The 230,686-nt window shown below is 42.3% G+C and carries 227 protein-coding genes and 1 pseudogene (2 of these 228 only partly in view); 189 read left to right on the top strand and 39 right to left on the bottom strand.

What is annotated here, in order from left to right:
- From I592_RS18640 to lysS, 3 genes are all read right to left on the bottom strand, one after another.
- A protein-coding gene (locus tag I592_RS18640) for a DUF998 domain-containing protein (RefSeq protein ID WP_010779018.1) crosses the window boundary here: on the bottom strand, nucleotides 1-492 show its 5' portion. The gene continues 144 nt to the left of window position 1, outside the view; only the first 492 of its 636 coding nucleotides appear in the window; its start codon is at nucleotides 490-492; its stop codon lies off the left edge, out of view.
- Nucleotides 485-1,123, bottom strand: coding sequence for a TetR/AcrR family transcriptional regulator (locus I592_RS18635; protein ID WP_010779019.1), 639 nt, complete (start codon nucleotides 1,121-1,123; stop codon nucleotides 485-487). Before I592_RS18635 ends, I592_RS18640 begins: the two co-directional genes overlap by 8 nt.
- A 125-nt stretch (nucleotides 1,124-1,248) precedes the next feature.
- On the bottom strand, nucleotides 1,249-2,817 hold the full coding sequence (lysS, locus tag I592_RS18630) for a lysine--tRNA ligase (RefSeq protein WP_010779020.1): 1,569 nt from the start codon (nucleotides 2,815-2,817) through the stop codon (nucleotides 1,249-1,251).
- Between the two features lie 512 nt (nucleotides 2,818-3,329).
- Here lysS and queG point away from each other — a divergent pair.
- From queG to I592_RS18555, 15 genes are all read left to right on the top strand, one after another.
- On the top strand, nucleotides 3,330-4,472 hold the full coding sequence (gene queG, locus I592_RS18625) for a tRNA epoxyqueuosine(34) reductase QueG (protein WP_010779021.1): 1,143 nt from the start codon (nucleotides 3,330-3,332) through the stop codon (nucleotides 4,470-4,472).
- A gap of 509 nt (nucleotides 4,473-4,981) precedes the next feature.
- The gene (locus I592_RS18620; RefSeq protein ID WP_010779022.1) at nucleotides 4,982-5,389 is read left to right on the top strand and encodes a DUF4430 domain-containing protein; all 408 of its coding nucleotides are present in this window, start codon (nucleotides 4,982-4,984) and stop codon (nucleotides 5,387-5,389) included.
- The gene (locus I592_RS18615) at nucleotides 5,355-5,945 is read left to right on the top strand and encodes an ECF transporter S component (RefSeq protein WP_049944370.1); all 591 of its coding nucleotides are present in this window, start codon (nucleotides 5,355-5,357) and stop codon (nucleotides 5,943-5,945) included. The genes I592_RS18620 and I592_RS18615 overlap by 35 nt, the downstream gene beginning before the upstream one ends.
- A gap of 193 nt (nucleotides 5,946-6,138) precedes the next feature.
- Entirely contained in the window at nucleotides 6,139-6,324 is a 186-nt protein-coding gene (locus I592_RS18610; protein WP_049944371.1) for a hypothetical protein, read from the top strand.
- A gap of 192 nt (nucleotides 6,325-6,516) precedes the next feature.
- On the top strand, nucleotides 6,517-7,101 hold the full coding sequence (locus tag I592_RS18605) for a hypothetical protein (RefSeq protein WP_010779024.1): 585 nt from the start codon (nucleotides 6,517-6,519) through the stop codon (nucleotides 7,099-7,101).
- A 347-nt stretch (nucleotides 7,102-7,448) separates the two neighbouring features.
- Nucleotides 7,449-8,534, top strand: a complete 1,086-nt coding sequence (locus I592_RS18600; protein WP_010779025.1) for a hypothetical protein — start codon at nucleotides 7,449-7,451, stop codon at nucleotides 8,532-8,534.
- A gap of 248 nt (nucleotides 8,535-8,782) precedes the next feature.
- Complete coding sequence (locus I592_RS18595; RefSeq protein ID WP_010779026.1) at nucleotides 8,783-10,378, top strand: type I restriction-modification system subunit M; 1,596 nt, start codon at nucleotides 8,783-8,785, stop codon at nucleotides 10,376-10,378.
- Nucleotides 10,368-11,567, top strand: a complete 1,200-nt coding sequence (locus I592_RS18590) for a restriction endonuclease subunit S (protein ID WP_010779027.1) — start codon at nucleotides 10,368-10,370, stop codon at nucleotides 11,565-11,567. Before I592_RS18595 ends, I592_RS18590 begins: the two co-directional genes overlap by 11 nt.
- A gap of 11 nt (nucleotides 11,568-11,578) precedes the next feature.
- The gene (locus I592_RS18585) at nucleotides 11,579-14,731 is read left to right on the top strand and encodes a type I restriction endonuclease subunit R (protein WP_010779028.1); all 3,153 of its coding nucleotides are present in this window, start codon (nucleotides 11,579-11,581) and stop codon (nucleotides 14,729-14,731) included.
- Nucleotides 14,732-14,744: 13 nt separating this feature from the next.
- A complete protein-coding gene (locus I592_RS18580) occupies nucleotides 14,745-15,701 on the top strand; it encodes a restriction endonuclease (protein ID WP_010779029.1) in 957 nt (318 codons plus the stop codon).
- A 221-nt stretch (nucleotides 15,702-15,922) separates the two neighbouring features.
- Nucleotides 15,923-16,579 (top strand): hypothetical protein, encoded by a 657-nt coding sequence (locus I592_RS18575; RefSeq protein WP_010779030.1) that lies wholly within the window; start codon nucleotides 15,923-15,925, stop codon nucleotides 16,577-16,579.
- 141 nt (nucleotides 16,580-16,720) lie between these two features.
- Nucleotides 16,721-17,551, top strand: coding sequence for a PRD domain-containing protein (locus I592_RS18570; protein ID WP_010779031.1), 831 nt, complete (start codon nucleotides 16,721-16,723; stop codon nucleotides 17,549-17,551).
- A gap of 101 nt (nucleotides 17,552-17,652) precedes the next feature.
- Complete coding sequence (locus tag I592_RS18565; RefSeq protein WP_010779032.1) at nucleotides 17,653-19,578, top strand: beta-glucoside-specific PTS transporter subunit IIABC; 1,926 nt, start codon at nucleotides 17,653-17,655, stop codon at nucleotides 19,576-19,578.
- Nucleotides 19,579-20,571 carry an ADP-ribosylglycohydrolase family protein gene (locus I592_RS18560; RefSeq protein ID WP_010779033.1) on the top strand — a complete coding sequence of 331 codons (993 nt, stop codon included), beginning with the start codon at nucleotides 19,579-19,581 and terminating at the stop codon, nucleotides 20,569-20,571. It abuts the gene before it with no gap.
- Between the two features lie 162 nt (nucleotides 20,572-20,733).
- Nucleotides 20,734-22,323: a C39 family peptidase gene (locus I592_RS18555; RefSeq protein ID WP_010779034.1), complete on the top strand. Its 1,590-nt coding sequence runs from the start codon at nucleotides 20,734-20,736 to the stop codon at nucleotides 22,321-22,323.
- Between the two features lie 64 nt (nucleotides 22,324-22,387).
- Here the strand turns inward: I592_RS18555 and thyA are convergent, their stop codons facing one another.
- Complete coding sequence (gene thyA / locus I592_RS18550) at nucleotides 22,388-23,263, bottom strand: thymidylate synthase (RefSeq protein WP_010779035.1); 876 nt, start codon at nucleotides 23,261-23,263, stop codon at nucleotides 22,388-22,390.
- A gap of 238 nt (nucleotides 23,264-23,501) precedes the next feature.
- Here thyA and I592_RS18545 point away from each other — a divergent pair, with 238 nt between their 5' ends.
- The 4 genes from I592_RS18545 to I592_RS21490 all read left to right on the top strand — a co-directional run bounded on the left by I592_RS18545 (nucleotide 23,502) and on the right by I592_RS21490 (nucleotide 25,021).
- The gene (locus I592_RS18545; RefSeq protein WP_010779036.1) at nucleotides 23,502-24,275 is read left to right on the top strand and encodes a Cof-type HAD-IIB family hydrolase; all 774 of its coding nucleotides are present in this window, start codon (nucleotides 23,502-23,504) and stop codon (nucleotides 24,273-24,275) included.
- A 129-nt stretch (nucleotides 24,276-24,404) separates the two neighbouring features.
- On the top strand, nucleotides 24,405-24,551 hold the full coding sequence (locus I592_RS21770) for a hypothetical protein (protein WP_155857533.1): 147 nt from the start codon (nucleotides 24,405-24,407) through the stop codon (nucleotides 24,549-24,551).
- Nucleotides 24,552-24,654: 103 nt separating this feature from the next.
- Nucleotides 24,655-24,858: an aminoglycoside 6-adenylyltransferase gene (locus I592_RS20840; RefSeq protein WP_049944372.1), complete on the top strand. Its 204-nt coding sequence runs from the start codon at nucleotides 24,655-24,657 to the stop codon at nucleotides 24,856-24,858.
- Nucleotides 24,839-25,021: a hypothetical protein gene (locus I592_RS21490; protein WP_139243530.1), complete on the top strand. Its 183-nt coding sequence runs from the start codon at nucleotides 24,839-24,841 to the stop codon at nucleotides 25,019-25,021. Before I592_RS20840 ends, I592_RS21490 begins: the two co-directional genes overlap by 20 nt.
- Before the next feature lie 544 nt (nucleotides 25,022-25,565).
- On the opposite strand, the gene I592_RS18535 is transcribed toward I592_RS21490, so the two are convergent.
- A complete protein-coding gene (locus I592_RS18535; protein ID WP_016250203.1) occupies nucleotides 25,566-25,892 on the bottom strand; it encodes a helix-turn-helix domain-containing protein in 327 nt (108 codons plus the stop codon).
- 271 nt (nucleotides 25,893-26,163) lie between these two features.
- Between I592_RS18535 and I592_RS18530 the strand changes: the two genes are divergently transcribed.
- The 4 genes from I592_RS18530 to I592_RS18515 all read left to right on the top strand — a co-directional run bounded on the left by I592_RS18530 (nucleotide 26,164) and on the right by I592_RS18515 (nucleotide 29,323).
- On the top strand, nucleotides 26,164-26,721 hold the full coding sequence (locus I592_RS18530; RefSeq protein ID WP_010779038.1) for a hypothetical protein: 558 nt from the start codon (nucleotides 26,164-26,166) through the stop codon (nucleotides 26,719-26,721).
- Between the two features lie 196 nt (nucleotides 26,722-26,917).
- On the top strand, nucleotides 26,918-27,661 hold the full coding sequence (locus I592_RS18525; RefSeq protein ID WP_244265211.1) for a LysM peptidoglycan-binding domain-containing protein: 744 nt from the start codon (nucleotides 26,918-26,920) through the stop codon (nucleotides 27,659-27,661).
- Nucleotides 27,662-28,047: 386 nt separating this feature from the next.
- Nucleotides 28,048-28,923 (top strand): hypothetical protein, encoded by an 876-nt coding sequence (locus I592_RS18520; RefSeq protein WP_044926895.1) that lies wholly within the window; start codon nucleotides 28,048-28,050, stop codon nucleotides 28,921-28,923.
- A gap of 157 nt (nucleotides 28,924-29,080) precedes the next feature.
- Nucleotides 29,081-29,323, top strand: a complete 243-nt coding sequence (locus tag I592_RS18515) for a sugar-binding domain-containing protein (RefSeq protein WP_010779041.1) — start codon at nucleotides 29,081-29,083, stop codon at nucleotides 29,321-29,323.
- Nucleotides 29,324-29,432: 109 nt separating this feature from the next.
- Here I592_RS18515 and I592_RS18510 read toward each other — a convergent pair whose 3' ends face one another.
- Nucleotides 29,433-30,269 (bottom strand): AraC family transcriptional regulator, encoded by an 837-nt coding sequence (locus I592_RS18510; RefSeq protein WP_010779042.1) that lies wholly within the window; start codon nucleotides 30,267-30,269, stop codon nucleotides 29,433-29,435.
- Between the two features lie 130 nt (nucleotides 30,270-30,399).
- On the opposite strand from I592_RS18510, the gene I592_RS18505 reads away from it, so the two are divergent.
- The 7 genes from I592_RS18505 to I592_RS18475 all read left to right on the top strand — a co-directional run bounded on the left by I592_RS18505 (nucleotide 30,400) and on the right by I592_RS18475 (nucleotide 39,694).
- Complete coding sequence (locus I592_RS18505; protein ID WP_010779043.1) at nucleotides 30,400-31,896, top strand: amino acid permease; 1,497 nt, start codon at nucleotides 30,400-30,402, stop codon at nucleotides 31,894-31,896.
- Nucleotides 31,893-34,958 carry a beta-galactosidase subunit alpha gene (gene ebgA / locus I592_RS18500; protein ID WP_010779044.1) on the top strand — a complete coding sequence of 1,022 codons (3,066 nt, stop codon included), beginning with the start codon at nucleotides 31,893-31,895 and terminating at the stop codon, nucleotides 34,956-34,958. The genes I592_RS18505 and ebgA overlap by 4 nt, the downstream gene beginning before the upstream one ends.
- A 205-nt stretch (nucleotides 34,959-35,163) precedes the next feature.
- Nucleotides 35,164-35,724, top strand: coding sequence for a methyltransferase family protein (locus tag I592_RS18495; RefSeq protein ID WP_010779045.1), 561 nt, complete (start codon nucleotides 35,164-35,166; stop codon nucleotides 35,722-35,724).
- Between the two features lie 261 nt (nucleotides 35,725-35,985).
- On the top strand, nucleotides 35,986-36,426 hold the full coding sequence (locus I592_RS18490) for a PTS sugar transporter subunit IIA (RefSeq protein WP_010779046.1): 441 nt from the start codon (nucleotides 35,986-35,988) through the stop codon (nucleotides 36,424-36,426).
- 129 nt (nucleotides 36,427-36,555) lie between these two features.
- Nucleotides 36,556-37,962 (top strand): PTS fructose transporter subunit IIC, encoded by a 1,407-nt coding sequence (locus I592_RS18485; RefSeq protein WP_010779047.1) that lies wholly within the window; start codon nucleotides 36,556-36,558, stop codon nucleotides 37,960-37,962.
- Nucleotides 37,962-38,822, top strand: coding sequence for a ketose-bisphosphate aldolase (locus I592_RS18480; RefSeq protein WP_010779048.1), 861 nt, complete (start codon nucleotides 37,962-37,964; stop codon nucleotides 38,820-38,822). Before I592_RS18485 ends, I592_RS18480 begins: the two co-directional genes overlap by 1 nt.
- Before the next feature lie 101 nt (nucleotides 38,823-38,923).
- A complete protein-coding gene (locus I592_RS18475; protein WP_010779049.1) occupies nucleotides 38,924-39,694 on the top strand; it encodes a DeoR/GlpR family DNA-binding transcription regulator in 771 nt (256 codons plus the stop codon).
- A gap of 27 nt (nucleotides 39,695-39,721) precedes the next feature.
- Here I592_RS18475 and I592_RS18470 read toward each other — a convergent pair whose 3' ends face one another.
- On the bottom strand, nucleotides 39,722-40,072 hold the full coding sequence (locus I592_RS18470) for a DUF488 domain-containing protein (RefSeq protein ID WP_010779050.1): 351 nt from the start codon (nucleotides 40,070-40,072) through the stop codon (nucleotides 39,722-39,724).
- A 421-nt stretch (nucleotides 40,073-40,493) separates the two neighbouring features.
- Here I592_RS18470 and I592_RS18465 point away from each other — a divergent pair, with 421 nt between their 5' ends.
- Nucleotides 40,494-43,019 (top strand): cation-translocating P-type ATPase, encoded by a 2,526-nt coding sequence (locus tag I592_RS18465; protein WP_010779051.1) that lies wholly within the window; start codon nucleotides 40,494-40,496, stop codon nucleotides 43,017-43,019.
- 17 nt (nucleotides 43,020-43,036) lie between these two features.
- Here I592_RS18465 and I592_RS18460 read toward each other — a convergent pair whose 3' ends face one another.
- The gene (locus I592_RS18460) at nucleotides 43,037-43,642 is read right to left on the bottom strand and encodes a YczE/YyaS/YitT family protein (RefSeq protein WP_010779052.1); all 606 of its coding nucleotides are present in this window, start codon (nucleotides 43,640-43,642) and stop codon (nucleotides 43,037-43,039) included.
- A 78-nt stretch (nucleotides 43,643-43,720) separates the two neighbouring features.
- Between I592_RS18460 and I592_RS18455 the strand changes: the two genes are divergently transcribed.
- Together I592_RS18455 and I592_RS18450 are read left to right on the top strand one after the other, a co-directional pair.
- Entirely contained in the window at nucleotides 43,721-44,389 is a 669-nt protein-coding gene (locus I592_RS18455; protein WP_010779053.1) for a cyclic nucleotide-binding domain-containing protein, read from the top strand.
- 87 nt (nucleotides 44,390-44,476) lie between these two features.
- Complete coding sequence (locus I592_RS18450) at nucleotides 44,477-45,187, top strand: B3/B4 domain-containing protein (RefSeq protein WP_010779054.1); 711 nt, start codon at nucleotides 44,477-44,479, stop codon at nucleotides 45,185-45,187.
- 45 nt (nucleotides 45,188-45,232) lie between these two features.
- Here the strand turns inward: I592_RS18450 and I592_RS18445 are convergent, their stop codons facing one another.
- Both I592_RS18445 and I592_RS18440 read right to left on the bottom strand, forming a co-directional pair.
- On the bottom strand, nucleotides 45,233-46,066 hold the full coding sequence (locus tag I592_RS18445) for a Cof-type HAD-IIB family hydrolase (protein WP_010779055.1): 834 nt from the start codon (nucleotides 46,064-46,066) through the stop codon (nucleotides 45,233-45,235).
- Between the two features lie 208 nt (nucleotides 46,067-46,274).
- The gene (locus I592_RS18440; protein WP_010779056.1) at nucleotides 46,275-47,042 is read right to left on the bottom strand and encodes a DeoR/GlpR family DNA-binding transcription regulator; all 768 of its coding nucleotides are present in this window, start codon (nucleotides 47,040-47,042) and stop codon (nucleotides 46,275-46,277) included.
- A 191-nt stretch (nucleotides 47,043-47,233) separates the two neighbouring features.
- On the opposite strand from I592_RS18440, the gene rpiB reads away from it, so the two are divergent.
- The 19 genes from rpiB (at nucleotide 47,234) to I592_RS18345 (ending at nucleotide 63,669) form a co-directional block, all read left to right on the top strand.
- The gene (gene rpiB / locus I592_RS18435) at nucleotides 47,234-47,683 is read left to right on the top strand and encodes a ribose 5-phosphate isomerase B (protein WP_010779057.1); all 450 of its coding nucleotides are present in this window, start codon (nucleotides 47,234-47,236) and stop codon (nucleotides 47,681-47,683) included.
- A 15-nt stretch (nucleotides 47,684-47,698) separates the two neighbouring features.
- Nucleotides 47,699-48,343, top strand: a complete 645-nt coding sequence (fsa, locus tag I592_RS18430) for a fructose-6-phosphate aldolase (RefSeq protein ID WP_010779058.1) — start codon at nucleotides 47,699-47,701, stop codon at nucleotides 48,341-48,343.
- Nucleotides 48,344-48,365: 22 nt separating this feature from the next.
- Nucleotides 48,366-49,139 carry a triose-phosphate isomerase family protein gene (locus tag I592_RS18425; protein WP_010779059.1) on the top strand — a complete coding sequence of 258 codons (774 nt, stop codon included), beginning with the start codon at nucleotides 48,366-48,368 and terminating at the stop codon, nucleotides 49,137-49,139.
- Between the two features lies 1 nt (nucleotide 49,140).
- Nucleotides 49,141-49,524, top strand: a complete 384-nt coding sequence (dhaM, locus tag I592_RS18420; RefSeq protein WP_010779060.1) for a dihydroxyacetone kinase phosphoryl donor subunit DhaM — start codon at nucleotides 49,141-49,143, stop codon at nucleotides 49,522-49,524.
- 33 nt (nucleotides 49,525-49,557) lie between these two features.
- Entirely contained in the window at nucleotides 49,558-49,980 is a 423-nt protein-coding gene (locus I592_RS18415; RefSeq protein WP_010779061.1) for a Lin0368 family putative glycerol transporter subunit, read from the top strand.
- 27 nt (nucleotides 49,981-50,007) lie between these two features.
- Complete coding sequence (locus I592_RS18410; RefSeq protein ID WP_010779062.1) at nucleotides 50,008-50,346, top strand: Lin0368 family putative glycerol transporter subunit; 339 nt, start codon at nucleotides 50,008-50,010, stop codon at nucleotides 50,344-50,346.
- A gap of 57 nt (nucleotides 50,347-50,403) precedes the next feature.
- On the top strand, nucleotides 50,404-51,396 hold the full coding sequence (locus I592_RS18405) for a dihydroxyacetone kinase subunit DhaK (protein WP_010779063.1): 993 nt from the start codon (nucleotides 50,404-50,406) through the stop codon (nucleotides 51,394-51,396).
- 97 nt (nucleotides 51,397-51,493) lie between these two features.
- Entirely contained in the window at nucleotides 51,494-52,138 is a 645-nt protein-coding gene (gene dhaL, locus I592_RS18400) for a dihydroxyacetone kinase subunit DhaL (protein ID WP_010779064.1), read from the top strand.
- A 17-nt stretch (nucleotides 52,139-52,155) separates the two neighbouring features.
- A complete protein-coding gene (locus I592_RS18395) occupies nucleotides 52,156-52,968 on the top strand; it encodes a transketolase (RefSeq protein ID WP_010779065.1) in 813 nt (270 codons plus the stop codon).
- On the top strand, nucleotides 52,969-53,895 hold the full coding sequence (locus I592_RS18390; protein WP_010779066.1) for a transketolase family protein: 927 nt from the start codon (nucleotides 52,969-52,971) through the stop codon (nucleotides 53,893-53,895).
- Between the two features lie 454 nt (nucleotides 53,896-54,349).
- Nucleotides 54,350-57,028, top strand: coding sequence for a pectate lyase-like adhesive domain-containing protein (locus I592_RS18385; RefSeq protein ID WP_010779067.1), 2,679 nt, complete (start codon nucleotides 54,350-54,352; stop codon nucleotides 57,026-57,028).
- Between the two features lie 8 nt (nucleotides 57,029-57,036).
- A complete protein-coding gene (locus I592_RS18380; protein ID WP_010779068.1) occupies nucleotides 57,037-57,423 on the top strand; it encodes an EF2685/EF0750 family sortase-dependent surface protein in 387 nt (128 codons plus the stop codon).
- Nucleotides 57,424-57,433: 10 nt separating this feature from the next.
- A complete protein-coding gene (locus I592_RS18375) occupies nucleotides 57,434-58,123 on the top strand; it encodes a WxL domain-containing protein (protein WP_010779069.1) in 690 nt (229 codons plus the stop codon).
- 75 nt (nucleotides 58,124-58,198) lie between these two features.
- A complete protein-coding gene (locus I592_RS18370; protein WP_010779070.1) occupies nucleotides 58,199-58,978 on the top strand; it encodes a WxL domain-containing protein in 780 nt (259 codons plus the stop codon).
- Between the two features lie 24 nt (nucleotides 58,979-59,002).
- Nucleotides 59,003-59,740, top strand: coding sequence for a WxL domain-containing protein (locus I592_RS18365; RefSeq protein ID WP_010779071.1), 738 nt, complete (start codon nucleotides 59,003-59,005; stop codon nucleotides 59,738-59,740).
- 69 nt (nucleotides 59,741-59,809) lie between these two features.
- Entirely contained in the window at nucleotides 59,810-60,895 is a 1,086-nt protein-coding gene (locus I592_RS18360; RefSeq protein ID WP_010779072.1) for a WxLIP family cell surface protein, read from the top strand.
- A gap of 49 nt (nucleotides 60,896-60,944) precedes the next feature.
- Entirely contained in the window at nucleotides 60,945-61,634 is a 690-nt protein-coding gene (locus I592_RS18355; RefSeq protein ID WP_244265210.1) for a class A sortase, read from the top strand.
- A 24-nt stretch (nucleotides 61,635-61,658) separates the two neighbouring features.
- Nucleotides 61,659-62,246: a hypothetical protein gene (locus I592_RS18350; protein ID WP_010779074.1), complete on the top strand. Its 588-nt coding sequence runs from the start codon at nucleotides 61,659-61,661 to the stop codon at nucleotides 62,244-62,246.
- Nucleotides 62,227-63,669 (top strand): helix-turn-helix domain-containing protein, encoded by a 1,443-nt coding sequence (locus I592_RS18345; protein ID WP_010779075.1) that lies wholly within the window; start codon nucleotides 62,227-62,229, stop codon nucleotides 63,667-63,669. Before I592_RS18350 ends, I592_RS18345 begins: the two co-directional genes overlap by 20 nt.
- A 126-nt stretch (nucleotides 63,670-63,795) precedes the next feature.
- Here I592_RS18345 and I592_RS18340 read toward each other — a convergent pair whose 3' ends face one another.
- Nucleotides 63,796-64,215: a GNAT family N-acetyltransferase gene (locus I592_RS18340; protein ID WP_010779076.1), complete on the bottom strand. Its 420-nt coding sequence runs from the start codon at nucleotides 64,213-64,215 to the stop codon at nucleotides 63,796-63,798.
- A gap of 279 nt (nucleotides 64,216-64,494) precedes the next feature.
- Between I592_RS18340 and I592_RS18335 the strand changes: the two genes are divergently transcribed.
- The 13 genes from I592_RS18335 to I592_RS18280 all read left to right on the top strand — a co-directional run bounded on the left by I592_RS18335 (nucleotide 64,495) and on the right by I592_RS18280 (nucleotide 76,227).
- Nucleotides 64,495-64,779, top strand: coding sequence for a PspC domain-containing protein (locus I592_RS18335; protein WP_010779077.1), 285 nt, complete (start codon nucleotides 64,495-64,497; stop codon nucleotides 64,777-64,779).
- 208 nt (nucleotides 64,780-64,987) lie between these two features.
- The gene (locus I592_RS18330) at nucleotides 64,988-65,455 is read left to right on the top strand and encodes a DUF805 domain-containing protein (protein WP_049944374.1); all 468 of its coding nucleotides are present in this window, start codon (nucleotides 64,988-64,990) and stop codon (nucleotides 65,453-65,455) included.
- Between the two features lie 17 nt (nucleotides 65,456-65,472).
- A complete protein-coding gene (locus I592_RS18325) occupies nucleotides 65,473-65,727 on the top strand; it encodes a hypothetical protein (protein WP_010779079.1) in 255 nt (84 codons plus the stop codon).
- Between the two features lie 28 nt (nucleotides 65,728-65,755).
- Complete coding sequence (locus I592_RS18320; protein WP_010779080.1) at nucleotides 65,756-65,899, top strand: hypothetical protein; 144 nt, start codon at nucleotides 65,756-65,758, stop codon at nucleotides 65,897-65,899.
- 14 nt (nucleotides 65,900-65,913) lie between these two features.
- The gene (locus I592_RS18315; RefSeq protein WP_010779081.1) at nucleotides 65,914-67,608 is read left to right on the top strand and encodes an oleate hydratase; all 1,695 of its coding nucleotides are present in this window, start codon (nucleotides 65,914-65,916) and stop codon (nucleotides 67,606-67,608) included.
- Nucleotides 67,609-67,696: 88 nt separating this feature from the next.
- Nucleotides 67,697-67,858 (top strand): hypothetical protein, encoded by a 162-nt coding sequence (locus I592_RS21765; protein ID WP_010779082.1) that lies wholly within the window; start codon nucleotides 67,697-67,699, stop codon nucleotides 67,856-67,858.
- A 23-nt stretch (nucleotides 67,859-67,881) separates the two neighbouring features.
- Nucleotides 67,882-68,451, top strand: a complete 570-nt coding sequence (locus I592_RS18310) for a Cna B-type domain-containing protein (RefSeq protein WP_010779083.1) — start codon at nucleotides 67,882-67,884, stop codon at nucleotides 68,449-68,451.
- 156 nt (nucleotides 68,452-68,607) lie between these two features.
- Nucleotides 68,608-70,053, top strand: coding sequence for an amino acid permease (locus tag I592_RS18305; protein ID WP_010779084.1), 1,446 nt, complete (start codon nucleotides 68,608-68,610; stop codon nucleotides 70,051-70,053).
- Entirely contained in the window at nucleotides 70,034-72,523 is a 2,490-nt protein-coding gene (locus tag I592_RS18300; RefSeq protein ID WP_244265227.1) for a YhgE/Pip domain-containing protein, read from the top strand. The genes I592_RS18305 and I592_RS18300 overlap by 20 nt, the downstream gene beginning before the upstream one ends.
- Nucleotides 72,520-73,080 (top strand): DUF308 domain-containing protein, encoded by a 561-nt coding sequence (locus I592_RS18295; protein ID WP_010779086.1) that lies wholly within the window; start codon nucleotides 72,520-72,522, stop codon nucleotides 73,078-73,080. Before I592_RS18300 ends, I592_RS18295 begins: the two co-directional genes overlap by 4 nt.
- Before the next feature lie 223 nt (nucleotides 73,081-73,303).
- The gene (locus I592_RS18290; RefSeq protein WP_010779087.1) at nucleotides 73,304-74,284 is read left to right on the top strand and encodes a choloylglycine hydrolase family protein; all 981 of its coding nucleotides are present in this window, start codon (nucleotides 73,304-73,306) and stop codon (nucleotides 74,282-74,284) included.
- A gap of 31 nt (nucleotides 74,285-74,315) precedes the next feature.
- Nucleotides 74,316-75,686, top strand: coding sequence for a glutamate decarboxylase (gene gad, locus I592_RS18285; protein WP_010779088.1), 1,371 nt, complete (start codon nucleotides 74,316-74,318; stop codon nucleotides 75,684-75,686).
- 28 nt (nucleotides 75,687-75,714) lie between these two features.
- A complete protein-coding gene (locus I592_RS18280; RefSeq protein WP_010779089.1) occupies nucleotides 75,715-76,227 on the top strand; it encodes a hypothetical protein in 513 nt (170 codons plus the stop codon).
- A gap of 93 nt (nucleotides 76,228-76,320) precedes the next feature.
- Here I592_RS18280 and I592_RS18275 read toward each other — a convergent pair whose 3' ends face one another.
- On the bottom strand, nucleotides 76,321-77,808 hold the full coding sequence (locus I592_RS18275) for an AcpB/EbpR/MafR family transcriptional regulator (protein WP_010779090.1): 1,488 nt from the start codon (nucleotides 77,806-77,808) through the stop codon (nucleotides 76,321-76,323).
- A gap of 213 nt (nucleotides 77,809-78,021) precedes the next feature.
- On the opposite strand from I592_RS18275, the gene liaX reads away from it, so the two are divergent.
- The 3 genes from liaX (at nucleotide 78,022) to I592_RS18260 (ending at nucleotide 81,987) form a co-directional block, all read left to right on the top strand.
- Nucleotides 78,022-79,719: a daptomycin-sensing surface protein LiaX gene (gene liaX, locus I592_RS18270; RefSeq protein WP_010779091.1), complete on the top strand. Its 1,698-nt coding sequence runs from the start codon at nucleotides 78,022-78,024 to the stop codon at nucleotides 79,717-79,719.
- A 15-nt stretch (nucleotides 79,720-79,734) separates the two neighbouring features.
- Complete coding sequence (locus I592_RS18265) at nucleotides 79,735-80,016, top strand: PspC domain-containing protein (RefSeq protein ID WP_010779092.1); 282 nt, start codon at nucleotides 79,735-79,737, stop codon at nucleotides 80,014-80,016.
- Between the two features lie 453 nt (nucleotides 80,017-80,469).
- Nucleotides 80,470-81,987, top strand: coding sequence for an AcpB/EbpR/MafR family transcriptional regulator (locus I592_RS18260; RefSeq protein WP_010779093.1), 1,518 nt, complete (start codon nucleotides 80,470-80,472; stop codon nucleotides 81,985-81,987).
- Nucleotides 81,988-82,044: 57 nt separating this feature from the next.
- Here I592_RS18260 and I592_RS18255 read toward each other — a convergent pair whose 3' ends face one another.
- Together I592_RS18255 and I592_RS18250 are read right to left on the bottom strand one after the other, a co-directional pair.
- Entirely contained in the window at nucleotides 82,045-82,482 is a 438-nt protein-coding gene (locus I592_RS18255) for a nucleoside 2-deoxyribosyltransferase (RefSeq protein ID WP_010779094.1), read from the bottom strand.
- Nucleotides 82,479-83,045, bottom strand: a complete 567-nt coding sequence (locus I592_RS18250; RefSeq protein ID WP_010779095.1) for an LOG family protein — start codon at nucleotides 83,043-83,045, stop codon at nucleotides 82,479-82,481. Before I592_RS18250 ends, I592_RS18255 begins: the two co-directional genes overlap by 4 nt.
- Nucleotides 83,046-83,380: 335 nt before the next feature.
- Here I592_RS18250 and I592_RS18245 point away from each other — a divergent pair, with 335 nt between their 5' ends.
- Nucleotides 83,381-84,088, top strand: coding sequence for a hypothetical protein (locus I592_RS18245; protein ID WP_010779096.1), 708 nt, complete (start codon nucleotides 83,381-83,383; stop codon nucleotides 84,086-84,088).
- A gap of 229 nt (nucleotides 84,089-84,317) precedes the next feature.
- On the opposite strand, the gene I592_RS18240 is transcribed toward I592_RS18245, so the two are convergent.
- Complete coding sequence (locus I592_RS18240) at nucleotides 84,318-85,109, bottom strand: TraX family protein (RefSeq protein WP_010779097.1); 792 nt, start codon at nucleotides 85,107-85,109, stop codon at nucleotides 84,318-84,320.
- 319 nt (nucleotides 85,110-85,428) lie between these two features.
- Between I592_RS18240 and I592_RS18235 the strand changes: the two genes are divergently transcribed.
- From I592_RS18235 to pcp, 15 genes are all read left to right on the top strand, one after another.
- Nucleotides 85,429-86,598: an NlpC/P60 family protein gene (locus I592_RS18235; protein ID WP_010779098.1), complete on the top strand. Its 1,170-nt coding sequence runs from the start codon at nucleotides 85,429-85,431 to the stop codon at nucleotides 86,596-86,598.
- Nucleotides 86,599-86,763: 165 nt separating this feature from the next.
- Nucleotides 86,764-87,219, top strand: coding sequence for a hypothetical protein (locus tag I592_RS18230; RefSeq protein ID WP_010779099.1), 456 nt, complete (start codon nucleotides 86,764-86,766; stop codon nucleotides 87,217-87,219).
- Nucleotides 87,220-87,657: 438 nt separating this feature from the next.
- Entirely contained in the window at nucleotides 87,658-89,682 is a 2,025-nt protein-coding gene (locus I592_RS18225; protein ID WP_044926887.1) for a BglG family transcription antiterminator, read from the top strand.
- 52 nt (nucleotides 89,683-89,734) lie between these two features.
- The gene (locus I592_RS18220) at nucleotides 89,735-90,211 is read left to right on the top strand and encodes a PTS sugar transporter subunit IIA (protein WP_010779101.1); all 477 of its coding nucleotides are present in this window, start codon (nucleotides 89,735-89,737) and stop codon (nucleotides 90,209-90,211) included.
- Between the two features lie 15 nt (nucleotides 90,212-90,226).
- Entirely contained in the window at nucleotides 90,227-90,520 is a 294-nt protein-coding gene (locus I592_RS18215) for a PTS sugar transporter subunit IIB (RefSeq protein WP_010779102.1), read from the top strand.
- Nucleotides 90,521-90,578: 58 nt separating this feature from the next.
- Nucleotides 90,579-91,850, top strand: a complete 1,272-nt coding sequence (locus I592_RS18210; protein WP_010779103.1) for a PTS galactitol transporter subunit IIC — start codon at nucleotides 90,579-90,581, stop codon at nucleotides 91,848-91,850.
- 70 nt (nucleotides 91,851-91,920) lie between these two features.
- The gene (locus I592_RS18205; RefSeq protein WP_010779104.1) at nucleotides 91,921-92,985 is read left to right on the top strand and encodes a galactitol-1-phosphate 5-dehydrogenase; all 1,065 of its coding nucleotides are present in this window, start codon (nucleotides 91,921-91,923) and stop codon (nucleotides 92,983-92,985) included.
- Nucleotides 92,982-94,031: a zinc-binding dehydrogenase gene (locus I592_RS18200; RefSeq protein WP_010779105.1), complete on the top strand. Its 1,050-nt coding sequence runs from the start codon at nucleotides 92,982-92,984 to the stop codon at nucleotides 94,029-94,031. The genes I592_RS18205 and I592_RS18200 overlap by 4 nt, the downstream gene beginning before the upstream one ends.
- A gap of 23 nt (nucleotides 94,032-94,054) precedes the next feature.
- Nucleotides 94,055-94,855, top strand: a complete 801-nt coding sequence (locus I592_RS18195; protein WP_010779106.1) for a sorbitol-6-phosphate dehydrogenase subunit — start codon at nucleotides 94,055-94,057, stop codon at nucleotides 94,853-94,855.
- 9 nt (nucleotides 94,856-94,864) lie between these two features.
- Entirely contained in the window at nucleotides 94,865-95,539 is a 675-nt protein-coding gene (locus tag I592_RS18190; protein ID WP_010779107.1) for a fructose-6-phosphate aldolase, read from the top strand.
- A gap of 314 nt (nucleotides 95,540-95,853) precedes the next feature.
- Entirely contained in the window at nucleotides 95,854-97,290 is a 1,437-nt protein-coding gene (locus I592_RS18185; protein ID WP_010779108.1) for a cryptochrome/photolyase family protein, read from the top strand.
- Between the two features lie 490 nt (nucleotides 97,291-97,780).
- Nucleotides 97,781-98,560, top strand: a complete 780-nt coding sequence (gene proB / locus I592_RS18180) for a glutamate 5-kinase (protein ID WP_010779109.1) — start codon at nucleotides 97,781-97,783, stop codon at nucleotides 98,558-98,560.
- Between the two features lie 152 nt (nucleotides 98,561-98,712).
- Complete coding sequence (locus tag I592_RS18175) at nucleotides 98,713-99,393, top strand: 5-oxoproline transporter, DUF969 family subunit (protein WP_010779110.1); 681 nt, start codon at nucleotides 98,713-98,715, stop codon at nucleotides 99,391-99,393.
- Between the two features lie 12 nt (nucleotides 99,394-99,405).
- On the top strand, nucleotides 99,406-100,350 hold the full coding sequence (locus tag I592_RS18170; RefSeq protein WP_010779111.1) for a DUF979 domain-containing protein: 945 nt from the start codon (nucleotides 99,406-99,408) through the stop codon (nucleotides 100,348-100,350).
- A gap of 22 nt (nucleotides 100,351-100,372) precedes the next feature.
- Entirely contained in the window at nucleotides 100,373-101,017 is a 645-nt protein-coding gene (gene pcp, locus I592_RS18165) for a pyroglutamyl-peptidase I (RefSeq protein WP_010779112.1), read from the top strand.
- A gap of 147 nt (nucleotides 101,018-101,164) precedes the next feature.
- On the opposite strand, the gene I592_RS18160 is transcribed toward pcp, so the two are convergent.
- Both I592_RS18160 and I592_RS21485 read right to left on the bottom strand, forming a co-directional pair.
- Nucleotides 101,165-101,812 carry a FusB/FusC family EF-G-binding protein gene (locus tag I592_RS18160; RefSeq protein WP_010779113.1) on the bottom strand — a complete coding sequence of 216 codons (648 nt, stop codon included), beginning with the start codon at nucleotides 101,810-101,812 and terminating at the stop codon, nucleotides 101,165-101,167.
- On the bottom strand, nucleotides 101,778-101,921 hold the full coding sequence (locus tag I592_RS21485) for a hypothetical protein (protein ID WP_157777025.1): 144 nt from the start codon (nucleotides 101,919-101,921) through the stop codon (nucleotides 101,778-101,780). The genes I592_RS18160 and I592_RS21485 overlap by 35 nt, the downstream gene beginning before the upstream one ends.
- 230 nt (nucleotides 101,922-102,151) lie before the next feature.
- On the opposite strand from I592_RS21485, the gene I592_RS18155 reads away from it, so the two are divergent.
- The 9 genes from I592_RS18155 to I592_RS20835 all read left to right on the top strand — a co-directional run bounded on the left by I592_RS18155 (nucleotide 102,152) and on the right by I592_RS20835 (nucleotide 108,021).
- Entirely contained in the window at nucleotides 102,152-102,592 is a 441-nt protein-coding gene (locus tag I592_RS18155; RefSeq protein ID WP_010779114.1) for a MarR family winged helix-turn-helix transcriptional regulator, read from the top strand.
- 16 nt (nucleotides 102,593-102,608) lie between these two features.
- Nucleotides 102,609-103,103, top strand: a complete 495-nt coding sequence (locus I592_RS18150) for a GNAT family N-acetyltransferase (RefSeq protein ID WP_010779115.1) — start codon at nucleotides 102,609-102,611, stop codon at nucleotides 103,101-103,103.
- Between the two features lie 282 nt (nucleotides 103,104-103,385).
- Entirely contained in the window at nucleotides 103,386-104,390 is a 1,005-nt protein-coding gene (locus I592_RS18145) for an NADH:flavin oxidoreductase (protein ID WP_044926734.1), read from the top strand.
- Between the two features lie 61 nt (nucleotides 104,391-104,451).
- Nucleotides 104,452-105,105, top strand: a complete 654-nt coding sequence (locus I592_RS18140) for a YczE/YyaS/YitT family protein (RefSeq protein WP_010779117.1) — start codon at nucleotides 104,452-104,454, stop codon at nucleotides 105,103-105,105.
- A 368-nt stretch (nucleotides 105,106-105,473) separates the two neighbouring features.
- Nucleotides 105,474-106,043, top strand: a complete 570-nt coding sequence (gene amaP, locus I592_RS18135) for an alkaline shock response membrane anchor protein AmaP (RefSeq protein ID WP_010779118.1) — start codon at nucleotides 105,474-105,476, stop codon at nucleotides 106,041-106,043.
- Between the two features lie 10 nt (nucleotides 106,044-106,053).
- Nucleotides 106,054-106,254, top strand: coding sequence for a DUF2273 domain-containing protein (locus I592_RS18130; RefSeq protein WP_010779119.1), 201 nt, complete (start codon nucleotides 106,054-106,056; stop codon nucleotides 106,252-106,254).
- 75 nt (nucleotides 106,255-106,329) lie between these two features.
- Nucleotides 106,330-106,929: an Asp23/Gls24 family envelope stress response protein gene (locus I592_RS18125; RefSeq protein ID WP_010779120.1), complete on the top strand. Its 600-nt coding sequence runs from the start codon at nucleotides 106,330-106,332 to the stop codon at nucleotides 106,927-106,929.
- 39 nt (nucleotides 106,930-106,968) lie between these two features.
- Nucleotides 106,969-107,214 (top strand): GlsB/YeaQ/YmgE family stress response membrane protein, encoded by a 246-nt coding sequence (locus tag I592_RS18120; RefSeq protein ID WP_010779121.1) that lies wholly within the window; start codon nucleotides 106,969-106,971, stop codon nucleotides 107,212-107,214.
- A 231-nt stretch (nucleotides 107,215-107,445) separates the two neighbouring features.
- Entirely contained in the window at nucleotides 107,446-108,021 is a 576-nt protein-coding gene (locus I592_RS20835; protein WP_010779122.1) for a hypothetical protein, read from the top strand.
- Nucleotides 108,022-108,136: 115 nt separating this feature from the next.
- On the opposite strand, the gene I592_RS18110 is transcribed toward I592_RS20835, so the two are convergent.
- The gene (locus I592_RS18110; RefSeq protein ID WP_044926733.1) at nucleotides 108,137-108,346 is read right to left on the bottom strand and encodes a hypothetical protein; all 210 of its coding nucleotides are present in this window, start codon (nucleotides 108,344-108,346) and stop codon (nucleotides 108,137-108,139) included.
- A gap of 411 nt (nucleotides 108,347-108,757) precedes the next feature.
- Between I592_RS18110 and I592_RS18105 the strand changes: the two genes are divergently transcribed.
- The 5 genes from I592_RS18105 to I592_RS18085 all read left to right on the top strand — a co-directional run bounded on the left by I592_RS18105 (nucleotide 108,758) and on the right by I592_RS18085 (nucleotide 112,159).
- Nucleotides 108,758-109,501, top strand: a complete 744-nt coding sequence (locus I592_RS18105; RefSeq protein ID WP_010779124.1) for an SDR family oxidoreductase — start codon at nucleotides 108,758-108,760, stop codon at nucleotides 109,499-109,501.
- Between the two features lie 13 nt (nucleotides 109,502-109,514).
- Nucleotides 109,515-110,369, top strand: a complete 855-nt coding sequence (locus I592_RS18100) for an aldo/keto reductase (protein WP_010779125.1) — start codon at nucleotides 109,515-109,517, stop codon at nucleotides 110,367-110,369.
- A 15-nt stretch (nucleotides 110,370-110,384) separates the two neighbouring features.
- The gene (locus I592_RS18095; RefSeq protein WP_010779126.1) at nucleotides 110,385-110,786 is read left to right on the top strand and encodes a MerR family transcriptional regulator; all 402 of its coding nucleotides are present in this window, start codon (nucleotides 110,385-110,387) and stop codon (nucleotides 110,784-110,786) included.
- Between the two features lie 32 nt (nucleotides 110,787-110,818).
- Nucleotides 110,819-111,517: a flavodoxin gene (locus tag I592_RS18090; protein WP_044926884.1), complete on the top strand. Its 699-nt coding sequence runs from the start codon at nucleotides 110,819-110,821 to the stop codon at nucleotides 111,515-111,517.
- 63 nt (nucleotides 111,518-111,580) lie between these two features.
- Nucleotides 111,581-112,159 carry a histidine phosphatase family protein gene (locus I592_RS18085; protein ID WP_010779128.1) on the top strand — a complete coding sequence of 193 codons (579 nt, stop codon included), beginning with the start codon at nucleotides 111,581-111,583 and terminating at the stop codon, nucleotides 112,157-112,159.
- A 28-nt stretch (nucleotides 112,160-112,187) separates the two neighbouring features.
- Here I592_RS18085 and I592_RS18080 read toward each other — a convergent pair whose 3' ends face one another.
- Complete coding sequence (locus tag I592_RS18080; protein ID WP_010779129.1) at nucleotides 112,188-113,081, bottom strand: MurR/RpiR family transcriptional regulator; 894 nt, start codon at nucleotides 113,079-113,081, stop codon at nucleotides 112,188-112,190.
- Between the two features lie 248 nt (nucleotides 113,082-113,329).
- Between I592_RS18080 and I592_RS18075 the strand changes: the two genes are divergently transcribed.
- Together I592_RS18075 and I592_RS18070 are read left to right on the top strand one after the other, a co-directional pair.
- Entirely contained in the window at nucleotides 113,330-114,349 is a 1,020-nt protein-coding gene (locus tag I592_RS18075; RefSeq protein ID WP_010779130.1) for a Gfo/Idh/MocA family oxidoreductase, read from the top strand.
- 18 nt (nucleotides 114,350-114,367) lie between these two features.
- On the top strand, nucleotides 114,368-115,348 hold the full coding sequence (locus I592_RS18070; RefSeq protein ID WP_010779131.1) for a Gfo/Idh/MocA family protein: 981 nt from the start codon (nucleotides 114,368-114,370) through the stop codon (nucleotides 115,346-115,348).
- Between the two features lie 42 nt (nucleotides 115,349-115,390).
- Here the strand turns inward: I592_RS18070 and I592_RS21760 are convergent, their stop codons facing one another.
- Nucleotides 115,391-115,534 (bottom strand): hypothetical protein, encoded by a 144-nt coding sequence (locus I592_RS21760; protein ID WP_010779132.1) that lies wholly within the window; start codon nucleotides 115,532-115,534, stop codon nucleotides 115,391-115,393.
- A gap of 291 nt (nucleotides 115,535-115,825) precedes the next feature.
- On the opposite strand from I592_RS21760, the gene I592_RS18065 reads away from it, so the two are divergent.
- The 15 genes and pseudogenes from I592_RS18065 to I592_RS17995 all read left to right on the top strand — a co-directional run bounded on the left by I592_RS18065 (nucleotide 115,826) and on the right by I592_RS17995 (nucleotide 128,927).
- Nucleotides 115,826-116,806 (top strand): aldo/keto reductase, encoded by a 981-nt coding sequence (locus I592_RS18065; RefSeq protein WP_010779133.1) that lies wholly within the window; start codon nucleotides 115,826-115,828, stop codon nucleotides 116,804-116,806.
- A 177-nt stretch (nucleotides 116,807-116,983) separates the two neighbouring features.
- On the top strand, nucleotides 116,984-117,397 hold the full coding sequence (locus I592_RS18060) for a MerR family transcriptional regulator (RefSeq protein WP_010779134.1): 414 nt from the start codon (nucleotides 116,984-116,986) through the stop codon (nucleotides 117,395-117,397).
- 46 nt (nucleotides 117,398-117,443) lie between these two features.
- Nucleotides 117,444-118,289: a Cof-type HAD-IIB family hydrolase gene (locus I592_RS18055; RefSeq protein ID WP_010779135.1), complete on the top strand. Its 846-nt coding sequence runs from the start codon at nucleotides 117,444-117,446 to the stop codon at nucleotides 118,287-118,289.
- 59 nt (nucleotides 118,290-118,348) lie between these two features.
- Nucleotides 118,349-119,230, top strand: coding sequence for a LysR family transcriptional regulator (locus tag I592_RS18050; RefSeq protein WP_010779136.1), 882 nt, complete (start codon nucleotides 118,349-118,351; stop codon nucleotides 119,228-119,230).
- Nucleotides 119,231-119,328: 98 nt separating this feature from the next.
- On the top strand, nucleotides 119,329-120,312 hold the full coding sequence (locus I592_RS18045; RefSeq protein ID WP_010779137.1) for an aldo/keto reductase: 984 nt from the start codon (nucleotides 119,329-119,331) through the stop codon (nucleotides 120,310-120,312).
- 52 nt (nucleotides 120,313-120,364) lie between these two features.
- A complete protein-coding gene (locus I592_RS18040; RefSeq protein WP_010779138.1) occupies nucleotides 120,365-120,889 on the top strand; it encodes a flavodoxin in 525 nt (174 codons plus the stop codon).
- Between the two features lie 17 nt (nucleotides 120,890-120,906).
- Nucleotides 120,907-121,317, top strand: coding sequence for a cupin domain-containing protein (locus I592_RS18035; RefSeq protein WP_010779139.1), 411 nt, complete (start codon nucleotides 120,907-120,909; stop codon nucleotides 121,315-121,317).
- A gap of 67 nt (nucleotides 121,318-121,384) precedes the next feature.
- Nucleotides 121,385-121,693 (top strand): annotated as a pseudogene (locus I592_RS18030) (carboxymuconolactone decarboxylase family protein).
- A 17-nt stretch (nucleotides 121,694-121,710) separates the two neighbouring features.
- Nucleotides 121,711-122,448: an SDR family oxidoreductase gene (locus I592_RS18025; protein WP_010779140.1), complete on the top strand. Its 738-nt coding sequence runs from the start codon at nucleotides 121,711-121,713 to the stop codon at nucleotides 122,446-122,448.
- 384 nt (nucleotides 122,449-122,832) lie between these two features.
- Complete coding sequence (locus tag I592_RS18020; protein ID WP_010779141.1) at nucleotides 122,833-124,902, top strand: BglG family transcription antiterminator; 2,070 nt, start codon at nucleotides 122,833-122,835, stop codon at nucleotides 124,900-124,902.
- A 48-nt stretch (nucleotides 124,903-124,950) separates the two neighbouring features.
- Nucleotides 124,951-125,259 carry a PTS sugar transporter subunit IIB gene (locus I592_RS18015; protein WP_010779142.1) on the top strand — a complete coding sequence of 103 codons (309 nt, stop codon included), beginning with the start codon at nucleotides 124,951-124,953 and terminating at the stop codon, nucleotides 125,257-125,259.
- Between the two features lie 434 nt (nucleotides 125,260-125,693).
- Nucleotides 125,694-126,977 carry a PTS sugar transporter subunit IIC gene (locus I592_RS18010; protein WP_010779143.1) on the top strand — a complete coding sequence of 428 codons (1,284 nt, stop codon included), beginning with the start codon at nucleotides 125,694-125,696 and terminating at the stop codon, nucleotides 126,975-126,977.
- 15 nt (nucleotides 126,978-126,992) lie between these two features.
- Nucleotides 126,993-127,400, top strand: a complete 408-nt coding sequence (locus tag I592_RS18005) for a hypothetical protein (RefSeq protein ID WP_010779144.1) — start codon at nucleotides 126,993-126,995, stop codon at nucleotides 127,398-127,400.
- A gap of 30 nt (nucleotides 127,401-127,430) precedes the next feature.
- Nucleotides 127,431-128,297, top strand: coding sequence for a class II fructose-bisphosphate aldolase (locus tag I592_RS18000; protein ID WP_010779145.1), 867 nt, complete (start codon nucleotides 127,431-127,433; stop codon nucleotides 128,295-128,297).
- On the top strand, nucleotides 128,298-128,927 hold the full coding sequence (locus I592_RS17995; RefSeq protein WP_010779146.1) for an AAA family ATPase: 630 nt from the start codon (nucleotides 128,298-128,300) through the stop codon (nucleotides 128,925-128,927).
- Nucleotides 128,928-128,992: 65 nt separating this feature from the next.
- Here the strand turns inward: I592_RS17995 and I592_RS21755 are convergent, their stop codons facing one another.
- The gene (locus tag I592_RS21755; RefSeq protein ID WP_167540792.1) at nucleotides 128,993-129,142 is read right to left on the bottom strand and encodes a glycine zipper domain-containing protein; all 150 of its coding nucleotides are present in this window, start codon (nucleotides 129,140-129,142) and stop codon (nucleotides 128,993-128,995) included.
- Between the two features lie 201 nt (nucleotides 129,143-129,343).
- On the opposite strand from I592_RS21755, the gene I592_RS17990 reads away from it, so the two are divergent.
- The 4 genes from I592_RS17990 to I592_RS17975 are packed head-to-tail and all read left to right on the top strand — an operon-like array spanning nucleotide 129,344 to nucleotide 135,441.
- Nucleotides 129,344-130,342 carry a LacI family DNA-binding transcriptional regulator gene (locus I592_RS17990; RefSeq protein WP_010779147.1) on the top strand — a complete coding sequence of 333 codons (999 nt, stop codon included), beginning with the start codon at nucleotides 129,344-129,346 and terminating at the stop codon, nucleotides 130,340-130,342.
- Nucleotides 130,343-130,396: 54 nt separating this feature from the next.
- Nucleotides 130,397-132,112, top strand: a complete 1,716-nt coding sequence (locus I592_RS17985) for an alpha-glucosidase (RefSeq protein WP_010779148.1) — start codon at nucleotides 130,397-130,399, stop codon at nucleotides 132,110-132,112.
- Nucleotides 132,105-133,970 carry a PTS sucrose transporter subunit IIABC gene (locus tag I592_RS17980; RefSeq protein ID WP_010779149.1) on the top strand — a complete coding sequence of 622 codons (1,866 nt, stop codon included), beginning with the start codon at nucleotides 132,105-132,107 and terminating at the stop codon, nucleotides 133,968-133,970. Before I592_RS17985 ends, I592_RS17980 begins: the two co-directional genes overlap by 8 nt.
- 10 nt (nucleotides 133,971-133,980) lie before the next feature.
- A complete protein-coding gene (locus tag I592_RS17975; protein WP_010779150.1) occupies nucleotides 133,981-135,441 on the top strand; it encodes a sucrose-6-phosphate hydrolase in 1,461 nt (486 codons plus the stop codon).
- Nucleotides 135,442-135,491: 50 nt separating this feature from the next.
- Here I592_RS17975 and I592_RS17970 read toward each other — a convergent pair whose 3' ends face one another.
- Together I592_RS17970 and I592_RS17965 are read right to left on the bottom strand one after the other, a co-directional pair.
- Nucleotides 135,492-137,750, bottom strand: a complete 2,259-nt coding sequence (locus I592_RS17970) for an ATP-binding cassette domain-containing protein (RefSeq protein ID WP_010779151.1) — start codon at nucleotides 137,748-137,750, stop codon at nucleotides 135,492-135,494.
- The gene (locus I592_RS17965) at nucleotides 137,747-138,175 is read right to left on the bottom strand and encodes a MarR family winged helix-turn-helix transcriptional regulator (protein ID WP_010779152.1); all 429 of its coding nucleotides are present in this window, start codon (nucleotides 138,173-138,175) and stop codon (nucleotides 137,747-137,749) included. Before I592_RS17965 ends, I592_RS17970 begins: the two co-directional genes overlap by 4 nt.
- Nucleotides 138,176-138,395: 220 nt before the next feature.
- Between I592_RS17965 and I592_RS17960 the strand changes: the two genes are divergently transcribed.
- The 8 genes from I592_RS17960 to I592_RS17925 all read left to right on the top strand — a co-directional run bounded on the left by I592_RS17960 (nucleotide 138,396) and on the right by I592_RS17925 (nucleotide 148,528).
- Nucleotides 138,396-140,966 carry a sigma 54-interacting transcriptional regulator gene (locus tag I592_RS17960; RefSeq protein ID WP_010779153.1) on the top strand — a complete coding sequence of 857 codons (2,571 nt, stop codon included), beginning with the start codon at nucleotides 138,396-138,398 and terminating at the stop codon, nucleotides 140,964-140,966.
- Nucleotides 140,967-141,091: 125 nt separating this feature from the next.
- A complete protein-coding gene (locus I592_RS17955) occupies nucleotides 141,092-141,505 on the top strand; it encodes a PTS sugar transporter subunit IIA (protein WP_010779154.1) in 414 nt (137 codons plus the stop codon).
- Nucleotides 141,506-141,535: 30 nt separating this feature from the next.
- Nucleotides 141,536-142,027: a PTS sugar transporter subunit IIB gene (locus tag I592_RS17950; protein WP_010779155.1), complete on the top strand. Its 492-nt coding sequence runs from the start codon at nucleotides 141,536-141,538 to the stop codon at nucleotides 142,025-142,027.
- Between the two features lie 18 nt (nucleotides 142,028-142,045).
- The gene (locus I592_RS17945; protein WP_010779156.1) at nucleotides 142,046-142,855 is read left to right on the top strand and encodes a PTS mannose/fructose/sorbose/N-acetylgalactosamine transporter subunit IIC; all 810 of its coding nucleotides are present in this window, start codon (nucleotides 142,046-142,048) and stop codon (nucleotides 142,853-142,855) included.
- Nucleotides 142,852-143,676, top strand: coding sequence for a PTS system mannose/fructose/sorbose family transporter subunit IID (locus I592_RS17940; RefSeq protein WP_010779157.1), 825 nt, complete (start codon nucleotides 142,852-142,854; stop codon nucleotides 143,674-143,676). The genes I592_RS17945 and I592_RS17940 overlap by 4 nt, the downstream gene beginning before the upstream one ends.
- A 15-nt stretch (nucleotides 143,677-143,691) precedes the next feature.
- Entirely contained in the window at nucleotides 143,692-145,866 is a 2,175-nt protein-coding gene (locus tag I592_RS17935; protein WP_010779158.1) for an alpha-galactosidase, read from the top strand.
- Nucleotides 145,867-145,869: 3 nt separating this feature from the next.
- The gene (locus I592_RS17930; protein ID WP_010779159.1) at nucleotides 145,870-147,528 is read left to right on the top strand and encodes a glycoside hydrolase family 13 protein; all 1,659 of its coding nucleotides are present in this window, start codon (nucleotides 145,870-145,872) and stop codon (nucleotides 147,526-147,528) included.
- A gap of 13 nt (nucleotides 147,529-147,541) precedes the next feature.
- A complete protein-coding gene (locus I592_RS17925; protein WP_010779160.1) occupies nucleotides 147,542-148,528 on the top strand; it encodes an aldo/keto reductase in 987 nt (328 codons plus the stop codon).
- Between the two features lie 256 nt (nucleotides 148,529-148,784).
- Here I592_RS17925 and I592_RS17920 read toward each other — a convergent pair whose 3' ends face one another.
- Nucleotides 148,785-149,561 (bottom strand): glycyl-radical enzyme activating protein, encoded by a 777-nt coding sequence (locus I592_RS17920; protein WP_010779161.1) that lies wholly within the window; start codon nucleotides 149,559-149,561, stop codon nucleotides 148,785-148,787.
- Nucleotides 149,562-149,717: 156 nt separating this feature from the next.
- Here I592_RS17920 and I592_RS17915 point away from each other — a divergent pair, with 156 nt between their 5' ends.
- The 4 genes from I592_RS17915 (at nucleotide 149,718) to I592_RS17900 (ending at nucleotide 154,182) form a co-directional block, all read left to right on the top strand.
- Nucleotides 149,718-150,461: a DeoR/GlpR family DNA-binding transcription regulator gene (locus tag I592_RS17915; RefSeq protein ID WP_010779162.1), complete on the top strand. Its 744-nt coding sequence runs from the start codon at nucleotides 149,718-149,720 to the stop codon at nucleotides 150,459-150,461.
- Between the two features lie 80 nt (nucleotides 150,462-150,541).
- On the top strand, nucleotides 150,542-150,967 hold the full coding sequence (locus I592_RS17910) for a GNAT family N-acetyltransferase (RefSeq protein ID WP_010779163.1): 426 nt from the start codon (nucleotides 150,542-150,544) through the stop codon (nucleotides 150,965-150,967).
- 167 nt (nucleotides 150,968-151,134) lie between these two features.
- Nucleotides 151,135-151,608, top strand: coding sequence for a VOC family protein (locus I592_RS17905; protein ID WP_010779164.1), 474 nt, complete (start codon nucleotides 151,135-151,137; stop codon nucleotides 151,606-151,608).
- A gap of 144 nt (nucleotides 151,609-151,752) precedes the next feature.
- Complete coding sequence (locus I592_RS17900) at nucleotides 151,753-154,182, top strand: glycyl radical protein (protein WP_010779165.1); 2,430 nt, start codon at nucleotides 151,753-151,755, stop codon at nucleotides 154,180-154,182.
- Between the two features lie 50 nt (nucleotides 154,183-154,232).
- On the opposite strand, the gene I592_RS17895 is transcribed toward I592_RS17900, so the two are convergent.
- From I592_RS17895 to I592_RS17885, 3 genes are read right to left on the bottom strand one after another with little or no spacing between them, the layout of a single operon-like run.
- Nucleotides 154,233-154,817: a hypothetical protein gene (locus tag I592_RS17895; protein ID WP_010779166.1), complete on the bottom strand. Its 585-nt coding sequence runs from the start codon at nucleotides 154,815-154,817 to the stop codon at nucleotides 154,233-154,235.
- The gene (locus tag I592_RS17890) at nucleotides 154,798-155,379 is read right to left on the bottom strand and encodes an RNA polymerase sigma factor (protein WP_010779167.1); all 582 of its coding nucleotides are present in this window, start codon (nucleotides 155,377-155,379) and stop codon (nucleotides 154,798-154,800) included. The genes I592_RS17895 and I592_RS17890 overlap by 20 nt, the downstream gene beginning before the upstream one ends.
- A gap of 13 nt (nucleotides 155,380-155,392) precedes the next feature.
- Nucleotides 155,393-156,013, bottom strand: a complete 621-nt coding sequence (locus tag I592_RS17885; RefSeq protein ID WP_010779168.1) for a DUF4367 domain-containing protein — start codon at nucleotides 156,011-156,013, stop codon at nucleotides 155,393-155,395.
- 312 nt (nucleotides 156,014-156,325) lie between these two features.
- Here I592_RS17885 and aguA point away from each other — a divergent pair, with 312 nt between their 5' ends.
- The gene (gene aguA / locus I592_RS17880; protein WP_010779169.1) at nucleotides 156,326-157,420 is read left to right on the top strand and encodes an agmatine deiminase; all 1,095 of its coding nucleotides are present in this window, start codon (nucleotides 156,326-156,328) and stop codon (nucleotides 157,418-157,420) included.
- Between the two features lie 53 nt (nucleotides 157,421-157,473).
- Here aguA and I592_RS17875 read toward each other — a convergent pair whose 3' ends face one another.
- On the bottom strand, nucleotides 157,474-158,253 hold the full coding sequence (locus I592_RS17875; protein WP_010779170.1) for a MurR/RpiR family transcriptional regulator: 780 nt from the start codon (nucleotides 158,251-158,253) through the stop codon (nucleotides 157,474-157,476).
- 88 nt (nucleotides 158,254-158,341) lie between these two features.
- Here I592_RS17875 and argF point away from each other — a divergent pair, with 88 nt between their 5' ends.
- From argF to I592_RS17865, 3 genes are read left to right on the top strand one after another with little or no spacing between them, the layout of a single operon-like run.
- Nucleotides 158,342-159,394: an ornithine carbamoyltransferase gene (gene argF, locus I592_RS17870; RefSeq protein WP_010779171.1), complete on the top strand. Its 1,053-nt coding sequence runs from the start codon at nucleotides 158,342-158,344 to the stop codon at nucleotides 159,392-159,394.
- A gap of 18 nt (nucleotides 159,395-159,412) precedes the next feature.
- Nucleotides 159,413-159,571, top strand: coding sequence for a hypothetical protein (locus I592_RS22090; protein WP_244265207.1), 159 nt, complete (start codon nucleotides 159,413-159,415; stop codon nucleotides 159,569-159,571).
- Complete coding sequence (locus tag I592_RS17865) at nucleotides 159,517-160,788, top strand: APC family permease (RefSeq protein ID WP_341853253.1); 1,272 nt, start codon at nucleotides 159,517-159,519, stop codon at nucleotides 160,786-160,788. Before I592_RS22090 ends, I592_RS17865 begins: the two co-directional genes overlap by 55 nt.
- A 45-nt stretch (nucleotides 160,789-160,833) precedes the next feature.
- Here I592_RS17865 and I592_RS17860 read toward each other — a convergent pair whose 3' ends face one another.
- Complete coding sequence (locus I592_RS17860) at nucleotides 160,834-161,133, bottom strand: hypothetical protein (protein WP_049944376.1); 300 nt, start codon at nucleotides 161,131-161,133, stop codon at nucleotides 160,834-160,836.
- A 31-nt stretch (nucleotides 161,134-161,164) separates the two neighbouring features.
- Between I592_RS17860 and I592_RS17855 the strand changes: the two genes are divergently transcribed.
- Complete coding sequence (locus I592_RS17855) at nucleotides 161,165-161,575, top strand: MoaF-related domain-containing protein (protein WP_244265206.1); 411 nt, start codon at nucleotides 161,165-161,167, stop codon at nucleotides 161,573-161,575.
- A gap of 118 nt (nucleotides 161,576-161,693) precedes the next feature.
- Here I592_RS17855 and I592_RS17850 read toward each other — a convergent pair whose 3' ends face one another.
- Complete coding sequence (locus I592_RS17850; protein WP_010779174.1) at nucleotides 161,694-162,668, bottom strand: 1-phosphofructokinase family hexose kinase; 975 nt, start codon at nucleotides 162,666-162,668, stop codon at nucleotides 161,694-161,696.
- Nucleotides 162,665-163,426, bottom strand: coding sequence for a DeoR/GlpR family DNA-binding transcription regulator (locus I592_RS17845; RefSeq protein WP_044926730.1), 762 nt, complete (start codon nucleotides 163,424-163,426; stop codon nucleotides 162,665-162,667). The genes I592_RS17850 and I592_RS17845 overlap by 4 nt, the downstream gene beginning before the upstream one ends.
- 291 nt (nucleotides 163,427-163,717) lie before the next feature.
- On the opposite strand from I592_RS17845, the gene I592_RS17840 reads away from it, so the two are divergent.
- From I592_RS17840 to I592_RS17810, 7 genes are all read left to right on the top strand, one after another.
- Nucleotides 163,718-164,176 (top strand): PTS sugar transporter subunit IIA, encoded by a 459-nt coding sequence (locus tag I592_RS17840; RefSeq protein ID WP_010779176.1) that lies wholly within the window; start codon nucleotides 163,718-163,720, stop codon nucleotides 164,174-164,176.
- Between the two features lie 36 nt (nucleotides 164,177-164,212).
- Entirely contained in the window at nucleotides 164,213-164,512 is a 300-nt protein-coding gene (locus tag I592_RS17835; protein ID WP_010779177.1) for a PTS sugar transporter subunit IIB, read from the top strand.
- A gap of 36 nt (nucleotides 164,513-164,548) precedes the next feature.
- Nucleotides 164,549-165,940 carry a PTS galactitol transporter subunit IIC gene (locus I592_RS17830; RefSeq protein ID WP_010779178.1) on the top strand — a complete coding sequence of 464 codons (1,392 nt, stop codon included), beginning with the start codon at nucleotides 164,549-164,551 and terminating at the stop codon, nucleotides 165,938-165,940.
- Between the two features lie 29 nt (nucleotides 165,941-165,969).
- Nucleotides 165,970-166,236: a hypothetical protein gene (locus I592_RS17825; RefSeq protein WP_010779179.1), complete on the top strand. Its 267-nt coding sequence runs from the start codon at nucleotides 165,970-165,972 to the stop codon at nucleotides 166,234-166,236.
- Between the two features lie 17 nt (nucleotides 166,237-166,253).
- Entirely contained in the window at nucleotides 166,254-167,006 is a 753-nt protein-coding gene (locus I592_RS17820) for a class II aldolase/adducin family protein (RefSeq protein ID WP_010779180.1), read from the top strand.
- A gap of 435 nt (nucleotides 167,007-167,441) precedes the next feature.
- Entirely contained in the window at nucleotides 167,442-168,194 is a 753-nt protein-coding gene (locus tag I592_RS17815; protein WP_010779181.1) for a DeoR/GlpR family DNA-binding transcription regulator, read from the top strand.
- A 210-nt stretch (nucleotides 168,195-168,404) separates the two neighbouring features.
- On the top strand, nucleotides 168,405-169,412 hold the full coding sequence (locus tag I592_RS17810; RefSeq protein WP_010779182.1) for a DUF2922 family protein: 1,008 nt from the start codon (nucleotides 168,405-168,407) through the stop codon (nucleotides 169,410-169,412).
- A gap of 139 nt (nucleotides 169,413-169,551) precedes the next feature.
- Here I592_RS17810 and I592_RS17805 read toward each other — a convergent pair whose 3' ends face one another.
- The 3 genes from I592_RS17805 to I592_RS17795 form a co-directional block, all read right to left on the bottom strand.
- Nucleotides 169,552-171,012, bottom strand: coding sequence for a PTS galactitol transporter subunit IIC (locus tag I592_RS17805; RefSeq protein WP_010779183.1), 1,461 nt, complete (start codon nucleotides 171,010-171,012; stop codon nucleotides 169,552-169,554).
- A gap of 118 nt (nucleotides 171,013-171,130) precedes the next feature.
- Complete coding sequence (locus I592_RS17800; protein ID WP_010779184.1) at nucleotides 171,131-171,433, bottom strand: PTS sugar transporter subunit IIB; 303 nt, start codon at nucleotides 171,431-171,433, stop codon at nucleotides 171,131-171,133.
- 39 nt (nucleotides 171,434-171,472) lie between these two features.
- Nucleotides 171,473-171,964: a PTS sugar transporter subunit IIA gene (locus I592_RS17795; protein WP_010779185.1), complete on the bottom strand. Its 492-nt coding sequence runs from the start codon at nucleotides 171,962-171,964 to the stop codon at nucleotides 171,473-171,475.
- 156 nt (nucleotides 171,965-172,120) lie between these two features.
- Between I592_RS17795 and I592_RS17790 the strand changes: the two genes are divergently transcribed.
- The 6 genes from I592_RS17790 (at nucleotide 172,121) to I592_RS17765 (ending at nucleotide 176,806) form a co-directional block, all read left to right on the top strand.
- Nucleotides 172,121-172,900 carry a DeoR/GlpR family DNA-binding transcription regulator gene (locus I592_RS17790; protein WP_010779186.1) on the top strand — a complete coding sequence of 260 codons (780 nt, stop codon included), beginning with the start codon at nucleotides 172,121-172,123 and terminating at the stop codon, nucleotides 172,898-172,900.
- 35 nt (nucleotides 172,901-172,935) lie between these two features.
- Nucleotides 172,936-173,364, top strand: coding sequence for a galactose-6-phosphate isomerase subunit LacA (lacA, locus tag I592_RS17785; protein WP_010779187.1), 429 nt, complete (start codon nucleotides 172,936-172,938; stop codon nucleotides 173,362-173,364).
- A gap of 26 nt (nucleotides 173,365-173,390) precedes the next feature.
- Nucleotides 173,391-173,906: a galactose-6-phosphate isomerase subunit LacB gene (lacB, locus tag I592_RS17780; RefSeq protein ID WP_010779188.1), complete on the top strand. Its 516-nt coding sequence runs from the start codon at nucleotides 173,391-173,393 to the stop codon at nucleotides 173,904-173,906.
- A 12-nt stretch (nucleotides 173,907-173,918) separates the two neighbouring features.
- Nucleotides 173,919-174,893, top strand: a complete 975-nt coding sequence (gene lacC / locus I592_RS17775; protein ID WP_010779189.1) for a tagatose-6-phosphate kinase — start codon at nucleotides 173,919-173,921, stop codon at nucleotides 174,891-174,893.
- A complete protein-coding gene (gene lacD / locus I592_RS17770) occupies nucleotides 174,856-175,839 on the top strand; it encodes a tagatose-bisphosphate aldolase (protein WP_010779190.1) in 984 nt (327 codons plus the stop codon). The genes lacC and lacD overlap by 38 nt, the downstream gene beginning before the upstream one ends.
- A gap of 115 nt (nucleotides 175,840-175,954) precedes the next feature.
- Nucleotides 175,955-176,806: an SDR family oxidoreductase gene (locus I592_RS17765; RefSeq protein WP_010779191.1), complete on the top strand. Its 852-nt coding sequence runs from the start codon at nucleotides 175,955-175,957 to the stop codon at nucleotides 176,804-176,806.
- Nucleotides 176,807-176,859: 53 nt separating this feature from the next.
- Here I592_RS17765 and I592_RS17760 read toward each other — a convergent pair whose 3' ends face one another.
- The gene (locus I592_RS17760; protein ID WP_010779192.1) at nucleotides 176,860-178,779 is read right to left on the bottom strand and encodes a BglG family transcription antiterminator; all 1,920 of its coding nucleotides are present in this window, start codon (nucleotides 178,777-178,779) and stop codon (nucleotides 176,860-176,862) included.
- A gap of 131 nt (nucleotides 178,780-178,910) precedes the next feature.
- Here I592_RS17760 and I592_RS17755 point away from each other — a divergent pair, with 131 nt between their 5' ends.
- From I592_RS17755 to I592_RS17710, 10 genes are all read left to right on the top strand, one after another.
- Complete coding sequence (locus I592_RS17755; RefSeq protein WP_010779193.1) at nucleotides 178,911-179,243, top strand: PTS sugar transporter subunit IIB; 333 nt, start codon at nucleotides 178,911-178,913, stop codon at nucleotides 179,241-179,243.
- A gap of 23 nt (nucleotides 179,244-179,266) precedes the next feature.
- Nucleotides 179,267-180,496: a PTS sugar transporter subunit IIC gene (locus I592_RS17750; RefSeq protein WP_010779194.1), complete on the top strand. Its 1,230-nt coding sequence runs from the start codon at nucleotides 179,267-179,269 to the stop codon at nucleotides 180,494-180,496.
- A gap of 29 nt (nucleotides 180,497-180,525) precedes the next feature.
- Nucleotides 180,526-180,888: a PTS sugar transporter subunit IIA gene (locus tag I592_RS17745; protein WP_010779195.1), complete on the top strand. Its 363-nt coding sequence runs from the start codon at nucleotides 180,526-180,528 to the stop codon at nucleotides 180,886-180,888.
- Complete coding sequence (locus I592_RS17740; RefSeq protein WP_010779196.1) at nucleotides 180,881-182,317, top strand: glycoside hydrolase family 1 protein; 1,437 nt, start codon at nucleotides 180,881-180,883, stop codon at nucleotides 182,315-182,317. Before I592_RS17745 ends, I592_RS17740 begins: the two co-directional genes overlap by 8 nt.
- A 351-nt stretch (nucleotides 182,318-182,668) precedes the next feature.
- Nucleotides 182,669-183,049: a hypothetical protein gene (locus I592_RS17735; RefSeq protein ID WP_010779197.1), complete on the top strand. Its 381-nt coding sequence runs from the start codon at nucleotides 182,669-182,671 to the stop codon at nucleotides 183,047-183,049.
- A gap of 589 nt (nucleotides 183,050-183,638) precedes the next feature.
- Nucleotides 183,639-185,351: a hypothetical protein gene (locus I592_RS17730; protein WP_010779198.1), complete on the top strand. Its 1,713-nt coding sequence runs from the start codon at nucleotides 183,639-183,641 to the stop codon at nucleotides 185,349-185,351.
- Nucleotides 185,352-185,369: 18 nt separating this feature from the next.
- Nucleotides 185,370-185,924 carry a hypothetical protein gene (locus I592_RS17725; RefSeq protein ID WP_139243507.1) on the top strand — a complete coding sequence of 185 codons (555 nt, stop codon included), beginning with the start codon at nucleotides 185,370-185,372 and terminating at the stop codon, nucleotides 185,922-185,924.
- Between the two features lie 3 nt (nucleotides 185,925-185,927).
- Nucleotides 185,928-186,458 carry a hypothetical protein gene (locus I592_RS17720; protein ID WP_010779200.1) on the top strand — a complete coding sequence of 177 codons (531 nt, stop codon included), beginning with the start codon at nucleotides 185,928-185,930 and terminating at the stop codon, nucleotides 186,456-186,458.
- Nucleotides 186,459-186,482: 24 nt separating this feature from the next.
- Entirely contained in the window at nucleotides 186,483-187,076 is a 594-nt protein-coding gene (locus tag I592_RS17715; RefSeq protein ID WP_010779201.1) for a hypothetical protein, read from the top strand.
- Between the two features lie 29 nt (nucleotides 187,077-187,105).
- Nucleotides 187,106-187,348 carry an LPXTG cell wall anchor domain-containing protein gene (locus I592_RS17710; RefSeq protein ID WP_010779202.1) on the top strand — a complete coding sequence of 81 codons (243 nt, stop codon included), beginning with the start codon at nucleotides 187,106-187,108 and terminating at the stop codon, nucleotides 187,346-187,348.
- A gap of 56 nt (nucleotides 187,349-187,404) precedes the next feature.
- Here I592_RS17710 and I592_RS17705 read toward each other — a convergent pair whose 3' ends face one another.
- Together I592_RS17705 and I592_RS17700 are read right to left on the bottom strand one after the other, a co-directional pair.
- Nucleotides 187,405-188,022 (bottom strand): isochorismatase family protein, encoded by a 618-nt coding sequence (locus I592_RS17705; RefSeq protein ID WP_010779203.1) that lies wholly within the window; start codon nucleotides 188,020-188,022, stop codon nucleotides 187,405-187,407.
- A 120-nt stretch (nucleotides 188,023-188,142) separates the two neighbouring features.
- Nucleotides 188,143-189,009, bottom strand: coding sequence for a LysR family transcriptional regulator (locus tag I592_RS17700; protein WP_010779204.1), 867 nt, complete (start codon nucleotides 189,007-189,009; stop codon nucleotides 188,143-188,145).
- 110 nt (nucleotides 189,010-189,119) lie between these two features.
- Here I592_RS17700 and I592_RS17695 point away from each other — a divergent pair, with 110 nt between their 5' ends.
- From I592_RS17695 to I592_RS17685, 3 genes are read left to right on the top strand one after another with little or no spacing between them, the layout of a single operon-like run.
- The gene (locus I592_RS17695) at nucleotides 189,120-189,686 is read left to right on the top strand and encodes a DapH/DapD/GlmU-related protein (RefSeq protein WP_010779205.1); all 567 of its coding nucleotides are present in this window, start codon (nucleotides 189,120-189,122) and stop codon (nucleotides 189,684-189,686) included.
- Between the two features lie 38 nt (nucleotides 189,687-189,724).
- Nucleotides 189,725-190,180, top strand: a complete 456-nt coding sequence (locus I592_RS17690) for a cyclophilin-like fold protein (protein WP_010779206.1) — start codon at nucleotides 189,725-189,727, stop codon at nucleotides 190,178-190,180.
- Between the two features lie 2 nt (nucleotides 190,181-190,182).
- Nucleotides 190,183-191,046 (top strand): aldo/keto reductase, encoded by an 864-nt coding sequence (locus I592_RS17685; RefSeq protein WP_010779207.1) that lies wholly within the window; start codon nucleotides 190,183-190,185, stop codon nucleotides 191,044-191,046.
- Between the two features lie 58 nt (nucleotides 191,047-191,104).
- Here the strand turns inward: I592_RS17685 and I592_RS17680 are convergent, their stop codons facing one another.
- Together I592_RS17680 and I592_RS17675 are read right to left on the bottom strand one after the other, a co-directional pair.
- The gene (locus I592_RS17680) at nucleotides 191,105-191,710 is read right to left on the bottom strand and encodes a histidine phosphatase family protein (protein ID WP_010779208.1); all 606 of its coding nucleotides are present in this window, start codon (nucleotides 191,708-191,710) and stop codon (nucleotides 191,105-191,107) included.
- 78 nt (nucleotides 191,711-191,788) lie between these two features.
- Nucleotides 191,789-192,748, bottom strand: coding sequence for an SDR family NAD(P)-dependent oxidoreductase (locus tag I592_RS17675; RefSeq protein ID WP_010779209.1), 960 nt, complete (start codon nucleotides 192,746-192,748; stop codon nucleotides 191,789-191,791).
- 187 nt (nucleotides 192,749-192,935) lie between these two features.
- Here I592_RS17675 and I592_RS17670 point away from each other — a divergent pair, with 187 nt between their 5' ends.
- From I592_RS17670 to glpK, 27 genes are all read left to right on the top strand, one after another.
- Nucleotides 192,936-193,484, top strand: coding sequence for a TetR/AcrR family transcriptional regulator (locus I592_RS17670; protein WP_010779210.1), 549 nt, complete (start codon nucleotides 192,936-192,938; stop codon nucleotides 193,482-193,484).
- A gap of 633 nt (nucleotides 193,485-194,117) precedes the next feature.
- Complete coding sequence (locus I592_RS17665; RefSeq protein ID WP_010779211.1) at nucleotides 194,118-194,786, top strand: DUF2922 domain-containing protein; 669 nt, start codon at nucleotides 194,118-194,120, stop codon at nucleotides 194,784-194,786.
- Nucleotides 194,787-195,097: 311 nt separating this feature from the next.
- Nucleotides 195,098-196,516, top strand: a complete 1,419-nt coding sequence (locus I592_RS17660) for a 6-phospho-beta-glucosidase (protein ID WP_010779212.1) — start codon at nucleotides 195,098-195,100, stop codon at nucleotides 196,514-196,516.
- Between the two features lie 356 nt (nucleotides 196,517-196,872).
- Nucleotides 196,873-197,316: a PTS sugar transporter subunit IIA gene (locus tag I592_RS17655; RefSeq protein WP_010779213.1), complete on the top strand. Its 444-nt coding sequence runs from the start codon at nucleotides 196,873-196,875 to the stop codon at nucleotides 197,314-197,316.
- Nucleotides 197,317-197,367: 51 nt separating this feature from the next.
- The gene (locus tag I592_RS17650) at nucleotides 197,368-197,652 is read left to right on the top strand and encodes a PTS sugar transporter subunit IIB (RefSeq protein ID WP_010779214.1); all 285 of its coding nucleotides are present in this window, start codon (nucleotides 197,368-197,370) and stop codon (nucleotides 197,650-197,652) included.
- Between the two features lie 26 nt (nucleotides 197,653-197,678).
- Entirely contained in the window at nucleotides 197,679-198,941 is a 1,263-nt protein-coding gene (locus I592_RS17645) for a PTS ascorbate transporter subunit IIC (RefSeq protein ID WP_010779215.1), read from the top strand.
- 62 nt (nucleotides 198,942-199,003) lie between these two features.
- Nucleotides 199,004-199,627 (top strand): SIS domain-containing protein, encoded by a 624-nt coding sequence (locus I592_RS17640; RefSeq protein ID WP_010779216.1) that lies wholly within the window; start codon nucleotides 199,004-199,006, stop codon nucleotides 199,625-199,627.
- On the top strand, nucleotides 199,624-200,523 hold the full coding sequence (gene dapA, locus I592_RS17635) for a 4-hydroxy-tetrahydrodipicolinate synthase (RefSeq protein WP_010779217.1): 900 nt from the start codon (nucleotides 199,624-199,626) through the stop codon (nucleotides 200,521-200,523). Before I592_RS17640 ends, dapA begins: the two co-directional genes overlap by 4 nt.
- On the top strand, nucleotides 200,520-201,149 hold the full coding sequence (locus tag I592_RS17630; RefSeq protein WP_010779218.1) for a bifunctional 2-keto-4-hydroxyglutarate aldolase/2-keto-3-deoxy-6-phosphogluconate aldolase: 630 nt from the start codon (nucleotides 200,520-200,522) through the stop codon (nucleotides 201,147-201,149). The genes dapA and I592_RS17630 overlap by 4 nt, the downstream gene beginning before the upstream one ends.
- Nucleotides 201,150-201,170: 21 nt before the next feature.
- The gene (locus tag I592_RS17625; RefSeq protein ID WP_010779219.1) at nucleotides 201,171-203,255 is read left to right on the top strand and encodes a BglG family transcription antiterminator; all 2,085 of its coding nucleotides are present in this window, start codon (nucleotides 201,171-201,173) and stop codon (nucleotides 203,253-203,255) included.
- A gap of 162 nt (nucleotides 203,256-203,417) precedes the next feature.
- The gene (locus I592_RS17620; protein WP_010779220.1) at nucleotides 203,418-204,206 is read left to right on the top strand and encodes a CPBP family intramembrane glutamic endopeptidase; all 789 of its coding nucleotides are present in this window, start codon (nucleotides 203,418-203,420) and stop codon (nucleotides 204,204-204,206) included.
- A gap of 156 nt (nucleotides 204,207-204,362) precedes the next feature.
- Nucleotides 204,363-204,761 (top strand): VOC family protein, encoded by a 399-nt coding sequence (locus tag I592_RS17615; protein ID WP_010779221.1) that lies wholly within the window; start codon nucleotides 204,363-204,365, stop codon nucleotides 204,759-204,761.
- Between the two features lie 315 nt (nucleotides 204,762-205,076).
- Nucleotides 205,077-206,609, top strand: coding sequence for an AcpB/EbpR/MafR family transcriptional regulator (locus tag I592_RS17605; RefSeq protein ID WP_010779222.1), 1,533 nt, complete (start codon nucleotides 205,077-205,079; stop codon nucleotides 206,607-206,609).
- 110 nt (nucleotides 206,610-206,719) lie between these two features.
- Complete coding sequence (locus tag I592_RS17600) at nucleotides 206,720-212,671, top strand: SpaA isopeptide-forming pilin-related protein (protein ID WP_010779223.1); 5,952 nt, start codon at nucleotides 206,720-206,722, stop codon at nucleotides 212,669-212,671.
- A gap of 6 nt (nucleotides 212,672-212,677) precedes the next feature.
- The gene (locus tag I592_RS22215; RefSeq protein WP_341853252.1) at nucleotides 212,678-212,911 is read left to right on the top strand and encodes an LPXTG cell wall anchor domain-containing protein; all 234 of its coding nucleotides are present in this window, start codon (nucleotides 212,678-212,680) and stop codon (nucleotides 212,909-212,911) included.
- Between the two features lie 111 nt (nucleotides 212,912-213,022).
- Complete coding sequence (locus tag I592_RS17595; RefSeq protein WP_044926872.1) at nucleotides 213,023-213,793, top strand: Cof-type HAD-IIB family hydrolase; 771 nt, start codon at nucleotides 213,023-213,025, stop codon at nucleotides 213,791-213,793.
- A 256-nt stretch (nucleotides 213,794-214,049) separates the two neighbouring features.
- Entirely contained in the window at nucleotides 214,050-214,820 is a 771-nt protein-coding gene (locus I592_RS17590; protein WP_010779225.1) for a Cof-type HAD-IIB family hydrolase, read from the top strand.
- 101 nt (nucleotides 214,821-214,921) lie between these two features.
- Nucleotides 214,922-216,166, top strand: a complete 1,245-nt coding sequence (locus tag I592_RS17585; protein ID WP_010779226.1) for an MFS transporter — start codon at nucleotides 214,922-214,924, stop codon at nucleotides 216,164-216,166.
- 286 nt (nucleotides 216,167-216,452) lie between these two features.
- A complete protein-coding gene (gene kdpA / locus I592_RS17580) occupies nucleotides 216,453-218,129 on the top strand; it encodes a potassium-transporting ATPase subunit KdpA (RefSeq protein ID WP_010779227.1) in 1,677 nt (558 codons plus the stop codon).
- A gap of 15 nt (nucleotides 218,130-218,144) precedes the next feature.
- Nucleotides 218,145-220,175, top strand: a complete 2,031-nt coding sequence (kdpB, locus tag I592_RS17575) for a potassium-transporting ATPase subunit KdpB (protein ID WP_010779228.1) — start codon at nucleotides 218,145-218,147, stop codon at nucleotides 220,173-220,175.
- A 16-nt stretch (nucleotides 220,176-220,191) separates the two neighbouring features.
- Nucleotides 220,192-220,716, top strand: coding sequence for a potassium-transporting ATPase subunit C (locus tag I592_RS17570; protein WP_010779229.1), 525 nt, complete (start codon nucleotides 220,192-220,194; stop codon nucleotides 220,714-220,716).
- Between the two features lie 71 nt (nucleotides 220,717-220,787).
- On the top strand, nucleotides 220,788-223,355 hold the full coding sequence (locus I592_RS17565; RefSeq protein ID WP_010779230.1) for a sensor histidine kinase: 2,568 nt from the start codon (nucleotides 220,788-220,790) through the stop codon (nucleotides 223,353-223,355).
- Nucleotides 223,356-223,364: 9 nt separating this feature from the next.
- Nucleotides 223,365-224,057 carry a response regulator transcription factor gene (locus tag I592_RS17560; protein ID WP_010779231.1) on the top strand — a complete coding sequence of 231 codons (693 nt, stop codon included), beginning with the start codon at nucleotides 223,365-223,367 and terminating at the stop codon, nucleotides 224,055-224,057.
- 229 nt (nucleotides 224,058-224,286) lie between these two features.
- Complete coding sequence (locus I592_RS21480) at nucleotides 224,287-225,291, top strand: LPXTG cell wall anchor domain-containing protein (protein WP_155857535.1); 1,005 nt, start codon at nucleotides 224,287-224,289, stop codon at nucleotides 225,289-225,291.
- A gap of 226 nt (nucleotides 225,292-225,517) precedes the next feature.
- The gene (locus I592_RS17545; protein WP_010779233.1) at nucleotides 225,518-227,314 is read left to right on the top strand and encodes a heavy metal translocating P-type ATPase; all 1,797 of its coding nucleotides are present in this window, start codon (nucleotides 225,518-225,520) and stop codon (nucleotides 227,312-227,314) included.
- Nucleotides 227,315-227,802: 488 nt separating this feature from the next.
- The gene (gene glpO / locus I592_RS17540) at nucleotides 227,803-229,605 is read left to right on the top strand and encodes a type 1 glycerol-3-phosphate oxidase (RefSeq protein WP_010779234.1); all 1,803 of its coding nucleotides are present in this window, start codon (nucleotides 227,803-227,805) and stop codon (nucleotides 229,603-229,605) included.
- A 24-nt stretch (nucleotides 229,606-229,629) separates the two neighbouring features.
- Nucleotides 229,630-230,686: the 5' portion of a glycerol kinase GlpK gene (gene glpK, locus I592_RS17535; RefSeq protein WP_010779235.1), read on the top strand. The gene runs 452 nt beyond the window's last position; 1,057 of the gene's 1,509 nt are visible here — the first part of the coding sequence; it begins with the start codon at nucleotides 229,630-229,632; its stop codon lies beyond the right edge, outside the window.

Here is a 230,686-nt window from a genome sequence, read left to right as displayed (position 1 = left end):
CAGCGCCAGGGTGGCCCAAACTGCCAATGATCGGTACTGTTTCGAATGAAATCCGCCGATCAGGATAAGCAGAAGCGAAGCGATAGACAGGCTAACCACTAAGACAGTCATTCCAATGTGCATGAAATCTTGAAAGGATCTTCCGCCAAAGCCGCTCTCACTCAGAGGGAATAGCGTATATCCCACCGCTGATGCCCAGAGCATCGCAGCAAAAAGATAGATGCCCAAGCGTATAGATTTCGTTAATTTGCCTTGGATAAAGACACAGACCATCATGATGCACACCACACTGCCGACACCAGACAAGGCGGAAAGCTGATTCCACAAGACTCTGGCAGGAGAGGTATCTGCACTCAGATCACTCACTGCCTGTGCCATCCAGTTATATCCAGGATAGGCCAATGGGCTGAAAAGAACAGCAGAAATATAAGAAAGAAAGCTGACGATACCGAATAAACCACACCACTGGATCAGATCTCTTTTTCTACTCATGGGCATTCGTTCCTTTCTGATAAAGAGTATAAAACTGACGAATATGCTGCTCTACTGTCCGCAAGGCTTCGGGTTCTCTTTCTGGCTGGCGGTCGCAAAGGGTTAATAGTAATTGAATCGGGGCATAAAAATGCAAGGCCATGATCTTTGGATCACAGTCACGCAGCACATCAGCTTCTATCAACAGGGTAAACAGCTTTTCCTGATACGCCAGAGGTTTGTCTGTGTATTGTTGCGTAAATAATGCTGCCAATCTCGGATTCTGAAACTGCTCGATCGTCAGCAGCTTCCGAAAATTCGATGCGTAGTCATCATGTAAAAAGAACATAAAAAACTGTATACCAATAACAACAAGCTGCTCTTCCGTCTTCTCCGCAAACAGCGGAGCATCTGCTTCGCCCTCATAGCCATCCATCTGAAAGGCTGACATAGTTGCTTCATAACGGCTGTTCATTTCCGCCACGACAGCATCGAATAATTCCTGCTTGTTCCGATAATGCTTATACAAAGAGGGGGCCTTGATACCTACAGCACGGGCAATTGTCTCGACATTCACGGCTTCATAGCCTTTTTTGGCGAAAAGACGGGAGGCTTCTTCCACGATCCGTTTCTTTGTAGTGCCTTTCTTCATAGGGCGCATCCTTTCTAGCTAATAACCATTCGCTTTTATATGGTCATTTTAGCTAATGGTTATTAGCTTGTCAAACAAAGAAACGACCAAAAGATGTTATTCTTTTGGTCGCTAACGTGTTCTCTTTAGTTGAAATCTAGTAATTGCTGCAGCTTTTCAGGACCCACGACTTTGATCAGTAATGGGATGCGTGGTCCGTGGTCTTGGTTCAAGGTCAGTTGATAAATGGCAGAGAAGAGTTCTTTTTGTTCTGCGCGTTTTTCTTTTTTATCCGTGGCATCTGTCAGGTCGTAGATGGCCTGCATCAAGTCTCCCTCGTTCAAATCACCGCTCGTCGCTAATAGGTCTTTAAATTTAGCGACTTGCGCTTTGACTGGAGTGGTCAATTGGTCGTAAACGTCACGATTCGGCGTTTGGTTGATCGTGACCAGTCGTGAGGTCGCGTCATTTTCGATCCAGTAGCTGGCCCGCGGCAAAATATGATCGATCGCGTCTTCTGTATAGACATGCTCATTGATAAGCAGTTCTTTGGCGATTTCTGTGTTGTTTGCGGTCAGGGATAAGATGCTGACGACATGGTTGAAGCTTGGGTACACCTGATCCAAGTCGACACCGGTCAATTGCAGCAATTGCTGATTCGTTTCATCCAGTTCTGTGTTTTTGGCCTTTTGAACCAATCGTTCGAATTCAGAATAGTTCCTTAGTACATCATCGTCGAGTCCTAAATCAAATTGCGCTTTTGGCTGGTATTTGGCATACAAATACAGTACCAATTCAGGGGTGTAGATCGAAAGCAAGTCTGGCAACGTCAAAATATTTCCAGTTGAGCTGGACATCTTCATAGTTTGTCCTTTGATGTTGACGAAATCATAAGGCTGATACAGCGGTGCCTTCCAGTCAAAGATTTCCTTAGCGATCGCTTTTGCAACATCGAAGCTCCCGTTTTTCGATGAGTGGTCCTTGCCACCAGGTTCAAAGGCGACTTTTTCATAGCGCCAACGCATCGGCCAATCAATCTTCCAATGAAGCTTGATGTGCTGGTGTTTTCCAATAGTCTGAGTTCCTTCGTGCCCGCAATTTTTGCACGTATAGCTCAGCATCTGAGTGGCTTCGTCGTAATTGGTCACCGTCGTGCTGTCATGCCCGCACTGATCACAGTACAAGGAGATAGGATAGTAGGCTTCCCGTTCCTCCTCGTTAGCGGCTTCTGTCCGAAAGCGGCTTAAAATATCATAAATCTCTTTCCGCTTGGCTAAAACCAATGCCAGTTCCTCGTTATAAGCCCCGCCCTCATAACGTTTCGTTTCAAAAATGAACTCTGGTCGAATGTTTAATTTTGCCAGATCGCCGATAAACATCTTTTCAAAATAATTGCCATATGACGCTGCGCCTGTATCCGCATCCGCCGGGGGTGCTACCTTGGTATACGGCAATCCGATGTTTTCTTCGGAGACGCCGCTGACGTTTTTCGGAATTTTCCGCAATCGATCGTAATCATCCCAAGATAAAATATAGCGCGGTGCTGCGCCTAGATGTTTAAGTGCCTGTGTCACAAAATATGTGGTAGCGATCTCGCGAAAATTCCCCACATGGACATATCCCGAAGGACTGACCCCTGACGCGCAGGTGATGGGTGTCTGGTCCTCCTTATGTTTCTCAATCAATTCAGTCGCAAGTTGAAAAGCCCAATGCATAAAAGTGCCTCCTCCTATAAAGCCTGTTCAGCCCTAGTTATTTATAGTGTTATTGTATCATTCTTAGGAAGAATGATAGGCGTGTGAACCCTTGAAGAAGGAGAGAATAATCGGATGGAAGTGATTTATTGCCTCAGTTATTGACGTATTTTATACGAAAAAAATAAATTTTCAGCAATATGTACATACTAAAAAGGTCGTAAGAACACGCTTGTAGAGCAGTCAATTTCTTTAGGATGTAAGGAACATATGATATAGTAAGCCTGTAATTTCGTATCAGGATCTCAGTTCTACCTCCTGCTTCAGCAGGACTTAGTAGAATGACATACGTGGTGAGAATCAGATTCATTTTTTCGGTTTATGAAAAAAAGATTTCTTTAGTACGAACTAGGATCTCAGTTCTACTTTCTGCTTCAGCAGGGATTAGTAGAATGACATACGTGGTGAGAATCAGATTCATTTTTTCGGTTTATGAAAAAAAGATTTCTTTAGTACGAACTAGGAGTGGAACTATGCAAACTTTAAAAGAACGGATCATTGCTGAAAGCAAGCAGCTAGGTATAGATAAAATTGGCTTTACAACCGCCGAGCCTTTTGATTATTTGGAAGAATCGTTGCTGGAGCAACGCTCACTGGGCCATACTTCTGGTTTTGAACATCAAAACATCAAGGAACGGCTATATCCAGAGGAAACCTTTGAAGATCCCAAAAGCATTATCGCGATTGCCTTGGCATACCCAACCAAAATCCATGAAAAAGTTCCCCGAGATGAAAAACGTGGACAATTTGCCCGTGCTTCGTGGGGAACAGATTATCATTTTATTTTAGAAGAGCGGCTGACGAAGCTGATCGCCTTTATCAAGGAGCAGGCGGAAACGGAACAGCTCCAAGCCGAGTGGCGGTTTGCTCCACAGGTCGATACAGGTGAGCTGATGGATGTGGCGGTTGCACAACGAGCAGGTCTGGGCTTTATCGGGCGCAATGGATTACTAATCACTGAAGAATATGGTTCTTTCGTGTATCTTGGCGAAATCATCACGAATATTCAGTTTGAGCCAGATCAGCCCGTTCCAAATGGCTGCGGGGATTGTACACGGTGCATTACTGGCTGTCCTACGGGTGCCTTATTGGGCGATGGCCGGATGAACGCCAAAAAATGTCTTTCCTATCAGACTCAAACCAAAGGCATGATGCCGGAGCAATATCGCAAAAAAATGCGCAATGTCATTTACGGCTGTGATATTTGTCAACTCGTCTGTCCCTATAACCGCGGGAAAGACTTTCATTTTCACGAGGAAATGGAGCCGAAAGTCGATGAGGTCTATCCGAAATTGACCCCGCTCCTTACTATTTCAAATCGCGAGTTCAATGAACAATTTGGGCATTTGGCCGGATCATGGCGCGGGAAAAAACCGCTGCAGCGCAATGCATTGATCGCCTTAGCCAACCTTGGCGGCAGAGAAGCTTTGCCAGAAATTCGTGACTGTTTAAAAGACCAGCGTCCAGTCATTCGGGGCACCGCCGTCTGGGCATTAGGTCAACTGACAAAAAAAGCACCCGATGAAACTATCCGTCTATTGCAGGAATTAAAAGAAACCGAAACCGACGCAGAAGTTTTGACTGAGATAGCAGACGTTTTGGAGCGGCTGGGTTGAATATCAGAGTGACGTGAGACCATATACCGACTGGAAAATCTAGTTGGTATTTTTTATGCTGTTTTTTATTCTCTTTGATGAGCAGGATCACTACTAAACCGCGATCTTCAAGACGTTATGGTGTTTTCCTTATTCGAAGGTTTTCGCTAACTATTCCAATAAGCTGAACCATTTTAAGTGTCCAATAACCAGCAGAGCTATATTGCCGTTTCAGAGCAATTATATCTTATTAAATAGTACTTATTTGTTTTATCTCAATAATGGCAATCAGATCGCCTCTGATACTTTAATCTAATGGTCAAATCTGGTATTTTTGATGCAGAGGCATCTGTTTTTGTTCGCTGGAAATTTGTTTCGTGCTGTTATTCGAGCACTTATTGAAAGTCGACGAACGCGTTATCTAATAAATAGATTTCAAACAAGCAAGATCAGGATCGTTTGTTTCCGTTTATTTGATACCCATTGATTTTGGGTGTCTTTTAATTTAAATAGCTAAAGGGGATAGAAAAATGAAAAAAATAACAGTATTTTTTGCACTTATTTTTAGTTTAACACTTATTAGCGGGTGTACTTCTAAGCCGTCGGAGTCGTCAGACAGCAGTTCGGCTAAAGAAACGGTCGCAAGCAGCGAAAAAATAGGAGAAAAAGCAAGCATCACGCTAGTAGACGGAGATAAAGAGCTGTCAAAAAAACAGGTTTCCTTTGAAAAGGGACAATCACTATTTGATGTCTTAAAAGAAACCTATGCCGTTGAAGACGACAATGGCATGATCACCTCGATCGATGGTCACGCACAGGATGAAAAGAACAATAAATATTGGGTATTCACCATCAATGATGAACAAGTCAATTCGGGCGCCAAGGACGTTACTCTGAAAAAGGATGATCGTGTGGTGTTCAAGCTTGAACAATTCTAAGCAATCCATCGCTTCCGTCTTTTCACTAGGAGTGAAGGAATTAAGTTTATTATCTATGCTGGTCGCCTTATGTGTCGTCAGTCGAACGGCCTTTCAATTTATCGTAAACGTGCAGCCAGTCACCGCCATACTGTTGATCATCACCATTTACTGGGGCACCTATCAAGGACTGTTGGTCAGCCTGCTGTCGATCCTCATTACCAATTTTTATATGGGGATGGGCGTCTGGACTATTGCCCAAGTGGTAACCTACTTTCTAATTATTTTATTGACAGGAGTGCTCAAAAAAATCCCGAAATTCAGGCAAAGTATTTTATTGCAGACGATTTACGCCGGGATCACAGGTTTACTTTTCGGCTTCTTCATCTCGGCAGTTCAAGCACCTTTTCTCGGAATCTCAGCGTTTTTGCCCTACTATTTAGCCGGGATTCCTGTAGATACGATGCATGCGTTTGGGAACGTCATCTTTTATCTACTTTTAACACCCGCATTAAAAAAATTACTAACCCAGACCATCCAGCGATGGCGGAATATGCATACCGACTCAATCGAATAATCTCTTGAAACGGCTGTTCGTTTAGGAGAAAGAGAGATACTTGCGATTTTACTGATCGCGGGTATCTTTTTGTTTAAAAGACTTTTGACTTTTTGTTTGAATGGAAGGCTGCGAGCTGACTTTGTCAAAGGTAGGATAGATCTACGGGATGGCTGGTGAATATGAGGGTCTCTTTTTTTAGGGAAGCAAGGAAGTGGCGATTGCCGCGAATATCTGCATAGATAGTGACTCCTACGACCAAACCAAATGTGGAAGAGATGGAAAGAACGGCTATTTGTACGACATCGACCAACCAGCGAAACCAGAAACAAGAGAAATCATACCTGAGGGCCCTGGAATCGTGGAACCCAGCGAACCCATTGAGTGGGGTGGAAATTAGTTTTTTTTAATTCGCTTTAGTTTTCAAAGCGATTCAGTTACTTTGGATGAAGTTGATGGCCTACCTTTATTCAAAGATTGGATACAGGAATGATGATATAGGGAACTTAGGTTTTTAAGCTCTTTTTTTACTTATCTGCATAGGTGGTGAGAAAAAATTAGTTATAATGGATACTGGATAGTAGGTGATGGTATGAGAAAATACACAATAGCAAAAGTAATTAGTATTGATAACAGAGTACCTATGGGAGCCTCTAAGGCCTATTATGGTCATAGTATGATTTTTCAAGATATTTCTAGCGGCACCCTTTTACAATGGGATACGAAAACGAAATTGAAATACGAAAAAGATGAAATCATCAATTTTACCTATGATGAATTAGATCAAGTAACACCTATGGACTTGTTCAATGAGGATGAAAAAAGAGTGGCGATCTCAAATCCAAGAAAAGTCCAGTCCTTGGACTTGCTTTTAGGCAGGAATCCTGTGCAAACACGGACGGACTATTTCTTTGTTACGAGTGTTAGAACCATAGGAGACAAGTCTTATGTGGTATTGGTTGACAGCTATTTAGATCAAGCATTATTTGAAACAGAGGAACCAGAAAGCTTTAAAAAAGGGAACGTTGTAAAGCTTAGATATAAACAAACAACAAGTGCCACTGAGGCAGACGTGACAGAAGAGGACTTACAGCATGTCGTCTATTATTTAGTGGATGTTGAAGTGAAGTACAATGTAAGTAATGAGAGAAATGTGAAGTTGAAAGATCGTAGATAAGGTGGCATTGGATTTGTAAGGATAGGTATTGCTGACTAAATGCAATAGGTAAAAATGTATATAGAGAAGATGTTGACCTTATTGATAAATAGCCGAATCAATGTGAAGATCAATGTCTAAGGCAAACGTAATAGCCAGCAACAGGCGTTCATGATAACTTATAGATTTTGTCAATAATGTTGCCATTCCACTCGCTCTAACAAAAGGGCATAGAATTAGGAGAAGGAGCCCCTAATCCTGAAGAATTGAGTTCATATTTAGCGAATTGCAGGGAATTTGTGAAGAGAAATAGACCGAAGTAATAGAATATAAATGTTCGCAAGGATTTTATTGAGATGAGGTGTAAAATGTTTAAATATATTTGTCCTTTTGAAGGATTCAAGGACATACAAAGTTTAAAAGATGAGAATTATTCTATAGTAATAGACTCAAATATTTGTGTTTATTTAGACTCATATTTTGATCAACCATCGTTAATGATGAATCAATATTTGAGTAGTGAGAAAGGCAAAGAGGTTGCATATTCATTGATTGAATTTTTAACAGAAATTAAGACTAATGAAAATTTGACAGTTGATTTCAGTTCAGCAATGGAAGAGACATGTAGAGATTCAGTAACTAGAAGTTTGGATTCAAAAAAAATGTTCAGTAGGATAGACAAAATGTTGATTTTACTTGAAGAACTATCTTTATCAGAAGTCATTAACCCCAAAGGCTCATTTGAAAAGTACCTAACTAAAAATTCAGAAGCTGCTGTAAATTATATTGTAAACGATGAGGAGTTCAAATCCAGACAAGAAAAAGAAGATTCTCTTGCATTCAATACTTCGTATTTGTATTGTCTAAAATTATTTGAACTTGAAAAGTCTAATATATCAAGAGAAGAAAAGTTGAAAACTTTTTATGACTATATGAGAAATAAGGTAGAGATTTTTTATCAGACACATCTAATTTATTCCATACTTCTGTGGGGTAATTTCAAAACAAGCGATGGGAAATCCTTTAAAAGAATTTATCATGGTGTTAATAAAAAAGGAAAGAAAAGTATGCTTAATGCTGCAATGGATTTATTTTTGGTAAATATCTATCAACAAGATTTAATTAAAAAAGGGAACAAGGTAATCTTTGCTACCAATGATCAGATTTTATCGGAAATAGTATACAGATATAAATTAATTAAGGTAGTTAGTTTCAAAGATAGCGAGGGTAGTAATGAAACAGTTTTTTCCTCATTTAGAATTAAGGATAGTGATCAATTTTCTAATTCTTTTGAAGATGCTATGAAGAGTATTGAAGATGATACCCAAAGGAGAAAACAAGAACTTATTTTGAAACAAATTGATTTCTTTTCATCACAAAAAGATCGTGAAGAAATTAGACGAAAAGTAATTACTGAAATCGAAAAATTAGAGTGTTTATTAGGTTTCTCGTAGATAGTTTTATACTATCTATAAAAAGTAGAAAACATATATTGATTTTTAGACAATTTTTCTATTTTAATAATAGTAAAATTCTAATTACCAATCAGACGAAGTAATCAAAACGAACTTCGTCTTTTTGTTGTTTTTATCTGAGGAATTCATTCTACTCTTTTCAAGATATTTCATGAGTTTATTATCTTAAAATGGTAAAATACTAAGGTACGCAATTAATCGAATTTTATTTAAAAGGGAGTATACAAATGGGCGCAGAATTAAATCAACGTTTATTTAGTGCAGCGGATAATCTTCGCAGCAAAATGGATGCATCAGAATATAAAAACTATCTATTAGGATTGATTTTCTATAAATATTTATCGGATAAGTTGTTACAACAAGTCGTGCTATTAGCCGACGAGTCACTAGAGGAAAATGATACACCCGAAAAGCAAACAGAGCTATATAAAGAGCTATTATCTGATGAAGACTCAAGAGAAGATTTAATTGCAACGATCGTTGATACATTGGGCTATGATATTGATCCAAAATATTTATTCAATGTACTAGCAGATCAAGCAAAACAAAATATTTTTCAATTGAATGATTTAAACAAAGCCTTTGTGGACTTGTCTTCAAAATATGACCAGTTCAATGGCTTATTTGACGATGTAGATTTGCAGTCGAAAAAACTAGGTTCAGATGATCAACAACGTAATGTAACGATTACTGAAGTTTTGAAAAAATTAAATGATGTCGATGTGATCGGACATGATGGAGATGTCATCGGTGATGCCTATGAATTTCTAATCAGTCAGTTCGCTTCAGAAGCTGGAAAAAAGGCAGGAGAATTCTACACACCTAGTATGGTTTCGGATATGATGGCTCAAATCGTTACGATAGATCAAAAAGATAAGAAGTTGTTTAGCGTATTCGACCCAACGATGGGATCTGGATCACTAATGCTAAATGTTCGTAAGTATTTAAACTATCCAGAAAATGTAAAATTTCATGGTCAAGAATTGAATACAACGACTTTTAACTTGGCAAAAATGAACTTAATTCTTCATGGTGTCGATTCAGAAGATATGAACTTACGTAATGGTGATACGCTGAATAAAGATTGGCCGACAGACGAACCGTATACTTTTGATTCAGTTGTTATGAATCCTCCGTATTCTGCAAAATGGTCAGCAGATGCTTCTTTCTTAGATGATTCACGTTTTAATCGCTATGGTAAATTAGCACCGAAGTCAAAAGCCGATTTTGCTTTCTTATTACATGGCTATTATCACTTAAAAGAAACCGGAACAATGGCAATCGTTTTGCCTCATGGGGTATTGTTCCGTGGTGCAGCAGAAGGTACCATCCGTCAGAAATTGTTGGAAGATGGTAGTATTTACGCAGTCATTGGTATGCCAGCAAATCTATTTTTTGGTACTTCAATTCAAACGACTGTGATTATATTGAAGAAAAACCGGACAACACGTGATGTCTTATTTATTGATGCCAGCAATGATTTTATTAAAGGCAAAAATCAAAATAAATTGTCGAAAGAAAACATTGAGAAAATTGTTTCAGCTTTTGTTGAACGAAAAGATATTGAAAAATATGCTCATTTAGCTAGTTTCGATGAAATCAAAGAAAATGACTATAATTTAAATATCCCTCGTTATGTCGATACATTTGAAGATGAAGAACCCATTGACATGGTTAGTGTTGGAAAAGAGATCAAGAAAATTCGTGAGGAAAAACAAGCGTTAGAAAAAAGTCTATTTGAGACGATTTCAACACTAGAAGCCAGCCCAGAAAACAAGGAATGGTTAAAAGGCGCATTAGAGGTATTTGCACATGGAAAATAAAATGCAACCTGAAGTACGATTTTTAGGTTTTGAAGGAGATTGGAAACAACAAAAGTTGGAAAACTTAGCAGAGTCCTTTGAATATGGATTAAATGTTAGTGCGAAAGCTTATGATGGTGAAAATAAGTATTTAAGAATTACGGATATTGATGATGAAACGCATGAATTTTTACAAAACAACTTAACTTCTCCAGATACAGATTTATCTAAATTAGATAATTATCTCTTAAATGAAAGAGACCTTCTTTTTGCAAGAACAGGTGCAAGCGTAGGAAAAAGCTATCATTATAATAAAAAAGATGGAAAAGTATATTTTGCAGGTTTTTTAATTCGAGCGAAGATAAAACCTTCTTTTAACTCGGAATTTGTCTTTCAAAATACTCTTACACAAAAATATATTAATTTTATAAAAATATCTTCACAAAGATCTGGACAACCGGGAGTTAATGCAAAGGAATATGCTTCTCTTAGAATTGCTGTTCCAGATGTCATGGAGCAGAAGAAAATCGGAACCTTCTTTAAACAATTTGATGATACTATCCATCTTCATAAGCAAGAACTCACTACGCTAAAACAAACCAAACAAGGCTTTTTGCAAAAGATGTTTCCAAAAGAAGGAGAGAAAGTACCAGAAGTTCGCTTTCCAGGATTCACTGATGATTGGGAACAGCGTAAGTTGGGAGTAGTTGTTCAGATTGTCATGGGACAATCCCCAAATTCAGAAAATTATACAGATAATCCAAACGATTATATTTTAGTTCAAGGAAACGCAGATATGAAAAACAATAGAGTTGTTCCAAGAGTTTGGACTACTCAAGTTACAAAACAAGCAGAAAAAGGTGATCTGATTTTAAGTGTTCGCGCTCCAGTGGGAGACATTGGAAAAACTGATTATGATGTAGTTTTGGGACGTGGAGTTGCAGCCATTAAAGGAAATAATTTTATTTTCCAACAACTCGGAAAAATGAAAGAGAATGGCTATTGGAATAGATATAGCACAGGGTCAACATTTGAAAGTATTAATTCAAAAGATATTAGAGAAGCTCTGATTATTATTCCCGACGTAAAAGAACAACAAAAAATTGGTGTCTTCTTCAAGCAGCTAGATGATACGATCACTCTTCATCAGCGTGAATTGGAACTTCTTCAATTAACTAAAAAAGCATTCTTACAGAAACTATTTGTCTAGGAGGTGTCATAATGAAAATTCCTCATCGAGAAGAAGCAGAAGTGGAACGTCATTTAATTGATGTCTTAGGTGAAGGTCATAATCAGTGGACGTATCGTTCTGAGTTGAAATCCGAAGATGATCTTTGGCGAAATTTACGTCAGAAAATTGTTCAGAATAATTTATCTGAAATTGGCGAACATCCGCTTACGGATAAAGAGTTTGAAACGATTAAGACGGAAATTTTGTTGCGGACTCAGACACCTTTTGATGCGGCGAAATGGTTAAAGGGTGAGAATGGCATCGCTCGGATTACGATTGAGCGTGAAGATGCTAGTTTAGGTTCAATTTCACCAATAATTTATTCCAATCAAGATATTGGTGGCGGACTTTCCACGTATGAAGTGGTGAATCAGATTGCGAAACAAGGAAGTAGCGCGGGTGCGCGAGATCGTCGCTTCGATGTAACATTGTTAATTAATGGGTTACCGATTGTTCAGATTGAGTTGAAACAAACGACGGCTAAAGATGATGTGTATCAAGCTTTCAATCAAATCAAAAAGTATGCGGAAGAAGGGATGTTTCGGAATAACATCTTTTCAACGCTGCAATTATTTGTCATTTCGAATGAACAAACGACGCGCTATTTTGCTAACGCGATGCCGAAAGATATGCATAAGAAGTTCCTATTCAGTTGGCGGACAACAGATAATAAAAAAGTTGAAAACTTATATGAGTTTTGTAAGCAAGTACTAAATATTCCCAAAGCCCATCGGTTAATCGCAGACTATACAATTGTCAGCGAGGATCAAGACAATAAAGTGTTGATGGTACTGCATCCCTATCAGATACATGCAATTGAGGCATTGTTTACTGCCGCGAACAAGCATCAATCGGGGTATGTTTGGCATGCGACAGGTTCAGGAAAAACACTGACGAGTTTTGTTTCAACGAAACTTTTGGCACGAAAAACTGGGATCGATCGCACAATTATGTTGGTCGACCGAAAAGATTTAGATAGTCAGACTACTAGCGAATTTACCAAATTTGCATCTGAATACAATACAGGCATCTCTTCTGGAAATGCTAAATCGAATAGTTTGATTGTTGGAACAGGGAGTGCAAAAGAACTAGGCGATACGCTTTTAGCTGATGCGAATGCGAATGTCGTGATTGTGACAACGCGTCAGAAATTGGATGCTGCGTTGAAATATGCTAAGAAGCAAGAAGAAAAGAACGGAACAAATCGTTATCAAAAATTGATGGGACAACATATTGTTTTTGTAGTTGATGAATGTCATCGTGCTTTAAGTGCTGAAAATATGGAAGAAATCAAAGGATTCTTTCCAAAATCAACTTGGTTTGGTTTCACCGGTACACCGATTTTTGATGTGAATAAAAAGCAAGCAAAAGGACAATTGGCACGGACGACGACTGATCAATATGGCGAGGTGTTACACACTTATACCATCAAAAATGCTCTAGAAGATGGTTCTGTATTAGGTTTTCAGGTAGAACATGAGAATACGATAGAAACGACTTCTCTGGATAATAAGATTCACAATGAATTAAGTAAAGTCGAAAAATATGCGACTTATTCTCCTGAACAGATTAATCTAATCGTTGATAATATGAATCCGATAAAGAAGGAAAGCTATATTGAACCAGCGATTTATGAAAATGATGAGCACATTCAAAAAGTAATTCATAAAATTTTCCGCCCCAATAATGCTTACACGAAATTTGATTTTAGAAATGGTCGTCCTACAAAATCAGCCATTCTGACAACCAGCTCCATTTGGATGGCGAAAAAGTATTATCAAGCAATTAAGGAAATGACGAAAGATTCAGATTGGATGATGCAGGAATATCCAAACCAACCGATTCGCGAAGGTCGGACGATGGATGATCCAGATTTTCCACGGATTGCTATTACGTATTCCTTAGATGAAAATACGGATAATGCCAAAGAGCAACAAGCTGAAATGCAAGGAATTATCAGTGAATACAATGCTTACTACGGTACCGCTTGGAATTTAGCGGAGATTGAACGTTATAACGGCGATATTAATAATCGTTTAGCACGAAAAAAAGCGGAGTTTAAACAGTTTGGCAGGCACATTGATTTAGTCATTGTTGTTGATCGGTTGTTAACCGGCTTTGATGCACCGACGATTCAAACGTTATTCGTTGACCGGAATTTGGAATATGCTGGCTTGATTCAAGCATTTTCTCGTACCAATCGAACCTATCCAGAAAAGACGAAAGGGTTGATTGTGACCTTTAGAAAACCCAATACGATGGAGTACAACGTTGCAGAAGCGACTAAATTGTATTCCGAGGTGAATGAAGACTCAGGTCTGATTTATCCGACGTACAATGAATCGAAAAAACGGTTCAAAAAAGCGTATCGAAAACTACAAGAATTTACCTTTGTGCCAGGAGTTAGTGAAGATACACCATTGGAAACACGTGTGGATTACGTCAAAGCTTTTCAAGAGTTGAATAATTCCTACGAAGCGTTGGTGACTTATGATGAATACAATGAAGATATCGTCAGTTCAGACGCTCTGAAAAGTCAAGTTTCAATTTTGGAAGAACAAGTAGGAGTCTATCAGACTGTAAAAGGATCGTTAGTTGATGAGGGTGCAGATGGTGGAGAAAAAACAGATCTTTCATCAATTGAATTTTACAGTGATAATTCAATCAAGTTGTACGACATTGATTCTTCCTATATCGATCAGCTTTTAGGTACTTATGCAGCGAATAGCCCAGATGTTCGTGAAGAAATTGAAAAGGCTCTGAAAAAATTAAACAAGACAGAATGTGTCAAAGACGTGTATCGGCAGATTTTGAATGCATTTGATGAAGAACAAATTGAGCCGAATGAAGATATCTTTGTGGTGAAACGTCATTACTTTACTGAAGTGATAGATCAAATTGTTGGTCAATTTGCTGAGGATTGGTTTGTCTCAGGCGATGAACTTCAATCATCCAGAGTGCAATATATCATCGGTGAAGATCCGATTCCGAACATTAAAGGAGTCATCGAAAGTAAGAATTTTGAAGGGTATAAATCGCTAAATCCAGAAGCTAAACCATTCAAATATCCGCAAGATATGAAACGCGCATGGCGTGGAGTTCTTGATGAAGAATTGATACCATTGGAAGATGAGTTGAGGTAGGGAGTTGTAGTCTATGAATAGAGATTGGCAAAAGTTGAAGAAATCAGCGAATGGTGTGCCTACAAATGATTCCTTGCTACCTTATGTCTTGGAAGCCATAGAAGATGGCGGTGAATTCCATAAAAAAACAATTATCAAACGTGTAGTAGAGTTTCTTCAAATTCCTGAAGATTTATTAGAAGAAAAATATCCAGATACTCCACATAAAGACAGTATTTTGATTGATCGATTTGGATGGGCTTTAAGTAGTCTGTACATTTCTGGCTTAGTTCAAAGACCAAGACGTGGTGTTTATAAGATTACTGAATCTGGACTCGCTATGTTAGATAAGCATGGTGATAAGCTAACTAAGAAAATGTTAGAAGAATTGCCTGCTTTTAAAGAGTATAAAAAAGAGTTGGACATTCGAAATGAGCGTACTGGAAACAAGATTTCTATTCCAGAAGCAGAAGAAAAAGAGATTCAGGTGGAGAGTATCATAAATAATCAAAATAATGAGGTAGCCATTGAACTTTTGAATAAAGTTCGTCAGGTTGAGCCTTCATTTTTTGAAAAGTTAGTTGTTGATCTACTTGTAGCAATGGGATATAGCGGTAAAAATGGAGATGCCAAAGTAACCACTCAGAGTAATGATGGTGGGATCGACGGGATTATTAATCAAGATCCTTTGGGAACAAGTACTGTTTATATTCAAGCAAAACGCTACAAAGATGGAAATACAGTGGGACGACCTGCGATTCAATCTTTTTATGGTGCGTTGGCTGGTGTAAATGCAGATCGAGGCGTTTTTATTACCACATCCAATTTTGCTAAAGGTGCGCAAGAGTTTGCTAAAAGCCAAGGAATTGTTTTGATTGATGGTATTAAGCTAACTGATCTAATGATGCAATATGGTGTCGGCATTGAAGAAGCGAAGGTCTACAAGCAATTTCGAATAGATAGTGATTATTTTGAAGAGGATATGATTTAAATTGTAATACAAGAGTTGTTAAACTTAGAAACTATTATCTCTATCCGGATGAGATAGTAGTTTCTAGTTTTTCTGACAGATAATCTAATTTAATTAGAAATAATCTTGTTAATATAAAATGGATCAGTTATAAACTAGGTTTATGCACTGATTTTTTTGCTTCAATAGGTCTTTTAAATCGTTGAAATAAAGTTTGAAATAAAACCTTTGGAGGTTGTGATGTGGATGACAAATCGCTGTTTTATTCGTCCGATGAACTATTTACAATTAATGAAGATACACAAGAAATAGAATCTCTCTTATATTCTGAGGACTATTTATATTATTCTCGCAGTGAAAGAGCTCCTTTTGTCATATTTGAAGAAGAATTAAGACGATTAAATAATTATTTAGTTTTTCTATTAGAAAGTAGTAATCAGCAAAAACAAGAAGAAATAGATTCATATAGTGAAATCGAATGGGGAAATGATTTTTTAGGTGAAGGGGAAGTAGAGTTAGGCAAGAGCGAGATAGAATTATCATGGTTGTTTAATATTAATCATACCCTTTTTCCTTTAGGGCTCACACTTATATTATCATTTTTAGAAAGTTGCCTTTTTGATCTATCAAACTGGATTGATCCAGAAAGTAGTAGAAAGGTTAAGAGAAATAAGAATGAATCTTACCTGAAAATACTAAGTCAGTCTCTTGATACAGAGTTAGTATTTTCTGAACGACTTGCAAAATGTCGTAAACTTCGAAATAAATTTGTGCATAATCAATTAGAATATAATGAAATCCATGAACAGGATTTGCGTTTTGCGATTGATGAAGTAGTAAAAATATTATTTGAACTTGAAGAAGCAATGATTGATTGTGGGAGATTAGAAATTGGGTAAGTTAAATTCTATTGATTAAAGAAAGAATTTAGCAGTGACAAAATTTGAAAAATTGAACTTTTATTTCCCTCCTTGACTTTCACCAAAGAACCCGTATCATAGCTTATGAAAGTTTGCTGAGGCGGAGGATGGGGAGAGAGCTTGCTGAGAATAAAGAAGATTTTTAACAACAATGTTGTCTTAGTGATTGATACAAAGGGTTTGGAGCGGATCTTGATTGGCAGAGGAATCGCCTTTAAGAAGAGAGTGGGCGAGACGGTTGAGAAGGCTAAAATCGAGAAGACGTTCGTGGTGGATTCTCCGAATGTGGCGGATCGGTTTGTGCAATTGATCGAGGAAGTGCCGATCAATCGGTTAGAGATGGTGACACTAATAATTAAGAGTGCTGAAGCGGAGCTGGAGCGGACGTTTGATGGGAATACTTATATTGGATTGGCGGATCATATTAACTATGCAGTGAATCGGTTTAGAAATGGGGAAACGATTCAAAATGCGTTGTTATTGGAGATCAAGAAGTTTTATCCGAGAGAATTTGCATCGGGATTGAAGGTGCTTGAGCAGATCAGCTATTATGAAGGGATTGAGCTGAATGAGGATGAAGCGGGGTTCATTGCGCTTCACTTTATTAATGGCGGCTTGAACAATGATACGGCTCAGACGTTATTAACGACAGAGATGCTGCAGAAGGTGGTCTTGATCGTTGAAGATTGTCTGGGGATTGAGCTGGACACGGAATCGTTGAATTATGTTCGGTTCGTTACCCACTTGAAATTCTTTATTCAACGTGTCATAATAAACGAGCCGAGACAGGAATCGGTGCCGGAGATGTATGAACAGGTGGTTCAGTTTTATCCGAAGGCGACTGAAAGTGTCGGGATTATTAAACATTATCTACAAGAGAAGCTGGCTTGTCGGATTTATCCGGAGGAGGAGATGTATTTGATTCTCCATGTCCAGCGGCTAATTAAATAAACGGGATTGTAACTGATTATGCAGGCAACACCCAAACAAGGGATGAAGAGTCTCTTGTTTGAGTGTTGCCTTTTTTATATGCCAAAAAAGGGGGAAGCAACATGGATAAGTATCAAGCACTGGTGTCATTTATTTTGGAAAAGGTTGGTGGAAAGGAGAATGTGCTGAGTGTTACGCATTGTATGACGCGGCTGCGTTTTACTTTGAAGGATGATTCATTGGTCCAGCGTGAGGAAGTGGTGAAATCGCCGGATGTGATGAGCGCGCAATTCGCCAGTGGAAGGTTTCAAGTTGTTGTTGGAACAAACGTAGCGGATATTTTTCAAGTGGTTCAGGAGCAGCTAAATGGGAAGACGGTCACAGCCGAAGAGGAGAAAAAGGGGGCGGTCAGCACCTTAGTAGACACCATTACAAAGGTGATTACGCCAGTCTTGGGAATTTTGACGGCCTCTGGTTTATTGCAGGGAATTCTGGCTTTATTGACGGCGACGAATGTTTTGTCAGTCAATGATGGCGCGTATATTATTTTGCATGCGATGGGGCAAGCGGTCTTTTATTTTCTGCCAGTGACGTTGGGTTATACAAGTGCGAAAGCCTTTAAGATGAACCCGTTCGTTGGGATGATGCTAGGCGCAACCTTGTTGATTCCAGAATTGATGACAGGATTGGCGAGCGGTGATGCTTTGTACACCTTGTTCCAAGGGACGCTGTTCCAGACACCTGTGTTTAATACTTTCTTTGGGATTCCGATTCTGTTTCCTGCAACGGGGTATCAATACACGGTCATCCCAATTATCTTTATTGTTTACGTAGGGTCAAAGGTAGAAAATTGGCTGAAAAAAGTCGTGCCGGCAGTGATTGCCCACAATGTGAATTCGTTCTTAACGATCTTAATTACGGTTCCTTTAGCGATTTTGGTGGTTGGGCCGGTAACAAATGTGCTTAGCTCATTGATTAGTGCAGGAGTGTCAGGGTTGTATGGTATTTCACCTGTCGTGACTTCGCTCGTGGTAGCGTTGCTTTATCAACCATTGGTTATTTTTGGGCTGCATTGGCCGATTTCAGCAATCGGGATCACGAACTTGGCACAATCGGGGGTGGATTACATTTTCCCAATGTCCTTTACCGCCAACTTTGCACAAACGGCTGTGGTGTTAGCTGTTTTTCTACGGACACGCTCAAAGGATCAAAAGGCGTTGGCGATTCCAGCGATGGTGTCTGGGTTATTCTGTATCATCGAACCAGCGATCTACGGATTCAGCTTGCCAGTCAAAAAGCGTTTTGCGTATTCCATGCTTGGTGGTGCGGTCGGCTCATTGATTTTAGCGCTCACATCTACGAAAATGTACGCTATGTCCTTCGGGATCTTAGGATTTGCGGCATTTATCAATCCAGACAGCGGGAGTATGAATGGCGTCATCATGGCCATCATCGCGTCTATCGCAACGGCTGCTGTCGCGTTCGTATTTACCTATATGACCTTCAAAAAAGAAGAAGATGTCGTTGAGCCTGAAGAAAAAAGCTTAGTAAAATCGGAAGTTCTGGTCTCACCATTAACAGGAGAAATCAAACCTCTCGAAAGCGCGGCTGATCCGAGCTTTGCGTCAAAGGCGCTTGGCAAAGGCTTCGTGATCGTGCCAGAAACAGGCGACGTTGTTTCTCCAGTTGCCGGCACAGTTGAGACAATTTTCCCAAGCGGGCATGCGATCGGAATTGTCAGCAACACAGGAATTGAACTGTTGATCCATATCGGAATTGATACGGTTGAATTGGAAGGACAGGGGTTCAAGCCACTTGTGAAGAAGGGGCAAGTAGTTGCTCAAGGAGATAAAATCCTGACGGTCGATTTGAAAAAAGTGACAGAGGCAGGATATTCCACCGAGTCCTTTGTGACGATAACAAATTCTGATCAATTCCTAGATGTTCTTTGCCAGCAAGAGGGCCACATCAAGGCTAATGACAAAGTGATGACTGTTATTCCATTTAACAATCAAGCAGAAACAATCAACATAGCGGAGGTAAATTAAGTGAGAGAAAAGATTTGGGGCGTATTGGTCGCCGGTGCATTAGGAGACGCGATGGGGATGCCGACAGAATGCTGGTCGCAGGAAAAAATCCGTCAGAATTTTCCCAATGGGGTGACTGAATTAATCGCATCAAACGAAAATGATGTGTTTGGACGCAAATTAGCAGCAGGAGCAATCACCGATGACACATTGAATGTGTTGATGATTTTATCCATGATCAAGAAAAACCAAGGACAAATTCGGGTAGCGGACTATATCGCAGAGCTGCGGGAATGGAATGACAATTCACCGGTTTCTGCATTTGTTTCGGGTCCATCGACGTTAAAGGCTTTGGACAAAATTGCTCAAGGCGTGCCGATTGAAGAGACCGGTGTAACAGGAACCACGAATGGCGCATCCATGAAAATCGCACCGATTGGAATAATCAGCGATTATCAGGATTTGCCTACATTAGTGAAAAATGTGGCGGAAATCTGTTTGCCGACCCACAATACAACGATTGCGATTGCTGGAGCAAGCGCCGTAGCGGCAGCGATCAGCTATACGGTTCGCGGAGGACAGTCTACCGATGAAATCTGGTCGTTGGCGTTTGAAGCGATCAATGCAGCGAAAACCTATGGGCATGATTTTCCTTCTGCTTCTCTGACTTTTCGCATGAATCAAGCGCGAAAAATTCTAAGACAGGAAACCGATGATCAAATCATTCTGCAGCGTCTTTACCATGAAATCGGGACGGGGATGGAGACAATCGAAACGATTCCTAGTGCATTTGTTATCGTGGAAATGGCTAAGGGTGATCCTTTGAGAGCGGCACAATTAAGTGCGTCATTAGGATGGGATACGGATACAATCGGAGCGATCAGCGCAGCCATCTGCGGTGGTATGAATCCAAAGATGCCAAGAGAGATGATCCGTCAGATCGAGGAAGTAAATCAGTTGGACTTTGACCAACTCGCGGAAGAACTCCTTCCATTTGTGAAAGAAGCGAAATAGGCATTAAAGAGAAACAACAATCTGTTCTATTTTCAGGAGCGGATTGTTGTTTTTTATTTTTGAATAAAGAAAAATAATCAATAGTATTGGTTGCGCTTCCATTTGTAAACGATCCATGGTTTAATAATAATAACAATTATTATTTTTATAAGGAGGTAATACATGGAGAAGAAGCGTTTCAAGATGTATAAACGGAAGAAAACATGGGTTGTGGCGCCGATTATTTTTCTAGGGTTGTTGGGTACGTCTGCTTTTGCGACGGAGGATCATGCTGTTTTTGCTGATGAGGTAGGTAAGGAGCAAGTGGTTCAGGTTCTTGAACCTGAGGCGGAGATAGAAGCTGCGCCTTCTGCTGACTCTCAATCCGAGATCGTAGAAGAGGGAGGGGCAGTGACACCTCCTGCCATCGAATCGACTACGCCCGTGGATACGACGGCTGAAGAAGAAGTAACTGAAACAGAAATCACAGAGAAACCCGCGACTTCTACTGAAGAGACAGAGAAAGAGGCAGAAATCCCACCAGTAGAAAAGGATGAATCCTTGGAGACTTCCGAAGGTGAAGAGGATACGCACCTTGAAGAAGCTGTGCCTGATCCTTCAGAAATAGCTGAGACACCCAACAAGGATATCGTTGAGCAAGTTGAAACGAAAGAGCCTAACGCAAACAACGAGAAAGTGGTCACTACAACTGTGACGCCAAAAGCCGCAACGACTGCGAAGGCTGTACCGAAAGTCGCTGCTCCGAAGGCACAAGCGAAGGCCGCACCGGCGCCAACGATTGCGATTTATCGGGTGTATAATCCGAATTCTGGCGAGCATCTCCATACCATGAATTCGTATGAGAAGGATCATTTGGTCAAAGTCGGTTGGCGGTATGAAGGTATCAGTATGCGAGTGCCCTTGACGGGACGGCAATTATTTAGAGTTTACAACCCGAATTCTGGGGAACATTTTTACACATTAGATGGAAAAGAGCGGGATCATCTGAAGCGTGTCGGCTGGCGTTATGAAGGGATCGCGTGGCACACACCGTGGGCGGGTATGCCGATGTATCGGGTATTTAATCCGAATTCCAGAGGTGCAGGTTCCCACCATTATACGATGCTGCTGAGTGAACGAAATACATTGCTGAAGGCTGGTTGGCGAAATGAAGGCATTTCTTGGTACACATTAGGCGGCGCACAGCCGATCGCGCCCGTACAGCGCACATTGAATGTGCCTTATGTGAGTCAATACGCTCCGGTCTTCAGTCCTTGGGGCTGCGCAGGGGCATCGATGACGATGCTTTTGAGATACAAAGGGAAAAATGTCGATTTGAAATATGTCCAGGACAATTTGCCGATGTATCCGAAAGACAAAGGCGGGCAAAAAGGCAATGTATACACAGGAGAAGGGTTTGGCTGGGTGATCACGCCAGGCTCGTTGGCAAACTATGCGAAGAGATGGTACAAAAACGTCTCAAACATCAGCAATGTCAGCACACAAAACCTGGTTGATCGCATCATCAATGGCAACCCTGTGTTATATTATGGGTACTCTTCTTATCAAGCGAACACGATCCGCAACCACTGTAAGGTCATCGCTGGGTACCGAGACAATCAATTTTTAGTGTACGATCCGTTGTATTATAGCTCAAGTGCGAAGGCTGGTTCTGGCGGACCAAACAAAACTTATGATCGCGGCGCGATGGCTTGGGTGTCCATCACCGATTTTTCAAAGGAATGGGACGGTCGCGCGATTGGGATTAGTTAAGAAAGTGTTAATAAAATAGAAGAGGGCCTCAAACGATGAACGTCGTTTGAGGCCCTTTTTTTTGCTATTCGGCTATCTCATACTTAATAACACCATTATTCTCATAACCTTCCAGCTTCACATCCGACAGTCGGCGTTCAAAAAAGGAACGTTTTTTGCCGTTCTCATCGAATTTGTCTGGTAGCGTCAGCGTAGGTTCGCTGTTTGGAATCGGCTGTGACAATTGTTTTTTTAAGGCATCAATGTGCCGGTCGTAGACATGCGCGTCATCGATACACCAGTGCATCGTACCGAGTTCAAAACCTAAATGGTCCGCGATCAAGCGATGCAGAACAGCGTATTGATAGGTATTGAAGGGTTGACCTAGTGCCATGTCGGCGGAGCGTTGTTTGACGTGCAGGTCAAGGACGCCGTTATTGACTTTCCAATTGGTCGCCCATACACAAGGCTCCAACGTCATTTCGTCCAAATCATCGACATCCCAAAGGCTAGTCATGATGCGGCGAGAACCAGGATTATTTTCCAATTGATGCAGAACATAGTCCACCTGATTGAGTTTTTCCTCATGGTCCGGCAGCTTGCGGCACTTTTTTGCTAATTGAAAGCCGTATGCTTTGCCGATGGTGTTGTTGTCATCGACCCATTCATTCCAGACTTTACAGTTGTGTTCCTGCAGCCACGTTACATCATTGGATAATTCCTGCCAAATCCATTCCAATTCGATCAAGGGTGTCTTTTGGAAGACGCGCTTTGATTTTAAGATCGGGATGCCGTCTGTAGGTTTGATCTTAAAGTTGACGCCTTGGATGAAGCGGGTAGGCGCAGGGCTGCCATCGGCGTATTTTGCTCGAACGAGCGCAGGATCTTGGTCCGTGCCGTTTTCAATGATCTCCATGACGATGTCGCGATAAATTTTGTCGAAGCCAGTATATTCAGTCACAAGAATTCTCCTCTTTTATCTTTTGTCTGAGTTTAACACATTTGGGTGAATCCGTGGATTAAAAATTCTTTAGATAATCGGAGGAGTTTTTGTAGTAGGATTGGTCATTCTGAAAAAATAAGTCTTGAAAAACTTCGTCGTGGCAATGTTGGCTGTGAATAACCAAGTCGTAAATTTATAACCTTCCAATTATGATACAATGAATAACAGATGTAATGAAGATAAAGGAGCGGGGAAAATGGAAAATAAGTTATTTTTCTTTGATATCGATGGGACGTTGACGGATCGAAAAACAGGGAAAATTGTTCCTAGTGCGAAGCGTGCACTGGAGCTTTTAGAAGAAAATGGGCATTTTGTTTCCATTGCGACCGGGCGGGCACATTATAAGAGTCGAGAGTTATTAACTGAGCTTGGTTTGGAGAATATGGTGTGCTCCGGCGGTATGGGTGTGGTCATCAAGAATCAATTGGTGAAGAATACACCGTTAGATAAAGAGGAGGCTCTGGCCGTCATTCATGATGCGGAGGAAAAAGGTATTGGTGTATTGATTGCGACGGATGACTCGGAGAAGGTTTATGCGAAAAATGATTTGTTTCGAGAACAGGTTGGGCCAAGACAGGAGCCGACAGAGTATTTCATTGATCCGACTTTTAGCGTGGATGAGGTGGAGGATATCTTCAAGTTTTACTTGGCGTTACCCAAGGAGCAAGATCATCGAATCCCTGAGCCGAAGAAGTTCTCAAAGCTGCGTTTTGTCCAAGAGTATACGATGTGCCAGCATGACAATAAGAAGCAGGGGATCTTGGATGTTTTGGATTATTTTGACAGACCGCGTGAGGATGTGGTGGTCTTTGGCGATGACGTGAACGATTTGGTGATGTTTGACAAGCGCTGGACCAGTATCGCGATGGGCAATGCGGTGGACGAATTAAAGGAGCTGGCAGATTATGTGACTGATCAAAATGTTGATGACGGAATTTATAATGCATGTATGAAGTTTGGCTGGATTTAAGATTGATTCAAGGAAAAAAAGTGTGTGATGGATAGCAAAGAGTTCTACCAACTAATCGAAATCTGAACACGAGTGAATGGCTCGAAAATTTTGGTGTGCTGAATACAGCAGTTCCGTTCCCAAACGGCGGTGGTGGATTGGAGTGGCTCTCGCTATTTAAAGGCAGATCTATCAGGTGGATTTTGTGATTTATTCGTTCGCGATGTTCCAGCAGCATGTGGCGCAGTGGGCTCCGCTGGATTGATTTCGTCTAGGTGCGAGAGTATTTATGAATAAGATCGGCGATGCGCAACGGCAGACCCCTTAGCTGTTCGAACAATCCAAAACGATACCGATCAGCGAAGAAAGCTCTGCGTATACCGCGAATACCTTCGGTTTTTTGGCGATTTATTTAGCCAAGCAGATTTTTCGCAATGAGCTATGGACGGCTAATCTGCGGGATGCCGAGTGCAAACAGTTGCTCCTGCAAACCCTCGAATGGTACAAAAAAATGAGTCACGGTGAGGATTACGAGACTTGGCATGCCGGTCGTTTCATTTTAAAAATGGGTGGACGCGGATATTTTGAAGTCGTTAAAGCGTGACTTTGGGAAATTTGACGCAGTGGATAGCGGGCAGTCATTCCAGGAGAAGATCGTACTGTGTGAAAAAATGTCTCGTGAGCTGCCAGTCTATTATCACCATTCGTATCCGGAGGCGTTAGTTTCTGAGGTGAAGCATTGTCCAGTAGAATTACTAGGGCTTTAAGGATCCGCTTTTCATCTATCCTGCATCGGCTTATCTGCGAAGTTTTCCGATGCGAACTGCTTGTCCTTCACTTCCGCGCGATCTCTTGGAAGGGTTGCGCAAGTTGTTGGATAAAGGCTTGCGATTCAACTGGAATGGCTATACAAAGTTGTCCTTTCTCAATCCGCTTATTTTTTCTGTTCACTTTAGTATAACCATTCCATAACCGTCTCTACTAAAATACGTTCATGATGTTGACTCAAATCCAATTAATAATTTGGTATCATTTTAATAGTTATGCTTTGGCATTAGAAAAACCACATCCAAATTTATTTTTAAACCGACCCCCGAAAGTTAGACCAAAAATCTAACTTTTGAGGGTCACTTCATATACTAAATTGTTTTTTTATTGTATCACTTCCATATAACGAAAAAGATGATTTCAGATGTTCCTTTCGGAATTTGAGGCCACCTTTTTTTGTTGTCATAGATTTTTTATTGAAAACAAAAGCATCCAAATATATACAGAATAAATTATATAGAATGCTAATTTGCTTAATCAGAATTAGTCCACGATGCTTTCTAAAAGTTCTTGAATCTTCTTGCTGATAACTTCTCTCTTTTCCAAATTAAAGCTATTAAGACTATCAAATAGTTTGTTGGTTGCATTTTTACCGGAAGAGGGTAGAGTACTGAAAAAACTATCATAAGAGATTTCTAAAGCGTCTAAAATTTTGGAAAGTGTAGGAATGGTTAAGCCAAAGCGTCCATTCTCTAATTTGTTTATATATTTTGTATCCAAGCCAGCTAATTCAGAAAGTTTATCTTGACTGAAACCTTTATTGATTCTTTGCTGTTTCAATGCTTCTATTAGAATTTGATTTAAGTCCATCATGAGTACTCCTCTATTAATATACTTCTTAATGGTAAATTCAAAATAAATAATTTGTAAGTTGCAAAAAGTGATCTTTTGATATAAAATAAGATCATTAAAAGGAACTAAAAAGTCTTCTAACTCATTTCTCTTAAATAGAAATCTAGAAAAAATAAAAGACAAATTAGTAACTGAATTCGGTACTAGTGAATACTACTGTACTTTTGTTTGCTTATTGAAATGTATTTTCAGAGATTTTTGTACAAAAAAAATAATTGGAAGTGAAAAAATGGATCAACATACAACTAACTATAAAACTTTAAATCAGCTTTCTTATATTCGCTTTGGTCATAAAATTGGTCATGGCTGGTACGCAATTTTAATTACTGCTGAAAAAGAGCTATCAAACCTTGGTTATTCAATTAGAAATGTGAGGCGAATGGACGGTGCGTTAATCATTTCTACCCAAAGAGGATCAAAAGAATTACCGTCTGAAGTACAACATATTTTATATAAAGCTGAACTTGCAAGTGAAATGACTTGCGAATGGTGTGGAAATTATTCAGTTTCACAGACGGTTGTAGACAATGAGACCTATACAATTTGTGAAGAATGCCAAGAAAAATGTGAAAGTTTAGCCGGAATAGAAAAAAGATTACTTTTGTATAAAATTCGTGAGCTAGAACAGGATATTTGCATTCTGAGAAATGAATTGAAAATGCAAAAAGTCAGATCAGTTCATTATAAAGTTGGGCGTGATCAATACAGAACACGTACTGAAAAACTCTCTAAACAATTGGGAGAAATAGGAAAAAAACCATCTGTATTTAAAAATGACACGAAGTGATGGTGATAATCTGTATTCATATCCAACGTTCACTTGGATAGTTGAATAGATAGTAAGAAAAATATTTTTCAAGGAGGAAAGTATGAAAAAAAGAAACAGTTTCAGAAAAAGAAGAATCATGAAAAAAAAGCGTCCGCTCGAAAAAATATTTATATTAAGTTTAATGATCAGCCCAATAGTCTTAGGAGGTGTTTTATTGCCCGAACAACAAGCAACACAGGCAACCGAGGCTGATGGAAAATGGGAAGCACGATCAATTGAGCAAATCAAAAAAGATGTTGAAGGAAAAAAAGAATATACTATTGTTTGGGGAGACACATTAAGCGGTATTTCTTTAGCAACAAATGTCACAATGGAAAAACTAGCTTCATTGAATGGTATTGGAGATTATAACTTGATTTATGCAGGGAATAAGCTGGTGTTTGAAGGCAATGTCGTTACTGTTCAAGATCAAAATGGTGTAGTGACTGATCAACAACAAATTACGGAGTCGGATAAAATAGTTCCGAATCAACCGATTGGTGAATCTGTAGGTCAGGTCTCGCCAACTCCAAATATGTCAAATACACAGGACCAAACGAATGTCGAATCCTCTGATACGGCTTCGATACCTTCTAGTAATGGAGAAAATAAAAATGATGGAACGACAGGCAATGGGAGTTCATCTGATGGAACAAATAATGGTGGAGTGGTGACTAACCCTACGCCAACTCCAACACCACCAGACCCTGATCCTGCACCGACACCAACTCCAGAGCCAGAAGTTCACTACACAGTTTGGTTCTATGCTTATGAAGGTGATGATCAGTCAAGGAATATCGAAAAAGGGAGTCGATTATTCTCAACTGAGGAAGAGGCAACCACTTTTATTGATGGCTATGCGGACAGTTTATTGATGGAAGGAATTGCCGGGAGTTATGGTGTAATGTCTTGGGAGTAGCTTTATATATTAATCTCAAATCGAAACTGTGGTCACAATCCTTTTTTTGGGTGATGACCACAGTTTTTCTTTTCAAAATGCTTTTCAAGTATGGGTATTTGATTAGTTCAATGTAAAGTATTTTTTGACTAATTACCTAATTTTCTCATCAACTAGGACATTAAATAAAATAACGTATGATGAAGAATTCTCTATAGCTTCATAAATAATAATCATCATTGATAAAAAGAATCCTATTTTTTTATTCATTAAAACAATCTTTTAAAAAGAAAAAAAGAAGAACAAAGGGAATAAAATGTAGCAAAGTTTGTAGAAATCATTGACATACTTCCGTTATCATTGTAACTTTTATATTAATATAAAAGTTACAGAAAGTGGTAATGGGAATGAGTAATGAGGATAAATTAAAAAAGAAAAGTGCCTATAGTCTATTAGTTCAATTGTCCCAAAAAATTGAAGCAGATATAGAAGAAAATGGCACTAATTATGACGCACTTTACATGGTAATGCTCTCATGGGAGGAAGAGGCAAAACGGCAAAAAGAAATTGTTAATCGTTTAAGGATATCAGCTAAAAACAACAAAGAGAATTTCGAAAAACTAAAAAAACACAATCGGAAAGTAAATGAAGAAATAAAAAAAAATGAAAGTGTATATTTAGAGTCAGAAAAAGAAAAGCAAAATCTGAGGATGGAGTACGAAAAGTCGAAGAAGAGAATAAAAGAGTTGGAGAAAATAAGTAAGGAAGAATTAGAATATTACCGTAGAGATTTGGATCTAGATGATCAACTTAATAAAAAGAAAAAATATCTTGAGGAAAAAGAGCATGTTATTGATCAAAAAATTAATCACTCTGCTCTTGTTTACAATAGAAAAATTAATAGGTTAAATATGGAGATAATTGATCTGAAGAACACTATTAAAGAGCTTAAAGAAATAAGACCATTTATTTACCAGAAAAAGCGCAAGAAAAAAGAGTTAACTTCAGAAATGAAGGAAAATAAGCGAGAGGAATTACGTGGTAAACGAGGCGGAAGTCAATTAACGGATAAACAGATAGAACGGTTGTTACTTATTTATAAAGATAGAAAACGAATTCCTGTAGCTCAGGCAATTAGTAAGTTGGCTATTTCACGTAGAACCTATTATAGAGTAATCAATTTAGATTATACTTATGAGGAAACTAGAAATAGGATTAGAAAAATTGCTAACAAACTGGATATAGTTTTACCTGAAAAGAAAAAAGTAATTGAAAAGATATAGAATCCATTGACTGTTGGTATATGCAAAATAATTTCATTTTATCTCGTAAAACGATAGTCAATATAAACCGTGTAAGTAACAATCAATCCTAATTTATGTACGAAAGAATTACATACGAAGCGGTCAGGTGGGTGGGCTATGGTAGCTTAATCAATTAATGATTAACGAGGCCTTCTCTTGTTTTTTTGATGCGAGTGGGCAGAAAGTCGATAACGGGATCAACAAAAACATCGTGGGGATCACGTTAGAAGATATCAGAAAAATCCCTCAAGTAATGACGATTGTGGATGACCTTAGAAGGATGCGCATCGCGAAAATCGCCATTGAGATAAATTTGATCAATATTCTTGTGACGATAGATAAAATTGCTCAAGCGCTGTTGGATGCAACGGGAGAATAGTTTAGTAAAAAGCCAGTGAAATGCACGAATTATCGTCATTTCACTGGCTTTTCAATAACTGTATATAGTAAATTATTCATTTTTTTAGTGTCTCAGTTTCTTTGTAATATCAATTAATAATAAATTTTTTCCGATAGGTCGAAGGAGAAATGTTGAGCTTAGAATGGAAAAACTTTGAAAAATAGGAAGAGGAAGAAAAGCCAGTCTCGTAGGCGATCTCCGTAATCGTCAGTGAACTTTTCCGCAGTAGGGAGCAGGCCTTTTGAAGCTTCAAATCCTGAATATATTCACTGGGTCCAATGCCTTTATGGGTTTGAAATAGCTTATAGAGATAGGTTCGATCAATATTTTTCGCCTCTGCAATCTGATTGACGCTGAGATTCTCCGACATATTATCATTGATATAGGTCAGAATACTTTTAAAAAGCTGTTCACTTTGTGAAGGATTGTCCGTTTTTAGATTCATTTGATCGATGGTATCGAATAGAATGAAGGAAGAAGCCATCGTGCGAAAATGATCGTTCTCTTTGAAGAAATCATAGATATCCTGAAAGAGGGCATCGATCCGATGATCAAAGGAACGGGTAATGACACAATGATACTTGTCTAATTTTACCTTAGAAAAATAGTGATCCATCAATTTTCCAGAGAACCCGACCCAACGGTACTGCCAAGGGTCTTCGCGATTGGGATAATATACATTTTTACAATTCGAAGGAATGATAAAAAAATCTCCGGCCGTGATTTTTCTTTCGGGGAAAAATGGTGTTGAGAAGAAACCTTCTCCTTCGATACAGTAGTGGATTACCCAATAATCGATTGGAGCATATTCCGTAGGCTTGGTTGAGCGACATTTTTCATATCCAACTTCACAAACATGGAAATCAGAGCTTAGTGTATCATTATTGATCAAAATACTGATGTCGTTTGATAATGAGCTGTACATTCGATTCCTCCTTGAGTACAAATTTAAAAATGTCAACATTATTACAATTTTTTGGAAACATTTCTTATTTTTTATATCATGAAAGCGCTATAAAATCAATGTGTAAGTAACTATTGAAAGGATGTTTGAGATGGAAAACTCTAATTCAAGACAGCGCTTAGGATCGGTCGCATTGATGCTCATGACCTTCTCAGCGGTATTCGCGTTTCCCAGCATTGTTAATAACAGTATTCAAATTGGGTTAGCGACAATTCCGGGGTATTTGTTTGGCAGTATTTTTTATTTTTTACCGTTTATTCTGATGATTGCAGAATTCGCTTCTGCTAACTCTGGGAAAGAGTCAGGTGTTCATAGCTGGCTGCAATCGGTTTTGGGTGATAAATGGGCCTTTTTAGGCGCCTGGTCGTATTTTTTCGTTAATCTATTTTACTTTTGTTCCTTGTTGCCCAATACATTAATTTACGGTTCGTATGCTTTTGTAGGAAGAAATATCTTTCAAGGCGGCAACAGCACAATCATTATTGCAATCATATCTATTTTTCTTTTTTGGCTGATGACGTGGGTCTGCATCAAAGGTGTGTCATGGATCTCAAAAGTCACTAGTTTTGCCGGGAGTGCCCGATTGTTTATGGGTGTGGCGTTTGTCGTTCTGGCCTTTGTGGTTGTTTTTGGACTAGGTAACGAGCCGGCACAGGATTTTACGATGCAGTCGGTTACGCCAAGCTTTAACTGGACCTTTTTCATGACGATGGCGTGGATCTTGCAAGCGGTCGGCGGCGGAGAAAGTATCGGTGTCTACATCAAGGACGTTAAGGGCGGCAATAAGACCTTCGTTCGGACGATGATCGGAGCCACGATTATCGTTGGTATCATGTATGTTTTAGGGGCTGTAGCGGTTGGGTTTGTCGTGCCGATGGATGTTTTGAAGGGGAATTTCTCAAACGGGATCTTCGATATCTTCAAATTCTTGGGTGCGTATTTCCATATTCCAAGTGGTGTGATGGTTCGGCTAGTCGGCTTGATCTTATTTATCGGCAGTTTCGGTTCATTAGCGTTATGGACTGCGGCACCTGTAAAAGTCTTTTTCTCGGAAATTCCAGAAGGGGTCTTCGGCAAATGGCTGGTGAAAACAAATGAAGAGGGGAATCCGACAAATGCGTTGGTTGTACAAGGTGTGATCGTTACGATGCTGCTGATCATTCCAGCATTGGGAATCGGCAATATGGACAGCTTCCTTTCTACTTTGATCAATATGACAGCGTCTACATCGTTGCTGCCGGTATTGTTTTTATTGATCGCTTATATCGGTCTGCGCCTGAAGAAGGATTCAATGTCCCGCAGCTTTAAATTCGGCAGTCGCCAATTTGGGATTTTTTCCGGCATCGCGTTATTAGTGCTGTTCATTTTCGTCTTCTTTATGTCAACAGTGCCTGATCCGCAGCTGATCATGGCTGAGATAAACGGGGCGCTGCCGGCGGGCGAGGCGAGTCCGATTGGGATGCTGGTCTACAATGTCGTCGGACTAGTGATATTTATGGGCTTTGCGTGGATCTGCTGGATTCGCTATGAAAGAAAATCAAAAGTATTGAACAATGAAGAGACAAACGTAGAGGTGACTGGTAAATGAAAATTTGGGAAAACTATCAATTAGATCAGATCAATCGATTAGAACCACGGGCACATTTTTCGACCTTTCCAACTAAAGAAAAGGCGCTGCTAAATGAAAACAAATATACACATGCCTTTAAAAATTTAAATGGTGTTTGGAAATTTTTACTGGTGGATGCACCAGAATATAGTCCAAGCAAGTTTTATGAGCCGGACTTTGATACGGGAGAAATGGCGGATATTAAGGTTCCTGGTAATTGGCAGGTTCAAGGCTATGGCAAGATGCACTATTCCGATCTATGGTACAACTTTCCGATTAACCCGCCGTATGTTCCAACGGAAAACCCGACAGGAATCTATAAGCGGCAGTTTAGCATCAATGAAAGCTTTAGGGGCAAAAAAATCATTCTGCGTTTTTGCGGGGTCGATTCGGCTTACCATGTGTGGGTCAATGGAACGGAAGTCGGCTACAGCAAGGGTGCTAGAAATGAAGCGGAGTTTGATATTACTGAACTCGTTCAGGAGGATGCTGTCAATGATTTGACGGTTCGAGTCTATCAATGGTCTGACGGAACTTATCTGGAAGATCAGGATATGTGGTGGCTCAGCGGAATCTTTAGAGATGTGGAATTACTCGGCGTCCCTACTAAGGGAATCAACGATCTTAAAGTCGTCGCTGATTTGGACGATGATTATAAGAATGGTTTGATAGATCTTTCATTCACTCTGCGAGAAAGAAAGGGTCAACGGATTGAAGTAGAACTGATTGATTCCTCTGGTCAAGAGGTATTGCGTCAAGAAATCACTAGCGAACAGGAAAGTCTTCAGGCGGAAATTCCCAACGTCGCTCAATGGACGGCGGAAACACCTGAGTTGTATCAGCTACTGATTTCGGTTTACGAAGGGGAGAAGCTGGTTGAAGTGATTCCGCAAAAGGTCGGATTCAGAAATATTCGTTTAGCTGGCGAGGTCTTCTTGGTCAACGGTGTGGCGATCAAGTTTAAAGGAGTCAATCGTCATGATTACAATCCTAGAAATGGCCGTGTCGTCTCGAAGGAAGAAATTGAAGAAGATATTCGCTTAATGAAGCAGTTCAATATTAACGCCGTTCGAACGAGTCATTATCCGGCTTCGTATTACTTGTACGATCTTTGCGACGAATATGGGATGTACGTGATCGATGAAACCGATCTGGAATGCCACGGTTTTGAGCTGACTGGAAAATATGATTGGATCAGTAACGATTCTGACTGGGAACTGGCCTATGTTTCCAGAATGGTTCGAATGATCGAGCGGGATAAAAATCATCCGTCCATTATCCTTTGGTCACTGGGAAATGAGTCGGCTTTCGGTTGTAATTTTGTGAAGATGACCGAAGTAGCGAAAAAAATGGATCCAACTCGCTTGGTTCACTATGAGGGAGATTTCGATGTAGAAGCTGCGGATATTTACTCAACCATGTATAGCTGGTTGGAGCATCCGACGAAGCAACCATTAATGAGTACGATCATTGAGAAATCAAAAAAGCCGCATATCCTGTGTGAATATGGGCATGCGATGGGGAATGGACCTGGAAACCTGAAGGAATATCAAGATTTGTTTTATGCCCATGATAAACTGCAAGGCGGTCTCATTTGGGAATGGTTTGATCATGGCATTGAATCTTATACTGAGGATGGGAAAAAATATTATCGCTATGGCGGAGACTTTGGCGATGATCCTTCAAATAAAGATTTTTGTATTGACGGGATGCTGATGCCGGATCGCACGCCTTCGCCAAGCTTGTATGAATACAAAAAGGTGATCGAACCGATCCAGACGACAGCGATCGATCTGAACAAAGGAGAAATCGAGCTGTTGAGCCGCTTTGATTTCCAAGACCTGAAAATTTTTGAGCTGCATTTTTCAATTCTTGAGGATGAAACACTGATTGAAGATGGAACGATTTCGCTGCCTTCGATTCCAGCGCGAGAGAAAGCCAAATTAAGCTTGCCATATAACTTGGATCTCGCACCAAAACCTGGCGCAAGCTATTTCTTAAACATTTCCTATCAATTAAAAGCAACAACAGCCTATGCAGGAAAAGGCTACGAATTAGCTTCAGCCAGCTTCGAGCTTCCAATCAAAGCAGCAGGCGTTGAGATTCTGCCAAACGGAAAGTTGCAGGTTAATGAGACACAAACGACATTGAGTATTGAAGGAACAGACTTTATTGTCACGTTTGATACAGTCAGAGGCACGCTGCTAAAATTGGTACGAGACGGTCAAACGATCGTTGAACGAGGACCGAAATTCACCATGTGGCGCGCACCAATCAGTAACGATATGGAAATCATCAATGAGATGAAAAAACAGTATTTCTTGCATTTAGAGCATGAAATTGTCGAATCCTTTGACTGGAAGGAAATCGATCAAGCCGTTCAGATCACCGTTAATACGATCAATTCAACAACAAACAGTGCATGGCATTACAAATGCACCTATAGCTATACGATCTGCGGAAGCGGCGATGTTTTATTCAACCTGGAGGGGACTCCTAGCGGGAAGATCGACTCCGCGCCAAATATGCTGCCGCGCTTAGGTGTATCGATGCATGTGAATAAGGACATGAATCAAGTAAACTATTTAGGGCGGGGACCAAGAGAAAACTACACGGATTCAAAAGAAGCAGGGTATCTGGGTGTCTATCGCTCAACTGTCGAAGAGATGTTTACGAATTATGTTGTTCCTCAAGCTAACGGAAACAGAATGGATACAAGATGGGTAGCGCTGACAGATGATCGCGGGCAGGGATTATTCGCCGCAGATGAAGCAGGCTTCAATTTCAGTACTTCTTATTTTGAAGAGGCCGATCTGGATAACGCTAAACATACCTGTGATCTAAAAGAGCGAGAGTATGTCGTAGTGAATATCGATTACAAGCAAAATGCGCTGGGAAGCTATTCCTGTGGTCAATGGCAGCTGGAAAAATATCGAACAACCTTCGAAAAATTCAACCTGTCCTTCCGCTTAACCGGATTCAATGCGAAGGAAGCCGATGCTCCAGCATTGTCCCATGAGGTTATTAATGTTCCGCTTTAACAAATAAATGAAATACTCCTTTCAAGTTTAGTGACGGTTACTTACCATTGCTAAGCTGAAGGAGTATTTTTTTGGAGCATTTTTAATCAATCATTTCAAGTCTATGATCATTAGTTAGATTCGATAGAAGACTTGACCGATTTGCACTCATATGAAATAATAAACATATGAATATATTTTCATATTTTATTGAGGAGGAATGAAAATGTTGGTACGGATTCTCGCATTCACAGGAGTTACACTGTTTTATCTGATTTACTTATTGAAAGGGTTGCTGCTGAGAAAACAAGGAATCACCGTTAATTTATTAGGAAAAGATGTAAAAAATGAGCAGTATTTTGAAATCGTTTTAAAAATAATGACAGGCGTCGGTGGAGTGCTGCAGTTCCTTGCGCCGATCCTGTTTGAGATCAATCGAACCGTTTGGGTGTATTTGGGTTTAGGTCTGATTTTTGCGGGAGTAGTTCTTTTTTATATCGCGGTCAGGGCGATGGGACTGAATTGGCGTGCCGGGTACAATGAAAAGCAGAGGACTGAATTGGTAACTACTGGAATTTACCGTTTCAGCCGCAATCCGGCCTTTGTGGCATTTGATTTTTTGTATCTTGGTTTGGCAGTGACCTTTCCAAATATACTTGTGATTGCAGTAGCAATGACTGCATTTATTTTGTTTGATAGGCAAATTCGTGGGGAGGAAACTTATCTGGTATCGACTTTTGGCGAGAGCTATCGTCAGTATCAAGCGAAGGTTAGACGGTATTTATAAATGAATCATGAACTCCAAGGGGCAGAATTATAAATCTGCTTTTTGGAGTTTTCTTTATATGCAGAATACTGAGTAATTGAGAAGCATTCAAAAATCAGAGATTTTTTTGAGCTGAATAGATCACATAGAGTGAGCGGAAATATCTTAAAAAGAACTTTGAACCGTTTAATGTGCATAATGTTGAACGGTTTAGATTACGATGATATAGTGATCTCAAGAAATAAGAGAGCGCTGACAAGACTTAAATAGAGGTGTTTTTTAATGGAATTAAAGGAAATTATGTTGAACGATTTAATTATTTTTGATGAAGGAATTCGTTCAAAGAGTGATTTGTTTGATTGTTTAGCTAAGAATCTTGAGGAACAAAATCGCGTAAGCAAGGCTAAAAAGATCATCAAGGATTTATACAAGCGAGAGAAGGAAACGTCTACAGGAATTGAGGATGGTTTTGGGATACCTCATGCAAAAAGCAAATATGTCCTAGAGCCAACGGTTTGTTTTGTTCATACAGGATTAATGGACGATTATACCGGATTGGATGGCAAACCAATCGAATGTGTTTTTGCAATATTAGTCCCGCAAAAGGCTACTGACTTGCACTTAGATATTTTGAGTGGATTTTCTAGAAGACTGATGAACCAGGATTTTCGAGATCGACTAAAGAATGCTAAAACCGCTGCAGAGGTTTTACAGATATTTTAATTTGGTGTTCCTTGAATAGTATTTGGCAAGATAGAGCAAATGAATAAACAAGCGCTTGTTATGAAGAGTACACAGCATTTAAATCGGATTAATTCAATAGTATTTTAAAACGAATAAGGAGGAACAATCATGAATATTGTTGGAATTACTGCTTGTCCTACAGGAATTGCACATACCTACATGTCCGCCGAAAAACTAGAGATAACTGCTACTGGTTTGGGTCATATGGTAAAGATCGAAACGCAAGGAGCAAAAATTGAAAATGAATTGACTATCGAAGAAATCTCACGGGCGGATGCCATTATATTAGCCATTGATAAGGATATCGATATGAGTCGATTTGCTGGAAAAAGGGTTAAAAGAGTCTCTACGGGTCGAGCAATCAAGGAGCCAGAGCTAGTGATAGAAGAAGTACTCAACGATGTGGGTACGATCAAAATCTCAACTTCCAGTAAAAGTGAGGAGAAGTCGCATCAGATTGGTATCTACAATCATTTCATGAATGGTGTGAACTATATGCTGCCATTTGTCATCGCTGGCGGAATTATTATCGCCTTAAGTTTTGCCTTCGGGATCACAGCATCTGATCCGAAATCTGCTGATTATAATGTTTTGGCTGGCGCGTTGTCGACGATTGGAGGGGGAACGGCTTTCGCCATGATGGTACCAGCACTTGGAGCGGGGATCGCTAGTTCAATTGCTGGGAAAGCAGGCTTTGCACCAGGGATCGTTGCAGGTTTACTGGCTGCGAATGGTGGCTCGGGATTCTTAGGCGGGATGATTGGTGGATTATTAGCAGGTTACGCAACGGATTTCTTGGCAAATAAAATCAATATTAAGAAACAATTTGCAGCTATTTATCAATTGATCGTTGTTCCACTGGTTTCTATTTTAGTAATTGGATTAGCGATGGTCTTCTTGATCGATAAGCCAATTGCGTGGGTCTTAGATGCCTTGACTAGCTGGTTGAACGGGCTTGGTAATACTTCAGGTCTGATGTTTGGATTATTGATTGGTGTGATGATGGCGGCTGATATGGGCGGACCAATCAATAAATCGATTTCGACCTTCTCGATTGGTTTGATGTCTGCTGGTGTAAATGCTCCGATCGCCGCATGTATGGCAGCAGGAATGACACCGCCATTAGGTCTAGCATTAGCAACAATCTTATTCAAACATAAGTTTAACAAAGAAGAACGGACATCAGGCCAATCCTGCTGGATATTAGGTGCTTCCTATATTACAGAAGGGGCTATTCCTTTTGCGGTCGCCGATCCTATTCGTGTCATTCCCAGTTTGATGCTGGGCTCTGCAACGGCAGCAGGAATCTCCATGGCTGCGGGTGTCACCTCGATGGCGCCACATGGCGGGATCTGGGTGATGTTAATCCCAAATGTCATGAATAATTTACCGATGTATATTCTAGCGATTGTTGCAGGAACGATTGTGACAGCGGTGACTGTTGGATTGCTGAAAAAACCGATTACAGAAAAGCAAATATCAAATGAAAAATTAACTAATGAGGTGGAAGTCTAATGTTGTATACGATGAAGGATTTATTAAAAGTTGCGAAAGAAAATAAGTTTGCAGTCCCTGCATTTAACATTTGTAGCTATGATATGCTGAAAGCGATCATGGAGGAAGTTGAGGAGCAAAATGCACCTGTCATTTTAGAAATTCATCCGGATGAGATTTCCTATCTAAATGATGAGTTTGTAGCCGCTGTGAAGGATTACGCTCACAAAAGCAAAGTTCCAGTCGTCATCCATATGGATCATGGTGGAACGATCAATGATGTCATGCGAGCGATTCGAAATGGCTATACATCCGTGATGATTGATGCTTCTGTCCAAGACTATGAAGATAATCTAGAAATCACCAAACAGGTAGTGGCGTTGGCTCATGGTGTGAATGTGTCAGTGGAAGCGGAACTAGGAACGATCGGCAATAATGGTTCAGCAGAAGGCGGATCAGCAAACATTATTTATACTGACCCAGATCAGGCTGAGGATTTTGTCGAAAAGACCGGGATTGATACCTTAGCAGTCGCAATTGGTACGGCGCATGGGCTTTATCCAAAAGACCTGACTCCTAAATTGAATATTGAACTGTTGAAGGAACTGAACCAACGGATCGATCTGCCATTTGTCTTGCATGGCGGGTCGGGGAATCCGGATTCAGAAGTCAGCGAAGCAGTGAAATATGGTGTTGCAAAAGTGAACTTGAGCTCAGACCTCAAGAGTGTTTTCTTTGATGCTTTGCGGGATATTTTAAGTAAAAATCCAGCAATGTATGAGCCAAATGAGGTTTATCCCATGGCAAACGAGAAGGTTAAAGAAGTGGTGAGACACAAGTTAAGTGTGTTAAACACTATCGGAAAAGCCGAACTATATTAATTCGAAAAGGCAGTGCTTTCAAAAAACGAAAGCCTGTCTTTCTTTCCTTTTTCTACTTACGTATAATGATTAGAAGATACTATTTCCGAGGAGGCTGCTTTATGCTAAACGCCATTGAAGATCGTCAACAGCAAATCGTTAATTATTTGAAGGTGCATCAATTTGCTCGCGTCATTGATTTGATCGAGCTTGTCAATTACAGCGAGGCCACAGTGAAGAGAGATCTGGTGCTGCTAGAGCAAAGTGGCTTGATCAGACGAACACGCGGTGGTGCGATGATTGTCGATAATAAGAAAATCGATGTTCCTTATTTGATGAAAGTTACCCAATTAAATGAAGAGGACAACAAACAATATATTGCCAATGTGGCCGAGACGTTGATCAAAGACGATATGGTCATTTTTCTCGATTCAAGTACGACTAGCCTTCATTTGGTAAAAAACCTCAGCCGATTTGATGGCTTACAGATTATTACCAATGGTGTACTGACGGCAGCGATGCTGAGTGAATTTACGACGGCCCATGTTTCGGTTTTGGGCGGCTCAATCGTGCCGAAAAGAGCCACTATCAATGGATCAAAAGCCTATAATGATATATTGACGTATAATGCGGATCTGGCGATCATCGGCTGCAGAGGACTAGATTTCGAACATGGCCTGACAGAAACACATGAAGGTGAAGCCTTGATAAAAAAGGCTTTTCGTCGGCAAGCGAATCATTTAGTCGTTTTAGCGACTAGTGATAAATTAGATCACAAATATATGTATCAAGGTGTATCTTGTTATGAGATCGATTATTTGATCACTGATAAACCACTAGAGACAGATAAATTGGAAAAACTGAATCAGCATCATATCAAATGTTTGTATTAAAAGAAGCAGGCTCGCTCAGAATCTGCTTCATTTGCTTAATAAATCATACAATACCTGCGCATTATTATGAGATTCATCTTTTGCCCCATATACTAAGGTTACATCTTCTTGTTCTCGGAGTAGGGCCTCTAGCGTTTCTAGTGCCTCTTTCTGATCTCCGCTTTGCAGCTCCGCCTGATATTTTTTCTTAAAGTCAAAATACTTTTCTGGATCATGATTGAACCATTTTCGCAGCTCGTTGCTTGGTGCGATCGCCTTCAGCCAAAGATCGATCTTTTCTGTTTCCTTGGATTTTCCACGCGGCCATAATCGGTCGACTAGCACCCGGTACCCGTCGGATTCGCTGGCGGGAGTGTACGCTCGTTTGATTTGTAGCATTTCCACACTTCCTTTACTCGTTTATTCTAGCAAGTATGGGAGAATAGGTGAAGAGAAGCGCATTTTTTATATAGAAACTTTATCTGGGGTGTACAGCTAAAGTTCATTTCTGCAAGCAATTCCAAAATTAATTCGTATTTAAAAACAATGGAAACTAACGAATCAGGGTTAGTCTTCATTGTTTTTTTGATCTAGCGGCCCTTTTTCTTACTCGATGGCGCCACGAATCTATCTTTTAATACCACTTACTTTAATTTTAGGGCAGCCTTGTTTTTATTTTTTAAGGGGAGGGGCAGCCTGTATTTTCTCCCTTGCTAAACAGTTACAATCTACTAAAAAGTGATCATTATTTCTCGTAAATACCTTCACAAAAACGTATGATGGAGCAATCGATTTATAAAAAATGAAGGGAAGAATCGAGATGAAAAAGATAGATTGGAATGGGTTAACGAAAGAACAAGTCGCGCGAAAAAGGGATGAATTCGGGCTGAATCAGCTAGAACAAAAAAAGAAGGAGCCGTTTTACCTGAAGATTCTTCATATTATTCTGGAACCGATGTTTCTGCTGTTGATCGTAGCGGCGTTGATTTATTTCTTTTTAGGCGAGCCTAAAGATGGGTTGATCATGCTGGTCTTCGTGGTGGTCATTATCGCCATTGAAGTGATCCAAGAATGGAAAACGGATCAAACCTTGAATGCGTTAAAAGATCTCTCTGCACCAAAAATCAAAGTGATTCGCGAGGGGCAATCAAATGAAATTTTGAGCCAGGAATTGGTTCCAGGAGATTTGATGCTGATTGAAGAAGGGGTCAAAGTTCCGGCTGACGGCTTTGTGATCAAGGCTAATGACCTGAGAATCAACGAGTCTTCTTTGACAGGTGAGGCTGAAGCGGTTTGGAAGACGCTGGCTGAAACGGAAGAATCTACTTCAGAAGACTATTGGCGTGAGGACTACGTTTATACCGGGACGCTGGTGACGACGGGCAGCGGGACGATTTTGGTCGATAAGATAGGGACGAAAACTGAATATGGAAAAATTGGGAAACATTTAGCCTCGGCTGAAGAAGAAGCGACGCCGTTAGATAAACAAATCGGGAAATTAGTCAAAGTCTGTGCCATCATAGCCTTGATTTTCTTGACACTTGTCGCGGTCGTGACCTTTTTCAATGATGCTGATCTGCCATTAAAAGCCCGTTTTGTAGAAAGTATTTTATCCGGCATCACGATTGCGATGGCGATGATTCCTGAAGAGTTTCCGGTTGTTTTGACAGTCTTTCTTTCGATGGGTGCCTGGCGCTTGGCGAAGAAACAGTCATTGATCAGGAAATTGCCAGCTGTTGAAACCATGGGTGCTGTTTCCGTTTTAGCCGTGGATAAAACCGGGACCATCACCGAAAATAAAATGACGGTATCCGAAATATGGGTGACGGCGAATCAAGCGGAAGATCGATTGATCGAAACCATGGGTCTTGCTAGTGAAACTGAGCCGTACGATCCAATGGAAATTGCCATGCTAGAGTACGATGAAGCCCATGGCTGGAGCAAAGAACGATTATTTAACGGACAATTGGTGAAGGAATACCCTTTTACCGATGAACTAAAAATGATGGGGCATGTCTGGGACCGGAATGCTCGAATCGAAATCACGGTCAAAGGGTCACCAGAAAGTGTACTAAACATTTCTGCTGTTGATTCGAAGAAGAGAGCGGAAATCGCGGAGGTGATTGATCGCTTTTCTCACGAAGGCTTGCGAGTGATTGCGGTAGGCGAACAAATCGTCTCGACCGAAGCTGAGGTTCCGAAGACGATTGAAGCGTGCGAGCTGAATTTTCTTGGACTGATTGGTCTGTCTGATCCGCCAAGAAAAGGCGTAGCTGAGGACATTCAGCAGTGTCAGAAAGCCGGCATCAAAGTCGTGATGATTACGGGGGATAACGGTGTGACAGCAGGAGCGATTGCACGAAACGTTGGGATCGCAAATACCGATGAGTTTATCACAGGCGTGGAGATCGATACCCTGACCGCTGAGGAACTAAAAGAAAAAGTCGCCGATATCACGATTTTCTCACGAGTGACTCCTGAGCATAAAATGCGCATCGTCCAAGCGTTCAAGGCAAGAGGTGAAGTCGTTGCAATGACTGGCGATGGGGTGAACGATGCACCGGCTTTAAAATATGCGGATATCGGGATCGCGATGGGCAAAAGAGGTTCTGAAGTATCCAGAGAAGCCGCCGACTTGATTTTAATGGATGATGATTTTTCTACTATTGTAAGTACCGTGAAAGATGGTCGCCGGATCTACGACAATATTAAAAAGGCCATCGGGTATATTTTTGTGATTCACATCCCCATCGCGTTGACCGCGCTTTTCGGTCCGATTCTTGGTATTCCGCAAGCCGCGCTACTGCTTTTACCTGTACATGTGGTGCTGTTGGAATTAGTCATTGACCCAACGTGCTCCGTCGTGTTGGAAAGACAGCCTAGCGAGCCGGATATCATGGACCGGCCGCCTCGTGATCCGAAAGAAAGTATCCTGAGCAGAGGGTTGCTAGTCAAAAGTGTGGTGCAGGGACTGGTTATTTTCGTTGCGTCTTTTCTGGCTTACTATCTTACTTTGCAGCAAAATCCGTCAAATGATGAACTGGCCCGCACTATGGGATTAGCTGTTTTGATCGTAGCCAATCTTTTCCTAGTTCAAGTCAATAGTTCCAATCATCTATTTGGCATCCAGACCTTTATCAAGTTGATCCATGATAAAGTGATCTGGCTGATCCTTGGTGGAACGATGCTCATTTTACTTGCATTGATCTACGCGCCGATAAACAGTTTTTTGGATCTGGCACCATTGTCGTTGACGCAATTAGCGATCTGTGCGGCTTTAGGAATGGTCTCCGTTTGCTGGTATGATTTGATTAAGCTGGCTCGAAGGGTTTTAAAAAAAGAATAACTGGATGCGTCACTTTTTTATTCTCTATTTGCAAAAGCGATCGTGGGTGATAATAAGAGAAAGCTGATCAATGTCCCTTCTCGGACCATCAAAGGTAAATGGAAGGAAAAGGTGAGTATCAGAGCACCTAGAATACAAAGAAGGTCGATGCTGTAGCGATAATATTTGAAGCTGAGGGTCGTCCGTTCGGTCAAAAAGACACAGAATGTCTCGATCGGAAATTTCAACCAGCGGTATTTCAAGACTTTTCCAGTCCCAAAGCCTGCAATGAGCGTCCCTAAAACAAACAGCAGACAATTCAAGAAATACGCATCCAGTGAAAAGAGCGGAAAAATGAAATAGGTGAAGAGATTGATTGTCGAGCCAAAGCAGAGGAGTGCCGCAGCCATGGTGACATAATCCTTTAATTGTCGTTTTTCGTCTAATGCGATACAGCCTATTAAAAACAGGAAGTTCAATCCCGTGGTGATCGTACCAATCTTGATGTGACTAAAGGCAGCAACCGTTGCGTTCAGAGAGTTGAAGCTGCTGACACCGATTCCTGCCTTCAACGTCAAACTGATGCCAAAGGCGCTAAGGAGATAATAAAGAAAGGAAAGAGTTTTCGTTTTTTGATTCGTCATAGTTGTTCCTCCAATAATGAATTGATAGGATAAGTATGCAGGACATAAAAAACGATCAATAGGAGATATAGCCTAGTTATGATGAAAAAAACAACGGATTCCTCTGTGGCGCAGGAGCTTCAGCGATTACACCGAGCTCATTTTACAGGGGATCTATTAAAGCACAGTGTCGTTAGGACGTACGATCGAAATGAACCGCTCCTTCATCAAGGGGCAACGGTGTCTCATTTACTCATCCTTTTAGCAGGAAAAGCTCGCATCGTTCAACAGGAACCTAATGGAAAAACACTGATTTTGCAATTTCTTGAGCCGGGAGATTTGATCGGTGAATTGACTTTGGTACAAGCAGAGGAGGAAGCGAAGGATGTCGTGGCCATTGATACGGTTCGCTGTTTGGCGATTCGTATGCCGGAGGTAGAAAAAATGCTGAGGACCGATCCCGCGTTTTCTGCGTGGATCGCTAAGTACATAGGGGAAAAACTTCTTTTGCGCATGACTCATTTCTCGAATGCGCAAACCTTTGAGCTGAAATATCGTCTTGCGGCATTATTAATCGAAGTGTCGGTGAACGGCCAATATTGCGAAAAAAATACGCAGATCGCCGATTATTTAGGGGTGAGTTATCGTCATTTGACCCACACATTCAAGTATTTACGAGAAGAAGGCTACATTGAAAAGAATAAACGGGGCTATCGAATTGACGTGGAGAAACTGAGGGCGCTGGTGCAGGTGGGAAACGACGCTTAAAAATGTGTGCTTTAGAAAAGTCGCAAAAATAGATTTAAAACGCCATTTGTAGTGTAAAATTACTGTATACAAAAAAGGAGTGAAGGTATGACAACCGTTAACGTAGAGGCGTCTTTTTGGGAAATCTTTCCCGAGGCGCAGATTCATGTATTGATCGTCAAGGGCATTGGAGAAAATAAGGGGAAAGCGTCTGATCTCTTTTTGACACAGTTATTGACCGATGGAAAAGAAGCAGCCCAAGCTTTTCTTACAAATGAGACATTAAGTCAAAATACGGTTATTGCCCAGTGGCGCGAGGCTTTTAGTAAGTTCAAAACTAAAAAAGGTGCACGTTCATCCATCGAAGCACTGCTGAAACGTGTGAGTCAAGATCGTGGATTTCACCCCATCAATCCTTTAGTGGACATTTACAATAGTGTGTCACTCGAATTCGCAGTTCCTTGTGGCGGAGAGGATTTAGAGAAGGTCGTCGGTACGATTCATTTGGGTCAAGCCGCAGGCGGTGAATCTTTTTTACCTTTGGGGGCGGAAGAAGATGCACCAGCGCTACCCGGGGAAATCATTTATGCTGATGAGGAAGGGGCCATTTGCCGTTGCTTAAACTGGCGGGAATCCCAACGAACCATGTTGACAGAAGATACTCATGACGCGATTTTCTTTATGGAATCTGTCAATGAAGAACAGGCTGCACGCGCCGATCAAGCGATGCAGGCATTGAAGCAGCGAATCACGGATTATTTCGCTGTGGAAGGTGTCGATGGGGTCTTGACCGCCGCAAACCCACAAATGGAAGCATAAAAAACCAGCTTTTAAGGATAATTTCCTTAAAAGCTGGTTTTTTGTTTAAAGATATTTTTCTAATCCTGCGGCAATACCGTCTTCATCGCAAGATAGGGTCACATCGTCTGCGATGGCCTTCAGTTCGTCTACCGCATTGCCCATCGCCACACCGATCCCAGCATATTCAATGATCGAACGGTCATTTTGCCCATCGCCGAATGCGATCATGTTATAGGAATGAATACCCATTTCAGGGAATACCGCATTCAAGGCCTTAGCTTTGTCGATTCCTTTATCTGTAAATTCAAAATAGAAAGGAGCAGAAAAGGCAGCCGTCACGGTCTCATCAAAGGGTGCATGGATGGCTTCTGCATGCTCCTGCAAATAGTCTGGCTGAGCAGCGATCAAGATTTTGTTAATAGGGAAGGTGGCAAATGCCGCCAAATCATCTATTTCGCAAAGCTTGAAATTGCCGCCCCGCGATTCATATTGAATAATATTGAAGGGCCCCTCTGGTAAATCAAGCATCCCGTTGTAAACGTCATTTACATAAAGATAGTCATCCTTGTCAATCATTGGCTGTACATTAAATTTTTTCAGATGCTCTAAGATCGCTTGGCTTGTTTCAACAGCCATCGCTTGGTTAAAAATGACCTCCTTTGTTAAGCAATCCGTCACCCGCGCCCCATTGTAGGAGACCAAATACCCTTCATATTTCGTCATTTCTAGTTCTTCTGCCAACCCAAACATCCCTGGAGTCGGTCGCCCCGAAGCCAATATCACTTTAACGCCTTTCTTTTGTGCGTTGATCAATGCTTGTTTTGTTTTTTCAGAGATCTTCTTTTTTGAGTTCAGCAATGTCCCGTCAATGTCTAATACGATCGCTTTAATATCCATTCCACCACGTCCTTTATTGTATTACTTTAAGTCTACTATCGGTACGAAGACGTGTAAATGGTTTCATTTGTAAATGACGATGGAAAATGTTTTTTACGAAATAAAATGAAATTGCTGGCGTTTCAGTAACTCTTCTCAGGATTGTAGGGCATTTAGAAGAAATTAAACCGATCGACACAGATTCCGAAGAATACGCGCCAATCGGTTTTTATTCTAAAAATTTAACGACAGAGCTGTAATGCTTTTTTACCCCATCTTGAATTTCGCTATCTGTTATTAATGTATTTAATTGAGATAACGTAGCAAAAGTAGCAATGGATTTTTTTTCAAATTTCGAACTATCAATCAATGCAACTGTTTGAGAAGCAAGTTCGACCATTCGTTTCTTCAATTCCACTTCATATAAATTGAAATCAGATAATCCTTCTGTGGCAGAGATTGCATAAGCAGAGGTGAAGAGTGTGTCGATGTTTACCTTTTTCAAAATCTCGATACCTAAAGTTCCTTCGACTGCATTCGAACTACCCTTTACGACGCCGCCGATCAATACAACAGTCAAATTCAAGTTTTCTTTCAGAAGTGATGCGGTGCGTAATCCATTTGTCAATACAGTGATCCGCAAATCGGATTGACTGATCAATTTAGCTAACTCATAGCAAGTAGAACTTGCATCTAAAACGATACATTCGCCGTTTGCGATCAAAGGAAAGGCTATATTAGCAATTTCAGCTTTTTTCTCGATGTTTTTTTGCTTTCGTATATCGTAATTTTTATCGATTTTTATTGTTTCGTCTTCTTTCGTTCGCGTAGCGCCTCCGTGCGTACGGATCAACATGTTGTTATCACTCAAATAGTTAAGGTCTGAACGAATGGTTGCTTTAGATACTGCTAGTAGGTCAGTCAAATCATTCACGGAGACAGATTCCCTTTCTTGCAGTAGTACAAGGATCTTTTCCCTTCTTTGGTTCGTATACATAAAAATCCCTCCAGAATCTTTGATTGATTTTAGTATAAACCATTCGGAATAGAAAAACAACAGAAAACAATCATTTTGCTTTCGATTAATTTTCTTTAATTTGATTAAACGAAAGTAAACGAAAATAATAGTTGACAAAACGAAAGTTTGTGGCTATCATGTGGATAAGAAAAGAAAAAGGAGAGAAAAAAATGAAAATTGGACTTGGATCGGATCATAATGCGTTTGAGATGAAACGTGAATTATTGGCATACATTAAAGAAAAAGGATATGAAGTCAAGGATTACGGGTGCTATTCATCTGATGAGGTTGATTATCCAAACATCGCATTTCATGTAGCAAACGGTGTACTGGAGGAAGAAGTTGACCGTGGAATTTTATGCTGTGGTACGGGAATCGGCATGGCTGTAGCAGCAAACAAAGTTCCCGGCATACGAGCAGCACAAGTGCATGATACGTATTCTGCTGAACGAGCACAACTAAGCAACAATGCACAAATCATAACTATGGGATCAAAGGTCATTGGAATCGATGTAGCAAAAAAAATTGTCGACGAATATTTGTCTGTTACTTTTGAAGGAGGAAATTCAGGTAGAAAAATTGAGCAGATTATGGAAAAGGAATCTGAATACTCTAAATAAGAAGGGGGAACAAGCATGAAATTCTTTTTGGACACAGCAAACGTGGAAGAAATTAAACGAATCAATGAATTAGGATTGGTGGATGGAGTAACAACAAACCCAACAATCATTTCAAAAGAAGGACGAGATTTTAAAGAAGTGATTACTGAAATATGCGATTTGATTGAGGGCCCCGTCAGTGCCGAAGTCATTGCATTAGATACAGACACTATGGTGAAAGAAGCGAGAGATATCGCTAATTGGGCAGAAAATGTGGTCGTAAAAATTCCTATGACAGAAGATGGATTACGTGCCGTCAATGTACTATCTAAAGAAGGTATCAAGACAAATGTCACATTAGTTTTTACTGTTGCACAGGGCTTGATGGCCGCTAAAGCTGGTGCAACCTACGTTAGTCCATTTGTCGGTCGATTGGATGATATCGCTACAGACAGTTTGTCACTTATCAGTAATCTAAAAAAAGTGTTGATGGAATATGGTTATCAGACGGAGATCATTGCAGCTAGTATACGCAGTCTGAAACACGTAGAAGATGTTGCAGAATTGGGTTCGGATATTACGACAATACCAGGCGCATTGTTCCCTAAACTTTGGTCACATCCACTGACGGATGCAGGAATTCAAGCTTTCTTGAAAGACTGGGAAGCATTCGAAAAATAAGCGTAAAAGGAGGTAAATCATCATGCGGAAGCCAATTGTTGGGATTAGTTTAAAGCTGTACCAAAACGAAATAGACAATGCCCGAGATTTTGCTCATGCAATCGTTGAAGAAGTGGGAAATGAGAAAAAAATCGAACAATTCATGTGTCCCGGAATGGGCGTGCTATACCCAGTAGCGATGATCCTAAAAGATTCAGAAATAGGATTGGGCGCACAAAATATTGCGCCTGAATCCAATGGGGCTTATACTGGCGAATTTTCAATCGAATCGTTGAAAGATATGAAGGGCAGCTATGCGGAGATCGGACATGTGGAACGACGGACAATTTTCAATGAAACAGATGAAATGATTAATCAAAAAGTTCGCCTAGCCCTGAATTATGATGTCACACCAGTCTTGTGTATTGGTGAAATCATGAAAACAGAGGACTATCAAGAAATCAAGGACTTAATGAAGAAGCAGTTATTTCTTGATTTGTTCCAGCTTGAAGGACAACAAACGGAAAAAGTTATTTTGGCCTATGAACCTGCTTGGGCCGTTGGTCAAACGTGTGCGGCGAGTGCGGTGCATGTGCAGCGAGTGCATGGACTGATTCGCGAATGCATCAAAGAGTTGTTCGATAGAAAGACAGCGGAAAATATTCGCATCATTTATGGTGGTTCTGTATCTCAAGAAAATGTTCAATTGATTGTTTCAGACGACAATGTGGATGGAGTGTTTGTAGGGCGTTTCGGACATAAACCAACACAATATGCATCGATTGTTGACACCGTTAAAAGAGTAAAGGAGGGATAAAATGTTTGGCATTATTCTTGTTTCCCATAGTCAAAAAATTACAGATGGAACAAAAGAGATGATTGAAGAGATGACAGGAACCAGTGATGCGGTAAGAATCATTTCTGCAGGCGGTACTGGAGATGGTCGGCTGGGTACTAATTCCGTTATGATCATGGAGGCGATAGAAGCAAATTCGGATTGTGATCATATTCTTATTTTTTGCGATATTGGAAGCGCTATATTGAGCTCTGAAACGGCTATTGATTTGATTGAGGAAGAAGATTTGCAAGATAAAACGGAAATCATGGATTGTCCATTGGTAGAAGGGGCATTTGCAGCGGCTGTTCAGGCCACTGTTTGTCAGAAGAAAGAAACGATCATCCAAGAGTTGGCCCAATTGTAAGACGTTATTGAATACGAAAGTGAGGAGCGAAAAATGAAATTTTTAAGAAGCATGGTAGGTTATATGGTCGCTGGCACGATAGTCATGTCTGTTTGGAATGAGCTTGGAAGTTTTGGCATCTTTGGGGGGTACTTGGCAGCTGGAATTATTATTGGCCCAATGTGGTTTATGAATCATTACCTTAATCTGACCGGAAACGAAGACGATGCAGCATTCGTGGATATGGGACTTGCAATCGGTGTCTGCGGGATTGCTCGGGACTCTTTCATGCAGGGGGCATCTGTCTTTTCAGACGCTTTACCGACGATTGCATTAGTAATCGTTGGCGCAGTCATCGGTGGGATCGTCGCAGCTGCCTTTGAAAAGAGTGTCGCAAAAGAAGAACAACGAGATGAAAAGGCACCGGAACCGGGAATGACGGAAAAAGAATTGGATCGGTTGGTTGGCGAAGAATAGTATCTAAAAAGAAACGGAGGAAAACAAATGACTTTGGCTTTAGGACTGGCAACAGTATGTGGGGGCTTTTTATTTCCCTTTGTAATTCGTATGGCATGGGGCAAAATGGTGGAGCACTGGGGACCAATCGGTGGTTGGATGGCAGCCTTGTTTATTGTCGGAACCGTTTGGTGTATTAATCACGGCATCTCAACCCCAATGATCGCGCAAACGGGTGCATGGGTCGATCAAGGGTTAGCAGCCGGCGTTGGTGTATGGGTGGCTTCCGCATTGGTTGGAGGAAATGTAAAAAAATCAATTCCTAAAATTCTAGCAGCTGTATCAGGCGGATTATTAGGCGGATTATTATTGTCTTTGTTCTTATAAAAAATAGAAAATAGCATTCAATAAAAATATATGAATAGAAAAAAGGAGAATGAGAAGATGAAGCGTCTTATAAATGATGGCTATGAAGTAGTAGAAGAAATGTTAGAAGGATACGCAGCGGCCAATAAGGATTATGTGACATTAGATTTAGAAAATCGTGTGGTTGTTAGTAAACTTATGAGTAAAGAGCCCCGCGTTCGGGTGATCGTGGGTGGTGGCTCGGGTCATGAACCAATGTTCTTAGGTTATGTCGGAAAGGACTTTGCTGACGCAGCAGTAGTTGGGAATGTGAATACTTCTCCTGCACCGGATGCGTGTTACGAAGCTGTAAAAGCGGTAGATAGCGGTAAAGGCTGCTTATATCTTTACGGAAATTATGCTGGCGATGTAATGAATTTTGATATGGGTGCTGAAATGGCACTAGAGGAAGATGGGATTCGTGTAGAAACGGTTACCACAACAGACGATGTTTATTCCGCAAAAGACAAAAAGGACCGTCGCGGCGTAGCAGGCGACCTACCAGTCTTTAAAGTGGCTGGAAGTGCAGCTGCAAAAGGGTACGATTTGGATCAAGTTAAAGCAGTGACTGAAAAAGCAAACGATAATACCTACTCGTTAGGTGTTGCACTGTCTTCTTCTACGTTACCAGTTACCGGTGATGTTATCTTCCAAATGGATGAAGGGGACATGGAAATTGGTATGGGGATCCATGGAGAGCCGGGAATCGAACGCCGTAAAGTTGAAAAGGCCGATGTAATCATTGACGAGATCATGAAAATTATTCTTGAAGATTCAAAAATTGATGCAGGCGACGAAGTCTATGTCTTGGTCAATGGTTTAGGGGCATTACCTGTAATGGACCAATACGTTTGTTATCGACGTGTTGATCAAATCTTGAATAAAAAAGGAATAAAAATCCATCGGACTGATGTAGGCAATTATGCGACTTCCATGGATATGGCAGGGATGTCTGTTACCTTAGTAAAATTAGACGTTGAGATCAGAGAATTGCTAGATGCACCATGTAATACACCATTTTATAAATTGTAGAAAAAGAATTTCGATGAGAAATTTAGTAACCTTCAGGGAATGTGAATAAGATGTTAACAGAAATTTTTGCAAAGAAAAAATAAAAAGAGGTGTACTCATGAATGAAATAGTGCTGGATAAACAATTTTTCGCGAATAGTTTAGAGAGAATGGCGGAGCTGGCGGAAGAAAATCGGGATTACTGGACCAAGTTGGACTCAGACATTGGTGACGGGGATCACGGAATCAATTTAAGTATTGGCTTTAGAGCAGTGAATGCCAACTTGCAAGACAATTTAGAAAAAGCGGAAGATATTACAGCCTTACTAAAGAAATCGGGTATGGTGCTTTTAAGTAAAGTTGGCGGTGCTTCGGGTCCACTATATGGTAGTTTCTTTATCAAGATGGGCAAAGATGATACTGGAAAATCTGAAGTCTCATTCCCGGAATTTGTCGGTATGTTGAAAAATGGTATTGATGCAGTTCAACAGCGGGGAAAAGCTGAAATAGGCGATAAAACCATGCTTGATGCATTACTACCTGGAATCGATTATTTGACGGAGCATAAAAATGAGGCTGATTCTGTAGCGATAATGGAAGAAGCCGTATCAATTATGAAGCACGGAGCAGAATCGACCGTCCCACTAATTGCAAAAAAAGGAAGGGCAATGAGATTAGGAGAACGTGCAGTTGGACACAAAGATCCTGGCTCCGAATCATCTTGGATGCTGATGAATGTCTTTCTTGAAGAAATGAAAAAATAAATGGATGGAAGATAAGCATGGTTAATTTAGAAGAAAAAGCAATTGAATTGCGACAGTGGGTTATTCGATCGTTGGCTTCGGCTGGTTCAGGACACCCTGGAGGTTCGTTGTCAGCGATTGATATCTTAACGGTACTTTATTATCAAGAAATGGATATTGATTTAAAGTATTATGATCAAAAAAATAGAGATTATTTCGTTCTTTCCAAAGGGCACGCAGCACCAGCCCTATACGCTGTTTTAGCGGATAAGGGGTTCTTTTCGAAAGAAGAACTACTTGGATTGAGAAAATTTGGTTCTCAGTTGCAAGGGCATCCGGATAGACTTAAAACGCGAGGTGTTGACACTTCGAGTGGTTCATTGGGGCAAGGTTTGTCCATCGCGAATGGATTGGCATTGGCTCAACGCATGAATGGCATCGAAAAAAATGTTTATATTTTATTAGGTGATGGTGAATTGCAGGAAGGGCAAGTCTGGGAAGCTGTGATGACTGCAGCTCATTACAAATTGGATCGCGTAATTGCATTTGTAGATAATAATGGGTTGCAGATCGATGGAACGAATGATGAAGTAATGGCTGTAAAAGATATCGGCCAGAAATTCGCTGCGTTCAATTGGCATGTATTGACAGCTGATGGACACGACTTTGATTCATTAACAAAAGCTGTTCAAGAAGTGAAACGCAGGAAAGATGGTCCTTCAGTTATTGTGTGCCGAACACATAAAGGTAAGGGTATTAGCTTCATGGAAGATCAAGTTAGCTGGCATGGAAAAGCGCCTTCTCCAGAAGAGGCTGAAAGAGCATTGGCGGAACTTAAGGAGGCACTCTAGGTGAGAAAAGCAACGAGACAAGCGTATGGAGAAACATTGGTTCAACTAAAAGATCATAAAGACATAGTGGTCTTAGATGCAGATTTATCGGCTGCAACGAAAACGGACATGTTTGCCAAGGCTGCACCAGAAAAGTTTTTTAATATGGGCATTGCAGAAGAAGACATGATTGGAACTGCGGCAGGACTTGCTTTAGGAGGGAAGAGGCCCTTCGCTAGTAGTTTTGCGATTTTCGAAGCAGGTAGAGCGTACGAGCAGATTCGAAATGCAGTTGCTTACCAAAAATTAAACGTAACTATTGCGGCGACACATGCTGGAATTACAGTAGGTGAAGACGGGGGTTCTCATCAGTCCATTGAGGACTTGGCTTTAATGAGAGTGATCCCAGGTATGACTATTCTTAATCCTGCGGATGATTTGGAGACGGAGGCAGCGATGAAAGCGATATTCGAACAGGATGGTCCTGTATATTTACGTCTAGGACGTCTGCCTGTCAAACGAATCCATGATACAAAATCTCCTTTTAAAATAGGAAAAGCAGAAACAATAATAGAAGGAAACTCAGGAACGATTGTTGCTACCGGTTCAATGGTACAAGAAGCCGTGTTGGCAGCGAAAAAATTGGCTGAAATAGGTATTCAAATTCGGGTGTTGAATTATTCGACGATCAAACCGTTAGACGAGTCTCTTCTTATAAAAGCTGCAGCAGAAACTCCTTGGATTATTACAGCTGAGGAGCACAGCGTCATCGGCGGATTGGGTAGTGCCGTAGCGGAATACTTAGCAGAACATTATCCAACTCGAGTAGTTAAAATTGGAATTCAAGATCAATTTGGTCAATCAGGAGATCCTAAATTATTGAAAGATTTTTATGGGCTAACTGCAAAAAATTTAGTAGAAAATGTTAAATTATTGACTAGAAGCTGATTGATTATCATTATAAAAGCACACTTGTGGATTCTTCCACAAGTGTGCTTTTATGTATTTTCACTAAAAGTAGGTCATAGATTTATTCATTTATGAATTAAATAAGAAAAATTTAATAATTTTCAAAGTGTTTTCAGAAAATGTTTGGTCTATATGGATTCATCGTGTCTCTAAACCTTTTTTTAACGAGAATAATTGTTATTTAATATTCTTGAGAATCTGAGAAAAGTGCTTACTATTTAGTAGTCAGTACCTAATGTTGTCTTTGGAGTATATAAAAATGTAATATGACACACATTATTTTAATATTAATATAAAATGAATCTGCTTTTGGTTTTGTTAATAATAGACTAATATCACAAGCGTTATAACTAAATTACCAAATCTTTTAAAAAATAATATAAAAAATGGGCAAACGCTATGATAATATTTAGTTCGTAAAGGAGGTGAGAGAATGTTAAGACGCAAAATTAAAGTAGTCTTATTTTTAATCATTTTACTTCCATATTTCCAAGTTCCTCATGTGAATGCTGAAGAAACCACACAAGAAAGTACGCGTTCCACTGAGCAAACGGAGGTAGGAGATCTAAGTAATAGTATCCAATCTTCTACTGATGAGAGTAAAACAGATGATCGTGTGATGGATTCATCATCTGAAGACATACCGTCAGCAGAAACAAGTTCGACAGCTCCTCGTGATGAAAAGACAGAAAATTCTGATAACTCAACAGATAAAACAGCATCTTCGGAAACGAGTGAGAAGGAACCAGAAGCCAAAAAGGCAAAGATTCGTGCATTAGCAGCAAATGAAGCGGTCGTGGATAACTGGTCAGATTTTGTCAAAGCGATTCGGAATGAAACGATTACTAAGATATCCTTATCCAAAAGCTTTGACAACCCAAGTGCTTCAGATGGGACCTTGTCGACTTACGCCAGAAAAAATGATCTGGAGATCGACGGTCAAGGGCACCGTGTTGATTTCAAAGATTCTTCCATTTATTTAGCTTCACCTCAAAATGCTACGGGTTCTTTTCATATGCATGATATCACCCTAAACCAAAGGTATGGCGGAGCGTATTCTGAAGACATCGTTGGGAACCGTCTAAATTATACTTTTGGAGCAAAATGGAAGTATCGCTTTGGGAATATCACAGCTGAATCTGGGGTACAACGATTAGCGAGGGCTTCACACTCAGAAGTCAGAGTCTATGGCAATATGAACATCAATACCCGTGCTGAAAACTTTTATCTAGGAAGCTTGATCATGGAAGACGGCACGAATTATAAAGGAAACGTCAATTACTATGATTTCTCTGTATTTTGGTACAACGTACGTGCTAGTGCTGGATCAACGGGGGCTTCAAGAGAATTCACGATAGGAAAAAATTGTCATGTTGATGTTGGTCAAACACAAACGACAGGGCGAACCTATCCAGCAGTTTACAGCTATTATTTAGCGCTGACGGTTGGAGAGAACAGTGTATTTAACGTAGACATGCCTGGGAATGCGGTACGTTTTGATGATACTGGTGCGGGAATGACGATCAAAAAAGGCGCAGTTGTCAATCTAACAAGTAAACAATTGGCTGGGTCGATCGTTGCATTTAGTGCCAACAATACGTATTTAAACGCGGAGCCGGGAAGTTTCTTTTATGTAATCGGAACAAGTAATCAACCGTTGATCAATATGGCAGCGAACGGTATAGGAACTGGGAGTGTCAGTCGAACGGGGAACTCCTTCACGTTGAACAGTCCTGCTCAATATGATTTGAGAAACCTGAATAACTCGCAAATCGCGGTTAATGTCGCGTATGGAAGTGAAGCGAACAATACGTTTTCAATTCTAGATTCAGATGTTGATCTTTGGAAGGTTGGCGTGCCTGTTTTAGGGCCGTCAAGTGAAACCTATGCGAAAGTACCGAGTTTGAAAGTTACGGGGAGTGGTTCGAGAGAGGCTGTGACGACATCCGTTGCTGGATTGGACCAATTCAAGCAGGCGAACTATCGCCGAATTTCAGGGATGAACCAAGATCCTAAAATCGAATGGACACCTGTGACAGATGCCGATAAGACAATCAAAGGCCGAGTAATTATTGGTGAAGTACCCGATAACAATGGTTTAGTTGGCGGGGAGATCAAGTATATTCCTGTGTATGCGTCAGAAAACCAGGCGAAGGTGAAACTGACAGATACAAACGGGAATGTCCGAGACAATCTACTGACAGATAAAAATGGCTATGTCTCTTACACAGACACAAGCACACCCGTCAAATTCCAAAAAGCTGGAGAAAATATCTCAGGAATCGCAGAACGCGGACCTTGGATCACACCAACACCAATCACTACCACTGTCATCGATGTCACACCACCAGAACCTGCGAAAGTCGATCATGCGGATGGCATCCAAAGCATTACGAAGCAATTAACAGGAACTGGGGAACCTAACAGTATTATAACATTTACCGTCAATGGTCAACCATCTGGAATTCCTGGGCAACTAGTAGGAGCCGATGGGAAATGGACGATTGATATATCAACGATACAAATTACACGAGGAGATGTCTTACAATTTTTCTTGCAAGACCAGAGCGGTCCGATCACGGCATTAAGCGAGGCGGACCGACCAAGTACGAATAATTCAATTGGTAATATTAATCCTAAAACAGATATGACTTATCGTGACGCAACATTTAAAGCGGGTACAAAGATCACAGTAGTAGGAAGTTTATCATTAGTTTCCGTTCCAAATGGACTGGAATTTGGTAGTAATTCTGTTTCGAACAAATTGGAGACCTATCGTCCAACAGCTACAGGTACTCTTGTAGTCTCCGACACACGAGGCGGAGCAAGAAAGCCTTGGCGATTGACGTTGAGCCAATCTGAAACACTAAAAAATGGGACGATCTCTTTAGAGGATGCTTTATATTATACGTCGACATTAGGTGAAAAACCGATCACCACAGCTTCGCAAATCGTAGAATCCGGATCATTTTCTTCTGATGGCTCCAAGGATATTTCCGCTGGATGGACAGGAAACAACGGCTTCAAGTTGAGTGTCCCCGTTGAAAAGCAACGGGTGGGTGAATATTCAGGAAAACTCTCATGGCAATTAGAAGATGTTCCAGGAAATTAGGTGAGTAGATGAAACGATTAGCTATAAAAAGTTTGCTACTAATAGTGTTGCTGTTTACTGCTGTTCCGGCTTTTGCCGCAGATGCGGAATATGATAGCAATGGGGTTACCGCCTTTTATGGAAAATATGAGTATCCTAAAAAGCCCACAAAAAAAGAGGAATCCCAAAAAGAGGGCGGTTCTGCCGCTATTCCTGAACAGGGCGCTCAGGAATCTGGACATTCAACGACGGGCTATGCCGGCGCGTTACCTTCCTATAAAGGAGAAGGAACGATCATTCCAGCTACAGGGGATACTTCAAATGTGGTCACCTCATTGATCGGCGTTGTCTTGTTAGCATTTGTTTTCTTCAAGCTAAAGGAGGGCGAGAACACTGAAACACATACCATTCGTTAGTATTTTTCTGATGGTCTCGCTTCTATTTATTGGAGGAACGGGCGCACATGCAGAAGATACGAACACACATATGAAGTATCAAAGTGGTGGGGGAACGACAACAAAACCACTTGACCCGCTGCTCCCAGATCCTACAAAGCCAGTTGTTCCTGTTGATCCGACAAATCCAGTTGGACCTCCGGCAGGTACAGGCGGCAGTTTATCTCTTGATTTTTCTTCAAGTATCCAATTCGGGAATCAAGCGATCTCTACGAAGGATGAGACCTATTATGCTCATGCACAAGAATACACTGATTTTGACGGTGTTAAGAAAAAGGGTCCAAACTATGTACAGGTCACAGACGTTCGAGGAACGGGTAGTGGATGGAAGTTAGGAGTCAAACAAAACGGTCAGTTTCAAACTTCTGAATCTCAAAAATTAAGCGGTGCTGAATTGATATTTACTCAAGGTGGAATGATCTCGAATCTTTCAAATGCGTATGCACCTGTTGCAAGCAGCGGATTTTCTTTACCGCTTGATGCGGAGATCAATGTAATAACAGCCGACACAGATAAAGGATTCGGAACATGGCTGTACCGTTTTGGGACCAACGAAGCCACAGGTGGACAAGCGATTCAGTTGAAGGTTCCTGGGAAAACAGTCAAATATGCGAAAAAGTATCAAACAACAGTAACATGGACATTAAAAGATGTTCCTTAAAATAACGGTCGTTTCCGATTTTTATGAATAAAAAAAGTTTGGCAACGACACTAAAAGATGTGAGGAGAAAAAAAGATGAAAAAAGTAAGGTTAATGACCGTTGCGACACTTGCAGCACTATCACTTTCAACAGTCGGCGGTGTTATTTCACATGCAGCAGACACAGATTACACATCAAATGGTGCGGTGGAATTTATTCCAAATCCTGATCCAACAAAACCAGTGGACCCCACTGATCCTGATCCGTCTAAACCGGTCGAACCGGTCGATCCGACAGATCCAAATGGTCCGAATCCAGGAACCGATGGTCCGTTATCCATCGACTATGCGTCATCACTTGATTTTGGTGTAAATAAGATCACCAATAAAGATGAAGTGTACTATGCAAGAGCACAACAATTTAAAGATGGCAGTGCAGCAAAGCCAAACTATGTTCAAGTCTCAGACAACCGTGGAAGTAACGGCGGATGGACGTTGAAGGTAAAACAAAACGGTCAATTCAAAGCGGCAAGCACATTGAATGATACGTTAACGGGCTCAGCGGTTAAATTGGTTAGTCCGACGGTTGCCAGCAATTCGACAGCCGTACATCCTACAGCGGCAGCAACGATTTCCTTAGATCCTGCAGGTGCAGAAAGTCTGGTTATGTCAGCGAAAACAAATCAAGGTGCAGGAACCTACGTCAATCGTTGGGGAACGGCTGAATCAGTAAAAGAAAAAGACAAAGATGGCAAAGAAGTTGATGCAGACGTGACAAAAGCAATCACTTTGGCTGTACCCGGCAGCACCCCTAAAGATGCTGTGAAATACAGTACAACATTGACATGGAGCTTATCTGACGTACCTGGCAATTAATTCAAATAAAAGGAGACTATCACAATGAAAAAATTTGGTTCTTTATTTCTAGCAACAGCTATTTTAGCAAGTATTGGCTTGAGCACAACAACAACTTTTGCGGCAGATGGCGGCAATTACGACACAAACGGGGTCATCACGTTTACACCTAATACAGACCCAACAAATCCAGTCGATCCAACTGATCCAACGAAACCAGTTACGCCAGTCGATCCAACAGACCCAACAGGTCCTAAACCAGGAACGAATGGCCCATTATCGATCGATTATGCATCAAGCTTAGATTTCGGAACACAAAAAATCACCTCAAAAGACGAGGTATACAAAGCAAAAGCGCAAAAATATCTTGATAAAGACAGCAATGAAAAAACTGGTCCTAACTTTGTCCAAGTAACAGATAACCGCGGAACAGAAGCAGGTTGGACATTGCAAGTAAAACAAAACAGCCAGTTCAAAACAGAAGATGCAAAAGAATTGACCGGAGCTGAAGTAACATTTAAGAACGGAAATGTCGTTACAGCATCCGATTCAGCAAAACCTACGGGTAAAGCGACGATTGTTGCCGATCCAACTGGTGAATTACAAGACGTCATGGCTGCAAAAGCAGGCCAAGGTGCAGGAACCTATTTAAATAACTGGGGAACCGATGCAACAACAGGTGCCAACAGCATTGAATTAAGCGTACCTGGTTCAACAACAAAATATGCGAAAAAATATTCAACAACCTTCACGTGGGTACTAACCGACGCACCTGGAAACTAATCATAACTATTTAATTGAAGAAGGGGTGCTTCTTGCATCCCTTTCTTTCAATGAAAGGAAAACTAGACAATGAAGTATAAAAAAATAACATCGCTATGTATCGCTTTTTTTAGTTTATTAATGGGAACAACCGCTGGCTATGCCTCAGAATTTAATTTTGCAGTGACACCAAAAGCCTCAGAAAACCAAATTGATAAAAACAAAACCTACTTTGACTTGATGCTTTCACCAGATCAAAAAGAAACATTGACCGTTGATTTGCGAAACGACACAGATAAAGAAGTTGTCGTGGAAGCACAAATCAACAGCGCCACGACTAACGGTAATGGCGTTGTAGAATACAGCAAGAATACGATCAAACCCGATCCTTCACTAAAATACAACTTAAAAGAGTACGTTGAAGCACCATCGGAGATCACATTAAAACCAAAATCTGCTGCCGAATATAAAGTGAACATACATATGCCGAATGAAAAATTTGACGGTGTTATTGCTGGAGGAATCACGTTCAAAGAAAAACAATCGGAAGAAGCGAAAGCATCATCAGATAACAACGATAAAGGTTTAGCGATCAAAAATGAGTATTCCTATGTCGTGGCTTTATTGATGCGTCAAACAACAGAAAACGGCTCTCCAGATTTGAAATTGAATAACGTCGATCCAAATCAGCGTAATGCACGGAATGTTATTCAGGGAAATCTTCAAAATCCGAATGGGACGTATTTAAATAACTTAGCAACAAAAACAATCATCACCAAAAAGGGAAGTTCTGAAGCACTATATACCGATGAAAAATCAGAAATGCAAATGGCGCCAAATTCGAACTTTAATATATCGGTTCCGTTGAACGGAGAACGTCTGCAAGCTGACGAATATACGATGAAAATCGAAGCTTACGGTCAAAAAGAATCGGATGGCACATTTAAATTCAAAGAAAAAGGTGCGCAAAAAGAAGAGGCTTTTCGTTATCATTGGTCCTTAGAAAAGGACTTCGAGATCAAAGCAGATGTAGCGAAGAAATTGAATGACTCAGATGTCACGATCAAGAAGGATCACACATGGATCTATATTCTGATTGGTGTTTTATTACTATTGTTGATTCTTTTGTTCTTACTATGGCGCAAGAAAAAAAATGACAAAAAAACTGAGGATTAGCTTAATACTGATTTATTGTCTAGCGATTAGTTTCTTATTTTTACCATTCATGAAACAGGCACTGCTTATTTACAGAACGCAAGAAGTGACCATCAAGACAACTTATACGAGTGAAAAGGCGGCTGAAGTCCCCTTAGAGGCAGTTCAGCCGCCAGATCTGGCAGATGTACTCGCCTTTCAGCGAAACCAGACATTTCAAGCATCTGGACAACTCATCATTCCGAAGGTTGACATAGGACTCCCCGTCTTTTCAGGTGTAACGAATCAAGAAATTTTAGTTGGTGCAGGAACCTTGTTTCCAGAACGAACGCCTGAAAATCACAATGTGGTCTTGATTGGTCACCATTTGGGAAAAGAGAGCTTATTATTTGGCAAGCTGCTGAAGGTAGCAATTGGAGATTCTATATTTTTTGAAGATGCAAGCGGCTTTTATCAATATATTGTAAGTGAAACGAAAATTATTGATCAAACAGACCTGCGTTTCTTAGATGATCATGGGACGTCCGAAATCACTCTGATTACTTGTGACAAGCCGACGCAGACGAAGCAACGGTTTATCGTGAAGGGGCAGTTGTTTAAAAAACCAGGTCAAATGACGAAACAAAAAATAGTTCATGATAAACAGGAAATTATTAGGAAAAAGAAACAAAATAATAGGTTATATTGTATAATTGTCGTAGTTTCATTTTTATTTTGTTTATTAGTTGGTATCAAAATAATCACTAAAGTCAGTGATTAAGTTTCGGAAAAGGAGAGTGACAGAATGAAAAAAATGGTCACGCGATCAATGGTGTTCGCGTTGGGTGCATCGATTTTTCTTTTTTCTGAACACGTATTTGGCAATACGGTCATCTATGATCCTTTAGACCCTCAAAATACGATCACTCCAATCACCGAGCAAGAGGTATCTAGCGAAACGAGCGAAAGCGCAAAGATAGATGGGCAAATTGAATTAGAGGAAACAGAGACTACTAGCGCCCAAACGACTTTGGAGACAAAAAATACTTCGGAAAAAGAACAAGAGGAGACACACCAAGAGAATCCAGATCACCTGCATGTTCCGACACCTGAGTGGAAAAAGGAAAATAGACAATCGACAGATTTCCCCCCTGACGATCCCTATCTTCCTATGAAAAAAAGACATCCTGAAAATCAAGTATTGATTCTTAATGAGGCGTTCTTTTCACAAGAACAGGTGGTCACACCTCCAAACGGGGGCGATGGAGGAAGCGGCGCACCAAATGATTTTCCTGATATCGCGCAGAGTGCTTATCTTTTGTCTGGAGTCGTATTGTATGGGGAAGCAAATGGTAAATTAGAGGCGAGAGTGAGTGATCGTTTTGCTAGATAATTTTTTGGCAAAGGAAGAATGGCGGAAGTATCAATTGTTGAAAAAGGTCGAACGAAGCCCTTACTTTGCCTTGACAAAGAAGGAACTGTCCGATGACCTGGAAATGTCAAATTACGTCTTGAAAAGTACGATCGATCAATTGGTTCTTGATTTGGAGCGATTTGGCTTGGCGAAGGAGATCCACCTTTTTGTAGAGGAGCCTTTTGTTCAAGTCGAAAGTACTGGGACGGCGAATTCAGATACCTTGTTGGAAAATTATGTCAAAGAATCGATAAGCTTCAATATTTTATTAGGGGCGAGTTTAGAGAAGTTTAAATCTCTGAATGAATTCTCAGAAAAAGAGACGATCAGTTATCCGATCGCCCACAGCACGTATAAAAAATTGAATCACAATCTTAAGGATTTTGAGCTTCAGATTGATAAAAAGTTTCGGTTAACAGGCAAAAGTGAGAAAAATATTCGACTCTTCTTAACGGAACTCTTTGCACGGATATACAGAGGGCAAGAGGATATTTTTACTTCGTCTGACAGAAGTTTGATTCAAGCCAAGCTTCAGATGTTCGATAGCGCTCATTTTACGGTCCATGAAAAAAACAATTTGATGTACTATTTATATGTGACCAATTTGCGAATCCAGCAGAAAAAGTACATCAGTGAAAAACGAACGGCCAATCTACTAATTGAAAATTTCAGTCAAGAGCTTTCCGATACATTTTTTAGAAGGGTTCCTGACACATTTCGCGAAGCAGAGGTCTACGCGTTTTTTTGCTATTATGCGACCTGTTCGGAATCGTTGGATCAAGAGTTATCACCAGCGGACGATTCTTTGGTTACCGCTTGGAGCCAAGATCTGTTAGTCAGTCTATCGAAAGTATTTCCTAAAATTGCGAATAACCCAGAGAATCAGAAGGCGTTCATGGCACGTAGCCGCTTTTTGCATTTTCAATTACTTGAGACAAGTTTGGCTTATGAAGCCATTCAGCCAGAGATCAACATCATTTATTTTCAACAAAATTATCCCGCGCTTTTGGAATTTTGTGGAACCTATGTGAAAGAAATGCAGCAAACGAATCCTGAGTTATATAGAAAAAAGAAACAGGTATTCTTCCAGTACTTATTTCTAATTTTGGATGCTTTCCCAAAAAATGTGCTGTTAGAAACCATCAAAGTATACGTTGATTTTTCCTTCGGGCATTTGTATAACCAATTTATTATGGAAAATATCGGTTTTTTCCACCAAGTCGGTGCTGAGATCACGACAACTATCACCGAGGCGGACATCCTGCTAACGGACTCCAGAGATCTAGGGAGCCTTTACAAGAAAGAATGCATCGTTTGGTTAGCACCGCCTAGACCGCTGGATTGGGCTAATTTGGGTCAAAAAATTATTCAAAAAAGAGCAGATACTGAGAGAGAGAAATAAGACTAAACAATGACGAACATTGGATTTCTTTTCAGCAAGTAAACGAAAAAACCGCGCAGCGATCGTAGAGTTACTACTACGAGGCTGAGCGGTTTTTTTTGTGGGTCTGTCCAGAAGGCTGCACAACTATTTATAAATCATATTCCAATAGGGATCTTGAACTGCTACTTCATTGATCTTTTCCCAGCCTTCTTTTTCATAGAAGGCAAGAGCGGGTGTGTTTCGTGACAAACACTTTAAGGTCATCGGCAGATGCAAGGACTGCTTGGCCTTTTCTAATAGGAGATGACCAGTGCCTTGTCCTTTGAATCGAGGATCAATGAATAAACAATGGATAAAATTATCTGGAAGATACAAAGAAATAAACCCAATAATTCGTTGGTCGAGCGCAGCAATAAAGACATGTTCTTCTTTGGTATCATGGTCAAAATCTGCTAGATGCATTGATTCTGGATCGCTCCAATAAAAGGCCACTCGGCGACTGTCTAGGTAAAGTTGGCGCAGCGACGGTTTATCCGTTTCTTTCATTTCGCGAATATGGATCATTGAATTCCTGCTTTCTCTTTTAGTTAGGAGTCTAATTGTCTGTCATTTTAAGTTCTAGCGGCTAAACTGTCAACTGTTTGGATAGGTAAGGAGCTTTCATGCGTGAGAATAACGAAAAACTACTACCAAATGCTAAATAAAAAATACTCCTTTAGGCCTATGACGAAAAGAGAAAAAAACGGCATACTATAGTCATAAGAGAAAGAGACCTAGTGAGTGAAACTCGCTACTATAAATCGGGCCCCATCTATTTGGGAGAAAAAAGGAGAACTGATTCAGATGAAAAAAATGACGAAATCAAAAGATAACAAGGTATTGACAGGAACATTGGCAGGGATTGCGGAGTACTTCGGGATTGATCCTACGATTGCACGTGTGGTCTTTGTGTTATCCATCTTCCTTTTAGAAGGTTCGCCAATTATATTGTATCTTCTGTTTGCCTTCTTTATTCCTTCAGCAGACAACAGCGAAAGAGCTTCATATAAGAAAGCATACACTCGACCTGCTGAAAGTCAGCCGAAACAAGCGGATGCGGTGGCAGATGATACATGGAGCGATTTCTAACAACCGGCAGTTTTAAATGAGCAACGAATGAGTTGCTTCTATATAAATACAAAAAAGAAGCGGACCTTCAGAAGGGTTCGCTTCTTTTTTGTTTGAAGGGGAAAGACTCTTTCTTTTTCGCTTGGGAAAAAAATGTCGTTTTATCAGACAAAAGTGGTTCTTTTGAAGGGGAGAAAATGCCGTATTATTTCCTTATCAGCTAAACGAGGTGATCAAAATTGCAGGAATAAAAAAAACAAGCACCTTCACAAAAGATACAGAAAAAACAAATGATAGAAAGAAGACGGTCTTCATGAAAAGCTTACTTGAATTTTGGACAGATATGTTCAAGTGGCAGTACACGGCTTCAAGAAAACAATACTGGCTTCCAACAATCGTATACAGTGTGTTGTTCGACAGCTTATTCTATCGTACAGGCATCGCATTGACAGGCTTTTCTTATCTCACATTAGAAAATGCAAACATGTTTGTACTCAGCCTTGGAGTGGTTTTGTTCATCGCACAACTTTCCCTTACGATTCGTCGGTTACATGACACCAATCATTCCGGTGCCTGGATATTGATGGGATTGATCCCGATCGTTGGTTGGCTCCTCTTGATCTACATGTTATGCCAACCGACCAATGAAGCAGCTGGTGCCAATTATTCAACCTATTTAAATCAATCAACTCGATAAAAGAAGGAGTGGTCATTATGACAAACTATGAAAACAAAGAAATGAAAACTGTAGAAGAAGTAGCTCAAACACTAGAAAAAATGGATAAAAAAATAGCGGAATTGAATTCATTGGATCAACAGCCTAAAAAACACACATTAAAAAAATGGGTGTTAGAAAAAGAAACGCTGCACGAGATCAAACACATTTTGCACGAAGCCAATCGTTATGAAAAATACGACGAAAAAGAAATGGCTGAATTTGAAAAGGAAATGGATTCATTCACTTTTTAATCACTAAAAAAAGAAAGAAGATGACGGTATGAAAAAGAATTTATTAAAAGCAGGAATCAGTTTTGGATTAGTCACACTAGGCATTCTCTATGCGGGTAAAAAAACAGGATTACTCGAAGATGACAGCTCACTGTACGATGAATACGATTCAACAAAAGAAATGAACCACTGAGAGGAGAAGGAAAAATGCAAAAAAAGAAAGCTATTATGATCGGTGCGGGGATCGCCAACATGGCGGCAGCCGTTTACCTTATTCAAGAAGGAAAATGGAACGGAGAAGATATCACGTTCTATTCTTTAGACAATCACGGCTCAAATGATGGTGCGCCTACAGACACTGTCACAGATGAATACTGGAATAAAAATCATCCTATGGAAAATAGAAAAGGGTATGTTGCCCGCGGCGGACGTATGTTGAACTACCGCACGTACGTAGATCTTATGGATTTGTTGAGCCGTATCCCTTCAGCGACCGAACCAGGAATGACAGCGGAAGAAGATACTCGGGATTTCGATTCGAAACATCCGACATTTGACAAAGCACGTTTATTAGAAGGCGAACACGGCATTTTAGATGCTGGAAAATTAGGCTTTAATCATTTGGATCGTAAATTGTTGACCGCGTTGATCGCGATGCCTGATTCAGAAGAGGAAAAACTGGATAATTTAACAATCGAAGACTATTTCAAAGACGATCCCCATATGTTTGAAACGAATTTCTGGTATATGTGGGAAACGACCTTTGCTTTTCGGACAAAGAGCTCCGCGCAGGAATTCCGTCGCTACATGCATCAAATGATTTACGAATTTACGCAAATCGAGCATTTAGTAGGTGTCAATCGGACGCGTTACAACCAATTTGAAAGCATCATGCTGCCGTTGATCCAATATTTGGAAGCGCAAGGCTGTAAGATCGTACTGGATCGTCTTGTGACGGACTTTGATTTTAAACAAACAAAAATGCAGGATGAGATCACTGTAACAGGAATCAAAATGATCAATACGCTGGATGACACCGAACAATACATCTCAGTGGATGAAGACACAGCGGTTCTATTTACGAACGGTTCCATTACAGATTCAGCAACATTAGGCGATTATGATACGCCGGCTCCTGAAGATATGGACTATGGTGCTGCATCAAGCTTATGGAAGAATATTTCAAATGAATTTTATAATCTGGGAAATCCAGACAAATTCTTTGCGGACCGTGATGCCAGCGAATGGGTCAGCTTCACATTGACCTCAAAAGACCATGTGTTGTTGAATGAGATCGTACGTATTACGACGCAGCAGCCGGGAAATGCCTTGAATTCATTTATTTCTACTGAGGCGATCACAGCTTTAGGTCAGAAGGATGTTCGGATGTCGATCGTGGTCCATCATCAACCACATTTCACATCACAAAAAGAAAATGAAACTGTTATTTGGGGGTATTTCCTTTATCCTCGTCGCGAAGGTGAATTCATCAACAAGCCCTACATTGATATGACTGGGAAAGAAATGGCGCAAGAATTGATCGGTCAATTGAGCAAAGTCGACCCTGGTCCAATCAATATTCGCGAAAAAGAAACGGAAATTTTAGAGGGGATCGTGAACTGTATTCCCGTATACATGCCGTATGCGTCTGCCCTGTTCAACAATCGTGCAAAAATCGATCGTCCGAAAGTGATCCCTGAACACTCAACAAACCTAGCCTTTACGGGTGAATTTGTGGAACAACCGTATCAAATGATCTTTACAGAACAAAGTGCGGTCCGTTCAGGTGAAATCGCCGCCTTCCACTTTGCTGGGGTTCCGATGTCTAAGCTTGTAAAAACACCACGCTATGACAAGGACATTCCGACATTGTTAAGAGCCGGCAAAAAAATGTTTGATTAATAGAATGAGAAGGGGGGACAGCGTTCTTTCCCCCTTCACTTTTTGTAAAGATATCACTTGATACATAGAATAGAGAGGAAATGAAGTCATGAAAAAACAACAGCGAAACAGAGAATACCACGTAGCATTAAATACAAAAGAGAATGAATTTATCGTTTACGATTCGTGTGATGCGTCTATCTACGCAACGGGCGTAACGATCGAAGAAGCCATCAAAAACTATACGCATTTAAAAAATCACACCCATTGACGCACGTTTGAAAGGAGTGTCCTATGAAAAATCATGTGAAAAAAACGCTAGAGAGAGTGACCATCCTTATTATGCTGATTGTCTTTTTATTGGTATTTGGGCGAAAAGCGATCATTCGAGAAGATGTTCATCTGACTGCGGAGAGCTTTGTCAAAACCATAGAATTGGATCAAAACAACAAACCGTCTGATTCCAGACCCAAGAAGGAAACAGCAGAGAAGATCCAACGTCTCTCATCCACTGCGTTGCCGCCGAAAGAGAATGAAGAAAATTACTATATTGATTGCACTTGGTCCGACAGCAACAATGAATCCGGAGATCGACCTAAGCAAGTGAGTCTAAACTTGGTTAATGAGGAAGAAACAGAGGTCTATTCTTATACCGTATCAGAAGGAGATGAATGGCTGAAGAAAACAGAGAAACCGCTGGTAACGAGCGATTACAAAGTTTCGGTTGATGTCCCGAAAGGATATGACTGTAGTTGTCAGAAGAAGCAGCGAAAAAATTATTGTCTGATCTCTCTCCTGTTAACACGCATTGAAGGGGAAAATCAGAACGTTGAAGCAGCGAATGCTGATCCAGAATACGAATGAAACGAGTAAAAACGTCAAGCGATGTTTTTACTCTTTTTTTTGCTTTTTCTAAGAATAAAAAAATTGTCCAGTATTCCGACAAGATTCAGAAAAAAACATAAGGTGATTTGAACTAAACTATGTTTATAAAATAACTCGTTTGAGAGGGGAAAAGAAATGGATAAAAAACATATGATGTCTAAATTTGCCTTTTTTTCAATGACAGCTTCACTGTTTATTACGGTGTATGAATACCCGACATTTGCGACAGTTGGCAAGTCGTTGATATTTTTCTTATTGTTATGTGGATTAGGGTGGTTTTTACCGGTCGCGTTGTGTTCTGCGGAATTGGCGACGATCGAAGGGTATCAAGAAGGAGGAATCTACAGTTGGGTAGGAAAACCATTAGGAGAAAAGTATGGGTTTGCGGCCTTGTTTTTTCAATGGTTCCAAGTTACCGTCGGCTTTGTAACGATGATTTATTTTATCGTCGGAACGTTATCTTATGTATTGGAGATCCCAGCGATGAACGATGATCCCGTATTCAAATTTCTCTGTGTGGTAGGTATTTTTTGGCTGCTGACCTTGTTGCAACTAAGAGGAACGGAAACGACGGCCAAGCTGGCGAAGTACGGCTTCAGTATCGGGATCGTTTTGCCCGTGCTTGTTTTATTTATATGCTCGATTCATTACTTTGCGTCAGGGCATCAGGTTTCTCGAAGCTTTACGGAGTCCTCCTTTTTGCCAAGAGGAAAAGATATTGCAGCACTGACTTCTTTCGTGTTGGCCTATATGGGCGTGGAGGCTTCCGCAACACATTTCGCAGATTTGAAAGATGCGAAGCGCGCGTATCCTAAGCTGTTGATGGTCTTGGTCGTAGTAGGGATTCTAATGAGTACGATCGGCGGAAGCATCGTTTCGATGGTATTAAGCGGGAAAATTTCTTCAAACGAAGGTGTGATGGATACAGCGGCACAATTGATTTCTCCGGGATATATCGGGTTAGGTGTAAAACTTATAGGCTTCTTGATTTCTTTTGGGATCTTAGCCCAGGTCAGTTCATGGATCGTTAGTCCTACTGAAGGGTTACAATTTGCTGCAACGAAAGGGTTGCTGCCAAAATCATTGGCAGAAAAAAATAGAAACGATGTCCCTGTGAGAATTTTGATCATCCAAGCCATCGTTGTGACGCTTTGGGCGGCCTTATTAACATTAGGTTCAAGCAGCGGCGGCGGAAATGTCGGCTTTCAAACAGCCATTTCTTTAACAGTCGTGATCTATTTGAGTGCGTATATTTTGTTTTTTATTTCCTATTTTAAGGTATTGAAGAAAAAGAAAGCCTTGAAAAGAGAGTTTGAGATTCCTGGACCTGACTGGGTGAAGCACCTCGTCGCAGGAGCCGGCTTAGTGATCTCGATCGCGGCTGTAGTCACAGCTTTTATCGTTCCGACAACGATCGATAAAGCGGACAGCTCCATTTATTTAATGAGTTTGATTGTAGGTTTTGTTGTTACATTAGCAATTCCATTTCTCTTTTATCATTTTTACGCTGTACCAAACCGTCAGAAAGAAGAAAAAGTAAAGGAGGACTGGCTACGTGAAAATGGTAAAGAGAGAATTTAAAAACTTACTGAAGAATAAAATTTTATTGATCTCAGTGATCGCGATCACTTTTATTCCGATTATTTATACATCGATTTTCGACAAGTCTCTTTGGAATCCTTACGGCGGGATCAAAAACCTGCCAGTAGCAGTAGTAAATGAAGATGAGGACACCGAGCTAATGGGGCAGAAAGTCGCAATAGGCGATCAGGTCGTCGCGAATCTGAAAAAGAATCGGGCACTGGATTGGCATTTTGTTTCTAAGAAAGAGGCTGAAAAAGGGCTGAAAGAGATGGATTACTACATGATCATCACGCTTCCAAAGAACTTCTCCCAATCAGCAGCCAGCATCATCAACAATGATCCTGAAAAGATGGAGATCATTTATACTACCAATGATTCGTATAACTATATAGGAAAAGAAATTTCCGAAGTGGCCGCGAATGAACTGAAGATAAAAATTCGGGATCAGGTCGTCAAGTCTTACGCGAGTGCGGTGGATACGGAAGCCAATAAGATGCTGGCAGGGTTATCTCAGGCGGCGAATGGCTCAAATGAACTGTCCTCCGGGTCCGGTCAGTTGGCGACAGGGATCAAGGCCTACACGAATGGTGTTGGACAAGCCGAGGCGGGGGCTGGAAAGCTATCCAAAGGAACCGCCGAATTGGCGGAATCTGTGCAGCCTTTATCATCAGGTGTGGCACAATTGGATGCAGGTTCTCAGAAAATGAGTCAGGCATTAAACAAAGTGACCGACATGATCCAATCCAATCAGACAAAAATCTCTGAATTGGATGCTGGAGTGGCAACGTTATCGATCGCTGCTGATGACATGGCCAATGCACTGCAAAACTTTGAAAATCAGTTACCCCCTAATGTCCGTACACAACTTTCTGGACAGATAGATGCGGTCTCTGCTCAGATGGAGGCGTTATTGACGAATGCCAGCGAGTTAAACAAATTGTCGATCGACTCTGCGCAATTAGAAAAAGAGGATCAAGAAATCTCACAAAAACTGATGCTTATGACCGAAGGATTGGCTGACGTCAACCAATCGATCGATACTCAAATCAGTGACTTGATCCGAAGCAACGAAGAAATCTCAGACAGCACGAAAGCGGCATTGATAAAAAATCTAAACGCGATCGTTGATGCAAATCTGACCAATTTAGAGAAATCGATGACTGCGAAGGTCGAGGATATAAATAGAAATTTAGTTGTTTTATCAAAAACTGTCGCCGCTTTGGCGCAACAGGCGAATGAGATGAGCGCTGTCACCGAAGGGATGAGCAAGAATGCTGGAAATGTCCAGCAAACATTAAATGAAATAAAAAAAGGGAACCAGCAGGTCGAAGCAGCGTTGTCTGAAGTTCCAGCGTCTGAAAATGCCCAAACGATGGTTCGTCAATTAAAACAAGTCAGCGGCTCATTAAATACGGCAGCCAAAGATATTCCAACCGCGATCGCGGGAGTGGAAGAGTTGGCATCCGGCAGCAATCAGTTGACCGGTGGGCTGAACGAGCTGCAAGGCAAGCTTCCAGAGCTAGACAGCGGTGTCGCACAATTAAATTCGGGCGCAGGACAATTGTCTGACGGTCTCGATGAGCTGACAAGCAAATCACCTGAGCTCGTCTCGGGAATCAATCAATTAAAAGCCGGCGCGGCAGAATTATCTAGCGGATTAGATGCGGGTGTTGCGAAGGCAAAAGATGTAAAAGTGACCCACAAAACGATTGATCAATTCGTTGATCCTACAGGATTGAAGAACAAGCGCTACAGCAAAGTCAATAATTACGGTGAAGCCTTGGCTCCATACATCATGTCCTTGGCACTATTCGTAGGATGTATGCTGTTCAATTTCGTCTATCCAATCAGAAAAACAGCGATGGATGGCCAATCCAGCAAAAATTGGTGGCTAAGCAAAGTAAGTTTGGGATTTGTCGTTTCTAGTTTGATGGCATTGATCCAAGTAACGGTGATGCTGTTGCTGGGATTGCCGGCCTACAGTATTGGCTTGCTTTACATTACGGCACTGATAACTGCATGGAGCTATATGTCGATCGTCATGTTCTTAGCGATGACATTTGATAACCCAGGACGGTTCGCAGCGATGATTCTATTGGTCTTGCAACTTGGAGGGGCTGCCGGAACATTCCCGATCCAAACACAAGGGGCCTTCTTCCAATTGATCCATCCGTACCTGCCGATGTCCTACTCGGTGTATGCCTTTAGAAATGCAATCGCAGGCGGGATCAGTCACCAATTAGTGACGAAGAGCTATACGATCCTACTTGTTTTAGCCGTGCTCTTTATCGCATTGCTGCGTGTCTCTATGAATTATCTGCAAAAAAATCATTTACACGATGTTTCGTTATTGAATGACAATCAAAAGCTGCTGGCGCTAGAACAAAATGACGAGGAACGTTTGTCTACTCAAGTTGCGCAAAATGTAGCGAAAGAAACGAAAGGAAAGGAGGAAAATCCATCATGAAAAAGATAAAAGACTGGGTGAAATCTTATCGGTTTTTGCAGATTTTGACAGGGATCATCTATTTGATCATGGCGTTATTGGCGATGCGTTATACAGATAATACGATCGTCGAGTCTATTCAATTAGTAGGGGTTTTCTCGTTGATAAAAGGCTTCTTCGAGATTATCAATCGCAATAAAATCTCTAAGCGCACGAAACACAATCAGTATTCGGCACTAGTGATCGGGTTTGTAGACTTGATGATCGGTATCGTACTAGTGGTGAATACGTCTCTCAATTTGACGATGCTTTCCATGTTGTTCGGCTTTTGGTTTATCTGTGATTCGGTTATTTCATTCTTTTTACTGGATCTGGCAAAATCGATCGCATTACCGTATTACTACCTTTCGTTGATCGTAGATTTGATTGGCTGTTTGATGGGGCTGTTGCTGCTGATTGGCGGCGGGTCGTTGATCGTCAATACACCATCTTTGATTGGAAATTACTTTTTACTATTTGGCTTTACAAAAATCATCGGCGGCGTTATCAATGTGGAAAATCTCCATTCCGTTCGCTGAACCAATGGTACAAACGGACTACGATGTGTAAAAAACTGAATGAGGGAGCAGGGCGCATTTCTATAGAGATGCGTCTTGTTTTTTCATTCAAATCCAGTGAGAAAAGCCCCGTTATTTATAAAAATATTTTGTCGCGAAATACGACAAGATGCGTTAATTACTTAGGGGGTTTCTGCACTAGAATAAATAGTGTAATAAATAACCAAACAAGGAGAGATTCATTATGTGTACAAGTATTTTTATAACAACAAACGACAAGAAACATCTATTAGCTAGGACGATGGATTTTTCATATCCAATCGATGCGCAACCTCTATATCTTCCAAGAGATTACAGTTGGGCATCTGCCAGCGATGGCAAAAAATGGACCAATCAGTTCGGCTTTTTAGGAACAGGTGCAGACCTTGGAGAAGATTACTTTGTGTGTGACGGCGTGAACGAAGCAGGGCTTTCGGTAGCGGAACTTTACTTGCCGGGAGAGGCCGTTTATCAAGAAAAATCAAATCCTGAAAAGACAAACCTTTGTCCTCATGAATTCATCACATGGATTTTAGGAAACTTTTCTTCGATCGATACATTAAGAGAGGCGATAGAAGATATCAATTTAGTAGATATTGCTGTACCTATCTTAGGATTCGTAACGCCGCTGCATTGGATCATCACAGATACAAACGGCAAGTCCGTTGTTATTGAACCAACCGAGGAAACACTTCATTTTAAAGAAGACCCCGTAAACGTTATGACGAATACGCCTCAATTGGAATGGCATTTAGAAAACTTGAGAAATTATTTGGATGTGCGTCCGAAGCAATATGAATCAAAAGAGTTTGATCATTTCCAAGCGACACCTTTTTCTCAAGGGACAGGAACTTCAGGCTTGCCAGGTGGGTATACACCGCCAGAACGATTCGTCCGGGCAACATTTTTCAAAGAACACATTGAAGATGCGAAGGATGAAGATGAAGGAGTCATGAACGCTTTAAATATCTTGGCCCCTGTGACGATTCCTAAAGGTGTCGTAATAAAAACAACAGGTGAGACCGATTATTCGCAATTCATCAGCATTATGTGCAACGAAAGCAAAACGATCTATTACAAAGATTATGCGAGCAACGGTATTACAAAAGTAGTGATGTCTGACGAACTTTTGAATAACACAGAGGTTCAACGATTTGAGGTAGCGAAAGCACCTAAATATAACTAAACAAAGTGAAGAATTTAGAGGAGGAACGATCATGGATAACATTATTCCATTATTTGGATCAAAACAAGCAAGCGAGAACGTCATTATCGACAAGTTAAATAAGGAACCTGTATCACCAGACTGTGCCTATCGATTGGTGAAGGATCAGTTGATCGATGAAGGGAATGCGCGACAAAACATGGCAACCTTTTGCCAAACATATATGGAACCAGAAGCAACAAAACTGATGGCGGAGACGTTTGAAAAAAACGCGATCGACAAATCAGAATACCCCAGCACGGCAGAGGTCGAGCAAGCGTGTGTCAATATTATTGCGGATCTTTGGAACGCGCCGGATAAAGAAAAAATGATCGGCACATCTACCGTCGGCTCCAGCGAAGCTTGCATGCTAGGCGGAATGGCGATGAAATTCAAATGGCGTGATGAAGCAGTGAAGCGCGGTGTTGATCTAACGAAACAACGTCCGAACTTGGTCATTTCTTCTGGTTATCAAGTCTGCTGGGAAAAATTCTGTGTCTACTGGGACATCGATTTGCGAACGGTACCGATGGATGAAGAACACATGAGTCTGGATGCAGAAAAAGTAATGGACTACGTGGATGAGTATACGATCGGTATCGTAGGGATCTTGGGCATCACTTATACAGGGAAATACGATGACATTCAAGCGTTAGATAAAAAGGTAGAAGCCTTTAATAAAGAAACGGGACGTGAACTCGGTATCCATGTGGATGCGGCAAGCGGCGGCATGTTCGCTCCCTTTGTCACACCAGAATTAGAATGGGATTTCCGATTGAAGAACGTGGTATCCATCAATACATCTGGACACAAGTATGGCTTGGTTTACCCCGGAATTGGTTGGATCATTTGGAAGGATCGAAAAGATTTACCGGAAAAGATGGTCTTCAATGTCAGCTACCTTGGTGGCGAAATGCCGACGATGGCGATCAATTTTTCTCGAAGCGCCAGTCAAATCATTGGGCAATACTATAATTTTTACCGATTTGGATTCGACGGCTATAAAGAGATCCATAAGCGGACCCGTAAAGTTGCGATGAAGGTGTCTGAAGCAATCGAACAAACAGACCTCTTTGACATTTACAACAACGGCGATAATATTCCGATTATTTGCTACAAGCTGAAGGAAGATGCGGACGTGAACTGGAACCTCTATGATTTAGCCGATAGATTACAAATGAGAGGTTGGCAGGTTCCGGCGTATCCGTTACCTGAAGATTTAGATAACATCATCATTCAACGATTTGTCTGTCGCGGCGATTTCGCGATGAATTCTGCCAATGCACTGATCAAAGATATCCATGCGGCGATCAAAGAGCTGAATGCAGCGAATGTCTCGATGCACGCGAATGAAGGAAAACACACACAAGGATTTACCCACTAAAACGTGAAGAAAGAAAGGAAGATTTATAATGAAAAAAATTGCATTGATCACTTATAAAAATAACTCAGATGCCTATGAAGCATTATCGAAATTAAAGACACTATCAAATGGGACCACAGTAGAAATCAAGCAGGCAGCGATCATTGAGAAAAGCTCTGACGAAAATGGGTTCTCCATCAAAGACAGCCTAGACTTTGAAAGCGGCAATCGAATTGCTACAGGCGGGTTGATCGGAGCGATCGTAGGGATTTTAGGCGGCCCATTAGGCGTATTGTGCGGCTGGGTCGTAGGCGATATTGCCGGTATCGGAACAAATTATGTAAAAACAAAAAGAAACAATACGATTTTCGATAAGGTCAGTCAACGTTTGAATCCAGGGGATCAAGGATTGCTTGTTTACATGGATGAAACCAATGAAGAGCTGGTCGACATCATGCTCGTTGATAACTTAGGCGGCGAGATTCGTCGTTACAGCTACCAAAATGTCAAAGAAGACATTCGCCATGCAACGAGCTGCTTGAAAGAAGAAGTCAATAACTAAGACGCGAAAAAAGTACACCTTACTAAGTGAATTTTGGTCACTTGATAGGGCGTACTTTTCTTTCGTTTATTGAAGAAATTGGAGATGTACAGGCTAATCGTACAATCCTTCTAATGTCTCTTCAATCTTTCTTTCGACGACTAGAAAATCTTTTGGCCGCAAAGGCGGTTCTACGACACAAATATTTTCTGGATGGTAGCCATTGATTGAAGGCATGTTGGTGATGACCAAACAATTGTCTTCAGAATTCCCGACCGATTCGACCATCTCTAAATTGTATTTTCCTTCAAAACGACGCTGAAGCATTTTTTTCAGGCGTTCTCTCACTAAAAAGGACATATCTGAATCAATCGCAACAGTTATTTTTGGCTCATAGGCGACCCAGTTTTCAAAAAAGGAAAAAAGCAAGAGGTATCGTTTTACTAAAAGCTCTTCCTCATCAAAAATATCACTATTCGTAGAGGCTTTCATTTCTTTGACGAAGGCGTTCAGCTTTCGAACGAGATTTTTAGGGACATTCGTATCCTCTAAAGAATCATAGCCGTCTAAATCAAAATAGACGCCGGGAAAAATCTTGCTTTGGAGATGGGTACAAAAAAAGTACGTGTAAAAGACATCTAATTTTTCTTCGGGAATACGGAAAAAGTCTTCTTGAAATTTTTCAAAGGCCAAATTTGTTGCCTGAAGAATGTCTGTATTGTTTTTTTTATGATAATTCAGGATACGATCTCTGATCTCAGATGACCGGTACATGCGGTGTTTCATTTGCATGATGACTAAAAGAAACGTCAATTCGTTGTTCTCGAAAATCTGGTAATTGTTCATTCCCTTCACGATCAATTCTTCTTTTCGCAAGGCATGGATGTTGACGTAAGTATCCCAATTTTCGGTGCTGTCGATATAGAATTTTTTCTTGTTTCGAATAAGGCAAATCGCGATAAAATAGGCTATTTGCTTTTTTTGAATGTTGGAATAGGTATAGCCAAAGCCTGCTTCGATCGTAGCGATGGACTGGTATATTTTCTTTTCATCCACGTATTCGAAGGGCCATGGGCTGTTTTTATACATTGCCCAGAGGAAAATATACGTAAAAAAGCGACTGGTTTTTTCTTCACCAGTAAAGGTCAACGAACGAGTATCCACTTTTAGTTTAAAAGAGGCTAAAAGCTGATTGATCGTTATAACAGAATTTTTAATCGAATAAGGGCTGATAAAATTTTTATCTGCGTATTTTTTTAAGGGTTCTGTTTTTAATAAACACAAATCAATCAGTAATTTTAGATTTTCATCGTTACTAACGATATAAAGCTTGAGTTGTTCTATAGAAGAATCTGAGAAATCCATTTTGATTCCTTTGAATTTCTCGTAGTGCATGTGGATGTGCGCATTTTTTTCTTGATTATAGTCTTCAATAATTTCTTCCAAGTAATGAATGTAACGCTGCACACTTCGATCACTGATCTCTAAATTTGTACTGACTTTTTTTACTTCCAGCCAATCTTCTTCAACTTGGAATAACTCAATTAAAGAAAAACAAAATTTACTACGTCTCGCCAACAGTTCATACATTTCTCTCTGCAAGACTTTTCACCTCTCTGCCAATCATTCTTTTCTCTTTGATACTACCAGTTTTGGGCGATTGTTTGAATTGAAAACCATTCAGAGTGTTTATAAGAAGTTTTTTATCCGTTTTGATCAAGGGACGACTGTGGAACTAGTCCTTTCGACCCATGACGAATGCGTAATAATCTTGCATAATAGACCTATAGAACAATTTGTTGAGGAGAGATCAGCATGAATGAACGAGAAAAAATTTTAGAATCCATAAAAAAAGGAATTCTGTCCCCAGAAGAAGGACTGGATTTACTTGAAAGTCTAGGACTATCAGAGGCAGATAAAGGCACTGAAGAAAAATCAGAAGCAGAAACCGACTGTGAGACGGAAGAGGTGTCACAAGCTGAAAAAGTATCAGAGATCGAAGTGGATGCCAGCGAGGATTTGGAACAAACAGACACAGTAAAAGCTGAGGAAGCGGCTGAACAAGAGTCAGATTTGGATCAATTTACTGAACATGAAACTGAACAAGAAAAAAATGAATTGGATCAAAGCTCAGAGCAAGGGGAAGAACCTTCTCCGAATCCCCCGCATTATACGGACAGCGTGTCTAGTATGATCGATGAGTGGGAGAATTCTTCAGAGTCAGTTCAGGAGGAAGCGGACCCCGTGCGATCAAAAATCGACGAGTTCGATCACGCGCTGCAAACAAAAAAAGAGACACTTCGTGAGAAAAAAGACGTATTCAGAGAGCTGAACCTTGAAGCAGAGCTGGGGATTCTTTCAGCTGAAAATCAGCCCATTTATGATCAAATGAAGTCAGAATTAGCGGATCTTGAAGAAGAGATCGACTTATTGACTCGTGAGCGGTTAGCCGTTGATGAAGACTTGTTCGTTACTCTGGAAAGTCCTCATGTTTCAGATCGCTTCTTTGATGTCCCGGAGGATTTTGAAGAACAAAGGTACCAACCCTTCGACCGTCCCAAAGTACAACCAAAGGATTTTAGCAGCCGATTGGGCCAAATGGTCAATAAAGCTGCAAGAACGGTATCGGATACTGTTGCAAATGAATTTGATTGGAAGACAGGCAAACAAAACTATTACGGAACAACGAGAACTCATTTTAATTATCCATTTACATTTGAAGAGATTGATGCCCATTCGCTGGATATTAAATTAGCGAAAGGAAAAGTTATTTTAAAAATGTGGGAAGATGAGGAGATCAAGGATGTAAAGGTGGATGCTTCGGTTGATTTAATCGGTCAAATGGACGAAGTTGACCCCATCGATGCATTTTTGGAACGCAGCCAAATTGAGGCAAACGATTATCGCTTTTTATTCCATGTTCCAAATAAACGGGTTCATGCCACCTTGACCTTCTATTTGCCAAAACGCGCTTACAACGATCTACGTGTCCAGTTATTGACGGGAGATTTGATGATCGAGGACCTTGCGGCGAAAAATGTATCCATCAAAGCAGTCGATGGGACCGTATTGATCAAGGATATTGATGCGTCCACGCTAGAAATCGAGGGCACAACGAATGAAATCGAAATTCGGGACGGGCGCCTTTTAGATACGGTAGTAGAGACGGTGACCGGAACGATCATTTCAAAAGCGGATGCGTCAAAAGCAGAATACTCGCTGATCAACGGGGACATCAAATTGACGATGGGAAATGATGCTCTGAAGAAAATCAATGCACATACAATAAACGGAAATGTTAAAGTTTCCTTGCCTAAAACGATTGGTTTAAAGGGCGTTGCGAAAACCGGAACAGGAACGATCAATTATCGATTTTCAAACTGTGAAACCCTTCAGGAAAGAAATGGGCATTCCCATAAAGTCCTGCGTTTTCAACGACTCGGAGATGAGCCTGCTCAAATCAATGTTTCTTCGAAGGCAGGCAACATTTTCTTGAAGGATTACGACAATTAGAAAGGAGTAATCAAAATGAAGAAAAGACTGGCGAAATCTCAAAAAAATAAAATGTTAACAGGGACGCTTGCGGGAATCGCGGAATATTATGATATTGATCCGACGATCGTGCGCGTACTCTATATCTTTATTAGTATCGTTTTGGTCGGCGCGCCGATCCTTCTCTATATTTTGCTGATGCTCATCATACCAAAAGCAGATACGAAGAAGGATCACGGTCAGAACTATAAAAAACAATCAAAGAAATCTCGGAAGCAGGCAAAAGCTTCTGAAGAGGATGTTTGGAGCGACTTCTGAATCTGTAAGTCAAACTAAAAGAAACAACTTGTATAGGTAGTCTCTGTTTTATAAAATAATCACGACATTTCTTGCTAAACAAGAAATGTCGTTTTTTTTTAGTGTCTATAGCTTTCCGCTTCTGGTGAGAGTTAAGAGAGCGCTTTCGTATTTACTCAAGAAAGTTTAATGGCTAAATTCTAATAAATAAAGAACCGGCTTACCAAAAAGTTTATAAAATAAGAATATTATGGGATGTTTTCCTATTTTTATTCGTGGTTTATAGGAGAAAAGACCTACATAGATTAATAAAAAGATAGTAAAATAGAAGTGTAAAATCACACGTCAATAAAACAATGATAGTTATTTTATGTCTTAATAAAAGAAAAGCTCGTCATTTATAGAGGTATTTCGCGTTGGCTTGGTTCTAATCATAAAAAATCATCATCATTGGTTAAATTGGAGGAGATAATTATGGATTTTCGTCAGGTTTTAGGAACAAGTAACAGACGTAGGTTAGAACTGATCGAATTGCTTTATTATAATCGCGAAGGGTCGTCAAGTGAACAGTTGCTGAGTGAACTGGCGTGTTCGTTACCAATCTTATTAAATGACATCAGTCTCATTAATGATGAGCAGGACAATTTCATCATTGTAAAAGAGAAAGGGTTGTATCATGTAGAGTTAAAGGATGATTTAAGTATCGGAAAACTCTATTCAGAGGCTTTGATAAATTCACCAGAATTTCAAATTGCGGAACAACTGTTGTTTGAAAAATGCGACAACATTGAAGCGTTATCTAAAACATTATTCTTGAGTTTTTCCAATACACAGCGCTATTTGAAAAAAATGGAAGCCGAATTGAACAAAGCAGGAATTGAATTGTTTTACAGGCCGTTGCGTCTGGAGGGCAAGGAGAGTGTGATCCGGCACTTTTATTATCGCTATTTTATTGAAAAGCAGTATACCTTAAGAACGGTGCTGCCAGATATGAAAGACTACCAGTTAAGGGCAATCGAAAAATTCGTAACGGAATTTACCGCGATCAATGGCCTTGAAAAAAAGTATATTTTTCAAAAACGGGTGACTTATAATGTATTTATTAGTTTATGGCGGATCAAAAATGGCCACCCATATCCTAAACATAAGCTTAGAAAGAGCGGGTTGCTGCTGCCTGATAAACGAACGATCCGAGGGTTTCGCGATACTGTTTCGGAGGCTTTTCACCTTGATCTTACAGAGGATGTGCTGCGTGATTGCCTGTGGCTTTCTTTTTCAGACTCAGTGGTCTTCAGCAAGCAGCATAGAGATGCGGCCCTGATGGATAACGTGGATTATAGGCAAATGTTCAGAAAACACCTTGCTTTAGTTGAAACATTCACCGCTTTGATGGGCACCTCTTTTGAAAAAGAACGCTTGTTTGAACTAACCACAGTCTTGATGAATGATGTGTATCTTTATGAAGAAAGCGGTGAATTCTTAGCGATTCTCCGTAAAAGCCGCACCGTATTTTTGAAAATGGTCAGGATCATGCATAAGCACGCGGTGGAGAAGGTGACAAAGATCGTCCGTCAGTTTGTCCAGAGAAATCATTTCTACCAAAAAGAAGATTTTATCACGAATTATGTTTACCTGCTTTTGACGGAGGAGGCAGATAGCTTGGAGCTGCTGGCTTCTCAAGATAGGACGATTCATCTATTATTGATCTCGGATCTATCACCAACAGAAGAAACCTTCATTTCAAAGGTCATCACACAAATTGTCTATGGGAATTTTACGATCCATCATTTTGAAGATGCGTGGGATGGAAACGAAGATGTGTATAAAAAAATTATGGATTATGACGGATTGATCACCACTGGCGCACGGGAAGGATTGCCTAGAGAGTTTCCTCTGATCTCGATGGACCCTTATGTGACTCCGCAAGCAATCGTCGCCATCCAAAATCTCGTTAATGAATTATCAGAAAAAAAGTCTCTCATTAATCAGTAATCAATTACAGAACGAGCCGGTGCCTCTCTTGAAGAAAGGGAGGCACTTGCTAGTAGGTCAAATATAATTTCCTTGATAAGGAGAGGGAGGCAGCTTGTTGAAATCATAGTGTTCAATGCCTGAAATCTGTCTTGTAAAAGCATGGAGTGACTCAGTCAACATAATGTTCACGGTGTCGCCATTGGTTAGCAGGCCAATAACAGGCTTGCTCAACATTTTGGCAATCCCAATTTCATAGGCGGTGCCGGGATCGGTGATTCCATGTTCATAATCCAAAATAGCGACCAGACAATCGGCTGCCTTGATATGACGCATATCTTTCAAGTACGTTTCCCTTGCCCATTCGGGAGTAAAGGACTCATATTCGCATGCTTGGTCCAATCGTGGAGAATGGTATTCTTCCACCGTTGGATTATTTTTTAAGGCGTTTTCCACAGAGCGAATCAATGCCCGTTGTTCTTTAGAGAAGAAGGGACCAGCTAAATAGATATTCATGAAGCAACGACTCCTTCTCCAGCAACTTCGCAGCAAATTTTATCAATCAAGGAGTGATAATCTGCGGAGATCAATAGGTGCTTAGTAGCCTCTGGATCAATAAAGGCTTCATTTGAAGCGTTGATCAGAAACTCAATGAATGAGTAGTAAAATCCGTCAATATCTAGTATTGCAACGGGTTTTGCGGGAATGAGTCCAATTGAACTAGCACTCAATACTTGGGACAGCTCTTCCAACGTTCCCAAGCCGCCAGGCAGGACCAAATAAGCATCTGACTTATTGATCAAAAGCTGTTTTCGTTCATCCAACGTATCCGTAAAAATAAATTCTGTTACATCCTCTCTAGGTACCTCATCCGCAAATAGTCCACGAGGGTAAATTCCAGTGACGTTTCCATTTTTCTTGATCACGCCATCACTTACTGCCCCCATCAATCCACTGATGGAACCTCCGTATACGAGCTCTGCCCCCACGTCTGCAATGTATTCTCCGACCTGTTCTGCAAGCTTCTTATATTTTTCTTCTTTTCCATAGCGTGAGCCGCAAAAGACTGCTAATTTCATAATATAACCACCTATCTTTTTCATCTGAGACTTATCTTAGCGCTAAAAAAAAATGAAAAGAAAGACTAGATATTGTGTTTTCTTTGTGGTATTTTATCAAAATGGCACAATATATTGTATCTTCTTGTGAAGACAGTTTTCTTTTGCATAGTGAAAAGGATGAATAAATGTCTTTTTATTATTTAGAAAATATAAAAAACAATAAATTATAAATAATTAAAATAAACAAAGAAATTTCTAATTAAACAACAACTGTAATTGCAAATTGTGAAAAATATCTTATGATTAAAACATTGTAGGTCGCTGTAGGTTATATTAAAAGGGGAAATTTACCAATGAAAAAAAGAAACATTGCACTTATCATTATGCCGTTATTATTGATTGCTTTTGGAACGGTAGGAAAAAATTATGCAGATAGTTTGATTAATTGGGGTGGAGAAGACAATATCTCAACTATTAATACAAATTTGGATAAACTTAACACATCCTTGAGTAATAAAGAGCAACAGCTTTCTCAACTGTTATCGAGATCAACGGATGTGCAGAATCAATTAACGCAAGCACAAAGAGAAGTAGACAATTATAAACAGCAAATCAATGAATCCAAAAATACTGAAAATCAATTGATTGGTGAAAAAAATAGTTTATTGTCGCAGTTAAATAGTAAAAATGGAGAAATACAAGGTAAACAACAAGAAATTCAAGCAAAACAACAAGAAATAGCTGATAAGTTAAAAGAAATTGACCAGAAAAACCAAGAGATCAATCAGAAAAATCAAGAATGGGGCGCGAGATTGCAAGATGCTCAAAATCAAGTCAGCTCATTGCAATCAACGGCTAACAGCTTAAACAGTCAAGTGACGGCCTTGAATAATGAAAAAAGCTCATTGCAAGCAGAGCTAGACGCAACCAAGCAACAATTAGCGAATTCGAATAAAGAAAATTCTGATTTGAAGGACTATATCGACAAGCTGAAAAAAGCAAATGAAGATGTGAAAAATACTGCGGTAAAATCACAACAGATCGTCAATCAGCATCAGTAATAAAAATGCTTATCCTGTGAGTGACTCCTTAGATAAAAAAACATACGCGCATTTCTTAATATTTGTGTCCTTCTAATAAGGTCGCAGCAGGTAAAAGCCCCTCGGAATTTTTGGATTTCGAAGGGCTTTTGTTTTAGTTTATTTGGTCGATGGGATTCTTCTTCAACGATTGAGGAAGTGAGCGCTAGTGACATCAAAAAAGAGAACTCGCTTTGAGTTCTCTTTGAGATCATCGATTGAATAAAAAAGCAGATAAGAGGTAAAGGATGGCAATGTGAGCCGGATAAAAAATATAAAAGAAGTATTTCATCCCTTTTCCCTTTTGTCCGTTGTAGAGCGAGATCGGAATGATCGCAAACACCATGATCCATTGTGTTGTTCCTAAGAAGAAATAAATGGCTGCGGTGATCGCAATCAATAAGCATTGGATCTTCCGGTTGTTTCTTGAAATATAAAGTAAAGGTATCAATAACACCATGATATTATTTTCTGCTAAAAGCAATGCCGGCAGAAGAGAGGCGATAATCAAAAAGCTGAATCGATGCTGCATCAAATCAGGACTCGAAAGAAGCACTGGAAGCAGCAATGAAAGAAGGATTGGCAATAAAAATAACAAGATGGATGCAATCATTTTTAGCCAATTAGTGTTCTTTTTTCCTTCGATGAACAGGTCGATCGCATACATCATCAGCGTTCCGACAAAAAGGTCCCGAAAAATATTATTCATCAAAACGACTTGATCGTATCCTACGAGTTGCTCCAGCGAGTAAGTAAATAGCGCCATAAGAACCATCGAAATGTAAAGCCGCAGCATATAAGATTTCTTATTATGGGTATGAGAAAACCCCACGACACTGACGAAAAAGAAAAGTGTCGCCACTGGTCGCCCGAACCAATCCAACCAATCGGGTGCGCCGAATGGAACAAACATCTGGTGAACGTGATCAATAACCATTAAAATAATTCCTAAAATTTTTAAATCAAATGTAGAAAATCCTTTTTTTATTATACCCGTATTCAAAAATAGTTCCCCCTAATCCAATAATGATCTTACTTTATCAATTCAGCAGCTTTTCGACCATCCGTTTATATGAATAGAAACGAACGATTTTGTCACAAAAATGTAAAGGTGGCTCAAAGGCTGTCAGTAAGCGTCTTTTTGATAATGAAGAATATTGATAACAGAAAGGGATGAAATTTGTGGGGATTTCATGTACAATGTTCCTTACAATTAGTTATTTTATGGAACAAATTAAGTGAATTGACAGGAATCATACGTCATTTGAATAAATAGTAATGGAATTATCCGAAAAAAATAAAATAAAAACAGGAGTTATTTTATGAGAAAGTCATTTAAGTTGCGTTTGTTTAGTGCCTCCTTGTCTCTATTAAGTGTTGTCGCGTTTGGGTCAACTGGAATCATGACTGTCAAGGCCGCAGATGAAACGGCATCAACAACTAGCAGCTCTGTTCTGAATTCTGAAAGTACGACAGAAGCAACACAAGACAGTGGAAACAAGGAGCCTCTCTCCAATTCTTCAGAAGACAAGGAAACCGTCGTTGAAGCACAGGATTCAGAAGAAAAGAAAGCGTTAGAAGCTGGTTTTACTAAACAGCAGTTTGACCAAATAATGAGTATTCCTGACGTAGAAGAGGCTGCTCAGCCGCGGATGAGCCGTTCAATGGGGCAGCAAAATTCGATTGTCTCCAGCGCCAGAGCGCAAATCGGAAAACCCTATGCATGGGGGGCAGCCGGGCCTAATGCTTTTGACTGCGGAGGGTTAGTGAAGTATGTCTATAAGCAGGCAACGAATACGGATCTTCCAATGGGGACGACCAATCAGGAAAAATACGGAACAGAGGCAAGTTTGGGTTCTTTACAGCCAGGGGATTTGCTTTTTTACGGAAACCGCGGCGCTACTTACCACGTCGGAATCTATGTTGGAAATAATCAAATGATCCATTCACCTCAGCCTGGACAAACAGTGAAGGCCGTGGATATTACTTATTTTTACCCGAATTTTGCTCGAAGAATCGTCAGCTCCAACGGCACAGACCCAAATGTTGCACCAACAACAGACGGGCAAGCGGCCAACGAGCGTTATATTTTTAGAATGTATAACAAAAATGACGGGCAACACCATTACACACAAATCATGAGTGAAGCCAATAACCTGATCAAGGTAGGTTGGAATTATGAAGGCGTTGGGTGGGTGTCGCCAACAACGGGCACGTCTGTATATAGAATGTACAATCCAAACAACGGCAGACACCACTACACACCGTATGTGTATGAACGGGACAACTTGGTCAAAGCAGGCTGGAAATCGGAAGGTGTTTCATGGTATTCAGGAGGAAGCGTTCCGGTGTATCGATTATACAATCCTCATGCGGCGCCAAGGGAAGACAGTCACCACTACACACCGCTGGCATCTGAGCGGGATAGCTTAGTCAAGGTGGGCTGGCGATCGGAGGGTACCGCCTGGTATGCGGCACGAACACTGAAATAAATAGATAAACACTTGCCGCGAATGACGTTGCAAGTGTTTTTTATGAGAGTAAAACATTTCTACATGTAGGATCGAAAAGCAATCGTTTAAGATGATTTGGTCCAACAGAACTAAAGTTCTTTTATACTATAGAAAAGAATATGTGTGAAAGCGGGGAATCACTGTTTGTCTAAAAGAACCCATCAATTAAAAAGTAGGTTAGATCAACTAGACACCGGACTATATAAGCTTTGGCGACAGTTCAAAGCACTGACAATAAATCAGAAGAGACTCGTCCTCGGTGCGGGGATCATTTGCAGTATCGGACTACTCATTTTTATTAATACACACACTGCGAATAATGCAGTCTGGCTGAAAGGTGCGTGGCTTGGTGAGCATGAGCAGTATACTTTTAAAACAAACAATAAAAATTGTCGTTCTTGGACGATTACCTGCAATGATCGAATAGTATTAAAAAATGCGCAAATCGCTACGAACTCTTCTAAAAAGAACATCGTGTTGGCGAGCAGTGGAGAGGATCAAGAGTATCATTTGATCCGATCGGATAGCACACATATGACAATGCAGCTATTCGATCATCAAAAAAAGAGAAAAGAATTCACGTTGACCAAGGATGAATAAAAAAACAGCAACACCTTTTTGTTAAGAAAGAGGTGTTGCTGTTTTTTTGTCTGGTTAAAAATCATTTATTTATCTTTATTTCCAAAAACATATCCCGTTGTCTATAAAAACAGGGTGTTATTTTCTTGCCTGAATACGCTCAAAATGCACATAACAGATATGATACTTCTGATCAGAAAGAATAACAAAAATATGCTAATCTTTAGAGGTTTGGGCAACAGCGATTTATGGGTGGTACGCGAAGTTTTTTATCTACAAAAATAGATGATTACTATAAAAGTGTTTAAACAGGGGAATTCACCTGCTTTTTTTTGTGGAAAAAGGTTCGTGAAATGTGATGCAAACTCATGTTGCACAAAACATGCATATTATTGGATAACAAAGTTTGTGGAAATGAAAACGTTTTTAAAGTAATTTGAGAGTGTAAGGGTGATGAAGATGAACTTAGAAGATAGAAATAACCAAATATTAATGGAACTAATCAATAATCCGCGAATTACCAGTAAAGTTATATATGAAAGGTTCGATCTATCGAGAAGTCAGTTAAATTACGCTTTAAAAAAAATCAATGATTTTCTGGAAGATGGAAAGCTGCCCCAGATCAAGCGAACAAAGAATGGTCATTTTTTAGTTCCTCAGGCAGTGGTATCCATGTTTGGAGGGGGGAAAGAGAAGGAGCACGAAAAAACAGGTCGTTACATTTTTTCAGGTCAAGAGAGGATCTGGGTCATTGAATTGATGATTTTGGCGAAAGAGGAATACCTTTCCCTGGATCATTTTATCGTGGAACTAGAGGTGAGTCGAAATACGATTTTACGAGATTTGAAGAGAATCAATGAAAAAGTAAAAAAAGACCATCTTGAGTTGAAATACAACCGGCAAACGGGGTATTACTTTCACGGCGATGAATGGAACAAGCGGGATCTCTTGTCTCGAGTTTTGATGAATGTAGCGGAGATTTACGACGGCGTGAATTGCATCATTCAATTTTCAAAAATCGATACGACGCTGGTGGAAGTTTTCAAACGCCGTATCAGTCTAGTAGAAGAAAAACTGAACATTCAATTTACGGATGATCGATTAAAGGTATTGCCCCTCTTGATTATTTTAATCATTCGCAGAGCAAAACGAGGGAAACAAATTATCTACAATTTCAAGATCAATGATTTTGAATTGGCGGATACAAAAGAATTTTTAGCTGCGGAACACATTATTTGGGATGTGGAGGAGATAAGCAGAAATGAACGCGTCTATCTCGCGTTGTTGCTGCTTACGACGAATTTATCTCAGGCCAACATCTTATCTGTGAGCGAGATGGACAACTTAAAAGAAGCGTTGCTTGATGTCTTGAACAATTTCGAAAAAGTTTCGGGTCTTACGGTTGATCGAAAAGAAATCTTGCTGGAACGGCTGCTGATTCATATGAGACCGGCATATTACCGCATTAAATATCATTTAAATCTACAAACACGCTTTTATCAAGAAAACAAGGACGCTGATTTATTCTCATTGTTCTATTTAGTAAAAGAATCCAGTGAGCCGTTAATCCAGTTTTTCGGAGAACCCATTCCAGACCCGGAGCTCTTCCTGATCTCCTTGTTTATTGGGAGTCATATCGTGGAGAGTACGGAGATCATTCGGGATGAGAACCGAAAGCGGGCGATCATTGTTTGTCCCAATGGCATTTCGATTTCTTTATTGCTAAGAAATACGTTGCAGAATTTACTGCCGGAAATCGAGTTTGTTGAGCTAGTCTCCGAACGAACATTTTACCGTGAAGAATACGACGTGGACTTTATCTTCTCAGCAATCCCTCTAGAGACTGAAAAATCTGTTTTTGTTGTGAATAATTTCTTGACGGACGAGGAAAAAAGGCAGTTGCGCGCACGGGTTTTACGTTCAGTGACGCTCTCTCAAAATACATTAGTCAACCCTGAGAAAATCATGTCTTTGATCAAAAAGTACACGGTAATCTCCGATGAAGAGAATTTGTATCATGAATTGTTGACTTTGTTTACACCGAAAGGCTTTGAGGTGGTGGAGAAAAAAAGGCTGCACTTGGTCGATGCGTTGAATGAAGACACGATCCAAGTGTTCGATGAGGAAATCGCCTGGCTTGATCTTTTAGACAAACTAGCAAAACCGCTAAATGATCAACAGGTCATCAGCAAAAATTTTGTGAAGGTATTAAAAGAAGAAATGCCTGTATTACCACAATACACGGTACTGCGGAATACGATCGGACTGCCTCATACCATGAGTGAAGCCGGGGCATTGGGGGTAGGGCTCAGTATGGGAATCGTCAAAAAAGGGATCGTGACTGAGGATGGATCGAGGATACACACGGTGATCTTACTTGCTTCGAATGACAAAGACAAACACGTGGATCTGATTTTTGAATTAATGAATTTGGCGGGCTCAGAGCAATTAAAAAAAAATAGAAACAGCAGAATCAATCAATGAAATAAAGCAGCGATTAGTAGATTTTAGTGAAAAATATTGGAGGAACTAGGGAATGGAGAATAATGAGAAACTAAGTTTTTATGTAAAAACTCCTTTGATTTTTGTTCAAGAGTCTTTTTCAACAAGTGATGAGATTTTTAAACACGTTTATGAAAAGGCTTTAGAAATGGGGTGGGTCAGGCAAGACTTCCTTGAGCGAATAGAGCAGCGGGAAGCGACATTTCCAACAGGACTCCAACTGGAGACTTTCGGAGCGGCTATCCCCCATACGGATGCGGAATGTATACTGACGGAATTTGTGGCAGTAGTGACCAACAAACAGCCAGTCACATTCACCAGTATGGAGGACATCAATCAAAAAGTCCCTGCCGATATCGTGTTCATCTTGGGGTTGAATCAACCTCATGCGCAACTAGAGATGCTGCAATCATTAATGAAATTATTACAAGATAACACGATTTTAGAGGAAGTTCTATCAGCATCAAATTCGGAACAATTGCTTCATGCAATCAAAAAAAACGAGAAATAAAAGGGGAAGATTATTATGAGAAAAGTTAAAGTATTGGTCGCTTGCGGCGCAGGAATCGCCACTTCAACAGTGGTCATGAAACGAATTGAAGATTTGATGAAAGACAACCATATCGACGCGGATGTTCAACAAATCAAAATCGCTGAGGCAGTTTCTAAGCAGGAAGGCGCCGACATGTTGATCTCAACCACTATTCTACCAACGCAATATAAAATTCCGGCGATCACAGCGTTGGGTTACATCAGTGGTGTAGGTGCCGATAAGCTGGATGAAAAAATTCTCGAGATGGTTCGTTCTGTCGGAGAATAACTTACGTTAAAAATAGTGGCCGCTATTTGTAATAACTATTATAGGAGGAATTATTTGAATGAAAGCTATTAATGATGTTGTACAGTACATCCTGAATTTAGGACCTACTGTCATGCTGCCCATTATGATCCTAATCATCGCACTTATTTTTAGAGTTCCATTTGGGAAAGCATTAAGATCTGGGTTAACGATAGGAATTGGTTTTGTCGGTATCAATTTGGTTATTGGACTGTTATCAGATAACTTAGGACCAGCCGCTCAAGCAATGGTCGAACGCTTTGGGTTCCACTTAACAGTAATCGATACAGGCTGGCCTTCTGCTGCCTCTGCTGCGTGGGCGTCACCAGTATCTGCTGTGCTGATCCCTATCTGTTTGGTTGTAAACGTTATCTTATTACTTCTTAAAGTAACAAAAACACTAGATATCGATTTATGGAACTATTGGCATTTTATCGCTGCTGGTGCAACAGGATACATCGTAACGAATGGAAATTGGTGGTTTGCTATCCTATGTGCCGTGTTATATGAAGTTGCTTGTTTGATCATTGCAGATAAGACGGCGCCATTAGTGGCTAAGTTTTATGGCTTAGAAGGAGTGAGCTTGCCGACAGGCTCGACCGCTGCGTTTGGTTTGATTGGGATTCCGATCGGTATTGTGATCAGTAAAATCCCTGGAATCAACAAATTGCAAGCAGATCCCGATTCGATCCAAAAACGGTTTGGTATTTTTGGTGAACCAATGATGATGGGGATCATTATCGGTGCGGCGATTGCTGCATTGGGCGGCTATGACATTGGCGGTATTTTAAAAATGGGAATCAATATGGGCGCAGTGATGTTCTTGATGCCACGGATGGTAAAAATTCTGATGGAAGGCTTGATCCCTATTTCAGAATCTGTTCGGGACTTTTTACAAGAGCACTATGGAGACAGAGAAATCTATCTTGGGCTAGACGCGGCAGTGACTACTGGACATCCAGCCAACTTGGCAACAGGATTGCTTTTAGTACCGATCACGTTGTTTATCGCTGTTATTTTACCTGGGAATAAGGTTCTGCCATTTGGGGACTTGGCAACAATCCCATTTTATGTGTCATTGATCGTTGCACATCGTAAAGGAAACATTATCCAATCTGTATTGACAGGAACAGTTGTTATTGCTTTGGCACTGTTCATGGCAACGAACTTTGCGCCAGTCCATACTGAAATGATGCGCGGCGTGTATGAATTCCCTAAAGGAGCGACGCAAGTATCGACACTTGATATGGGTGGGAACTTCTTGAACTGGGTTATTTTAAAATTCTCTCAATTAGTTTCTGGAATCCTTTAATTTTTATAGTTTGTACGAATTAAGGGACTCTAAAAGAGTTCCTTAATTTTTTGAAAGGAAGGACATTTGTATGAAAGCTGCGTTGTTAAAAGGATTAAATCAATTTGAAATCGAAGAAATCAAAAAGCCAATACCGTTGGATCATGAGGTCTTGGTAAAGGTAAAGGCCGCTGGAATCTGCGGATCAGACATCCATAAAATGCAAAATGAGTGGAAATATGGCTTGCCGATGGTTATGGGACATGAATTTGCAGGCGTGATCGAAGCTGTAGGGTCTGGGGTAAAACAAGTCTCCATAGGGGATCGTGTAGCTATTGCTCCTTTAATCCCTTGCCATGAATGTACCTATTGTAAATCAGGAAAGTATCAATTATGTGAACATTACACCATGATCGGTTCGCATCATTATGGCGGGTTTGAAGAATACGTAGCTGTTCCTGAAGAGAATGTCATCAATATTGGAGAAATCCTTTCGTTCGAGGAAGGAGCGATGATCGAACCGCTGGCAGTGGCGGCCCATGGCGTGATGGGGCTAGAGCCAAAAATTGGGGATACCGTAGCAGTATTCGGGCTAGGAACGATTGGAATATTGACCGTTCAATGGCTCCGTTTAACGGGAGTTAAAAAAATCATCGGGATTGATATCGATCCGAATAAGCTTGTCGAAGCGAAGAAATATGGCGTTACCGATACGATCAATTCTTTGGAAGAACCGTTGGAAGAACGGATTGCTGAATGGACAGATGAGATGGGTGTCGATATCGCGATCGAATGTGCCGGTTCCAAAATTACAGAAGAACAGTGTTTGTTGATTACCAAAAAAGGCGGAAAAATCGGTTATCAGGGAATCGCCTATTCAGATGTGCTGCTGCATCAACGGGCCTTTGAAAACATTTTTAGACGGGAATATACGATACAAGGATTTTGGAATTCTTATTCCGCCCCATTCCCTGGGAAAGAATGGCTACATTCGGCAACCTTTATCGAACAAGGAAAAATTCAGTTAAAGGACTTGATCTCACATCGCTTTGAGCTGGAAGACATTCAAAAAGCTTTTGACCTCACAGTGAACCGTGAAGAATCCTACAATAAAGTAATGATTTTTCCTGAAAGCAGAGAGGAGGAAACAAAATGATGAAGGGCGTCTCAAAACAAGCACCCGGTTATGACCAAATGGCATTTATCGACTTGCCAGTACCTGAAGCCACAGCGGACAAGGTACTCATTAAAGTCGCCTACACTGGAATTTGCGGGTCGGATATCCATACATTTAAAGGGGAATACAAAAATCCCACCACGCCCGTTGTATTGGGCCATGAATTTTCTGGAGAAGTTGTTGCAGTCGGCGAGCAGGTGACCAAGGTAAACGTTGGCGATCGTGTTACGAGTGAAACGACGTTTTATGTCTGCAACGAATGCGACTACTGTAAAGAAAAACAATACAATCTTTGTCCTCACCGCAAAGGCATCGGCACCCAGCAAAACGGCTCGATGGCGAATTATGTTTTGGCTCGGGAAGAAAGCATCCATGTTTTACCGGATCATTTGAGCTACGAAGGTGCAGCGATGAGTGAACCGTTGGCGTGCTGTGTGCATGCGATGTACCAAAAGAGCCAGCTAGAATTGAAGGACACGATCATTATTATGGGGCCTGGACCTATTGGTCTGTTCCTATTACAAATCGCCAAAGAAATTGGCGCATTCGTCATCATGACGGGGATCACCAAAGATGCTCATCGCTTAGAATTGGCGAAAAAATTGGGCGCGGATGTGATCGTTGATACGATGACTGAAGATTTGGCTAAGGTTGTTACTGACGTGACAAATGGCTACGGTGTCGACAAAGTCTACGACGCTTCTGGAGCGGTGCCGGCAGTCAATGCCAGCTTGCCGTTGATTCGCAAGCAAGGACAATTCATCCAAGTGGGCTTGTTCGCCAATAAAATGGTGGAGCTGGACACCGAATCGATCATTCAGCGAGAAATCGAATACATCGGCAGCCGTTCGCAAAATCCGTACGATTGGCCGATCGCGATCCATCTGCTTGCCAAAGGCGCCATTAACATCGACGAGATGATCACGAAGAAATTCCCACTGACTGAATGGCGCGAAGCCTTCGACAAGGTCATGGAAGGCAACGAGATCAAAGTGATGATCGAGTCCAATCCGGGAGAATTTTAGAACGAGATTTCAAGGAGGACAGTATGGAAAATTGGTTGCATTTGGACGATAAGGTCATGATAGTCACAGGCGGTTCTTCAGGGATCGGGAAAAGTATCGTAAATTCTTTGTTAGAAAAAAATGCACGAGTGATCAATTTTGATCTCAAGACTACCGATTCCTTTGATAATGAAAACTATTTCTTCTATAAAGTAGATGTATCTAAAAAAACTGAAGTGGAGGATCAGGTCGCTAAAGTTTATCGCACGTTTGGAAAAATCGACGGTCTTGTGAACAACGCGGGAATCGCTTTGCCCGGAATGTTAGTGAATCCAGATGGGTCAGGAAACTATGAGCTAACGGAGGAATTGTTTGATCGAACGATTGCCGTCAATCAAAAGAGTGTCTTTTTATTAAGTCAAGCAGCGGCACGTGTCATGATCCCTCAGCGATCAGGCGTCATCGTGAACCTGTCTACTGAAAGCGCCAGAGAAGGGTCCATTGGTCAAGGCTTTTATGTAGGGACCAAAGGGGCGATCAATAGTATGACGTGTACGTGGGCTAAGGAATTAGGTCCATACAATATTCGTGTGTTGGGCGTGGCCCCCGGAATCATGGAAGAAACAGATCTGCGCTCAGAGAGTTACGAAGAAACACTCGCATTCATTCGTGGGATAACTGTCGAAGAATTAAGACAGGGCTATGAGCAGGCAGCAACTATTCCAATGGGCAGAGCAGGAAGACTTAGCGAAGTTGCGGATGTCGTTGCATTTTATTTATCAGATCATGCAAGCTACTTAAGTGGTATCATCACAAATGTGGCTGGCGGAAAATCAAGAGGGTGAGGGTGGAAAATGGAGTACATGTTGGATACCGTTTGCTTAGAAAGTATTGAAAAATATCTGGATATCGTCCCTATAAAGGGAGTGACCTCAACACCAAGTATCATAAAGAGAGAGGGTAAAATTGACTTTTTCTCTCATATGAAAAGAACATTAGATGTGATTGGCGGTGATCGCACCTTGCATATGCAGGTGGTAGCAAAGGACACTGTGGGAATGATGGAGGATGCTAAAAAGATTTGGCGCATTCTCGGGGAGGACGTTTTTGTTAAAATCCCTGCATCTAAAGCTGGGTTGAGTGCATTGACACGCTTGAAAAAAGACAATGCTGAATGTCGGATCACGACCTCAGCGGTGTATACAAAATTACACGCGTTTATGGCGTTGGAGGCGGGAGCCGATTATGTCGCTATTTATACCAATCGTTCTGAAGCGCTCGGAATCGATCCGTTTGAGACGATTCATTCTGCGAAGAGGTATATGATAAGCCAATCCCTGCAAGGAAAAATAATGGCCTCTAGTATCAAAAGTACGACACAAATCACAGACGCGATAGAAGCAGGCGCGGATGCAGTCACATTTTCTCCGGCGATTTTAGAAGAGTTTTTTCATTTTGCGGCGACAAAAAAAGCGATCGATGATTTTACCGATGATTGGATAAGCCTGTTTCAAACAAAAACGATTTGACCTGATTTTTAAGGTGCTATTTCGAACATTCGAAAGAGCGCCTTTTTGTCATGAGCGGGTATAAAAGAGGAGCTGCGTATTCCTCGCATCTTTATTCTCAACTAATTTAGAGCAGCTTGAATAAGGAGTGCGTGTGGAAAACAAGAAATCAAGTTCTTTCGATAATTGCAAATAAACGGGAATGTCTTTGCTGAAGGGATTCATGGGGCTTTTTCCCAAAATACTGTCGTTTTTGAAGGCTCAAAAAAATGATTTTTCCTTCTTTCTATGGTAGTTTCAAAGAAAGAACCGTTAGTTTATAAGGAGGGGTTTGGATGCAAGCTGTGGTATGGTTTCGCCGCGATTTGAGAATACAAGACAATAAAGCGCTCTATCACGCATTTCAGGATTTATCAGAGGAAGATGAATTGGTGTTGCTGTTTCAAGTGAATCCAGAACAATTCCTAGAGGACAGCTCAAACCATGAAGCTTTTTTCGCTAGTGTGGCGCATTTTAAGAAAACGATCGACAAAAAAGCTCATTTGCACATCCAATATGGGGAACCATTGGACTTATTCAAGCGATTGAAGGAGACAATGCCAGAATGGGGAAGAATTTATTTTAATGAAGATACCTCTGGATATGGAGCGGAAAGAGACGAGCAGGCAAAGAAATTTTTCAAAGAAAACGACATTGACTATTACCGTTTTCAAGATCATTACCTGCATGGTGCTAAAGAAATCAAAAACCAACAGGGAAATGCCTATAAGGTTTTTACACCTTATTACAATCAATGGAAGGAACGTGCCAAAGAGACACCCGTCAATGTTCGTTTCAAGGCAGATGCGGTCTATTCAAAAATGCTTTTTCAAGAGGATGAAAAGAAATTTGAAAAGCTGATCGGAAAATTAAAAAAACAAACTAAAGTTGGCGAAGAAGCAGCAAAACGGCAATTGAAGAAGTTTGTGACGGACTTTGTTTCAAATTACGAAAACGCGCGAGATATTCCGAGTTTGGATCAAACCAGCCATCTGTCACGTTATCTGCGAACAGGAGAACTAGGAATTCGCACGGTGTGGCAGGCATTACAAGAGGAGAAGCCTTCTCAAAGTCGAAAAACGTTTGAAAAAGAATTATGCTGGCGTGAATTTTATAACATGATCTACACAAATTCTCCTCGTCAAAAAAAGGAGCCCATTCAAGAACAATTTCGTTTTATCAAGTGGAAAAATAACAAAGAATTGTTTGAAAAATGGCAAACAGGAAAGACAGGCTTTCCAATCGTGGATGCCGCGATGCGCCAGTTGAATGAAACAGGCTGGATGCACAACCGTCTGCGAATGATCACAGCCTCCTTCTTGACTAAAGATTTATTGATCGATTGGCGTTGGGGAGAGAAGTACTTCCAGCAAAAGCTGATCGATTATGATCCTGCCAGCAACATCGGCGGTTGGCAGTGGGCGGCCTCCACAGGAACAGACGCGGTGCCGTATTTCCGAATTTTTAATCCAACAACACAATCGCAAAAATTTGATTCTAAAGGTGCATTTATTCGAGAGTTTATCCCAGAGCTAAAAAATGTGCCGGATAAGCTGATCCATCAACCCGAAAAAATGACGAAAGAGGAACAGGAACAATATGGAGTTATTTTGGATAAGGACTATCCGAGTCCGTTGGTGAATCATAAAGAACGTCGGAAAAAAGCACTCTCCTTATACGAATCCAGTAAGGAGTACGCGCGAGAGGTGGAACAATACGAAGAGAGAGATTGAGAAAAGTCGTATTCAGTAACGGAAATGCCAAGAAAATAGGATGAGTCTGCTCCTTGCTGTCAGTTTTTTTAAGACTGATAGAAGGGAGTGGATTTTTTGTTGTGGATTTGGAAATCAGAAGTAGAGGCTCGACTGCGAATCAAAATAAAAGTTAAAAAAAATTCAAGCATTTGCATTCTTTTGTGAATTTAAGGTTATTTATTATTATGTCAGTCGTTCTTTTATATTTTCCTTTTGATTATACGAATAGTCGTTTTATTCAGTTCAAATAACTAAATAGCAACAAGCCAGAGTTGTCTAAATTATAAGTACAATTGTTAAAACCTCCAATCATAAAGGGATTTAGACTGAAAGGAACACTTGATTAAAAAAATAAAATATTTTCATGCGAAGGAATTTGTGATATGATTAGCAAAAAATAAAAATAGTGCAATAAATGGATAGAGTTGTATTAAGTATATCTATTTGTTTTTTATAGTAAGGTGAGCGCATGAGAGAAGAAATTAAACAAGCCGACGTTATTGTTGTAAAGGTCGGAACAAGTTTGTTGGTGTCTCCAGAAACGGGAATCATCGAAACCGCCATTGAACAGTTATCTAATGTATTGACTGAGCTGATGGCGATGGGGAAAAAACCTATTTTGGTCTCTTCGGGTGCTGTGGGGATCGGTCTTACACAGCTGGGAAATGTTTCGAAGCAGACGGCTGCCGCTGTTGGACAAGGGATACTGACAGGCCTTTATGAGGAAGCCTTTAGAAATCAAGATCAGAAAATCGCGCAATTGCTGCTGGATCGGAAGGTCTTTGAAGGGGACGAAAGTCAAAAGGCCTTTGCTCGAACGATAGAAGAGCTGCTGGCAGGACAAATTTTGCCTATTATTAATGAGAATGATGCAGTAACGATCGACGGGCCAGAGTATAAAACGAAATTTGAAGACAATGATGAATTGTCATTACTTGTTGCAGAAGCTGTCCAAGCCGATTTGTTGGTTATGCTGACGGACGTGAATGGGTTATACGCAGAAAATCCTGCTGTTAATGAAGAGGCAAAAATGTTTCGTCATTTGTGCGAGATCGATGAACGATTTATCGCGGAAACAGACGAACTTCCGACCGGAAAGCTCAGTCGCGGAGGGATTCGCAGTAAATTAAAGACTGCAACAGGGGCTTTGGCTGCGAATATCTCAATGGTCTTAGCGAACGGGCAAAGTCCGTATGTCTTGTTTGATATATTGGCTGGACGAGAAGTCGGCACGCTATTCAAGAAATAGCGTGAGAAGTGTCTGGTGGAAAAAGAAAGCATAGAGAGAAATATCAGAAAATTGCAAAATTTGCGTTGATGCACCCTTTCTGATTTTTTCGAACGAATAATGGCTAAATTCAGCTTCGGCTGGTTAATAGATAGAGGGAGGAAGAGTTTTACATGGAATTAGTTAAATTAATAGGTATTTTGATCGTTATTATTGGTTTTGCATTGAAATGGGACTCTATTTTGATTATTTTAGTCGCGGCAGTCGTGACGGCAATTACGGGTGGTCTAGGCGTGGACGGCTTGTTGAACACACTGGGAACCAGCTTTGTCTCGAACCGTTCGATGGCGATCTTTATTTTGATTATGTTGGTAACCGGTACATTAGAGCGAAATGGCTTGAAAGAGTCAGCGGCCAAATTGATCGGGAAAATAAAAAATGCGTCGGCAGGGGCGGTTATTGGGGCATACGGTATCATGCGCTCGATCTTTGCGGCCTTCAATATCAGTTTCGGAGGCGTGGCAGGGTTTGTCCGTCCGATCATTATGCCAATGATGATTGGTTCCATCGAAGCAAAAGGACAAGAACCGGATGAAGAATACGTGGAAGAGCTAAAGGGAATGTCTTCAGGAATGGAGAATATCGCCTGGTTCTTCTGCCAAGTGTTATTTGTCGGCGGACCGGGAGCATTGCTGGTTCAAGCGACACTGAAAGATTTAGGGTACGAAACGAGCTTGCTTGATCTTGCAAAAGTAGAGATTCCAGTCGCGTTGTTTGCGGTTATCGTAGCGATCGTTTATTACTTCTTAAAGGATCGCAAGCTTTACAAAAAATACTACGGCAGCAAGAAATAGGGAGGAAAAAGGATGTCATTTTTTCTAAGTCAAGACGTATTATTATCTGAAAAATTACTCGAGATCATCTATATGGTCATGGGCGCAGTAGCGATTTATACAGGAATCAAAAACGCCCGCGATAAAGACAATGCAACCCCCATCGGCACCGCAATTTTCTGGTGTGCGTTAGGGATCGTAATGATGTTCGGTCGCTGGATTCCACCGATGATCAACGGGGTATTGGTGATCATCATGACCTTGCCGCCGATTTTCAAAAAGGTGAGCAAGGGCAAGGAAAGTGCACCAACAGAAGCAGTCACGAAGAAAATGGCTGATAAGATCGGCATGAAAATCTTCATTCCAGCGTTATCAATGGGGATCTTCGCCATTATTTTCGCGGTATTCACACAACTGGGTGCCTTGGTCGGCGTCGGTGTTGGGGTATTGGTCGCGATCGTTATTTTGATGGTGTATTCACGATCTAACAAACCTAAGATTTTCTTGGACGATGCAGAGCGTATGTTATCTACAGTCGGTCCATTGAGCATGCTGCCGATGTTACTGGCAAGTTTAGGGGCTATTTTTACAGCAGCAGGCGTTGGCGAAGTCATCTCTGAGCTGGTGGCGAAAGTTATTCCAAAGGGAAATGTGAATCTTGGGATCATTGTCTTTGCGATCGGGATGATGTTGTTTACAATGATCATGGGGAACGCGTTTGCGGCGATCACGGTCATGACTGTCGGTATCGGGGCACCTTTTGTCTTAGCCTACGGTGCTGATCCAGTGTTGATCGGCATGGTTGCTTTGACTTGCGGGTACTGCGGAACGTTATGTACACCGATGGCAGCGAACTTCAATATTGTACCAGTGGCGATGCTAGAGATGAAGGACCGCTTTGGCGTGATCAAAAATCAAGCGTTGCTTGCGGTGGTCTTCTTAGTGTTCCAAATTGGCTATATGATTCTATTTAAATAGTAGAAAAGGAAAGGTGAGTCTAATGAAAGTATTAATTACCGGGTTTGATCCTTTTGGTGGCGCGGCCATCAATCCAGCGTATGAAGCAGTAAAATTATTGCCAGATACGATCGAGGGAGCAGAGATCCATAAATTAGAGATTCCAACGGTCTTTGAAAAAGATGGCGAAGTCTTAGCCAAAGCGATAGACGAACAACAACCAGATATCGTGATCTGTGTTGGTCAAGCAGGCGGACGTTCGGATATTTCTATTGAGAAAGTAGCGATCAACTTGATGGAGGCGCGCATCCCAGATAATGAGCAGCAGCAGCCATTAAACCAAGTTATTCATGAGGATGGCGAAACCGCCTACTTTGCGACGATCCCAGTCAAGGCGATGGTGAGCAACGTGAAAGAAGCGGGGATTCCTTCCAGTGTTTCTTATACGGCGGGCACATTCGTCTGCAATGATATCATGTACCGTTTGTTATATTTAGCCGAGAAAAAAGAACAAACAATCAAGGGTGGATTCATCCATGTGCCGTATTTACCAGAACAAGTCGTGGATTTACCTGTTGGTACACCAAGCTTACCCGTTGAAACGATAGCCAAAGGCTTAGAGGCTGCAGTAGCTGCCGCAATCACGACAGATGAAGATCAACAGGTCGCAATGGGAACAATCATGTAATTTTAAAACGAGTAAGATCAAGCATCGGGCTGCCCGTGTTTGATCTTTTTTTATGGAGAAAATTTAGAAAATAGGAGAGTCATCGGAACTGGATCGAAAAAACGCAACGAGTCATAGGAACAGTTTCCACGACTCGTTGCGCTTATTTTAATTGGTGACGATTTCCCAAAAACGATCAAGTGTAGCCAATTGGGTCATTTGCCGATTGCATTGATTGCTGTCGGTGCAGATGTAATTTCCCTTTTTTGTATAGGTTCCATCGCCAGAAGTTTTTGTAGTAGCTAAGAAGAAGCTCACTGTACTGATTTGATTGCAAATGGCACAGTGCCCTTTTTGAACATCCGAGCTGAAGCTGCCGTATACTCCTGTGAAGCGGTTGTCGATCTTTCGAATCAAATACTTACGATTCGTGCCGCTATCAGTCCAACCTAAATAGCTCAACTCACGAAAATCCATTGCTTCCAAATCTGGATAGTTCATTTTTTTTACTTTTCGAAAGGCCTTCTCCATTTGTTTGGTAGAGGGCGTGTCCATCGCTTGGACAAAGGCTTTTAGTTCTTCAAAATATTTTTCAAAGGTTTCCCGAGTCATTCCGGTATCAAGAAATTTTTCCCAATACGCGGCTAATCGAGGGTCACGGCCGAAGAATTCTTCGGTCTTTCCTTGTATCAATGTCTGTAGCGTCACGATCGTCTGCTTGTCATTGACAGAATGGTAGGCGCTGACCAACTCACCAATCTGTTGTTTGCAGTACCAATAATCAGATGGGCGCAATAATAGTTGTTTGTTCGTCATGATTTTCCTCGTTTCTTGTCTTTGAGGAAAAGAGCTTTCCATCAAAGAACGAATAATTAAATACAGGGTCGTCGTTCTTTGTGCGTACGATACAAGATGATTCTGTCATCAAGACCGCCTCCTAGCTTCTAAATAGTGTTGGGTGTTCGTCATGCATTATAGTCGGAAATGACTTCCTTCACAAGAATTCACGAAGAACACTTTTGATAGAATAAAGCATTCCATACGTTTCTACAAGTCTTTTTACTCTCAACGAAACTTAGTTGATAAAGTAAACTAAATTGTGTATACTTCAACTAGTTGATAAAGTAAACTAGTTGAAGAGAATAGGAGGACGGGATGGATACGCAGGAAGTAAGGAAATTCAATCGTTATTACACGAGAATCTTAGGCGTCTTCGATCAAAAAGTATTTGATCTGGATTATTCCATGATCGAAATGCGGATTTTGGGAGAGATCGGTCGTCATCCTAATGTCACGGCCAATGATCTGACGAAATGTCTAAATATTAAAAAGAGCTATTTGAGTCGGAAATTGAGTAAATTAGAACGAAACAGCTATATTTATAAAGAGAAGAGTTCTGAAGATAGCCGAAGCATGCATCTTTTCCTCACGGAAGAGGGCACGGCGTTGAATCGTTATGTCGAAGCGCAGTCGGATCAAAAAATGCAGGAGCTGTTAGCACCTCTAAATAATGAGGAGCAGCAGCAATTGGTTCAGGCTATGAAAACGATCGAAAAAATTTTGTATCAAGTCGTTCCTAATGAGTTAGAAGAATAAAAAGGAGTTGTCCAACATGTCAGAAGTAAAAATCGTACCGTTTGAAGAAAAATACACACAAGAAATCGTGGATCTGATCATTCCTATTCAGCGAGAAGAGTTTAACATCCAGCTTACCGTTGAGGATCAGCCAGATCTGTTAACGATCCAAGAAGAATATATCAATACGGGAGGCAACTTTTGGGTCGCGCTGTTTGATGATAAGGTGATCGGGACGATCGCGCTTGTACGATTAGAAAATCACTGCGGAGCAATCAAAAAGATGTTTGTCACAAAAGATTTCCGAGGAGAAAAACAGATCGGTCGAAAATTATTGGATACTTTGGTGAACTACTGTAAAGAACAAGGCTATGAGCGGCTTTATTTAGGTACGGTAGAGGTGTTGAAGGCGGCTCAAAAATTTTATAAAAAGAACGGCTTTGAGTTGATCGATAAAACAGAGATGCCAAAAGATTATCATTTGATGGATGTCGATAGCGTTTTTTTCATGAGAAAATTAACTGAAAACTAATACTGCAAAGACCTAATCCCTTCGATTTGTTGATTGGGTCTTTGTTTTTATATGGAATTAAGTGATAAAAATATCGCAAAAGAAATATGTGCTATGAATCTTAACTCAGCTTCAAAAGCAACTAACGGTCTCTGATAATTAAAGCTACCTTTATATAGTAGAAAAAAGAATATTTAGCCTCGGAATTCAATTGAAAAAGGGGAGTCTCTCTTATATTCCCTCCGAGAAACTGCTACACTTAAAAAAGTAGGACAGGTAGAGATGGAAAAAGGAGGAGCAGGGATGAGTGTACTGGCATCGCCCATTAGGGTAGGGAATCTTGAAATCAACAATCGCTTGGTGTTACCGCCAATGGCCACAGCAAAATCTACCGAGAATGGAGAAGTGACAGATGCACTTTGCGCGTACTATGCTGAAAAAAGTGCAGGAGGATCACTCGGATTGATCATCACGGAGCATAGCTTTGTCCATCCCCGCGGACAAGCGAGTGCTGGACAATTATCTATTGCGAAAGACAGTGATATTGTGGGCTTGAAGAAATTGACCACAGTCATTCATCAAAATCAGACAAAAGCATTCGCGCAAATCAGTCATGCAGGGGGATTAGCTAAACAGGCGATTATCGGAGCAGAACCCTTAAGCGCAAGTGCAACCGTGTTTCCTAAAGTCTCGCGGGCGGAAGGAATTCCGAAGCAAATGACGGTGAAGGAGATTCAACACGTAATCAGTGCATTTGTTGCGGCAGCAGTAAGAGCAAAAGAAGCAGGTTTCGATGGCGTGGAGCTTCACTCGGCACACGGGTACCTGCTAAATCAGTTCTATTCTCCATTGATCAACAAACGAAGAGATGCCTATCGCGGCGATCAAATCAGCGGTAGAATCAAGCTTCATTTAGAAATTATCCGCGGGATTCAAAAACAGGTCGGTATGGACTTTCCTATTGCTGTTCGATTGGGTGCGAGTGATTATTTACCTGGTGGAACTTCGATTGAAGACAGTGTGATTGCCGCAAAGGCGTTTGAGGAAGCTGGAGTTTGTTTGATAGATGTTTCCGGCGGGTTTAGTTTTTATACGCACCCCCACACGAAAAAAGAAGGCTACTTTTGTGATCTATCAGAAGTCCTCAAGAAAAGTGTACACATTCCTGTTATACTTACTGGGGGCGTGGTGACGGCTTCCGCTGCAGAAGATCTTCTAGTAAGTAATAAAGCAGATATGATTGGCGTTGGGCGCGCGATATTGAAGGATTCAAATTGGGCGAGCGAAGCACTCGCGGCATTGGAGTAGTCACGATTATTTTTTTATCCTATAGGTCGAAAAAGAAATGAGTAAAGAAAGAAGCGTTTAAATGAAAGAGTACAGTGTGCGGTTAATCAAGTTGGTAGTTGGGTTGTTCTTATTTGCGTTGGGGTCCTTTTTGACCATTCAGGCCAATATCGGGCTGGCATCTTGGGAAGCCTTCAGTATTGGGATTGCTAATCTGACGAATCAAACCTATGGAAATATTCTGATCATCAGTGGGTTTGCCATTTTAGTCATCGATGTTGCGTTAAAGGAAAGAATTGGGGTCGGTACGATTTTAAATACCATTTTGATCGGTACCTTCGCGGATATGATTCAAGCTATGGGGATCATCCCGCAAATGACTCATTTTTTACCGGGGGTCGTGATGCTGCTGTTGGGGCAAATCGCCATTTGTGTAGGCAGTTATTTTTACATTGGTGCGTCCCTTGGCTGCGGTCCCAGAGATGCCTTGATGGTAGCTTTCGGGAAGCGAATGCCCAATGTTCCCATCGGTCTCGTTCGAGGAATCATCGAAGGAACGGTCTTGTTGATCGGCTGGCTATTAGGAGCGAAGGTCGGGATCGGGACTGTTATTTCAGTCTTCGGTATCGGCTTTATCCTGGAAACCACATTCAAGATTTTTCATTTTGACGTGACAAATGTCGCCCACGAGAGTGTTGTGGATACGGTGAAGGGACTGCATGGACAGGAATTTTAACTTAAATAAACGGTTTTTCGACACACTCAGCAGTGATTGGCTGGGTGTTTTTTTGTTCTCTTAATTTTTACAAAAAGTTATTTAAAGATTATGAGAGAGGAAGAGAGTGTGTGAGGAGAGAATTACTTTTGAGGGGTTTATAGTCATAAGAATCGATAATTGCGCTTTTTTTGTTCAAAATCTCTATTTATTTTTTTATATACCGTTTGGTTGTAAGCAAATTATTGTTAAAAAAAAATAAAGTAAGTTATGCTTATTTATGAAAGCGAGGAAGAAAAGTGGTGCGACCATTTTTAAAAAATACGAGATAGTTATTTTATAATGATTGCCCAAGAACAATTCATATCAACTCTTTAAGGAGGCGCATTATGAATCGTGGAATAAAAGCAATCGGTATTCTTTTCTCTGTGTTGTTGATGTCAGTATTATTGATGGTAATCGCAATCAGTTCTCCCTATTTGACTCTTCCTTTCGGTATCCGACGAAACAATTTCTTAATGACAACGTTGTCCAACGATTATTTTCGTCAGTATCTCTTTTGGTTAGCTTTAGTATTCGCTGTAGTAGTACTGATTTTTATCTTGTTCCTTATTTTTTATCCAAAGGGAAAACAGACGTTTGTTTTGAAAGAAAACAAAGGCCGTTTATCCTTTAGCAAACAAGCGATAGAAGGATTTGTCCGTTCCAAGATCGAAGGAGTTGGGTTCGTGGACTCACCGCAAGTCAAGGTTCGTGCAACCAAGAACAAGATCAAGGTCAAAGTAAAAGGCAATTTAAATCGAACGTCTGCCCACATCGGAAAAACAGGAACGTTGATGGAAGACATTCAAAAGGAATTGCAGGAAATTTTAGGTAGCCGTGAACAGGTCAAAGTAGATGTCGCTTATACATCATTTGAAGAACATCAGACGACTGAAAATCAGTCACGCGTGAAATAGGAGGGAGCACATGAAAGATTTATTTAATAACTACAAACTCCCAATTATTTTTGGCGGATTGGGACTCATTTTAGCGATTCTGTTTGTATCCATTGGTTTTTTTAAAACGTTGGTGATCATTGTGTTAACAGGATTAGGTGTAGCGCTAGGCTATTACTTTGAACAAACGGGTCTACTTGATGAATTTATGTATAAAAGAAAGAACAAATGAAGCTATCTATGCTTTTCTAAGTGTACTTGGAAGGCATGAAAGATAAATATAATTATATTATAGGAGGAATTGTACATGGTAGAAAATTTTGAAAAGAAAAATTTAAACGAGAAGGCAGAAGCTTCGACACCGACTCATTCAAATCCCACACATAACAATCATGAGTCTGATGAAGTCAAAGGGGAAGTTTCGTACGACGACAAAGTGATTCAAAAAATCATTGGTGTCGCAATCGAACAAATCGATGGCTTGTTAACAGTTGATGGCGGCTTTTTCTCAAACGTTGCGGGCAAATTAGTAAACACAGATAACGTGACTGCAGGTATCGAAACAGAAGTCGGCAAGAAGCAAGTAGCTGTGGATATGGACGTTGTGGTGGAATATGGAAAAGATATCACTGAAGTAGCCAACAAGATCAAACGAGTGGTTCGTGATGAAGTCGGCAAAATGACACATTTAGATGTTATTGAAGTGAATATTCACGTTGTTGATATCAAAACAAAAGAAGAGTTTGAACAAGATAGTGAAACAGTACAGGACAAAGTAACAAGTGCTGCTAAAACAACAGGCGAATTCGCCTCAGAACAAACAGAAAAAGCAAAAGACGCAGCAGGACGCGGAACAGATAAAGCAAAAGAAAAAATCGATGAAAACCGCGAACCGCGTGTCGAGTAATAAATAAAAAATAGTCACTAAAAATAGGAGGAATTAATCATGGGTTTATTATGGTCATTAATTATTGGAGCAGTTATCGGAGCGATCGCCGGAGCAATTACAGGTAGAGGAAACAGCATGGGCTGGATCGCCAACATTATCGCAGGTTTAGTAGGTTCTGCTTTAGGACAAGCATTATTAGGTTCTTGGGGCCCTTCATTAGCCGGCATGGCTCTAGTCCCATCGATCATTGGTGCGGTCATTTTAGTACTGATCGTGTCATTCTTCTTAGGCAGATCAAAATAACGAATCGTTCTAATCAATAGAAAAAACTTTTTAAGTATTCGACTCCAGTCTCGTAATGAGAGTGGAGTTTTTTTCTTTGCTTTAAAAAAATACTCAAATCATTTATCTATTTTCATTAAATAGTTTTTTTTCGTTGGAATACCGCTAGTCAACGGACTAAGTATCTTTTATACTATGAATGAAAGCGGTTGAGTCGAGCGGCTTGCAAAACGTAGTGTTAGGGGGGAACTGATGACGATCAATTATGAAAAAATACAACAGAGCTATGGGGATTACCGAACGGCACGCGTGATTTGGATCACGACATTAAAGGACGAACACCTTCTCAAATGTGATGTTCTCGATAAAGATGGAACGTTACTCTATCGCGTCATTGAACCGCCAGAAAGTGACAATTATGAACTTGCGGACGAAGGAAAATTAACAAAGGATCAAGTGCTGGAGATCGGAAGGCTCATGGAAACAAATAATCCTCTCTATGAATGGGATCAAGAGGATATGGAGGACACGATCCTGATGCTGGGGAGCTTTGGAAAAGAGATGTCGATACAACAATGGATGGCAAAGACCAGCTTTAAAAATCAAGAAACGATGCTGACCTATGTTGTTTATTCTGGTGAATCCCTTGAGGAAAGTCAGCCCTACATTGAGCATTTAGATAAGAAGTTAACAGAAGACGAGATTATCGAGCAACACCTGCTTCAAAAAATACAGCAGGATGAAGAAATCGGCAGCATGGAGGTGACCATTGCCAGATCAGGCATGGTCAGCAGTTACTTTCTTACATTTGAGACGGAACGTGGATAAAAAAAGAGCCCGCTTATGCGCGCTCTTTTTTTGTCGAGTAGAGGGAGTTAGGCCGTTTCATTTACCTAGCTATTGCGAATTACAAACACTTGTCAGCAACTCGTCTGTCACGGCTTCAATAAATTCTGGGATCGATTGCGGTTGGACTAACTAAAAAATCTGATTTCGTGAGGGATAGCTCATCAATGATCAATGCCTCCAACGCCTCGGCAGAAAGAGTAGTGTTCACTCTGTAGATTTTAGTGCCGTAATTCGTCCACTCTGCCTCGTAAACCAAGCCGCCGACACCGCGAATATCGGGCTTGCCGTTATAAAAAAGAACCATGAAATCAAAAATATAGTGTCCTTCACGTGTAATCCTAAAATTCTTCTCGCTTCGATCTATTTTTCGTCCGACCTATTCATATAAGGCGATGGGTTCTCGTCCCCACACATCAGGTTTCTTTTCATCGATGTTATTACTGAGAGCTTTTTTCTTGAAAAACATAACGATCACTCCATTCTTAGAATAACTAATTGATGATGCCTTTTTGGGATACTGTGTTTGGATACTATCAATTATACTGAAAAAAGTCTACAGATAGTGAAATTCGTCTTTTGGAACAAGTGACGGGTAAAAAAACAAGAGTGCTTTCTGATAACTAAGGAGAATAATTAATCGTACAAAAAATAGATTTTCCTCTTGCCTTGAAGTGAACTCCAAGGTGTATGCTTGATTCATCAGGAGGGATTTAGAATGAGAGAAAGCAAAGTAATCGTAATTACAGGAGCTTCCAGCGGCATCGGAGAAGCGAGTGCCAAGCTGCTTGCAGCACATGGGAATCGCGTCGTTCTGGGTGCTCGCCGGGAATCTAAACTAAGGGAAATCGTTGAGGATATCCGAAATAATGCTGGAAAGGCTATTTATCAGGAAACAGATGTCACGGATAATCGGCAGGTCGAGGCCCTTGTTCAGTTGGCGGTGGATACCTTTGGAAGGGTCGATGTATTGATCAACAGTGCAGGGATCATGCCTCATTCCCCATTAAAGGATAAGCGGATCAAGGATTGGGATCAGATGATCGATAGTAATATTAAAGGAACGCTTTATGGGATCGGAGCGGTGCTGCCTTTTATGAATGCACAAAAAAGCGGCCAGATCATCAACATTTCTTCGGTGGCTGGTCATTATGCTCATGCTGGCGGTGCCGTGTATTCTGCGACAAAATGGGCCGTTCGTGCCATCAGTGAGTTTTTGCGGGAGGAAGTGGCGCAGGATGAATCGAATGTTCGGGTCACGATCGTTTCGCCGGGCGCGATCAATACTAATTTATTATCTTCGGTCACTGATCCGACTTTGAAGAAAAACTACGAAACATTTTATGATCATTTTGGCATCTCTGTGGATCGTGTAGCGACAACGATCCAACAAGCCATCGACTTGCCTGACGACGCGGCGTGGAACGAAATTATTATTCGCCCGACAAAACAGGTACAATAGAGGAGGAGCAGCAATGGACAACGTTACATTAAACAACGGTGTGAAGATGCCGATTTTAGGATTTGGTGTTTATCAGATCTCGGACCTTGAAGAATGTGAAGAGATCGTCTATCAGGCGATCACTCAGGGGTATCGTTTGATCGATACCGCGGCAGCTTATGGAAACGAAGAAGCCGTCGGAAAAGCGATCAAACGCAGTGGGGTTCCTCGTGAAGAATTGTTTCTCACGACGAAATTATGGATCAGTGATGCGACGTATGAGGGAACGAAAAAAGCGTTTCAGCGATCGTTGGAACGGCTAGACTTGGAGTATGTGGACCTTTATTTGATTCACCAACCATTGAATGATGTCTATGGTGCCTGGCGTGCGATGGAGGAGCTATATAAAGAAGGCAAAATCAAAGCGATTGGTGTAGCGAACTTTTATCCAGATCGTTTGATTGATTTAGCAGCCTTCAACGAGATCACTCCGGCGGTCAATCAAATCGAAGTCAATCCCTTCTTCCAAAGAGCAGCCGATCAAAAGGCAATGGTCGAAAAGGGTGTGCAGGTAGAAGGTTGGGCACCTTTTGCGGAAGGTAAAAATAACTTGTTTCAAAATGAGCTGCTGCAACAAATCGGGGATCAATATGGCAAATCTGTCACACAAGTCATCTTGCGCTGGCATATTCAACGAGGCATCGTGGCAATTCCAAAATCTGCGAATGTCGCTCGGATGCAGCAAAATTTTGACGTGTTTGATTTTGAATTATCAGCAGAGGACATGGATAAAATAACGACATTGGATCAGCAGAAATCCAGTTTCTTTGATCATCGTGAGCCGGAAGCTGTGGAGAATTTGATAAGTTTAGTAAGAACCACTGAGTGAGAAAGGAGAGAAGACATGAATATCAAAGAAGTCAGTGAAAAGTATGAGCTTTCGGCAGACACCTTGCGTTATTACGAACGAATCGGGGTGATCCCGCCGATTACTCGTGATAAAAATGGGTATCGGGATTTTTCTGAGAAGGATTTGAACTGGGTGTATTTCGCCAAAGTTTTACGCAATGCGGGGGTGTCGATCGAAGGATTGATCGATTATGCCAGTCTTTCTCGCGAAGGCGGCGAAACCTTGGGCGCAAGAAAGGCGATTTTGCAGGAGCATTTGGATGAGGCGGAAGCGAAAATCAGTGCATTAGAAGAAGCGCGGGATTATTTGAAATACAAACTAGATAATTTTGATACTCATATGGTCACTTATGAAAAGGAAAAACTCCAAATCAATAACGAGTTAAAGGAAGAGTGAGGATGCAGCCAACCTGGGAAGGTGGAAAAAAAATGAAAAAACGATTTGGGATTTTAGCAGCGATAGTTGCGGTTGCCACGTTGTCGGCTTGCGGCAATACGGAGAATCAGTCTCAAGATTCAAGTTCTACTGGAAATAAGTCAGAAGATTCGGCTCCTGTTGCTCCAGCGCCAGAGAAATTTAGGAAGTCATTGGTGGTTTATTTTTCAGTGCCGGAAACAGATGATCCTGAAAATATGACCCAAGAAGAGGAAAACAGCGCGGTCGTGATCGGTGGGAAAGTTCTAGGCAATACACAATATGTGGCGCAAACGATCCAAGAACGAGTTGGAGGGGACATTTTCCGAATTGAACCTGACAAAGCGTATCCTACAGATCATGAAGAATTAGTGGATCTGGCTAGTAAGGAACAAGAGGAGGGGGCACGACCAGCATTAAAAGAAAAAATCGAAACGATGGATCAGTACGAAACAATTTTTCTCGGCTATCCAAACTGGTGGGGGGACATGCCCATGATCCTTTACAGTTTCTTAGACGAAACAGATCTCGCCGGGAAGACCATCATCCCTTTTAATACTCATGGCGGCAGTGGTTTTTCCTCTACGATCGATTCGATCAAGAAAGAAGAGCCCAGCGCCAAAGTAATCGAAGACGGCTATTCCGTCAATCGTGATGAGGCCGCCGACAGTAAAGAAGCGGTGATTAAATGGTTGAATGACTTAAACATTTAAAGAGGCTAGGGCGCTGCGAATAACACTTGCAGCGGTCAGCTATTAAGGAAATGGAGTGAAAAAATGAAAACGATCTATTTGATGCGTCACGGGGAGACGTTATTTAATCAACAGAAAAAAATACAAGGGTGGTGTGACTCGCCTTTAACAGAGCTTGGCAAGAAGCAGGCGCTGATCGCGCGGGATTATTTTGTCAGAAACAAGATTGAGCTGGATAGTGCCTATGCCTCTACCTCGGAAAGAGCCTGTGATACGTTGGAGCTGGTGACAGATATGCCTTATAAACGGGTCAAAGGATTGAAGGAATGGTATTTTGGCGATTTAGAGGCAGAGCATGAATATTTGAATCCACCCTTGCCCTACGGTGATTTTTTCACTAAATTTGGCGGGGAAGGGGAAAAGGACTTTCGTGCACGAGTGGCACAGACGGTTCTTGAACTGGCTCGGGAAGATCAGGGGAAAACGATTTTGATGGTTTCTCACGGAGCATCTTGTCGGCAATTTATGCGGGAATGGGAACACAAAACCAAGATAGATCTACAAGGGAGAATCGCAAATTGCTGTATTCTGAAATTCGCCTTTGAAGAGGATCAGTTTGAGTTGCTGGAAATAATCAATCACGATTTTTCACTCATTGTGTAAAGAAAAAGACGAATTTACTTTACGTTTGTTAAGTAAATTCGTCTTTTTCTTTTGATTTGGAAAGTTCTGAGAGTGTTCCTGTTTCGATCCAGGCATTTTTCTTTTTGAATTCTGTCAGATTTTGTTGGAAGTTTTTGGCATATAAAAGGGAAAAAAGGGTATCTAAGAGATACTCAAACGCCACCTGTGACGAAAAGGTGCTGACTTTTATAAAATCCTTCTCTTCTTGGGTAAATACGAGTGCCCGAGTCGCAAGTGGAATCAGATGTGAACGGCTGTTCCCCGTCAACAGCAGTGAAGGAATGTTTTCATTCAAGAAATGTTTCATCATCCGTTCGTACTGCGGCACATTTGCCCGGTAGGTAATAAAAATGGCGCAATCCTTGCTCGTAAGACTGGCAGCGTGCCATTCTTCATCGGCATATTCATCTGCGAGAATCAAAAATTTATTGATCTTGATCAACTTGTTTTGAAAGCTGCGTGCGCGAATTTGGGAATCCCCCTGTGCAAATAGAAAAATTCGATCGGCGTTCGCTAATAGATTTGCTGCATCATCCAAAGCCGGTTCATCGAGCTGAGCGTAGGTCCGTTGCACAGTGTTGATCGTCAAATCTGCCAGCTTTTTAGCGATTTCTTTTGTAGAATCTTGTGCTGTAAAAGGGAAATTAGCATCTACTGGATCAGCCCGATAAAGGTCACTGTGGGCTACCTCAGAGATTGCCACGCGGAAATCCCGAAATCCTTCATACCCCATTTTTTTCGCCAGACGAATCACTGAAGAATGGGAGGTGTACGTGTCTTTGGCCAAATCAGCGACATTGATGGCCGGGATCGTTGGCAAATGCTGCAGGATATAATCCGCAATCCGTTTTTCCGTAGTGGTCAAGTCATTTTGCAGCCGCAACTTATCGATTAATAACATGGGTGTCACCTTCTCCTTTGTCACTCCATTTATTTTGGAGGGTACTCTTAACAGGTATCATAACGTATTTTGTTGGTTTCCAGAAGAATTCTCTCTAGTTTGTAAAAATTTCTGGTAGAAATGTTCAGAAATCGAAGCAGTTTTCGCGAATGCGTGAATAAAACGACCTGTTTTGCTGAAAAGGCTTCTCAATAAACGGGTTTCTTCTATAATAAAGGTAACAACAAAAAATTTGGAGGGATCTACACATGCTGACGATTGCCTATATCGGAAACGGAAAAAGTACAAATCGGTATCACTTGCCATTTTCTACGAAACTACCAGAAAAAATCACCGTCAAAACAATCTACTCGCCAAGTGGGCGGATCACTTGGGAGAAAAATCCCGGCACGACGTATACATCGGACATCACTGACATCTACAATGACCCAGAGATTCAATTGGTCGTGGTGACAACGCCCAGTCCGCTGCATTTCAAATTAGGCAAAGAAGCGTTGGAGCACGGAAAAAATGTCCTGATTGAAAAACCTTTTACAGAAACCTCTGACGAAGCCAAGGAATTGTACAGATTGGCGGAGAAAAAAGGATTATTTGTCCAATGTTATCAAAATCGCCGTTATGATTCCGACTTTTTAACCGTTCAAAAAGTAATCGAAAGTGGTGTGTTAGGGGATCTTTTAGAAGTCGAGATGCACTACGATTACTTCCGTCCAGAAGTACCAGAGAGTGTTGAAACCTTCTCTATTGGAACGAGCTACCTGTATGGGCATGCGTGCCACACGCTGGATCAAGTGATCTCGTATTTTGGTCGCCCGGATGACGTCCACTATGAGGTTCGCCAGCTTTTAGGCGACGATCGGATGAATGATTACTTTGATTTGGATTTGTTTTATGGTCGTATGAAGGTTTCAGTGAAATCGAGCTATTTCCGTCTAAAGGAACGTCCTAGCTTTGTAGTCTATGGCAAGAAAGGTGTCTTTGTGAAGGAGACCAAAGACCGCCAAGAAGAACACTTGAAAATGTTCTATATTCCAGAAAACAAAGATTTTGGGATTGATTTACCGGAGCATTACGGGACATTGACGTACATGGACGAGGAAGGGACCTACCATGAAGAAAAGGTCGTTTCTGAAATTGGCGACTATAGCCGCGTCTACGAGGATATTTATGACACGCTGATCAACGGGAAACCTAAAGTTGTCAAAGATGAGGAGACACTGCTGCAAATCGAGATGCTGGAAAAGGGTATCCAACCACTCACACGATAAAGAAAGCGAGGAAAAAACATGAATTTAGCCATTTTTGGTTCTGGGAAAATCGTGCAAGAATTTTTATCGATCACGAAAGATTTATCGGAGATTCAATTAAAGGCGATTTTAGGAACAAAAAGAAGCCAAGAAAAAACGGAAAAATTAGCTGAGGAATACGGAATCGATGCCGCCTACACGGATATTGAAGAATGCTTAAAAAGCGACGCCTTCGACACGGTGTATGTAGCGGTGCCAAACCACCTTCACTACAGTTTTGCAAAAAAGGCCTTGGAGGCAGGAAAGCACGTGATTTGCGAGAAGCCCTTTACTTTGAAGTATGGGGAATTAGTGGAATTGGAAACCCTCGCATCAGAAAAAGAGGTAGTATTAGTAGAGGCGATCACCAACCAATATTTGAAAAACTACCAAGGAATCAAAGAAGCGAGCCAGAAAATCGGCGCATTGAAAATCATCGAATGCAACTACTCGCAATATTCCTCGCGCTATGATGCCTTCAAAGAAGGAACGATTTTGCCAGCCTTCGATCCGAAAAAGGGCGGCGGCGCCTTGATGGATATCAATATCTACAACATTCATTTAGTGGTGGGACTGCTTGGTAAACCAAAAGACGTTCGCTACTTAGCCAACATCGAACGAGACATTGATACGTCTGGCATGCTGCTGCTGGATTATGGCGATGTGAAAGTTGTTTGTATTGGTGCGAAGGATTCACAAGCGACCATTCGCTCAACCATTCAAGGGACAGAAGGATCGGTCGTGGTGAATGGACCGACGAACACGTTAGACAGCTATACGACAGAAAAACTTTCAGGAGAAAAAGAGACCTTTGATCACAAAGATCATCCACACCGCATGTTTGATGAGTTTAAACTCTTTAGCCAAGTGATCGATAAAAATGATCAAGCATTTGTAAAAAAACAATTAGAGCATAGCAAAATCGTAATGGCCATCGTTGAAGCCGCGATCAACGATGCTGGAATCGTCTTGGGAGAATAACAAATAAACCGCACAGGATTTTACTCCGTGCGGTTTTATTTATTATTGTCCCCAATAAAATAACCCGTAATAGAATAAATAGCCCCATCCAAACATCCCGTGGAAGAAGGCCCAAAAAAGACTGTGCCATTTTCTATAAGAAACGATAAATGCAAGGATATTTCCTAATCCGATTGCTGAATTCATTGGTCACCTCAAATTTTTCTTATTTAAATAACGTATAATGAATAGAGAATAGTATTATATAAAGAATCGTGTTGTATAGATTACGTGTCGTTTGGATAACAAAAAAAGAAGAATCTGGCGCTTAGATTTCACCGTAAAAAGAGCGTTCTAGGAAAAGCAATTTTTTCAAGAACGTTCTCTATACTAAAAAGGATAAAGACAAATTGAAAAAAAGGCAATCTTTTTAATAAAACGCTTGCCTTAAAGTGGACTTCAACGTGTATGGTATAGAAAAGAAAGGTGTGGAGACGAATGGATTATGTGAAGTTGGGAAATACAGGATTGGATATTTCAAGAATTTGTTTAGGTTCTATGAGTTTTGGCGATCCGAAGAATTGGATTCATGAGTGGGTATTGGAAGAAGAAGAGAGTCGTCCCTTGATCAAGAGAGCGCTGGAGTTAGGGATCAACTTTTTCGACACTGCTAACGTCTATTCATTAGGAAGAAGCGAAGAGATTCTCGGGAAAGCATTGAAGGATTTTGCGACGCGTGAGGAAATCGTTCTGGCGACAAAGGTTCATCAAAAAATGTTTGATGGGCCAAATGGGCAAGGGCTGTCACGAAAACATATCATGGCGCAAATTGATCAGAGTTTGCAACGGCTTCAGACAGACTATGTTGATCTTTATATCATTCATCGTTGGGACGAAAATACGCCGATCGAAGAAACGATGGAAGCACTACATGATGTAGTGAAATCGGGCAAGGCTCGTTATATTGGCGCATCCGCGATGTTTGCGTATCAATTTCAACAGGCAAATCATGTGGCTGAAAAAAATGGCTGGACAAAATTCGTATCGATGCAGAATCATCTGAATTTGATCTATCGGGAAGAAGAGCGGGAGATGATCCCTTATTGCCGCTCAGAAAAAATCGCGTTGACGCCCTACAGTCCGATGGCCTCTGGACGGTTGCTCCGTGACCGCGCTCAAGTGACGAAACGCAGCACAACAGATACCGCACAAAAAGCAAAATATGACGAAACAGCGGAAAAGGATCAGGTGATCATTGATCGTGTCGCTGAATTAGCAGAAAAATATGAAACGAACCGGGTCAATATCGCACTCGGCTGGGTGCTGCAAAAAAATCCCGTCGCAGCACCAATAATCGGAGCGACTAAAATGAAGCATATCGAGACGGCTGTTGGTGCAGTGGATTTCAAGCTCTCAGAAGAAGATGTCCGTTATTTGGAAGAACCGTATGTTCCTCATCGAGTCGTAGGACATAGCTAAAATCGAAGAAAAGCACTAATCGTTTTACAAATAATCAATAAAAAAGGGCGTATATCAGAAATGCGGATGCTATTATGCAAAGCTCCCTTTATTCCGAACCTTAAGACTGATAGAATTGAACGAATAGGATGGTTATTATAGAGTGAAACGGCAAAACTTAAAAAAGGAGCGGTGACTATGAATATTTCAGAAGTGGCTGCGAAGTTTCATATGACGCCAGCGACGATCCGTTACTATGAGAAGCAAGGGCTGCTTCCGCCGATCACCCGAAACGAGTTGGGTATTCGAGACTTTCAGGAAGAGGATATTAAGTGGGTCGAATTTATTAAGTACATGCGCGATTCTGGCCTATCCATCGAGTCATTGGCGAGGTATTCAACCCTCTATCAACAGGGCGATGCGACGTTATTGGAACGGAAGGAAATCTTGATTCAGGAGCACGAAAAATTGGTTGAGAAGCAGAAGCTGATCCATGCGACGATTGCTCGCTTAGAACAGAAATTGGATAATTACGATCACATGATTCAAGTCTGTGAACCGCAATTTTCACGAAATCATAAGATTTTTGGGATAGACCGTGTAACCAGATAGAATCTGAAATTGTACAAAACGTTATTTTAAAATGATGGGGGATAAAATGGGAAAAGTAGTGTTTTTGGATATTGATGGTACCTTGTGCAATGAAAGCGGACGTGTTCCAGAAAGTGCAAAAGAGGCGATCCAGCAAGCCTATGAACAGGGGAATCAGTTTTATTTATGTACGGGAAGGTCAAAAGCTGAGATTCCTGACGATGTGCTTGCACTGCCGATCAGCGGCATTATCGGTGCTGGCGGAGGCTATTGCGAAGTGGAAGAAGAAGTTATTTTACACCGTGTATTTGATGCGGCTGAGCTGAACAAACTGATCCAGTTCTTAGAGGCGCATCAGGTAGAATATTACCTTGAATCGAATCAAGGATTATTTGCGAGTGCCAACTTGAGAAAGCTGCTCATTCAGCTTACGTTGGGAGAAACGGCGGAGGATTCACCAGAAGGGCAAGCAAAAATCCAATCGGTCAAATGGTTTTTAGATTTGCTGATTGAAGATCCCAGCAAAATCGACTATGAAGACGTGAACAAAGTGTCTTTTGTGAATCAATCGATTCCTTATGAAGTCATTCATGAGGAATACGACGGTGATTTCCAAATGCTGAGAAGTACCGTTTCGGCCTTTGGTCCTGACAGCGGGGAGATCGGGCTGAAGAACATCAATAAACGAACAGCTATCGAAACGCTCCTGCAGCATATTCAACGGGAAAAGGCTGAATGTATCGCCTTTGGAGATGGCGTGAATGACATCGACATGTTTGAAGCCGTGGCCCTGGGAATCGCAATGGGCAATGCAAAAGAGGAACTAAAAGCTGTCGCGGATGAGGTCACGCTGTCTCATGATGAGGGCGGTATCGCCTATATGCTTGAGAAGCTGGACCTTATCAACGCGTAAGCTTTTTAATCCTCTAGGCTAATCTGCTATAGTGAAAGAAAAGTAAAAAGGCGGAAGTTATGGAAATCAGACTTTTACGATATTTTTGGGCTGTTGCACAGGAAGGAAACATCTCTCGTGCTGCTCGGATCTTAAATATCACCCAACCTACATTGAGTCGTCAAATCAAGGAGCTGGAAGAAACGGTCGGTGCACCGCTTTTTCATCGTGAAAAGAATCGGTTGAGTTTGACAAAAGATGGGTATTTTTTGAAGGAACGAGCCGAGGAAATCTTGGCGTTGGATGAGAAGCTGGAACAAGCCTTTTCTGCTCAACGAAAGGAGCAACTAAGCGGAACGATCGCCATTGGTTGTGTAGAAGCGGACAATTCAGACACCGTGGCTATGCTTTTGGAGGAGCTGGTCAGCGACTATCCTCAGATTCAGTTCAATCTAGTTACTGGAACGAGTGATGATATTTCTGATCGCCTAGAAAAAGGAATTCTAGATCTAGCAGTTTTGCTGGAGCCGATTGATTTGAGGGAAGTGGAGACCCTTCTGTTGCCTCGGGAAGAGCGATGGGGAATCCTCGTTTCTAGAGAATTATTTATCGCGAAAAAGGACGTACTGACTCCTGAAGATATCAAAGGGCTGCCGTTGTTATGCTCAAGTCGTCCAGAGGTCCAAAGGCTACTTGCAAAATGGTCGGGAAGTCCGTTTGAGCAACTGAATGTTGTTGGAAATTTCAATTTGATATTCAATGTTTTGCCTTTGGTGGATCATAAAGTCGGGGCAGCGCTAACCGTTGAGGGGGCGATTTCTGATCGGAAATTAGAAGAATCCGTCTTTATCCCGTTGTATCCCACAGTCAAAACAAACTGTGTATTGGTTTGGAAAAAGCGTCTGCAAACGCCGGCTGTACAAGAATTGATCAACCGCTTCAAGTATGCTTTTCAGCTATAGTAGTATGCTGATATAAGCATTAGATAGTAGGAACAATGAGCTGTATTCTGAATGTATTCAGAATATCGCTCATTTTTTTTTATGAAGGAGGCAATTAGATGAAAAAGAGAACACTTGGTCAACAGAAGTTGGAGGTATCAGAATTAGGGTATGGCTGTATGGGGCTGAATCACCATCGTGGACCTGCCAAAGAGCCAAAGGAAATGGCGCGCGTTGTGCAAGAAGCCTTTCACCAAGGCGTCACAATGTTCGATACCGCAGAAGTGTATGGTCCCTACACAAATGAAATTCTCGTGGGAGAAGCTGTCAAAGATTTTCGAAAAGACATCGTCCTCGCTACGAAAGGGGGATTTAAGATCGACGGGCAATCCAATTTTCCCGACAGCAGTAAAAAAACGTTAAGAGCCTCTTTGGAAGGGTCACTTAAGCGGCTGCAGACCGACTATATCGATTTGTACTATATTCACCGAGTGGACCCCCATACTCCTATTGAAGAGGTGGCGGAAACCATCCAGCAATTTAGAAAAGAAGGCAAAATTCGCCATTGGGGGTTGTCTGAGGCAAGCGGAGATACGATCAGAAAAGCCCATGCCATCGAGCCTCTAACAGCAATTCAAAGTGAGTACTCGATCTGGTGGCGCGCGTTAGAAACGGATATTTTTCCGATTCTGGAAGAATTAGGGATAGGTTTATTGGCCTATAGCCCATTAGGAAGAGGCTTTTTGACCGGAACAATGACGAAAGAATCTATTGCTAATGAAAACGACAACCGTGCAGAGCTGCCGCGCTTTACTCAAGAGGCAATGGCGGCCAACCAAGGGGTTCTTGACCTGATCCATGAAATCGCCAAAAAGAAAGAAGCCACTTCTGCTCAAATCGCGATTGCTTGGATCTTAGCACAAAGAGAGTGGATCGTTCCGATTCCGGGCACCACAAACAGCAACCGATTAACTGAAAATAACCAGGCGAGTACGATTGCCTTTACGAAAGAAGAATTAAGCCAGATGAATCAAGCCGTGGCTGCGTTGACGATCGTTGGCGATCGCTATCCGCAATCAGAGAAGGAACGGACTGGAAAATAGAAGGTCTATGACTTTAATCAATAGTGAAGGACTATTTGAAGGAGGCTGTGCGATGACTTCAATAATAATTTTTTTCTCTCGAGCAGGAGAAAACTATATTGATGGTAAGAAAAAAATGATTTCGGTCGGAAACACCGAACGATTGGCCAGGATAATCAGTGAGCAGACACAACTAGCCGCGTATTCGATCCGTCCTATTGTTCCCTATCCAGTTAATTATGAGGAAGCCGTGGAGCAGGCAAGACTAGAAAAGTTACAAGCTCAACGAGTGGACTATCAGAAGGACCCGATCGATTTAGAAAAAATTAAGACCGTTTTTCTTGGTTTTCCTAATTGGTGGGGAACCTATCCGCGGATCATTCAGACTTTTTTAGCAGATCATGAGTGGAAAGACAAAGTGATCTATCCCTTTTGTACGCATGAAGGCAGTGCTTTTGGTTCAAGTCTGGAGGAGCTGTCTCTTGTCTGCAGCGGTGCGGAGATCAAAACCGGGTTAGCGATTCGCGGATCAAAGAGTGAACGCGCAGATACTGCGATAAAAAATTGGTTGCTTTCTTATTCGAAACAACAATCATGAAACAGGAGGAAAAAAGAATGGTAAAACATAAAGAAGTTGAAAATGGCGTGATTTTTCCCGTTGGCGAAAAGAACGAAGCGTATGCGGAATTTTTTGTCGGTCAAAGCTATCTCCATCCACTGATCGCTGATCCGACGGTTGACGTAGGTGTTGCAAACGTGACCTTTGAACCAGGTTGCCGCAATAACTGGCACATTCATCACGAGGGCTATCAATTATTGTTAGTTACTGGGGGAGAAGGCTGGTACCAAGAAGAAGTCAAAGAAGCACGTCGTCTAAGTGCAGGAGATGTGGTCATCACCCATGATGGGGTCAAGCATTGGCATGGCGCCGCAAAAGACAGTTGGTTTGAGCATATCGCTATTACAGCAGGCACGCCCGAATGGTTAGAGCCTGTATCGGATGACTGGTATGACCAACTAAAATAAGAACTTGAATAAATAAAGTAAACCCAAATTGCAAAAAAAGTTTACCTTAAAGATAGGAGCATAGCAAATGGAAAAACAAACAGCAGGAAGAGAATGATTAGGTGAATTTGCCCCGCAGTTTGCAGCGTTGAATGACGATGTATTATTTGGAGAAGTATGGGCTAAGGAAGACGAGCTTTCCGCCCATGACCGCAGTATGATCACCTGTTCAGCCTTGTTGGCGATGGGGGCACCTCAATTAGAAGCACATCTAAAAATAGCAAAGAAAAATGGCGTGACAAAAAAAGAAATCGTCGCATTGATCACACATCTCGCATTTTATGCGGGGTGGCCAAAGGCGTGGAGTGCGTTCGCGTTAGCAGAAGATATTTTTTAACAGAATTGAGGGATAAAATGAATAAAACTATAGAAGGAAAAGTTGTGGTGATCACAGGGGCCTCCTCTGGAATTGGGGAAGCTACTGCAAGAATGCTGGTTAATGAAGGGGCGAAGGTGGTATTGGGCGCCCGGAGAGAAGAAAAGTTGCAGCAATTAGTAAAAGAATTCGGAGAAACGAGTGTTTACGCTACTACAGATGTACGGAAATCTGAAGAAGTCGAAGCTCTAGTTGACTTAGCGGTAAAAACTTTTGGAAAAGTGGATGTATTATTTGCGAATGCTGGAATCATGCCGGCTAGCAATATGAGCGAGCTAAAAACAGAAGAATGGAACGACATGATCGATTGCAATATCAAAGGAGTTTTAAATGGTTTAGCCGCGGTGCTTCCTCATTTTACCAAGCAAAAATCTGGGCATGTATTAGCCACAAGCTCAATTGCAGGGTTAAAAGTCTTTCCAGGAAACGCTGTTTATACCGGGACAAAATTTGCGGTACGAGCGATCATGGAAGGCTTCCGAATGGAGTCTGCGTTGGAAAAAACGAATATTCGCACTACAACGCTTTATCCAGGAGCCATCTCAACGGAATTATTGTCTACGATTTCTACACAAGAAGTCAAACAAGGGATGGAAGAGTTTTATCAAATCGCCATCACTCCTGAAGCAGTAGCGAAAACCGTCCTGTTTGCTATTCAGCAGCCAGACGAGGTGGCTATCACAGAAATGACCATTTTGCCAAGTGTGCAGGCGTAGAAAAAAGAAAATGCAGTACCTGAATGTTTAAGCCATTCAGGTACTGTATTTTTTTGTGTGCTCTTCATTTATTGACTTGATACAATCTGTTATTTTATGATTAACGTTCGATTATTTATTGTTTAGATAGCAGAAGAAAAGGCAACGGAACGGCTCTTTTTTCATGAGCAATCAGGTATCTTAAAGTAGAAAAGAGTCGTTGATAAAAAAATAAACGCTTCTGAATGACGCATAAAATAACGGATTTAAGTAAGGCTCTTTATAAGAAGAAAAACATCTTTTTTAGGTTGCGCTTACATTGTTGCCAAAAAACATTGCAAAAATCTCTACTTATCAAGAAAAATAAAGGGTTATATACTCACCTTAGACGAGAGGAAGATATAAATGAAGGATCGAACAGTTAATATATTACGTATTTTTATAACTTCTGATTATCCTGTCACTTTGGCAAAGCTGGAGGAAGAATTTCATACAAGCACCCGAACCATCCGAAATGAGTTGCGAGAAATCAATCAATTTTTGGTGGAAAAACACTTTTCAGAAATCAAAAATCTGAGAAAAAGAGGGTATCGACTGGTTTTATCTTCAGAGGAAAAGAAGTCCCTGTTGTCTCACTTAGGTGCGACAGAGGAGACGCAATATTTGGATCGCGAAAATCGGATGTTTGATTTGATTCTTTCTTTTTCATTGAGCAGGAAGCCCGTCTTCTTGTATCAAAAAGAAGAGGATTATCAAATTTCGAAAAGTACGCTGGATGAAGACATGCGTCGGGTCAGGAACATGCTTGCGGAATATGGGATCGAGGTACTGAGTGTCGCGAAGCAAGGCATCGTATTGAAGGGGGCAGAGCGGTCGATTCGAACGATGATATATGAGGTCATCAATCGTTCTGTAGGTGTTATTTCTCCGCAGTCTGAGCAAGAATTTTCGGTTAATCGAAGGATTTTGTCCAGTTATCTTTCGGAAGAATTGTTTGAAAAGCTGGATCACTTGTATGCGTCGTCTGTGAATTTGGAAGAAGACGCGATTTATCGTAATCAGATGCTGGTCTTTACCGCCGTTTGGCTGAATCGTTATTTACGAGAAGACCTTATCGCAAGTTCTGCGTGGGAGGCACCGGATACTCCTCAAAGTGAGATTCGAGATTTTGTAACAGCAATCTGCGAGACTTTTCAGCTCTCCCCTCCAGAAGTGGAGATCAAATACATTGTTTTTATGCTGAATACCTTCAATTCGCGGGACATGAACAATTCGATCGAATGGGTTCAAGCGCAATTGTTGTCGATCCAGTTGATGCAGTTTGTTGAGGAAAAAACCAAAATTCCTTTTTCCAGAAAAGAAGAATCCTTACAGGAAGGCCTCTACAAGCATTTAGTCGGCATGATCAATCGAGTGAAGAGCAATATCCAGATCGTCAATCCGCTGAAAGAAACGGTCAAAAAAAATTACTGCAATATATATGCAGCGATCCAACAATTTACTCCGGCTATCGAACAAGTAACGAAGAAAACGTTGAGTGAGGACGAGCTTGCCTTTCTCACCATTCATTTTTCGACTTCGGTCAGTTCGATCAACCAAGACCTCCACTACATCTATAAAGCAGTAGTGATCTGCAACCACGGGGTAGCGACTGGCAAGCTGTTGTCTGAAAATTTGAAAGAGTTATTTAATATCGAAGTGTTGGCCGTATTGAGCTCTAGAGAAGTAGCGTTGATTGAAAAATTGGATGTGGATTTGATCTTTAGTACGGTGGCGATTCGTTATTCAGAAAAGCCGGTTTTAGAGTTAGAACCCATTATTAAAGAAGAAAGCAAACGCCGAATTACGGCATTCTTAACAGAAAATCAAAAACTTAAACGTTTGGTCAATCATCAAGATTCGACACATCTATTTTCAGCACTGATCGAGACCGTTGAGAAGAGCGGGGGAAAAGTGACTGAAGGTATTTACAAAGAATTGGAAACGCTTTTTGATCAAAACCATTTAACGATAAACAAGAAGGAGATTCAGCCGATGTTAGAAGATGTTTTAATAGACAGCAACATTTTATTGAATGAGCAGGTGAAGACTTGGGAGGAATCTATCCAGCGAGTGTCGGAACCGTTGATTAATGAGCGGGTGATCGAGCCAAGGTATGTCACGGCGATGATCGACTCAGTAAAGGAGTATGGTCCGTATATCGTAATCGGGAAGTACATCGCATTGGCCCACGCGCGGCCGGAAGACGGGGTCAACCGCTTAGGCGTGAGTGTTGCTACGATCAATGAACCGATCGCATTCGGAAATGAAGAGAACGATCCCGTGAAAATCATCTTTTGTCTGGCTGCGGTGGACTCCTACTCTCACTTAAATATCATGAAGAGTCTGATCGCTCTGATCAATGATGAAGAGAAGATAGATCGTTTAAGCAAAGAAACGGATGTCGATCGTTTCAAGGAAATTTTATTTAGTTAACGGAATTATGCATAGTTCAATAGATAAAAAAGAATGGAGAGAAAGAAAATGGGAAAACAAGTGTCAATTTTATTCGTATGCGGAGCAGGATTAGGAAGCAGCTTTGCGGCTCAAATGGCGGCTGAGGATGTGTTGAATGCACATGGGGTCGATGCAAAGCTGGATCACGTGGATATTTCCACAGCAGCTTCTTCACGTTCGGACATCATCATCACTGCACAAAATTTCAAGTCACAATTTGAAAAATTCTCGATCAACGAAGAGCAAACAGCCATTGTCTATTTAAAAAATATTGTGTCCAAACCAGAAATCGAAGAGAAACTACTACCGATCTTAGAAGCAAAAGGCGCTTTATAAAGCCATTCTAAAAGACAATACAATAAAACGAATAAGGATGCCAGTTCCACTGATCAAAGGTTTAAACGGCTAATTATCATTTGAAGACTAGTGGAATGGTATACGGCATGAGAATCAAACTCATTTTTCGATTTTAAGAAAAATGAATACTATAAAACGAATAAGGATGCCAGTTTCACTGATCAAAGGTTTAAACGGCTAATTATCATTTGAAGACTAGTGGAATGGTATACGGCATGAGAATCAAACTCATTTTTCGATTTTAAGAAAAATGAATACTATAAAACGAATAAGGATGCCAGTTCCACTGATCAAAGGTTTAAACGGCCAATTATCATTTGAAGACTAGTGGAATGGTATACGGCATGAGAATCAAACTCATTTTTCGATTTTAAGAAAAATGAATACTATAAAACGAATAAGGAGCGAAACAAATGGGAGTTGTTAATTTTATTATTGAAAATATTTTGACACAAGCATCCATCACCATTGCACTGATTGCGATGCTAGGGCTGGTTTTGCAGAAAAAATCTGCGGGGCAAGTCCTATCGGGAACCTTAAAGACATTGCTTGGCTTCCAAGTACTAAGTGCGGGTTCGAGTATTATCGTTGGAAGCCTTACGTATTTTGGTGAAATCTTTACGGCTGGATTTCATATGCAAGGGATCATCCCTTCAATCGAGGCGATCAACGGGCAAGCGATGAACGAATTGGGGTTAGGGCGCGACATAGCATTGACTTTTCTAGGTATTTTTATTGTGAATATTCTGATCGCGCGCTTTACCAAATGGAAATACATCTTCTTAACGGGTCAAGCGATTCTATGGATGGCAACGATGACGACTGTTTTTGGCTACTTTTCTGGCTTGAGAGGTCTAGTTCTGATCGTTGTTGGAAGTATCGTCGGTGCGATTTTTGCAGTCGCGATGCCGGCGATCGCGCAACCGATCATTCGTAAGATCACAGGGTCAAATGATATCGCATTAGGTCATTTTTGTACGATTGGTTATATGTTTGAGGCTGGGGTCGCTTATATTTTCGGTGAACGAGGCGAGAACAAAAAATCCATCGAAGATATCAATCTACCAAAATCTTTTGAATTCTTACAGGATACGTATCTGTCTGTCATGGTCGTGATGGTGCCGCTATATATCGTCACTGCCGCTTTCGCCGGACCAGGAGTTGGCGACCACGGTGCGCAGCATTACTTGATGTTTGCCTTCTTACAAGCGATCCAATTTGTAGTTGGTGTTTATGTTTTGCTATCAGGAGTCCGTTTATTATTGGGTGAGATCGTACCGGCTTTCCGAGGAATTGCGATGAAGCTAGTACCCAACGCGATTCCAGCATTGGACTGCCCAGTATTTTTCCCTTACTCACCAAATGCGGTGATCTTAGGTTTTATTACGACGACGATTGGTACGATCATCGCCATGTTTATCTTGCCGACCTTTGGTTTAGCAATGATTCTACCGGGAATGCTGACGAACTTCTTCGCAGGAGGAACAGCGGGGATCTTCGGAAATGCAGTCGGAGGTCGTCGAGGCGCGATCATCGGGGGGATTGCTCACGGCTTTTTCATCACCCTTTTACCAGCACTTTTAGTAACGATCTTCAATCAGATGGGCTTCGTCAATGCCACTGCGACGGATGTAGATACCGTTGCGGCCGCACTGCTTTATGCATGGATTCTTAGCCCGATCTTAAAAATGTTTTAATTAGGAGGTTTCGCGATGTTTGGCTTTTTTAAGAAAAAAGAAAAACCAGCAAAAATAGAAGAAAAGAAGGAACTTTCAGTAGAAGAAAGAGCGCGGCTAGAAACAGAAGCGCATCAATTCATCGAAAAAATCGCCGCATTGGAGCAAGATGCGACTGTAGAAAAAACGGAAATAGCTGGAGCCTATGAGAAACTCGGCTTGACTTATGCCGCGTTGGACCAAATCGATGCAGCAATCGAAACGTTAGAAAAAAGTTTGGATCATAAGCTGACGATCGGCGATGGGTACAAGAAATTAATGAGTCTTTACAACGGAAAACGGGCGGAAGCTGCACGTAACGGAGACGATGCAGGCATTGATAAATACATGGGGAAAATGGATGAGATGCGACAAATCGCCAAAAAAGTAACGATCAGTGGCTGATCGATCAAATGAAAAGAAGGTATCGGATAAATGTACAAAACACTAAAAGAAGTAACGCAAACAGCAGAAGAATTAAACATGACGATTGGGGCGTTCAACACTCATAATTTGGAGATGTTGCCGGAAATGATCCGCGCAGCAAAAGAGATGGGTTCGCCGATCATTATCCAAACCAGTATCGATACGGCAAAATATATTGGCTATGATGTGATGGTGGCCGTGGTGAAAGAGATCGCCAACACTGAATTGGTGGACGTTGCCTTGCACTTGGACCATGCAAGAGATTTCAATGAGATCAAGGCGGCGATCGATGCCGGCTATTCTAGCGTGATGTATGACGGGTCTCATTTGCCCTTTAAAGAAAATATCGCAAAAACGAAAGCAGTCGTTGAGTATGCGCATGCAAAAGGGGTCTCGGTGGAAGGCGAGCTAGGTACGATCGGCGGAACAGAAGAAGGAATCTCTGTGGCGGAGAACGACAAGGTCTACACGAAGCCAGAAGATGCCGTTGCCTTCGTCGCGCAAACGAACATCGATGCGTTGGCAATCGCCATTGGCACGAACCATGGGCAATTTAAATCAAAAACAGAGGTCAATATTCCATTGTTGAAGGAGATTCATCAAGTCGTTGACGTGCCTTTAGTGATTCACGGAGGAACAGGTGTGAAGGAAGAGGATTATCCAGAACTGATCAATAACGGGATTCGCAAATTCAATGTTGGGACAGAGCTGTTAGTCAACTGGACGAAGGTGGCGAAGGAATCCTTTGGGGAAACGGAAGTGAACAAATCCCTTCGTCATAACGTGATCCCAGCGAACTTAGCGGTGAAAGAAATCGTCAAACATAAAATCGGTTTGTTCATGAATGTGAACAGTCCGTTGGCGATGCAAAAATAAATGAAAAAGTATCTGATCTTGATCGCTGGCAGTCCAGCAACTGGGAAATCCTATTTGATCAACGAAATGCGCCGGGTACTAGGAGATTTTTTCCTAGTCACACCAGATGAAGGCAAGGAAATCTTCGCTGATACTATCGGTTTTGAAAATTTGGTTGAGAAAAAAGAACTGGAAAAAAAGGTGTGGGCATTCTATTACAGTGCTTTGGATCTGTATATGAAGGCAGGAAAACGCCTTGTAGTCTCTGAATATCCCTTCAGTGATAAACAAAAAGGGAATTTAGAGGATTTAGCGCAGCGTTACGGCTATGAGGTGGTGACGATTCGCTTAGTCGCCGACTTTGATGAACTTTGGTCCCGAAGAAAAATTCGGGATATTGAGCCAAGCCGTCACTTGAGCCACATCATGACACACTATCACTTTGGCGATGTGTTAGCAGATCGGACACAAGCGGATGACTTGATTACGCAAGAAGCCTTTCAAGAAATCATTGAAGCACGAGGATACAACCATTTCCAATTGGGTACGCTAGTTGAATTTGATGTGACTGATTTTTCAACGGTTGATTATGAGCCGTTTTTACAACAATTCGCGGAGAAACTTGCCCAAAATCGTGAACAGGAAAATTAAAAACACCAAAAAAAGAGTGCACTCTGAAAGCAGCGATTTTCGGAGTGCACTTCTTTTTATAGCGCTTATTTTTTTCTTTTCTTCGAGACAAAGACCCCCGATGCGCCAAAAGCAACACCTAGTCCTAGTCCTAAAGCTAAATTATCGAATAAAAGTCCATACAGCAACCCCAAAGATAAACCGATCGCCAACGAACTACCTTCTTCCTTTTTCAAAGTTACAACCCACTTTCTGCAGCTTTTTTTGGAACGCCATTTCAGTTGCTTCTATTATAAAGGAAAGTAAATGGTTTAGATACATTTTAGGAGTGAAGGAAAAAAGGAAAGATAGGGAGATTTTTTTCGAGTTTCTAGTTGACAAACGGTTTCAAACATCGTATGATAATTGTGAAATCGATACCACAAGGCGGTGAGACATTGGCAACCATCAAAGATGTAGCGAAGAAAGCAGGCTTATCTGTTTCAACTGTTTCAAGATATTTAAACAATCACCCGTATATTTCTGAAGACAAACGGAAACGGATTCAATCCGCGATGGCGGAGCTGGATTATACACCGAGTTCTGTGGCGACGCAATTGCGCTCAAAGAAGGGGACGATGATCGGGATTTTAGTTTCTCGTATCGTTAATCCATTTTTTTCCCACTTGGTCGATTCGATTGAAAAGAGTGCCCGTTCCCATGGCTACAATGTGCTGGTGATGCAGACGTATGACGATAAAAAAGCGGAGACGAACATGCTTGAGATGCTGAAGCAGCAGGTGATCGCTGGCCTGATCATGTGTTCCATCGAAGGCGATCCCAAAATCATTGAAGCGTATCGCGAGTATGGTCCCATCGTTCTCTGCAATGAACAAATCCCGGGATCGGATCTTCCGCAGGTTTACACTGATCAGGAGGCTGCGAGCTTTGAAGCAACGGATTATTTAATAAAAAAAGGGTATCAAAAGATCGCCTACTGTACAGGCGGGACGTTGACGCGAGGCGGGCACGGAAATTCGCGGACCGAAGGATTTGAACGGGCGTTAAGTAGCCATCAGCTTTCAATGAAAATCGACTGGATCTTTAAGCAAGTCCATACGATCGAGGACGGAAAGCGAGTGGCGGACAAGCTATTGTCCTTACCAGAAGACCACCGCCCCGACGCTGTTTTTACTAGTAGTGATGAGGTGGCGAGCGGTATTTTGGAACGTTATCTCGAAAAGGGCAAACGAGTGCCGGAAGATTTAGCAATCATGGGCTTTGATAATCAACCCTTCACAGGAATGCTGGCCGTACCGTTGACAACGATCGCGCAGCCTGTAGAAGCATTAGGGAAAGAATCCACGAATTGGCTGATCGCCAAAATGGAAGAAAAAGACTATCAGCTTGATGAAACAGAATTGGCATTAAAATTGATTATACGGAAATCTGCCTAAGCAGATTTTTTTGAAAGAAATGTGGTATCGATACCACAAAAAGGAGAGAAATTCATGGAAATGATATTGAAGGATACACCGTTGAAGAAGGAAGCTCAGAATTTCTGGAAGGAAGAAGTCGTTTATCAAATTTATCCGAAAAGTTTTTATGACAGTGATGGAGATGGGATCGGTGACATCAAAGGGATCACACAAAAACTGGACTATTTAGACGCGCTTGGTGTGACCATGTTGTGGATTTGTCCGATTTTTACTTCGCCAATGGTTGATAATGGCTACGATATAGCTGATTATAAAGGTATCCAAAAAGAATTTGGCACGATGGCGGACTTAACGGAACTGATCGAAGCAGCAAAAGCGAGAGGGATCAAGCTTATTCTGGATCTTGTGGTGAACCATTCCTCGGATGAGCATGAATGGTTCCAGCAGGCGTTGGCAGATGCGGAGAGTCCATACCGTGACTACTATATTTTTAAAAAGGGGAAAGACGGCAACCCGCCGAATAATTGGCGGTCGATTTTCGGCGGCAGTGTTTGGGAGCCTGTTCCAAATGAAGAAAATACCTATTACTTCCATACCTTTGATAAAAGACAACCGGATTTAAATTGGGAAAATCCTGTGTTGAGGCAGGAAATTTATGACATGATCAATTGGTGGCTGTCTAAAGGGATCGCAGGTTTTCGGATTGATTCCATCACCTTTGTAAAAAAAGATCAAGATTACGGCGATGTCCCGGTCGATGGCAGCGATGGGTTAGGCAGCGTGAAGAATAAAACGAGAAATCGTCCAGGAATCGAAAAATTTTTAGCAGAGCTCAATCGTGAAACCTTTCAAAATTATGAATGCGTGAGTGTCGGTGAGGCACCAGGTGTTCCCTATGAGCAGTACGATCAGTACATTGGCGAAGACGGCTATTTCAATATGATTTTTGACTTTCATTATGCCGATATCGATGTAGAAAATGGCAGTGAATGGTTCCGCCGAACGAATTGGCAGCCGCAAGATCTAAAAGAGCTGCTATTCAAAAGTCAGTCGGCGATCCAGTCAAGCGGGTGGGGCGCAAACTTTTTAGAAAATCATGATCAGCCGCGGTCCTTATCGAAATACATTACGGATGAAACGTATCAAAACGAGATTGGCGCTAAATCTTTAGGGACACTGTTCTTCTTTTTACGAGGCACACCCTTTATCTATCAAGGACAGGAAATCGGCATGAAAAACTTTCAGCGAACAACGATCGATGATTTCAATGATGTCTCAAGCATCGATAATTACCATCGCTCATTATTAGAAGGGTTCTCTGAAAAAGAGGCCTTGACCTTTGTCAATCAGCGTTCAAGAGACAACAACCGGACGCCGTTCCAATGGGATGCTTCGACAAATGCCGGCTTCAATAAATCAGGCAATGCTTGGTTGAAATTGACGGGGGATCAGGCAGCGGTCAATGCGGCGGATCAAATGAATCATTCAGACTCGATTTTTTCCTATTATCAACAGATGATTCAGTTGAGAAATCACTCAGCTTATCGTAAAACACTGATCTATGGCGCCTTCTCACCAGTGGAAACGGCGGATGCGGTCATAGGCTATGAACGCATCGGCGAAGAAACGATTCAAGTGTTTGTCAATCTCAGCAATCAGGAGCAGACAATCGTCGCTTCAGGTGATGTGTTGTTGAACAATTACCCCGAGCTAAGGAAGTCGGAGGGCACATATATGCTGCAACCGTATCAGACGGTTGTCATCAGAAAGGGTGGAAACCATGACTAATACAAACTATCAAGAGATCGCTAAAAAAATTGTCGCAGTCGTAGGAGAAGACAACATTGTCTCTGCTACGCACTGCGCGACCCGTCTGCGTTTGCAGGTGAAGGACCGCAAAGCTATTGATGACAGCCAAGTTGAGCAAGTCGAAGAAGTCAAAGGGGTCTTTTACAATGCTGGGCAATACCAGATTATTTTAGGAACAGGGATCGTCAATAAAGTGTATGATGCGTTGCAATCGATCTACGCGTTTGATGAAGTATCCAAAGATCAAATGGCAAAAGACGATTCGTCTCCGTTGCAACGGGCCGTACGAAATATTGCGGATATCTTTGTTCCAATCATCCCGATTCTTGGCGCGACGGGCCTTTTTCTTGGATTAAAGGGTGTTCTATTTAATGAAACCGTTCTTCATGCGATGGGGCTGACGCCAAACAGTATCCCAGAGTGGTTGAGTGCCTCAGTGACTGTTTTGACAGATACGGCTTTTGGTTTCTTGACGGCGTTTATTTGTTGGTCGGCATTTAAGAAGTTTGGCGGGTTGCCGATCATTGGTTTCTTGATTGGATTGATGCTGGTGTCTCCAGCTCTGCCGAATGCCTATGCGGTCGCAGGCGGAACAGCAGAACCGATCATGGCTTTCGGGGTGATCCCATTAGTCGGATATCAAGGGTCGATCTTGACCGCCTTGATCACCGGGATGATCGGTGCAACGCTTGAGAAAAAACTACGTAAGGTCATGCCGAATGCGATGGATCTGATCTTTACGCCGTTTGTCGTGATTTTGGTTTCTGTATTTGTTGCGTTATTCGTCTTAGGTCCGATCGTTCACGCCTTTGAAGGGCAGGCGGTCAAGGTCATTGAACTCTTCTTGCATTTGCCATTTGGCATCGGCGGTTTGATCATCGGTTTCTTGTACCCGATCGCCGTAATGACAGGGATGCATCATATGTTCATCATGATCGAAACGTCTCTGATCGCGACGACAGGCTTCAATCCATTGATCACAGTTTGCGCGATGTATGGTTTTGCGAATGCGGCGGTGTGTTTGGCGATCGCTTTACGAACGAAAAATGCTTCTGTTAAAACAGCAGGGGTCTCAGCGACGATCACTCAAATGCTTGGGGTCAGTGAACCGGCCTTATTCGGTGTCGTGATGCGCACGGGAATGAAAGCGATCTTAGTGATGTTGGGAAGTTCAGCAATCGGCGGAATGGTTCTTTCCTTATTAGGGATTCAAGCCAATAGTTATGGGTTAGCCGTATTACTGTCACCCTTGATGTATATCTACGATCCGTATCAGGTGATCACGTATGTCGTCGTCGGGATCGCGACCTTTGTATTAGCGTTTATCTTGACGAATGTGATTGTGATTAAAAAGAGTGAACCGACTGAAAAAGTCGCCAAAACACAAGGAAGCGTGAAAAATGTCAAAGTCTATTCTCCCATTGAAGGAGAAATCATCCCTATTACAGAGGTGAACGATCAAGTATTCGCCAGCAAAATGATGGGGGAAGGCTTCGCAGTTTTACCAAACAAAGAAACAATCAAGGCGCCTATTTCTGGAACCGTAAAAATGATTGCGCCTACGAAGCACGCCATCGGCTTCGTAACAGAAGACGGCATGGAATTACTGCTTCATTTAGGAATCGATACCGTTGAATTGAAGGGAGCTCCCTTTACACTTACGATCAAAGAAGGCGAACGGGTGGAACAAGGGCAAGCGATCGGGTCTATTAATTTGAAGATGATCGCTGAACATGGCAAAGATGCAACCGTCATGGTGATCATCACCGATTCAAAAGAAAAAATCTCCGGATTGGAATACAACCAAGATTATGTATTGCCAATTTTAGGATCGTAGGAGCAGCCAGATGGAATGGACACAAGAAATGCGTTACCGCCCGTACCGAGAGTGGGACGACGATTATATAAAAAAAGTAGAAACCTGCGTCAAGCAATCCACTTGGCGCCTGAATTACCATGTTCAACCGGAAACAGGTCTTTTAAATGATCCAAACGGGTTCAGCTTTTTCAATGGGAAATGGCACTTGTTTTATCAGTCCTTTCCCTTTGGCCCTGTGCATGGCTTGAAGTCTTGGCATCATGTCGCTTCGAAGGATCTGATCCATTGGGAATCGGAAGAAGGCACCATTGAGCCATCGAGCTCGTATGATTCTCATGGGGCCTATTCTGGCAGCGGGATACCCGTGGGGGAAGAATTATTTTTGGCCTATACAGGAAATGTTCGCGATGAGGCATGGGAGCGCCAGAGCTACCAATTAGGTGCCTGGATGGCTGCGGATGGGAATATCGAGAAAGAATCGAACCCCTTGATCGATCAGCCGCCTGCAGGAATCACCGCTCATTTTCGAGATCCCCAGATCATCCGTTACAAAGAAGGCTATCTCATGATTATCGGTGGTCAGACGACCGTTGAAAAAGGGGAAGTGCTGGTATTCAGCAGTAAGGAGTTGACGGAGTGGGAGTATCAAGGACCAATGAAAATTGACGAAGATCTAGGTTTTATGGTGGAATGTCCTAATCTGCTGTTCCTAGAGGGGAAAACGCTCTTGCTGCTGTGTCCGCAGGGACTGGACAAAAAGAGCTTGAATTATCAAAATATTTATCCAAACACGTATATTTTGGCGGAAGACTACTTAGAATCCACTAATGAACTAAAAAATCCGCAAACGCAGCGGGTGTTAGATGAGGGATTTGACCTCTACGCGACACAAGCGTTTACTGATCCAGACGGCCGTTGTTTGAGTGTCGGCTGGATCGGTTTGCCGGAAATGCACTATCCGACCTTTGAAGAAGGTTGGGCACACAGCTTGAGTCTGGTAAAAGAGCTGACGATCCGAGAAGGAAAACTCTATCAATACCCGGTGATCGAAACCACTTATTTGCGGCAATCAGAAGAGGTACTTGATTTGGCGGCAATGGTAAAAAATGTCACAGAAACCACCAATACCTATGAGCTGCAAGTAGCTATTCCGGCAGACTGTCAAGGAAGCATTCGCATCTTTTCGGATTCGACTGGTGAGCAGGCGCTCGTTTTGAGCTACGATACGGCAAAAGGAACGCTCCAACTCGATCGCAGCAAAACACAGTATCCCCTCGATCCAGAATTTGGAGAGACACGAGAAAGCAGAATCCCTGTGAATGAATCGTTGAAATTGGCTCTTTTCGTTGACCGCTCCACCTGCGAAATCTTTGTGAATGGCGGAAAAACGGTGCTCACCGCCAATTATTACCCAACAGAAACACAAACAAACCTTGTTTTACAGAGTACAAAACAAAGTAACGCAAAGTATTATGTATTAGAAAAATAAACGAAACGAGGGCTGAGATCACTTTAAGTGACGATTCAACCCTCGCTTTTTTATTGGTTCAAATAGTTTTTTAAATGTTTGGCGGTATAGGAACGATCGCAATTCAACAGGTCAGAAGGGTATCCTTGAAAAAGAACCTGCCCGCCATTCGTCCCGCCGCGTGGACCGAGATCAATGATCCAATCGGCCTGACTGATGATGGAGAGCGTGTGTTCTAAAACGATCACGGTATTTCCATTGTGCTTTAGTTTGTTTAGAAGCGTCAGTAAATGAGTGATGTCCTCTTCATGAAGCCCTGTGCTGGGTTCATCAAAAATAAAAATCGAGGAATCCGCTGCCTTCTGCTTCAACAACATCGCCGCGATCTTCAAACGTTGGCGTTCCCCGCCTGACAACGTATCCAAGCTTTGACCTAAAGTCATATACCCCAAATTTGCTTCACTCAGAACCCTCAAGCAAGAGGAAAGCTCGGGGATCGAGAGGCGTTGTTCTGCTTCTGAAACAGTCAATTGAAATAGCTCATCGATCGTGTACCCTTGCCAACGGTAGGACAGCGCTTCTTGATTGTATCTTTTTCCCTGGCATTTCTCACATTCCTGTCGAACATCTCCCATATACGCCAGATCGTAAGTGATATAGCCTTTTCCTTTACATTCAGGGCACGCACCAGCGCCGTTAAAGGTAAAAAGGGAAGCAGACCGTCCAGAGATTTTTGCATAAGACTGTCGGATCGTGTCGAATACCCCAAGATAGGTCAATACATTCGACCGGTTGCTTCCTCTAATAGGCGTTTGATCGAAACTGACAGCTTCAGGATACTTCCTTTTGAAAAGCGTTCGGATTAATGTACTTTTCCCAGACCCTGCCAATCCCGTAACAGCGGTCAACGCTCCTTTCGGAAGTTTAGCCGATTGGTGGTTGATATTATGGGCACTCACATCCTCTAAAGTAAAAAAGTCAGAATACGTTTGTTTTTTTGTATTAAAGACATGAGTCTTTTTAAAAACTTTTGCTGTGACCGTGTCGGAATGTAAAAACGTTAAAAAGTCTCCTTGAAACGTGATATTTCCGCCATTTTTTCCGGCTCCAGGACCGAGCTCAACGATAAAATCCGCCAGTTTGATCGTGTCGGGATCGTGGTCTACTATAACGACCGTATTGCCTTTTTTCTTCAAGGATAAAAAGATGTTGTTGATACCGAGAATATCTTCAGGGTGAAGACCGACACTGGGCTCGTCAAAAATATAGAGAACATCAGAAAGAGAACTATTCAAATGTTTCGTCATTTTCAAACGCTGCGATTCACCGCCAGATAACGTTCCAGTCGTTCTTCCTAACGTTAAATAATCCAATCCCACCGAAAGCATGGTCCCCAAACGATTTCTTAAATCCTTCAAAATCGACGCCACTTGGTCACTTTCAATCGTATTCAAAAAATTCAATAAATCCTGAATAGGCATCTTCACGCACTCCGCAATCGAAACCCCATTTATCTTGGCTGAGCGCACGCGTTCATTGACGCGAGAGCCCTGACATTCTGGACACTCGGTGGTTGTGGTTACCCGATCAATGTCTTTCTGATATTGTTTGGCCCCTTTTTCAATAATGGTCTTTTGAATGCGGTCGATCACGCCAGTATAGAGCCCCGTCTTAGGAAATTTTTCTGACGCATGCTCAGGCTTACTGCCTGGATCGTAAAGTAATTTTTCCATCTCAGCAGTAGAAAATTCACTTAATTTTTTCTGATTATCAAAATAGCCTGACTCTGTATAACGCGTCAACCGCCAGCCACCCGGTTGAAATGTCGGAAATTGAATCGCGCCTTCGTTTAACGAGCGATCCAGATCAAGAAGCTGCGAGTAATCAAAGACAAGCTGCTCGCCGGTTCCCTGACAGACCGGGCACATCCCTGATGGATTGTTAAAAGAGTAGATCATGGAATACCCGATAAAGGGGCGGGCGATTCGAGAATAAAGCAATCGCAGCGACGCGTAGATGTCCGTAGCCGTTCCCACCGTTGAGCGAATAGTTCCGCCGATTTTCTTTTGATCAATCACGATGGACACGGGCAGATTCTCTAAGCGATCGACGATGGGCCGTTCATAGTGGGGGAGAAGCTGCTGGATGTAACTAGAGTAAGTTTCATTCAATAAGCGCTGCGACTCCGCAGCCAAAGTATCAAAGACAAGAGAAGATTTCCCTGAACCGGAAAGTCCTGTAACGACGGTGATTTTTCCTTTTGGAATGGAGACAGAGACATTCTTTAAATTGTTGCTTCTGGCACCATGAATCGTGATGGCTTTTGTCATTCCTTTCGCGTCCTTTCCTGTTCGAGAGCAGAGCTTAGTTTATTCGCTAACTGAGTGAAACACCGCTGTTCTTCGGGAGAAAGATGTTCAATCGCCGTTTCATAGAGCGCGGAATGTCCTGCATCGATCGAATCAAGAAAAGTCAAGCCAGTGTTGGAGATCTGTGTCCGTAATCCACGGCCATCCTCTTCGCTGATGGTTTGCGTGACATAGTGTTTTTCCTTTAACTCTTTGACCGCTTTGGAAAATTTGGAGGGACGTATCTGCAATTTTTCAGATAATTGGGAAGGAGAGGCCGGTCCTTTTTGCTGCAATAAATGCAAGATATCGTATTGCAGCCAAGAAAGACCGTTAGGATTGACACGATTCCGCTCCGCGACAAATTCACATTGCAGTTGGATCAAAGCCGCTTTTAGATTCGACATGTAAAACACTCCTTAAATAGTTTCTATATGGAAATTATATCTAATTAAGAATCAATTATCAATCCTTCAGAGAGGTTCGATCAGAGAAAATTTTGAACTTCACTTGACATTTTTCTTTCGATTGCTTCTAATTGATTTTAAAGGGTCTTTTAATTTTTAACTAGAAGAAGTGTTAAAGTGAGAAAGATCATTACTGAAAAAAGTGGTCAGAGGTGATGAAATGAAGCGTTCAAGATACGTGATTTACGATCATTTAGAAGAGCTGTCTATACAGCAGAAACAAGTCACTACTTCAGAGATCGCTGAAAGTACAGGTTTGAGCAGAAATGTCGTAACGACTTATTTATCCCAGCTTTTGGAAGAGGGATTAGTCAGCAAATATGGGACGCGTCCTGTTTATTGGCTGCCAAAGAAAGCGTCCGCTGATCCATTTTCGGCGTTTATAGGGACTGAAGGCAGCCTGAAGGAAGAGATCGATCAATGCAAAGCAGCAGTAACCTATCCACCGAAAGGCTTCCCGGTTTTGATCACTGGCGAATCTGGAGTGGGGAAGAGTTACCTGGCTACATTGATCCACGATTATGCGATCAGTCAAGAAGTCATCGAGACGACGGGGCGATTTGTGACGTTGAATTGTGCCGATTACGCCAATAATCCCGAGCTGCTTTCTTCTGTTTTATTTGGATACCGTAAAGGGGCCTTCACGGGCGCAGATCAGGATACCGAAGGATTGGTAAAGCAGGCGGATGGCGGCTACCTTTTTTTAGATGAGGTGCATCGCTTGAATAGTGAGAATCAAGAGAAGTTATTCACCTTATTAGATTTAGGGAAGTATTACCCCTTGGGAGAAAAGGACCAAGCGATTCAAGTGAATGTGCGTTTTATTTTCGCAACGACAGAATCTTTAGATGACACATTGTTGCGTACTTTTCGTCGCAGAGTTCCGATGGTCGTTCATTTGCCAGCGTTTCATGAGCGACCCATTCATGAACGCTTGAAGATTACCTTAAGTAATTTCATAGAAGAGTCAAAAAATTTAGAAAAGCATTTCACTCTTAGTTTGTCGGAATTGTTTCAATTAGTGAACCGTCCGTATAAGGGGAATCTAGGAGATTTAAAAAATCGTGTTCGCCTTCAGTGTGCTCGCGCTTTTATGGAGCAAAAAGAACAGACGACGATCACTATCGGTTCGGAAAAAGAAGGGACGATCCAGATCTCAAATGAAACGAATAGCGATTCGACGATCGATCATTTCTTTGAGAACCGTTTGGTGCAGTTACTGGAGGCTGTTTTACTTCCAGAAAAAATCACAGAAATCAACGAATGCCGCTTTTTGATTCAAACGGAGATCAAAAAAATCCGAAGGCAGTTGGATCATTCTGATTTAACGACCTTGATCGTGGCGAGCTATCTGGAGAAGCTCCGACATCAAAGTGTTCTGCATCGTGGGCGCTATGGTATTTTTTCAACATTGAGTGAAGAATCGCTGCAGCAAGCGGCATTGATCTTGTACCTGTTTGTTGAATCGAGTGAAAAGCCAGTGCTGAAGACGGATGTGATCCTGCTTGTCAAGGAACGATACCCGCGATCTTTTTATTTGATTGGTGAATTTATTGATGGGTTAAGCAGTTCAATGACGCTACCTTCAGAAGGCATCGACTATCTGATTTGCTTATTTCTGTTTATTTTGATTGGGGAGGAATCCCATGAGATCGAAAGGGTCCCATTCCTTTGTTTGTTACTATCCCATGGAAGTATGGCATCCAGCATTCAAGCGGTCGTCAACAATCTTTGTCAGAACTATTTATTTGAAGCCTTTGATATGCCGATCGATGCCTCCATCCAACAGATCATTTCAGAGGTAACCAAGTTTATCCAAAAACAGACCAAGCAGCATCAAGAGGTCATTCTTCTTTTTGATATGGGGTCCTTGAGCCAGATGTATAAGGAAATCAAGAAGCATTCCGATGCAGACTTGATGGTGATCAATAATGTAACGACAGCGATGGCTTTGGATATTGGCCTGAAGGTGCAGCAGCAGCTATCCTTCAAAGAAATCGCGGCGAAGGCTGAGGGCTACAAGGAGCTGACGAATGTTCAGTATTATGAGGGCATTTCGCAAAATAAAAACATCATTGTTTCCTGTATGTCCGGTGTAGGATTGTCTGAGGAGATCAAGCGGATCATGACGCACTGCTTGCATGAGGAAACCGAGATCATCACCATGGATTATAAAGATTTGAAGCATACGTTAAATTCCCATGACCTGGAGTATTTCTCAAATACGCAATTGATTTTAACGACCACCGACATTGAGTCTTTTGAAGGGCTGTCGATAGTAAATATTTATGACGTGATGGAGCAAACTGGAGCGGATGAACTGAAGCGTTCTCTGATGCAAAATGGGGAAACGGAAGAAAACTGCAGCACATTGCTAGAACAGCTATTGCAATTCTTCACCTTGGAGGGGATCGGTGCGCGTCTTCAATTCCTGAATCCTAAAATCGTGATCCAGGAGGTCCAGGAAATCGTTGAAAAATATGAACAGTATTATGAGCTGAAGCTGGCAGGTCGCGACTTGCTGAATATTTCCATGCACATTGCCTTGATGATCGAGCGTTTGATGGTGAATACTGAAGAAGAAAATTTACCAGAAGAGTTAGGGACGGAGAAAAAGGAATTTTACGACGTTTCTAAAAACATTTTTTACGCGGTGGAGAAGAAATACAATATTTCGGTCGATGATTATGAGCTGTCTTTGATGTATGAATTGTTGAGAATGCATTTTTAATATCTGCTTAAAATAGTGCTTGTTTCGTTAAGCACTATTTTTTTGTGCTTAACAGTGCTTGATTTTACAGGGATCAAATTATTGGCACAGGAATTGCTTTTAATAAAGTGAGAAGGAGGGATAGCATGACAAAGATTGCGATCGCTACACATGGAAAGTTTGCTAAAGGCTTAAAAAGTACATTGGAATTATTTATTCCCAACGAGACGATCACTTATTTATCCGCCTATGTTGAGGAGGAACCTTCGATCGATGACCAACTGCAGCAATTTTTTGGTTCCTTGAATGGAGAAGCAGCCATCGTCTTTACAGATTTATTTGGCGGCAGCGTGAATCAGAAAGTGTTGCTAGAGAGTGTCGGAAAAGAGGTTCAAATCATCGCGGGATTTAATCTATCTTTAGTATTAGAGGTCATCTTAAATAGAGATCAATTAACAGAAGAACGGTTGAAACAACTGATTGCTTCAGCCAGAGAGGCGATGCAGATCGTCGCACCGTTACCCAATAAGGAAGTTAGTGAAGAAGAGTTTTTTGCTTAATAAATAGAACATTCAAGAGGAGAGATGAACATGATTAAAGCATTACGAGTAGATGAACGGCTTGTCCATGGACAAATCGCAATGGTATGGTCGAAGGAATTGAAATTACAGGGATTAGTCATTGCAAATGATGAGGTAGCCGGCAACGAGACACAAAAAATGGCGCTGCAAATGGCCGTTCCGTCAACTGTCAAATCAATTATCAAGGATGTGGACAGTGCCATCAAGCTGCTGCAAAATCCAAAAGCCAGTGAAATGAATCTGATGGTCTTAGTGAAAACGGTGGAGGATGCGTTGAAGATCGCAAGAGAAGTCTCCACGATCGAATATGTCAATATCGGAAATGCTGGGAAAATGGTACAGGCAGACAAAAAGCAAATCACGAAGTATGTGATGCTGACGGACTCAGAAATTGCGGCATTGAAGGAATTAGTTGAAGTTTATCCTGAGACAGCTTTTCAAGGGGTCCCATCGGAAGACAAAGTATTCGCACGTACCATCATTAAAGACCAGAAACTATAAAAAGAAGGAGTGAGCATTATGTTGGATGCGTTTTTAGTTGGGTTAGTTGTATTTCTTTGTGTCGGTGGACACGAATTAATTGGGTTTTCGCTATTATTTCGACCGATCGTCGTTGGCCCATTCTTAGGCTTGTTAATGGGTGATGTGCAGACGGGGCTTAAGATCGGAGCAGCACTTGAAACAATTTTTATGGGAGTTATCAATATTGGCGGCGCTTCAGCAGCAGAACCCGGCTTGGCTACTGCTTTAGCGACGGGATTTGCCATCAAGCTGGGAGGCGGAGTTGACGCGGCAATTGCGTTGGCGTTACCGATCGGGATTTTAGGGCAGCAGATCAAACTAGCGATCTATATTTTATTTAGCGGATCGATGGCCCCTGTTTTTGATCGTTTGGCAGCAGAAGGAAAACAAAAGCAATTCACTTATTTACATTTTGGGGTTTGGGCAATCTGGTTCTTCGCGTATTCACTGATTCCCTTTTTCGCGATGTTGTTTGGAGCAAATGCCGTTCAGGCGGCATTGAATATGATTCCTGAGGTGATCATGAATGGATTATCTGTAGCAGGGAATCTATTGCCTGCAGTCGGGATGGCGATGCTGCTGCGAATGCTTTGGGAAAACAAGATCGCTGTGTTCTTTTTCTTGGGATTTGTTTTAGTTGCTTATCTGAAGCTGCCGTTAGTAGCAGTCGCAGTGATTGCATTCATCGTCGCAGTATTGATTGCGCAAAGAGACTATCAATTGAATAAATTGGAAAAAATGAAGCCGGCCGCAGCAGTTCAAACAGCCAGCAATGTCGATCAAGAAGAGGAGGACTTTTTCGCATGAGCAAGATAGGGAACGATTTGACCAAAGAAGAGAAAAAATTGGTTCGTCAGATGTTTTGGCGTTCGCAAACATTGTATATATCTGTGAATCCGGCAAAGCAGGGGGCCAACGGTTTTTGCTATTCAATGATGCCCTTCATCAATGCCTTTTATAAAGAAGAAGGGCAAAGAAAAGAAGCACTGGTCCGCCATATGTCTTACTTTAATACAACGGTTCCGATGGTCTCTTTCATCATGGGGATCGCCGCTTCGATGGAGAAGGAGAATGCGGAGAAGGAAAACTTCGATGTCGCATCGATCAATGCGGTAAAAACAAGTTTGATGGGTCCATTAGCAGGGATCGGTGATTCGATTTTCTGGGGTGTATGGCGGGTCATCTCTGCCGGTATCGCTGTCGGTTTGGCCACTAGCGGGAACGTTCTAGCGCCACTAGTTTTCTTAGCACTCTTCAATATTCCGCAATGGCTAACGAGATATTACGGAGCCTTCTTAGGCTACTCATTAGGGTCAAAATATATCGAGAGGTTGTATTCTGAAGGCTTGATCGGTATTTTAACGAAAGGTGCCAGCATGGTCGGTTTGATGATGGTAGGTGCCATGACAAGTTCAATGGTCGTTTTCCAAACGAAGCTTTCCTTCGATATGCAAGGCGAAACGGTTATGAAACTGCAAGAGATGCTGGATCAGATCTTTGTAGGGATCGTGCCGATCTTATTGACGTTGTTGTGTTATTACTTATTGAAGAAAAAAGTCAGCATTACGATGCTGATGTTGGGGATCATTGTTTTGGGCATCATCATTTCCGCTTTAGGCATTGCATAGAAGGGACGAAAAAATATGATTTGCTTTGATGAACGGACTGGGATTTTTCATCTTCAAGGGAAAAAAACGAGTTATCTCATTCAAAAGAACGAACAAAATCATCTTTTTCATCTTTATTGGGGAAGCCGCTTAACTAAGCGCTTCCCTGATTATTTATTGAAAGAGATCAAACGAGCGAGTTATTTAGCAGATACCGATCATCTTAAAGAGTATAAATTGGAACGTCTTCCGCAAGAATACCCCGCTTTTGGCAACAGTGATCTAAGAAAACCCGCGTTTCAATTAACCTACCAGAATGGGACCGCCATCAGCGATTTTCGCTATGCTTCCTATGAGATTCTTACGGAAAAACCGAGAGTGAAAGAGTTGCCGAGTCTTCGGGCGAGTGAAGAAAGCCAGACATTGGTCCTTCATTTAGTCGATGATTATCAAAAAGTGAAGATGCGTCTGTTTTATACGTTGTATGAGGAGTCAGATGTGATCACCCGTCATACAGAGCTAGAAAATTTTGGTGACGATCGCATCACTATCGATCAATTGAACAGTGCGTGTGTGGAGTTGCCGTCTACCGATTTCGAGCTTTTGCACCTTAGCGGGCGCTGGGCCTGTGAAACGGGCATCCAAAGAACGGCTTTGAGCCAGTTGAATTATCGAATCGAGAGTTTACGCGGCGGGAGCAGTCATGAGCACAATCCTTTTATTTCACTCGTTGAAAAAGGAACGAATGAAACGAGTGGGAAAATTTACAGTATGAATCTGGTGTACAGCGGGAATTTTGAAGCGACGGTTGATGTGGACCAGCAGGAGGCTGTAAGAATGCAGATCGGGATCAACTCGGCGACATTTGGTTGGAACTTGGAATCTGAAACGGTCTTTACTACACCGGAGGCGGTATTGGTCTTCAGCGAGCACGGCTTGCAGGAGCTGACGCATAAATACCACGCGTGTTATCAAAAGCATTTATTGGCGCCGCAGTTTGCACAAGAGGAGCGCCCAGTGCTGGTCAACAGTTGGGAAGCCAGCTATTTTGACTTGAAAGAAACCGAATTATTGAAGTTAGCTCAATCTTCGAAGGAACTCGGAGTGGAGCTGTTCGTATTGGATGACGGCTGGTTCGGAAAGCGCAATGACACGTCTAGTTCCTTAGGGGATTGGTTCGTAAATAAACAAAAATTTCCAAACGGCCTTTCTTCGTTTATCAGCAAGATCAAGGCGATCGGATTAGACTTTGGTATTTGGGTCGAGCCGGAAATGGTCTCGGAGGACAGCGAGTTGTTTCGCAGGCATCCTGAATGGTGTGTGGCGGTCCCAGGACGATTGAAATCCTATTCTCGTGGGCAGTGGGTACTAGATCTAGCCAATGAGGATGTTCAAGATTATTTGATCGAGACAATGACGACACTCCTGCAAACGCATCCGATCGATTATGTGAAATGGGATTGGAATCGAAGCATTACAGAGGCAGGATCGAACGCCTTAGCACCAGATCAGCAGAAAGAATTTTATCATCGTTATATTTTAGGGCTGTATCGAATCGTCGGAACGCTGACTGAGAAATTTTCGAAGGTTCTATTTGAAAATTGTGCTGGAGGCGGAGGAAGAAATGATCCTGGGATGTTGTATTACATGCCGCAGTCGTGGGCTAGTGATGACACGGATGCCATCGAACGGTTAAGTATTCAGGAAGGAACGAGTTTGATTTATCCACCGATCACTATGGGCTGTCATGTTTCGCAAGTTCCAAATCATCAGATTGGGAGAGTCACTCCGCTTCAAACCCGCGGGATCGTGGCGATGCAGGGGAATTTTGGGTATGAACTGGACTTGTCAAAATTATCCGCTGTGGAACAATCGGCGATCAAAACACAAATTGAGCGCTACAAAGAAATTCGTCGGACCATTCAATTAGGAACACTCTACCGCTTGTGTTCTCCTGAAAAACAAAATGGAAAAGCGTGGCAATACCTCCATGAGTCACAGGTCGTTGTGTCCTATGTTCAAGTACAGGCAAGACCGAACTTGGCGTCAAAGCGTTTAAAATTAGTAGGGCTAAAAGCAGAGGATTGTTATATATTGCCTAACGGAGACAAACGATATGGCGATGAATTGATGGCCTTTGGTTTGGTGATCGATAGCGTAAAAGAAGATTATTTTAGCCAGCAATGGGTATTGGAAAAGGTGGAGGAATGATCAATGAGTGAATGGTGGAAAAAAGCAGTCTTCTATCAAATTTATCCGAAGAGCTTCAAGGATACAAACAATGATGGAATCGGAGATATAAATGGGATTCGAGAGAAATTGCCTTATTTAAAAAAATTAGGAATCGATGCCTTATGGATCAGTCCCATCTATTTATCGCCGCAAATCGACAACGGATACGACGTGGCAGACTATCGCCAGATCGATCCAATGTTCGGTACGAATCAAGAAATGTATCAATTGATTCAAGAGGCACATGATTTTGACATGAAGATCGTCATGGATTTTGTGGCAAATCATACCTCTGATCGCTGTCTTTGGTTTCAAGAAAGCCGCAAATCAGCGGACAATTTTTTTAGTGATTTCTATATCTGGCGGGATGCCAAGGCGGATGGCTCAGCACCCAACAACTGGGGCTCAAGCTTCGGCGGCTCGGCTTGGAGCTGGGACGAAACTCGTCAACAGTATTATCTTCATTATTATGCGAAGGAACAGCCTGATTTGAATTGGGAAAATCCAGTCGTCCGAGAATATATTTATGACATGATGCGTTTCTGGAAGTCAAAAGGAGTCGATGGTTGGCGCATGGATGTGGTCACCTCGATCTCAAAAGATTTGGATTTTCCAGACAACCCACGGGATTTTACTACGGAGAATCAGCAGAATGGCCCACGAATGCATGAGTTCATCCATGAAATGAACCAAGAAGTGCTAAAGCCATTTGACATGATGAGTGTCGGGGAATCTCCCGCCGCAAAATCGACGGATGCCCATTTGCTTGTCGATCCAAAAAGAGAAGAGCTGGACATGATCTTTACTTTTGAACATATGCATGTGGATCGCAAAAAAGGCAATGTCAATGGACGTTGGGCATTGAAGCCCATGGATCTGCCAGAGCTGAAAAGAATTCTGGCGGCTTGGCAGAAGGAGTTGCGAGGAAAAGGCTGGAATGCGTTATATTTTGAAAATCATGATCGCGCCCGTGTTATTTCACGCTGGGGCAATGATGCGGAATATCGGTATGAGTGCGCGACGGCTTTTGCGACTATTTTGCATGGGCTTCAGGGAACGCCGTTCATTTTTCAAGGAGAGGAGATCGGGATGACCAATCCTGCTTTTGAGTTGGATGAGTATGAGGACATTGAGCTGCGGGGAAACTACCACTTTTATGTGGAACAGCAAAAAACGATGAGCAAATCTGAATTTTTAGCTGCCGTTCATAAAATCTCGCGGGACAATGCCCGGACGCCGATGCAATGGGAGGATAGCGACTACGCTGGCTTTAGTAAAGTTGAGCCTTGGTTCAAAATCAATCCTAATTATCCAGAAGTAAATGCGGCGTTGGATCAGAAAAGTGAGAAATCAGTTTTCAGCTATTATCAGAAGCTGATCGAATTAAGGCATACGGAAGAGATCCTTACTGAAGGGGAATTTGAATTGCTCTACGAAGAGGATTCGAAGCTGTTCGTTTATAAGCGGAATTGGAAGGCAAAAACTTGGATCGTCATTGCCAATATGTCTGAAACGGAACAACAGTTTCCCAAAGCGCTCGACCTGTCAGGTAGTACCATCGTGTTGAAAAATTACGCAGAACGGGAAAAGTTGACTGCTGCCCTAGCCCCTTATGAGTCACTGATCATTCAAACTGTTTAAAGGAGAACCTATCATGTATAAAGCAGCACCGAAACGTTATGAAACGATGAAGTATCGTCGTGTTGGCAACTCAGGTTTGAAGCTTCCAGCCCTTTCATTAGGACTGTGGAACAATTTTGGCGACAATGCGCAGGCAGAAAATCAAAAAAAGCTGATTCTCGGCGCCTTTGATCGGGGAATCACTCATTTTGATTTAGCGAATAATTATGGCCCCCCTGCAGGTTCAGCCGAACGGAATTTTGGCCGGATTTTTAAAGAAGAGTTAAGCAACTATCGTGATCAACTCATCGTTTCTTCTAAAGCCGGCTTTTACATGTGGGAGGGTCCCTATGGAGAATGGGGATCACGGAAAAGTATTATTGCTAGTTGCGATCAAAGCTTGATGCGCTGCGGCTTGGAATACTTCGATATTTTTTATCATCATCGTCCAGATCCGGACACGCCATTAGAGGAGACAGCCCTGGCGCTGGATCAACTGATTCGTGCAGGAAAAGCGTTGTATATCGGTATTTCGAATTATGAAGCCGAACAAACAAAAAAGATCGGTCAGATTTTTAAGGAATTAAAGACACCCTTCATTGTGAATCAGTCAAAATACAATCTATTCGAGCGCCAAATCGAAGAAGACTTAGTTCTTGTACTTGATGAGAAAAAGTTAGGTGCGATCGCCTACAGTCCTTTGGCACAGGGCTTATTGACAAATCGTTATTTGAACGGTATTCCAGCAGATTCTAGAGCGAGTCAATCGGATAATCCCTTCTTAACTGAAGAAAAAGTAACGCAAACGATTGAAAAGGTAAAACAATTGAATAAACTGGCTCAAAAAAGAGGACAGACCTTAGCACAACTGTCATTAGCCTGGAACTTGCGTTTGCCGTGTATTTCCAGCGTCATTATTGGCGCGAGCCGAATGGAGCAGCTAGAGGATAACTTACGCAGCTTGAACCAACTACATTTTTCGGACGAAGAATTGAAGGAAATAGACCAAATTTTAAGCTAAAGTTGAAACACTAACTTTTGGAGGTCGTTACGTTTAGGGCTAACGATAGCTTTGTGGAAGTTTTAACAGAAATTTTCCTCATAGTCGAAAAAGAAGCAATAGAAAAACGATTGATCAGCAAGAGCTGTGATCAATCGTTTTTTTTGTGTTCGAAAATCCACCGATCATCGAATAAATCGCTTTGGTTTGAATTAAAAACAATGAACACATTTTTGAACGGTCAGTAGTCGCCTTAAAAATACTTACCTTTCTTCGTTTAGTGTACCTTGCATTGAATGTTGTTTTCCTCCAAAATCTCTTTAAAATAAGTCAAGTCCTCGGTATGAAGCTGTGGAATATCCTGCATTTCATATTCACGATCCAGCGACGCGTATTTTTTCTCACCGAATTGATGGAAAGGTAGGAGTTCAACTTTAGTGATATTCATTTGATTGAATAGCTTGGCAAATGCTTTCGCGTTGGCTGGTCCATCGTTATAATGAGGAATTACCGGAATCCGCACGACGAGCTTTTGCTTTTGCTCGATCGCGATTGCTAGATTTTTCAAGATGGGTTTCAGTGAGACGCCGGTACCTGCTTTATGCTGCGCCTCGTCGTGATGTTTTACATCAAAATACAACAGATCGACTTGTTCGATAAACTTATTGAAGGTTTCAGCCTTTGAAAAACCGGTCGTTTCGCTGGCCGTATGAATGCCTTTTGCTTTCAGTTGACGCAAAAGTTCGGTCGCAAATTCTGCCTGATAGAGGACTTCACCGCCGGACAAGGTGACGCCGCCATCGGATTCTTCATAGAAGGCTTCATCCTTCATCACTTCATGGATGATCTCATCCATTGATTTGTATTCGCCTACCATCGTGTGTTGATTCTTTTGAGTATCCCACATCTGCTCGGGGTTTCCATTTTGCGACTCAGGATTTGAGCACCAGTAGCAACGTAACGGGCACCCTTTGAAAAAAACCACCGTACGAATGCCGGGTCCATCATGGATACTAAATTTTTGAATATTGAAAATGCACGCTTGATCTTTCATCAGAAAGCCTCCTTTGTTCAGATTGAGTGTAGCACATCTTATTATCAACGTAAATAATAATTGTTACGTTCGTAACTAAAAAGTCAGGAAAAGTTGTTCCTATCTGGAAAATATGATAGTCTGAAACAAACGACTGAACAGAGATGGAGAACGTGTATGTCAAGAGAAGAAGAGATTCTTGCGATCGTCAGCAAGAAAAAGAAAATTGAAGTCAACGAGCTTTCCGAACGATTGAATGTTTCGAAAGTAACGATAAGGAAAGATTTAGATAAGCTGGAGAGCCGAGGATTGCTGCATCGCCAACATGGCTACGCCTTGCTGAATAACATGGACGATATCAATTACCGATTGGCACAAAATTACGATCTAAAACGTAAGATCGCGTTGGAAGCCAGTAAAATCGTAGCCGATGGGGAAGTGATCATGATCGAATCCGGTTCGACTTGCGCGTTGTTAGCGGAGGAATTGGCATTCAACCGCAATGACATCACGATCATAACGAATTCCTGTTTTATTGCCTCTTATGTTCGTAAGGCCGAAACAGTCAAGGTTATTTTGATCGGCGGCGAATATCAAAAAGAATCCCAAGTCAATGTTGGTCCCTTAGTCAAACAGGTCATCAATGAATTTTATGTCGATAAGCTATTCGTAGGGATCGATGGCTTCGACAAACGGCGAGGGTTCACCGGCAGTGATATCACCCGCTGTGACACGACACGAATGCTGGCGACGGCGGCGGAACAGACGATCGTTCTGACGGACTCCAGCAAGTTTTCACAAAATGGTGTGGTCTCAGAATTTGCCTTTAGCGAGATCAGTCAAGTGTTTACGGATAGAAAGATAAAAAAAGAAGCGTTGAATTTTCTCGAAAAAGAGAACATTGACGTTTTTACGGTATAACGAATCAGCCAGGATAATCTGGCTGATTTTTTTGTGCGATCAAATGCTATAGTAGAGGAAACGGAGAGGAGCGGATATGGATGGAAATTCGCCATGTTCAAGAAAGTGATTACGCATTTTGGGTCTCACTAGATCAGTATTTATCAAAAGACCAATTCATGCAAAAGGTTCGGGATAAAATGGGCTATATTTTGTTGATAAATGACGAGCCAGTCGGATTGCTGAGGTACAATCTTTTTTGGGACGAGCATCCTTTTTGTACGATGCTCTATGTAAGGGAAGGGAAGCAACGATCAGGCTATGGCAAGGCAATGATGGGATTCTGGGAAAAGGAGATGCAGCAGCGTGGACACAAAATGCTGCTGACATCGACTCAAGTAGACGAAGAGGCACAGCATTTTTATCGTAAGTTAGGGTATCAGGATGCGGGCAGCTTACTAATCACTGTTCCAGAGTATCAGCAGCCAATGGAGTTGTTTCTGCTTAAAAGGATTGCAGTCAAGTAGTGATTTTTCTGAACAGGGGAGCTTCTCTCTTCTTCAACACTATATAGTAGACGATGATCATCTGCTGTAATCTGTTTCACACAATGTAAAGCAGTTGAAATTATAAGTATCCGAATTTATTTGAAATCGCTATAATGGATGAAAAGTGTATACGGAGGTAAGAATGAATGACTTATAAGGGGAGCTTAGTTGCAGTCCAGGATATTGAAAAAGCGAAGGATTTTTATCAGACTGTTTTAGGTTTAGAAGTGATGGTGGATGCGGGTGTTCATGTTCAATTGACTGGCGGGCTATTTCTGCAGACAGTCGATACATGGGCTGAATTTATTCATAAGAAGGAAGACGAGATCACTCTTGAGAATAATGCCAGCGAGCTGTATTTTGAAGTTGATGACATGGATGACTTCATTAAATTGTTAGAGAATCGGTCCGATATTGAATACCTCCATCCAGTCGTGGAGCATAGCTGGGGGCAACGGGCAGTGCGCTTCTATGATTTGGACAGACATATTATCGAGGTGGCGGAAGCTATTGCGATGGTGGTCAAACGCTTCATTGATTCTGGGCTGACAATTGACGAAACGGCGGACCGAACAGGAGTGGAGCCGCGATACATCAAAAGCACACTGGATCAGCTGTAAAAACTTGAGATAGTGCACATCCGTGCAGTATCTTTTTTTACTTTGAAATCGTTTGAATTTCTATTGACTGTATTTCTCTTCACATGCTATGATAGTTGCGAAAGAAGATAAATATAGTTACGTATGAAAATGGAGGATGTAATTATGAGTATCCAAACAAAAGAAGCAAATGCACCGTATTTTGGCAAATTAACCAATCGGATGAATCATTTCCGCGAATCTGTTTTGACGAAAAAGCCTTATATTGATGCAGAACGTGCATTATTGGTAACAGAAGCCTATAAGGCGCATTTGAATCAGCCAAGTACCGTGAAGCGGGCATTGATGCTGCAAAATATTTTGGAAAAGATGTCGATTTATATTGAAGAGGATACGTTGATCGTCGGAAATCAGGCGTCTTCAAATCGGGATGCACCGATCTTCCCGGAATACACGATGGAATTTGTGCTAAACGAACTGGATCTTTTTGAGAAACGAGATGGTGATGTTTTCTATATTACGGAAAAAACCAAAGAGGATCTGCGTTCAATTGCGCCATTCTGGGAAAACAACAATTTACGTGCGAAGGGCTGGGCGTTACTGCCAGATGAAGTGAGTGTCTTTATGGAGACTGGCTTTTTCGGGATGGAAGGCAAGCTGAATTCGGGTGATGCCCATTTAGCGGTGGATTATGGTCAGATGCTGCGAGTGGGGTTAAAGGGCTATAAAGAACGGACGCTGAAGGAGAAAGCGGCACTTGATTTGACGATTCCAGAAAGCTTGGATAAGTATCAGTTTTACAAAGCCGTTTTGATCATGATCGATGCGGTGAAAACGTTTGCGGAACGTTTCTCGGCTCTCGCGAAGGAAAAAGCGGAAACCGCAACTCCGCAGCGACGTGCTGAATTGTTGGAAATCAGTCGAATCTGCAGCAAAGTTCCGTATGAGCCGGCGGAGACTTTCCAAGAAGCGATCCAAGCAACATGGTTTATCCAATTATTGTTACAAATCGAATCTAACGGGCATTCATTGTCGTATGGCCGCTTCGATCAATACATGTATCCTTATTTAAAGGCGGATTTAGAAAAGGGTGCCATCACAAAGGACAAAGCGGTGGAGCTTTTGACCAATCTTTGGATCAAGACGTTGACGGTCAATAAGGTTCGCAGTCAGGCGCATACCTTCAGCAGTGCCGGGAGTCCGTTGTATCAAAACGTGACGATCGGCGGTCAAACCCGCGATAAGAAGGATGCAGTGAATGAGTTGTCCTATTTAGTGCTACGGAGTGTCGCGCAGACGAAATTGCCGCAGCCGAATTTGACGGTGCGTTACCATGCTGGGTTGGACAATCGTTTCATGAATGAATGCATCGAAGTGATGAAGCTTGGTTTCGGGATGCCGGCCTTCAATAATGATGAGATCATTATTCCATCCTTCATGAAAGTGGGCGTGACGGAAGAGGATGCCTATGATTACAGCGCGATCGGGTGTGTGGAAACCGCGGTACCGGGAAAATGGGGCTATCGTTGTACGGGGATGAGCTACATGAACTTCCCTAAAATTCTGATGATAGCTATGAATGACGGCATCGATCCAGTATCTGGCAAGCGTTTCGTCAAAGGGTATGGGCATTTCAAAGACATGAAATCTTATGGTGAGTTACAGGAAGCCTGGGATAAAACCGTGCGGGAATTGACTCGCATGAGCGTAATCGTGGAAAATGCCATCGACCTTGGTTTGGAGCGCGATGTTCCCGATATTTTGTGTTCGGCATTGACCGAAGATTGCATCGGTCGCGGGAAAACCTTGAAAGAGGGCGGCGCGGTCTATGATTTTATTTCGGGGTTGCAGGTAGGCATCGCCAACACCGCAGACTCCTTAGCAGCGATCAAACAATTGGTTTTTGAACAGGAAAAGGTTTCTACAGACGAATTGTGGGAAGCGTTGATGACGGATTATGCTAGCGAGCGCAGCCAAGAGATCCAGCAAATGATTTTAAATGATGTGCCGAAATACGGGAATGACGATGATTCTGTTGACCAGCTCATCACAGAAGCTTATGACAGTTACATCGACGAAATCGCCAAATATCCGAATACCCGATATGGTCGCGGACCGATCGGGGGGATTCGTTATTCAGGGACGTCTTCGATCTCGGCAAATGTGGGTCAAGGCCGGGCAACGATGGCGACACCAGATGGACGAAATGCGTGGGTACCACTGGCGGAAGGTTGTTCTCCGTCGCATAATATGGATAAAAATGGACCGACAGCAGTATTGAAATCCGTATCAAAATTAAGCACCGAAGATATTTTGGGCGGTGTGTTATTGAATCAAAAGGTCAATCCGCAAACGTTAGCCCAAGAAGAGGACAAGCAGAAGCTGATCATGCTGCTGCGGGCGTTCTTCAATAAGCTGCACGGCTATCATATTCAATACAATGTCGTTTCAAGAGAAACCTTGATCGATGCACAGAAACATCCAGAGAAACACCGCGATTTGATCGTTCGAGTCGCCGGCTATTCTGCCTTCTTCAATGTGTTATCCAAAGCGACACAAGATGACATTATTGAACGAACCGAACATGTACTATAAATCAACAAAAAAGGAGAATCCTCGCGATTCTCCTTTTTTTATTGGTTTATTTAATTGATGCTGCGGGCAAGTACGAGCCATTCTTCTTCTGATTTGCCCTCCTCCGAGTATAGGAAGTAGTAGATCTCCTTTTCTCGGAAAAGAATGCCTTTGTAGTGTTCTTTTTGTTTGAACAGGGTGAAGCGGCCATTTTTTTCTGTGGTAAGGCCTTGCTCTACACCGCCTAGGACATCGTCTTTTGTTTTTCCGGCACGGTAAGTCAATTGATCCGAATAATGAATTTCCGCGATTTCTCCGCTGATCAGCATGTATTCCTCCGCTTCGCCTGCGTTCATTGGTGCATTTAGAGGAAAGGGCGTCTCTTTTTTCAGCTCGGCGAAGCTTTGATAATCTTGGACCGGATTCGGCAACGTGACAGGGGGCTGCGGCGTATGAAGCTGAGAGACACCAAAAACAATCAAAATCAGGGCAGCGAAGCAAAGAGCCAGGACTTTTGGCCGTTGGAAAAAGGCGCGCCACGTAGGCTCTGGTTGTTCCTGCTTCCGCCGTTCTTTTTCCATCGCGCGTGCAATTTCCTGTCGCTTCTCTGTTGAAAGAGAGAAATGATCCATTAATTCATGATAGGTTTGTTTCATCAGGTGCCTCTCCTTTCAAGAGTTGTTCCAGTTGGTTTCTTCCGCGATGAAGATGAGAACGCAGGGTACTTTCCTTCATCTCCAGCAGCTGCGCGATCTCTTTGGTAGAAAAGCCTTCGTAATAAAAGAAGTGCAAAGCTGAGCGTTGGATTTCCGGTAGTTGTGCAACGGCTTCCCATAAGTACCCAAAATCTTCGGGTGTCTCTTCCGTAAGGGTTTCTGGCAACGGTTCGAAGCGTCGTCGCCCATTGGCTTTTAACCGATTCTTCGAAAGATTGATCGTCACACGATAGAGCCAAGCTTTCTCGTGTTCCTCGTTCTCGAATTCGGGTGCTTTTCGGATCAGTTGGATCATTGTTTCTTGAACGATGTCCTCTGCATCACTTTGATTATGGACATAAGACATTGCCAAACGAAGCAGGTGATCTCCGTAGCGATCCAAATAATAAAAATCAGTTTCCTTTTCACTTTCTTGTTTTTCTTTCGCTGGATTCAAAAAAGCGAAGAGTTCTTTAAAAAATCCAACAATCGGATGTTCTCTTGATAAAACCTCAGATGCCATCATTGAGCCTCCTTTAGATCCCCGAATTAAATAAGCTGAGTATTTCCTTTGCTGCAGGCGCAGTTATTTTTGACTCAAAATTCAAACAGTAATTCACATTCTTCTCACTCCAGCAGAGCAGGCTGCCTGTATCTAACTGGATGAGGGAAGCGGTCAAACGATCAACATGAAGGCTTTTTCTACTTTCCGTCGCTTCGTAGTTGCCGCTAAGTGCTTTTCCCTTTAGCGATTTTGAATAACGAAGGACTATCTTTTTGCCATTCTCATTCTCGTAGGTACGCTCTGCTAAAAGGGGCTTCTTGTCATTATAATAATAATACATTTTTTTTGGCAAGAAGTGTGGCGGGAGTTGCGCGGGCATTTTCCCTGGGTACCCCATGCGTGCGTCCAATTCTTTTTTTGTTTTCATTTCGATCAGCGGGGCGGGCAGCCCGACTGATTTTTTCTTCGGAATGTTCGAGCGGGGGATTCTTCCTGTTTTTGCAAATTCGTTGAAATAGTTCATGTCATAGTCAAAATAACGAGTGAATCGGCCTGTAGCGCTCTCTTGTACTTGGGGTGAAGCGAAGATTTCCTTTCCGCTGGAAATGCTTAGTCCTGTTAGACAGATAAATAGAACCATCCATGATTTCATTGGTGTTTTCCTCCTCCATTTACGGGTTCACTCTATATACAATCGAAAGGGAGGAGATGTTGCAGCGAGAAGGATTTTTTTCGTTTAAGTGTTACAAAAGCGTTTCATTTTACGAAACACGCTCCAATAAACGTTTCATCGATACATTCACACGTGAGTGTATAGACGAAGGAAAGGAGGGAATGCTAAGGTAAAATCATAAAATAGAAGCGCTTACATAAATCTTGATCCAAAGATTGAGTGCTCGCCTGACGATGAAACAGCAAAAAAGCATCCATTCGTGATGCTAAAAATAAAAGGAGTGTGTTAAAAATGGCAAAAAGACTTGCATCGACCCCAAAGAAAGATGGCTTCCGAATGCCGGGGGAATTTGAGCCGCACAAACAAATATGGATGATTTGGCCGGAGCGGCCGGATAATTGGCAGCATGGGGGCACCGATGCGCAAAAAGCCTTTACGGATGTGGCGAAAGCCGTTAGTAGGTTTACCCCGGTGACGATGTGTGTATCAGCGAGACAATACGAAAACTGCCGCAATACCTTACCAGAGAATATTCGGGTGGTAGAGGTCGCAAATGACGATGCTTGGATGCGGGATTGCGGACCGACATTTGTGGTCAATGATAAGGGCGATGTTCGCGCAGTGGATTGGGATTTCAATGCGTGGGGCGGCTTGGTGGACGGGCTGTATTTCCCTTGGGCGGAGGATCAGAAACTAGCGCAAAAAGTCTGCGAGATCGAAGGAGTCGATACGTATCATACACCTGATTTTGTTTTAGAAGGCGGCTCGATTCATGTGGATGGTGAGGGGACGGTGATGGTCACGGAAATGTGCCTGTTATCGGAGGGGCGAAATCCTCATATGAGTAAAGAGGAAATCGAAGAGATGCTGAAGGATTACTTAAATGTTGAAAAAGTGCTTTGGGTCAAAGACGGTATCGATCCCGAAGAAACCAACGGACACATCGATGACGTGGCCTGTTTTGTACGACCCGGTGAGGCAGCGTGTATTTATACAGAGGATGAAACCCATCCATTTTACACTGTCGCGAAGGAAACCTATGACTATTTAAGCAGTCAAACGGACGCGAAGGGACGTAAGTTAAAGGTCCACAAGCTTTGTACCACGATCGATCCTGTAACGTATGGGGCAGAATACGAAGTCGACACGGTGGCAGGAAGTATTCCGAGACACGCCGATGATATTTGCATTACTTCGTACATGAACTTTTTGATCACGAATGGGGCAATTATCGCACCGCAATACGGGGACAAAAATGATGCGTTGGCACTCGAACAGTTGCAAGAAATGTTCCCAGATCATGAAATCGTGGGCGTGCAAACAAGACAGGTCGTTTATGGCGGCGGCAATATTCACTGTATCACTCAGCAACAGCCGAAGGGATAAAAAACTGCTGCCAATGCCTTATAACTTGGCACTAACAACAGTGAGCAGACGGGTCATTCAGTTGTAAGAGATTTTTTCAATCTTTTATAGAGGATCAGTTCGACGATCGCGATCATAGAGACGCGTGAGGTCATATCAAGGCTGTCATAAATGATCTCATCTGTAAAAATGTAAAAATCGAGATCGCATAGATTCTGCACTACATTGGTGACTGCACGGGTAAAAGAAACCACCGTGGCTTGTGACGCCTGTTTGACTAATTCAATCGTCTCGATGACTGCCGGACTGTCGCCATTGTAGGCAAAAACAAACAGGATATCCTGATCCCGGATGTGATGAAGGGCATGTCGGATCGAGGCCTGATCTGATAAAAGGACGGAGTGAAAGCCCTGAGCGGTAAAAAGCCAATCGACATAGCGCAAGGCTTGCAAGTCTAATTCTTCTCCCATCAGATAAATGACCGGGTCGTTATCGAGTAATTGATTGAAGGTCTCCATTCGCTCCTGGTCTACGACGCGGATGGATTCCATGATATTTTTTAAATATTCTTCTTTGTAATCCTTTTGTTTTACAGAATGGGGGATCGTTTGCGGTGCTTGAGGCGCATGCAGCAAGCTGTCGATGAAATCACTGTACCCCTCAAAACCCAGCTTTTTAGTAAAGCGGAAGATGGTTGCTGAAGAGACGTAACATTTTTTTGCCAACTGACGGATGCTGTGGTGCTTGGCTTCGTCAAAATTTTTCAACACGTAGTTAAAAATCCGCTTCTCTGATTCATTCAACTGTGTGAGGTGCTGATTGGCTGCGCTATAAAAGTTTTTCGTTTCTGTCACTAAAACCACCTGCTTTCCTATTTCTTTATTATAACCTAATTTCCGATGAGACATCGATGGAATTTGACGAACTGGAGGTCTAGAAAAAATGAAAGTATCACATGTAAAAAATTATCCGACGAAGCATTTTATTGACAATTATGAGTTATCGAAAGAGGAGATCCAAGACATATTAAGTACGATCGTCCAATTAAAAGAAGCGGCCCATCAAAATGCCATTCCACAATTGCTGAAGGGGGTGACGCTGGCAATGATTTTTGAAGAGCCTTCGACACGGACGCGGGTATCCTTTGAAACGGCCATGGCAGAATTAGGCGGACACGGCCTGTATTTGAAACCCGGAGAGATCCATTTTGGCTCTCATGAAGCCATCAAAGACACGGCAAAAGTTTTGTCCAGTATGTGTGATGGGATCATGCTGCGGACGGAAGAACACGAGCTGGTACTGAATTTAGCAGAACACGCAACGGTCCCCGTCTTCAATGCTATGACCTATTACATTCACCCTACGCAGGGGTTGGCGGATGTGTTGACGATGATGGAGCACCTTCCGGAGGGAAAGACTTTAGAGGACAGCCAGATCGTCTTTGTGGGAGATTCTGGGGAAAACGGGATCATGGCAATGGAGCACGCCCATTTGGCTGCATCATTAGGTCTTAAGTATACGATCGCTTCGCCGAAGAAATACACCATCAGTCAAGCAGAGATCGACAAGGTCAATAAGAAAATGGCGCTGACTGGCGGGACGCTGACGGTGACTGAAGAGGTTGAAGAAGCTGTAAAACAGGCAGACTTTATTATCCCTGATGTTTGGTATTATTATGGGTATGAGGACGAAAAAGAAGAACGCACAGCAGCTTTTTATCCGCGCTATCAATTGAATATGGAGATGCTGAATATCGCACCGGATCACTGCAAAGCGCTGCACTGCTTGCCGGCAAATCGCGAGGTGGAGATCACCAGCGAGGTCTTGGATCATCCCACTCGTTCACTGGTTTTCCAAGAGGCCGAAAATCGTCTCCATGTTCAAAGAGGCTTGCTGGCATGGTACTTGTATCCGCGGCTAAAGCGGGCAAATGATCAGACGAAAAGCTATTATGAAGGAAAGATGCGGGCATTTCTGGACCAAAGATTAAGCTAGAAAGGGGACCGACCTATTATGGAAAATGTAAAAAAGCTTGGCTTTATCGATATTGTGTCACTCTCGTTTGCCGCGGTTTTTTCTCTTGAATTGATCGCTTCGCAAGCGTCGATGGGACCGTCATTGATTTTCTGTTTTATTGTTCTCGGCGTTACGTTCTTCCTTTCCATGGTCTGATCTGCGCAGAGCTTGGCTCCACGTATCCGGATCAAGGCGGGATCTATGTTTGGATCAAGCGTGCCTACGGGGATCGATGGGCGGCGCGGACGACGTGGTGGTACTGGATCAATGTGGCGGGTTTTATCCCGTCGACCTTAGTAGTCATGGGTTCGATCCTGCAAATGCTGTTCTTCCCGAATTTGTCTGTGTGGGGCATGGTCGTTTTCTGTATCGTGTGTACATGGTTTATCGTAGCCTTCAACTGTATCGATTTGCAAGATGCCAAGTGGTTAACGATGCTTAGCACGATCTGCAAATTGATCGCTTGTCTTGCGTTGATCGTTGGTGCCGTCATGACGCTCACTTCGAAAGGATCGCAAACAGAGTTTTCACTGAAAGCCATCATTCCCAGCTTTGATTTGAGCTTCTTTTCGTTGGTTCCGGTGTACGTATATGCGTTGACGGGGTACGACTTGATTAGCTGCTCTGCCGGCGAAATGGAAAATCCCAGCAAGAATGTACCCAAAGCGGTATTTTCTAGCGGTATCTGTACGATCATTCTATATATCATCGCAGCTGTCGCGATGTTGATCATTTTGCCCGTCGATCAAATTGATCCAGACTCCGGGTTGTTCACGGCCTTTGGGGAAGTGTTCGGTACCCAAGTGATGGTCGGAGTAGCGATCATTTCTTTCATCGCATTCCTAGGCTATATTTTCAGTTGGGCATTAGGTGGAAATAAAGCAGCGTTGGAGGCAGGACTCGAAGGAGAGCTGCCAAAAATCTTTGCGAAAACCAATAAGGTACACGCGCCCATCGGTTCAGCGATCCTGCTGGGGCTGTCTTCGACTGGGTTGCTTGTCTTTTACGGCCTGATCGCCTCCAGCAATGCCAACTTATTCTGGACCTTGCTTTCCTTTACTTCGATCATTTTCTTCCTGCCCTATATCATATTGTCTTTTGCGTTTATTACGCTGCGGAAAAAAGATCCGACAATCGAACGTCCCTTCCGAATTCCTGGCGGCGATGGGGTAGGGAAATTAGTCGCAGGCGTGCAATTTGTCTTCTTTGCCTTTAGCACGATCTTCTTCTTTTTACCGCCAGAAGGAGAAAATCCTGTTTCCTATGTCTTGTTCTTAGTAGTGGGGGTAGGCTTAGCGGTTGCCGTCGGAGAATGGCTGATCGATAAATCTATCAAAGAACGCTCCTTGAGAGAAGCAGAACTAAGTGAATAAATAACCCTATAGAAATCAGCGTGCTTAGCTGATTTCTATAGGGTTTTATTTGTAGAGATAGGCCGGCCATTCCGAGTCTTTTCTGCGCGTGTCAAATGGGAGATAACCGTTGTATTTATAGAGATAGTCTATTTTCCAGCCGCCTGTCTGGGTCCTTTTCTCGTTGATCAATTCCAATAAATCCGTTGCACGGGGATCCTTCAGCAGATGACTCTTTTGAAAGATGTAATGCAGATCCGTTAATGACAGTGCATAGTTTTGCGGAAACATACTTTCTGTGATATGAGGACTGATCGGTTGTCCATTTGACAATCTGCGGAATAGCTGGTGTTGAAAACGGTTCATTTTAGCGGTGCAATTTACCCCTGAAACCTGTATGCTTAAAGTAGAAAAGCAAACAAAGAAAGCAGGTGGGTACATGAAAAAACATAAATTAGAAGACAGGATCGCAACAATACATTTCGATTCTGGATTGCAATTTCGAATCGACTTTTTACCAGAAAATCAGTTGCGTTGGACCTCGATTCGCGAAGAAGATGCAGGGGCGACGGCTATCGAAACGATTCACGTTGAAGAATATCCGGGTGGGATTTTTTCAATTGATTGGGTGGAAGAGGACGGGTTATGTGTTTCTTATACTGTGGATACGTCGAATCATTACGTGAAAAGCTTCATGATCTTCACGGATGAGACGTATCGTGGCGGACGAAGACCGTTTGTTCATGAAGGACCTTTTCAGTTGATTTTAGAAAATGGCGAACCCGATCTGGCACCGCTGCAAAACTAAAACTATAATATCAAATCCGATCATTCATCCAGATGATCGGATTTTTTAGTGGCGAAGTGGCTCGTGGTAAAAAAATACACCGATCCCTGATAGCAAGATAGGTGTATTTAGTCTGGATTTAGCTATTTTTTAGGAGTAATTCTTCGATTTCTACTAGTTTAATTTCTTTGAAGAACTGATTTACTTGCTCAGTGCTAATGGTTCCATTCGTTTCAAATAGTGAATTAGAAATTCCGCATGCCATCGCATACCTGATGGCATCCTCAATCGAATAGCCGTTGCTGATGGCAAAAGCCATGCCGCCAACTGTAGAATCGCCACAACCAGTGGTATTGACAATATCGACTTTTGGAATTCTTACATCATAAACTGTTGATTCATGCTTAACGATCGCACCATCACCACCTTGAGAGATCATAATCGTTTCGATGTTATCGAAAAGAGGCTCATGCAAAAGAACCACAATCTCTTCAGGTGTCTGTATTTTTCTGCCTACTAATTCTTCTAATTCATGTGTATTTGGTTTGATAAAAGTCGGACGAACGGATTGTTGCACTAAAACATTTTCCAACTGTTCACCAGAAATATCCATCAAGATTGGGAAGCTTTTTCCAACAATCGAACGAATAAAGTCTAATAAATGGAGATGGAATTTCGCATCGTCTGAATTAACTGAGCCGGAAATGCATATCGTATCTATCTTGTATTTTTTTAAAAGATGAGCAACGTGCTGAAAAAAGAGCGCCTCATTTTCTTTGGAAAGGTAAAGTCCTTTTTCCACCAATTCGGTGTGCGTATTCCCATCGTGCATGATAGTGATCGCATTTCGAGAATTGCCTTCTACAGAAAGAAATTCTAAGTGGTAGCGATTTTCAGCATTCAAGGTATCTAAAATCATTTTTCCAACAGGACCTCCCAGAATACCTGTCAATACCACGCTTTCACCGGACTGAGCAATGACTCTGCCAGCATTGATGCCTTTTCCTCCAATAGAAGTATGAGGATTTTCTACACGGTTCACTTGGTCCAAGATCAATGAAGAAACAAGATAATTGTAATCCATGGACGGATTTAGAGTAATTGTCAAAATCATTCTTGTTCCTCCTTGATGATTTCTGTAAATGAACGGTAGTAGTCAAACGTCGTATCTGACAGCTTATCATCGGTAACTAAATAATCTACGTCAGATAACGAATAGAAGGTATAAACATCAGATCGATTAAATTTTGAACTGTCTGCTACGACACATTTTTTTCGAGAGTGCTTAAAGGCAACCCGCTGAATGGAACCTTCGATGGGATTTGCTGTAGTTACATTGTTATCAAAGACTCCATTTGTCGCAGCAAAGGCAATATCAATGTTTAAATTGTCGAAGCTTTTTTCCGCAATTTCACCATAAAATTCCTCCGTCGTACGAGAAAATTCGCCCCCCGACAATAGCACGCGATAATCCGTGTTATAAATCAAATAATTAAATGCCAGCAAACTATTTGTAATCACAAATAAGTTTGCTTTTTTTATTTCGGGCAATGCATGCAGCATCGTTGTCCCCGCACCGATATAAATCGTGTCATTGTCTGAAATGATACTATTCATGACTTTTCCAATAAATTTTTTCTCTGATACATTTGTGTCTATTTTTTCCTGAGTAGAAAGTTCTTGCTCAATTTTCTCTAATTTTTGTGCACCGCCATAAATTTTTACTAATAAAGATTGTTCTGCGAGTTCGTTGATATCTCTCCGAATAGTCATGTCGGAGACGTTTAAATTTGAAGATATTTCCGGAATGGACAGGTAGTCATTCATCTGCAACAAATCCAATATTTTTTCTTGCCGTTCCTTTTTTAACATAAAATCACCCCGTATAAGTAAGCTCTTACAATAGACCGTAAGTCTAACGGCCATGTCTATACATTAATTAATAGCATTTAAGCAGAGAAAAAGCAAGGATAAGATGTTCACATATGTTAAACTTTGTTAATAAAAATAATTGTATTTAATGAAAGGCTTTGTTTAACAAAAATAAAAAGAAAAGAAAGCGTTGACAAACGTTTTTTAGCGTTGTATATTTACATTGTAAAACACATCTTAACAAACAATAACAAAATATTTCAACGTATGTTGAGAAGGAGTGAAGCGTTCGTGTGTTACAAAGAGATGTTTGATCAACGGCTAATTTCTCTTGAAATAGAGGGAGAGAATGAGGAAAAAGTTTTCGAGAATGTTGCGGCACATTTAGAGAAATTGGGATTTGTGAATGAAGGGTACTTGAATGGAATTACTGCAAGAGAAAGACAATTTCCTACAGGGCTGATTACTCAGCATCTGAACATTGCGTTGCCGCATTCTGATCCGGAGTATGTAGACAAACCGTTTGTTTACATAGCCAGGTTAAAAGATGAGGTAACTGTTAAACAAATGGGAGACAGCCAGAAAATGGGGGTAAAAAACTTATTTTTCCTTGGTATCAAAGATCCTAAAGGGCAGGTGGGATTACTTCAAGCGTTTATGGAATTATTTATGAAAGAAGAATTTGTTGCAGCATTCATGCAGGAACAAGAAGAAGAGAAAATTTACCAAATGTTTGTACAAAATATTTAACTAAAAATGAATGGATAGAAGACGGAGGGAATTAGAATGAAAAGAAGATTAATTGTTGCATGTGGAAGCGGCGTGGCCACCAGCCAAACGATCGCTAGTAAGATTGCCGGATTATTGGAGGATGATGGGATTGATTTCCCGGTAGAAGCAGTGGACTACAAATCGATTCAAAATGAGCTGCCCTCTACAGGAATCTATGTTTATGTGGCTCAACCTGATGAGGAAGTGCTGGAGAAGGCAGAAGAACTGGGTGTGAAGGTCTTCCCAGGAATTCCATTTTTAACAGGAATGGGTTCCGATCAGATTTATGAAGATATTAAATCATTAGTTGAATAGGAAATAAAAATACGAATTAAGAAAGAAGTGGAAAACGTGCAAATATTTCAGGACATTATTAATTATATTTTAGGGTTAGGTTCAGCTATCTTTGTTCCATTAATTATTTTGCTTTTAGGGTTAATTGCTGGAATGAGAGTCAAAAAAGCATTTATGTCCGCGATTACTTTAGGTATCGCTTTTACGGGTATGTCAATGGTCATTGGGTTCATGTCCAATGCGGTAAGTCCCGCATCTGAAGCATTAGCGAAAAATACTGGACTCAATTTACCCGCGTTGGATCTAGGCTGGACGGGCGCGGCCAGCATCACGTGGTCTTGGTCCTATGCGTTTGTTTTCTTCGCAGTTGTACTTGGCGTGAATTTTGTCATGTTGATTTTGAATTGGACCAAGACATTGAATGTCGATATGTGGAATGTTTGGGGAAAAGCCTTGACGGCATACCTGGTTTACTTTATCAGCGGTAGTTTGTTGGCGGGGTTCGCAACAGCGATCGTTCAAGTTATTTTAGAATTAAAAATGGGCGATATGTTCCAACGTCATATCGAAGATTTAACGGGCATTCCTTTGGTAACGGTTACGCACTTGATGAATATTTCCGCAGTATTACTGTTGCCGATCAATGTGGTTATGGACAAGATACCATTCTTCAATAAACGTTCAGATACAAAGGCATTGAAGAAAAAAATCGGTGTTTTCTCAGAGAATTCAGTCATGGGCTTTATCATTGGCTTGGGTCTTGGATTGGCCGCAGCGTATGGGGTATCGGGCTCGTTGAATTTGGCGATTCAAATCGCGACTGCTATGGCATTGTTCCCAATGATCTCGAAAATGTTTATGCAATCTCTTTCTCCATTAGCAGATGCTATGTCTGAAATGATGAAAAAACGTTTCAAAGATCGTGAAGTATACATCGGATTAGACTGGCCGGTTCTTGCAGGTCGTTCTGAAATTTGGGTGACCGCCATTCTTTTAGTTCCTGTCTTTATTGGTTATGCGATTATCTTACCTGGAAACGCTGTATTGCCTTTAGCAGGGATTATCAACTACTCGATCGCCGTAGGAGGCTTACTGTTAACGGGTGGTAATCTTGTCAGAATGCTGATCATGGGTGTTATCTCTATGCCGATCTATCTTTATGCTGCCACTTATTTGACACCAATCCTAACTGGTTTGGCAGATAAAACTGGGGCAGTCGAAGGGATCAAGAAAGGTCAGCAAATTACATGGTCTTCCATTGAAGGGCCAGAGTTTAGAATTCTATTTGCAGAAGCGTTTAAAGGAAACATTTTGGGAATTGTTGGTGCAGTCATTTTTATTGCGATGTTCGTATGGTTGTACAAATACATGAATAAAGCAAAGGTTCCTAGCCAAAGGTACGAGGAATTAGCAGATAAAAAGGTTAAAGGGATGAAAGTCGCCGGATAGCAGGAAGAATGAAAGGGTAGGTAAAGTGAATGACTAACAAAGAAGAAAATAAAGAAAAAACAAAATGGCTACTCATTTTATTTCTTGCGATCATCAGCTTTATCGTAGCCTTCATGACCCAGCAACTGGTGTTCAATATAGTCGCTATCGGGCTATCAATCTGTGTTTATAAATATGGCAATCCAATACTTTTCAAGGAATATGATGCACGCAGAAAGAAAAAATATGAAGAAGCGATGCAAGTAAGGAATGCTGCACAAGAAGCAATTACTAGTAAAAAACTATTTAAAAAATAAAAAAGGTGGTCTCGACTATGTCAGATGGACGAATGATTTTTGAGAGAGAGCGTGAAGATTTGGCGCGTATCGTCAAATTAATTTTTGCGCGAAAGAATACTAACGTTGCTGGGGGAAACTTTTCATTTAAAACAACAGATCGAAATGGAAAAGAATATATAATTATGACTCCAACAATGATGTCAGAAGCTTACTTAGGAGAAGTTTCATCAGCGCAAATTCTAGTCGTAGAACCGCACACGCGAAAAGTTATTGATGGCGTTGGGAATCTAACGAGGGAAATCAATTTACATGAAGCGGTTTATGACACAAATCCTGAAATCAAAGCGGTACTACACGCTCACGCACCGAACGCAATGTTTTGGGCAACGTCTGGTTTAGATATGCCGAATTTAACAGAAGCTACACAAAAAATCGGATACGTGCCAGTGCTTGACTTCGAACCGAATTGCTCACCGGAGCTTGCCGAATTAGTCTCTAATTATATGAAAAAAGAAGAATTAGCGCTTCCTAACATGTTGTTGCTGAACAGTCATGGGGTATTGATCAGCGCACCAGGAGAAACAGGAATAGAAGCAATTCATAAAGCGCTGCAAATTCTTGATACAGTAGAATGGAACGCTGAGATTGCCTATAAACAAACGATTTTCCAATCCTTAGGCCTACTGGATGGATACTACTCAAAAGGCAAACAAGTTGGCACATTAGAAGACTTGAAGGCTCATGCACCTATCTACAATCGTCAAGAGATATTTGCGGGTGGGGATTAACATTAAAATAGAGACTAGAGCTTATCAGCTCTGGTCTTTTTTTAATGATAAATTCCTTGCTAATTGGCCTTGATAAATTAATATATAAGGTTGAGAGCCATTCTTTTTGCCATGCTTGATATTCTAAAGATTTCTGAAATTGATTCACGAAAAAAGAATCTAAAATTAGTAAGGATATATCAGGTTTTATTCGTTATAATAGTGCATAATAACGTATAAAAGAATCGGTATGATTAAATTCCAACCATTCACCAAAGAACAAACGCGGATTTCGTCTATTTTGTTGTTCTTTCTACCCATTCCAGTCAGTGATGGGGTTGGTTTCATAGCAAGCTTACTGGAAGCGAAAAACCGATTATTTTATTAGGTATCGAGTAGGGTACGAATCGTACATTTTTTAAATTCGATAAGTTAAGTAGGAAAAGAGGCACTGATATGTTAAAAGAGGATCGATTTCAAGCAATCATGTCATTATTAGAGACGAGCGGAACTGTTCGGGTCAGCGATATTATGGAAAAATTGTCGGTTTCTGATATGACTGTGCGGCGTGATTTAGATGAATTAGAAAAACAGGGGCTATTGGAGCGGGTTCATGGCGGGGCCAAACTGAAGGATTTTTATCGTCATGTAGAGCTTTCTCATACGGAAAAGCAAATCATGCTGCAAGAGGAAAAGCAGCGGATCGTGAAAAAAGCCAATGAGTTGATCAATGATGGGGATACGATTTTTCTTGGGCCGGGCACAACGATCGAGCTGTTATCGGAAATCATTACGGCGGATTCGTTACGGATCGTTACGAATTGTTTGCCGGTGTTTGAAGAGCTGAATAAGCATAAGGGCAACCGAAAAACGTATTTGTTGGGCGGCGAGATGCGGGAAACGACGCAGTGCTTCGTTGGTGAAATTACGAATAAATCATTGAATGATATGAATTTCCATAAGGCATTCTTTAGCTGCAATGCGTTAAATGAACAAAAAATCATGACTTCTACTTTTGAAGAAGGGCAAACGCAGCAGATTGCTCTTAATAATTCGATCGAGCGTTTCTTATTGATTGATAGTTCAAAGATCGGTAAACGGGATTTTTCTGTTTATTATAGTTTGAACGATGTCACAGCGGTGATCACAGATAAAGATGAACAGAAGCATTATGAGAAGATCGAAAAAGAAGAGAAATACCTTGTCTAAGTTTGTTGAACAATCCTAAGCTGGAGGCTCTGAAAAGAGCTTTCAGTTTTTTTATATCTTCAGAAATAGCGAATTCCACAAACATTTACCCATTTTGAATATTTTCAATAAAAAGATAGAGTTATTTTTAGCAAAAATATGAGGTAAAATAAAGGGGTAGATTTTTTCGTGAATCAAAAATTGTGTGCGAACAAGAAGGAGAGGAAACATATGCCAACCAAGCCAGTGACTCAACGAACCCTTTTTACCATGGGGAAGGACAATCTCGAAAAACGCATGTTAAAATCTTACGAGGATTCGCAAGATGCGGATACCGTTCTTCAGTATCTCGTCGCTGTGCTGATTCGTCATTGCTTGTGTGTCAGTGACTTTTCTGGTATTTGTCGCGATCTTGTTAAAGAGATCCTGCTAGCTTCAGAGCCGACAGAGGTGTTGCGTAAATTGGCACCTCTTTTTCATGATGCCTTCAAAGGCGGCAAAGAGTGGGAGCAAGTAATTCATCGCCTGTATAAAAATAAAAAAGAGTATCACCGATATAACAATCGTTTAAGTGACTGTAAGAAATATTTGTTTGATCAAACAACGCCAGTTGAGGATTTGATGGGGCAACAGTATAAAATTGTTTCAACATTTGAGGATGCTGTTGGGAAGAGTCACACATGGAGTTTAAGGGATGTCGATCCGAATTTATCTACGATGAAATTGGATGCGGTAATGGAGCTGTTATCTTCTTTAACGATTTTTGAAAAAGAGGATATTCGACGGTTTGTGAAGCTGGAAAACGCGGAGATCGCTAATTGTACGCGTCAAGTATTGGTGAAAAAAGGGGAGCACGTGTCAGCCTCTGCCCAGATCGCAGTTGTTCCAGCAGAACAGGCGGAAATGGCCTTACATGGAATGAGCGAGGAGGAGAGAGTGGCATTTGTTGCCAGTCTGTTACCTGAAGGGGTCATTTTGACAGACACCCGCGAGTCTGAGGGGCAGGACACAGAAGTCGTAGACGAAGTAATTTCAGAGGACTCACACCAAGCTGTGGCCTCAGCGGAGAAGGCAGCAGCGCCCGCTGGATCGGTGCAAACAAAGGAAAGCAGTAATCAATATGTAACCCAAAAGAAATCGACATCTACAGAAAAAGAGACTCTCGGACCGCCGGAAAAGAAAAACGGGACTAAAAAGAAGGGAAAGAAAAAGGACCGCAAACGAAAGCGCAGAAAATAGTGTTAAATTGGCTTCCTTGAGATAGGAAAAACATTTCTTTTTCAGGGGTTATTTTGCTTACCCTAAACGAGAATAATGAAATAGCCGTTGAATTCTTTTTTAGAATTCAACGGCTTCTTTTGCGTGATGCAACCTTTTTCTATTTTGCTTCCGCAGCGTAGGCAACGTTGCCTTTTGCAGCGGCTGGTGCAGCTTTTTGTTCTTTTTCCGCAGCATAAGCGGCATTGCGTTTCTTCATTTGGCGTGCGTACCAGATAAAGATCAATAGATAAGCAGCCAACGCCAATGCGGCATAGATGACAAATTCGATTTGTCCTTGCGAAGCGTTACCAACTAAGTAGCCCAAGAATTTTTCTATGGGACCTTCCATTGTTGTATGAGAGATCAAGGCAGAGTCGCTCAATCCTGCAGGGAAAGCACCAACGGCTTTTGCTGTTTGAGTAACGAATGGAGCGATCAATGTACCTGACCACAAGAACAGCGGCAATTCGATGGCACCGATAACGATCATACGGATCAATTTTCCGCGGGTCACGACCAACAAGGCTGGAGTGACACCCATTGCGATGATCCCGCCTAAAGGCAATAATTTGTTTCCTGGTAAAATGATCGCTTCTAATAACATGATTGGTGCTAATACGTTTGCGGCAGCCCAAATTTCTGCGCGGCCGGCTAAGAAAGGCCAGTCCAAACCAATGTTGATCGTGCGACCTTTAAGACGTTTGTTGGCAAAGTCTGTGATTCCTTGAGAGAGGGGTTCGACCGCGGCGATAAACCATGCGCCGATCAAAGAGAACAACTCTAAACAGACGGCAGCAGTAAAGGCCAATGAAAAGATTTGTGTAGGCGTTTGTCCGGCTAACAGACCAACGAAGATTCCTAAGTAAATCCCGATCGCAAATTTAGATCCCCAGAAGCCGATCTTGCTGTTCAATTTGGCAGCATCGAAATCGTACTTGTCTAACCAAGGGAAGACTTTGTCAAAAATTTTATCAAAGACCATGATGACTGGATTCATCATGTAGTTCATGTGTGTCGTGGTCATCGGGTTGCTGTCAGGTGCATTCAACAGGTCATTGAAGGTTGGTTTCATCAAGTCGGAGTTCCAAATTTTCAACACACCGATGAAGATGACTAAAACAGTCGCAACGAACAAGTTTGCGCCAGAGAAGATAGCGAACAATCCGACGATCGCTAAATGCCAAATATCAAAAATGTCGACATCCAACGTGTTGGTTTTTTTCATCGCCACCATGATGATGTTGACCACGACCATTACTAATAAGAAGTAAAGGGTGTAGGGTGAGCCCCAAGTGATCGTTGCTAATGGCGCCCAGCCGACATCTGTGATGTTTAATGAAATTCCTGTACGTTCAACAAAAGCGGTCATTGCGTCTGAGAAGGCCGTCGTTAAAATACCAATAATAGCTCCGATACCGGTCAAAGCGATCCCTAATTTGATCCCGCCTTCTAGGGCACGGGTAGGTTTTACTTTGAAGAATAAAGCGATAACAGTCAATACGATGGTCATTAATGGTGCCGCCCCTAAGTTGATTAGAGGAGTAAATAGTTGATTGGCGATATCAATAATTGTACTCATTAGCTTTTCCTTTCTTGGTGCTGACTAAATGAATTTTTTTGATTTCTCTGAGTCTGACTTTACGAATGAGCAGCGGTTCTTATAAGAGGCCTCATTCATTCGTAAAGTCTGTCATTTTTTATTTGTTTAAAGATTGGATAGCGCTTTCCATATTTTCGTAAACAGGTTCAGCCATTGCCGGGATACGATAAAGGATGGCACCTGCATCGATGATCGGGATGTTCACATTGAATCCTAAGTCAGTATTGGCGATCTGCGCAAAAATATCGTAGTTAGAAAGCATTTCTTCATTGATGTCTTTGATCATGACCGCGTCACAAGTTACTTGGTAGCCGCGATTGCTCAATTCGGTTTCTAAAGCGCTCTTGATTTGATGACTTGAATTTACCCCTGCGCCACATGCTGCTAAAATTTTGATCATTCGTATTCTCTCCTTAAAAGATTATTTTTTCTCCTGCACTTAGGCAGAAACTTCCATAGTAAAGTGTTTCTCTAAAAACTGATAAATGTCCTCGGTGTTTTCAAGTTCGAAAAACGAACAAAGGTCCTTTTTATCCACTGAATTAATGAAATCCATGATGTCTGCCAGCATTCCTGCTTGGGCTTCGCCATTTTCATTCAAGATCATAAATAGAAAATGAACGGAAATTTGATCACTGGGGGAAATCATATTATGAAACGTAATCGCTTGTTTCAATTTGATCGGAATGATTCGCGTGGTTCGCACATAGTCACTTTCCGTATGGGGAATCGCGATATCTGGCAACAGATCCGATACAGGGGATAGGTCCAAGCCTGTCGGGTAATTTCGTTCGCGTTCTAATAAACTTCCCAAGAAATCATCAGTAACCAATTTTTTGCTTAATAGATCTAAGTAAACTTCTTCAAAAACTTCTTCTTGTGTGGCCTTTCCCGAAACATAGGTCGTTTCTTTGAAAAAAAGCTTTTTCAAACAGAACAGCTCCTCTCTAAGTTTGTTTGTGTTTGTTTATACGTTGAGTATAATCGCTTACATCGCCTTTGTCAACATAAAACAAAAATAAATAAACATATTTGTGTTGATTAATGTTTGATAATGTTTTATTATAAGTGTGTGGAGGGACAACATATGCTGAAAACGGAGCGTCAACAATCAATCTTGGCTATGTGCGATCGCTATGGGACGATCACCGTGAAGTTTATTCAAGAGGTATTAGCTGTTTCTGATATGACGATTCGACGGGATCTCGAGGAGCTTTCGCAGAAGAAACAACTGCTGCGGATTCACGGTGGGGCACAACGAATCAACAGTCTGGAAGAAGATCGACTTTCTTCTATAGAAACAAATGAACTTTCCCATAACGAAAAGAAAAAGCTGCATACCGAGGAGAAGGAATACATCGCCAAGCATGCGGCCGCGTATATCAACAAAGAGGATGACACGATCTTTCTCGGATCGGGAACCACGATTGAGTTGATGACGCAATATATAGAACCGTCTTCATTGCGGATCGTGACGAATAGTTTGCCGGTTTTTAACCTATTAAGTGAAGCAAACAGGTTTGAATTGTATTTGATCGGCGGACTCTATCGAGAAAAGACAGGGGCCTTTGTTGGATCGATCGCGAATGAGGCTGTCCAGAAAATCGGAATCAAAAAGGCGTTTGTGGGGGTCAATGGACTAAAGGGCACGGAGGTCTCCAATTTCAGTATTGAGGAAGGGACCTTGCAGAAAATAGTTTTAGACAATGCCACCGTTAAATGTTTGGTTTCCGATGCCAACAAATTTGATCGCAGTGATTTTTACAATTTTTATGACCTGCGAAAGATCGATGCACTATTTACGGATGCTACTCTTTCAGCCGAGCTGAAGAGTTATTATCAACAATACACAGAGATCATTCAATAACTAATGATTGAAACAATCATAAGGAGGAAATAGCAATGCGTGTAGTAATTGGTTCAGACAGTGATGGCATGAAATTGAAGGAAGTGATCAAGAAAGACTTGATCGACAAGGGAATAACCGTAGTAGACAAAAGTGAGACCGCTTCGGAGGATTTCGTTGAATCGACGTTGGCGGTGGCTAACGATTTGAATGAAAACGAAGGAAGTCTGGGGGTAGCGATCGATGGCTACGGCGCCGGCAGCTTTATCACGGCAGTGAAGGTCAAAGGGATGGTGGCCGCGGAAGTTTCTGATGAACGTAGCGCTTATATGACCCGCGAGCACAATAATTCTCGCATGATCACACTTGGTTCAGAAATCGTCGGAGATGAATTGGCCTTAAATATCGTTCGAGAATTTCTTCAAGCGAATTACGATGGCGGCCGTCATCAAGTTCGGGTAGATATGCTGAATAAAATGGCGTAATAAAAAAACGAGAAGGGATGAATAAAATGAAAATCGCAATTGGCTGTGACCACATTGTCACAGATACGAAAATGGCTGTATCAGATTTCTTAAAATCAAAAGGACATGAAGTGTTGGATATGGGGACGTATGATTTCACACGTACACATTACCCGATCTATGGAAAAAAAGTTGGCGAAGCTGTGACCAGCAGTGAAGCAGACCTCGGTGTTTGTCTGTGTGGGACAGGTGTCGGTATCAACAACGCCGTCAACAAAGTACCCGGCGTGCGCAGTGCGTTGGTTCGCGACATGACGACCGCGATTTATTCAAAAGAACAGTTGAACGCCAATGTGATCGGCTTCGGTGCTCGAATCACAGGGGAATTCTTGATCTGTGATATTTTAGAGGCCTTTATTAACGCGGAATATCAAGAAACAGAAGAAAACAAAAAATTGATCGCTAAAATAGATCACGTGGAAAAAGCCAGTGACGGCCAGTCCGATCCGCATTTCTTTGATGAATTCATCGAAAAATGGGATCGCGGCGAGTACCACGATTAAGAGGGCGATGGCATGATTTTAACCATTACGATGAATCCTTCGATCGATATTTCCTATCCGTTGGCGACATTTCAATTGGATACGGTCAATCGCGTGACGAATGTTCGCAAAACTGCTGGCGGAAAAGGGCTGAATGTGACGCGGATCCTAAAGCAATTAGACACTGAGGTGGTTGCTAGCGGGTTGATCGGCGGATTTCTTGGAGAAGAAATCAAAAAAGACCTGGACGAAAACCAGATTCCCCATGACTTTCAACCAATCAGCGGTGAAACACGAAATTGTATCGCGGTGCTGCATGAAGGCAAGCAGACGGAGATCCTAGAGAGCGGCCCGGTAATTTCGCCGAAGGAAGCAACGCAATTCCTGCAGCATTTTCAACAATTAGCAAAAAAAGCCGATATTCTCTCCATTTCAGGCAGCTTGCCAGCCGGTCTGCCCGTAGACTTTTATAGTCAAATGCTGACGGTTTGTAAAGAGAAGCCAGTCATATTGGATTGCTCGGGAGATGCGCTGAAGGCAGTATTGAAAGGGAAAGTGAAGCCGAAGCTGATCAAACCCAACACAGAAGAACTGGCGGATTTGTTAGGCGGAAAAGTTTCTTCCAATCTTGACGAGCTGATGGCTGCATTAAAGGAACCTCTTTTTGAAGGCATTGAGTGGATCGTGGTCTCAATGGGGGCGCAAGGGGCTTTTGCGAAGCATTTTGACACCTTTTACCGGGTGACGATCCCTAAAATCGAGGTAGTGAATCCAGTCGGGTCAGGCGATGCCACGGTTGCAGGATTGACCGCTGCGATTGAAGCGGGGCTGTCGGATGAGGCTATTTTAACGCAAGGCAATGTCTTAGGAATGCTAAATGCACAGGAAGCGACAACAGGGCGTGTTGCATTGGCGCATTATCAAAAACTAGCAGACAAAATTCAGGTAGAGAAAGTAGGAGGAACTGGAAATGAACGAAAAAAATCACTATATCAAACAACTGTGTAATGAAGACGGCGTGATCGGCGCGTTGGCGATTGATCAACGAGGCGCATTGAAAAAAATGATCACTAAATTTAAAGGCAGTGAAGCCGAGGACGCGGAGATCATCGCATTTAAAGAAATCGTCTCTTCACAATTGACGAAGTATGCATCTTCTATTTTGCTGGACCCTGAATATGGGTTGCCAGCAGCGGATGTTCGGGCAGAAAATGCCGGTCTACTATTGGCTTACGAAAAAACTGGCTACGATGCCTCTACACCGGGTCGTTTACCCGATTTATTGTCCATTTGGTCTGTCAAACGTCTTAAAGAAGCGGGGGCGGACGCTTGCAAGTTCCTGCTTTACTACGATGTCGATGAAGCTGAGGAAATCAATAATCAAAAACACGCGTTTATTGAACGGATCGGCTCTGAATGCCAAGCGGAAAATCTGCCCTTCTTCCTGGAATTAGTATCTTATGACGCAACGATCGCTGATGCGACCTCCAAGGAATATGCCATCAAAAAACCGCATAAGGTCATCGAAATGATGAAGGAATTTTCCGATCCTCGCTACGGCGTCGATGTACTGAAGGTAGAAGTCCCCGTGAATATGAACTTTGTCAAAGGCTATGCCAGCGGAGAAGTGATCCATACGAAAGCGGAGGCAGCAAACTTCTTCAAAGAACAATCTGAGGCAACCGACTTGCCTTTCATTTTCTTGAGTGCCGGCGTGAAAGCAGAACTTTTCCAAGAGACGCTGCGCTTTGCAAAAGAGGCAGGCTCTACCTTTAATGGCGTGCTTTGCGGTCGTGCGACTTGGGCAGATGGTGTGGAAAGCTACATCACTGAAGGAAAAGAAGCAGCGATCGCTTGGATGAACACCCAAGGACGTAAAAACATCGAAGAATTGAATGCCGTATTGAAAGAAACTGCGACCCCCGTTGCTGAATTGGCAGCGACACTATCGTAAAAAAAGGGAGACTATGGGCTGAAACTGGCTCATAGTCTCTTTTTCTCATATATATCCGATAAAAATGATACAATAAAATGTAAGGGCATACAAATTAAGAAAGTGAGGGAACACGATGATTTTAGTCACTTCAGCAGCAGGAAATACCGGGCGCGTGATGGTGAAAAAGCTGGTAGAAGCGGGTCTGGATGTATTGGCGGCAGATATCAATCCAAAAGTAAACGAATTACCGGGAATCAAGAAGGCGATGGTAGGTGATTTGACAGACCTTTCCTATGTTGATGCACTGATGGAGGAGGCGACGATGGTGGTGCATATCCCACCGCTCTTCTCAGCACAAGAAGCGTTGATCGGTCAGCGGATGGTGGACAAGGCAATCCAGCACAAGATTCAGCATTTTGTCTTCATTTCAGTGACCCATCCGATCCTCACCAGCTTGCTGCAGCATACGGCAAAACGAGATGTAGAAGAATATTTGATCTACAAAGGCATGGAAAAACAATGCTCGTATACGATCCTGCAGCCGATGCATTATATGCACAACTTCAATCCGAAGATGGTAGGAGAGACAGGGGAGTATCAGATCTTTTACGAGGTGGACAGTAAAATCAGCTATGTCGCGACGGAGGATGTAGGCGAGGTCGTGGTCAAGGTATTGACCGATCCAGCGAAACACAACAAGGCGACCTATGAATTGGTCGGCACAGAAGCCTATTCACCAAAGGAATTAGTCCAAACCTTCAATCAGATCACTGGGAAAAACGCAACAGCCGTTTATATAGAGGTAGATGAATTTTTGGATCAGATTCATGCGACAGATCTCTATTTCAGAGAGGGCTTCAAACAATTGGCGTATTCCTATTCGACTTGGGGCCTCGATGGCAATACCAATGTGTTGGAGTGGCTGTTAGGTCATGAACCAACGAGCTTTACCGATTACGTGAAGAAAAAAATGAATGAAGACTAGTAGAAAGGCTGAGACGAACACGCGTCTCAGCCTTTTTTTGCAGTCAGTGCCACTCATCGTATCGTGACGAAGCATTGGGAAAGTTTCTCGACAAAGGTTTCAAAGGAATCTAACTGACTCAAGCGATGGACATTTTGCTCATCCGTACAGATCATCGCCAGGTCATCGAAAATCTCTCGGAAAATATGACGGTTGTGGTAATTGATCGAAATCAGAAAGACCAAAGTGACGAGTTGTTCGCCCCATTGAATCCCATTAGGAGCAACGACGATAAAGATTCCTGTCTGGTGGGCATCCATCGTTAACGTGTGGGGCAGCGCTACAGGTCCAAAAGCAGTGGAGGAGAGTGCTTCACGTTCCATGATCTGTGTGAAAAAATCCGTGTCTACAAAACCGTCCTGCTGCATTTGCTGACAGATACGCTTCAAAAGAGCCGTACTTGTGGTCTTCTTCTTCAAATGGAGAAAATGGTCGCTATTGACGAGAGACAAGAGATTTTTGCTGAATTGTTCCTCACGTTTCTTTTCTTTGATGTCAAAGATTTTCTCGGAGACATGCTGCCGATCTTCTAAGGTGAAGAAGGGGTTGATCATGACATAGGGAGTAGTGGTCACTTGCTTCAATTTGACGGCTGAAATAATCAGCTCGGTCGACACGTGCCGCAATTCTTTTTCATTCGTCAGGATATTTTTGATGTCCAAGTCGTCGCCAAAATGCTTCTGCAATTTTTCCATGACTTGGATGTTCATATTGTAATAGAGAGGCACCAGCAGCGCACAATTGATCTTGGTGGTGCGCTGTTTTTGCACTTCTAAGGCATAGCCTAAGTGAAAAGCGATGTAGGCGATCTCGTCTTCGTTGATCGTCTGATCGAGTTCTTTTTGAATAATATGTGAGACTTGAACGGCGCAATCGTAGATCAGGGGGCACTCTTTTTTCAAAGTCTCGGTCATCGGGTTTCTACAGGAATACCCGTTGTCTAAACGGAACAACAGGTTTTTGATATGGAGCGTAAAACGGATCAGGAATTCTGGTTCGTTGTTATCAATAAAGTAGATTTCTGAGACCTTGGCTAGGATCGTCGACACGAGATCGATGCAGCGTTGATCCGCAACTTCAGCTAATTCTTCTTTTGAGATTTGGGTAAAATTGACATTCGTCCCGTTGGCGGAGATCAATAAAGCCAGATCCCGAATTTCCTCTTGCGGAAAGTGCAGGTCATAATGAGCGGCCAGCTTGCCGGCGATGTCTTCAGCAATCTGATTGATCAGCGGCGGGACCGAGCTGGGGGGCAGATGCTCTGCTCCAGAAAATTGAAAATTGCTTTTCATACGGTCGATTGAAATCGCCAAATGAATAATGATATTGGTCAGGGCATAATCGTTGGTGAAAAAATTGTAGTTCGCGAAAATCTCAGCCACGATCTCCTTGATGTAATCCAAATCAAAATCCGTAAAGCTCTCCTGCAGCTTTGAGATGTCGACAAAGTTTTGATCCAATTCAGAAAGCAAAATCGTATGGATCAGCTGGCGTTTGGCTTTTTCAGTGCCGATCAAACGAAGAGAATCGTTGGATTGCACCAGCTCAAGAGACTGTTCTGCACATTTCTTCTTCACTTTCTTGATGTCCTTCATTAGCGTCGACTCGCTGACGTACAATTCTGCGACTAAGTCTTCGATGGAAAGCGCCTCTTCTGCGGCTGTCAGTTTTAACAGGAGATAGGCGACCCGTTCCGCGGGTGTCTCAGGGATGCCCACTTGGATGCCTTCTTGGACGGCCTTCAAACGAAGAGTGTCCACGCGATAGCCTTTGTTGGAGGAAAGAATCAATCCAGGCTCATTTTGCTGAATCTCAGAAATATAGGATTTAATGGTTCGTTTGGATAGGGAAAACTTCTCAGCCAACTGACTTGAGGGCGTCCACGTTTCCTGTTCGTTCAAATAGCGCAAAAAGGGTAAATATTTAACCTTCAAAAGAAAACCTCCTTCACCGCTGCGGTGCAAATAAATAGTTGTTTCACCGTGGGGATTTTCCTATAGTATACCTATAGATGGTAGCGCTATCAACAAAGCTTTTTAGAAACAAACAAGCAAGGAAAACGTGAATGGAAATGGGAGGAATCAACGTGGAAAAGTTAAATGTATTACTAGTGTGCGGGTCTGGGGCAAGCTCAGGGTTTATGGCGGCGAATATCAGAAAGGCGGCGTCAGCGAAGGGCATTGAGTTGAAGATCACGGCACGAGGCGAAAGTGAGATCGAAAACTATATTGAGGAGATCGATGCCTTGATGGTAGGGCCGCATTTAGCCTACATCTTAGACGAGGTGGAGGAATTTGTTGGGGATGCGCCAGTGAAGGTCATTTTGATGAAGCCGGAATACTACGCGACGTTGGATGGCGAACAGGCGTTGACGCATTTGTTGGAAGAGATGGGCTAGTTCTACAATAGGAGGGTATAAAAATGAATTCTTTGATCCATTGGCTAGAAACAAGCTTTACCCCAAGGATGAACAAAATCAACAACAATGTTTGGATCGTGACGTTGAAGGATTCCATCATGCAGGCACTGCCGTTGATTTTCTTAGGGTCGATCTTTTGTATGTTGGCGATATTGAACGACTACTTCCCTTGGCTGCCGAATTTCTGGACGCCATTTGGGTGGACGATGGGGATGATCTCGTTAGTGATCTCTTTCTTGATCCCCTTTAACTTAATGGAAAAGAAACGGTTGCGGAAGCAGCGGATCAACGCGGGGATGGCAGGCATTATTTTATTTCTGATCATTATTACTCCGCAGGTCATCACGGATGGGCAACCGGGGTTCAACCACAGCGCATTAGGCGCTGGCGGGATGTTCGTGGCCATCGTGGCGGGGCTGTTTGCTGGATTCGTGCTGAATCTATTCGGAAAATTCTCTTTCTTTAGTGAGGAATCCGTGATCCCGGATTTTGTACGCTCGTGGTTTGACGCGATGCTGCCCATTGGGATCGTAGTCGTTGTTGGATGGGTCGTTGTCGATATCGTCGGGTTCGATGTGTACAATTTTGTGTTGGCGCTCTTCATGCCGCTGCAAAATATCGTCGAAACGCCGTGGGGCTTCTCTTTGATGCTGTTTGTGGTGTGCTTCCTTTATTCGCTGGGCATCTCGACGTGGGTGTTGACGCCGGTGTTGAACCCCGTTTTATTGGCGGCGATCCAAGCGAACATTGACGGAACGGCAACAAATCTAGTGACGGACCCAACGATTTACTCTGCGTATCTGTGGATTGGCGGGATCGGCTGTACGATGCCGTTGGTCTTCATGCTGATGCGCTCCAAATCGAAAAAATTAAAAGCGCTGGGGACGGCATCGGTGGCACCAACTGTGTTTAACATCAATGAACCGATCGTGTTTGGCTGTATTGCGTGGAATCCGCTGTTGATGATTCCGATGTGGCTGCAGGGGATTATTTTACCACTGATCGTTTGGCTGCTGACTAAGGTGATCGCGTTTGCGCCGATCCCGATGGAGATGTTCCAGATGTGGTACTGTCCGTTTCCGATCGCTACGTGGCTGACAACCCGCTCGGTGTCCGGCTTATTATTGATGGTGTTGATTTTCGTGGTGGCTTCTGCGATTTGGTACCCGTTCTTTAAGGCCTACGAAAAGCAGGAGATGGAAAAAGAGGCAGAGGCTGCTAAAAAAGCCTAAGTTAAATTTGGAAGAAGGGTTGATAAAGAATGAACGAGCAGACAGTTCAAGACGCGATGCAGATCATCTTGCACGCTGGCGATGCGCGGAAATATTGTATGGAAGCATTAAAAGCGATCGAGACCAGTGATTTTGAGACCGCAGAAGAAAAAATGGTTTTAGCAAACGAAGAGATCGTGCAGGCGCATCATATCCAGACGGATGCGATCACGGCAGAAACTTCCGGCGAGGAAGGTCATTATTCGGTGCTCTTTGCCCATGCGCAGGATACGCTCATGACGATCTATAGTGAATTGAATATTGCCAAACGCATGCTGGCTATTTTTAAAACCTACGATCAGCGAATTCAACAGATCGAACAGCAGATACAAGGGGGAAGCGAAGATGAATAAAGCGCCAAAGGGTTTTCCAAAGGACTTTCTATGGGGCGGTGCGATTGCAGCAAATCAGGCAGAAGGTGCTTGGGATTTGGATGGCAAAGGCTGGTGTGTGGCGGACATCAATGAATTTCGTGACGATGTCGCCTTAGAGAAAAAATCAAACATGGAAACGACGATCGCCTATGTAAAAGACGCGATGGCAAGCGAGGATCGGATCTTTCCCAAACGATGGGGCATCGATTTTTACCATACGTATCAAGACGATCTAAAATTGCTGGCGGAATTAGGCTTAAAAACCTTCCGTACTTCGATCAACTGGTCGCGGATTTTTCCCAATGGCGACGAAACAGAACCCAATGAGGCGGGCTTGAAATTTTATGATGACCTCTTTGATGCCATCTTGCAAAATGGGATGGAGCCGATGATCACGATGTCTCATTACGAGATTCCGCTTCATTTGACGACAGCCTACAAGGGCTGGTGTTCACGGGAAGTCATTGATTTCTTTGTTCGCTATGGTCAGGTGATCTTAGATCGATACCATACTAAAGTTAAAAAATGGATCGTGGTCAATCAGATCAATTTGATTATCCATGAATCGTTCAACCACTTAGGGATCGGAGAGGATGTCGTAGACGATTTGCTGTCTGCGAAATACCAAGGCGTTCACAATGAGATGGTAGCGAGCGCTCTGATTACGAAGTACGCCCATGAAAATTATCCAGACAACGAGATCGGGATGATGCTGTGCAGCGGACCTTCCTATGCCGCAACCTGTAAGGCGGAGGATGTGTTGGCGACCGTCAAGCTCAATCAAATGGAGTATTTTTACGCGGATGTTCTGCTGCGGGGGTATTATCCAGGTTACGCCTTCCGTTATTTTGAAGACAAGGGAATCACGGTCGTCTTCGGAGAGGGTGACGAAGAAGCATTGAAGCACACGGCAGATTTTATGTCCTTCTCTTATTATTATACGCAGATCTGCGATGAGGATTCTTACGCGAAAGACTTAGGACCCCATCGCAACAAGGAGCTCGACGCGAACCCCTGGGGCTGGACAATCGATCCCGTTGGCCTGCGAATCGCATTGAACGAGTTTTATGATCGCTACCAATGCCCGATCTATATCACCGAAAACGGCATCGGCTATTTCGATAAGCTGGAAGAAGGGAAAATCCATGATTCTTATCGCATCGACTATTACCGCGACCACCTGAAGGCGATGAAAGAAGCCATCGAAGACGGTGTAGACCTGCGGGGGTATTATGCTTGGGGGCCGATCGATATTATTAGCTGCTCTTCCAGTGAGATGAGCAAACGGTACGGCTTCATTTATGTGGATCTGGATGATTATGGAAAAGGCAGCGGGAAACGATTGAAGAAAGACAGCTTCGCTTGGTACCAGCAGGTGATCCAAAGCAACGGCGACTCGCTGGACTGATTATTTAAGAGAACCTAACGAGGAGACTCGTTAAGTTTTTTTGTTTCCAACTCCATCTGGAATATGTCGAAAAATGTTTATTATTTACGGATTTGAAAGCAGAATGATTTACTGTAGAGGGGGCATAAAAGCTTCCTAGCAGCATTTAAGGATAGTAGACTAAGGGCAGTATAAACCAAACGATAACTAGAAAAATGGAAATAAAGGCTATAAACGTATTCGTATAATCGAAACATAAGTATATTTATATCTGCGATAAAATAATTATTTGCATTATAACGATAACTATATTAATATTAAAACAATAGAAAATATCATTTATTTGTATTTTGCAAATGGGGGTTTTTAGCAATGGATGGAACAACTGAGGAACAGGATAAAATTCGCCGAGCGACGTTGATGATCTCGCTCATACTGCTGCTAGTTAGCTGCGGAAGTTTTTTTCTTTACCAATATGCCTATCAGACCAGATTGAATGTGACGGTTACCAGTAAAAAACTACTTCCAGAAACTGAAAAGGTGAAAAAGAATTCAGTGAAGTCCTCTAAGAAACCCGACGAAGACCAAACGGTGACAAATAAGCAAACAACAAATGAAGGGATCAAGGAACTGGAGCAAGATCCGTTAAAGCAATTGCCGGAGACAGCCAACGATCCTTTGCAAAAGAAAAGAGCAGTGATCCCTTCTTCGAAAATTTTTAAGTTAGGGGATACGACGGAATATCTGCCGTAAGCTTTACGGACGATTATCGCTTCATCTTTTCTAAAGGACAAGAAAATTTAAATAACGAATAAAGTGTAAAAATACGGATTATCCTATGAGGATAAACGCTCAACGCACTAAGAAATGATTGTTCATTTCTTAGTGCGTTGAGTTTTTTTATGGGTTTAAAAACGATATTTCGCTAAGGAGCTGAAACAAAAAACAATAAATTAAATAACGATTGTTTTTAATTCGATGAAAAGAAATGAAAGCGTTTGTATTAAAGAATACTATTAATAAAACGCAAAAACTTATACATTTTACAGTTAGAATTTGATTTGATAAAGTTTTTTTACTTATTTATAGAAAGAAAATTCTAATAATAGTGACTATTTTATTATTATTTCGGAAAATAAAATTTTTAAAGCGCTTCATATGCATCGGTAAAGAATATAATGTTCTATAACCGAATAAAAACCCCGTAGCTATCCTGTTTGAACATATTATTTGTGTTATTTACGAGCATATAATAATATTAAATTAACGAATAAAGCTCATTAAGAAAGAGTCATTCTAAAATAATAAAAAAGAAATGAAGTTGAAGGGGGTGGGTGAATTCATGGTATTTGTTAAAAAAGCAACTGGGATCGTCCTTGTGTCCCTGTTATTTATTTGCAACGGCAGCTCGTTAGTAGGCGTTCATGCAGAAGGAACACCAGAAGGATCGAACCATAATGAAACAACAGCTTCTAATGAACAAAGCTTAAAGACGCTTACCAGTTCTGATGAATTTTTAGAGGACCTGTCCGCGGATGATGACGCTACCAAAAAAACGACCACGTCTACGGAGGCGTCAGCGACCACCGAGTCCTCAGCTGCAAAAAATGAATCGGGAGAGGAGCAGGAGGCAACAGCTTCCAGTTCTGAAGCGACAGAGGTATCGACGGAAGAAACGACAGGTTCTTCTGTTGAACAGGCGGAGACTTTCGCAATTGGTGTAAAGGCAGTGGGCGAAGGAACAGCAGAAAGCCCGCGTATCGTCGAAAATGAAAGTGAATTAAAAACAGCGATCGAAGTGGATAAGGTCAGCCATATAAAGCTGGCTCCTGCAAGCGAGCCTAATCAAGTGTTTGCTCTCACAAGCAGTGGCAGGATCGGAATCACGAATGACATGACGATCGATGGTAACGGACGAACGGTCTCCTATACGTCTTCACGAGCATTTGAAGTGAACACGGCCGGGATCTACGTGACATTTAAAAATATCACGTTCGGTTCAACCGATTTTACCGTTCCTGCAGACGAATATTATGGCTTCTGCCGAATTTATGGACGAACGAATGTCACATTGGAAGTTGAGAATGTGAACTATTATTCGAACAGAGGGGCGCAGCCTTTCTTTAATCGAAACACTGGCGGAAAAATTATTTTTTCAGGAACCAACGAATTCATAGTCAGTAATGGTACTTCGGCACAAGAATTTTCGGAGGCGAACAGCTATCTTTTTAGAAAGGATAGTCAGACAACGGTGCGCCACAGCACAGGTTACGCTCGTGCGGTCAGAGCGAATGGCGAACTTATTTTTGAATTAGAAGAAAACGCGCAGGTTGATTTTACGACCAACTCGCCTGATTTTGCTGAAATATCAACAGACGGTGCAAGGTTCACCGTAGGAAAAAACGCCAATTTAAAAATCAATGGGGAGACGGATTTTTCCAATAATAACAGTCGTAATGTTTCCTTTGACATCCAAGATCAGGCAAAGGTGACAATGACCTTTGGAAATGCGATCAATATCAGCAGCGATTCCACACTCAAAGTAGGGAAAGGGGCAACGCTCGATTTGAAATCGACGAATGACAGCAGGATTTTTCGCAGTACCATCCCGCCGGAAAACTTTGTCGTGGACAATGCCCTTCGAATGACCTTCAATGTGTCGGATACTAGAAATGGCGAGCCGTTAAATACCGGTTTTACCTTCAGTGACTTTATGAAGGATGTTACAAGCTATGGGATCACAGCGAGTGGCGAGCCGATCGCGAGTACGGTCCAAGAAAGGGACAAGATTACTTCGAATGGCACAAATCTTACATTGTCGAATGCTTCCACTCGAGCGGACTTTACCACGGAGGAAAAAACCGCGATCCGAGGAGCGACCAGCATGATTTTCCAACGACTGCCGAACCCGTCGGTCGTGTTGAATGTGAGAAGTGTCATCAGAGATACGACGGCAACGTTTACTATAAGCGACTACCTCTCAAATAGCAATACAATAACGAAGGCTATCTTTCGTCTGTACGACAAGGAAAAATCTCCAGACGACCTGAAGTAGGACAGTGATTCGGATTTGGTGGAGGAAAAGACACTCGCAAGCGACGCCCTTACGTCGAAACTCGAATTTACGGATTTAGATGCTGAAACAGATTATTGGCTGTATGTTCAATTAAAAACCAATTTTGATTCCACGGACAGTGAGTGGTACAGCGTGCCATTTGTCACAAAATCCAGTTTGTTGTCCGTGTCGATCCCAACGTCGATGTTTTTCACGACGGAGATGGACGAGTCAGGCAATTTGTATGTGCAATCACCTAGCTATGCCGTAAAAAATAACAGCGATTATTTTGTCGATGTGTCAATGGCAAGCTTTGAAGAAGAAAGCAATGGAAATGTTGAACTGGTGGACGGTCCTCAAACAAACAATACGAAAGATCTTTGGTTGGAGCTGACTAAAAACCGGGAGCAACTGACGACACTAAAAACGGACCTATCCAATGTTCCGATCAGTAAATTGGATACAGATGAACGCAGCGAGCTCCGATTTGCCGGTGAGTATTACGGACCGGGGGGAAGAGAGGTCAACGTGGCCTATAAAATGACATTGAAATTTGAAAGAGCGGAGGATTAACGCATGGAGGAACTCAATAAACAGCCAGAAAACAAGCGGAAACGACTGTTGTTACTTTTGCTTCTGTTGTTATTGTTGAGTGTTGGCGGCTATTTCGTCTATCAGCACTTTAACCAACCAGATACACCTGTGACCGTGGTCAGCGGTGAATTTTTACCAGACGGGAAAGACGCTTCAAAAATCTCGGAAAAAGAACTTCAAAACATGGCTCAGAAAAAAGTCGACGCGAGTCAATTCAATATGGTGATCGCGCCAACCGCAACAGTCGATCAAGACATGACAAGCGAACTATTCATTCAGAATCCGGCGCACAATGGTCATCCCATCAATGTCGAAATTCGTTTAAAAGGGTCAAATGATTTGGTTTATACCTCGGGGGCGATGCAACCGGGTTATGAAATAAAAGGAGCAACCTTAGAAAAAAAATTGGAGAAGGGGGAACATCAGGCAACTGCACTCTTTAGTATTTATGACGATACTACCAAGGAAAAACGCGGCCAAGTCGCGGCAGCAATCACATTTCATGTAGAATAATACCATTTGGAAGGAAGATGAGAGATGAAAAAATTTATCAGTTTAGTAGCGTTATCAAGTTTGATGTTTTTAGCAGTACCAGTAGGAGCGACGGATATTGTTGGAGAAGAATCCGGCGAAATTCCGATCAACGGAACTTTAGGGATGGACAATACAGATGAAGAAGCAAAAATCGTTGAAGGCGAAGATTCATGGATCAATGTCACATTGCCGACAGAAACGATTTTCTATAGTACGAATACTAAAGCAAACGCGCCGATCAAATCACCAGACTACACGATCACTAATAATTCAGGACGTCCAGTGGACATCAAATTCAGTAAATTGACTAAAGACGCGGGTTCAAGCACTACTGATGTAGATTACGACGTGTCATTACGAGGATTTACTACAAATCCTGCTATCATCACTGGTGGTGAAGAGGTTGATCAATCAGGTTCCCCTACGACGATTCATCGATTAGCCAACAGTAAAGGAAAATTATTAGAAGGAGATACGGACGGTTTAAATCTGAATACAGTGACTTACGGCTATGAAGGAACGGTCAATGAAGAATTAGCTGCTACCGTCAATCATAACTTTGATATGACACTTGAATTTGAGTCTGTTGGCTGGTAGTCAAAGGATAATTTCGGGAGGCCATGCAGATGAATGATACGATCAAAGTTACAGGGACCTTGAACATGCCTGTTGAGTCGTCTGTTCCAGAGCCTGAGGCTGCTTCCCCCAGTTCAAAACCTAAAGAAGTGATCCACGCGACTATGCGAAATGAGTATTACTCTCAAACAGGCGAAAGAATGGAAAATGAGTTTTTGATCTTAGGAATTCTGCTGATCTTACTTGCAATCGTTATTTATATGAGACAGCAGTTGAAGAGTGAAGCTCAATAGATAAATTAATAAAAAAACAGCTGGGCCAATGAGTGGCTCAGCTGTTTTTGTCATTCTTATCGTAAATTCGAGAAAGCACCGAATTTGGTCAAGAGTTCGTCAAAGCCTGGGACAGTTTCTTCGCGGTTCCAGTCTCGTTGCAATTCACAGGCGAGCTGGGCGATCGAAGTCAGTTGTGCACCGGCTTGTTCGACACGGCGCAACGCCGTTTCGTGGGCAATTGGGGAAGTTCCGCCAACGGCATCAACGATTGGATAGACTTCGTAGCCTTCCTTTAAAGCGTCTAATGTTGGGAACGTCAAGCAAGCTTCTGTCCATAGGGCTAAGATCAAGATTTTTTTGCGGCCGGTCGCTTTGATGGCTTCGTTGTATTCTTTGTCTTCCCATGCGTTGATCGAGCTGCGGTCGTAAGAAGGAACGTCTTCTCCCACGGCTTTTTTCAGTACAGGGATCGTATCTGTGTTCCAGCCTTTTTCAACGTTGACGGTTGAAAGGACGATCGGAATATTATAAAGTTTCGCCAGTTCGATCGCGATCTCCGTGTTGCGGATCAGCTCTGAACGGTTCATCGAATTAATGGAATTGATTTGGGTCGGTTGATAGTCGATCACGGTCAATACTGTATTATCAGGTGAGAGTAGCTCGTCTTCTGTTCGTTTTGCATAACTTGTCATTCTATCCACTCCTAATTTTTATTGAGGCCGTCATTTTTCCTTGTAGAAAATGAGGCACAGCCTGTTTTTGACACACCCATTGTAACGCGGAATGGTGAAAAGCACGAAGATTTCGTTTTGTTAGGAAGTGGGCAAAGCGTCTAGAAAACGTCTTGCGGCATTGGAGAACACCTGCTTCTTTTTCCAAATAATACTGATTTTTGCCGTCAGTTCAGGCGCCAGAGGAACGAATACCAAGCCGTTATTTTCTGTGGGAATGATCCCATCGAGGCAAAAAGCGACCGTCGTGCCTTCTTTTACGAACAACGACGCGTTATACAGCAAATTGTAGCTGCCGGCGATCTTAAATTGACTCAAATTGCCGCCGAGCCATTCGGAAAGCTGGTGATTCACCATGGTTTGACTAGAAACCAGTAAGGAGTGGTCCTTCAAGTCACTGGGAAATACCCTTTCTTTTTTTGCCAGCGGATGGAAGTCATTGACCAGCACGCCCCAGCGGTCTGAAACAGGAAGAGCAAGGTATTCGTATTTTTGCTTTTCCACCGGATCGATCACCAAGCCAAAATCCAGCAGTCCTTTGTCGAGTTTATCCTTCACATCGTCCGCATTGCCGCTGTACATCTCAACTGTGATGTCAGGATACGTGACCATCAGCTCGTTTAAGGTCTTGACCAAGTAGCGGAAGGCGGGCGTCTCGCCGCCACCGATTCGGATGGTTCCGCCGATCACGTCATTTTTCTTCAGGTTTGAGGTGGTCGTGTCCACGAGGGAGAGGATCTCTTGCCCGCGGTTTCGCAAGTAGATGCCGTCTTCCGTGAGCGAAATCTCGCGATTGCCGCGGATAAATAATTGGACGCCTAACTCCTCCTCCAGCTCTTTTAATTGTTTGGAGAGGGTGGGTTGGGATAAATGCAGCACCTCTGCGGCCTTACTGATTGTTTTTTCCTTCGCGACAGTCATAAAATAGGTCAAAACACGAATATCCATTTATTTCCTCCTATAGCTAAAAGCGATAGTTAGCTATTCTATATAAGTATTAGTCATCACTAGTATAGCGAAGTATACTGGACTCAGCAAGTAAAGGGAGGATGATTCGGATGGAACAGGCATTTTTGGCGAAAATCCAAGGCATGGAGATTTTACCTGGCTCCGAAGTGTATGAGGACATTCATAAATTAAAAGCCGATAATGAGCGGCTCGTCATGGAGATGAACGGCGCTTACCATACGCAGAGGGAGCTGCGAGAGTGTTTAGAAAAGATCACTGGAAGCACCATTCATGACTCAGTCACCATTTCTCAACCGTTTTACACGGATTTCGGCAAGCATATCTCCTTTGGGAAGGATATTTTTATCAATCAGAATGTGATGTTTGTCGATTTAGGCGGGATCGTGATTGAGGACCATGTGCTGATCGGTCCCATGTGTCGGATCATTTCGGTGAATCATCTCACGGACCCGAAAAAACGCCGCGGCTTGTCTGTTGCGTCAGTAAAGATCGAAGAAAATGCTTGGCTGGGCGCCAATGTGACGGTTTTACCCGGTGTGACCGTGGGAAAAAACGCGATCGTGGCAGCGGATTCGACAGTCACAAAGGATGTGCCGGAGAATGTGATCGTTGCAGGATCACCAGCCAGAATCATCAAAGAAATAGCTTTTCAGTGAGTTTCCCACAAAATTTAAAGGAAGGTGGGGAATATCGGATGTCTATTTTGCGAGTGATTTTGTTATTTTATATAACACTGGCAGCCCTGACTGCTTGCGCAAAACCTTCTGTCGATACTGCCTCGATTTCCAGCAATGACACCCAGTGGACAATGAATGGGCATCCGCTACAAATAGAACTGGAGGATACGGAAGCTAGTTGGCAGTTGTCAGAGGTTTTGCCCGATCAATTCGTGATGCAGGATTTGAACGGGAATGAGAAGTATTATACACTCCCGAAACGTTTGCCGACGAGTGAAACGCAAGTCGAAAGGATTGAAGCAGGAGACGTGATGTTGTACGGTAATAGGACCCTCGTTGTCTTTTACCGCTGCTTTTCAACCAATTATTCCTACACACGAATCGGTCGGGTGAAGAATAACGAAAAGTTAGCGGATCAGCTAGGCAAAGGGGACGCAATGGTGGAACCACGCAGTGATGAAAGGAAGGAATAAGTATGTTAAAAGAGACGTATACGTTAACGAATGGAGTAGAAATTCCTAAGATCGGGTATGGAACCTGGAAAATCGCGAACGACCAGGCGACTGAAAAAGTGCTGGAAGCAATTGAAGCAGGCTATCGCCACATTGACACGGCACAGGCTTATGGCAATGAAGCAGGCGTCGGCGCAGCGATCAAAAAAACAACGGTACCAAGAGAAGAGCTGTTCCTCACCACCAAGCTTGCGGCAGAAATCAAAGAGTATGACGGTGCGGTGAAGGCCATCGATGACTCACTGAAAAAATTAGGCGTAGATGTTATTGACCTAATGATCATTCACAGTCCGAAACCTTGGGCAGAATTTCATGGCGAGGAGCACTATTTTGAAGGAAATCTCGCGGCTTGGCGTGCACTAGAAGAAGCCTATCAAGCAGGAAAATTGCGTGCCATCGGCGTCTCCAACTTTGAGATTGTCGACTTGGAAAATCTATTAAAACATTCTAAAACCAAGCCCGCGGTGAATCAGTTGCTTGCCCATATTGGTCAAACCCCATTTGATGTCATCGAGTTTTCCCAGAAGCAGGAGATTCTTGTCGAAGCCTATTCACCCATCGCCCATGGGGCGATGCTGAAAAGCAAGACAATCACTGCTTTAGCGGACAAATACAAGGTCTCCATTCCGCAATTGGCGATTCGCTACTGCTTACAGCTGGGTCTGTTGCCATTACCAAAAACGGAAAATCCAGCGCACATGAAGAACAACGCCGAGGTAGATTTCGAAATTTCCGATGAGGACATGGAAAAATTAGCTCGTGTAACAAGCGATTTTGATTATGGCAAGAATAACGACATGCCTGTCTTTCGCAGAGTTTTAGGATAACAAAAAAGCGTCTGTCTCTTACACGAGGCAGACGCATTTTTTTGTTATTTAATGAGTCTTAGGCGGTAGGCAAAACGATCCGTTGATTCGTCACAGGATCAATAATGTCCTCCAATTGAAAACGATCATTTTCGTAGGTCAAGTCGAAAATCGTGCAATTCGGGAAGGGGCGCACCAACACGTGCTCGTCTCCAGACCAGACGGATTGAAGAAAGCTTACACAGGCGCCATTATGAGAGACGGCGAGCACTTTTTGATGATCCTCTTGGCTCATAATATGATGCAAGGCCTGCGTGACGCGCCTTTGAACATCTAAGGTCGATTCTCCACCGAATTGCAGATAAAAGGATTCAAAATACGCTTTTCCTTCCGGCTGTAAAAACTGCTGCTCCCCCTCGAAAGAACCGAAGTTCATCTCCTTCAGCTCTTTCAACCGCTGATAGTTTTTACTGTCAGTAACCAGCTCCAAGGTGTCACAGGCCCGCTCTTGGGTCGAAGCATAGAGGTGATCAAAGTGGATACCGGTCTCTTTAAAATAACTTTTTGCCCGCAACGCTTGCTGGATACCATTTTCAGTCAAGGGCGAATCACAAGCTCCTTGCACTTTTTTTAATTGATTAAAAAGCGTCTCCCCGTGACGCATCAAATATAATTTCTTTTTCATGATATCCTCCTATTGTTCACTCTCTCCATACTATCAAATTAAAGATGGAAGCGCATCACAAAGTTGGCAAAGGCCGCTCTATAGCACAGAAGCCGGCAGCTTTAAGAGTTTCAAGGACTCCTCCAATAGCTGATCTAATGCCTGCTGATCCGTCATTTCTGGTGTCTCGTTCCATTTCCACAAGGCGGGATAGCCCTTGGTATTTTGACGATTGTTCGGTGAATAGACGGCACCTCCTTGGGCATGGGGATCTGTTGCTGCATAGAGCGTGGGCAATGCACCTTCTGCGGCACTTTGTCGGATGCTGGGGAATACCCGAAACAAAAGCGCCCCCATGCGCATTGCGGTGGAGGTGGAGGTGGCCCCAGCGTTTTTTGTCACTAGATTGGTTGCGGCAACACCAGGATTTGCCGCCATCATTGTGATGGGGTACCTTTTTTCGGTGAAGACTTGGTCTAGCTTGCGAGCGATTTGCGCTTGCGCTAGTTTGGTCTCTAAGTAAATGGTCCAAGCGCTGTAATTGTGGCCATCTACATTGGTCAAATCGATCTTAGGATGACCAGCCGGCAACGACGTCAAATTCACGACACGAGCGGCCTCGCTCCGCTTCAAAAGAGCCAAAAGCTGGATGGTCAAATAAAGTCCGCCTAAATAGTTTGTAGCCCACATCATTTCGAACCCGTCCACGGTGACAGATCGTTCCGCCGGCATCATCAAACCAGCGCTATTGATCAGAATATCTAGACGATCAAGGGGACTATCTTCGCTGAATTTCTTGATGACAGCTAAGCTGCTCAAATCCAACGTGTGGTAATAAATATGGCGGTTTCCTGTAGCTTCGATCAGATGATCCCTGGCGTCTTGACCTCTTTGCGCATTTCGTGCGGAGAGATGGACCTCCGCACCCTTTTCAGCTAATGCTCTGGCTGCTTCAAGACCGATGCCGCTGCTTCCACCGCTAATTAAAGCGATTTTTCCAGTCAAATCAGGGATGTCCTTTGTTGTCCAATGAGTTTTTGGTTGCTGATACGTTGTCATAAATAGTCTTCCTTTCAAAAAAAAGCGATGCGCCTTTATAATTTGTACTCCTTTAGTAAGTGGTGATAATGCACAGTTGTGCATTTGAATGAAATGAATTATAGTTTATGGGCAAACAAACGAGCAATTAAAGCGGCTTGTATTTGGAAAAGATGCACAAAAAACAAAATGTGTGAAGGGGATAAAAATGAAGTCAAACAGTCGAGGATATAAGAATTTATCTCAGGAATATATTACGAAGGCTCTTTTAGCGTTAATGGAAGAAAAAGCCTATGACGAAATCAGTATCACTGAAATAACAAAAAAGGCGCAACTGGCACGAAGAACCTTTTATTTGAACTTTTCCTCGAAACAAGAGATATTAGACGGCTATCTTGAGGTCCTATTCATGGATTTTATGGATTCATTGCGTCAAACCAAGGAGGCGGACCTTTATCATAAAGCACTCGCCTATTTTAACTTTTGGGAGTCACGACGGAGGTTTGTCCTTCTCCTCGAGAAGAATCAGCTTTTTGAAGGACTGATCAAAAAATACACAGAAAAGCTGGCGGATCAGCAATACTTCAATTCGTTTAAAGATCTTGGGAAAGACCTGTCTGAAAAAGAACTCGAAATTTTGATCCTTTTTAACGCGGCGGGGCTATGGAAAATGCTGGAATATTGGGCATTAACGAACAACCAAGAATCTGCTGAAGACATGGCGCGAATCTTTTGTAAAATCGTAAGGAATGAGTAAAACAAAGTATTTTATAGAAAAAAATCTTATTAGAAAAAGAGCGTATACGCACTTTTTTCAATAAGATTTTTCTTTTTTCTTAATGGGGAACTACGAAAAAAAGAAATAGGGCACGTTTTTTTGCGTGTAGGTGGTGAAAACACTGGATTGTTCACTTGTGAAATGTGCTTTCTAGTCGACATAAAAAAATTATTGCATTGACAGCGTTTTCTATTTAGGCATAAACTCTTGGTAAGATCCGTGAGAAATAAAAGAAGGGCGTTCATGAGGACAGCCTAACTGTCCGTTTATCGATACGCATCACTCACTCCAAAGGCCAAGGAGTCTGATTGACGCCTGTTGAAAAGGACGGGTACAGAGAGAAGCCCCTTGAAGGATTCGGCTGCTGCATTCGTGAACGACGTTTCAGTTGCTTGATCCCGAGGCTTATTTCACCGATCGATTACCCATTCATACCTCTCTTGAATCAAAAAGAGAGACTTGTTTTATTGTTTTGCCTATTCTCGTCAATACCGATCCCGCCGATGAGACCCAGATGTGTTTTCACGTTCTTTGTGAACGAGGACCTCGAAGGAGAAAGGATCAGTGACGTTCGTTTTAATAAAAAGAGTCATTTTGGAAGGAGAAAAATACATGCGAAGTTTAGTTGTAATTTTTGAAAATAGTGAAGGAAAAAATCATCGATGGGTTTTGAAAGATCCAGATGTTACGAAATCACCAGAAAAGATCCGAGCAGAATTAGAGAAAATGACACGCTTGAATCTTTTTGAGAAGGACGGCGTGAAGCTGTTCCAGAAGGTGGTGAGTGCGAAATTCGTCGAAACGGTGGTGACACCGATCTTTGACGTGACTACAGATGTTGAGGAGACTGCAGAACCTCTACGTCAAGAGGAATCCGAAGCTAAATCAGTCCCACAATCAAAAGAAGGGGCGGTAGAATCAGGGATCACGATCCAAATGACGGATGAAGATGACGAAGGTCTCAAACAGATGGAGTTCGTGATCCCAGAGGGCACGGATATCGAGGCCTTGTCTGATCAGGAACTGTTAGCACTCTTTAGGGACATTTTGCCTGAAGGCGCGGAATTAGAGGAGCTGTATTACGAAGCGGAGGAAGAGCCGCCCCAAGATCCGCTAGTCGATTTGGAGACGCCAGATCTGGAAGGCGAGGCGAAAAAGGAACCCCAGACAGTGCCGGAGAATATCCCCATAACGACGCCCGAGAAGGCGAAAAAGGGCAGAAGACCGAACAAAACCAATCGAAAGCTATTGGAGCGGTTCAAAAAGCATAACTCCATGTAGCACATACGTGATCGAATCAAAATCCAACGTTGGTATTCGAGAACGCAAAAGAAAAACGTTTTATAACAAAGCCAGCAAGCGCCTTTTCATTTTGTAGGAACAGGAAAAGTCTCGCTTACGCGAAAAAGCGCTTGCACAGGCTTGATTTTCAGTGCTATAATTCAGATAAAATAAACACAAACTGGATAGTGATTGCTTTATGCAAGCTAAACCTGTTGACAAAATAACACGTGTGAAACGTGTATTTGTTGACGGGTTTTTCTTTTGGGTAAAGTAAAGACATCTAATTTTACGGAAAAGAGGAACGATACATGGTATTTCCAAAAGGGTTTTTATGGGGCGGCGCAACGGCTGCCAATCAATGTGAAGGCGGCTGGAATGAAGGCGGCAAAGGCGAGAGTATCCCTGACCATATGCGGGCAGGCGGGCTGCATAAACGACGGGTCATGACAGAGGAGATCGATCCGCAAGGCTATTATCCGAACCATGAGGGTATCGACTTTTATCATCGCTACAAAGAAGACATTGCACTATTTGCGGAGATGGGCTTCACTGTTTTTCGCTTGAGTATCGCCTGGTCACGGATTTTTCCGAAGGGGGACGAGACGGAACCGAATGAAGAGGGACTGGCCTTTTATGATCAGGTTTTTGACGAATGTCGGAAGCATGGGATCGAGCCGTTAGTGACCATTAGTCATTTTGAGCTGCCCTATGCGCTAGCTGAGAATTATGGCGGCTTCGCGAATCGCCAAACGATCGACTTCTTTGTTCGTTATGCGACGACGCTTTTTGAACGATACAAGGACAAGGTCAAATATTGGCTGACCTTCAACGAAATCAATTTTGGGACATTGCCATTAGGCGGGCGCAATCTTTTAGGGATCTTGGACAAGGAAGACAATGAGGAACGCCGTTATCAGGCGCTTCACCATATGTTCATCGCAAGCGCCTTGGCAGTAAAAATCGGGCATGAGATCAATCCAGAATTCAACATTGGGTGCATGCTGGCGTATATGACGATGTACCCGTTGACGTGTAAACCGGAGGACGCATTGGCAAATCAGGAATTGGTTAAAAAGCTAAACTGGTTCTGCGGCGATGTTCAAGTCAAAGGAAAATATCCGTATTATATGAAGCATTATTTTGAAAAGCAGAATATTCATCTGGAATTCGCAGCAGACGATGAAAAGATTTTACGAGAAGGCACGGTCGATTTTTACACATTCTCCTATTATATGACTAGCTGCGTGACGGCAGACCTTGATGAAAACGGAGATCGCGTGGGCGGTAATTTATTCGGCGGCGTGAAGAACAACTATTTGGAAACCAGCGAGTGGGGCTGGCAAATTGATCCTGTCGGTCTGCGCTTCACCTTGAATGAATTGTACGATCGTTATGAGATTCCCTTAATGATCGTGGAAAACGGGCTAGGGGCTGTCGATCACGTGGAAGAAGACGGCACGATCCATGATAGCTATCGCATCGAGTATTTCCGACGCCACATCGAGGAGATGGGTAAAGCGATCGAAGACGGCGTCGATTTGATCGGCTATACGCCTTGGGGCTGCATCGATCTCGTTTCTGGCGGGACAGGCGAAATGTCGAAACGCTACGGCTTCATTTATGTCGATAAAAACGATGAAGGCAAGGGGACTTTTGACCGCAGCCGCAAAGACAGCTTCTATTGGTATAAAAAAGTCATCGCCAGTAATGGGGGAGAGTTGGGGTAGATGCGCTTGTCATTGACGAACAAGCGTAAAAATGGCTCGTTTTAGAAAAACAGCATAAATCAACGGATGAAAGACGAATCAATTTCCTGATTCGTCTTTTTGCTTTGGTTAAAGGAGTTAAAAGTTAGTCCGTACTTTCTAATGTATAAGAAAAAAAGTGAACTGTCTTTCGAAAGAAAACAAGATTTAGTCCTGAGAAATATGGGAGGTAGGACACTTGTCTATAGGCAAGGCTGAAAACGGTTCACTTCTTCTCGTTATGCAAAAATAAAGCGAACTGACTTAGCATTGTAGAGGGATGCGTTATCAAATATAGTGAGTGTGTAAAGCAAATGCATAAGAAAGAGGTGAGATACATGTTGCAAGAAATCATCGAAGAATCCTATATTCAATTAGATGTAGAAGCTGAAAATTTTGAAGAGGCGATCAGGAAATCATTTGATCCGTTGATAGAAAACAAGGCGGTTACAGAAACCTATGTAGAGTCAGTTATTCGAATTTATCACGAAACAGGTCCTTATATCGTAATAACTAAAAATATCGCCTTGCCTCACGCTCCAGTAGAAGACGGAGCCCAAAAATTGGGACTAGGTTTTGTAAGACTGAAGGTGCCAGTCGTTTCAGGTCATACAACGAATGATCCTGTCCGATATTTGTTTCCGCTCAGCGCTAAAGCCAGCAATGAGCACATCGAGCTACTGTCAAAATTAGCTGATTTATTGAGTAAAAAAAGTTTCATCGAATTTTTACAAAACGTATCTTCAAAGGAAGAATTCGTTCATTATTTTAACAATCAATAAGACAAACAAACTAAATTTCATCCGTTTGTCTAAAAAAGGGAGAGAAGAAGTATGTATAAAGCATTAGTCGCGTGTCGAGCAGGAGTAGGATCAAGTTTGATGCTAAAAATAAAAGTATCGGAAGTTGTTAAAATGAATAATTTTCCTATTGAAGTAGAACATTCGTCATTAGATGGTGTTCCAGGATTTGGTGGGCAAATGATCATTACTTTACCAGATGTTGCAGAAGAACTTGCACAAAAAAATCTACCATACAAATTGATTGGGATCAGTAATATCGTGGACAAAGATGAAATCAAGGCAAAATTAGAGGCAGCCTTAGCTGAATTAGGATAAAGAGGGGTTTGGGAGGGAAATAAAAAATGGATTTTTTTATTAGTTTCTTAAGTACACCAGCAGTCATGTTAGGAATGGTGGCATTCATCGGATTGGTTGCTCAAAGAAAGAGCGGGACCGAAGTATTGACGGGCACCTTTAAAACAATTATTGGTTTCTTAGTGTTTAGTGCCGGGGGATCGATTATGACGGGCGCCTTGCAAAACTTTAACCAATTATTTCAAAAAGGGTTCCATATCCAAGGAGTTGTCGCTTCACCTGAAGCGGCTACTGCGTTGGCTCAAACTGAGTTCGCATTTGTTACAAGTTGTACGTTGATCATCGGTTTCATTATGAACCTTGTAATTGCGAGAATCACACCCTTTAAAAATATTTTCTTTACAACCGGACATAGTCTATTTTTCGCGTGCGTACTATCGTTGATCTTAAAAGCGCATCATGTAGCCGATGTTCCAGCAATTATTATTGGCGGGTTATTATTAGGATTCTTCTCAGCAGCTTTGCCAGAGTTATGTCAGCCATTCATGCGCAGAATCACGAACAGCGATGCTACTGCAATTGGTCACTTCAATATGATTGGGTACGCTTTGTCGGGGTACATTGGCATGCTTTTCAGCAAGCATAAAGATAAAACTACGGAACACATCAACTTCCCTAAGTGGTTGTCTTTTTTCCGAGATTTCTTAATGGGTGTTTCAGTTGTCATGTTGATTTTGTTTTATGTATCTGCATTAAAAGCAGGACGTCCGGCTGTTGAAGAATTGGCTGGCACACAACATTGGTTAGTATTCCCATTTGTTCAAGCGTTTACGTTTACGGCGGGGATGTCGATCTTAATGACAGGTGTTCGGATGTTTCTATCAGAGATCACCGCGGCCTTTGTTTCGATCTCTGAAAAATTTATTCCAAATTCACGTCCGGCATTGGATGTGCCCACAGTCTTTCCATTCGCTCCAACAGCGGTAATCGTAGGCTTCTTGTCTTCGTACACCGCGGGATTGATCGGAGTATTTTTAATGGTTGCTCTTAAATTTCCAGTAGTTATCATCCCAGCAGCGCACATCTGCTTCTTTTCAGGCGGAACTGCGGGAGTATTCGGAAACTCCACTGGCGGGTGGCGAGGTGCTGTCGTAGGGTCATTCGTCATCGGATTGCTATTGGCATTTTTACCTACTGTTCTTTATCCACTATACGGCACATTAGGCATTGAAGGATCAACATTCCCGAATATTGATTACAACGTGATGGGAATAATGTTAGACAAAATATTGTCACTATTTGGTAGATAGAAGAAACAGACTTAGTGATGAAGCTTCGCTAAGTCTGTTTTTAAAAGAGAGAGGTCAAGAGAATGGAAATTACTACGAAAAAATTGGATGCGTACATTGAGGTCCTTCAACCAGAAATCAACGAATACATCAATCGGTTAGATAAGGAAAAAGTTGTTGAGGCATGTAAAATCATTTCTGAATCAAAAAGAAACCACGGACGAGTTCATATTACAGGTGTAGGAAAACCAAGTCATGTAGCAGAATATATTGCAGCATTGAATTCTTCAGTAGGAACACCTACGTATTATTTGGATACAACAGAAGCAATTCATGGATCAGCTGGGCAGGTTGTTCCTGGAGATGTTGTTATCGCGATCTCCAATAGCGGTCAGACGGAAGAGCTGAAGCGAACGGTTGAATCATTAAAACGATTGGATGCAAAAATTATCGGCGTTAGTGGTGGCGAGAATTCTTGGTTAAAAACGCACTCTACAGTATTTTTGTTAGCCGGCGTTAAGCAAGAAGGAGACGATTTGAACAAACCACCAAGAATCTCGATTTTAGCTGAAATTATTGTTTTGCAATGTTTGTCTATCTTACTGCAACAGGAAGAGCAATTGGATTTAGATAAATATTATCAGTGGCATCCCGGCGGGGCGTTGGGGGCATCTATTAAAGAGTTGAAAGAAGTGGACTCAAAATGAAAATAAAAGGGATTATCACAGCGATGGTCACGCCATTGTCAGAAAATGGAATCAATGAAAAAGCAACGCGGAAATTGGTCAACAAATTGATAGACAGTGGCATCCACGGGTTATTTATTTTAGGCACCAATGGAGAATTTTATGCCTTGAGTGAGGAAGAAAAGCTCGAGTTAGTGAAAATAGTGGTGGATGAGGTTGATGGTCGAGTGCCGGTATTTGCAGGTTCTGGAGGGATTTCGACAGAAGCAGTAATCAAATTGACCAATCAATTTGCAGCACTTGGAGTAGACGCCGTATCTGTCATAACGCCTTATTTGATCAAAGTAAGTGATGACGAATTAATTCAGCACTATAAAAAAATCGCCGAGAATACGAACCTGCCGATCATTCTCTATAATATTCCAGCCAATACAAAAATTTCAATCAGTGAAGCTGTCTTCAAAGAGTTGGTAAAAATACCTGAAATCATCGGAATAAAGGACAGCAGCGGTCAAATCGATACAGTCAAAATGTATTTAACGTTGAGTGAACGAGATGATTTTTCAGTTTTAGTTGGGTCAGATTCCTTAATTCTTACGGCTCTGAAAGCAGGAGTAGATGGTGCTGTTGCTGCAACCTCAAACGTTCTAACAAAAACAGATCTAGGAATTTATCACGCGTTTCAAAATAATGAGCTCGAAAAAGCAAAAATTCTACAAGAAAGTATTAATGATTTTCGTAGAATTCTAAAATTAGCTACAATTCCGAGTGTTTTGAAATACAGTCTGGAGTTAACAGGAATACCTGTAGGAAGTCCTAAACGTCCAGTTTGCGATGTGCCGGTAACATTTGACTCCGAGATTCGAACTACACTGGCCCAATACAAAGAAATAGAAGGGATGAACGATTTATCATGAAAAAAATAGCGACACTAACGAGAATCAATGAAGAAAAATTGATGGCGATCATTCGGGTAGAAACGATCGAGCGAGCCGAAGAAATTGTTGATGGATGCCTCGAAGGAGGGGTTTCATGCTTAGAAATCAGCTACACGAATCAAAACGCCGGAACCATTATTGAACAGCTAAAGGACCGTTACCAAGAAAAAGTGGTCATTGGTGCGGGAACAGTACTTGACAGTGAGACAGCTCGTCACGCAATATTGAAAGGTGCGGAATTTATTATTGCACCAAACTTCAGCCATGCGGTCGCGAAACTGTGTAATCGATACCAGATTCCATATATGCCGGGTTGCACATCCATGACGGAAATTGTCGAAGCGCTTGAAGCTGGAGCAGATATGGTCAAAGCCTTTCCTACATCCTCCTTTGTCGGTCCCAAAGTAGTAGCCACGATCAAAACACCGATGCCCTATGTTCCTGTGCTCTCCTCAGGTGGCGTAACCACAGAAAATGTTGCGGAGTGGCTGCATTCAGGGGTAGATTGTATGGGCGTAGGAACCCTATTGTCTAAAGGAAGTAAAACAGAAATAGCAGAGAATGCTCGTTTATTGCGGAAAAAGGTAACTGAAAGTTTGAACTAAGCAAGAACAGGAGGAAACGAGATGCAAAAAGTTGATCAACGAACACGTCAGATTTTACTCAAGCTGATTGAAAAACCGATTATCTCTTCTAAAAATTTATCCACCCATTTGAAGCTGACGAAAGTTCAAATTGATTATGTCATTACGAAAGTGAATGAATTGTTAGCTGAAGAAACGCTTCCTCCTGTTTGGTTTGATGGAAACTATTTTCACTTATCCGATGACAGTCGTCTATTTTTAGTTGAATTTTTCTCGAATGATCAGATTTATCGTCAATATGAGATGGATATTGACGAACGAAAAAAATACATTTACCTCATGCTTTTTTATCATACTGATGAGTATCTGTCAGTAAATCACTTTTTAGAGGTGCTAGATATAGGGAAGACGACCTTCATAAACGATCTGAAAAAAGTAGAAAAAGAATTGGAATCTATCTCGATCCAAATAAACTATGATCGTAAGAATGGGTATACTTTGTCAGGAGACGAGTCCCTTCTGCGGTATCATCTTATGAAACTAGTGCTGGAAGATTTACGATCGGATAATGGTAGCTTCTTGTGGGACTACTTTCTATTTAACGAAAGCTCAATTGAAAAAGAACAAACCTTTCGCCAGATTTCTGATGAGCTCGATCGCTACTCGATTTCATTAGTTGAAAACCGCCTTCTTGAATTTAGTTATATGCTGATTTTTTTGTTGCCCCGTCTAAACAAAGAATGGGCAGAATTTTATGACAACTATAGCTTTCAAACTTTTTATCAAATGAAAGAATATGCTTTCTCTGTGAGTTTATTAAAAAAATTTTCAATCGAGAATAAGTACGCTGTCTTGTATATTTGTGGTTGGATGCTGGGAATGGCGATTGGAGATGCATCGGAAAAGACACCAGATTATTCCATCATCAATGAACTTGTTGAACGCATCTTTGATCGATTTGAACAATTGTCTGGTATTCGCTTTAAGGAGAAAAGTAACGTAAGAAAGCAGCTGTATAGCCATTTTCGGCCCGCTTATTATCGCCTGTTTTTTCATCTGCCAATTATCAATCCATTAAACAAGAAAATTATTCAAGAATATCCTGACTTGTTTCAGATCGTTAGAGAAACAATGAAACCAATCGAAAATTTATTTGGTACACGGATTCCAGATGAAGAGATATCTTTTTTAACTATCCATTTCGCTTCATTGATCAATGACAACGATGAGTATCAGGTAAAACGAAAGGTTGGAATCATTGTATGTCCGAATGGCATTGGCAGCTCTGCTATTATCTACAATGAATTAAAAAATTTATTTCCTGAAATGATTTTTATAGGACCCATAGAAACCAATGAAATTTATAAAAAGAAGCAAGACTATGATATGATTTTTACTACGGTTCCAAATATACGTCTGTTTTCATTAAAAAAACCAGTTTATACGGTCAATCCTATCATGTCCATCGATGAGAAATATAGTTTGGTTCAAGAAATTCAAAATAGTACAAGAAATCTATCAAGTGATTATCAATTTGAGGAGCTTATGAGCATCATAAGCAAGTATACGAAGATAGAAGACGAAGCTGTGCTGAGAAAGGAACTTGTTCGACATTTAAGACAGCCGAAAATCAATCACGCAAAACACAAATTGAATGAGAAATCAGAAATAACAGATTTACGGTTATCTGATATTCTTTCACCAGATTACATACAGTTAGGACTTGCAACGAATAGTTGGGAAGAAGCATTTTATGTTGCTGCCACTCCATTGATCGAAGCAGACATCGTTAGTCGTCGGTACATTGATAAAATCATTCAGACGACTTATGAAGAAGGACCCTATATGGTGATTTCTGATCATGTCGCTTTGCCTCACGCTCGACCAGAGGACGGAGTAAAAAAAGTGGGGTTAGGAATAACGGTGTTAAAAAAACCAATAAAAATATTAGGCCTGACACCGATGAAATATATCTTTACATTGGCTGCTGTGGACAATAAAAAACACTTATCAGCGTTAGCTGAACTTGTTTCATTGATTGATCAGCCCGAATTTTTCAAAATGCTTGATCACGCTTCTTCAAGTAACGATGCATACCAATGGATTAAAAAATATATTTACCCATAGTCTTAAAAAGCAGCTTTCAACACAGGATACCAGGATAGAATTTATTTTAACTAATTTGTTTATAAAATGGCCTTTTTTATAATAATCTCTCTCATCTAGAATCAAATATTTCCCAATTTTTTCAGAGTTTAGTATGATTGTTTTACAATTAGGGGGAAAGTTATGAAGAGAAAGTCAGAGCTATGGGGGAAACTGATCATAAGCTGGATCATTGTCATTGTTTTGTTATTTATTATTCCTGCGGTCATTCCCAAGAGCTTGCCAGTTGCTGGGAAATTGGTGATTCAAAATACGATCATGCTGATTGCTACGTATCTTTTAGGGAAATATTTGTTGAAAATTCGTCCGAAGTTCTTTTCTGGCAAACGATTTTTATCACAGATCATCGTGGTGCTTCCTGTTCTTTTATATTTAGCGGTCATGGTGTTTGGGACAATGGTCAATCTGTCTAAGAGTCAGGGGAATGTGGCGTCGATCGTTCTTAGTTCCGCGATTTTGGGGCTGTTTGCTGCATTATTTGAGGAACTTTATTTCCGAGTGGTCATGCAAACAACGATTTTTCGTTCTTATACGGGCAGTCAAGCGATTTACATGTCTGTGATCGTAACCAGTGTCCTGTTTTCCTTGAGTCATTTGATCGTGAACTATTCACCGGGAGATGCTTCCGGCGTATTGATGCAGACGGTCTCTACCTTCGGCTCAGGATTATACATGGGCGCGTTGTTTTTACGGACAAGAAACATCATCTGGCCGTTATTGCTTCATGGTGTCAATGATTTCACGAGTATTGCTGCGTCTGGAGGCAGCATCGCACCGACGAGTTCCACAGGTGGCGGAGGTATACTGGTACAACTGTTAACGACCGTCGTATTTATCTTAGTGGCGTTATTTATTTTACGAAAAAGCAAGCACGCAGAGATTCTTGATCAGTTCAGTGAGAATGCGGGCTAATAGAGAAGGCGATAGTCTCAGAGACTGTCGCTTTTTTGTTGTTTAAAAACGTTAATGAGGCCCCTTACTTGTTCACTTTATTGCAAGCGATTTCTTTGTTTTATTCGAGGGATTTTTGCATAATAGAAGAAAATTTAAGTAGGGAGGTTAAGAAAAATGTCAACGATGGTATTTGCCAATTACCCAGTGAAAGATGTCCAGGCCTCAACGGAATTTTATACGAAATTAGGGTTCACAAAAGTAGAGGAAATGTCGAATGAGAATTCCAGTTCTATGCGATGGGACGACAATTTTTGGATCATGCTGTTGAGCCATGAGTTTTACGGGCTGTTCCTTAAAAACAAAGAAATTGCGGATGTCAGAAGTCAAAGCGGTGCATTGACTGCGTTCTCTGTCGAAAGTCCTGAAGTGGTGAAAAAGATCGCGGATGCAGCGAAAGCGAACGGCGGCGATTATTTTGCGGTAGACATGGGAATCCCAGAAGATCAAATGTTTAGTCTAGAGATCACGGATCTCGATGGCAACCAGTTTGAACCTGTTTGGATGGAGATGTAAGGGCACCGTTAAAGTCACGGCTTTTTAGGAAGTCGTGACTTTTTTCGCATAGGCACACGAGTGAATACCTAGTAAAAATGAGAAGGAAGAACCACTACCGCTTCTTTTTAAAAGAGAAATTATGAGAAACGAAATTTCAATTTTGCAAATCGTCGCTTTATTGGTTGAAATACCTTATTTTTTTTACTTTATTCGGCGAAAGGATAAAAATACGAGTGTTTTGTTACCCTTTTTTTTATTTATTTACTATGATGCTAGCAATGAAAGAATGAATGAACGATTAGACAGGATCGAAAAAAGGGATGGATACATGTAATGGAACGAAAAGATTTTTTTGAAAGCTTATTTGATCGGAAGACCTTTTACCAGCGCCGCATGCTGTTATTACTGAATTCGACGAACGGTCGGTGGGTGTCTAGCGAATGGCTTGGGGATCAATTGGGACTGAGTAAGCGCACGACCTTAAATACGATCAATGATCTGGCGAATCAAGTCGCAGTGTTTCGGCCGGATCAATTCACATTTGAACTCTCGAAAAGTCGAGGGGTCTCGTTGAATGTAGAAAATGACGCAGACATCTATGAATTGATCACATTCATAGTGAAGCAATGCGCAACAGTCGGTATGCTGGAGTCGCTGCTGACGGAGGAATTTGAGAGCGTCAAAAGTTACGCGATGCGTCACTTCATCAGTGAGTCGACCGTTCGCAGAGATTTAAACAAGATCCAAGAACTGTTGGCAAATTATTCCATAGAAATTGGTCGGGAGCGTGCGAAGCTGCTGGGGGAAGAACATCAGATCCGTATGTTTATGGGAATCTTTTATTGGAGCGTCTACCGAGGAAGTTCTTGGCCCTTCAAGTATGTCGATGAACGCCTGATGGAAACGTTCGTTGAGGATTTGCTCAACAACGAAGCAACTGTTTATCCGAAGATTCCGCTAGGGCATAAGAAACAAATGGCGTATCTATTTGCGGAAGCGACGATCCGCACGCGAAAAGGAAACTTTGTTCAGATGACCCCAGCGTTTGCGAAGTCGCTGAAGCAAAGCTTTTTATATCCTTGTTTTGAAAGAAGAATCGGAGAGCTTCACGGAATCGTCAACGACAAGCATTCAGAGATTCCGTTCTTTTTTGCCGCATGGCTGGTGCTCCCGGAAACGATGGACATTTTAAAAAAGGAGATTTTGGCCCGTTCATTGGCGAAACTGGCAGATGAAAAAGGACCGATCTATTTAGCCACTGATCTCATGATGACACGGTTTCAAGAGGTCTTTCGTCCGATCGAGGAAGAGGAACAGGTTCGATTTCGAGCTTATGTCACAGGAAGTCATTATTTTGCCTACTATTTTAAAGGCTTCAACACGGACGTTACGGGCAACACGTATCGGCATACTTTTTTTAAACGGTACCCGAAGCTCGTTGCGAAGACGAGGCGTTTTATCACGGATCTCTATAGGGAATCTCGCAACCCTATTTTTTTAGAAGTGGATTATTTGCTGATTAGTTATTTGAGAAATATCTTCTTTTTAGACGAGCCTTGCCAGTATGAAGTGCCGATCCATGTCATGATCGAAAGTGACATGTCTGGTCTTTTAATGGAAAAATTCATCCAGCAAATCAATGGCTATTTTAGCTACCTCTACAATTTAAAATTCCATGACGTGTTCGACTGTCACGAGCTGCCGGTGGATGTTCTGCTGACGACGGGCAACATGGCAGAACTCTGCAGGGTCTATCCTGACGCGGAAACAGTCGTCGTTTCTAAAGCATTGTCTATCGTGGATATGTCTCGGATCAATGACGTGTTAGAGGGAGTTTCGGTCAAGAAATACGGGGATGATTGTTGAAACTTTCAAAAATGATTCTGAAAAAGCGCGTTTTTTGAAAATAACAGGTGCAATTATTTGTTATAACAGTCAATGGCGCTAGTTATCAAAAAGTAAGGGAGTTAAAGAAGATGACAAACAAAAAACGGGTAGATAAATGGGTCTATGGATTTATGACCTTTTTGATCTTATTAAATTCATTGACGCCTTTAACGTCGTTGGCTGAAGAAAGAGAATCTCCTTTGCTGAAGTTGGAGAATGTTTCCAAAGGTCAATCAGAGACTCAATTAGAGCTGACGCTTCAAACAACGGAGACAACAGATAAAACACCTGTGAAGATCCGCTCGTCACAAGCAATTATTGATCACGCGGAACTTGAACAGAATGGACAGACGACTGCACTGACTGTTGAAAATGCTCAGCAGATCGAGATACCAACTGCGGCAAGCGGAAAAGGTATTGTGCACTTGTCGTTGAAGCAAGAGCGTTTGAAGGACCTTCAGCAAGTGGACTTCAGTTACCAGGAGCAGACAGTCAGCTATCAATTTCCAAAAACAGACACAAGTACGTCCGCCTCTTCAACGAGTGCTTCAAGCGACGCACCTGAAGCCAGCAGTGCAGACGACTCAAGCACAAGCAGCACAGTGCCTCCTGCAACTACGACTACCTCAACAAGCGAGACGGCCCAAAGTACACAGCCGTCTGCTTCATCTGAACCAAAAAAATCAGATAAAAAAGCCGCCAAAGCAGAAGACGGAACGGACATTCGGACGTATTTTCCCGGAGGAAGCGGGACGATTTTGACAGGGTCAAACCTCGTTTATCTTGACGATGACGGAAATATCATCGAGCCGCCAGTGCCAGCGAACACGCATGTGCGGATTTATTATGCTTGGAGTATCCCAGAGGAGGTTCGCAGCCAGATCAAGGCGGGGGACTATTTCGATTTCAAGCTGCCGGAAGAACTGCGTCCGTCGAAACCTCTCAACGGGGAATTGAAAAATGCGGATGGCGAAGTATACGCCACCTATACCGTTGATCAAGACGGCAATGTTCGCTTTACCTTTACGGAGGAAGTCGAAAACCAAAGCGATATTAATGGAAGCTTTTATTTTGATGCACAATTTGACCAGGAGCACATCGATGGACCGGGAGACATCACGATTCATTATCCTGTGGAGGATGATATTCCGCCAGTCGATGTAGAAATTCGTCCAGATACAGAAACTTCGATCGATAAGAAAGGGCATTTTGATCGTACCCCCAATCCTAACAACGTGGAATGGACCGTCGATGTCAATCAGTCGATGGAGCATTTAACAGATCCGAACGTTACAGAAAACTGGCCTGAGGGGATCAACTACAAATCGGTCAAGGTCTACGAACTGGTCATGAATCTAGACGGGACAGTAAAGGAAGTCGGTCGTGAGCTAAATCCGAGTGACTATACCGTAGATGCAAATGGGAATGTCACAGTCAAAGGCGATACGAACAAAGCTTACCGACTCGTGTATCAAACCGCGATTGATGACTCAGCCAAGCCGGAAAACGGCGGCAAAGTCAGCTTTACGAATCACGCGACCTTGTCGGATAAAAATGACCCTGATGGGATCGACGCGAAGGCTACAGTGACAACAAATTACGGCAAACCCGTGGAAAAAAGTATGACGGGCTACGACCCTAATGGACAAACCTTCAATTGGGAGATCAAGTACAACTACGGAGAGAAGCATCTTTCTAAAGATCAAGCAACGATCACAGATACCATCAGTAAGAACATGGACTTGGTGGACGCCTCCGTGAAACTTTACCCGATCACTTTTGATGCGCAGGGACATGAGACAAAAGGCGCACCGTTAGAAGAAGGAAAAGACTACGAATTGGTTCCAAATCCCGATGGTCACGGTTTTAAAATAAACTTTTTGCACGACATCGACCAAGCAATCATCGTGGATTACCAAACAAAGGTCAATGGTATTGTCACAGATCCGACCCAAGTGGATAACAGTGTTGCTACTGGGACGGGAGATACAGGGATTGATTCAGGGACAGCTCAGCAACAAAACGTCATTAAAAATTTGACGGATGTGGATTACGCGACACGTAAAGCGGGCTGGCAGATTGCTATCAATAAAAATCATTATTACATGGGAAATTTGGAGCTGACAGATACGTATTCACCGACTCCGGGATTAACGATGTCCATGAAGGCAGATGGAAAAACGCCCGATCTTGAAATTCGCGACGTGACTGGCAATAAAGTGTTGGAGCCTGGCAAAGACTATACGCTTGAATTGACCAAAAATGCGGCAGGGGAAGAGACCGGCTTCAAGATCGTCTTTCTTAACTCGTACAATCCGACAAGTTCTGAATTTGTGATCAATTATCACACAGACTTTGATGTGTCATTGTTGGACCCCAACAGCCCAGACAAGGACCGCTTTAAAAATAATATGGCGGCTGATTGGAAAGACAAGTCTGGGAACGACCATCATTCAGATGGCAGCCACGACTTTAAACCCAACGATCCCTATCAATTGAACGCGCAAAAAAGCGGGCAATACAACGCACAAACGAAAGAGATCACTTGGACGATCGCTGTTAATTTAAGCGGGAACCCTTTGAAAGAAGCGCAATTAGTCGATCAGATCCTTAAAAATCAGGCGTATGTAGCAGGTTCAGTGAACGTGTATGAAGCAGAAGTCAAAAAGGATGGATCGGTAGAAAAGAAACAACCGGAAACCTCTGTCAATCAGGACATGAAGACACTCGATGAACCCAGTGAGAAAAACGATCAAACCTTAACGATCGATTTTCCAGAAAACGTGGCGACGACCTATTTGATCGAGTTTAAAACCTCCGTCGCCGGAAAAATCATCGAAGGCTCGAATAAGTATGACAATGTTGCGCAGTATGAAAACGATCATGATGAGCGAGATGTGACTGGAGAAGTCAGCGTAAAAAATGGCGGAAAGTATGTTCAAAAGTCTGGTGAGCAGGATAGCAAGAACCCCGATTACGTTGACTGGAAAGCCGTGATCAATCCTTCGCAGTCCACATTGAGCGATGTGGTGATCAAAGACGAACCCACGGAAAATCAAGTCATTGACCAATCGTCAATCAAGCTTTACGAAACAACTGTTGCCATTGACGGAACGGTCACGCCAAACTATGACAAGCCACTGACCTTGAATGAAGATTATCAGGTGGCGCTGACAACGGACAATCTGACAGGCAAGCAGGTGTTGACGATCACGATGCTTCATAAGATCGACACCGCCTATCAATTGGAATACAAGAGCTACATCACCTCAAGTGCCAGCGGCAGCAAGGACACCGTCTCAAATAAAATAACTGTCACTGGAGACAACGAACAGACAATCTCTGGCGGAGACGGGGAAGACGTGACGGTCGAGGTGGACCACAGCGGCGGCTCTGCGAATGGGAAAAAAGGCAAGCTGACGATCCAGAAAACAGAAGCCGATGAGAAAACAAAACTGACTGGGGCGAAATTCCAGTTATGGAACACAACCAAAACGCAAATGCTGCGTGAAGGCGAAGTCGACAGTAATGGACAATTGACATTCGGCAGTCTGCCTTATGGTGAATACTTGTTGATCGAGACGCACGCACCAGAAGGCTTCACGATTTCAGATGAACTCGTCGACGGCCGCAGAATCACGATCAATGAAAAAACGTCTGCAGAAAAAGCAGCGCCATTAACGATTCCCAATGAGCGCTACAAGGTGATCCTACAAAAAACAGACGCGAACGGACAACCGATCAAGCTGGGAAATGGCATCACGGCAGGTGCACGTTTTAAACTAGAGCGATTAGATCCATTGGCGCCAAACGGTTCTTTATGGGACCCGGTAGCCTTAAATCCAGATCGTACGAATAGTGACGGGGTTCTCGAAATCGACAGCCTGCCGCTAGGATTTTATCGGATGACAGAGATCGAAGCACCCACTGGGTATATGATCAACACCGCGCCGAAATACTTCCTAGTGTATCGCAACAGTCGGCAACAGGTGCCGCTGAATAAATTTGATTATCCAAACTATCAAGGCAGTGCCGAATTGATCAAAAAAGACAGTGAAGGCAATCCTTTAGCAGGTGCCGAATTTGATGTGATCGATAGCAATGGCAAAAAAGTCAATCAGCAGCCGTTGGTTTCACAAGCGGATGGGAAAGTGACAGCGACAGGCTTAGCACCAGGAGATTACAAGTTTGTCGAAACCAAAGCACCTTCAGGATATATCCTCAATTCCACCGAGGTACCCTTTACCATCGCCTCTGGTGCTCAAGACAAACCGAAAACCGTGACCACACAGCCAGATGGCAGCCCATTAGAGCTAACAAATGAGAAGGGCGCTGTCGAATTTGTGAAGAAAGACAACGCTGGCCGTTCGTTGGCAGGTGCCGAGTTTGATCTATTAGACTCAAAAGGCGACAAGGTCAATCAGACACCGCTCACCTCGGACGAGCAAGGGAAAGTTCATGTGGATCATTTAGCGCCCGGCGCATACACATTTGTGGAAACGAAGGCCCCTGAAGGATATGTATTGAATGAGAAAAAACGAAGCTTCACGATCGATGCCGCCCATAAAGGGAAGGTCCCAGTCATCGAATTATCAGATTTTATCAATTACAAGGGCGGTTTCCAACTCGTCAAACGCAATACGGATGGCGACGGCTTAGCAGGCGCCGAATTTACTCTTTATGACAAAGATAAAAAACCACTAAACAAAACAGCCGTCAGCGATAAAAACGGGAAAGTGACCTTCAAGGATCTAGCTCCCGGCAGTTATTATTATCAAGAAACCAAAGCGCCAACTGTGACAGAAGGTTCTGATTATGTCATCAATCCGGCGTTGATCCAAGTGACGGTCACTGATCGTGCATACGGTGAACCGGAGATTCAACAAGAAGGCGACTTCCAAAATTTCCGTGGACGAGCACAGATCACGAAAGTCGGAGAAGGCGGATCGATCGCTGGTGCGGAATTTGAACTGTATCACATCGTCAACGGCGACCAAAAGCTTGTACGGACGATCACTGTACCAGAAAATGGTCTTTTGAATATCTCAGGGTTAGGTGCAGGAGAGTATCTCGTCAAAGAAGTAAAACCAGCACCGGGATACATTCTGAATCAGCAGCCGATCTACTTTGTCGTCAAGGAAAATGCGGATCAAGACCCGAACATCGACAACCTTGATTTCAAGAATTACGAATCAGGGGTCATCGGACGTAAAGTCGACGATCAGAAAAAGGCGCTGAAGGACGCAGCCTATCAAGTCTATCGGGCCAACGATCAAAATCAGCCGCAAGGAGATCCGCTTCCTGTGAAGGATCGCGAAGGCGCCGAGTATCCTGACAACACGATTTCTTCAGACAAAAAAGGGGAGATTTACTTCCAAGGCTTAAGTCAAGGACATTACGTGATCGTTGAGACCAAAGCGCCTAAAGGCTACATTTTGGATACGACGCCGCATCCTTTCGATATAACTGGACAATTAGGAAAACCTGATAAAGTCAATTTGGGCGATTTCGTAAACGAAAAGGGTTCTGTCTCATTGACTAAAAGGAACGATCATGGACAGGTTCTTGCGGGAGCCGAATTTGAAATTCAAGACAATAAAGGAAAAACACAAACGGTCTTGAACGAAGCAGGAAAGGAAACAGAAAAGCTTGTTTCTAACAAAGAAGGCAAGGTCGTTGCGACAGGATTGGTTCCTGGCAGCTACCAGCTCGTTGAAACGAAAGCACCAGAAAATTACGTGCTCAATGAAGCAAAAATCACCTTTACTGTTCCGACAAAAACGCAAGGCAAGCCAAAAACGATCACTTTAGCAGACGTTATCAATTATCAGGGGTCAGTCAAATTACAAAAGGTTTCTTCATCTAATGCTGCTCTAGCAGGTGCTGTTTTCACGCTGCAACACGACAATGGCAAACAAGTCGGAGAATACACCTCTAACAAGCAGGGGCAACTCTCAGTAGACCGTTTGGCGCCGGGAGCCTATTACTTTACGGAGAAAAAGGCACCCACTGGGTATGCCCTCAGCAAGGAGAAACGCTGATTTACTATTGCCTCTTCAGAAAAAAACAAACCGGCAACCATAGATTTAGGAAAATTTGTAAACACAGAATCGCCGAAAGCACCCGACGTTCCCAAATCATCCAATAAACCAACGACCTCCGAAACAGCAAGCGGAAGTTATCCGAAGACAAATGACACACGAAATCCGTGGCTTCTTGTCGCAGGTGTGGGAATCGTGTTAATCGCGGGAATTCTATATTACAGAAAACGAAAGCATTAATAAGAACGACCTAGAGCAGTGACAGGGCTTTAGGCCGTTTTCCTATTGCGGAAACAATGAAAACGTTATACCTTTGATGGAAGGAGTAAGAAAATGCGAGAGGATGAGTGGATGAAAAAAAGGATTTTTTTTGACTTGGACGGGACCTTGTGTCGAGGCTACGGTTTGGAGCTGGAGACAGAAATAATCGAAGCCATTGAGCACTTGCGAGAAACGGGTGTCCAGCCGGTCATCGCGACAGGGCGCAGCTATTATGAAGTCAAACCTATTTTGCAGGCATTGCAGGTCAACGATTATATTTTATCAGATGGGTGTTACGCTTTTTTTAATGGAAAGGAGATCGTGAACGAGACGTTTTCTTCGTCTGAAATTGAAGCGATTCTTTCGGTCGCGGCTGAAATGGGTGTCGCCGCCGGTTATTTTAACCAGCAAGGGTATGCTGTCACAGAAATGACAGAAGAAGTAACCGAACATGGCGCTCTTCTAGGTCAGAAAAATGTTCCGATCGCTCCAACGTTTTATCAAACGCAGCCTGTCAATTTTATGAACCTGTATATGGACAGTAAAAAAGAAGATCAAGTGACGGGAAAACTAGAGAGGATAGCTGATCGTATTCGCTTCTCTCCTTTAGCGGTCAGCCTTTTGCCAAAAAATAGTTCTAAGGGAACGGCGATCAAGAAAGTCTTAGATCACTGCGCCACCTCAGAATCAGTGACCTATGCCTTTGGAGATAACGACAATGACCTGACGATGTTCCAATTAGTGGATCATAGCGTCGCCATGAAGCAAGCGACGGAGGGCTTAAAACAACAAGCAACCTACATTGCGAAATCTGAGCAAGGCGTGATCGAAGGATTGAAACATTACGGCTTGATCTCGTAGAAAAATTGCGACGTTTACGGCTTCTATGGTATGCTTCTTAGTGAACTGGAAAATTGGAGCTAGGGTTCCGCTCAAGCGAGGACTGCGACCGAGGGCTTCATCTTTTACCAATGTAAAAGGCACCTATTGATATAAAAAATCCGAGGGGAAAGGTTCAGTGTATTTGTGATGCACTGACGTTTCTCCTTTTTTTTGTGTTGACGACTCGTCTAGGCATCCAACTACGACAAATTTATTTTGGAGGGACGAGAGGGATATGAAGAAAGTAGTATTTTTTGATTTAGACGGGACGTTATGTTCAGGAGGAAGTCTGCAAGTGGAGCCAGAGGTCTTAACGGCTTTTGAGGTGTTGAGAAAAACCGAGGTTCTGCCGATTATCGCGACTGGACGCAGCTATTATGAAGTCGCAGAGCTGCTGGATCTACTGAAGGTAGAACACTATATTTTATCCAATGGCTGCTTTATTCGTTTCGGAGAGAAAATCCTTCAAAACGTGGGATTTACCCCACAGGAAATAGAGGCTATTTTGGCGATTGCAAGTGAGAATCAGATTGCCGCCGGTTATTTTAATCAAAAGGGATTTGCGGTGAGCCAGCTTTCGGAGGTGGTGGAGGCGCACGTGTCCTACATGGGGATCACGGATGTTCCCATTGCGCCGAGGTTCTATCAACAAAACTTCGTCAATTTTATGAATCTGTATTTAAGTGAGGAAGCAGAAGAACGCATTTACCCAAAAATCAAACACCTAGCAGACGTTGTCCGATTTGCCCCATTGGCGATCGATGTGCTGCCAAAAAAGGTCTCAAAGGGAACTGCGATTCAACGCCTGCTAAAGGAGCTGTCTAGCACGGAGCTGGAAATTTATGCTTTTGGCGATCAAATGAATGACCACAGTATGTTTGAACTGGCGGATTACAGCGTCGCCATGAAGCAAGGGTCATCGGCATTAAAACAACAAGCAACCTATGTCGCCAAAACAGAAAAAGGCGTACTCGAAGGTCTGAAGCACTATCATTTGCTTCCTTAAAGATACTAAAGTGTGAGAAGGGAATGAGACTTTAGGCGGATGCCCTTATATTAAGAATTCGTTAAGCTGAATGTATTCAATATGAGGGAGTGGGAAACGTTGTGAAGGGAAATCGAAGAAATATTAGTTATTTGATGTTGGGGCAAGTCATTTCAGTGTTCGGGGGTGCGATCCTGAGATTTGCACTGTCGTTATTTGTATTAGATATTACAGGACGGGCGGATATTTTCGCCACTGTCTTGGCTATCTCAAGTATTCCGGTCTTGTTTGCGCCAATAGGCGGAGCGATCGCTGACCGGTATGACCGTAAAGTGCTGATGGTATTGATGGATGTGTGCAATGCGATCATCGCAGCATTGTTATTTTTAGTTGTTGGGACCTCTCAATCAATTTTTGGCATCGGTCTGCTCATTTTTATTCTCGCGATCATTGGCAGCTTTGATACACCGGTGGTGGGCGCGAGTATTCCTCTATTAGTAGAAGAAAGTGAGCTGGAAAAAATCAACGGGCTATCAAATGGGATTCTGCAATTGTCAAACGTTGTTGCACCGATCATTGGCGGGATCTTCTACGGATTAATGGGCGCGAAACTATTGGTCGCCAGCAGTGTCGTGTTCTTCGTGATCGCAGCGATTATCGAAAGCTTTTTGAAGATTCCTTTCGAAAAACGCGAGAGCTCTTCAGGGACCGTGATGCAGATTTTGACGGACGATTTAAAGGACGGCTTCAAGGAAGTCAAGAACAATCAAGTGATCTTTAAGTCGATCCTCATCGCAGCCGCAGTGAATTTTGTTTTGACGTCTTTCTTTATAGTAGGACTTCCTGTTATTTTACGAATGACCTTACAGGTGAATGACACAATGTACGGCGTTGGGATGGGCGTATTTAGTTTGGCTAGTATTCTTGGAGCCATCTTCGCAGGACCCTTAACGAAGAACGTTACGTTTAGTAATTTTTACCGCGTCTTTACGTATTCCGGGATCGTCCTGCTAGTGACCAATATTCTACTGAGTATGACCAACGCAACGGTCGGCTTCTTCCTTGTACTGATTATGGAAATCATTATCGGAATGATGGCCAGTGCCATTTCGATCTACTTGATCACGCTGGTCCAACGAATCACGCCGAGGGAAAATTTAGGAAAGGTCATGGCGACCATCGTGGCCGTCGCCCAATGCGCGGTGCCATTAGGGCAATTATTGATGGGCCTCATTTTTAGAAATTCAGCGGCGAGCGTATTTATCCCTGTCCTGCTGATCAGCGTGCTGGTTCTCCTGATCTCAGGCGTCTGTTATTGGCTGTTTAAAGAAACCAAAGAAAGTGACCTGAATCCAGTGAAAAAGTAGCTGGTAAATAGAAACAAAAACAAGGTGCGACACATTCGTACCTTGTTTTTTTTGCGTTTTCCATGTTTTAACTCCCTCGAAGACCGTATAAAGATCGTGTAAAGAAATGGCATCAAGTTTCACACTATCTTTAGGTCTTTTTTTTTATGCTTAGAGGGTAAACAAAGGCCCCTTGATTTAATAAGCGGGGGTAAAAGGAGCGAAATGAAATGACGATTATTTTAGGAATTATCGGACTTCTAGTCATGATCTATCTTTTCTGGTTTTTATTTAAGGGGGAAGAGTTATGAGCAGCATCATCTATCAAGGACTATTTTTCTTGTTTGTTTTATTACTATTAGCGGTGCCGCTGGGCTGGTACATCAAGGAGATCATGCAGGGCGCGATCCCAAAAGGCGTGCGGTTTCTGCAGCCGATCGAGAGAATGTTTTATAAGGTGATCGGCCCCATCAGCAAAAAGGAAATGTCCGCCAAGCGCTACGCGATGACTATTTTACTGCTTAGTTTTTTCTCGGTGGTGTTACTGACGGTTCTATTGATGACGCAGCACTTTTTGCCGGGGGGTGCAGCGGTAAAAAATCTTTCATTTCCCTTGGCCATCAACACGGCTGTAAGTTTTGTGACGAACACGAACTGGCAGGCCTATGCAGGTGAGACGACTTTGTCGAACACGTCTCAAATGTTTGGATTGACTGTACAAAACTTTGTTTCGGCAGGTGTGGGTATTTCCGTTTTAGTGGCGCTGTTGCGAGGAATCTCGCAGGTGAAAAAGAAAGCGTTAGGAAATTTTTGGCAGGATTTGACTCGCAGCTTGGTGTATATTTTGCTTCCGTTGGCGATCGTTTTCGCCGTGTTGCTTATTTCACAGGGAACGGTTCAGTCCTTTCGATCAGGCTTTTCTTATCATGGGCTAGAGGGAGGAAGCTCGTGGTTACACTTAGGACCGGTGGCTAGTCAAGTGGCGATCAAGCAGCTTGGGACCAATGGCGGCGGTTTCTTCGGAGCCAACTCCGCCTATCCCTTTGAGAATCCGACGATTTTCTCAAACTTTTTAGAAACGATCGCGATCCTATTGATTCCAGCCGCCTTGATTTTTACTTTTGGCTTCTGGGTGAAGGATTGGAAGCAGGGGCGGACGATCATGGTCGTTTCCTTGTTCTTCCTGTTACTTGCGTTTATCGGTGTCGCGATGAGTGAATACTATGGACCAGAATTTGCGCGGGTTCTTGGCTCGGCCAATATGGAAGGAAAAGAGGTACGCTTCGGTGTCGGCTGGTCCAGCTTGTGGTCCGTCGCAACGACTGCCGCCTCCAATGGCTCGGTCAATGCGATGCTAGACAGCTTCACACCATTGGGGGGCGCTATCCCAATGTTCTTGATGCAGTTAGGAGAGATCATCTTCGGCGGTGCCGGCAGCGGTCTTTATGGCATGCTCGCGTTTCTGTTGCTTGCTGTTTTTATCGCTGGACTACTTGTGGGACGGACGCCAGAATATTTAGGAAAGAAAATCGAAGCCTTTGATATAAAAATGGCGAGTTTAGTTATTTTAACACCTCTGATGCTGACGCTTTTCGGGGCGATGGCCCTAGTCCTGCATCCTGAGGTCATGAGCTGGCTTACCAATCGCGGCCCGCATGCATTCAGTGAATTACTTTACGCTGCGACCTCTTTAGCTAATAACAATGGTAGTGCCTTTGGTGGGTTAACCGCGGACACCCCATTTTTAAACGGTTTGGGGAGCGTATTGATGACTGTCTCAAGATATCTGCCGATCGTCGCGATCTTGTTCTTGGCTGAAAACATGGGAGGCAAAAAGAAAGCCGCCTTGAGCTCTGGAACCTTGTCGACGGTCAGCCCAACCTTTGTCTCAATGCTGATTATTGTTATTTTAGTGATCGGTTCGTTAAGCTTTTTACCCGCTTTGGCCCTTGGACCGATCGCAGAATTTTTTACACTGAACTAGATGGAGTGAATAAAAATGAAGAAAATCTATCAATGGGCGGTGGGTCAGTCCTTCAAAAAACTAGACCCGCGCCAGCAAATTAAAAATCCGGTGATGTTTGTCGTCTATCTGGGCGCCATCATCACGACCGTATTATGCTTTTACCCCATGCGTGTACCGGTTTGGTTTAGCATCTCTGTGACACTCTTTCTCTGGTTGACCTTGCTCTTTGCCAATTTTGCTGAAGCGGTTGCCGAAGGGCGCGGAAAAGCGCAGGCGGATAGCTTGAAAGAAGCGAAGAAGGAAGTCATGACCTACAAAATCAATCGCTTAGAAGATATTAAAGACGAAAATTTTATCGAGCTTCGTTCCTCTGATTTGAAGCGCGGCGACTTGGTGTACGTCCGTGCCGGAGAACAAATTCCCGCAGACGGTGACGTAATCGAAGGCGCAGCCTCTGTTGATGAAAGTGCCATCACCGGCGAATCGGCACCTGTTATTCGTGAATCTGGCGGCGATAGAAGTGCGGTGACTGGTGGGACAACGGTGGTCTCTGACTATTTGGTGATTCGAGTGACTTCCGAAAATGGGCAATCGTTTTTGGACAAAATGATCGCGATGGTGGAGGGCACCCAACGAAAAAAGACGCCGAATGAGATCGGGCTGCAAATTTTTCTGATCACACTGACGATCATTTTCTTAACCGTCTCCATCACATTAGTTCCCTTTACGGCTTTTAGCAGTCAGCTATCTGGAAAGGGAGAGGCGCTATCAATGATCATCGTGATCGCGTTATTGATCTGTCTGGCACCAACGACGATCGGCGCCTTGATTTCCTCTATTGGGATCGCTGGCATGAGCCGTTTGACAAAGGAAAATGTGATTGCTATGAGCGGTCGTGCCATTGAGGCGGCGGGGGACGTCGATGTTCTTTTATTGGATAAAACAGGAACCATTACACTGGGCAATCGACGTGCCAGTGAATTCATCCCCGTCCATGGTGTCAGTGAAGAACAGCTTGCAGACGCTGCGCAGTTGTCCTCCTTGGCAGATGAAACGGCAGAAGGACGAAGCATTGTGATCCTAGCCAAAGAGCGATTCAATCTACGGGAAAGAGCGTTCCAGCAGTCTGAAGTGAAATTTATTGATTTCAGTGCGAAGACACGGATGAGCGGCATTGATTACCGCGGAGATGTGATTCGCAAAGGTGCGGCGGATACCATGAAAAAATACGTGCAGGCCAACGGCGAAAGCTACCCCGCTGAATGTGATGAGATCGTTGATAAGATCGCGCGATCAGGGGGAACGCCACTAGTAGTGGTGAAAAATAATCGGGTGATGGGTGTCGTCTACTTGAAGGACATCGTAAAAAATGGCGTCAAAGAAAAATTTGGCGATATGCGTAAAATGGGCATCAAAACCATTATGATCACCGGAGATAATCCTTTGACGGCTGCTGCGATCGCCGCGGAGGCTGGTGTGGATGATTTTCTGGCAGAAGCAACGCCAGAGAACAAGATGGATCTGATTCGTGAGTACCAAGAAAAGGGACACCTTGTCGCCATGACAGGAGATGGGACCAACGATGCGCCGGCACTGGCGCAAGCGGATGTGGCGATGGCGATGAACACTGGGACGCAGGCCGCCAAGGAAGCCGGGAATATGATCGACTTAGATTCAAGCCCCACGAAGCTGCTGCAGGTCGTTCAAATCGGGAAGCAATTGTTAATGACGCGGGGCGCCTTGACCACGTTTAGTATTGCCAACGATATCGCCAAGTATTTCGCGGTGATACCCGTGTTATTTTATAGCATCTATCCGCAACTGGATCGGTTGAATGTCATGGCATTAGGCAGTCCCTTGACGGCGATTTTATCCGCAGTTATCTACAATGCAGTAGTGATCGTCGCGCTGATCCCACTGGCACTAAAAGGCGTGAAGTATCAAGAAAAGCCGGCGAGTCAAATCTTGCGGCACAATCTACTCGTCTACGGGCTAGGTGGGATCATCGCGCCATTTATTTTTATCAAACTAATCGATGTGATTCTTTCACTGATCATTTTATAACGAAGGAGCAAGTACAATGAAAAAGAGTATTTTAGGCAGTCTGCGTTTTCTTCTGCTGAGTGTGATTGTTTTTGGAGGGCTCTATACGGCGGCTGTTACTGGGATCGGCCAATTGTTTTTTTCAGACCAGGCGAATGGCAGTCAAGTTACAAGGAACAACCAAGTGGTCGGCTCAACACTCATTGGTCAAGAATTCAAGCAAGCCCAGTATTTTTCTGGCCGCAGTGAAAAAGTCAGTCAATTGTCTCCCGTTTCTTCTGAGCAAAAGAACTTAGTCGACGCACGGACAAAAGTAGAGCTGGCAAAAAATCCGACAGAAAAGAACGTTCCAAATGATCTCGTAACGGCTTCAGCCAGCGGCGTCGATCCGAATATCAGTCTAGAGGCGGCGGAATTCCAAGTTTCCCGAATCTCCAAAGAACGAAAGGTGAGTCAGCAGAGCATTCGTACTATAATAGAAGAAAACAGTCAAAAGGACTGGTTTTCTGACCGTCATTATGTCAATGTTTTGCAGTTGAACTTGGCATTAGATAAACTGTAAGTAGCAGAACAAGCAATTCTCTGACCGCGATTAATGGTTAGGGAATTGTTGTGGGAGAAAGGGGGACGCTGATGGAAGAGGAAAACAAACAATTAGGAGACGCCCGACGCGGCCGTTTGCGTGTGTTTTTCGGTTTCGCGGCAGGGGTTGGGAAAACCTACGGAATGCTGGCGGAGGCGCATGAATTGCTGCTGATGGGAAAAAATGTGGTGGTGGGCTACGTTGAACCCCATGACCGACCAGATACCAATCGCCTACTAGAAGGATTGCCGCAGATCCCTCCGAAAATAATTCGTTATAAGGAAATCCTGTTAAATGAGCCGGATATTGATGAAATCATTCGGCAAAAACCGGAGATCGTTTTGATCGATGAATTGGCCCACACGAATGCGATAGGCTCGCGAAATCGCAAACGGTATCAGGACGTTGATGAATTGCTGAATGCGGGAATCGATGTGTTCACGACTGTCAATGTGCAGCACATCGAAAGCTTGAACGATATCGTTGAAGAGGTGACGGGGATCGAAGTGAAAGAGACAGTCCCCGATACCTTTCTACAACAAGCAACGATCAAGGTCATAGATGTGGAGCCGGATGAATTGATCGAGCGTCTCGAGCAGGGAAAAATCTACGCCAACGAAAATGCGAAACGGGCGTTACAAAATTTCTTCATTCCCCAAAAATTAGACCAGCTGCGAGGGCTGGCAATCCAGCGTGCTTCTGATCATATCAATCGGATCAGCGGTAAACGAACCGGAATCCAAAATAAATTACTAACGGTGGTAAATGATACGTTTCCTAAAATGACTGAAAAGTGCATTCGCTGGACCGCTCGCTTGGCGCAAGGACTAGGCGCGGAGTGGACAGTGATCCAAGTACGTTTGCAGGACGATACGCCCACCAATATCCCTCTAGCTGAAAAGCTTGGGGCGGAAGTGATCAGCATTGAGGAAGAGGACAGCTTTGAGACCATCGTGGAGTTCGCAAAAATGACCGGTGTGACTGACATCATTATGGGAAAGAATCTGCGGCAGCCTTGGTACGAGAAGCTGTTTACGGAAGCCTTTGATGATCGGTTGCTGCGGCGGTTGAGCGACACGGAATTACACTTGATCCCCTTTAATGAGGAAAAACATTCCTTGTTTTTTAAAACACGCAAAGTCATTGAAGGCGGCGGAAAAGATCTAGGAATCGCGATCGGCGGTGTTTTTTTAGCAACGATCGTGACGGAGTTGATGAAATACATCCATGTGGGTGATCAAAACTTGATGCTTGTCTATATCTTCTTTATCCTGCTTGTGGCACGCACGACTTCAGGTTATTTTTGGAGTGCCTTGTCCTCGATTTTGAGCGTGCTATCCTTCAACTGGTTTTTTGTCGCACCGCTGTATTCATTGACGGTTTATAAGCAGGGCTACCCCATTACACTCGTCATCATGTTCGTGGTGGCGCTGATGATCAGTAATCTTATGGTTCGATTAAAAAAACAAGCGGAGAGCGCCATGGAGAAAGAACATCAAATGGAGATCCTCTATGAATTAAACAAGCAATATGTTTTGGCGGAGAGCCGGCAGCAGATTCTCGATATTTCTGCGACGTATTTGTCCAGACTGCTGGAACGAGAAGTGATCATTTTTGATCGTCAGGCCAAATTGGAGAGCAATCACCGAGTGGATCAGCGCCCGTCCCTCTTGGATACGAAGGACGAAGCAGCGGTGGCCTTTTGGTCTGCAAAAAATCAAAAGGAAGCCGGTAATGGAACGGACACCTTGATCGGGGCAAAAGGTTTTTATTTACCGATCGTCGCCAGCGGAAAAACATTGGCTGTTTTAGGGATCGAACGAAACGCGGGTCTTGAATTAGAAAACGATCAGTTGAATTATTTGAAGCTGGTTTTGACGCAGATCGCTGTTATTTTAGAGCAAACAGAATTGAAGGACGAAAAAGAACAGGTCGAATTAGAGAATGAGCGGGAAAAAGTCCGCAGCAATTTGCTTCGGGCAGTTTCCCATGATTTGAGAACGCCCTTAACTGTTATTTCTGGAATTGCCGAAACCTTAGGCGCTGGGAATGAATTAAAAGAAGAAACACGGAAAAAACTGTTAAGTGATATCCAGGAAGAGTCGCAATGGCTGATTCGTATGGTGGAGAATTTGTTATCTATCACGCGTATCAATATGGACACGATGAAGGTGACAAAAACAGCGGAACCGGTAGAGGAAATTATTGAGGCGGTGTATAAGCATCTAAAAAAGGTCTATCCTGAAGGACAAGTGGCTGTCCAATTGCCAGATGACGTGATTTTTATCCAAGCAGACCCTATTTTGATCGAGCAAGCACTCTTCAACCTTGTAGAAAATGCTTTTCGACATGGTGAGAAGGAGCAACCTGTAAAACTGACTGTTTATCAAGAACAGGGGCAAACGGTTTTTGAGATTGAGAATCACGGGAAAATCCCACTGAAGCAATTTCAAAAAATCCAGTCGAATCTTTCCAGCGCAAACGAAGTGTCGGTGGATTCCAAAAATGGGCTGGGGATCGGATTAAGTATCGTAAAGACGATCATTCACGCCCACAACGGAAAAATGACCATCGATGTAAAGGAAGGTAAGACGCTTGTTAGAATTTATTTGAAATGAGGAAAAGCTATGAACCCATCTATTTTACTGATTGAAGATGATCCGAACATCACGGATTTTATGGAAGTCGTTTTGGATCAAGCGAGGTATCAACTGACGATCGCGCGTACTGGAATGGAGGCGTTGACGGCTTTTCAGACGACCGCTATTGATTTGGTGCTGCTGGATCTAGGGTTGCCGGACATTGATGGCATGGACCTGCTGAAGATCCTTCGCAAGCGAATGGAGTTGCCGATCGTGATCATTTCAGCTAGGAACAATGAAGAAGAAAAAGTAAAGGCTCTGGATCTGGGCGCGGATGATTATGTCACCAAACCCTTTGGCACCAATGAACTGCTTGCCCGCATTCGTACAGCTCTTCGACATAAAAATACGCAAGCAGCGACTTCTCCAATAATAGAAAATAACACGTTGTCGATTGATTTTGAAAAGCAGCTAGTCTACAAAGACGGAGAAGAGATTCATTTGACAAAAAACGAATACCGAATTTTGGCGTTGATGTTTCGTCAATTAGGAAAAGTCGTGACGTACCAAACGTTGATGACAGAAGTCTGGGGACCTTATAGCAACGACTCCCAAACGCTGCGGGTGAATATGTCGAATATCCGAAAAAAAATCGAGACGGATACATTGAAACCTGAATACTTAGTTACGGAGATCGGTGTAGGCTATCGACTCCGAGACCATCGCACCGACCGATAGCCTATTTCAAAAAACAGGGATCTCTGCATGAATGGAGATTCCTTTTTTGTATGGAGAAAAGTTGGACTTTATTTAAAATTAGAGGATTTCCTATAAAAAAAGTATAATATAAATACTGTTATTCAAGTTATTCTCTTTACAGATATCAAAGAAAAGAAGAATACACTTGAAAAGAACAGCCCTTCTATTTTCCACCTGTTTGCTTTTCGCTGTACCACTGGCGCCTGCAATGAACGTAAAAGCAGTGATGACAGAGGAAACACCAATAACTGCTGCGCAAGCAACATGGGCAAATACAAATAACATCACATTTACCGATGCTTTTTCTCTATTTAATTCGGGCGTTGCGAAGTTGCCTTTAGGAAAGCCCGTAAAAGTATCCGCGACCGTCTCTTTTTCAGGAGACATCGAAGCGATCCGTCAGGCGCAGATAGCATTCGAGAATGTTGGCCAAGGTATACAAATCGACTATGATTCAATCCTTCAATTTAACGAAAATCAAAAGCAAGCGCAGTTCAGCCTTTTTATTACACTGATCGAACCGATCCCCAACGGTGAGACGCGTCTGTTCACTGTAAAAGTAGCCGATAATCGCCCTGGAGATACGAACCATTTAACGCCCTACAGCCAACGCCAAACCGTGATTGAAGACAAATCCTACGTTTCGCATGATAGCACTCCGCCTGTACTCGTTCCTCCTACGACCGAGCCAAGCACGGAACCAAGTACAGAGCCGAGCACCGAACCAAGTACAGAGCCAAGTACCGAACCAAGCACAGAGCCAAGCACGGAACCAAGCACAGAGCCAAGTACCGAACCAAGCACAGAGCCCAGCACGGAACCAAGTACAGAACCAAGCACGGAACCAAGTACCGAGCCAAACACAAAACCCAGCAGGGAACCAAATACAAAACCCAATACCGACTCAAGTAAAAAACCAAGTCAAAAGCCGAGCACCAAGCCTACAGAATCGGTTCCTTCTGAAAAAACCGAATCAAGCGTTACGGAAGTCCCAGTAAAAAACACTGTTCAGGTACATAGATCCTCGCTAGAAAGAGTGAATGAACGGTCAGTAAATCCTCATCTGGTGCAGAAGGAGAGGAATAAAGAATCGACTTCTTCTTATCGAATGCTGCCAAAGACTGGCGAAGCACTCTCAGATAGACTGCTGGTTCTCGGAGGGATGTTTAGTTTACTCGGAGCACTCCTATTGGTGATCAAGCGTAAATCTTAAGCACGTCTTTACTAAGCCGACTTTTAGTCGGTTTTTTTGATTGGAATCGTTCACAATAATTGAAGGATAATGGCGAAATTGTTAAAGCGCTTAATTATAATTATTTTAAATTGTGAAGTTACAAAATCGAATGTTAATGATTATCTTTCTCATTTAAGCGTTTATTTTTTCAATTAAAGAATCAGAGTAGTACTCTTTTATTGAAGAAAGATGGAGGCGCAAAGGTATGAGTAATCGGAAGAAATTTTTGTTAACAGCGATGGTTGGACTCGTCGCACTAATTTTGGAATTTGGTTTCCATCAAAGCCAATGGGCATTTTGGCTGGTTTCGATCATTGGAGGAATAATGACGATCTCTATGCTGATCGGGATGATCCAAACCTTGCGTTCAGGGAAATATGGCGTGGACATTTTGGCGATCACTGCGATCGTCGCGACATTGCTGGTTGGAGATTACTGGGCAAGTCTCGTTGTGCTGATCATGTTGACTGGCGGAGACAGCTTAGAGGATTACGCCAGCCATCAGGCCAGCCGCGAACTGCGCTCACTTTTAGATAACTCGCCGCAGGTGGCCCATAGAGTAACAGGAGAAACGATTGAAGATCTTGCGGTGGAGGACGTTCAGGTAGGCGAGTTGATTTTAGTGAAACCGGGAGAACTGGTGCCGGTAGATGGTCGGGTCGTTGCGGGAGAATCGTTTGTGGATGAGTCGTCATTGACAGGCGAGTCTAAACCCATTGAAAAGAAAGCCAACGATGAGCTGATGTCTGGATCGATCAATGGTGACGCAGCATTGCGGTTCAAAGTAACAAAGGCCGCAAAAGACAGTCAATACCAAACGTTAGTAAAACTGGTCAAAGAATCCGAAGCACAGCCTGCTCATTTTGTTCGACTAGCCGATCGGTATGCGGTGCCCTTCACCTTGATTGCCTATGTTATCGGAGGCGTCGCTTGGTTTGTGTCAAAAGATCCTGTCCGTTTCGCAGAGGTGCTAGTCGTTGCGTCACCTTGTCCGTTGATTTTGGCGGCACCGGTGGCTTTAGTGGCGGGGATGAGTCGCTCGAGCCGTAATGGGATCGTTGTAAAAACAGGAACGACGATTGAAAAATTAGCACGGGCAAAAAGTGTGGCCTTTGACAAAACAGGGACACTGACAGAAGGAAAACTATCGGTCGACACGATTCATCCGACTTCAAAGGACTATTCCAAAGAGGCGCTGATCGCGTATGCAGCAAGCGGGGAACAAGAGTCTAGCCACATTTTAGCGCGTTCGCTTGTTGCCTACGCCAAAGACCAAAAAATGACCTTGTACCCAGTTTCAGAGTTAGAAGAGGTCACGGGTCAAGGGATTCAGACTATCGTTGAGGGCAAGAAGATTCGCGTTGGGAAAGCGGCTTTCGCAGGATCAGCGGTGTCCTTGAGCAAAGAAAAAACAGCCGTATTCGTTTCTATCGAAGGTGAGTCCATCGGGTACATCACCTTCACAGACGTTGTTCGCAAGGAATCCGCCGACACGATCAAGGCGCTGACGGAACTAGGCATCAAGAAAACCATCATGCTGACGGGAGATCATCAAGTTATTGCAGATCAAATTGCTCGCGAAGTAGGGATCACTGAAGTCCACGCAGAATGTTTGCCAGAAGAGAAAATTAACGTTATTAAAACCTTGAGTGAAGCGGACCGCCCAGGCATCATGGTGGGTGATGGGGTCAACGATGCCCCGGCATTAGGCGTTGCTGATATCGGTATCGCGATGGGTGCCCATGGATCAACTGCGGCAAGTGAAAGTGCAGATGCGGTTATTTTAAAGGATGATTTAAGTCGTGTGTCAGAAGCGGTTCGACTCTCTCAAGACACGATGCGGATCGCACGTCAATCCGTCCTTATAGGGATCGTCATTTGTGTAATACTGATGCTGATCGCAAGCACAGGTGTTATTCCTGCATTACTGGGTGCGGCGCTACAAGAAGTGATCGATACCGTATCGATTTTATCTGCCTTAAGAGCACGTAAAGACAACTAAAAAAACGCAAATCTCTACATTTAGGGGTTTGCGTTTTTTTTAGTAGCAGACGCAATTCTTAAAATAACGATTTTGCAGTGTGCTCGAGTTTCAAATAAAAAAAAGATCCATTAAAATTCTGTTATTCGACTGTAGGCGTATGAGAAAGAAAACTTTATGCATAGATTGATTTGTTTTCAAAAGCATATAAAGACCGTTCCAATTTCTTCTATATAATTGACCGAATGAATGGGAAAAATGAGTTAAAAATGGCGTACAAATAAAGTGAAATAATTATTTTGAAAGATTGCGCAATAATTTGCAATCTAATTTATTTGAAAGCGTTTTTCGTTATGATACACTTATTTCAGAAGTTCATTTGCGCAGGGATTTCTAGTAGAAGAAGGGTGACTTTTTTGTGTCATTTAAACCAAGTTACAGCTTCTTGCAAGACCGTTGTTTCTATGTTTAAGAACGATAATTAGCATAAAGGAGCGAGGTGTTTACACGTGTTTTCTTTTCAAGAACGATCAAACATGATTCAAAAATTAAGCAATCAGACGTATGATCTAGTGATTATCGGCGGCGGGATAACAGGAGCAGGGGTCGCTTTGCAGGCGGCAGCTTCAGGACTCTCAGTGGCATTGCTAGAAATGCAGGACTTTGCGGAAGGAACGTCTTCAAGATCGACCAAACTTGTTCATGGAGGACTCCGCTATCTTAAAACGTTTGATGTCGAGGTGGTTGCCGACACCGTAAGTGAACGAGCCATTATTCAAGGAATTGCCCCGCACATTCCTAAAGCAGACCCGATGATTTTACCTATTTTTGATGAACCAGGTTCCACCTTCAACATGTTTTCGATCAAAGTGGCAATGGATCTTTATGACCATCTAGCAGGGATCACAGGCGGCCAATACGCGAACTATATGTTGAGTAAAGAAGAAATCTTAGAACGAGAACCGCAGTTAGAAGAAAACGGGCTGCTGGGGGGCGGTGTTTATTTAGATTATCGGAACAACGATGCCCGGTTGGTCATTGAGAATATCAAACGCGCAGTGTCAGATGGAGCCATAGCGGTGAGTCGGATGGAGGTTGAAGAGATCCTTCACGACGATCAAGGAAACGTATCTGGGGTAAAAGCCAAAGATCTATTGGATGAACAAGTCGTATCAATCACTAGTAAACTGGTGATCAATACAGCAGGCCCTTGGTCTGATTTTGTAAATAAGCTGGATAAGGAAATCGACCATCAGCCGCACATGCGTCCAACGAAAGGGGTCCATTTAGTCGTAGACGGCGAGAAATTAAAGGTTCCGCAGCCTACGTATTTTGATACAGGTGAAAATGACGGTCGCATGATTTTCGTGATCCCTAGAGAAAGCAAAACGTATTTCGGGACGACGGACACGGATTATGAAGGCGATTACAACCATCCGAGGGTAGAAAAATCTGACGTAGACTATCTATTGAAGATCGTCAATCGCCGGTATCCTGACGCGAAGCTTACGATTCAAGACATTGAAGCTGCTTGGGCAGGATTACGTCCTTTGATCAGCGAAGCAGGCGGCGATTACAACGGAACAAAAAAAGAAAAAATCAGCGACGAAAACTTTGAAAAAATCATTCGTGCAGCAGATGACTATAAAAATGGCAAACAGTCGCGACCGAAAGTTGAAAAAACGATCGCCGATGCAGCTAAAGAAGAGCCTAAAGACAACCCTTCAGCGGTGTCTCGCGGCAGTGATCTGACGATCGCTAAAGATGGGTTACTGATTCTATCAGGCGGGAAGCTGACGGACTATCGGTTGATGGCGGCTGGCGCGATGAAGAAAATCGTGTCTCTATTGCCTGACAATACTATTGAAGTCATAGATTCCGAAAAATACCCTGTTTCTGGCGGTGACCTCGATCCGAAACAAGTGGATCAGGAACTCGACAGCCTTGCGAAAAAAGGGGAAGCGCTAGGGTTACCTGAGGAAGATGCGAAATATTTAGCTGAGTTATATGGATCAAATGCAAATAAAGTGTTTGCACTGAAGGATCAAGGCGCTTTTGATGGCCTCACCTTAGCAGAGTCCATGTCTTTACGGTACGCGATGGCGGAAGAGATGACCTTGACCCCCGTGGATTACTTGTTGCGGCGAACCAACTATATGCTCTTTATCAGCCACCGGTTGATGGAAATCAAAGAGGCTGTGGTAGATGCGATGGCGGAGGTCTTCGAGTGGGATGCAGAAACAAAGGAAGCGTATCAAAGGGAACTAGAAGAGCAGATCAGAGAAACACAATTAACGGATTTAAAGAAGTAAAAAACATATAAAAGGAGTGGGAACATGGAGTCTTATATCATGTCAATCGATCAAGGAACAACGTCAAGCAGGGCAATCGTTTTCGACAAAGCAGGTAAGGAGGTAAGTTCTTCTCAAAAAGAATTTACGCAGCATTTTCCAAAACCAGGCTGGGTAGAGCATGATGCAAACGAGATTTGGAACTCGGTACAATCAGTCATCGCCGGAGCATTGATCGAAGGCGGATTGAAGCCAAGTCAAATCGAAGGAATCGGAATCACGAACCAACGTGAAACAACGGTCATCTGGGAAAAAGAAACAGGGCACCCGATCTACAATGCGATCGTCTGGCAATCAAAACAAACAAGCGACATTGCGGACGACTTGAAGGAACAAGGTCATTCTGAAATGATCCAGAAGAAGACAGGATTATTGATCGACTCCTACTTCTCAGCCACCAAAGTGAAATGGATCTTAGATCATGTCGACGGTTCACGTGAACGTGCGAAAAAGGGTGAGCTGTTATTTGGAACGATCGACACTTGGCTCGTATGGAAACTGACAGGCGGAAAGGTCCATGTTTCTGACTACACAAATGCCAGCCGTACCATGCTGTATAACATTTATGACTTGGAATGGGATCAAGAAATTTTGGACTTATTAGATATTCCGAGAGAGATGCTGCCAGAAGTAAAATCAAATTCTGAAATTTACGGGCACACTGAGGACTATCATTTCTACGGCAATCAAGTACCGATCGGCGGAATGGCCGGAGACCAACAAGCGGCATTAGTCGGTCAATTGGCGTTCGATAAAGGAATGGTCAAAAATACCTATGGCACAGGGGCCTTTATCGTCATGAATACTGGTGAAAAGCCGATTCTTTCTGAGAACGGGTTATTGACGACGATCGGGTATGGGATCGATGGAAAAGTGACCTATGCCATCGAAGGAAGTATCTTCGTAGCCGGCTCGGCGATCCAATGGCTGCGTGATGGCTTAAGAATGTTCAATAACGCGCCAGAATCAGAGGATTATGCGAAACGTGTCGACAGCAGTGAAAATGTGTATGTCGTTCCTGCATTTACAGGGCTAGGTGCTC

Origin of the sequence: Enterococcus gilvus ATCC BAA-350, from assembly GCF_000407545.1 — a bacterium.
GTDB classification, from domain to species: domain Bacteria; phylum Bacillota; class Bacilli; order Lactobacillales; family Enterococcaceae; genus Enterococcus_A; species Enterococcus_A gilvus.
This window is presented reverse-complemented; position numbering and strand designations above follow the sequence as displayed.

Bases quoted from the DNA above. Each gene is read 5' to 3' on its own strand.
- I592_RS20835 (WP_010779122.1), top strand. From the start codon at position 107,446: ATGACGATCAATTATGAAAAAATACAACAGAGCTATGGGGATTACCGA.
- I592_RS18250 (WP_010779095.1), bottom strand. From the start codon at position 83,045: ATGAAATTAGCAGTCTTTTGCGGCTCACGCTATGGAAAAGAAGAAAAA.
- I592_RS18100 (WP_010779125.1), top strand. From the start codon at position 109,515: ATGGACAACGTTACATTAAACAACGGTGTGAAGATGCCGATTTTAGGA.
- I592_RS18335 (WP_010779077.1), top strand. From the start codon at position 64,495: ATGAAAAAAATGACGAAATCAAAAGATAACAAGGTATTGACAGGAACA.
- I592_RS18605 (WP_010779024.1), top strand. From the start codon at position 6,517: ATGAGAAAATACACAATAGCAAAAGTAATTAGTATTGATAACAGAGTA.
- I592_RS17890 (WP_010779167.1), bottom strand. From the start codon at position 155,379: ATGGCATCTGAGGTTTTATCAAGAGAACATCCGATTGTTGGATTTTTT.
- I592_RS17800 (WP_010779184.1), bottom strand. From the start codon at position 171,433: ATGATCAAAATTTTAGCAGCATGTGGCGCAGGGGTAAATTCAAGTCAT.
- I592_RS18205 (WP_010779104.1), top strand. From the start codon at position 91,921: ATGAAAGCTGCGTTGTTAAAAGGATTAAATCAATTTGAAATCGAAGAA.
- I592_RS17755 (WP_010779193.1), top strand. From the start codon at position 178,911: ATGGAAATGGGAGGAATCAACGTGGAAAAGTTAAATGTATTACTAGTG.
- I592_RS17715 (WP_010779201.1), top strand. From the start codon at position 186,483: ATGAAAAAATTTATCAGTTTAGTAGCGTTATCAAGTTTGATGTTTTTA.
- I592_RS17680 (WP_010779208.1), bottom strand. From the start codon at position 191,710: ATGAAAAAGAAATTATATTTGATGCGTCACGGGGAGACGCTTTTTAAT.
- I592_RS17985 (WP_010779148.1), top strand. From the start codon at position 130,397: ATGGAAATGATATTGAAGGATACACCGTTGAAGAAGGAAGCTCAGAAT.
- I592_RS18035 (WP_010779139.1), top strand. From the start codon at position 120,907: ATGGTAAAACATAAAGAAGTTGAAAATGGCGTGATTTTTCCCGTTGGC.
- I592_RS17935 (WP_010779158.1), top strand. From the start codon at position 143,692: ATGATTTGCTTTGATGAACGGACTGGGATTTTTCATCTTCAAGGGAAA.
- I592_RS18580 (WP_010779029.1), top strand. From the start codon at position 14,745: ATGAATAGAGATTGGCAAAAGTTGAAGAAATCAGCGAATGGTGTGCCT.
- I592_RS18070 (WP_010779131.1), top strand. From the start codon at position 114,368: ATGAATTTAGCCATTTTTGGTTCTGGGAAAATCGTGCAAGAATTTTTA.
- rpiB (WP_010779057.1), top strand. From the start codon at position 47,234: ATGAAAATTGGACTTGGATCGGATCATAATGCGTTTGAGATGAAACGT.
- I592_RS18085 (WP_010779128.1), top strand. From the start codon at position 111,581: ATGAAAACGATCTATTTGATGCGTCACGGGGAGACGTTATTTAATCAA.
- I592_RS18325 (WP_010779079.1), top strand. From the start codon at position 65,473: ATGACAAACTATGAAAACAAAGAAATGAAAACTGTAGAAGAAGTAGCT.
- I592_RS18210 (WP_010779103.1), top strand. From the start codon at position 90,579: ATGAAAGCTATTAATGATGTTGTACAGTACATCCTGAATTTAGGACCT.
- gad (WP_010779088.1), top strand. From the start codon at position 74,316: ATGGATAACATTATTCCATTATTTGGATCAAAACAAGCAAGCGAGAAC.
- I592_RS18520 (WP_044926895.1), top strand. From the start codon at position 28,048: ATGAGTAATGAGGATAAATTAAAAAAGAAAAGTGCCTATAGTCTATTA.
- I592_RS18485 (WP_010779047.1), top strand. From the start codon at position 36,556: ATGAATATTGTTGGAATTACTGCTTGTCCTACAGGAATTGCACATACC.
- I592_RS18600 (WP_010779025.1), top strand. From the start codon at position 7,449: ATGTTTAAATATATTTGTCCTTTTGAAGGATTCAAGGACATACAAAGT.
- I592_RS17905 (WP_010779164.1), top strand. From the start codon at position 151,135: ATGACTTATAAGGGGAGCTTAGTTGCAGTCCAGGATATTGAAAAAGCG.
- I592_RS18450 (WP_010779054.1), top strand. From the start codon at position 44,477: ATGACAACCGTTAACGTAGAGGCGTCTTTTTGGGAAATCTTTCCCGAG.
- lacD (WP_010779190.1), top strand. From the start codon at position 174,856: ATGAACGAAAAAAATCACTATATCAAACAACTGTGTAATGAAGACGGC.
- I592_RS17790 (WP_010779186.1), top strand. From the start codon at position 172,121: ATGCTGAAAACGGAGCGTCAACAATCAATCTTGGCTATGTGCGATCGC.
- I592_RS18305 (WP_010779084.1), top strand. From the start codon at position 68,608: ATGGATAAAAAACATATGATGTCTAAATTTGCCTTTTTTTCAATGACA.
- I592_RS18050 (WP_010779136.1), top strand. From the start codon at position 118,349: ATGGAAATCAGACTTTTACGATATTTTTGGGCTGTTGCACAGGAAGGA.
- I592_RS18175 (WP_010779110.1), top strand. From the start codon at position 98,713: ATGGAATTAGTTAAATTAATAGGTATTTTGATCGTTATTATTGGTTTT.
- I592_RS17690 (WP_010779206.1), top strand. From the start codon at position 189,725: ATGTCTATTTTGCGAGTGATTTTGTTATTTTATATAACACTGGCAGCC.
- I592_RS18190 (WP_010779107.1), top strand. From the start codon at position 94,865: ATGGAGTACATGTTGGATACCGTTTGCTTAGAAAGTATTGAAAAATAT.
- I592_RS17815 (WP_010779181.1), top strand. From the start codon at position 167,442: ATGTTAAAAGAGGATCGATTTCAAGCAATCATGTCATTATTAGAGACG.
- I592_RS18185 (WP_010779108.1), top strand. From the start codon at position 95,854: ATGCAAGCTGTGGTATGGTTTCGCCGCGATTTGAGAATACAAGACAAT.
- I592_RS18320 (WP_010779080.1), top strand. From the start codon at position 65,756: ATGAAAAAGAATTTATTAAAAGCAGGAATCAGTTTTGGATTAGTCACA.
- I592_RS18215 (WP_010779102.1), top strand. From the start codon at position 90,227: ATGAGAAAAGTTAAAGTATTGGTCGCTTGCGGCGCAGGAATCGCCACT.
- I592_RS17620 (WP_010779220.1), top strand. From the start codon at position 203,418: ATGAAGAGAAAGTCAGAGCTATGGGGGAAACTGATCATAAGCTGGATC.
- I592_RS18055 (WP_010779135.1), top strand. From the start codon at position 117,444: ATGGGAAAAGTAGTGTTTTTGGATATTGATGGTACCTTGTGCAATGAA.
- I592_RS17835 (WP_010779177.1), top strand. From the start codon at position 164,213: ATGAAAAGAAGATTAATTGTTGCATGTGGAAGCGGCGTGGCCACCAGC.
- I592_RS17910 (WP_010779163.1), top strand. From the start codon at position 150,542: ATGGAAATTCGCCATGTTCAAGAAAGTGATTACGCATTTTGGGTCTCA.
- I592_RS18310 (WP_010779083.1), top strand. From the start codon at position 67,882: ATGAAAAATCATGTGAAAAAAACGCTAGAGAGAGTGACCATCCTTATT.
- I592_RS18075 (WP_010779130.1), top strand. From the start codon at position 113,330: ATGCTGACGATTGCCTATATCGGAAACGGAAAAAGTACAAATCGGTAT.
- I592_RS18095 (WP_010779126.1), top strand. From the start codon at position 110,385: ATGAATATCAAAGAAGTCAGTGAAAAGTATGAGCTTTCGGCAGACACC.
- I592_RS17730 (WP_010779198.1), top strand. From the start codon at position 183,639: ATGGTATTTGTTAAAAAAGCAACTGGGATCGTCCTTGTGTCCCTGTTA.
- I592_RS17995 (WP_010779146.1), top strand. From the start codon at position 128,298: ATGAAAAAGTATCTGATCTTGATCGCTGGCAGTCCAGCAACTGGGAAA.
- I592_RS17560 (WP_010779231.1), top strand. From the start codon at position 223,365: ATGAACCCATCTATTTTACTGATTGAAGATGATCCGAACATCACGGAT.
- I592_RS17545 (WP_010779233.1), top strand. From the start codon at position 225,518: ATGAGTAATCGGAAGAAATTTTTGTTAACAGCGATGGTTGGACTCGTC.
- I592_RS17640 (WP_010779216.1), top strand. From the start codon at position 199,004: ATGGAAATTACTACGAAAAAATTGGATGCGTACATTGAGGTCCTTCAA.
- I592_RS17855 (WP_244265206.1), top strand. From the start codon at position 161,165: ATGCTTAAAGTAGAAAAGCAAACAAAGAAAGCAGGTGGGTACATGAAA.
- I592_RS17845 (WP_044926730.1), bottom strand. From the start codon at position 163,426: ATGTTAAAAAAGGAACGGCAAGAAAAAATATTGGATTTGTTGCAGATG.
- I592_RS18020 (WP_010779141.1), top strand. From the start codon at position 122,833: ATGAAGGATCGAACAGTTAATATATTACGTATTTTTATAACTTCTGAT.
- I592_RS18585 (WP_010779028.1), top strand. From the start codon at position 11,579: ATGAAAATTCCTCATCGAGAAGAAGCAGAAGTGGAACGTCATTTAATT.
- I592_RS18440 (WP_010779056.1), bottom strand. From the start codon at position 47,042: ATGTATACGAACCAAAGAAGGGAAAAGATCCTTGTACTACTGCAAGAA.
- I592_RS18545 (WP_010779036.1), top strand. From the start codon at position 23,502: ATGGAAAATAAGTTATTTTTCTTTGATATCGATGGGACGTTGACGGAT.
- I592_RS17980 (WP_010779149.1), top strand. From the start codon at position 132,105: ATGACTAATACAAACTATCAAGAGATCGCTAAAAAAATTGTCGCAGTC.
- dhaM (WP_010779060.1), top strand. From the start codon at position 49,141: ATGTTTGGCATTATTCTTGTTTCCCATAGTCAAAAAATTACAGATGGA.
- I592_RS17700 (WP_010779204.1), bottom strand. From the start codon at position 189,009: ATGGATATTCGTGTTTTGACCTATTTTATGACTGTCGCGAAGGAAAAA.
- I592_RS21485 (WP_157777025.1), bottom strand. From the start codon at position 101,921: ATGACAGAATCATCTTGTATCGTACGCACAAAGAACGACGACCCTGTA.
- I592_RS18045 (WP_010779137.1), top strand. From the start codon at position 119,329: ATGAAAAAGAGAACACTTGGTCAACAGAAGTTGGAGGTATCAGAATTA.
- I592_RS18565 (WP_010779032.1), top strand. From the start codon at position 17,653: ATGGATAAGTATCAAGCACTGGTGTCATTTATTTTGGAAAAGGTTGGT.
- I592_RS18220 (WP_010779101.1), top strand. From the start codon at position 89,735: ATGGAGAATAATGAGAAACTAAGTTTTTATGTAAAAACTCCTTTGATT.
- I592_RS18260 (WP_010779093.1), top strand. From the start codon at position 80,470: ATGGATTTTCGTCAGGTTTTAGGAACAAGTAACAGACGTAGGTTAGAA.
- I592_RS17605 (WP_010779222.1), top strand. From the start codon at position 205,077: ATGGAACGAAAAGATTTTTTTGAAAGCTTATTTGATCGGAAGACCTTT.
- I592_RS17570 (WP_010779229.1), top strand. From the start codon at position 220,192: ATGAAAAAGAGTATTTTAGGCAGTCTGCGTTTTCTTCTGCTGAGTGTG.
- I592_RS18265 (WP_010779092.1), top strand. From the start codon at position 79,735: ATGAAGAAAAGACTGGCGAAATCTCAAAAAAATAAAATGTTAACAGGG.
- I592_RS18365 (WP_010779071.1), top strand. From the start codon at position 59,003: ATGAAAAAATTTGGTTCTTTATTTCTAGCAACAGCTATTTTAGCAAGT.
- I592_RS18155 (WP_010779114.1), top strand. From the start codon at position 102,152: ATGGATACGCAGGAAGTAAGGAAATTCAATCGTTATTACACGAGAATC.
- I592_RS17930 (WP_010779159.1), top strand. From the start codon at position 145,870: ATGAGTGAATGGTGGAAAAAAGCAGTCTTCTATCAAATTTATCCGAAG.
- I592_RS17975 (WP_010779150.1), top strand. From the start codon at position 133,981: ATGGAATGGACACAAGAAATGCGTTACCGCCCGTACCGAGAGTGGGAC.
- I592_RS17625 (WP_010779219.1), top strand. From the start codon at position 201,171: ATGCAAAAAGTTGATCAACGAACACGTCAGATTTTACTCAAGCTGATT.
- I592_RS17915 (WP_010779162.1), top strand. From the start codon at position 149,718: ATGTCAAGAGAAGAAGAGATTCTTGCGATCGTCAGCAAGAAAAAGAAA.
- I592_RS18105 (WP_010779124.1), top strand. From the start codon at position 108,758: ATGAGAGAAAGCAAAGTAATCGTAATTACAGGAGCTTCCAGCGGCATC.
- I592_RS18280 (WP_010779089.1), top strand. From the start codon at position 75,715: ATGAAAAAAATTGCATTGATCACTTATAAAAATAACTCAGATGCCTAT.
- I592_RS18425 (WP_010779059.1), top strand. From the start codon at position 48,366: ATGCGGAAGCCAATTGTTGGGATTAGTTTAAAGCTGTACCAAAACGAA.
- pcp (WP_010779112.1), top strand. From the start codon at position 100,373: ATGAAAGTATTAATTACCGGGTTTGATCCTTTTGGTGGCGCGGCCATC.
- I592_RS17825 (WP_010779179.1), top strand. From the start codon at position 165,970: ATGACTAACAAAGAAGAAAATAAAGAAAAAACAAAATGGCTACTCATT.
- ebgA (WP_010779044.1), top strand. From the start codon at position 31,893: ATGAAAATTTGGGAAAACTATCAATTAGATCAGATCAATCGATTAGAA.
- aguA (WP_010779169.1), top strand. From the start codon at position 156,326: ATGGCAAAAAGACTTGCATCGACCCCAAAGAAAGATGGCTTCCGAATG.
- I592_RS17860 (WP_049944376.1), bottom strand. From the start codon at position 161,133: ATGAACCGTTTTCAACACCAGCTATTCCGCAGATTGTCAAATGGACAA.
- I592_RS21480 (WP_155857535.1), top strand. From the start codon at position 224,287: ATGAACGTAAAAGCAGTGATGACAGAGGAAACACCAATAACTGCTGCG.
- I592_RS17720 (WP_010779200.1), top strand. From the start codon at position 185,928: ATGGAGGAACTCAATAAACAGCCAGAAAACAAGCGGAAACGACTGTTG.
- I592_RS18495 (WP_010779045.1), top strand. From the start codon at position 35,164: ATGTTGGTACGGATTCTCGCATTCACAGGAGTTACACTGTTTTATCTG.
- I592_RS18290 (WP_010779087.1), top strand. From the start codon at position 73,304: ATGTGTACAAGTATTTTTATAACAACAAACGACAAGAAACATCTATTA.
- I592_RS18470 (WP_010779050.1), bottom strand. From the start codon at position 40,072: ATGCTACAAATCAAACGAGCGTACACTCCCGCCAGCGAATCCGACGGG.
- I592_RS17600 (WP_010779223.1), top strand. From the start codon at position 206,720: ATGACAAACAAAAAACGGGTAGATAAATGGGTCTATGGATTTATGACC.
- I592_RS22090 (WP_244265207.1), top strand. From the start codon at position 159,413: ATGGAAAATGTAAAAAAGCTTGGCTTTATCGATATTGTGTCACTCTCG.
- I592_RS18245 (WP_010779096.1), top strand. From the start codon at position 83,381: ATGAAAAAAAGAAACATTGCACTTATCATTATGCCGTTATTATTGATT.
- I592_RS18555 (WP_010779034.1), top strand. From the start codon at position 20,734: ATGGAGAAGAAGCGTTTCAAGATGTATAAACGGAAGAAAACATGGGTT.
- I592_RS18415 (WP_010779061.1), top strand. From the start codon at position 49,558: ATGAAATTTTTAAGAAGCATGGTAGGTTATATGGTCGCTGGCACGATA.
- I592_RS18475 (WP_010779049.1), top strand. From the start codon at position 38,924: ATGCTAAACGCCATTGAAGATCGTCAACAGCAAATCGTTAATTATTTG.
- I592_RS18120 (WP_010779121.1), top strand. From the start codon at position 106,969: ATGGGTTTATTATGGTCATTAATTATTGGAGCAGTTATCGGAGCGATC.
- I592_RS18615 (WP_049944370.1), top strand. From the start codon at position 5,355: ATGATCGTGTGGTGTTCAAGCTTGAACAATTCTAAGCAATCCATCGCT.
- I592_RS18340 (WP_010779076.1), bottom strand. From the start codon at position 64,215: ATGATCCATATTCGCGAAATGAAAGAAACGGATAAACCGTCGCTGCGC.
- I592_RS18315 (WP_010779081.1), top strand. From the start codon at position 65,914: ATGCAAAAAAAGAAAGCTATTATGATCGGTGCGGGGATCGCCAACATG.
- I592_RS17685 (WP_010779207.1), top strand. From the start codon at position 190,183: ATGTTAAAAGAGACGTATACGTTAACGAATGGAGTAGAAATTCCTAAG.
- I592_RS18620 (WP_010779022.1), top strand. From the start codon at position 4,982: ATGAAAAAAATAACAGTATTTTTTGCACTTATTTTTAGTTTAACACTT.
- I592_RS17920 (WP_010779161.1), bottom strand. From the start codon at position 149,561: ATGAAAGATCAAGCGTGCATTTTCAATATTCAAAAATTTAGTATCCAT.
- I592_RS17850 (WP_010779174.1), bottom strand. From the start codon at position 162,668: ATGATTTTGACAATTACTCTAAATCCGTCCATGGATTACAATTATCTT.
- I592_RS18125 (WP_010779120.1), top strand. From the start codon at position 106,330: ATGGTAGAAAATTTTGAAAAGAAAAATTTAAACGAGAAGGCAGAAGCT.
- I592_RS18150 (WP_010779115.1), top strand. From the start codon at position 102,609: ATGTCAGAAGTAAAAATCGTACCGTTTGAAGAAAAATACACACAAGAA.
- I592_RS18000 (WP_010779145.1), top strand. From the start codon at position 127,431: ATGTACAAAACACTAAAAGAAGTAACGCAAACAGCAGAAGAATTAAAC.
- I592_RS18505 (WP_010779043.1), top strand. From the start codon at position 30,400: ATGGAAAACTCTAATTCAAGACAGCGCTTAGGATCGGTCGCATTGATG.
- I592_RS18590 (WP_010779027.1), top strand. From the start codon at position 10,368: ATGGAAAATAAAATGCAACCTGAAGTACGATTTTTAGGTTTTGAAGGA.
- kdpB (WP_010779228.1), top strand. From the start codon at position 218,145: ATGAAGAAAATCTATCAATGGGCGGTGGGTCAGTCCTTCAAAAAACTA.
- I592_RS18360 (WP_010779072.1), top strand. From the start codon at position 59,810: ATGAAGTATAAAAAAATAACATCGCTATGTATCGCTTTTTTTAGTTTA.
- I592_RS17955 (WP_010779154.1), top strand. From the start codon at position 141,092: ATGACAAAGATTGCGATCGCTACACATGGAAAGTTTGCTAAAGGCTTA.
- I592_RS18130 (WP_010779119.1), top strand. From the start codon at position 106,054: ATGAAAGATTTATTTAATAACTACAAACTCCCAATTATTTTTGGCGGA.
- I592_RS18090 (WP_044926884.1), top strand. From the start codon at position 110,819: ATGAAAAAACGATTTGGGATTTTAGCAGCGATAGTTGCGGTTGCCACG.
- I592_RS18395 (WP_010779065.1), top strand. From the start codon at position 52,156: ATGGTTAATTTAGAAGAAAAAGCAATTGAATTGCGACAGTGGGTTATT.
- I592_RS18465 (WP_010779051.1), top strand. From the start codon at position 40,494: ATGAAAAAGATAGATTGGAATGGGTTAACGAAAGAACAAGTCGCGCGA.
- I592_RS18200 (WP_010779105.1), top strand. From the start codon at position 92,982: ATGATGAAGGGCGTCTCAAAACAAGCACCCGGTTATGACCAAATGGCA.
- kdpA (WP_010779227.1), top strand. From the start codon at position 216,453: ATGAGCAGCATCATCTATCAAGGACTATTTTTCTTGTTTGTTTTATTA.
- I592_RS17645 (WP_010779215.1), top strand. From the start codon at position 197,679: ATGGATTTTTTTATTAGTTTCTTAAGTACACCAGCAGTCATGTTAGGA.
- I592_RS18635 (WP_010779019.1), bottom strand. From the start codon at position 1,123: ATGAAGAAAGGCACTACAAAGAAACGGATCGTGGAAGAAGCCTCCCGT.
- I592_RS17950 (WP_010779155.1), top strand. From the start codon at position 141,536: ATGATTAAAGCATTACGAGTAGATGAACGGCTTGTCCATGGACAAATC.
- I592_RS18535 (WP_016250203.1), bottom strand. From the start codon at position 25,892: ATGGACTTAAATCAAATTCTAATAGAAGCATTGAAACAGCAAAGAATC.
- I592_RS17960 (WP_010779153.1), top strand. From the start codon at position 138,396: ATGAAGCGTTCAAGATACGTGATTTACGATCATTTAGAAGAGCTGTCT.
- argF (WP_010779171.1), top strand. From the start codon at position 158,342: ATGAAAGTATCACATGTAAAAAATTATCCGACGAAGCATTTTATTGAC.
- I592_RS17595 (WP_044926872.1), top strand. From the start codon at position 213,023: ATGAAAAAAAGGATTTTTTTTGACTTGGACGGGACCTTGTGTCGAGGC.
- I592_RS18040 (WP_010779138.1), top strand. From the start codon at position 120,365: ATGACTTCAATAATAATTTTTTTCTCTCGAGCAGGAGAAAACTATATT.
- I592_RS17885 (WP_010779168.1), bottom strand. From the start codon at position 156,013: ATGAAATCATGGATGGTTCTATTTATCTGTCTAACAGGACTAAGCATT.
- I592_RS18490 (WP_010779046.1), top strand. From the start codon at position 35,986: ATGGAATTAAAGGAAATTATGTTGAACGATTTAATTATTTTTGATGAA.
- I592_RS17740 (WP_010779196.1), top strand. From the start codon at position 180,881: ATGAATAAAGCGCCAAAGGGTTTTCCAAAGGACTTTCTATGGGGCGGT.
- I592_RS17710 (WP_010779202.1), top strand. From the start codon at position 187,106: ATGAATGATACGATCAAAGTTACAGGGACCTTGAACATGCCTGTTGAG.
- I592_RS18060 (WP_010779134.1), top strand. From the start codon at position 116,984: ATGAATATTTCAGAAGTGGCTGCGAAGTTTCATATGACGCCAGCGACG.
- I592_RS21760 (WP_010779132.1), bottom strand. From the start codon at position 115,534: ATGAATTCAGCAATCGGATTAGGAAATATCCTTGCATTTATCGTTTCT.
- I592_RS17565 (WP_010779230.1), top strand. From the start codon at position 220,788: ATGGAAGAGGAAAACAAACAATTAGGAGACGCCCGACGCGGCCGTTTG.
- I592_RS17735 (WP_010779197.1), top strand. From the start codon at position 182,669: ATGGATGGAACAACTGAGGAACAGGATAAAATTCGCCGAGCGACGTTG.
- I592_RS17970 (WP_010779151.1), bottom strand. From the start codon at position 137,750: ATGACAAAAGCCATCACGATTCATGGTGCCAGAAGCAACAATTTAAAG.
- queG (WP_010779021.1), top strand. From the start codon at position 3,330: ATGCAAACTTTAAAAGAACGGATCATTGCTGAAAGCAAGCAGCTAGGT.
- fsa (WP_010779058.1), top strand. From the start codon at position 47,699: ATGAAATTCTTTTTGGACACAGCAAACGTGGAAGAAATTAAACGAATC.
- I592_RS18445 (WP_010779055.1), bottom strand. From the start codon at position 46,066: ATGGATATTAAAGCGATCGTATTAGACATTGACGGGACATTGCTGAAC.
- I592_RS18595 (WP_010779026.1), top strand. From the start codon at position 8,783: ATGGGCGCAGAATTAAATCAACGTTTATTTAGTGCAGCGGATAATCTT.
- lysS (WP_010779020.1), bottom strand. From the start codon at position 2,817: ATGCATTGGGCTTTTCAACTTGCGACTGAATTGATTGAGAAACATAAG.
- I592_RS18160 (WP_010779113.1), bottom strand. From the start codon at position 101,812: ATGACGAACAAACAACTATTATTGCGCCCATCTGATTATTGGTACTGC.
- I592_RS18295 (WP_010779086.1), top strand. From the start codon at position 72,520: ATGAAAAAGATAAAAGACTGGGTGAAATCTTATCGGTTTTTGCAGATT.
- I592_RS18410 (WP_010779062.1), top strand. From the start codon at position 50,008: ATGACTTTGGCTTTAGGACTGGCAACAGTATGTGGGGGCTTTTTATTT.
- I592_RS17655 (WP_010779213.1), top strand. From the start codon at position 196,873: ATGTTGCAAGAAATCATCGAAGAATCCTATATTCAATTAGATGTAGAA.
- I592_RS21765 (WP_010779082.1), top strand. From the start codon at position 67,697: ATGAAAAAACAACAGCGAAACAGAGAATACCACGTAGCATTAAATACA.
- I592_RS18350 (WP_010779074.1), top strand. From the start codon at position 61,659: ATGAAAAAAATGGTCACGCGATCAATGGTGTTCGCGTTGGGTGCATCG.
- I592_RS18140 (WP_010779117.1), top strand. From the start codon at position 104,452: ATGAAAGAGTACAGTGTGCGGTTAATCAAGTTGGTAGTTGGGTTGTTC.
- I592_RS17820 (WP_010779180.1), top strand. From the start codon at position 166,254: ATGTCAGATGGACGAATGATTTTTGAGAGAGAGCGTGAAGATTTGGCG.
- I592_RS17945 (WP_010779156.1), top strand. From the start codon at position 142,046: ATGTTGGATGCGTTTTTAGTTGGGTTAGTTGTATTTCTTTGTGTCGGT.
- I592_RS18375 (WP_010779069.1), top strand. From the start codon at position 57,434: ATGGTCTCGCTTCTATTTATTGGAGGAACGGGCGCACATGCAGAAGAT.
- I592_RS17705 (WP_010779203.1), bottom strand. From the start codon at position 188,022: ATGACAAGTTATGCAAAACGAACAGAAGACGAGCTACTCTCACCTGAT.
- lacB (WP_010779188.1), top strand. From the start codon at position 173,391: ATGAAAATCGCAATTGGCTGTGACCACATTGTCACAGATACGAAAATG.
- I592_RS18015 (WP_010779142.1), top strand. From the start codon at position 124,951: ATGGGAAAACAAGTGTCAATTTTATTCGTATGCGGAGCAGGATTAGGA.
- I592_RS18530 (WP_010779038.1), top strand. From the start codon at position 26,164: ATGGATCAACATACAACTAACTATAAAACTTTAAATCAGCTTTCTTAT.
- I592_RS18145 (WP_044926734.1), top strand. From the start codon at position 103,386: ATGAGTGTACTGGCATCGCCCATTAGGGTAGGGAATCTTGAAATCAAC.
- I592_RS17750 (WP_010779194.1), top strand. From the start codon at position 179,267: ATGAATTCTTTGATCCATTGGCTAGAAACAAGCTTTACCCCAAGGATG.
- I592_RS18510 (WP_010779042.1), bottom strand. From the start codon at position 30,269: ATGTACAGCTCATTATCAAACGACATCAGTATTTTGATCAATAATGAT.
- I592_RS18460 (WP_010779052.1), bottom strand. From the start codon at position 43,642: ATGACGAATCAAAAAACGAAAACTCTTTCCTTTCTTTATTATCTCCTT.
- I592_RS18080 (WP_010779129.1), bottom strand. From the start codon at position 113,081: ATGTTATTAATCGATAAGTTGCGGCTGCAAAATGACTTGACCACTACG.
- I592_RS17675 (WP_010779209.1), bottom strand. From the start codon at position 192,748: ATGACAACGTATCAGCAACCAAAAACTCATTGGACAACAAAGGACATC.
- I592_RS17805 (WP_010779183.1), bottom strand. From the start codon at position 171,012: ATGAGTACAATTATTGATATCGCCAATCAACTATTTACTCCTCTAATC.
- I592_RS18385 (WP_010779067.1), top strand. From the start codon at position 54,350: ATGTTAAGACGCAAAATTAAAGTAGTCTTATTTTTAATCATTTTACTT.
- I592_RS18380 (WP_010779068.1), top strand. From the start codon at position 57,037: ATGAAACGATTAGCTATAAAAAGTTTGCTACTAATAGTGTTGCTGTTT.
- I592_RS17895 (WP_010779166.1), bottom strand. From the start codon at position 154,817: ATGAAACAAACCTATCATGAATTAATGGATCATTTCTCTCTTTCAACA.
- I592_RS17590 (WP_010779225.1), top strand. From the start codon at position 214,050: ATGAAGAAAGTAGTATTTTTTGATTTAGACGGGACGTTATGTTCAGGA.
- I592_RS18355 (WP_244265210.1), top strand. From the start codon at position 60,945: ATGAAACAGGCACTGCTTATTTACAGAACGCAAGAAGTGACCATCAAG.
- I592_RS17900 (WP_010779165.1), top strand. From the start codon at position 151,753: ATGAGTATCCAAACAAAAGAAGCAAATGCACCGTATTTTGGCAAATTA.
- I592_RS18300 (WP_244265227.1), top strand. From the start codon at position 70,034: ATGGTAAAGAGAGAATTTAAAAACTTACTGAAGAATAAAATTTTATTG.
- I592_RS17745 (WP_010779195.1), top strand. From the start codon at position 180,526: ATGAACGAGCAGACAGTTCAAGACGCGATGCAGATCATCTTGCACGCT.
- amaP (WP_010779118.1), top strand. From the start codon at position 105,474: ATGAATCGTGGAATAAAAGCAATCGGTATTCTTTTCTCTGTGTTGTTG.
- I592_RS17765 (WP_010779191.1), top strand. From the start codon at position 175,955: ATGATTTTAGTCACTTCAGCAGCAGGAAATACCGGGCGCGTGATGGTG.
- I592_RS18455 (WP_010779053.1), top strand. From the start codon at position 43,721: ATGATGAAAAAAACAACGGATTCCTCTGTGGCGCAGGAGCTTCAGCGA.
- I592_RS18195 (WP_010779106.1), top strand. From the start codon at position 94,055: ATGGAAAATTGGTTGCATTTGGACGATAAGGTCATGATAGTCACAGGC.
- I592_RS17615 (WP_010779221.1), top strand. From the start codon at position 204,363: ATGTCAACGATGGTATTTGCCAATTACCCAGTGAAAGATGTCCAGGCC.
- I592_RS18255 (WP_010779094.1), bottom strand. From the start codon at position 82,482: ATGAATATCTATTTAGCTGGTCCCTTCTTCTCTAAAGAACAACGGGCA.
- dhaL (WP_010779064.1), top strand. From the start codon at position 51,494: ATGAATGAAATAGTGCTGGATAAACAATTTTTCGCGAATAGTTTAGAG.
- I592_RS17965 (WP_010779152.1), bottom strand. From the start codon at position 138,175: ATGTCGAATCTAAAAGCGGCTTTGATCCAACTGCAATGTGAATTTGTC.
- I592_RS18235 (WP_010779098.1), top strand. From the start codon at position 85,429: ATGAGAAAGTCATTTAAGTTGCGTTTGTTTAGTGCCTCCTTGTCTCTA.
- I592_RS18010 (WP_010779143.1), top strand. From the start codon at position 125,694: ATGGGAGTTGTTAATTTTATTATTGAAAATATTTTGACACAAGCATCC.
- dapA (WP_010779217.1), top strand. From the start codon at position 199,624: ATGAAAATAAAAGGGATTATCACAGCGATGGTCACGCCATTGTCAGAA.
- I592_RS18225 (WP_044926887.1), top strand. From the start codon at position 87,658: ATGAACTTAGAAGATAGAAATAACCAAATATTAATGGAACTAATCAAT.
- I592_RS17925 (WP_010779160.1), top strand. From the start codon at position 147,542: ATGTATAAAGCAGCACCGAAACGTTATGAAACGATGAAGTATCGTCGT.
- liaX (WP_010779091.1), top strand. From the start codon at position 78,022: ATGAATGAACGAGAAAAAATTTTAGAATCCATAAAAAAAGGAATTCTG.
- lacC (WP_010779189.1), top strand. From the start codon at position 173,919: ATGATTTTAACCATTACGATGAATCCTTCGATCGATATTTCCTATCCG.
- I592_RS18480 (WP_010779048.1), top strand. From the start codon at position 37,962: ATGTTGTATACGATGAAGGATTTATTAAAAGTTGCGAAAGAAAATAAG.
- I592_RS18405 (WP_010779063.1), top strand. From the start codon at position 50,404: ATGAAGCGTCTTATAAATGATGGCTATGAAGTAGTAGAAGAAATGTTA.
- I592_RS17660 (WP_010779212.1), top strand. From the start codon at position 195,098: ATGGTATTTCCAAAAGGGTTTTTATGGGGCGGCGCAACGGCTGCCAAT.
- I592_RS17650 (WP_010779214.1), top strand. From the start codon at position 197,368: ATGTATAAAGCATTAGTCGCGTGTCGAGCAGGAGTAGGATCAAGTTTG.
- proB (WP_010779109.1), top strand. From the start codon at position 97,781: ATGAGAGAAGAAATTAAACAAGCCGACGTTATTGTTGTAAAGGTCGGA.
- I592_RS18370 (WP_010779070.1), top strand. From the start codon at position 58,199: ATGAAAAAAGTAAGGTTAATGACCGTTGCGACACTTGCAGCACTATCA.
- I592_RS17940 (WP_010779157.1), top strand. From the start codon at position 142,852: ATGAGCAAGATAGGGAACGATTTGACCAAAGAAGAGAAAAAATTGGTT.
- I592_RS18065 (WP_010779133.1), top strand. From the start codon at position 115,826: ATGGATTATGTGAAGTTGGGAAATACAGGATTGGATATTTCAAGAATT.
- I592_RS18170 (WP_010779111.1), top strand. From the start codon at position 99,406: ATGTCATTTTTTCTAAGTCAAGACGTATTATTATCTGAAAAATTACTC.
- I592_RS17630 (WP_010779218.1), top strand. From the start codon at position 200,520: ATGAAAAAAATAGCGACACTAACGAGAATCAATGAAGAAAAATTGATG.
- I592_RS17665 (WP_010779211.1), top strand. From the start codon at position 194,118: ATGCGAAGTTTAGTTGTAATTTTTGAAAATAGTGAAGGAAAAAATCAT.
- I592_RS17695 (WP_010779205.1), top strand. From the start codon at position 189,120: ATGGAACAGGCATTTTTGGCGAAAATCCAAGGCATGGAGATTTTACCT.
- I592_RS18005 (WP_010779144.1), top strand. From the start codon at position 126,993: ATGTTTGGCTTTTTTAAGAAAAAAGAAAAACCAGCAAAAATAGAAGAA.
- lacA (WP_010779187.1), top strand. From the start codon at position 172,936: ATGCGTGTAGTAATTGGTTCAGACAGTGATGGCATGAAATTGAAGGAA.
- I592_RS18110 (WP_044926733.1), bottom strand. From the start codon at position 108,346: ATGGTTCTTTTTTATAACGGCAAGCCCGATATTCGCGGTGTCGGCGGC.
- I592_RS17670 (WP_010779210.1), top strand. From the start codon at position 192,936: ATGAAGTCAAACAGTCGAGGATATAAGAATTTATCTCAGGAATATATT.
- I592_RS18025 (WP_010779140.1), top strand. From the start codon at position 121,711: ATGAATAAAACTATAGAAGGAAAAGTTGTGGTGATCACAGGGGCCTCC.
- I592_RS17810 (WP_010779182.1), top strand. From the start codon at position 168,405: ATGCCAACCAAGCCAGTGACTCAACGAACCCTTTTTACCATGGGGAAG.
- I592_RS18515 (WP_010779041.1), top strand. From the start codon at position 29,081: ATGATTAACGAGGCCTTCTCTTGTTTTTTTGATGCGAGTGGGCAGAAA.